The 229,869-nt window shown below is 63.8% G+C and carries 211 protein-coding genes and 1 riboswitch (2 of these 212 cut by a window edge); of the genes, 126 read left to right on the forward strand and 85 right to left on the reverse strand.

All coding sequences use genetic code 11. The annotated features are described in order from the left end of the window. From YP76_RS11790 to YP76_RS11820, 7 genes are all read left to right on the forward strand, one after another. Positions 1-1,782 carry the 3' portion of a TonB-dependent receptor gene (locus YP76_RS11790; protein WP_046763802.1) on the forward strand. 531 nt of this gene lie to the left of the window's left edge, so 1,782 of the gene's 2,313 nt are visible here — the last part of the coding sequence; its start codon lies off the left edge, out of view; it ends in the stop codon at positions 1,780-1,782. A gap of 4 nt (positions 1,783-1,786) precedes the next feature. Then, positions 1,787-3,127, forward strand: coding sequence for an alkaline phosphatase family protein (locus tag YP76_RS11795; RefSeq protein ID WP_046763803.1), 1,341 nt, complete (start codon positions 1,787-1,789; stop codon positions 3,125-3,127). Positions 3,128-3,199: 72 nt separating this feature from the next. Further along, positions 3,200-3,739, forward strand: coding sequence for an RNA polymerase sigma factor (locus YP76_RS11800; protein ID WP_046763804.1), 540 nt, complete (start codon positions 3,200-3,202; stop codon positions 3,737-3,739). 45 nt (positions 3,740-3,784) lie between these two features. Beyond that, positions 3,785-4,750 carry a FecR family protein gene (locus tag YP76_RS11805; RefSeq protein WP_046763805.1) on the forward strand — a complete coding sequence of 322 codons (966 nt, stop codon included), beginning with the start codon at positions 3,785-3,787 and terminating at the stop codon, positions 4,748-4,750. Then, positions 4,713-7,034: a TonB-dependent receptor gene (locus YP76_RS11810; protein WP_084733124.1), complete on the forward strand. Its 2,322-nt coding sequence runs from the start codon at positions 4,713-4,715 to the stop codon at positions 7,032-7,034. The genes YP76_RS11805 and YP76_RS11810 overlap by 38 nt, the downstream gene beginning before the upstream one ends. A 45-nt stretch (positions 7,035-7,079) precedes the next feature. Next, positions 7,080-7,772 carry a response regulator transcription factor gene (locus YP76_RS11815; RefSeq protein WP_232307521.1) on the forward strand — a complete coding sequence of 231 codons (693 nt, stop codon included), beginning with the start codon at positions 7,080-7,082 and terminating at the stop codon, positions 7,770-7,772. A 1-nt stretch (position 7,773) separates the two neighbouring features. Continuing rightward, positions 7,774-9,108: a HAMP domain-containing sensor histidine kinase gene (locus tag YP76_RS11820; protein WP_046763806.1), complete on the forward strand. Its 1,335-nt coding sequence runs from the start codon at positions 7,774-7,776 to the stop codon at positions 9,106-9,108. A gap of 315 nt (positions 9,109-9,423) precedes the next feature. Here the strand turns inward: YP76_RS11820 and YP76_RS11825 are convergent, their stop codons facing one another. Together YP76_RS11825 and YP76_RS11830 are read right to left on the reverse strand one after the other, a co-directional pair. Beyond that, positions 9,424-11,979, reverse strand: a complete 2,556-nt coding sequence (locus YP76_RS11825) for a TonB-dependent receptor (RefSeq protein WP_084733125.1) — start codon at positions 11,977-11,979, stop codon at positions 9,424-9,426. Between the two features lie 281 nt (positions 11,980-12,260). Beyond that, positions 12,261-13,289 (reverse strand): endonuclease/exonuclease/phosphatase family protein, encoded by a 1,029-nt coding sequence (locus YP76_RS11830; protein ID WP_198147473.1) that lies wholly within the window; start codon positions 13,287-13,289, stop codon positions 12,261-12,263. A 235-nt stretch (positions 13,290-13,524) separates the two neighbouring features. On the opposite strand from YP76_RS11830, the gene YP76_RS11835 reads away from it, so the two are divergent. The 8 genes from YP76_RS11835 to YP76_RS11875 all read left to right on the forward strand — a co-directional run bounded on the left by YP76_RS11835 (position 13,525) and on the right by YP76_RS11875 (position 20,601). Next, a complete protein-coding gene (locus tag YP76_RS11835) occupies positions 13,525-14,262 on the forward strand; it encodes a polysaccharide deacetylase family protein (protein ID WP_046763808.1) in 738 nt (245 codons plus the stop codon). Next, positions 14,240-15,487 carry a glycosyltransferase gene (locus YP76_RS11840; RefSeq protein WP_198147474.1) on the forward strand — a complete coding sequence of 416 codons (1,248 nt, stop codon included), beginning with the start codon at positions 14,240-14,242 and terminating at the stop codon, positions 15,485-15,487. Before YP76_RS11835 ends, YP76_RS11840 begins: the two co-directional genes overlap by 23 nt. Then, positions 15,484-16,425, forward strand: coding sequence for a hypothetical protein (locus YP76_RS11845; RefSeq protein WP_046763809.1), 942 nt, complete (start codon positions 15,484-15,486; stop codon positions 16,423-16,425). Before YP76_RS11840 ends, YP76_RS11845 begins: the two co-directional genes overlap by 4 nt. Next, complete coding sequence (locus tag YP76_RS11850) at positions 16,422-16,925, forward strand: DUF2141 domain-containing protein (RefSeq protein ID WP_046763810.1); 504 nt, start codon at positions 16,422-16,424, stop codon at positions 16,923-16,925. The genes YP76_RS11845 and YP76_RS11850 overlap by 4 nt, the downstream gene beginning before the upstream one ends. A 4-nt stretch (positions 16,926-16,929) precedes the next feature. Next, a complete protein-coding gene (locus tag YP76_RS11855; RefSeq protein ID WP_046763811.1) occupies positions 16,930-18,105 on the forward strand; it encodes a glycosyltransferase in 1,176 nt (391 codons plus the stop codon). Between the two features lie 10 nt (positions 18,106-18,115). Further along, positions 18,116-18,283 (forward strand): hypothetical protein, encoded by a 168-nt coding sequence (locus tag YP76_RS11860; protein ID WP_157035765.1) that lies wholly within the window; start codon positions 18,116-18,118, stop codon positions 18,281-18,283. 83 nt (positions 18,284-18,366) lie between these two features. After that, entirely contained in the window at positions 18,367-19,104 is a 738-nt protein-coding gene (locus tag YP76_RS11865) for a PilZ domain-containing protein (protein WP_046763813.1), read from the forward strand. A 207-nt stretch (positions 19,105-19,311) separates the two neighbouring features. Then, positions 19,312-20,601 (forward strand): MFS transporter, encoded by a 1,290-nt coding sequence (locus YP76_RS11875; protein ID WP_046763815.1) that lies wholly within the window; start codon positions 19,312-19,314, stop codon positions 20,599-20,601. Positions 20,602-20,693: 92 nt separating this feature from the next. Here the strand turns inward: YP76_RS11875 and YP76_RS11880 are convergent, their stop codons facing one another. Continuing rightward, complete coding sequence (locus YP76_RS11880) at positions 20,694-22,325, reverse strand: Na+/H+ antiporter (protein ID WP_046763816.1); 1,632 nt, start codon at positions 22,323-22,325, stop codon at positions 20,694-20,696. Positions 22,326-22,420: 95 nt separating this feature from the next. Then, positions 22,421-23,305: a LysR family transcriptional regulator gene (locus YP76_RS11885; protein ID WP_046763817.1), complete on the reverse strand. Its 885-nt coding sequence runs from the start codon at positions 23,303-23,305 to the stop codon at positions 22,421-22,423. Between the two features lie 115 nt (positions 23,306-23,420). On the opposite strand from YP76_RS11885, the gene pdhA reads away from it, so the two are divergent. Continuing rightward, positions 23,421-24,476, forward strand: coding sequence for a pyruvate dehydrogenase (acetyl-transferring) E1 component subunit alpha (pdhA, locus tag YP76_RS11890; RefSeq protein WP_046763818.1), 1,056 nt, complete (start codon positions 23,421-23,423; stop codon positions 24,474-24,476). Then, the gene (locus YP76_RS11895) at positions 24,476-25,867 is read left to right on the forward strand and encodes a pyruvate dehydrogenase complex E1 component subunit beta (RefSeq protein WP_046763819.1); all 1,392 of its coding nucleotides are present in this window, start codon (positions 24,476-24,478) and stop codon (positions 25,865-25,867) included. The genes pdhA and YP76_RS11895 overlap by 1 nt, the downstream gene beginning before the upstream one ends. Positions 25,868-26,024: 157 nt before the next feature. Here YP76_RS11895 and YP76_RS11900 read toward each other — a convergent pair whose 3' ends face one another. Continuing rightward, complete coding sequence (locus YP76_RS11900) at positions 26,025-27,383, reverse strand: FAD/NAD(P)-binding protein (protein WP_046763820.1); 1,359 nt, start codon at positions 27,381-27,383, stop codon at positions 26,025-26,027. Between the two features lie 97 nt (positions 27,384-27,480). Here YP76_RS11900 and YP76_RS29075 point away from each other — a divergent pair, with 97 nt between their 5' ends. From YP76_RS29075 to YP76_RS11935, 8 genes are all read left to right on the forward strand, one after another. Then, positions 27,481-27,615: a hypothetical protein gene (locus tag YP76_RS29075; protein ID WP_269748640.1), complete on the forward strand. Its 135-nt coding sequence runs from the start codon at positions 27,481-27,483 to the stop codon at positions 27,613-27,615. Further along, positions 27,605-28,588, forward strand: coding sequence for an aliphatic sulfonate ABC transporter substrate-binding protein (locus tag YP76_RS11905; protein WP_046763821.1), 984 nt, complete (start codon positions 27,605-27,607; stop codon positions 28,586-28,588). The genes YP76_RS29075 and YP76_RS11905 overlap by 11 nt, the downstream gene beginning before the upstream one ends. Before the next feature lie 271 nt (positions 28,589-28,859). After that, the gene (locus YP76_RS11910) at positions 28,860-29,342 is read left to right on the forward strand and encodes a VOC family protein (RefSeq protein ID WP_046763822.1); all 483 of its coding nucleotides are present in this window, start codon (positions 28,860-28,862) and stop codon (positions 29,340-29,342) included. A 139-nt stretch (positions 29,343-29,481) separates the two neighbouring features. Further along, the gene (locus tag YP76_RS11915; protein WP_046763823.1) at positions 29,482-30,300 is read left to right on the forward strand and encodes an SDR family NAD(P)-dependent oxidoreductase; all 819 of its coding nucleotides are present in this window, start codon (positions 29,482-29,484) and stop codon (positions 30,298-30,300) included. An 11-nt stretch (positions 30,301-30,311) separates the two neighbouring features. Then, positions 30,312-31,163 carry an SDR family NAD(P)-dependent oxidoreductase gene (locus YP76_RS11920; protein WP_052757392.1) on the forward strand — a complete coding sequence of 284 codons (852 nt, stop codon included), beginning with the start codon at positions 30,312-30,314 and terminating at the stop codon, positions 31,161-31,163. A 16-nt stretch (positions 31,164-31,179) separates the two neighbouring features. Then, a complete protein-coding gene (locus tag YP76_RS11925; RefSeq protein ID WP_046763824.1) occupies positions 31,180-31,962 on the forward strand; it encodes an SDR family NAD(P)-dependent oxidoreductase in 783 nt (260 codons plus the stop codon). Continuing rightward, positions 31,959-32,516 carry a VOC family protein gene (locus YP76_RS11930; protein WP_046763825.1) on the forward strand — a complete coding sequence of 186 codons (558 nt, stop codon included), beginning with the start codon at positions 31,959-31,961 and terminating at the stop codon, positions 32,514-32,516. Before YP76_RS11925 ends, YP76_RS11930 begins: the two co-directional genes overlap by 4 nt. 3 nt (positions 32,517-32,519) lie before the next feature. Beyond that, positions 32,520-33,680: an oxidoreductase gene (locus YP76_RS11935; protein ID WP_046763826.1), complete on the forward strand. Its 1,161-nt coding sequence runs from the start codon at positions 32,520-32,522 to the stop codon at positions 33,678-33,680. Between the two features lie 46 nt (positions 33,681-33,726). Here the strand turns inward: YP76_RS11935 and YP76_RS11940 are convergent, their stop codons facing one another. Next, positions 33,727-34,002: a hypothetical protein gene (locus YP76_RS11940; RefSeq protein WP_046763827.1), complete on the reverse strand. Its 276-nt coding sequence runs from the start codon at positions 34,000-34,002 to the stop codon at positions 33,727-33,729. Positions 34,003-34,185: 183 nt separating this feature from the next. Between YP76_RS11940 and YP76_RS11945 the strand changes: the two genes are divergently transcribed. The 11 genes from YP76_RS11945 to YP76_RS11995 all read left to right on the forward strand — a co-directional run bounded on the left by YP76_RS11945 (position 34,186) and on the right by YP76_RS11995 (position 44,432). Continuing rightward, on the forward strand, positions 34,186-34,908 hold the full coding sequence (locus tag YP76_RS11945) for a GntR family transcriptional regulator (RefSeq protein ID WP_046764093.1): 723 nt from the start codon (positions 34,186-34,188) through the stop codon (positions 34,906-34,908). A gap of 112 nt (positions 34,909-35,020) precedes the next feature. Continuing rightward, positions 35,021-35,947: an SDR family NAD(P)-dependent oxidoreductase gene (locus tag YP76_RS11950; RefSeq protein ID WP_046763828.1), complete on the forward strand. Its 927-nt coding sequence runs from the start codon at positions 35,021-35,023 to the stop codon at positions 35,945-35,947. A gap of 19 nt (positions 35,948-35,966) precedes the next feature. Continuing rightward, a complete protein-coding gene (locus tag YP76_RS11955; RefSeq protein WP_046763829.1) occupies positions 35,967-36,731 on the forward strand; it encodes an SDR family NAD(P)-dependent oxidoreductase in 765 nt (254 codons plus the stop codon). Beyond that, positions 36,721-37,674, forward strand: coding sequence for an SDR family NAD(P)-dependent oxidoreductase (locus YP76_RS11960; RefSeq protein WP_046763830.1), 954 nt, complete (start codon positions 36,721-36,723; stop codon positions 37,672-37,674). Before YP76_RS11955 ends, YP76_RS11960 begins: the two co-directional genes overlap by 11 nt. 11 nt (positions 37,675-37,685) lie before the next feature. Continuing rightward, positions 37,686-38,585 carry an SMP-30/gluconolactonase/LRE family protein gene (locus YP76_RS11965; RefSeq protein WP_046763831.1) on the forward strand — a complete coding sequence of 300 codons (900 nt, stop codon included), beginning with the start codon at positions 37,686-37,688 and terminating at the stop codon, positions 38,583-38,585. 60 nt (positions 38,586-38,645) lie between these two features. Then, positions 38,646-39,203 (forward strand): UGSC family (seleno)protein, encoded by a 558-nt coding sequence (locus tag YP76_RS11970; RefSeq protein WP_046763832.1) that lies wholly within the window; start codon positions 38,646-38,648, stop codon positions 39,201-39,203. Continuing rightward, positions 39,121-40,221 carry a hypothetical protein gene (locus YP76_RS11975; protein WP_232307522.1) on the forward strand — a complete coding sequence of 367 codons (1,101 nt, stop codon included), beginning with the start codon at positions 39,121-39,123 and terminating at the stop codon, positions 40,219-40,221. Before YP76_RS11970 ends, YP76_RS11975 begins: the two co-directional genes overlap by 83 nt. Then, positions 40,218-41,684, forward strand: coding sequence for an AMP-binding protein (locus YP76_RS11980; protein WP_046763834.1), 1,467 nt, complete (start codon positions 40,218-40,220; stop codon positions 41,682-41,684). Before YP76_RS11975 ends, YP76_RS11980 begins: the two co-directional genes overlap by 4 nt. A gap of 20 nt (positions 41,685-41,704) precedes the next feature. Next, positions 41,705-42,532: a CmcJ/NvfI family oxidoreductase gene (locus YP76_RS11985; protein WP_046763835.1), complete on the forward strand. Its 828-nt coding sequence runs from the start codon at positions 41,705-41,707 to the stop codon at positions 42,530-42,532. Positions 42,533-42,535: 3 nt separating this feature from the next. Further along, entirely contained in the window at positions 42,536-43,627 is a 1,092-nt protein-coding gene (locus YP76_RS11990; protein WP_046763836.1) for a CaiB/BaiF CoA transferase family protein, read from the forward strand. Further along, the gene (locus YP76_RS11995) at positions 43,605-44,432 is read left to right on the forward strand and encodes a sugar phosphate isomerase/epimerase family protein (RefSeq protein WP_232307524.1); all 828 of its coding nucleotides are present in this window, start codon (positions 43,605-43,607) and stop codon (positions 44,430-44,432) included. Before YP76_RS11990 ends, YP76_RS11995 begins: the two co-directional genes overlap by 23 nt. Positions 44,433-44,460: 28 nt before the next feature. Here YP76_RS11995 and YP76_RS12000 read toward each other — a convergent pair whose 3' ends face one another. Further along, entirely contained in the window at positions 44,461-44,781 is a 321-nt protein-coding gene (locus tag YP76_RS12000) for a 2Fe-2S iron-sulfur cluster-binding protein (protein ID WP_046764094.1), read from the reverse strand. Between the two features lie 217 nt (positions 44,782-44,998). Here YP76_RS12000 and YP76_RS12005 point away from each other — a divergent pair, with 217 nt between their 5' ends. Together YP76_RS12005 and YP76_RS12010 are read left to right on the forward strand one after the other, a co-directional pair. Then, positions 44,999-46,012: an alcohol dehydrogenase catalytic domain-containing protein gene (locus YP76_RS12005; protein WP_046763838.1), complete on the forward strand. Its 1,014-nt coding sequence runs from the start codon at positions 44,999-45,001 to the stop codon at positions 46,010-46,012. Then, positions 46,012-47,178, forward strand: a complete 1,167-nt coding sequence (locus tag YP76_RS12010; RefSeq protein WP_046763839.1) for a sulfotransferase family protein — start codon at positions 46,012-46,014, stop codon at positions 47,176-47,178. The genes YP76_RS12005 and YP76_RS12010 overlap by 1 nt, the downstream gene beginning before the upstream one ends. Before the next feature lie 17 nt (positions 47,179-47,195). On the opposite strand, the gene YP76_RS27010 is transcribed toward YP76_RS12010, so the two are convergent. Continuing rightward, positions 47,196-47,953, reverse strand: a protein-coding gene (locus YP76_RS27010; protein ID WP_100237303.1) for an IS5 family transposase whose coding sequence is annotated in 2 segments (ribosomal slippage) — positions 47,196-47,617 and positions 47,617-47,953 — 759 coding nt in all. Because the reading frame shifts where the segments join, the coding sequence is not laid out codon by codon here. Positions 47,954-48,397: 444 nt separating this feature from the next. Then, a complete protein-coding gene (locus YP76_RS12025; RefSeq protein ID WP_046763840.1) occupies positions 48,398-49,627 on the reverse strand; it encodes a CaiB/BaiF CoA transferase family protein in 1,230 nt (409 codons plus the stop codon). A 183-nt stretch (positions 49,628-49,810) separates the two neighbouring features. On the opposite strand from YP76_RS12025, the gene YP76_RS12030 reads away from it, so the two are divergent. Genes YP76_RS12030 through YP76_RS12050 form a run of 5 tightly spaced genes read left to right on the forward strand, consistent with a single transcriptional unit; the run spans position 49,811 to position 54,461 of the window. Next, entirely contained in the window at positions 49,811-50,614 is an 804-nt protein-coding gene (locus tag YP76_RS12030) for an enoyl-CoA hydratase/isomerase family protein (RefSeq protein WP_046763841.1), read from the forward strand. 1 nt (position 50,615) lies between these two features. After that, on the forward strand, positions 50,616-51,746 hold the full coding sequence (locus YP76_RS12035) for an NADH:flavin oxidoreductase (protein ID WP_046763842.1): 1,131 nt from the start codon (positions 50,616-50,618) through the stop codon (positions 51,744-51,746). Beyond that, the gene (locus tag YP76_RS12040; protein WP_046763843.1) at positions 51,743-52,297 is read left to right on the forward strand and encodes a nuclear transport factor 2 family protein; all 555 of its coding nucleotides are present in this window, start codon (positions 51,743-51,745) and stop codon (positions 52,295-52,297) included. The genes YP76_RS12035 and YP76_RS12040 overlap by 4 nt, the downstream gene beginning before the upstream one ends. Positions 52,298-52,326: 29 nt before the next feature. Further along, on the forward strand, positions 52,327-53,094 hold the full coding sequence (locus YP76_RS12045) for an SDR family NAD(P)-dependent oxidoreductase (RefSeq protein WP_046763844.1): 768 nt from the start codon (positions 52,327-52,329) through the stop codon (positions 53,092-53,094). A gap of 56 nt (positions 53,095-53,150) precedes the next feature. Continuing rightward, on the forward strand, positions 53,151-54,461 hold the full coding sequence (locus YP76_RS12050) for a DUF1214 domain-containing protein (RefSeq protein ID WP_052757393.1): 1,311 nt from the start codon (positions 53,151-53,153) through the stop codon (positions 54,459-54,461). A gap of 53 nt (positions 54,462-54,514) precedes the next feature. Here YP76_RS12050 and YP76_RS12055 read toward each other — a convergent pair whose 3' ends face one another. From YP76_RS12055 to YP76_RS12065, 3 genes are all read right to left on the reverse strand, one after another. Continuing rightward, the gene (locus YP76_RS12055) at positions 54,515-55,708 is read right to left on the reverse strand and encodes an acetyl-CoA C-acetyltransferase (RefSeq protein WP_046763845.1); all 1,194 of its coding nucleotides are present in this window, start codon (positions 55,706-55,708) and stop codon (positions 54,515-54,517) included. A 143-nt stretch (positions 55,709-55,851) separates the two neighbouring features. Beyond that, positions 55,852-56,838: an alpha/beta fold hydrolase gene (locus YP76_RS12060; RefSeq protein WP_046763846.1), complete on the reverse strand. Its 987-nt coding sequence runs from the start codon at positions 56,836-56,838 to the stop codon at positions 55,852-55,854. A 96-nt stretch (positions 56,839-56,934) separates the two neighbouring features. Further along, the gene (locus tag YP76_RS12065) at positions 56,935-58,086 is read right to left on the reverse strand and encodes a Gfo/Idh/MocA family protein (RefSeq protein ID WP_046763847.1); all 1,152 of its coding nucleotides are present in this window, start codon (positions 58,084-58,086) and stop codon (positions 56,935-56,937) included. 84 nt (positions 58,087-58,170) lie between these two features. Between YP76_RS12065 and YP76_RS12070 the strand changes: the two genes are divergently transcribed. Continuing rightward, complete coding sequence (locus YP76_RS12070; protein ID WP_046763848.1) at positions 58,171-58,812, forward strand: TetR/AcrR family transcriptional regulator; 642 nt, start codon at positions 58,171-58,173, stop codon at positions 58,810-58,812. Positions 58,813-58,868: 56 nt separating this feature from the next. On the opposite strand, the gene YP76_RS12075 is transcribed toward YP76_RS12070, so the two are convergent. Then, complete coding sequence (locus YP76_RS12075; protein WP_046763849.1) at positions 58,869-60,611, reverse strand: N-acyl-D-amino-acid deacylase family protein; 1,743 nt, start codon at positions 60,609-60,611, stop codon at positions 58,869-58,871. Positions 60,612-60,707: 96 nt separating this feature from the next. On the opposite strand from YP76_RS12075, the gene YP76_RS26630 reads away from it, so the two are divergent. The 3 genes from YP76_RS26630 to YP76_RS12090 are packed head-to-tail and all read left to right on the forward strand — an operon-like array spanning position 60,708 to position 63,312. Further along, on the forward strand, positions 60,708-61,346 hold the full coding sequence (locus tag YP76_RS26630) for a TetR/AcrR family transcriptional regulator (protein WP_052757394.1): 639 nt from the start codon (positions 60,708-60,710) through the stop codon (positions 61,344-61,346). Positions 61,347-61,369: 23 nt separating this feature from the next. Continuing rightward, a complete protein-coding gene (locus YP76_RS12085; protein WP_232307525.1) occupies positions 61,370-62,410 on the forward strand; it encodes an SDR family NAD(P)-dependent oxidoreductase in 1,041 nt (346 codons plus the stop codon). Next, positions 62,407-63,312, forward strand: coding sequence for an acyl-CoA thioesterase (locus tag YP76_RS12090; protein ID WP_198147475.1), 906 nt, complete (start codon positions 62,407-62,409; stop codon positions 63,310-63,312). Before YP76_RS12085 ends, YP76_RS12090 begins: the two co-directional genes overlap by 4 nt. Positions 63,313-63,319: 7 nt before the next feature. On the opposite strand, the gene YP76_RS12095 is transcribed toward YP76_RS12090, so the two are convergent. Further along, complete coding sequence (locus tag YP76_RS12095) at positions 63,320-64,612, reverse strand: MFS transporter (RefSeq protein ID WP_232307526.1); 1,293 nt, start codon at positions 64,610-64,612, stop codon at positions 63,320-63,322. A gap of 93 nt (positions 64,613-64,705) precedes the next feature. On the opposite strand from YP76_RS12095, the gene YP76_RS12100 reads away from it, so the two are divergent. After that, a complete protein-coding gene (locus YP76_RS12100) occupies positions 64,706-65,518 on the forward strand; it encodes an enoyl-CoA hydratase/isomerase family protein (protein ID WP_046763851.1) in 813 nt (270 codons plus the stop codon). A gap of 52 nt (positions 65,519-65,570) precedes the next feature. Here the strand turns inward: YP76_RS12100 and YP76_RS12105 are convergent, their stop codons facing one another. Beyond that, positions 65,571-66,554, reverse strand: coding sequence for a TauD/TfdA dioxygenase family protein (locus YP76_RS12105; protein ID WP_157035769.1), 984 nt, complete (start codon positions 66,552-66,554; stop codon positions 65,571-65,573). Between the two features lie 287 nt (positions 66,555-66,841). Here YP76_RS12105 and YP76_RS12110 point away from each other — a divergent pair, with 287 nt between their 5' ends. Continuing rightward, positions 66,842-67,948, forward strand: coding sequence for an amidohydrolase family protein (locus tag YP76_RS12110; RefSeq protein WP_046763853.1), 1,107 nt, complete (start codon positions 66,842-66,844; stop codon positions 67,946-67,948). Positions 67,949-68,063: 115 nt separating this feature from the next. On the opposite strand, the gene YP76_RS12115 is transcribed toward YP76_RS12110, so the two are convergent. Together YP76_RS12115 and YP76_RS12120 are read right to left on the reverse strand one after the other, a co-directional pair. Further along, positions 68,064-68,798 carry an enoyl-CoA hydratase-related protein gene (locus YP76_RS12115; protein WP_046763854.1) on the reverse strand — a complete coding sequence of 245 codons (735 nt, stop codon included), beginning with the start codon at positions 68,796-68,798 and terminating at the stop codon, positions 68,064-68,066. Beyond that, a complete protein-coding gene (locus YP76_RS12120; RefSeq protein ID WP_046763855.1) occupies positions 68,795-69,898 on the reverse strand; it encodes an epoxide hydrolase family protein in 1,104 nt (367 codons plus the stop codon). Before YP76_RS12120 ends, YP76_RS12115 begins: the two co-directional genes overlap by 4 nt. Before the next feature lie 80 nt (positions 69,899-69,978). Here YP76_RS12120 and YP76_RS12125 point away from each other — a divergent pair, with 80 nt between their 5' ends. Next, complete coding sequence (locus YP76_RS12125) at positions 69,979-70,917, forward strand: metal-dependent hydrolase (RefSeq protein WP_198147476.1); 939 nt, start codon at positions 69,979-69,981, stop codon at positions 70,915-70,917. Positions 70,918-70,927: 10 nt separating this feature from the next. On the opposite strand, the gene YP76_RS12130 is transcribed toward YP76_RS12125, so the two are convergent. The 6 genes from YP76_RS12130 to YP76_RS12155 form a co-directional block, all read right to left on the reverse strand. Next, the gene (locus tag YP76_RS12130; protein WP_046763856.1) at positions 70,928-71,893 is read right to left on the reverse strand and encodes an aldo/keto reductase; all 966 of its coding nucleotides are present in this window, start codon (positions 71,891-71,893) and stop codon (positions 70,928-70,930) included. A gap of 2 nt (positions 71,894-71,895) precedes the next feature. Further along, positions 71,896-72,822, reverse strand: a complete 927-nt coding sequence (locus tag YP76_RS12135) for an NmrA family NAD(P)-binding protein (RefSeq protein ID WP_046763857.1) — start codon at positions 72,820-72,822, stop codon at positions 71,896-71,898. 63 nt (positions 72,823-72,885) lie between these two features. Continuing rightward, the gene (locus YP76_RS12140) at positions 72,886-74,460 is read right to left on the reverse strand and encodes an AMP-binding protein (protein WP_046763858.1); all 1,575 of its coding nucleotides are present in this window, start codon (positions 74,458-74,460) and stop codon (positions 72,886-72,888) included. 109 nt (positions 74,461-74,569) lie between these two features. Beyond that, positions 74,570-75,907 (reverse strand): MFS transporter, encoded by a 1,338-nt coding sequence (locus YP76_RS12145; RefSeq protein ID WP_232307527.1) that lies wholly within the window; start codon positions 75,905-75,907, stop codon positions 74,570-74,572. 3 nt (positions 75,908-75,910) lie between these two features. Then, positions 75,911-77,386: an aldehyde dehydrogenase gene (locus YP76_RS12150; protein WP_046763859.1), complete on the reverse strand. Its 1,476-nt coding sequence runs from the start codon at positions 77,384-77,386 to the stop codon at positions 75,911-75,913. A gap of 49 nt (positions 77,387-77,435) precedes the next feature. Further along, positions 77,436-78,224, reverse strand: coding sequence for an SDR family NAD(P)-dependent oxidoreductase (locus YP76_RS12155; protein WP_046763860.1), 789 nt, complete (start codon positions 78,222-78,224; stop codon positions 77,436-77,438). A 184-nt stretch (positions 78,225-78,408) separates the two neighbouring features. Here YP76_RS12155 and YP76_RS12160 point away from each other — a divergent pair, with 184 nt between their 5' ends. After that, positions 78,409-80,082, forward strand: coding sequence for a GMC family oxidoreductase (locus tag YP76_RS12160; protein WP_046763861.1), 1,674 nt, complete (start codon positions 78,409-78,411; stop codon positions 80,080-80,082). On the opposite strand, the gene YP76_RS12165 is transcribed toward YP76_RS12160, so the two are convergent. Then, on the reverse strand, positions 80,063-80,863 hold the full coding sequence (locus tag YP76_RS12165; protein ID WP_046763862.1) for an SDR family NAD(P)-dependent oxidoreductase: 801 nt from the start codon (positions 80,861-80,863) through the stop codon (positions 80,063-80,065). The two genes, YP76_RS12160 and YP76_RS12165, sit on opposite strands and share 20 nt — an antisense overlap. 149 nt (positions 80,864-81,012) lie before the next feature. On the opposite strand from YP76_RS12165, the gene YP76_RS12170 reads away from it, so the two are divergent. From YP76_RS12170 to YP76_RS12200, 7 genes are all read left to right on the forward strand, one after another. Further along, positions 81,013-82,215 (forward strand): acyl-CoA dehydrogenase family protein, encoded by a 1,203-nt coding sequence (locus tag YP76_RS12170; protein WP_046763863.1) that lies wholly within the window; start codon positions 81,013-81,015, stop codon positions 82,213-82,215. Between the two features lie 16 nt (positions 82,216-82,231). Further along, positions 82,232-83,359, forward strand: coding sequence for an acyl-CoA dehydrogenase family protein (locus YP76_RS12175; RefSeq protein WP_046763864.1), 1,128 nt, complete (start codon positions 82,232-82,234; stop codon positions 83,357-83,359). 57 nt (positions 83,360-83,416) lie between these two features. Then, positions 83,417-84,265, forward strand: a complete 849-nt coding sequence (locus YP76_RS12180; protein WP_046763865.1) for a MarR family winged helix-turn-helix transcriptional regulator — start codon at positions 83,417-83,419, stop codon at positions 84,263-84,265. Positions 84,266-84,359: 94 nt separating this feature from the next. After that, complete coding sequence (locus YP76_RS12185; RefSeq protein ID WP_046763866.1) at positions 84,360-85,568, forward strand: sulfotransferase family protein; 1,209 nt, start codon at positions 84,360-84,362, stop codon at positions 85,566-85,568. 32 nt (positions 85,569-85,600) lie between these two features. Next, positions 85,601-86,845 carry a hypothetical protein gene (locus YP76_RS12190; RefSeq protein WP_046764101.1) on the forward strand — a complete coding sequence of 415 codons (1,245 nt, stop codon included), beginning with the start codon at positions 85,601-85,603 and terminating at the stop codon, positions 86,843-86,845. Positions 86,846-87,162: 317 nt separating this feature from the next. Then, positions 87,163-89,514, forward strand: coding sequence for a TonB-dependent receptor (locus YP76_RS12195; protein ID WP_046763867.1), 2,352 nt, complete (start codon positions 87,163-87,165; stop codon positions 89,512-89,514). Between the two features lie 104 nt (positions 89,515-89,618). Continuing rightward, complete coding sequence (locus YP76_RS12200) at positions 89,619-90,704, forward strand: phosphotransferase family protein (RefSeq protein WP_046763868.1); 1,086 nt, start codon at positions 89,619-89,621, stop codon at positions 90,702-90,704. A 32-nt stretch (positions 90,705-90,736) separates the two neighbouring features. On the opposite strand, the gene YP76_RS12205 is transcribed toward YP76_RS12200, so the two are convergent. The 4 genes from YP76_RS12205 to YP76_RS12220 are packed head-to-tail and all read right to left on the reverse strand — an operon-like array spanning position 90,737 to position 94,057. Continuing rightward, complete coding sequence (locus YP76_RS12205) at positions 90,737-91,483, reverse strand: SDR family NAD(P)-dependent oxidoreductase (protein WP_046763869.1); 747 nt, start codon at positions 91,481-91,483, stop codon at positions 90,737-90,739. After that, positions 91,480-91,968, reverse strand: coding sequence for a VOC family protein (locus YP76_RS12210; RefSeq protein ID WP_232307528.1), 489 nt, complete (start codon positions 91,966-91,968; stop codon positions 91,480-91,482). Before YP76_RS12210 ends, YP76_RS12205 begins: the two co-directional genes overlap by 4 nt. Before the next feature lie 26 nt (positions 91,969-91,994). Continuing rightward, positions 91,995-93,632 (reverse strand): AMP-binding protein, encoded by a 1,638-nt coding sequence (locus YP76_RS12215; RefSeq protein ID WP_084733128.1) that lies wholly within the window; start codon positions 93,630-93,632, stop codon positions 91,995-91,997. Further along, entirely contained in the window at positions 93,629-94,057 is a 429-nt protein-coding gene (locus YP76_RS12220) for a carboxymuconolactone decarboxylase family protein (protein ID WP_046763870.1), read from the reverse strand. The genes YP76_RS12215 and YP76_RS12220 overlap by 4 nt, the downstream gene beginning before the upstream one ends. Positions 94,058-94,339: 282 nt before the next feature. Between YP76_RS12220 and YP76_RS12225 the strand changes: the two genes are divergently transcribed. Beyond that, on the forward strand, positions 94,340-95,566 hold the full coding sequence (locus tag YP76_RS12225; protein WP_046763871.1) for an amidohydrolase family protein: 1,227 nt from the start codon (positions 94,340-94,342) through the stop codon (positions 95,564-95,566). Between the two features lie 21 nt (positions 95,567-95,587). On the opposite strand, the gene YP76_RS12230 is transcribed toward YP76_RS12225, so the two are convergent. Further along, positions 95,588-96,361: an IclR family transcriptional regulator gene (locus tag YP76_RS12230; RefSeq protein ID WP_046763872.1), complete on the reverse strand. Its 774-nt coding sequence runs from the start codon at positions 96,359-96,361 to the stop codon at positions 95,588-95,590. Positions 96,362-96,522: 161 nt separating this feature from the next. Between YP76_RS12230 and YP76_RS12235 the strand changes: the two genes are divergently transcribed. The 4 genes from YP76_RS12235 to YP76_RS12250 all read left to right on the forward strand — a co-directional run bounded on the left by YP76_RS12235 (position 96,523) and on the right by YP76_RS12250 (position 100,747). Next, complete coding sequence (locus tag YP76_RS12235) at positions 96,523-97,365, forward strand: IclR family transcriptional regulator (RefSeq protein ID WP_046763873.1); 843 nt, start codon at positions 96,523-96,525, stop codon at positions 97,363-97,365. Between the two features lie 19 nt (positions 97,366-97,384). Continuing rightward, positions 97,385-98,332 carry an MDR family NADPH-dependent oxidoreductase gene (locus YP76_RS12240; RefSeq protein WP_046764104.1) on the forward strand — a complete coding sequence of 316 codons (948 nt, stop codon included), beginning with the start codon at positions 97,385-97,387 and terminating at the stop codon, positions 98,330-98,332. Positions 98,333-98,419: 87 nt separating this feature from the next. Next, on the forward strand, positions 98,420-99,607 hold the full coding sequence (locus YP76_RS12245; protein WP_046763874.1) for an acyl-CoA dehydrogenase family protein: 1,188 nt from the start codon (positions 98,420-98,422) through the stop codon (positions 99,605-99,607). Between the two features lie 6 nt (positions 99,608-99,613). Next, complete coding sequence (locus tag YP76_RS12250) at positions 99,614-100,747, forward strand: acyl-CoA dehydrogenase family protein (RefSeq protein WP_046763875.1); 1,134 nt, start codon at positions 99,614-99,616, stop codon at positions 100,745-100,747. A 58-nt stretch (positions 100,748-100,805) separates the two neighbouring features. On the opposite strand, the gene YP76_RS12255 is transcribed toward YP76_RS12250, so the two are convergent. The 5 genes from YP76_RS12255 to YP76_RS12275 all read right to left on the reverse strand — a co-directional run bounded on the left by YP76_RS12255 (position 100,806) and on the right by YP76_RS12275 (position 106,314). After that, a complete protein-coding gene (locus YP76_RS12255; protein WP_046763876.1) occupies positions 100,806-101,252 on the reverse strand; it encodes a nuclear transport factor 2 family protein in 447 nt (148 codons plus the stop codon). Between the two features lie 10 nt (positions 101,253-101,262). After that, on the reverse strand, positions 101,263-102,249 hold the full coding sequence (locus tag YP76_RS12260; protein WP_046763877.1) for a phytanoyl-CoA dioxygenase family protein: 987 nt from the start codon (positions 102,247-102,249) through the stop codon (positions 101,263-101,265). 114 nt (positions 102,250-102,363) lie between these two features. Beyond that, positions 102,364-103,323, reverse strand: a complete 960-nt coding sequence (locus tag YP76_RS12265) for a 3-hydroxyacyl-CoA dehydrogenase NAD-binding domain-containing protein (RefSeq protein ID WP_046764105.1) — start codon at positions 103,321-103,323, stop codon at positions 102,364-102,366. Positions 103,324-103,328: 5 nt separating this feature from the next. Continuing rightward, a complete protein-coding gene (locus tag YP76_RS12270; protein WP_046763878.1) occupies positions 103,329-104,162 on the reverse strand; it encodes an enoyl-CoA hydratase/isomerase family protein in 834 nt (277 codons plus the stop codon). Between the two features lie 40 nt (positions 104,163-104,202). After that, a complete protein-coding gene (locus YP76_RS12275) occupies positions 104,203-106,314 on the reverse strand; it encodes a 3-hydroxyacyl-CoA dehydrogenase NAD-binding domain-containing protein (protein WP_198147477.1) in 2,112 nt (703 codons plus the stop codon). A gap of 230 nt (positions 106,315-106,544) precedes the next feature. On the opposite strand from YP76_RS12275, the gene YP76_RS12280 reads away from it, so the two are divergent. From YP76_RS12280 to YP76_RS12290, 3 genes are read left to right on the forward strand one after another with little or no spacing between them, the layout of a single operon-like run. Beyond that, complete coding sequence (locus YP76_RS12280) at positions 106,545-107,699, forward strand: acyl-CoA dehydrogenase family protein (protein ID WP_046764107.1); 1,155 nt, start codon at positions 106,545-106,547, stop codon at positions 107,697-107,699. 28 nt (positions 107,700-107,727) lie between these two features. Beyond that, a complete protein-coding gene (locus YP76_RS12285) occupies positions 107,728-109,068 on the forward strand; it encodes an aromatic ring-hydroxylating oxygenase subunit alpha (RefSeq protein ID WP_046763879.1) in 1,341 nt (446 codons plus the stop codon). Next, on the forward strand, positions 109,069-110,721 hold the full coding sequence (locus tag YP76_RS12290; protein ID WP_046763880.1) for an FAD-binding protein: 1,653 nt from the start codon (positions 109,069-109,071) through the stop codon (positions 110,719-110,721). A 46-nt stretch (positions 110,722-110,767) separates the two neighbouring features. Here YP76_RS12290 and YP76_RS12295 read toward each other — a convergent pair whose 3' ends face one another. After that, positions 110,768-111,754 carry a GlxA family transcriptional regulator gene (locus YP76_RS12295; RefSeq protein ID WP_046763881.1) on the reverse strand — a complete coding sequence of 329 codons (987 nt, stop codon included), beginning with the start codon at positions 111,752-111,754 and terminating at the stop codon, positions 110,768-110,770. A gap of 135 nt (positions 111,755-111,889) precedes the next feature. Here YP76_RS12295 and YP76_RS12300 point away from each other — a divergent pair, with 135 nt between their 5' ends. The 3 genes from YP76_RS12300 (at position 111,890) to YP76_RS12310 (ending at position 116,223) form a co-directional block, all read left to right on the forward strand. After that, a complete protein-coding gene (locus tag YP76_RS12300; RefSeq protein WP_046763882.1) occupies positions 111,890-112,708 on the forward strand; it encodes an SDR family NAD(P)-dependent oxidoreductase in 819 nt (272 codons plus the stop codon). A gap of 148 nt (positions 112,709-112,856) precedes the next feature. After that, positions 112,857-115,178, forward strand: a complete 2,322-nt coding sequence (locus tag YP76_RS12305) for a TonB-dependent receptor (protein WP_046763883.1) — start codon at positions 112,857-112,859, stop codon at positions 115,176-115,178. Between the two features lie 166 nt (positions 115,179-115,344). After that, positions 115,345-116,223 carry a DMT family transporter gene (locus YP76_RS12310; protein ID WP_046763884.1) on the forward strand — a complete coding sequence of 293 codons (879 nt, stop codon included), beginning with the start codon at positions 115,345-115,347 and terminating at the stop codon, positions 116,221-116,223. A 6-nt stretch (positions 116,224-116,229) separates the two neighbouring features. On the opposite strand, the gene YP76_RS12315 is transcribed toward YP76_RS12310, so the two are convergent. From YP76_RS12315 to YP76_RS12345, 7 genes are all read right to left on the reverse strand, one after another. Then, on the reverse strand, positions 116,230-117,183 hold the full coding sequence (locus tag YP76_RS12315; protein ID WP_046763885.1) for an SDR family NAD(P)-dependent oxidoreductase: 954 nt from the start codon (positions 117,181-117,183) through the stop codon (positions 116,230-116,232). Beyond that, complete coding sequence (locus YP76_RS12320) at positions 117,174-118,064, reverse strand: SDR family NAD(P)-dependent oxidoreductase (protein WP_046763886.1); 891 nt, start codon at positions 118,062-118,064, stop codon at positions 117,174-117,176. The genes YP76_RS12315 and YP76_RS12320 overlap by 10 nt, the downstream gene beginning before the upstream one ends. Next, entirely contained in the window at positions 118,061-118,819 is a 759-nt protein-coding gene (locus tag YP76_RS12325) for an SDR family NAD(P)-dependent oxidoreductase (RefSeq protein WP_046763887.1), read from the reverse strand. Before YP76_RS12325 ends, YP76_RS12320 begins: the two co-directional genes overlap by 4 nt. 24 nt (positions 118,820-118,843) lie before the next feature. After that, complete coding sequence (locus tag YP76_RS12330) at positions 118,844-120,187, reverse strand: aromatic ring-hydroxylating dioxygenase subunit alpha (protein WP_046763888.1); 1,344 nt, start codon at positions 120,185-120,187, stop codon at positions 118,844-118,846. A gap of 127 nt (positions 120,188-120,314) precedes the next feature. Next, positions 120,315-121,121, reverse strand: a complete 807-nt coding sequence (locus YP76_RS12335; protein ID WP_198147478.1) for a sugar phosphate isomerase/epimerase family protein — start codon at positions 121,119-121,121, stop codon at positions 120,315-120,317. A gap of 10 nt (positions 121,122-121,131) precedes the next feature. Then, a complete protein-coding gene (locus tag YP76_RS12340; RefSeq protein WP_046764109.1) occupies positions 121,132-121,947 on the reverse strand; it encodes an SDR family NAD(P)-dependent oxidoreductase in 816 nt (271 codons plus the stop codon). Between the two features lie 10 nt (positions 121,948-121,957). Further along, positions 121,958-122,413: a PaaI family thioesterase gene (locus YP76_RS12345; protein WP_052757397.1), complete on the reverse strand. Its 456-nt coding sequence runs from the start codon at positions 122,411-122,413 to the stop codon at positions 121,958-121,960. Positions 122,414-122,585: 172 nt separating this feature from the next. On the opposite strand from YP76_RS12345, the gene YP76_RS12350 reads away from it, so the two are divergent. The 6 genes from YP76_RS12350 (at position 122,586) to YP76_RS12375 (ending at position 126,913) form a co-directional block, all read left to right on the forward strand. Further along, the gene (locus tag YP76_RS12350) at positions 122,586-123,482 is read left to right on the forward strand and encodes a crotonase/enoyl-CoA hydratase family protein (RefSeq protein ID WP_232307529.1); all 897 of its coding nucleotides are present in this window, start codon (positions 122,586-122,588) and stop codon (positions 123,480-123,482) included. Between the two features lie 130 nt (positions 123,483-123,612). Then, positions 123,613-124,593 (forward strand): thiamine pyrophosphate-dependent dehydrogenase E1 component subunit alpha, encoded by a 981-nt coding sequence (locus YP76_RS12355; RefSeq protein WP_046763890.1) that lies wholly within the window; start codon positions 123,613-123,615, stop codon positions 124,591-124,593. Beyond that, positions 124,593-125,600 carry an alpha-ketoacid dehydrogenase subunit beta gene (locus YP76_RS12360; RefSeq protein WP_046763891.1) on the forward strand — a complete coding sequence of 336 codons (1,008 nt, stop codon included), beginning with the start codon at positions 124,593-124,595 and terminating at the stop codon, positions 125,598-125,600. The genes YP76_RS12355 and YP76_RS12360 overlap by 1 nt, the downstream gene beginning before the upstream one ends. Before the next feature lie 19 nt (positions 125,601-125,619). After that, the gene (locus YP76_RS12365) at positions 125,620-125,850 is read left to right on the forward strand and encodes a biotin/lipoyl-containing protein (protein ID WP_013849477.1); all 231 of its coding nucleotides are present in this window, start codon (positions 125,620-125,622) and stop codon (positions 125,848-125,850) included. A gap of 5 nt (positions 125,851-125,855) precedes the next feature. Then, positions 125,856-126,173, forward strand: a complete 318-nt coding sequence (locus tag YP76_RS12370; protein ID WP_046763892.1) for a hypothetical protein — start codon at positions 125,856-125,858, stop codon at positions 126,171-126,173. Next, positions 126,170-126,913 (forward strand): 2-oxo acid dehydrogenase subunit E2, encoded by a 744-nt coding sequence (locus YP76_RS12375; RefSeq protein ID WP_052757398.1) that lies wholly within the window; start codon positions 126,170-126,172, stop codon positions 126,911-126,913. The genes YP76_RS12370 and YP76_RS12375 overlap by 4 nt, the downstream gene beginning before the upstream one ends. Before the next feature lie 84 nt (positions 126,914-126,997). Here YP76_RS12375 and YP76_RS26635 read toward each other — a convergent pair whose 3' ends face one another. Both YP76_RS26635 and YP76_RS12385 read right to left on the reverse strand, forming a co-directional pair. Continuing rightward, a complete protein-coding gene (locus YP76_RS26635) occupies positions 126,998-127,648 on the reverse strand; it encodes a glutathione S-transferase family protein (protein ID WP_052757399.1) in 651 nt (216 codons plus the stop codon). Further along, positions 127,645-128,547 (reverse strand): SDR family NAD(P)-dependent oxidoreductase, encoded by a 903-nt coding sequence (locus YP76_RS12385; protein ID WP_046763893.1) that lies wholly within the window; start codon positions 128,545-128,547, stop codon positions 127,645-127,647. Before YP76_RS12385 ends, YP76_RS26635 begins: the two co-directional genes overlap by 4 nt. A gap of 248 nt (positions 128,548-128,795) precedes the next feature. Here YP76_RS12385 and YP76_RS12390 point away from each other — a divergent pair, with 248 nt between their 5' ends. Continuing rightward, positions 128,796-129,698 (forward strand): LysR family transcriptional regulator, encoded by a 903-nt coding sequence (locus tag YP76_RS12390; protein ID WP_046763894.1) that lies wholly within the window; start codon positions 128,796-128,798, stop codon positions 129,696-129,698. A gap of 4 nt (positions 129,699-129,702) precedes the next feature. Here YP76_RS12390 and YP76_RS12395 read toward each other — a convergent pair whose 3' ends face one another. Further along, the gene (locus tag YP76_RS12395) at positions 129,703-130,563 is read right to left on the reverse strand and encodes a TauD/TfdA dioxygenase family protein (RefSeq protein WP_046763895.1); all 861 of its coding nucleotides are present in this window, start codon (positions 130,561-130,563) and stop codon (positions 129,703-129,705) included. A 110-nt stretch (positions 130,564-130,673) separates the two neighbouring features. Between YP76_RS12395 and YP76_RS12400 the strand changes: the two genes are divergently transcribed. After that, positions 130,674-131,309 carry a TetR/AcrR family transcriptional regulator gene (locus YP76_RS12400; protein ID WP_046763896.1) on the forward strand — a complete coding sequence of 212 codons (636 nt, stop codon included), beginning with the start codon at positions 130,674-130,676 and terminating at the stop codon, positions 131,307-131,309. Positions 131,310-131,339: 30 nt separating this feature from the next. On the opposite strand, the gene YP76_RS12405 is transcribed toward YP76_RS12400, so the two are convergent. From YP76_RS12405 to YP76_RS12415, 3 genes are read right to left on the reverse strand one after another with little or no spacing between them, the layout of a single operon-like run. Beyond that, a complete protein-coding gene (locus tag YP76_RS12405) occupies positions 131,340-132,494 on the reverse strand; it encodes a thiolase (protein WP_232307530.1) in 1,155 nt (384 codons plus the stop codon). A 2-nt stretch (positions 132,495-132,496) separates the two neighbouring features. Next, positions 132,497-132,856, reverse strand: a complete 360-nt coding sequence (locus YP76_RS12410; RefSeq protein ID WP_046763898.1) for a Zn-ribbon domain-containing OB-fold protein — start codon at positions 132,854-132,856, stop codon at positions 132,497-132,499. A gap of 5 nt (positions 132,857-132,861) precedes the next feature. Then, positions 132,862-133,632 (reverse strand): enoyl-CoA hydratase/isomerase family protein, encoded by a 771-nt coding sequence (locus YP76_RS12415; protein WP_046763899.1) that lies wholly within the window; start codon positions 133,630-133,632, stop codon positions 132,862-132,864. Positions 133,633-133,797: 165 nt separating this feature from the next. Here YP76_RS12415 and YP76_RS12420 point away from each other — a divergent pair, with 165 nt between their 5' ends. Next, the gene (locus tag YP76_RS12420) at positions 133,798-134,976 is read left to right on the forward strand and encodes an acetyl-CoA C-acyltransferase (protein ID WP_046763900.1); all 1,179 of its coding nucleotides are present in this window, start codon (positions 133,798-133,800) and stop codon (positions 134,974-134,976) included. A 56-nt stretch (positions 134,977-135,032) separates the two neighbouring features. Here the strand turns inward: YP76_RS12420 and YP76_RS12425 are convergent, their stop codons facing one another. The 3 genes from YP76_RS12425 to YP76_RS12435 all read right to left on the reverse strand — a co-directional run bounded on the left by YP76_RS12425 (position 135,033) and on the right by YP76_RS12435 (position 138,165). Continuing rightward, positions 135,033-135,716, reverse strand: coding sequence for an SDR family NAD(P)-dependent oxidoreductase (locus tag YP76_RS12425; protein WP_046763901.1), 684 nt, complete (start codon positions 135,714-135,716; stop codon positions 135,033-135,035). Between the two features lie 62 nt (positions 135,717-135,778). Continuing rightward, the gene (locus YP76_RS12430; protein WP_046763902.1) at positions 135,779-136,324 is read right to left on the reverse strand and encodes a nuclear transport factor 2 family protein; all 546 of its coding nucleotides are present in this window, start codon (positions 136,322-136,324) and stop codon (positions 135,779-135,781) included. Between the two features lie 83 nt (positions 136,325-136,407). Further along, the gene (locus YP76_RS12435) at positions 136,408-138,165 is read right to left on the reverse strand and encodes an N-acyl-D-amino-acid deacylase family protein (RefSeq protein ID WP_046764113.1); all 1,758 of its coding nucleotides are present in this window, start codon (positions 138,163-138,165) and stop codon (positions 136,408-136,410) included. Positions 138,166-138,497: 332 nt separating this feature from the next. Here YP76_RS12435 and YP76_RS26640 point away from each other — a divergent pair, with 332 nt between their 5' ends. The 4 genes from YP76_RS26640 to YP76_RS12455 all read left to right on the forward strand — a co-directional run bounded on the left by YP76_RS26640 (position 138,498) and on the right by YP76_RS12455 (position 143,399). Next, on the forward strand, positions 138,498-139,145 hold the full coding sequence (locus YP76_RS26640; protein ID WP_157801289.1) for a TetR/AcrR family transcriptional regulator: 648 nt from the start codon (positions 138,498-138,500) through the stop codon (positions 139,143-139,145). A gap of 164 nt (positions 139,146-139,309) precedes the next feature. Beyond that, on the forward strand, positions 139,310-141,469 hold the full coding sequence (locus YP76_RS12445; protein WP_046763903.1) for a TonB-dependent receptor: 2,160 nt from the start codon (positions 139,310-139,312) through the stop codon (positions 141,467-141,469). Between the two features lie 172 nt (positions 141,470-141,641). Continuing rightward, complete coding sequence (locus tag YP76_RS12450) at positions 141,642-142,907, forward strand: metal-dependent hydrolase family protein (protein WP_046763904.1); 1,266 nt, start codon at positions 141,642-141,644, stop codon at positions 142,905-142,907. Between the two features lie 9 nt (positions 142,908-142,916). After that, a complete protein-coding gene (locus YP76_RS12455) occupies positions 142,917-143,399 on the forward strand; it encodes a VOC family protein (RefSeq protein WP_232307531.1) in 483 nt (160 codons plus the stop codon). Between the two features lie 55 nt (positions 143,400-143,454). On the opposite strand, the gene YP76_RS12460 is transcribed toward YP76_RS12455, so the two are convergent. From YP76_RS12460 to YP76_RS12470, 3 genes are read right to left on the reverse strand one after another with little or no spacing between them, the layout of a single operon-like run. Then, complete coding sequence (locus tag YP76_RS12460) at positions 143,455-145,641, reverse strand: molybdopterin-containing oxidoreductase family protein (protein ID WP_046763905.1); 2,187 nt, start codon at positions 145,639-145,641, stop codon at positions 143,455-143,457. An 8-nt stretch (positions 145,642-145,649) separates the two neighbouring features. Next, the gene (locus YP76_RS12465; RefSeq protein ID WP_046763906.1) at positions 145,650-146,621 is read right to left on the reverse strand and encodes a TauD/TfdA dioxygenase family protein; all 972 of its coding nucleotides are present in this window, start codon (positions 146,619-146,621) and stop codon (positions 145,650-145,652) included. Next, a complete protein-coding gene (locus YP76_RS12470) occupies positions 146,615-148,603 on the reverse strand; it encodes an NADH:flavin oxidoreductase (protein WP_046763907.1) in 1,989 nt (662 codons plus the stop codon). The genes YP76_RS12465 and YP76_RS12470 overlap by 7 nt, the downstream gene beginning before the upstream one ends. A 104-nt stretch (positions 148,604-148,707) precedes the next feature. Between YP76_RS12470 and YP76_RS12475 the strand changes: the two genes are divergently transcribed. Beyond that, on the forward strand, positions 148,708-149,607 hold the full coding sequence (locus YP76_RS12475) for a LysR family transcriptional regulator (protein WP_046763908.1): 900 nt from the start codon (positions 148,708-148,710) through the stop codon (positions 149,605-149,607). Here the strand turns inward: YP76_RS12475 and YP76_RS26645 are convergent. Continuing rightward, positions 149,604-150,446, reverse strand: a complete 843-nt coding sequence (locus YP76_RS26645) for a LysR family transcriptional regulator (protein WP_052757401.1) — start codon at positions 150,444-150,446, stop codon at positions 149,604-149,606. The two genes, YP76_RS12475 and YP76_RS26645, sit on opposite strands and share 4 nt — an antisense overlap. Before the next feature lie 85 nt (positions 150,447-150,531). Here YP76_RS26645 and YP76_RS12485 point away from each other — a divergent pair, with 85 nt between their 5' ends. From YP76_RS12485 to YP76_RS12495, 3 genes are all read left to right on the forward strand, one after another. Continuing rightward, positions 150,532-151,386, forward strand: a complete 855-nt coding sequence (locus YP76_RS12485) for a sterol desaturase family protein (protein ID WP_046763909.1) — start codon at positions 150,532-150,534, stop codon at positions 151,384-151,386. A 170-nt stretch (positions 151,387-151,556) separates the two neighbouring features. Further along, complete coding sequence (locus YP76_RS12490) at positions 151,557-152,831, forward strand: hypothetical protein (RefSeq protein WP_046763910.1); 1,275 nt, start codon at positions 151,557-151,559, stop codon at positions 152,829-152,831. A gap of 599 nt (positions 152,832-153,430) precedes the next feature. Further along, positions 153,431-155,956 carry a TonB-dependent receptor gene (locus tag YP76_RS12495; protein ID WP_046763911.1) on the forward strand — a complete coding sequence of 842 codons (2,526 nt, stop codon included), beginning with the start codon at positions 153,431-153,433 and terminating at the stop codon, positions 155,954-155,956. Between the two features lie 76 nt (positions 155,957-156,032). Here the strand turns inward: YP76_RS12495 and YP76_RS12500 are convergent, their stop codons facing one another. Continuing rightward, entirely contained in the window at positions 156,033-157,061 is a 1,029-nt protein-coding gene (locus YP76_RS12500) for a GlxA family transcriptional regulator (protein ID WP_052757402.1), read from the reverse strand. A gap of 219 nt (positions 157,062-157,280) precedes the next feature. On the opposite strand from YP76_RS12500, the gene YP76_RS12505 reads away from it, so the two are divergent. The 10 genes from YP76_RS12505 (at position 157,281) to YP76_RS12550 (ending at position 168,009) form a co-directional block, all read left to right on the forward strand. Continuing rightward, positions 157,281-158,138: an SDR family NAD(P)-dependent oxidoreductase gene (locus YP76_RS12505; protein WP_046763912.1), complete on the forward strand. Its 858-nt coding sequence runs from the start codon at positions 157,281-157,283 to the stop codon at positions 158,136-158,138. Continuing rightward, on the forward strand, positions 158,135-158,566 hold the full coding sequence (locus tag YP76_RS12510; protein WP_046763913.1) for a carboxymuconolactone decarboxylase family protein: 432 nt from the start codon (positions 158,135-158,137) through the stop codon (positions 158,564-158,566). Before YP76_RS12505 ends, YP76_RS12510 begins: the two co-directional genes overlap by 4 nt. 77 nt (positions 158,567-158,643) lie before the next feature. Next, positions 158,644-160,968, forward strand: a complete 2,325-nt coding sequence (locus tag YP76_RS12515; protein WP_046763914.1) for a TonB-dependent receptor — start codon at positions 158,644-158,646, stop codon at positions 160,966-160,968. Between the two features lie 88 nt (positions 160,969-161,056). Then, positions 161,057-162,061, forward strand: a complete 1,005-nt coding sequence (locus tag YP76_RS12520) for a phytanoyl-CoA dioxygenase family protein (protein ID WP_052757403.1) — start codon at positions 161,057-161,059, stop codon at positions 162,059-162,061. Positions 162,062-162,215: 154 nt separating this feature from the next. Next, entirely contained in the window at positions 162,216-163,214 is a 999-nt protein-coding gene (locus tag YP76_RS12525) for an NAD(P)H-dependent flavin oxidoreductase (RefSeq protein WP_046763915.1), read from the forward strand. Beyond that, positions 163,205-164,110: an SMP-30/gluconolactonase/LRE family protein gene (locus tag YP76_RS12530; protein ID WP_046763916.1), complete on the forward strand. Its 906-nt coding sequence runs from the start codon at positions 163,205-163,207 to the stop codon at positions 164,108-164,110. The genes YP76_RS12525 and YP76_RS12530 overlap by 10 nt, the downstream gene beginning before the upstream one ends. Positions 164,111-164,151: 41 nt before the next feature. Then, the gene (locus tag YP76_RS12535; RefSeq protein WP_046763917.1) at positions 164,152-164,763 is read left to right on the forward strand and encodes a TetR/AcrR family transcriptional regulator; all 612 of its coding nucleotides are present in this window, start codon (positions 164,152-164,154) and stop codon (positions 164,761-164,763) included. After that, entirely contained in the window at positions 164,760-165,887 is a 1,128-nt protein-coding gene (locus YP76_RS12540; protein WP_046763918.1) for a helix-turn-helix transcriptional regulator, read from the forward strand. The genes YP76_RS12535 and YP76_RS12540 overlap by 4 nt, the downstream gene beginning before the upstream one ends. 116 nt (positions 165,888-166,003) lie before the next feature. Beyond that, the gene (locus YP76_RS12545; protein WP_046763919.1) at positions 166,004-166,930 is read left to right on the forward strand and encodes a TauD/TfdA dioxygenase family protein; all 927 of its coding nucleotides are present in this window, start codon (positions 166,004-166,006) and stop codon (positions 166,928-166,930) included. Next, positions 166,927-168,009 (forward strand): phosphotransferase, encoded by a 1,083-nt coding sequence (locus YP76_RS12550; protein WP_046763920.1) that lies wholly within the window; start codon positions 166,927-166,929, stop codon positions 168,007-168,009. The genes YP76_RS12545 and YP76_RS12550 overlap by 4 nt, the downstream gene beginning before the upstream one ends. On the opposite strand, the gene YP76_RS12555 is transcribed toward YP76_RS12550, so the two are convergent. After that, the gene (locus tag YP76_RS12555) at positions 168,006-168,944 is read right to left on the reverse strand and encodes an SDR family NAD(P)-dependent oxidoreductase (protein ID WP_046763921.1); all 939 of its coding nucleotides are present in this window, start codon (positions 168,942-168,944) and stop codon (positions 168,006-168,008) included. The genes YP76_RS12550 and YP76_RS12555 overlap by 4 nt on opposite strands. Before the next feature lie 170 nt (positions 168,945-169,114). Here YP76_RS12555 and YP76_RS12560 point away from each other — a divergent pair, with 170 nt between their 5' ends. Continuing rightward, on the forward strand, positions 169,115-170,017 hold the full coding sequence (locus YP76_RS12560) for an NADP-dependent oxidoreductase (protein WP_046763922.1): 903 nt from the start codon (positions 169,115-169,117) through the stop codon (positions 170,015-170,017). Between the two features lie 37 nt (positions 170,018-170,054). Here YP76_RS12560 and YP76_RS12565 read toward each other — a convergent pair whose 3' ends face one another. Further along, complete coding sequence (locus tag YP76_RS12565; RefSeq protein WP_046763923.1) at positions 170,055-170,843, reverse strand: SDR family oxidoreductase; 789 nt, start codon at positions 170,841-170,843, stop codon at positions 170,055-170,057. A 141-nt stretch (positions 170,844-170,984) separates the two neighbouring features. Further along, positions 170,985-171,614 (reverse strand): TetR/AcrR family transcriptional regulator, encoded by a 630-nt coding sequence (locus YP76_RS26650; protein ID WP_052757404.1) that lies wholly within the window; start codon positions 171,612-171,614, stop codon positions 170,985-170,987. A gap of 82 nt (positions 171,615-171,696) precedes the next feature. On the opposite strand from YP76_RS26650, the gene YP76_RS12575 reads away from it, so the two are divergent. The 3 genes from YP76_RS12575 to YP76_RS12585 all read left to right on the forward strand — a co-directional run bounded on the left by YP76_RS12575 (position 171,697) and on the right by YP76_RS12585 (position 174,251). Beyond that, positions 171,697-172,311: an EthD domain-containing protein gene (locus tag YP76_RS12575; protein ID WP_046763924.1), complete on the forward strand. Its 615-nt coding sequence runs from the start codon at positions 171,697-171,699 to the stop codon at positions 172,309-172,311. A gap of 11 nt (positions 172,312-172,322) precedes the next feature. After that, positions 172,323-173,117 (forward strand): SDR family NAD(P)-dependent oxidoreductase, encoded by a 795-nt coding sequence (locus YP76_RS12580; RefSeq protein WP_046763925.1) that lies wholly within the window; start codon positions 172,323-172,325, stop codon positions 173,115-173,117. 159 nt (positions 173,118-173,276) lie between these two features. Continuing rightward, positions 173,277-174,251: an SDR family NAD(P)-dependent oxidoreductase gene (locus YP76_RS12585; protein ID WP_046763926.1), complete on the forward strand. Its 975-nt coding sequence runs from the start codon at positions 173,277-173,279 to the stop codon at positions 174,249-174,251. A 42-nt stretch (positions 174,252-174,293) separates the two neighbouring features. Here YP76_RS12585 and YP76_RS12590 read toward each other — a convergent pair whose 3' ends face one another. The 8 genes from YP76_RS12590 to YP76_RS29085 form a co-directional block, all read right to left on the reverse strand. After that, positions 174,294-174,827 (reverse strand): MarR family winged helix-turn-helix transcriptional regulator, encoded by a 534-nt coding sequence (locus YP76_RS12590; RefSeq protein ID WP_046763927.1) that lies wholly within the window; start codon positions 174,825-174,827, stop codon positions 174,294-174,296. A 47-nt stretch (positions 174,828-174,874) separates the two neighbouring features. Next, the gene (locus YP76_RS12595) at positions 174,875-176,110 is read right to left on the reverse strand and encodes a cytochrome P450 (protein ID WP_198147479.1); all 1,236 of its coding nucleotides are present in this window, start codon (positions 176,108-176,110) and stop codon (positions 174,875-174,877) included. 124 nt (positions 176,111-176,234) lie between these two features. Further along, complete coding sequence (locus tag YP76_RS12600; RefSeq protein WP_046763928.1) at positions 176,235-176,552, reverse strand: 2Fe-2S iron-sulfur cluster-binding protein; 318 nt, start codon at positions 176,550-176,552, stop codon at positions 176,235-176,237. Between the two features lie 21 nt (positions 176,553-176,573). Beyond that, on the reverse strand, positions 176,574-177,815 hold the full coding sequence (locus YP76_RS12605) for a cytochrome P450 (RefSeq protein WP_046763929.1): 1,242 nt from the start codon (positions 177,813-177,815) through the stop codon (positions 176,574-176,576). A gap of 54 nt (positions 177,816-177,869) precedes the next feature. Beyond that, entirely contained in the window at positions 177,870-178,484 is a 615-nt protein-coding gene (locus tag YP76_RS12610; RefSeq protein WP_084733134.1) for a TetR/AcrR family transcriptional regulator, read from the reverse strand. A gap of 43 nt (positions 178,485-178,527) precedes the next feature. Further along, a complete protein-coding gene (locus tag YP76_RS12615; protein WP_046763931.1) occupies positions 178,528-180,123 on the reverse strand; it encodes a GMC family oxidoreductase in 1,596 nt (531 codons plus the stop codon). Next, positions 180,123-180,716 (reverse strand): serine hydrolase, encoded by a 594-nt coding sequence (locus tag YP76_RS29080; RefSeq protein ID WP_332307419.1) that lies wholly within the window; start codon positions 180,714-180,716, stop codon positions 180,123-180,125. Before YP76_RS29080 ends, YP76_RS12615 begins: the two co-directional genes overlap by 1 nt. After that, entirely contained in the window at positions 180,607-181,257 is a 651-nt protein-coding gene (locus YP76_RS29085; RefSeq protein WP_269748642.1) for a serine hydrolase domain-containing protein, read from the reverse strand. The genes YP76_RS29080 and YP76_RS29085 overlap by 110 nt, the downstream gene beginning before the upstream one ends. A 117-nt stretch (positions 181,258-181,374) precedes the next feature. Between YP76_RS29085 and YP76_RS12625 the strand changes: the two genes are divergently transcribed. Continuing rightward, positions 181,375-182,097 carry an enoyl-CoA hydratase/isomerase family protein gene (locus tag YP76_RS12625; RefSeq protein WP_232307532.1) on the forward strand — a complete coding sequence of 241 codons (723 nt, stop codon included), beginning with the start codon at positions 181,375-181,377 and terminating at the stop codon, positions 182,095-182,097. Positions 182,098-182,139: 42 nt separating this feature from the next. On the opposite strand, the gene YP76_RS12630 is transcribed toward YP76_RS12625, so the two are convergent. Further along, positions 182,140-183,348 carry a cytochrome P450 gene (locus YP76_RS12630; RefSeq protein ID WP_046763933.1) on the reverse strand — a complete coding sequence of 403 codons (1,209 nt, stop codon included), beginning with the start codon at positions 183,346-183,348 and terminating at the stop codon, positions 182,140-182,142. 396 nt (positions 183,349-183,744) lie between these two features. On the opposite strand from YP76_RS12630, the gene YP76_RS12635 reads away from it, so the two are divergent. After that, the gene (locus YP76_RS12635; RefSeq protein ID WP_046763934.1) at positions 183,745-186,111 is read left to right on the forward strand and encodes a TonB-dependent receptor; all 2,367 of its coding nucleotides are present in this window, start codon (positions 183,745-183,747) and stop codon (positions 186,109-186,111) included. A 187-nt stretch (positions 186,112-186,298) separates the two neighbouring features. Then, on the forward strand, positions 186,299-187,231 hold the full coding sequence (locus YP76_RS12640; protein WP_052757405.1) for a flavin reductase: 933 nt from the start codon (positions 186,299-186,301) through the stop codon (positions 187,229-187,231). A 39-nt stretch (positions 187,232-187,270) separates the two neighbouring features. On the opposite strand, the gene YP76_RS12645 is transcribed toward YP76_RS12640, so the two are convergent. From YP76_RS12645 to YP76_RS12670, 6 genes are read right to left on the reverse strand one after another with little or no spacing between them, the layout of a single operon-like run. After that, positions 187,271-188,044: an SDR family NAD(P)-dependent oxidoreductase gene (locus YP76_RS12645; protein ID WP_046763935.1), complete on the reverse strand. Its 774-nt coding sequence runs from the start codon at positions 188,042-188,044 to the stop codon at positions 187,271-187,273. Positions 188,045-188,084: 40 nt separating this feature from the next. Next, the gene (locus tag YP76_RS12650) at positions 188,085-189,311 is read right to left on the reverse strand and encodes a cytochrome P450 (RefSeq protein WP_046763936.1); all 1,227 of its coding nucleotides are present in this window, start codon (positions 189,309-189,311) and stop codon (positions 188,085-188,087) included. Between the two features lie 17 nt (positions 189,312-189,328). Continuing rightward, positions 189,329-190,327, reverse strand: coding sequence for an amidohydrolase family protein (locus YP76_RS12655; protein ID WP_046763937.1), 999 nt, complete (start codon positions 190,325-190,327; stop codon positions 189,329-189,331). Beyond that, positions 190,327-191,568, reverse strand: a complete 1,242-nt coding sequence (locus tag YP76_RS12660) for a cytochrome P450 (protein ID WP_052757406.1) — start codon at positions 191,566-191,568, stop codon at positions 190,327-190,329. Before YP76_RS12660 ends, YP76_RS12655 begins: the two co-directional genes overlap by 1 nt. Positions 191,569-191,581: 13 nt before the next feature. Continuing rightward, positions 191,582-192,043, reverse strand: a complete 462-nt coding sequence (locus YP76_RS12665; RefSeq protein WP_052757407.1) for a VOC family protein — start codon at positions 192,041-192,043, stop codon at positions 191,582-191,584. 11 nt (positions 192,044-192,054) lie between these two features. Then, positions 192,055-192,738: an SDR family NAD(P)-dependent oxidoreductase gene (locus tag YP76_RS12670; protein ID WP_052757408.1), complete on the reverse strand. Its 684-nt coding sequence runs from the start codon at positions 192,736-192,738 to the stop codon at positions 192,055-192,057. A 239-nt stretch (positions 192,739-192,977) separates the two neighbouring features. On the opposite strand from YP76_RS12670, the gene YP76_RS12675 reads away from it, so the two are divergent. From YP76_RS12675 to YP76_RS26655, 3 genes are all read left to right on the forward strand, one after another. After that, entirely contained in the window at positions 192,978-193,619 is a 642-nt protein-coding gene (locus YP76_RS12675) for a TetR/AcrR family transcriptional regulator (protein WP_046763938.1), read from the forward strand. Positions 193,620-193,791: 172 nt separating this feature from the next. Continuing rightward, positions 193,792-196,131 carry a TonB-dependent receptor gene (locus YP76_RS12680; protein ID WP_046763939.1) on the forward strand — a complete coding sequence of 780 codons (2,340 nt, stop codon included), beginning with the start codon at positions 193,792-193,794 and terminating at the stop codon, positions 196,129-196,131. Between the two features lie 65 nt (positions 196,132-196,196). Beyond that, complete coding sequence (locus YP76_RS26655) at positions 196,197-197,459, forward strand: MFS transporter (protein ID WP_052757409.1); 1,263 nt, start codon at positions 196,197-196,199, stop codon at positions 197,457-197,459. A gap of 44 nt (positions 197,460-197,503) precedes the next feature. On the opposite strand, the gene YP76_RS26660 is transcribed toward YP76_RS26655, so the two are convergent. From YP76_RS26660 to YP76_RS12700, 3 genes are all read right to left on the reverse strand, one after another. Continuing rightward, positions 197,504-198,796 (reverse strand): cytochrome P450, encoded by a 1,293-nt coding sequence (locus tag YP76_RS26660; protein ID WP_052757424.1) that lies wholly within the window; start codon positions 198,794-198,796, stop codon positions 197,504-197,506. A 130-nt stretch (positions 198,797-198,926) separates the two neighbouring features. Beyond that, positions 198,927-200,204, reverse strand: a complete 1,278-nt coding sequence (locus YP76_RS12695; protein WP_052757410.1) for an MFS transporter — start codon at positions 200,202-200,204, stop codon at positions 198,927-198,929. Positions 200,205-200,430: 226 nt separating this feature from the next. Further along, positions 200,431-201,591 (reverse strand): acyl-CoA dehydrogenase family protein, encoded by a 1,161-nt coding sequence (locus YP76_RS12700; protein WP_046763940.1) that lies wholly within the window; start codon positions 201,589-201,591, stop codon positions 200,431-200,433. Between the two features lie 403 nt (positions 201,592-201,994). Between YP76_RS12700 and YP76_RS12705 the strand changes: the two genes are divergently transcribed. Then, complete coding sequence (locus tag YP76_RS12705) at positions 201,995-202,939, forward strand: D-isomer specific 2-hydroxyacid dehydrogenase family protein (protein WP_046763941.1); 945 nt, start codon at positions 201,995-201,997, stop codon at positions 202,937-202,939. 3 nt (positions 202,940-202,942) lie between these two features. Here the strand turns inward: YP76_RS12705 and YP76_RS12710 are convergent, their stop codons facing one another. Both YP76_RS12710 and YP76_RS29090 read right to left on the reverse strand, forming a co-directional pair. Next, positions 202,943-203,779 carry a LysR substrate-binding domain-containing protein gene (locus tag YP76_RS12710; RefSeq protein WP_046763942.1) on the reverse strand — a complete coding sequence of 279 codons (837 nt, stop codon included), beginning with the start codon at positions 203,777-203,779 and terminating at the stop codon, positions 202,943-202,945. An 80-nt stretch (positions 203,780-203,859) separates the two neighbouring features. Then, positions 203,860-203,988 carry a hypothetical protein gene (locus tag YP76_RS29090; protein WP_269748643.1) on the reverse strand — a complete coding sequence of 43 codons (129 nt, stop codon included), beginning with the start codon at positions 203,986-203,988 and terminating at the stop codon, positions 203,860-203,862. A 78-nt stretch (positions 203,989-204,066) separates the two neighbouring features. Between YP76_RS29090 and YP76_RS12715 the strand changes: the two genes are divergently transcribed. The 10 genes from YP76_RS12715 (at position 204,067) to YP76_RS12760 (ending at position 215,174) form a co-directional block, all read left to right on the forward strand. After that, positions 204,067-204,885, forward strand: coding sequence for an ABC transporter permease (locus YP76_RS12715; RefSeq protein ID WP_046763943.1), 819 nt, complete (start codon positions 204,067-204,069; stop codon positions 204,883-204,885). A gap of 2 nt (positions 204,886-204,887) precedes the next feature. Beyond that, entirely contained in the window at positions 204,888-205,691 is an 804-nt protein-coding gene (locus YP76_RS12720) for an ABC transporter ATP-binding protein (protein WP_046763944.1), read from the forward strand. Continuing rightward, the gene (locus tag YP76_RS12725; RefSeq protein ID WP_046763945.1) at positions 205,688-206,314 is read left to right on the forward strand and encodes a cysteine dioxygenase family protein; all 627 of its coding nucleotides are present in this window, start codon (positions 205,688-205,690) and stop codon (positions 206,312-206,314) included. The genes YP76_RS12720 and YP76_RS12725 overlap by 4 nt, the downstream gene beginning before the upstream one ends. Beyond that, positions 206,311-207,573 (forward strand): rhodanese-like domain-containing protein, encoded by a 1,263-nt coding sequence (locus YP76_RS12730; protein ID WP_046763946.1) that lies wholly within the window; start codon positions 206,311-206,313, stop codon positions 207,571-207,573. Before YP76_RS12725 ends, YP76_RS12730 begins: the two co-directional genes overlap by 4 nt. Positions 207,574-207,587: 14 nt before the next feature. Then, the gene (locus YP76_RS12735) at positions 207,588-208,676 is read left to right on the forward strand and encodes an LLM class flavin-dependent oxidoreductase (protein WP_046763947.1); all 1,089 of its coding nucleotides are present in this window, start codon (positions 207,588-207,590) and stop codon (positions 208,674-208,676) included. Position 208,677: 1 nt separating this feature from the next. Then, complete coding sequence (locus YP76_RS12740) at positions 208,678-209,637, forward strand: ABC transporter substrate-binding protein (protein ID WP_046763948.1); 960 nt, start codon at positions 208,678-208,680, stop codon at positions 209,635-209,637. 123 nt (positions 209,638-209,760) lie between these two features. Then, positions 209,761-212,346: a TonB-dependent receptor plug domain-containing protein gene (locus YP76_RS12745; RefSeq protein WP_046763949.1), complete on the forward strand. Its 2,586-nt coding sequence runs from the start codon at positions 209,761-209,763 to the stop codon at positions 212,344-212,346. Continuing rightward, positions 212,336-213,280 carry an ABC transporter substrate-binding protein gene (locus tag YP76_RS12750; protein WP_198147481.1) on the forward strand — a complete coding sequence of 315 codons (945 nt, stop codon included), beginning with the start codon at positions 212,336-212,338 and terminating at the stop codon, positions 213,278-213,280. The genes YP76_RS12745 and YP76_RS12750 overlap by 11 nt, the downstream gene beginning before the upstream one ends. Positions 213,281-213,362: 82 nt before the next feature. Further along, a complete protein-coding gene (locus tag YP76_RS12755; protein ID WP_046763951.1) occupies positions 213,363-214,154 on the forward strand; it encodes a class II aldolase/adducin family protein in 792 nt (263 codons plus the stop codon). Positions 214,155-214,511: 357 nt separating this feature from the next. Beyond that, positions 214,512-215,174, forward strand: coding sequence for a peroxiredoxin-like family protein (locus YP76_RS12760; protein WP_046764128.1), 663 nt, complete (start codon positions 214,512-214,514; stop codon positions 215,172-215,174). Between the two features lie 219 nt (positions 215,175-215,393). Here the strand turns inward: YP76_RS12760 and YP76_RS12765 are convergent, their stop codons facing one another. The 4 genes from YP76_RS12765 to YP76_RS12780 form a co-directional block, all read right to left on the reverse strand. Beyond that, positions 215,394-216,740, reverse strand: coding sequence for an LLM class flavin-dependent oxidoreductase (locus YP76_RS12765; protein WP_046763952.1), 1,347 nt, complete (start codon positions 216,738-216,740; stop codon positions 215,394-215,396). Positions 216,741-217,014: 274 nt separating this feature from the next. Then, positions 217,015-218,313, reverse strand: coding sequence for a DUF3422 domain-containing protein (locus YP76_RS12770; RefSeq protein ID WP_046763953.1), 1,299 nt, complete (start codon positions 218,311-218,313; stop codon positions 217,015-217,017). A 179-nt stretch (positions 218,314-218,492) separates the two neighbouring features. Then, a complete protein-coding gene (locus YP76_RS12775) occupies positions 218,493-219,671 on the reverse strand; it encodes an acetyl-CoA C-acyltransferase (protein WP_046763954.1) in 1,179 nt (392 codons plus the stop codon). 36 nt (positions 219,672-219,707) lie between these two features. Next, entirely contained in the window at positions 219,708-220,832 is a 1,125-nt protein-coding gene (locus tag YP76_RS12780) for an acyl-CoA dehydrogenase family protein (protein WP_046763955.1), read from the reverse strand. Between the two features lie 153 nt (positions 220,833-220,985). On the opposite strand from YP76_RS12780, the gene YP76_RS12785 reads away from it, so the two are divergent. Continuing rightward, the gene (locus tag YP76_RS12785) at positions 220,986-221,213 is read left to right on the forward strand and encodes a hypothetical protein (protein ID WP_157035772.1); all 228 of its coding nucleotides are present in this window, start codon (positions 220,986-220,988) and stop codon (positions 221,211-221,213) included. Here YP76_RS12785 and YP76_RS12790 read toward each other — a convergent pair whose 3' ends face one another. After that, entirely contained in the window at positions 221,214-221,711 is a 498-nt protein-coding gene (locus YP76_RS12790; protein WP_157035773.1) for an MgtC/SapB family protein, read from the reverse strand. 284 nt (positions 221,712-221,995) lie between these two features. Continuing rightward, a riboswitch (cobalamin riboswitch) is annotated at positions 221,996-222,184 on the forward strand. 179 nt (positions 222,185-222,363) lie between these two features. Here YP76_RS12790 and YP76_RS12795 point away from each other — a divergent pair. From YP76_RS12795 to YP76_RS27795, 8 genes are all read left to right on the forward strand, one after another. Continuing rightward, positions 222,364-222,771 (forward strand): DUF1636 domain-containing protein, encoded by a 408-nt coding sequence (locus tag YP76_RS12795; RefSeq protein WP_046763958.1) that lies wholly within the window; start codon positions 222,364-222,366, stop codon positions 222,769-222,771. After that, positions 222,768-223,784 (forward strand): nicotinate-nucleotide--dimethylbenzimidazole phosphoribosyltransferase, encoded by a 1,017-nt coding sequence (gene cobT, locus YP76_RS12800; protein ID WP_046763959.1) that lies wholly within the window; start codon positions 222,768-222,770, stop codon positions 223,782-223,784. The genes YP76_RS12795 and cobT overlap by 4 nt, the downstream gene beginning before the upstream one ends. After that, complete coding sequence (locus YP76_RS12805) at positions 223,781-224,347, forward strand: histidine phosphatase family protein (protein WP_046763960.1); 567 nt, start codon at positions 223,781-223,783, stop codon at positions 224,345-224,347. Before cobT ends, YP76_RS12805 begins: the two co-directional genes overlap by 4 nt. Then, entirely contained in the window at positions 224,344-225,078 is a 735-nt protein-coding gene (locus YP76_RS12810) for an adenosylcobinamide-GDP ribazoletransferase (protein ID WP_046763961.1), read from the forward strand. The genes YP76_RS12805 and YP76_RS12810 overlap by 4 nt, the downstream gene beginning before the upstream one ends. After that, positions 225,075-226,049, forward strand: coding sequence for an aminotransferase class I/II-fold pyridoxal phosphate-dependent enzyme (locus YP76_RS12815; RefSeq protein ID WP_046763962.1), 975 nt, complete (start codon positions 225,075-225,077; stop codon positions 226,047-226,049). The genes YP76_RS12810 and YP76_RS12815 overlap by 4 nt, the downstream gene beginning before the upstream one ends. Then, positions 226,042-226,980: an adenosylcobinamide-phosphate synthase CbiB gene (cbiB, locus tag YP76_RS12820; protein ID WP_046763963.1), complete on the forward strand. Its 939-nt coding sequence runs from the start codon at positions 226,042-226,044 to the stop codon at positions 226,978-226,980. Before YP76_RS12815 ends, cbiB begins: the two co-directional genes overlap by 8 nt. Beyond that, entirely contained in the window at positions 226,977-227,483 is a 507-nt protein-coding gene (cobU, locus tag YP76_RS12825) for a bifunctional adenosylcobinamide kinase/adenosylcobinamide-phosphate guanylyltransferase (RefSeq protein WP_198147482.1), read from the forward strand. The genes cbiB and cobU overlap by 4 nt, the downstream gene beginning before the upstream one ends. Positions 227,484-227,908: 425 nt before the next feature. Further along, positions 227,909-228,373, forward strand: a complete 465-nt coding sequence (locus tag YP76_RS27795; RefSeq protein WP_157035774.1) for a hypothetical protein — start codon at positions 227,909-227,911, stop codon at positions 228,371-228,373. 453 nt (positions 228,374-228,826) lie between these two features. Here the strand turns inward: YP76_RS27795 and YP76_RS12835 are convergent, their stop codons facing one another. Beyond that, on the reverse strand, positions 228,827-229,869 hold the 3' portion of the coding sequence (locus tag YP76_RS12835) for an efflux transporter outer membrane subunit (RefSeq protein WP_046763965.1). It continues 334 nt past the right edge of the window; 1,043 of the gene's 1,377 nt are visible here — the last part of the coding sequence; its start codon lies beyond the right edge, outside the window; the stop codon is at positions 228,827-228,829.

A 229,869-nucleotide genomic window follows, 5' to 3' on the forward strand; every position in this document is an offset into this window, starting at 1 on the left:
GACCTCACCTATGGCAGCGACGAGACCTGGCGCGCCTTCGCCCGCCTCGCGCTGGGCAGCCGCGACGGCATTCGCGGCTATGTCTCCTACGGCTATGGCTCGACCGACAAATATAAGGGCCAGGGCACGCAGGACCAGCATATGGGCAATGCCAAGGTCGTGATCCCCGTCGGTGACGTGACGGTCGACGGCTGGCTCAGCTATTCCGACCGGCGCGAGCAGGACTATCAGGACATGTCGATGTCGATGATCCGGCGGCTGGGCTGGGATTGGGACAATACATATCCCGACTATGCCCGCGCCATCGACTATGCCAGCCGCCTCAACGACGTCGATCTGGTCAGCAACAGCGGCGGCTCGCCCTTCCCCGACGGCCGCTACGACTATAGCGGCGCGCTCGTCTCCGGCGGGCAGGTCTATCCGGGCAACGTCACCAGCGCCGACGACGCCTATTATGACGCGTCGGGCCTGCGCAAGGACTGGCTGGGCGCGATCGGCGTCTCCGCGCCGCTGGGCGAACATGCCAGCTTCAAGCTGAAGGGCTATTATCACAACAATAAGGGCATGGGCCTGTGGGCGACGCCCTATACCCCCAGCCCCAACGGCGTGCCCATGTCGGTGCGCACCACCGAATATCGGATGGACCGGATCGGCGTGTTCGGCAGCGTCGACTTTGCGCTCGGCATCCAGAATTTCACGGTCGGCGGCTGGTATGAGAATAACAAGTTCAACCAGGCCCGCCGCTTCTACGCCTTCGCCAGCCGGACCGAGCCGGGCCTGAGCTTCCGCGACTATCCGAAGAATCCCTTCGCGACCCAGTGGGAGTTCGATTTCACCACCGACACGATCCAATATCATGTCCAGGACCAGATCGACTTCGGCATGGTGAAGATCAACCTGGGCTGGAAGGGGTTCAAGGTCACGAACGAGGCCGACGCCGTGGTCCAGGCGACCTTCCCGCAGGGGCGCATCAAGGCGGAGGACTGGTTCCAACCCCATGCCGGTTTCGCGGTGGAACTCTCCCCGGAAGCGGAAGTCTTCGGCGGCTTCACCCAGGCGACCCGCGCCTTCGCCAGCGCGACGACCACCGGCCCCTTCTCGACCAACCAGACGGGTTTCGATGCGATCAAGAACAATCTGAAGCCGGAAGCGTCGGATACCTATGAACTGGGCCTGCGCTACAACACGTCAGTGTTCAACGGCGTGCTGGGCGCCTATCTGGTCAACTTCCGCAACCGCCTGCTCGCGGTGCAGGTCGGCAGCCCGATCCAGGGCTTCGCCTCGGCGCTCCAGAATGTCGGCAATGTCCGGGCGGTGGGCGTCGAGGCAGCCGGCGATCTGAAACTTGGCGGCGGCTTTGGTGTCTATGCGTCCTACAGCTATACCGACGCGACCTATCGCGACGATGTGGTGAACAGCAACGGTACGCTGGTCGCGGCGATCAGGGGCAAGACCGTGGTGGACAGCCCGAAGCATATCGCGCGGGGCGAGATCAACTATGAGCATGAGGGCGCCTATGGCCGGATCGGCGTCAATTACATGTCGCGTCGCTATTACAGCTATACCAATGACGCGTCGGTGCCGGGCCGGGTGATCGTGGATGCGACCGTCGGCTATCATTTCAGCCCGAATCTGGAATTGCAGCTCAACGCCACCAACCTGCTCGACAAGCGCTATATCGGCACCATCGGGTCGGGCGGCTTCGGCAATAGCGGCGACGCCCAGACGCTGCTGGTCGGTGCCCCGTCGCAATTCTTCGTCACCCTCAAGGCGGGGTTCTGAGCCGATGATCAAGGCCGCGCTGCTGATGTTCGCCCTTGCCGCCCTTCCCGGCGCGGCTTCGGCGAACCCGGTCCTGCTGATTTCCATCGACGGGCTGCGGCCCGGCGATGTGATGGAGGCGGAACAGCGTGGCCTGGCCATCCCCCATCTGCGCCGGTTCGTGAAGGAGGGCGCCCATGCTTCCGACGTGACGGGCGTGCTGCCGACCCTGACCTATCCCAGCCATGTGACGCTGATGACGGGCGTGGCCCCGGCGAAGCACGGTATCGTCGCCAATAACAGCTTCGATCCGATGCAGATCAACCAGGGGGGCTGGACCTGGTATGCGCGGGACATCCAGGTGCCGACCCTATGGGAGGCGGCGACGAAGGCGGGACTTTCCACCGGCAACGTCCACTGGCCGGTCAGCGTCGCGGCGAAGGGCGTGACCTGGAACCTGCCGCAGATCTGGCGCACCGGCCATGGCGACGACGCGAAGCTGCTCGACGCGCTGGCGACGCCGGGGTTGAAGGCGGAACTGGAGCAGGCGGTGGGCATCCCCTATGCGATGGGGATCGACGAAAGCCTGCCGGGCGACGAGAATCGCGGGCGCTTCGCCGCCGCGCTGATCGCCGCGCACAAGCCCGATTTCCTGACCGTCTATCTGACCGCGCTCGACCATGAGCAGCATGGGAAGGGCCCCGGCACGCCGGAAGCGAAGGCGGTGCTGGAGCGGATCGACGCGATCGTCGGCGATCTGGTCGCGGCCGAGACGAAGGCGCATCCCGACGCGGTCATCGCGGTGGTGAGCGACCATGGTTTCGAGGTGGCGCGGACCGGCATCAATGTCTTCCGGCCCTTCATCGATGCGGGGCTGATCACGCTGAACCCGGACGGCAAGGTCGCATCCTGGCGGGCGATTCCGTGGATTTCCGGCGGATCGGCGGCGATCATGCTGGCCGATCCCGCCGATCAGGCGCTGGTGGGGCAGGTGAGGGCGCTGCTCGACCGGCTCGCCGCCGATCCGGCCAACGGGATCGCCGCGATCGCCGATCGTGGGCGGATCGCCGCCATGGGGGGCAATCCGCAGGCGGCCTTCTACGTCGATCTGAAGCCCGGATTCGTCACCGACATCTTCCGGGGCGCCGCCGCCCCGATCGTCGCGCCCGCGCCGGTCAAGGGGATGCATGGCTATTTTCCCGGACCGGCGGCGCTGCAATCGACCTTCCTGATCCGGGGCGGCGGAGTGGCGGCGGGGCGTGACCTGGGCCAGATCGACATGCGGTCCATCGCGCCGACGCTGGCGGCGATCATGGGCGCAAAGCTGCCCGACGCGGAGAGGCCGCCGATTTCCCTGGCCCCCTGATTCCCCTTCAACCCCGCAAGTGGCGAAAAATTCACTTTCGCAAGCGGCCCGGACCTTGCAAAAGAAGCCTGCATGAGCGGGGGCGAAGAACTCGGCGTGGAAGCGCTTTACGGTTTGCACCAGGCCGAATTGCGCCGCCTGTTGCTGGCGCGCACCGGCGACCTGGGCGAGGCGGAGGATCTGCTTCAGGAATTGTGGGTGCGCGTGCGGCAGCGGCCGGCGGGCCCCGTGGCCAACGGCCGGGCCTATCTGTTCCGCATGGCGCAGAATATGATGGTGGATCGCCTGCGCGAGCGGCAGCGGCGCATGGCGCGCGACCGGCGCTGGGCGGACCAGGAGACGGATTTCGCCGCGCCCGGCATCGAGCCGGTCGACGGCCATGACAATGCCGAACAGCAGATGATCGCGCGGGAGGAGGTGGCCACGCTCACCTCCGCCATTGCCAACCTGCCCGGAGGCGCGCGCCGCGCCTTTGAACTGCACAAGCTGGAGGGATTGAGTCATGCCGAGGTGGCGGCTCGGCTCGGCATCAGCAAGAGCGGCGTCGAAAAGCACATGGCCGTTGCCATGAAATATTTGCGCCGTGCCCTGTCGGACTGGGGTAAGGGATGAAGGTTGCCGTCTTGTGAGCTGTGACAGGGAAGAAAGGGACTCGCCATGACGGCGCAGTCGGAGATTGACGAAGGTCTGATCGAACAGGCCCTGCATTGGCAGACGGCGCTGGAAAGCGACGATGCCGATTGGGACGGCTATATGTCCTGGCTGGAGGCGGACACCCGGCATCGTGAGGCATTCGATGCGGTGGCGTTGGTATCGGCGGCCGTGGATGAGCATAAGGATGCGGTCCGGGCGCTGGTCGAGGCGCGGGCGGGCGCGCAGGACGGAACGGAACGCCGTCGTCCGGGGCGCAAGATGTGGCTCTGGGGTGGCGGCGCGGCGGCCGCGTTGGCGCTGGTCGCCGCCGTGCCGATGCTGCGCGCGCCCGAAATGGCCGTGGACTATGCCGCTGATGCCGGGGCCAGCCGGTCGCTGGCGCTGGCAGGCGGGACCCATGTCATGCTTTCCCCCCAAAGCCGGATCGTCGTGCATGGCAAGGATGCGACACGCATCGAGATGGCCAGCGGCGAGGCCTATTTTTCGGTCAGGCATGATCCCGCGCGCAGCCTGACGGTGCAGGTCGGTTCCTATCGCATCACCGATATCGGCACGCGCTTTTCGGTCAATATTTCCGATGGCGGATTCCGGGTGGCCGTGTCGGAAGGGGCGGTCGGCGTTTCGTCCGAGGGGGCGGACGGCGAGGTCCGGGTCACGGCCGGGCATCAGCTGATGGCGCGGCAGGGCGACGCGCTGGCGCTGTCGCCGGTCGCGCCCGAGGAAATCGGCAGTTGGCGGCAGGGAAGGCTTTCTTACAGCAACGCGCCGCTTTCTCTCGTCGCGGCGGATATTTCCCGTTATTCGGGCAAGCGCATCATCGTCGATCCTGCGCTGGAGGCCAGTCATTTCTCGGGTACGCTTGTCATCGGTGACGGGTCGAGGCTGTTGGGCGATCTGGCCGGGGTCATGGATCTGTCGGTCCGTGCCGAAAATGGCGGTGTTCGCCTTGGCAGGGCTGGCGGCCGCTGAGGTCCCGGCGCAGGCGCGTGAGGCCAGTTACAATTTCGACCTGCCCGCCGGCCCGCTGACGGCCAGTATCGCTCGATTCTCTCAGATCACTGGCCTGTCGGTGGGCTATCCGGGCGACCTGCCCATGGTGATGGCGCGGCGCGTCAGCGGCACGTTCCCGGCGGAAAGTGCGCTGCGCAAGCTGCTTGACGGCACGCGGTTGCGGGCGGTGAAGGTGGGGCCGGGGCTGTATCGACTCGAACGCAAGGCGAAGCGGGCGGATGTCGCGCCTGCCGCCGCGCCCCCGCCCGCCGCCTTCGCGGGTCCTGACATCATCGTCACCGGGCAGAAGCGGCAGCAGGCGTTGTCCGCCATCCCGCTGTCGGTGTCGGTGATGTCGGCGATCGACATGGGCAAGGCGGGGCGGTCGCTGGGTAGCCGGGACATGAGCCTGGACATGGAAGGGCTGGCCATGACCAACCTGGGTCCGGGCCGCAACCGGCAGTTCATCCGTGGCGTCGCCGATAGCCCCTTCAACGGCCAGAGCCAGGCCACCGTCGCGGTGCAGGTGGACGAGGCGCGCGTCACCTTCAACGCGCCCGACCCCGACCTGCGCCTGATCGATGTCGACCGGATCGAGATATTGAAGGGGCCGCAAGGGCCGCTTTACGGATCGGGCGCGCTGGGCGGCATCTATCATATCGTGACGCGCCGGCCCGATCCCACGGACAGCGAGGCTTGGGTCAGGCTGTCGGGATCGGCGGTGGAGCATGGCCGGCCGGGCCATGGGGTCGAAGCGATGCTGAACCTGCCGCTGGTGGGGGACCGGCTGGCGGTGAGGGCGGTGGGCTACGACTTTTTGGACGGCGGCTGGATCGACAGCGGCGGCGTGCGCAAGGACAGCAATTCGACTCATAGCGCAGGCCTGCGCCTTGCGGTGCGGTGGCAACCGTCGGATCGCTGGACCCTGGATGCCGGTTACTGGATGCAGAATATCGATTCGCGCGACAGCCAATATGTGACGGGAACCGACGACCGCCTCCGCCGCCAGAGTCGCATCGCGGAGCCGACGGACAATGATTTCAGGATGGCCCATGCCGCGATCACCGGCGAGTTGGGCGGGCTGGAACTGCTGTCGGCCACCAGCTATGTCGAGCAGCGCTTTTCCTACACGTTGGATGCCAGCGCGTCCGCGGCCTTTTTCGGGCTGACGGGTCAGGCGCGCTTTGACGATGCTCGCCGCTATTCGGTGCTGAATCAGGAGTTCCGCCTGTCCGAGGGCAGGAACAGCCGCTGGGTGGCGGGAGCTTCGATGCTGCGGGCGATGACCCGCGAACAGGGGGCGATGACGGGCGAGGACGGCATGTCCCGCAACGTGGAGGATTTGCGCCGCGTGGTCAGCGAATATGCGCTGTTCGGGGAGGGGAGCATCAGGCTGGCGCGCGGGTTGGACGCGACCCTGGGCATGAGGCTGTTCTATTCGCTGGCCAAGGATGATGCCAGGGCGGACAGGGCGGAGGCGGAGCGGCTGCGCAAGAGCGGGAAGTGGATCCTCTCGCCCAGCCTCGCCTTGTCCTATACGCTGCCGGGCGAGGGGTTGCTGTTCCTTCGCTATGCGCGGGCGATGCGGCCGGGGGGGCTGGCACCCGCGGGGATGACGGCGTCGGGCCATTTCGACGCGGATGAGCTGGGGACGTTCGACCTTGGCTATCGCAAGAGTTTCTGGGACAATCGGCTGTCGGTCTCGGCGGGCGCCTATTACACGCTGTGGGACGAGATCCAGTCGGACTATCTGCTGCGCAACGGACTGGTGTCGACGCGCAATGCCGGGCGTGGGCGGATCGTCGGGCTGGAAGGGTCGGCGGACTGGCGGATGGGCGGCGGTTTCGCGCTGTCGCTGGGCGGCTCGGTGCAGGATGCCAGGCTGCTGCGATCGCAGGCGGGGCAGAAGCTGGCGGACCGTCGGCTGCCGGTCGCGCCGGAGATCACGGGACGCGTCTCCTTGTCCCGCCATTACCGGATCGGGAGCTGGAACGGGCAGAGCGGGCTTCAGGCCAATTATATCGGCGATGCGCGCCTGTCCTTCGACGATGACCTGGACCGCGGCATGGGCGATTATACCGTGATGTCGGCCAGCAGTTCGGTCGAGCGCGGGCCATGGTCGCTGGCGGTTCGGATCGACAATCTGTTCGATGTGCGCGGGGACAGCTTCGCCTTCGGCAATCCCTTTTCGATCCGGGAGGCACCGCAATATACGCCGCTGGCGCCCCGGATGCTGACGCTTTCGCTCGCACGGCGGTGGTGAGGATGCTAGAGCGGCCTGACAGGGGACGATAATCGAATCATCGGGATGACATCATTGTCTCTGCACCTCCTCATCGTCGAAGATGACGACGCCCTGGCCGCGCAACTGGCCGAGCAATTGCACCAGTCCGGCCATGAAACGACGCTGGCCCAGGATGGCCGCCGGGCGATCGAACTGGTGGGGCAGAACCGGTTCGACCTCATCATCCTGGACCGCATCCTGCCGAAAATGGACGGCATCGCGGTCCTCAAGAGCCTGCGCGAGCATCAGATACTGACGCCGATCATCATGATGACGGCGCTGGGCCAGTCGCGCCAGAAGGTCGAGGGGCTGGAAGGGGGCGCCGACGATTATGTGGTGAAGCCGGTCGATCCGGCCGAACTCAACGCCCGGATCCACGCGCTGATGCGGGCGCGGGGCTGGACGGGGCGGGGGTCGGAGGAAACGCTGCGCGCGGGCGACCTGCTGGTCAGCCCGACCCGGCACAGCGCCTGGCGCAACGGCAAGGCGCTCAACCTTCAGAAGATCGAATTCAAGCTGCTGACCGAACTGGTCCGCAATGCCGGTACGACCGTGACGCGCAGCATGCTGCTGGAGCGGGTGTGGAATTATGATTTCGAACCGGCAACCAATATCGTGGAGGCCTATATCCGGCGGTTGCGGATCAAGCTGACCGAATATGGCGACGACGATCCGATCAAGACCATTCGCGGCGTCGGTTATATGTTGAGGGGATGATTTGAGGCTGCGATCGCTGCGGGCGCTGACGCTCGCCTTCCTTGCGGTGTTCCTCGGCGCCACGCTGGCCACGGCCTTCGGCATCTATTTCGCGACATTCCGGACGATCGACCATCTGGTCGAACAGCGTATCGCCAGCGCGAGCGCGGCGATCGCGCCGGAGGGGGAGAGAGCGCAGGCGCGGCGGATCGGCCTGCGGATCATGGCCGCGGCGCGGGACCGCGATACCGGCGACCTTGGCTTCATCCTGTTCGATCATGGCAGCCAGGTGGCGGGCAATGTCCGCGTGACCCGGCCCCTGCCATTGGGTCTGTCCCAGGTGGATGTGGCGGACCGGATCAAGGGGCTGAGCCACGGCAAGGTGCTGACCCGCGATCTGGGTGATGGCTTGCGGCTGGCCGTGATCGCGGAGACCGAGCCGTTCGACCATTATAATGCGGCGCGCAAGCGCATCTATCTGATCGGTTTCGGATCGATCATCGCCATCGCGCTGGCGGCGGCGACGACGTTCACCCTGATCGTGCGGCGCCGCATCACCGACATGCGCACGACGGTGGAGGCGATATTCGACGGCGACATGACGCAGCGGGTGCCGGTCGACGGATCGGGCACCGCCTTCGACCGGCAGGCCGTCGCCTTCAACCGGATGCTCGACCGGATCGGCGCGCTGATGGAGGAAATGGGGCATGTCACCAACGGCGTGGCGCATGAATTGCGCACGCCATTGGCGCGGCTGCGCAACCAGTTGAGCCTGCTGGCCCGCGATCCGCAGGCGCAGGCGGTGCGGGACCGTATCGAGGAAGCACAGGCCGAGGCGGACCGGCTGCTGGGCCTGTTCGCCGCGCTGCTGCGGATCGCGGAGGTGGAGAGCGGTGCGCGCCGCGCCGATTTCGCGCCGGTCGATCTCAAGGCGCTGGTGGAGGATAGCGTCGAGGCGCTGGAACCCGTGATCGAGGAAAGCGGCCATCGCATCGCCCGGCTGGCGCTGGCGGAGGCGCGGATCGTAGGCGATGGCCAGTTGCTGACGCAGATGGTCGTCAATCTGGTCGAGAATATATTGCGGCACACGCCCGGCGGGACCGAGATCGGGATCACGCTGGAGGCCGGGGAAGGCGGGACGGTGCTGAGCGTCGCGGATGACGGCCCCGGCATCGCGGAGCAGGACAGGGCGAAGGCGCTGGACCGCTTTGGCCGCTTGTCGGGCGGGGGGCAGGTGAAGGGATATGGCTTCGGACTGCCGCTGGTCGCCGCGATCGCGCGGCTGCACGGCGGCACGCTGGAACTGGAGGATGCGCGGCCAGGCCTGCTGGCGCGGGTGATCCTGCCGGGGGCCTAGGGTCAGGACCCTAGACAGCGTGGACAAGTCCGGGATGTCGGGGAATGGCCAGTTGCGGTCATTCTCAGCCGTTAAGCGCATCGTGCTCCTGCGAAGGCAGGAGCCCAGTTCAAACGGTGCGATGATCCACAGACGGCGGGACTGGGCTCCTGCCTTCGCAGGAGCACGGTGTATTTCAAGGAAAGCAGGCGGTCCGCTTCCCACCCAATTCCTCCGTTCAGCGAGTCTTGAATTTGTCCTCGACCACGTCAGAGCGCATAAAAAATGGCGCGCTGCTTGTCGCAGCGCGCCATTTCTTTCTCGATCCGCCTGGGATCAGAACTTGATCGACGCTTCCACGCCGTAGGTGCGCGGCGCGTTGAAGTTGCCATAGTCGCCCAGCACGTTGGCGATGCTGCCGTTCGACACGCTGGTGGTGGGAGCGGCGGGCAGGCTGTTCGACGGATCGCGGCGGAACACATATTGCTCGTTGAACAGGTTGCGGCCCCAGAGGCTGAGCGTCAGGTTGCGGCCATGGCCGGTGCCGATGTCGGCGAGCGAGATGCGGCCGTTGAAGATCAGCGAGCTGTCATTCTTCGTGGCGAACTGGTCGAAGGCCTGGGTGGCCTGCGAATAGTTGCCGTCGAAGTGGAACTTCAGCTTCGTGTCGCCGCCGCCGATCGGCAGGGCATAGTCGATCGACCCGCTCGCGGCGTTGCGCGGCGTGAAGACGATGTAGAAGTTCTGATAGACGCTGGTCGACGCACCCGTCGTATCCGTGGCGGTGATCTTCACCGGCGGGATCTTCGTATAGGTGTAGGCGTAGGATGCATTCAGCGTCAGCCCGTCGATCGGCTCGACGGTCAGGTCAGCCTCAATACCGCGGATCTTGGTGATGCCGGGCGCGTTGATGGTGACGAGGTTGTTGAAGCTGCTGGTCCCGACGAACTGGATCGAGCTGATGTCGACCTGGCTGTTCTTGCGGTCCATGATGTAGCCGGCCAGGTTGAAGCGGGCACGATTGTTCCAGAAGTCCGACTTCAGGCCGACTTCGTAGGACTTCACGTCTTCAGGGTTGAAGGCCTGATAGTTGGACGTGCGCGAGCTGGCGCCGCCGGCGCGATAGCCGGTCGCATATTTGGCGTAGACATGCAGGCCGTTGCTGACGTCATAGGCGACGGTCGCCATCGGGTTGAAGCGGTTCCAGGTGGCGTCCAGCGGCTTGTAGCCGACGCTGGCGGCGGGCGGCGTGGTGTCATAGTTGACGTTGCGCGAATAGTGCAGGACGCCCTTCTTCTCGTCATGCGTGTAGCGGCCGCCCACGGTGATGTGCAGCGCCTCGGTCGCGTTCCAGGTGACCTGGCCATAGGCGGCGTAGCTCTTGGACCAGACTTCCGAAGCACGGTCGATCGAGCAGCCGTTCACCGCCGAGCCGACGAAGGCCGGGGTGGATGCGGTGCAGAAGGGGATGCGGACATAGTTGGCGCCGGTGACCACGCCGGCCGCGTTCTTGACGGCAACGGCGCCCATGGAGCTGGGGGTCGCGGCATCGTCGCTGACATGTTCGTTGAAGTAGAAGCCGCCCACGACATAGTCGATGCTGCCCACGGTGCCGACAGCCTGCAGTTCCTGGCTGAACTGGCGCTGGCGCAGGTCGGCGAGGCTGTAGCGGCTGAAGGCGCAGGGTGCGGCTGCGGTGCAGGCGCTGGTGGTCGTGCCGAGGCCCAGATTGACCAGCGGCGGACGGTGGGCGCCGCCGCTATTGTCCCACTGGGTCGCGTCGACGCCGCGCCACGCGGTGATCGAGCGCAGTTCGATCTCCGGCGAGACTTCCCACTTCAGCGTGTTGGTGAAGCCGTGGGTCTTGTCGACGCTGACCTGCTGCGGCACGCCGATATCGGCGACGCCCATGCGCGTGTCGCCGTTCACGACCACGCCCGGCAGCAGCGGCTTGACCGGGCCGCCGGTCAGGTTGGTGTAGCTGGTGCCCGGAAGCTTGCAATTGGGCTGCGATGCCTGGGTGCCGTTGATACAATGATTGGGATCATAGTTCAGCAGCTGGCTGTAGAAGGGCGTATTCTGGTCCTTCGCAATGTCATAGGCGAAGTCGTTGGTGATGCTGCTGGTCGGCTGCCAGCGCACGGCGGCGCGGCCGCCCTTGCGGTTGTAATAGTTCCAGCCGACCTGGCCCGCCATCGGGTTGCGGGTGGTCGCGTCCTGATGCTGGATCACGCCGTCCAGCTTGATCGAGAAGCCCGCGATCTTGGGCAGGTCGATATGGGCATCGGCGGTGCGGCCGCCATAATTGCCCGCGCCAGCCTCCACGCGGCCGCCCCATTCGCCGGTCGGGGCCTTGCTGACGATGCTGAGCGCGCCGCCTTCGGTGTTGCGGCCGAACAGCGTGCCCTGGGGGCCCTTCAGCACTTCGACGCGCTCGACGTCGAACAGCGCGGCGTTCAGGCCATGCTGGCGGCCCATGTAGACGCCGTCGACATAGATGCCCACGCCCTGTTCGCGGGCGGGCTGGTTGGCGTCGAGCGGCACGATGCCGCGAATGCCGATGGTGAGGGCCGACTGGCGCGCTTCGAAGGTCGCGATGCGCAGCGACGGGACGGCGCCGTCGGCGAGGTCGTAAAGGCTGGCGACGTGGCGGTCCTTGAGCGCTTCCGTGCTCATCACCGCCATGGAGATGGGGGTTTCCTGGAGATTGGTTTCGCGCTTGGTCGCGGTGACGACGATGGTGCCGAGGCCGGCATCTTCGGCGGCGGCGCTCGCGGCGTCGACGGCAGGCTGATCGGCGGTGGCGGCAAAGGCAAGCGCGGGTGCGGAAACCGACGCCAGCAGCAGGCCGCCCAGCGACATGCGCAGCAAGCTGGTGGAAGTGCGAATCATGACTGATAACCCCTTTTCTAGTCCATCGAGTGGATGCGGGGCGGCCACTAGGGGCGCATCACAACATTTTTGTGACAATCATTGTCATAATTAGAATATAACTATGTCATTTTCGGTTCATTTTCGGAAAATATCAGTATTTTCCGGGAGTTTTCGTGGACTATCCACCTATGATACGGAAAGGGAAAGCAGAAAAATTTTATCGTTTCAGGATGATTTAAAGACGAAAATATAAGATATTGTTTCGACGTTCAATATCATGGGGGCTCGTCTTTCATCCATCATGTCCGTCGGCCCATGTCAAAGATGGCGGTATAGCCGACATGATCCGAAAGCATGGCGCCGGTAGCGTCATGGCCGAACGGCACCTCTATCCCGCGCAAAGTCATGTTCGTCGTCGCGCCCGGCGCGAAAAATTCCCAATCGCGGGCGCGTTGGCGGGACAGGAGGGCGTCGGTTGACAGCGCGATTCCGATATTCCGGGCAGCGTCATAGGCATTGTCGACCATGACGCCTGGCGTCCAGTCCCGGGTGGCATGATCGATCAGCGCCGCGCGCCGGGCGGGCGTCTGTCCGGCGTTGAAATCGCCCGCGACGACCAGTGGATTGCGGGGGTCGTGATTGTGCCGGATGAACTGGCCGAGATCGGCAAGTTCCTCCGCAAAGGCATGATTGGAGCGTTCGTCCGCCACGCGGGACGCGCGGCGGCTGTTGAGATGGGTGGTGACGATGTCCACCGGATCGGCCTGTCCCGGCAGCCGGATGCGGGCGAGCAGCGCGCCCTTGTTCGCGAGGCAGTCGAACCCGGCGCAGGCAAAGGTCGGGAAAACCATGCGGCGGACGTCGACGATCGGATAATCGGACAGGATTTGAAGGCCGCTGCCCGCATATTTGCCGATTCCTTCGCCATGGAGCCAGCTTTCCCGTGCGGCGAAGCGCAGGTCGGCGGGACCGGGCGTCAGATCGCTGCCGGCGTCGTCGTCCGCGCCGTACACGACATAGGGGTAGCCTGCTGCCTGCCCTATCGCCTGGGCCTCGCTGGTGAAGGCTTCCTGGAGCACGACGACATGGGGATTGCGCCCCTGTACCCGGAGCGTGCGCAGCGTTGCGGCGATGCGGGCGAAATCGGCGGGCCGGCCCCAGGCCATCGGCCACGGCAGCCCGTGAATATTGTAGGTCAGCACCGATAGCTGCCCTGAGAAGGGGACCGGGACGGCGGGCGGCGACAGGCTGTGCGAATCGGTCGATGGGGCCGTCGCGACCAGTGCGATGGTGGCTATCATCCGTGCGGCTCGTCCGAAAATGCGCACCTTCTCTCTCCTGCGGGGACGGGCAGATGACGGCAGGGAAGAGCGGCCGCCGCAGTTGTCGCCGAAGATGAAAAAGAGTTCATGAAAGTGACGGGCTGCGGTTGCCGCATGGGGTGTCGTCCTGAATGCAGGAGCGAAAAGCCATGGGCATGATCTGGACTGTCATCATCAAGTCATCGGCCGCGACCATAGCGGCGCCTGTAAATGGGTCTGCTTCAGTCTGTGGGGGACAGTCGTGAAGAAACTTCTCTTGTCTATTCACGATGTTGGGCCGCGCTTCGAATCCGAGGTCGACCTGCTGCTGGACCGGCTGGCCCGCCATGTTCCCGTGGGGCGGCTGGCGATGCTGGTCGTGCCGGACCATTGGGGCGGCCATCCGTTGCGGGCGGACAGTGATTTTGCCGGGCGGCTGCGGCGCTGGTCGGATGCGGGCGTCAGCATGTTCGCCCATGGCTGGTTCCACCGCGACATGGCGACGCATGACGGCGCGGCGGCGCGGTTCAAGGCGCGGCACATGACCGCGGGGGAAGGCGAGTTTCTGGGGCTGGACAAGGCGACCGCGGAACGGCGCATGATCGATGCGCGCGACCTGATCCAGTCCATCACCGGCCGTCCGGTCGCGGGTTTCGTCGCCCCGGCCTGGCTGTACGGTCCATCGGCGCTGGAGGCGCTGGCGGAGAGCGGCTTTGCGCTGGCGGAGGACCATATGAAGGTCTGGCAGCCGTCGACGGGCCGGGTGCTGGCGCGGGGGCCGGTGCTGACATGGGCCAGCCGCAGCCGGGCGCGCATTGCATCGTCCCTGCTGGCGGCGCGGCTGTTGCCGCCGCTGCTGCGCCACGCGGCGGTGGCGCGGGTCGCCGTCCATCCGGGGGATGCGCATGTGCCGCGCCTGTTGGCGAGTATCGACCGAGCCCTGCGCCGCCTGACGCGGACGCATGAGGCGGGCCGCTATGACGACCTGCTGGCGGGCTGAATCCATGCGCGTGCTGACCTTCCTCCACAGTTTCGAACCCGGCGGGGTGGAGCGCGTCGCCTTGCGGCTGGTGCGCCGCTGGCGCGAGCAGGGCGTTGATGCGCCGCTGTTCATGGGACGCGGCGACGGCGCGATGCGGGGGGAGCTGGGCGAGGGGCTGGATGTCATCATGCCCACGCCGCCGCGCTTTTCCATCGCCTGGTGCGAGACGCTCTGGATGATCGTGACCCTGCCGGGCGTGATCCGGCGGTTGCGGCCCGATATATTGTTCTGCGCGGGCAACAGCTATGCGGTGGTCGCGGTGGCGATGAAGGGACTGCTCGGCCGCCGCTGCCCGCCGGTCGTCGCCAAGATCAGCAATGATCTGGAACGGCGCGACATGCCCTGGGCGGGGCGGATATTCTACCGCCTCTGGCTGCGGGTGCAGGGGCGTTTCATCGATCACTTCATCGCCATGGCGCCGGGGCTGGAGGCGGAGATCGCGACGCTCATCCGTCCGCGCCGCGCCATGACCCGTTATCCCGCGATCAGCGTCATTCCCGACCCCGCGCTGTCGCTGGCGCAGATCGACCGCCTGCGGGCGGGAGCCATGGCCGGACCGGCGGTGGAGGGGCGGCGCTTCGTCGCCATCGGCCGGTTGGCGCGGCAGAAGAATTTCGCCCTGATGCTGGAGGCCTTCGCGCGGGGCGCGGGGCCGCAGGACCGGCTCATGCTCTATGGCGATGGCCCCGACCGACGTGGGCTTGAGCGGCTGGCCGACCGGCTGGGCCTTTCGGGGCGCGTGCATTTCGCGGGGCATGTGCCCGATCCCGCATCCCATATCGGGCATGGCGACATCTTCCTGCTTTCCTCCGACTATGAGGGCGTTCCCGCCGTCCTGTTGGAGGCGCTGGCGACCGGGCAGGCGATCATTGCGACCGAGTGCAGCGCGGCGATGCGCGCGCTGCTGGGCGATGGCGCGCTGGGCCGGCTGGTTCCGGTCGGCGACGCCGCGGCCCTGGCCGATGCCATCGCGCAGGCCGGCGGGATCGTCCAGGACGACGCGGCGAGCCTGGCTCAGGCCCGCCGTTTCACGCTGGAAGCGGCGGCACCCCTTTACCTTGCCGATTTCACCGCCCTGGCCCGCCTCGGCGGCTCCAGTGAAAAATCGCAGCCGGAACGACTGTGGCTTCCGGCCGGCGGCGACGTCACCCCTTCCAGCCCATCAAGACGAGCATTTCCATGATCGGAGAAACCTCAACCGGCCTCCTCAACCCCACGGTCGCATCACTGGACGGCGCGCTTGATCCCAAGCCGCTGATCCAATCGGGCCGCAACTGGACCCGATGGGCGGGGCCGCTGGTGTCCGTGCTGATCCTGGTCGTGGCGTTGCACCAGTTCCGCGACATCGACCCGCGCCGCCTGTGGGCGCTGATGCCGGTGTCGCTGACCTTCTGGTTCGCCTTCGCGCTCTATTATCTGGCTGGGCCGATTTCCGAATGGGTGATCTTCCGGCGCCTTTGGGCGATCCCGGCGGAAGGTTTCGGCGCGCTGCTGCGCAAGCTGGTCAGCAACGAGATCCTGCTCGGTTATCTGGGTGAGGTCTATTTCTACGCCTGGGCGCGGCGCAACAGCCGGATCACCACCGCCCCCTTCGGCGCGATCAAGGATGTGACCATCCTGTCCGCGCTGGTCGGCAACGGCGTGACGCTGCTGATGGTGGCGCTGGCCCTGCCCTTGCTGGGCGCGGTCGATGCGGGGCTGAACCGCTGGGAGGTCGGCGGGTCGATTCTGTTCGTGCTCGCCTCGTCGCTGGTGGCGATGCTGCTGCGGCGGCGGCTCTTCACCCTGCCGCGCCGGGATCTGTGGATGGTGTCGGGCATCCACCTGGCGCGCATCGTGGCGACGACCGTGCTGGCGGCGGTGATGTGGCATCTGCTGCTGCCCGACATTGCGATTAGCTGGTGGATATTGCTCGGCACGCTGCGCCAGCTTGTCTCCCGCCTGCCGTTGTTGCCCAACAAGGATGTGGTGTTCGCCAGCATGGCGGCCTTCCTGATCGGACGCGACAGCGAGATCGTGTCGGCCATGGCGCTGATGGCGTCGCTGATCCTGGCCGCGCATCTGCTGGTCGGTATGGTGCTGGGCGTGACCGAATTGCTGCGCGAAAGCCGCACCGCATGATCGCGGTCATCCTTCTGGCGGGCGCGGCCATCCCGTCGACGCCCGATCTCGGCAAGGCGGAGGGGCAGTGTCGCGCCAATGAGAATGGCCCGGCATTCCTGGTCGAGGTGCTGGGCCTCAAGGATCGCAAGGGCCGGCTCAAGCTGGAACTCTATCCCGCCAATGACGAGGATTTCCTGGCCGACGACAATATATTGGTCGGGGCGGGAAAGGTTTTCCGCCGGGTGGAGGAGGCGACGCCTGCCGCCGGTCCGGTGCAGCTTTGCATCCGCGCGCCGGGACCGGGCACCTATGCGCTCAGCCTGATGCACGACCGGGATGCCAATCGCCGCTTTTCGCTGTCGATCGACGGCATCGGTTTCCCCGGCAATCCCAAGCTGGGCTGGTCCAAGCCCCATGCCGCCGCGGCCCGCGCGACGGTCGGGTCGGGACCGGCGCGGATCGCCATCACCATGAATTATCGCCGGGGGCTTTTCGCCTTCGGCCCGCTGGAGAAATGACGCGATGCGCATCGTCGATGTCTGCGCCTTTTACGCACCGCGCGGCGGCGGGGTGAAAACCTATGTCGAACGCAAGCTCCAGGCCGGGGCGCAGGCGGGACATGAAATCATCATCCTGGCCCCGTCGGACAATGACCGGGTGGTCGAAACCCAGGGCGGTGGGCGCATCGTCATGCTGCCCGCGCGCCGCTTTCCGCTCGACCGGCGCTATTCCTATTTCGACGACGAACAGTCGCTGCACGCCATGCTCGACCGCCTGCAACCCGATCTGGTCGAGGCGTCATCGCCCTGGGGGAGCGCGGCGATGGTGGCGCGTTGGCGGGGCGATGCGCCACGCGCGCTGATCATGCATGCCGATCCGCTTTCCGCTTATGCCTATCGCTGGTTCGGGTCGGTGCTGAGCCGCGCGACGATCGACCGGGGGTTCGAATGGTTCTGGCGCCACCTGCGGCGGCTGGACCAGAGTTTCGACCTGGTGGTGAGCGCCAGCGACAGCCTGTCGCAGCGCCTGTCGGCCGGGCGGCTGGAGCGGGTCGCCACCCTGCCCATGGGGGTGGAGCCGGGCTATTTCTCGCCGCGCCACCGCAATGAGGCGCTGCGCGCGCGGTTGCTGGAGCGATGCGGTCTGGGGCCGGATGCGACGCTGCTGCTGGGGGTGGGGCGGCATGCGCCCGAAAAGCGATGGCCCCAGGTGATCGAGGCGGTGACGTCGGCCGGCTATGCCAATCCGGTCGGGCTGGTGCTGGTCGGCGACGGGCGCGACCGGGCGCGGGTGCGGCGGGCGGCGGCCAACAATCCGCATATCCAGTTGCTGGCGCCGATGCACGACCGGCCCGCTTTGGCGGAGATGCTGGCGAGCGCCGACGCGCTGGTCCATGGCTGCGAGGCGGAAACCTTCTGCATGGTCGCGGCCGAGGCGCGGGCCAGCGGCATTCCCATCATCGTGCCGGACGAGGGGGGCGCGTCCGATCAGGCGGCGCATGGCGTGGGCCTGCGTTACCGGGCGGCACAGACGGACAGCCTGGCAGCGGTCATCACCGATTTCCTGAACGGCGATCCGCAGGCGCAGCGCCGGCGGGCGCAGGCGATGGCGGCATCCGTCACGACCATGGACGATCATTTCGCCCAGCTTTTCGCGGTCTATCGGGAGTTGGAAGGGAGGCGCCGTCATGCTGCTTAGGCGGCGCTCCATGGTTCGATCCCTGCCGTTTCTCGCGATCCGCAAACCACCAGCCGCAATGGCGATGGAACGGGACGCGAAAGAGGAGCATCCCTGCGGCTTGCGGCATGTCCATAGCTGCGGCAACTGGTCCATCATGGCCGCGATCCTATGGTGGGCGCTGAGGAACCGGGACTGACGCCCGATCGGCCCGGGTTCGCGAATGACGTTACGGGGCCGGATTAACCTTCCGGAAACCCGATTGATGCGAGTAACGGGACCATGTCTATTCAAGCCATCGTTGAACAGCCGCCAAAGTCCGAGAACAGGCGTGAAGCCGCTCGCTGGCGTATTCGCCTCGAACTGCCCGGCACGTTCGACAAGGCGCAGGCGAATGTCGTGATCCATGATATTTCCACGGCGGGCATGCTGGTGGAAACCCGGACGAATCTGAAGGTCGGACAGGAGATCATCCTGTCCCTGCCCGAGGCGGACAAGGTCGCCGCCCGCGTCGTCTGGCAGAATGAGCCGCTTTTCGGCTGCCGTTTCGTGGAAGCGCTGCCGCAGGCCGTGGTGAGTGCGGTGCGGCTGCGCAATCCGGATCGCGATGGTGCAAAGTCCGTCAATGAGTCCGTCCACGGGCCTGCCGAGACCAAGGCCGAAGAGAAAATCGCGGAAGGTTTGCCGGATCGTCTGCGTCGGTTGCGGCGGGAACGCGGGTTGAGCCGGGTCGCACTGTGCGAGCGGACGGGCTTCAGCAAGCCGACCATCTGGGGTTGGGAAACCGGCAGGACCACGCCGCGGAAGGACAATCTGCTTGTCCTGGCCGATATTTTCGGGCTGACCGAGCAGCAACTGCTTTTCGGCGAGGGCGATTCCACGCTCCGGAAAGCGGCGGCGCCCCTCATCGCCGACGCCAGCGCCGAAACGCTTGCCCATGCGATCCAGTCGGCCAAGGCACGGATCGCGCGGGCGGCGGGTGTGAATCCGTCGAAGGTTCAGATCCATATAGAATTTTAGGGCATCTCGCGCCAAGGCATGTCCTGGGCCTGTCGAAAGGAGAACCGCGCCTGGCGCGTGACCCGGTTCAATCCGATCGGATCCTGTTCCAGTATCGCAAGGCACATGCGGCGGAGCGTCACGTCCAGCCGGCTCCCACTGGCCTCTTGACCAGAGTTATGGCACCCATCATTTAACGCCCCTCCGCCTCTGCCGGAAGGGATCTGCATGTTTTCCGCCGCCGTGGCGCGCGTTCTGAGGGCGCGTCATGTTCATTACGGATGGGCGGTGTTGGCCGCGACCTTCCTGACCATGTTGGTGGTTGCGAGCGCCGTCGGTGCGCCGGGTGTGTTCATCGTGCCGTTGCAGAAGGAATTCGGCTGGAGCGCGGCGGATATTTCGGGCGCGCTGGCCATCCGTTTCCTGCTTTTTGGCGCGATGGGGCCTTTTGCCGCTGCCTTCATGAACCGCTTCGGCGTGCGGCGGATCATGCTGGTTTCCTTATCCATCATATGCGGCGGCCTTTTCCTGTCGCTGGGTATGGATCAGCTATGGCAGCTGGTCTGGTTGTGGGGCGTGGTGATCGGTGTCGGCACGGGCATGACGGCCGTGGTGCTGGGTGCGACCGTGGCGACGCGCTGGTTCACGGCGCGGCGCGGACTGGTGCTGGGGCTGCTGTCGGCGAGCACCGCGACGGGGCAGTTGGCTTTCCTGCCGCTGATGGCCGCCCTGACGGAAAATTTCGGCTGGCGTGCCGCGATCCTGCTGGTGTGCGGTGCGATCCTGCTGGCGGCGGTCGTGACTGTTCTGCTGATGCGTGACCGCCCCTCCGATCTGGGCCTGGCGCCTTATGGCGAGAGCGCGATCCATGCCCCGCCGGTGCAGTCCACCAGCCTTGGCGTGCTGATGATGACGCCGCTTCGGATATTGGCCGAAGCCGCGCGGGTGCCGAGTTTCTGGATACTCTTTTTCTCCTTCTATATCTGCGGGGCGAGTACCAACGGGCTGGTCCAGACCCACTTCATCTCGCTGTGCGGCGATTACGGGCTGGCGGCGGTGGGTGCCGCGTCGATGCTGGCGATGATGGGGCTGTTCGATTTTGCGGGTACGCTCGCCTCGGGCTGGCTGTCGGACAGGTTCGACAATCGCTGGCTCCTGTTCTGCTATTACGGCCTGCGCGGTTTGTCGTTGCTCTATCTGCCCTTCAGCGACTTCTCGCTCTACAGCCTGTCGATCTTTGCCATATTCTACGGGCTGGACTGGGTGGCGACGGTGCCGCCGACCGTCAAGCTGACGGCGCAGCGCTTCGGGCCGGAACGGGCGAATGTCGTCTTCGGCTGGATATTCGCCGGGCATCAGCTTGGCGCGGCGAGTGCCGCGCTGGCGGGCGGGCTGTCCCGCACGGCCTGGAACAGCTATATGCCTGCCTTCGTCGCGGCGGGGGTCCTGTGCCTCATCGGTGCGGCGCTGGTGCCGTTCATCAATCGCGGGCGGGAAAAGTCCCTCGCTCTCGCTTGACATCAGGGCGGGAGATGCCGTTGCATATTCCCGCCTCGTCCGTTCGGGCGATTTGCTGAAGATCGAATGACGAGGTTTGCGAGCGGTTCGTCTCAGCCGCGATAGCGTGCTTCGGCAAGGTCGAGTTCTCGCGTGAGTTTGTGGGCGATCTCACTGCTCACCTGGCGATCGCGCACGAGCCGGGCCAGCGTTTCGCGCTCGGCCTTGACGGCCACCAGACCGAATTCTCCGGCAAGGCGTTTTCCGGCGCGTACCTCATCGACCTGATGTCCGTTCAGGCCTTCGATGCGATCCCGATAAAGGTCCATGACCCGTCCGCCGACCGTGACATAGAGGTCGGCTTCGCCATGATGTTCGGCCAGGGCATGCTGATGCCGTTCGATCGCCTGGATCGCGGCCTCGGCAGCGGCGATGCGAGCGCTGTCCTCCTCCGCCTGCTTCGACGGTTCCGGCGGCATGGTGAGGCCCTTGAGCAGGATCGGCAAGGCGACGCTCGCAACGACGAGTGACACGACGATCACGCCGGCCGCGAGGAAGATCGCGAGATCGCGTGCCGGAAAGTCGGTCCCGTCGTTCAGCACGAGGGGCAGGGTCAGCACGCCCGCGAGGGTGATCGCACCCCGCACGCCGGCGAAGGATGTCGCCGCGACGAGCCGCCAGTCGGGGCTGTGCATGGCGGCACCGGGCTGGGCCTTGCGCAGGATCGTGAGGTGGAGCGAGGCCCAGACCCAGGCGAAACGCAGGATGGCGAGGCCGGCTATGATCGCTATGGTATAGATGGCCAGCCACCAGGGTGAGCTGTGACCCGTCAGTGCCACCGTCTGATGCGCGCCTTCCAATATGGCGGGCAGTTGTTCGCCCAGAAGAACGAATATGATGCCGTTGAGCGTGAACTGGATCGTGTCCCATACCGAGTTCCGGCGCATCCGGGTGGCGGCCATGGCCTGACGGGAAATCTCCGCGAAGCTCATCGTGACGCCGGCGCCCACCGCCGCCAATATGCCCGAGGCGTGGACATGTTCGGCGAGCATGTAGGAACCGAAGGGGATGAGGAGGCTGACGAGGATCTGCGAGCCGGTGTCCTCGCCCCAGCGTTTCGTGACCCATGCCTTGACGCGCGAGACGGCGAGGGTGACGGCAATGCCGATCGCCAGGCCGGCTCCGGCCACCCAGAGGAAATTGAGTGCGGCGGCCCCGGCGGAGAAGGTGCCCGTCAGCGCCGCTGCAATGGCGAAGCGCAGGCAGACGAGGCCGGAGGCGTCGTTGAGAAGCGATTCCCCCTCCAATATGTGCATCATCCGCTTGGGGATGGGCACGCGCGCGGCGATGGCGGAAACGGCGATGGGATCGGTCGGCGACACGACGGCGGCAAGCGCGAAGGCGACGGCGAGCGGCATGGCCGGGATCATCCAGTGGATGAAGAAACCCATGCCGACGACCGTCAGGAGGACAAGGCCGAGGGCGAGTTCGACCACCGTCCAGACGTCCTTGAGCAACTCGTCCTTGGGGATGCGCCAGCCGTCGAGAAAAAGGAGCGGAGGGAGGAAAAGGAACAGGAAGAGTTCGGGGTCGAGCTCGACGCGGTGGGATGTCGACAGACCGATGATGCCGCCGAGCAGGATCTGCACCAGAGGTGTAGGAATGGAGACGGGCAACATTCGGGAAACCGCCCCGCTGACGACGACCGCCAGCAGGAGAAATAGCACGATCGAAACTGTCTCCAATATCTTCCCTCCGTTCCGGAATCCGAAGACCTTTGGGGGAGGAAGGCGGAAGGGGCAACCCCGTTTGCGGATCGGCCGTTCGTTGGGGCCAATTCTCAGACGTAGGAAATTTCGCAGGACCGGCGGAACAGTTCGGAGATGATCGGGTCGTGATCGCCGCTGCGCATCGCGGTTTGGAGGAGGATCGGCGGAGGCACCTCCTCATCGAGCTTGACGAGGGAGCCCGCCGCGATCTTCTCCTCCACCATGTTGAGCGGGAACAGCCCGATGCCCCCGCCGGATTCCACGATGTCGATCAGCGAGCGCACATTGTTGCAGTTATGCACATGCGGATGCTGGAAGGACGACTTCCGGATCATGGTGGCCATCAGATCGTGCATGGGCGACGACCGCGCGACCGACCAGAGCGGCACGGTCGATTCTATCTCGCCGCCCTTTTCGGTGATGCTTTCGCCCAGTTCGCGGCTGGCGAGCCATACCAGTTCGACCTGTCGGATGGTGGCCGCCACTATGCCCGGCATCGTGATCGGCCCGATGGCAAAGACCATGTCGACGCGGCCGCTGAGCAGATCATCGATCAGATGGGCCGTCAGATCGATTTCGATCTCCAGCGAGATTTTCGGCATGCTCTTCCCGATGGCGTTGGTGAACACCGGAAGGCAGCTTGCCGCCGCGATCTCGCCGGACCCGACGCGGACTATGCCCGAAGCCCCTCTGAATTCGTCGGGGGACAGCAGGGTCTGCTGAAGCGTCGTCCACAAAGTTTCGCATCGCTGGACGAATTCCCGGCCGCGAACCGTCAGCATCATGTTCCTGCCCTCGCGCTGGAACAGCGGAAAGCCGATCTGCCCCTCCAACTCTCTGATGCGCGCGGAAATGGTCGGCTGGCTGGCATTCAGCCGGTCGGCGGCAGCGCCGAACGTTCCCAGACGGGCAATCCAGAGAAGAGTCTCGATATGATAGAAGGCGATACGATTCATCGGAAATTTCTATGGAAATTCCAATAAAATAATTATTGGAATTAATCAATTCCATTCTTCACACTGTGCCTGATAGCGATAACTGTTCAGCCCGTGCTGGAACAAGGGACAGGAAATGACGGACCAGATTGCCTCTTCCCCACAAGATACGCCAGCAGGTGCGGATCATAACCGTTTACGGCCTTCGTTGCCTGAGGATTATGAAGCGACGCGAGAGGAGTTGCTGGAATTTTACCGTCAGATGGTGTTGATCCGTCGTTTCGAGGAGAAGGCGGGGCAGCTTTACGGTCTGGGTCTGATCGGCGGTTTCTGCCATCTGTATATCGGGCAGGAAGCGGTTGCGGTGGGCATCCAGTCGGCGTTGAAGCCCGGCAAGGACAGCGTGATCACCGGCTATCGCGACCATGGGCACATGCTGGCCTATGGCATCGATCCCAATGTCATCATGGCGGAACTGACCGGCCGGGAAGCGGGCATTTCGCGCGGCAAGGGCGGATCGATGCACATGTTCAGCGTCGAGCATAAATTCTACGGCGGCCACGGCATCGTCGGCGCGCAGGTGTCGCTGGGCGCGGGGCTGGGCTTTGCGCACAAATATAATGGAGACGGCGGCGTGTGCGTCGCCTATTTCGGCGACGGCGCGGCGAACCAGGGCCAGGTCTATGAAAGCTTCAACATGGCCGAGCTGTGGAAGCTGCCGATCATCTTCGTGATCGAGAACAACCAATATGCCATGGGCACCAGCGTCAACCGCTCCTCGGCCGAGGACCAACTGTATCGCCGGGGCGAGAGCTTCCGCATTCCGGGCATCCAGGTGAACGGCATGGACGTGCTCGCCGTGCGCGGCGCGACGGAAGAGGCGCTCAAATGGGTGCAGGCGGGCAATGGCCCGATCCTTCTGGAGATGAAGACCTATCGCTATCGCGGCCACTCGATGTCGGACCCGGCCAAATATCGCTCGCGCGAGGAAGTGCAGTCGATGCGCGAGAAGTCCGATCCGATCGAGGGGGTGAAGAAATATCTCACCGCAGCGGGCGTATCCGAGGACGAACTCAAGACAATCGACCAGGACATCCGCAAAATCGTCAGCGACGCGGCGGACTTTGCCGAAACCTCTCCCGAACCGGAACTGCACGATCTGTATACCGACGTGCTGGTGGAGCAATATTGATGGGTATCGAGATCAAGATGCCGGCGCTGTCGCCGACGATGGAGGAAGGCACGCTGGCGAAATGGCTGGTGAAGGAAGGGGACGAGGTCCGCTCGGGCGACATATTGGCGGAGATCGAGACCGACAAGGCGACGATGGAGTTCGAGGCGGTGGATGAGGGCCAGATCGGCCGGATCGTCGTTCCCGAAGGCACCGAGGGGGTGAAGGTGGGCACCGTCATTGCGACGATGGCGGGCGAAGGGGCGGGCGAAGGGGCGGATGACGCGGCAGCGCCTGTTCCGGCTCCCAAGGCGGAAGCGCCCAAGGCTGAGGCGGCTCCCGAACCGAAGAAGGCGCAGAGCGGTACGGCGAAGCTGGTCCCTGAGGCGAAGGCGACCGTCAAGGACCCGGCGCTGCCCGAGGGCACCGAATATCTCAAGACGACGGTTCGCGAAGCGCTGCGCGACGCCATGGCGGAGGAAATGCGCCGCGACGAGCGGGTCTTCGTGATGGGCGAGGAAGTCGCCGAATATCAGGGCGCCTACAAGGTGACGCAGGGCCTGCTGGAGGAATTTGGCGACAAGCGGGTGATCGACACGCCGATCACCGAATATGGCTTTGCCGGGATCGGCGCGGGCGCGGCGATGGGCGGGTTGAAGCCGATCGTCGAGTTCATGACGTTCAACTTCGCGATGCAGGCGATCGACCATATCATCAACTCGGCGGCCAAGACCAATTACATGTCGGGCGGCCAGATGCGCTGCCCGATCGTGTTCCGTGGCCCCAACGGCGCGGCGAGCCGGGTCGCGGCGCAGCACAGCCAGAATTACGGCCCCTGGTATGCGGCGGTTCCCGGCCTGATCGTGATCGCGCCCTATGATGCGGCCGATGCCAAGGGGCTGCTCAAGGCGGCGATCCGCTCGGACGATCCGGTGGTGTTCCTGGAGAATGAGCTGGTCTACGGCCGCAGCTTCGATGTGCCCAAGGTCGACGATTATGTGTTGCCGATCGGCAAGGCGCGGATCATGCGCGAGGGCCGGGACGTGACGCTGGTGAGCTATTCGATCGGCGTGGGCGTGGCGCTGGAGGCGGCGGAGGCGCTGGCGGGCGAGGGCATCGATGCGGAGGTGGTCGACCTGCGCACGCTGCGTCCGTTGGATACCGCGACGGTGTTGCAGAGCCTGAAGAAGACCAACCGCCTGGTGGTGGTGGAGGAGGGCTGGCCGGTCTGCTCGATCGCCTCGGAGATCGCGGCGGTGGTGATGGAACAGGGCTTCGACGACCTCGACGCCCCGGTGCTGCGCGTCACCAACGAGGACGTGCCGCTCCCCTATGCCGCCAACCTTGAAAAGGCCGCACTCATCGACCCGTCACGCGTCGTCGCCGCTGTCAAAAAAGTCTGCTATCGGTAAGGCCGATGGCAAAATCATGGATGGGTGCCTCATCCCTATGAGGGGGATCAGAGGCACCCTTCCGATTGTGCGGCAAGGGTTCTCATCTCTTGAATCGGACACCGAAATAGATTGCTGAACCCGTTGCATGTTGGTGAGGCCGGCATAAGCAAGGCCGTCACAGACCTTCGGCTTCGACCCAATGCGCGCCGGTGATTTCGCGCGCCAATTGCCAGACCTGACGACGAATGTCGGGGACGGCGACGATTTCCCAATGTGCGCCCCGCGTCATCGGACCGACCACGAACAGCCGCTGTTGGATCGCCCCATCGCGGGCGATGGCGTGGCATTGCCGATCGACATCGATGCCGATCGCCAGCGGATCGGGCCGGATGTCACCCCGCATAGCCAATTGACGCAGCAACGGATCATCGGCGCGTCGCAGGTCGCCCAGTGGACCGGTGCAATTGATCACCCGGGCAAAAGACATCGCCTCCGTCCTATCCTGGCCACGCCCGCGCAGATGGACATCGAGGCTCCGACCATCGGGGACGGCCTGCACGACCTTGGCCGCATGGATTTGCAGTCGTCCCTCCTTCCGCATTGACGCGAGCCGTGCCGCCACCTGCGGCGCGATGCGGTGGCGATGGACGTCCCAATAGGGCCGTAAATGGCGAAGGAAACGGCTGCGTTCTTCCGCGCTGGCGGCGCGCCACATGTCCTGGGTGAAGCGGCGCAACTCATCCACGGCATTTCTCCAGCCGATCTCCACGCTGCGATTGCGCAATGACCGTACCAGCGCTGAGGCACTCCCCCTCGGACGGTCGTTGCAGGCCGTGTAGGGCACGGTGGCGGCATGACTTTGTGGGGCCAGTCCGCGCCGGGACAGAGCGACGACCCGCCCACGGAACCCGGTGCTGTCCAGGCTGAGCGCGCAGTCCACGGCGGTCAGGCCACTGCCCAGCAGCAGAACCTGATCCGTGGGCATCAGCCCCTCGGCAATGGTCGCGGACCAGGGATCATTGACATAGGCCGGGTTGTCGCCCGGCAGGGCGGCAAATGCGGGCAGATCATGGGGCGGCAGATTGCCGGGCGCCAGCGCCACGATATCGGCATCCATTCGGGCGCCGGATCGCAGGTCGATGTCGATGCCGTCGCCGCGCTGCCTGAGGTCGACCGCCTCATCCGTTATTACGGTCAGCCTGTCGCTCGCCAGGACCCGAACTTCGTCGAGCATCGCGCGGAGATAGGCGCCATAGTCGCGCCGCGTGGCAAAGCTGCCTTCCTGTCCCAGACCTTGCCGTTTCAGCCAGTCGGTGAAGTGATCCGGATCGTCGGGCAGGGCGCTCATATTGGCCGCGCGTACGTTGAGAATATGGCTCGCCTGCGCCGCGCCATAGGCCAGCCCACGGCCCATGCGGTCGGCATGGCGCTCGACCATCGTCACCCGCAGCGCGCCGTGACGCAGCAGGTTGATCGCCAGCAGGGTGCCGCTGAAGCCTCCTCCGACAATGGCAGCGTGATCGACCTTCAGCATGAATCAAGCATTTCTAATAGTTGGCGCAGCATTGCTTGCGAGACTTATCTCTACCGAAGAAATAGATAAATAGGCAAGCTATGCCGGAAGGACAAATATGAAGCTTGTGCGTTCCCTGATCCAGGGCTGGATCCGCCTGTACGATGCCGCGCGCCATGAATTTTTGCGTGATCCCACTGTGGTGCTGTTCGAGCGGGCGGCGACCAATCGGGAAAGTGCCCGTGGTCGCTGAATATTGGTCGCGGCGCGGTTTCCTGGGTGCGGGGGCGGCATCCGGCTTGCTGTTGGCGGGTTGCGGTGCGGGCCGGGGCGCGCGGCTGCGTGTCGCGGTCACGGGCAAGGGGAGAGGCGATATAAGGCTGCTGTTCAAGGCGGCCGGGATCGTGCCCAAGGGTCTGGACCTTCAATATAGCGAATTCCAGTCCGGTCATCTGGTGGTGGAGGCGCTGAACGGCGGTTCGCTCGACCTTGGACAGATGAGCGAGATTCCACCGATCTTCGCGGCCGCCTCAACGATCCAGAGTTTCCGTCAGATCGCCGTCCTCCATGGCGATGTCAACAATCAGGTGGTCCTGGTGCCCAAGGGGTCCCGGGCGCGCTCCATAGCCGATCTCAAGGGCAAGCGGGTCGGCTATGTGCGGGCCACCACATCGCAATATTTCCTGATCCGGATGTTGGAGGAAGTGGGTCTGGGCTGGGACGACATCACGCCGGTCGCCATGAGCGTATCCGATGGCGCGGCGGCCTTTTCCCAAGGGGCGCTGGATGCCTGGGCCATCTATGAATTCCCGATCCAGAGGGCGGTTGCCACCGATGGCGCGCGGGTGCTGCGCACCGCCTATGGCATATTGTCGGGCAATTATCTGGTGTGCGCCCATGTCGACGCGCTGGCCGATCCGGAGACGGCGGCGGTCATCCGCGAATATCTGGCGCTGATGCAGCAGGCCTTTGGTTGGGCCGCGGCAAACCGCACGGAATGGGCGGATATCGTCGCGCAGAGTATCGGTGTGCCGCGCGATTATGTGGTGGACCAGTTTCGGCGCCAGAGTGCCAGCTTTGAACTGCGCCCCGTGACCGATGCGGCCATCGCCTCCCAGCAGGGGGTGGCGGACCTTTTCTTCGCGCAGAAGATGTTGCCCAAGCCAGTCGATGTGCGGCCGTTATGGGATAGGCGGTTCAACGATTCCATACCGAAAAGAGACTGAAGACCATTTGCCTGGCCGGGCATTTGTTCCCGACCCTATCCCAAAAAAGCCGGGACTTGATTTGACCAGCATCCTGGCCATCGCTGCCTCCTGCTGACCGGCTTCCTCGACAAGGAAATCGGAGTGGTCGAAGCGTCCGCCTCGGCCCGCCGATCCTTGACCATGACCATGTGGAAACGATTGAGCGACGTTCCGCCTCCGGGGAAGCGCAGCACCGCGCTTGGCAAAATAGGTCCTTTAAAGTATCTATATTGCTCAAAAGGAGAGTGGGATGCAGAATTTCTTCAAGGGCTTCTTCCAGTTCGGTTATGTGACGCGCGATGTGGAGGCGGCCGTCGCGGCGTTCCGCGCCAAGTTCGGCCCGGTCGAATTCGCGGTGAACGAGCCCCCCGCGATCAATGGCCAGCCGGCACCGACACGACGCATCGCGCTTGCCTGGATCGACGATGTGATGACGGAGATCATAGAGCCCGATCCGATGCAGAAGACGATCTACGACGATCATGTGCCCTCCGCAGCGGGGCCGATCCGGCTGCATCATTTCGGCTATCTGATCGACGATCATCAGGCGATGATCGATCGGCTTCAGAGCATGGGTTATGATGTGCCGATGGCCGGCTCCATGCCGGGTGCGCTCGACTATAGTTATGCCGATACGCGATGCGACCTGGGCGTGTGGTCGGAATTCATTCGTCTGGACGAAGGCGGAAAAGCCTTTTTCGGATCCGTGCCGCGCACCGCAACTCGAGATTGATAAGAACGATCGTTCTTATTAAGATCCTATGTCGTCGATTTTATACGGAGTAACAGACAAAAAAAGGGCATATTGACTACTCCTCGCGCAATAATGATAAGCCTGGTGAAATATAAAGCGGGAGAGAGTCGTGCGGTCCATGCTGACGGACAAGGTGGCTGTCGTGACGGGGGGTGCTTCGGGCATCGGCAGGGCGACAGCCCAATTGCTGGCATCACATGGCGCGGCCGTGGTGATCGCCGATCTTGACGAAAGCCATGCGCTGTCCGCCGCCGACGCGATCGCGGAGACGGGTGGCCAGGCGCTGGCGATGCGCGTCGACCTGCGCGACGAGACGCAGGCGCGGGCCATGGTGGAAGCGACCGTGGCACGCTTCGGCGGCGTCGACCTGCTCGACAACACCGTCTCCTATAACGCCCCCGAGCAAACCGGGGCGGACGGCGAAATCCACGAAATGGAGGTGGCGATCTGGAACCGCGCGCTGGAGATCAATCTGCGCGGACCGATGCTGGCGGCGAAATATTGCATTCCTGAAATGCTGAAGCGCGGAGGCGGCGCGATCGTCAACATATCCTCCACCGCTGGCATATTGTCGCTGGGCACCGTCCCCGCCTATGCGGCGTCCAAGGCCGCGGTGCACAGCCTCAGCCAGTCGATCGCCACCGCCTATGGCAAGCGGGGTATCCGCTGCAACACCATAGCGCCGGGCTTCGTCGACACGCCCACGACACGCAATATGGGCGACCGGTTCTTTCAGATGACGCTCGACAATAATGTGCTGCCCTATCTGGGGGAGCCGGAGGACATTGCCCAGGCGGCACTGTTCCTGCTGTCGGATGCGGCGCGCTATATCACCGGGCAGCTCCTGGCCGTGGACGGCGGTCAGACGATCCATCTGCCGGTGGTCGCGGACATGTGGCGGATGGCGGCGGGCAAGCCGCTGGTCGAAACAGCTTGAGGAGAGAAGAGATGCAGACGCATGGGCGGCTGAACGGCAAGGTGGCGGTCGTCACCGGAGGCACGAAGGGCATCGGGCAGGGCATCGTGCTGCGTTTCCTGAAGGAAGGCGCGGCGGTGGTCTACTGTTCCCGCAGCGCGGAGAACAACCGGGAGAATGAGGCGCTGATCGCGCAGATTCCCGGCGCGGCGGAGCGGGCGCGGTTCGTCGCTGCCGATGTCGGCAACCGGCAGCAGATGGAGGATCTGGTCAACAATGCCGCCGAACATTTCGGCCGCCTCGACATCGTCGTCAACAATGCGCAGGGGATCGCGCCTGTCCGGTCGATCGAGAACAAGCCCGACGCCGATTACAGCATGACGCTGATGACCGGCTTCTACCAGTCGCTCTGGACCAGCCGCGCGGCGGTTCCGCACATGCGCAAGGTCGGAGGCGGGCGGCTGATCTATTTCTCCAGCCATTGGAATATCTGGGGTCAGCCCTATTCGAGCGACTATAACATCACCAAATCCGCCAATGAGGCGCTGACGCGCAGCGCCGCGCGGGAATTCGGCAAGGACAATATCACCGTCAACTGCATCACCCCGGCGGGCGATAGCTGGGCGTACAAGAGCTGGGCCGAGCAGAACAGGGAAATGGCCGAGGCGAGCGTGCGCCAGTTCCCGATGCGCCGCATGGGCGATTGCGAGATCGACATTGCCGGCGCGGTGCTGGGGCTTTGCAGCGACAATGGCCGCTTCATCACCGGGCAGGTCTTCTGCGTCGACGGCGGCGTATGGGCGACCGCGCCCCTCCAGATGCATGAGGAAGGCACCGATATTCACAAGGGCCACAGCCAGGCCACCGTCGAGCTGACGGCCTGAGCGCGGGGAGGACAGGATGGGATTGATCGAAGGGCAGGTCGCGATCGTTACGGGCGCGGCCAATGAACTGACGCAGGGCATAGCCCGCCGTTTCGCCCGCGAAGGCGCGAAGGTCGTGCTGGTCGACCGCGATCAGGAGGCGGCGCAGGCGGTGGCGCGCACCATTCCCGGTGCGGAAGCGCGCGGCGCCGATCTTGCGGATCCCGCCGCGGCGCGGGCGATCGCCGATGCGGTGAAAGAGGCGCATGGCCGGATCGACATATTGCTGAACGGCGCCCACGCGGCGCTGAAGTGGGAAAGGCTGGCAAAGAAGAATGCGGCGTCCGATTTTACCGCGGCATTCCATGATGTGCTTTTGAATGCGCTCAACATGATGCAGGCGGTTTATCCGCATATGAAGGCGGCAGGCGCGGGGCGCATCGTCAATCTGGGATCCATCTATGGTCCCACCGCGAACGAGGGTGTGACGGATGCCGTCACCATGGATTTCGCGCTGACCGGACTTAGCCGGTCGGCCGGCGTGGAATGGGGGAAGGACGGCATTCTCGTCAATTTCCTCCAGGCAGCCGTGCCGGACATCGGGGTTTTCGCGGATTATCGCGCCGGGAAGGGCAAAAGTGTCGAAACGCTGATCGCCAACACGGCCATGCCGCGCCTGGCCGATCCGGTGGAGGATGTCGGCGGGGCGGCCATGTTCCTCGTCTCCGACGAAGCATGTTTCATCCTGGGCCATCGCGTGCTGGCCGATGGCGGGCAACATCTGACCGCCGCGATCTTCGAACCCGGTGCGGAACGGTGACAAACGACTGGACCAGCATCGCGGCGGAGCAGCCCGGCAAGGTCGTCCAGCTTTGCTATCTGGTGCCCGACATCGCGGCGGCGGTGGCGAACTGGACGCGGCGGATGGGGGCGGGACCCTTCTTCCATGCGTGCTTCGACATGGAGGGCCAGCGTTTCGGCGACCTGCCCGCGCGCGGCATGTTGGAGGTCGCGGTCGGATATCGGCGGGGCATGAATATCGAACTGGCTGCCTATAGCGGCGCAGGGCCGGCGATATATGACCCGGCATCGACCGGCGTGGGTTATGGACTGCATCATGTGCAGGTCGCCTGCGAGGACATTGACGCGGCGATCGCAGACCATGCCGCGCGGGACGAAGCCATCGTCACCGACCATGTGGTGCCCGGCTTCGGCCGGGCGGTGATGGTCGACATGCGGGATATGCTCGGCCATTTCGTCGAATATGGTGCCTGGACTCCGGCCGTTCATGCTGCGCTTGCCGCGATGGAGGCGGCGCACGGCGAATGGGACGGCCGCGATCCCCTACGCCCCTATCCCCGGCTGGATGACTGAAGCATGCGTGACCTTTCCGCGCTGTTCGATCCCTTCGCTCTCAACGGCCTGACGCTGCCGAACCGCATCGTCATGTCCCCCATGGGGCGTAATTTTGCCGACGATGGCGTTCAGCCGCACGGCTTCGTCGATTATTTCGTCCGTCGGGTGCGGGGCGGCGTGGGCCTGTGCATCGGCGAGGCGAGCCGGGTCGACCATCCGGTGGCGTCCAGCGACGTGATGCACGCTGCGTTCCATGGCGACGCCGCGCTGGCCGCATGGAAGGATGTCGTGGATGCGGTGCATGATGCCGGAGGGGCTTTCATGCCACAGCTTTGGCACGCCGGATTGCTGCGCCCGCCCGCATCGGACCATCCGCAAATCCCCAATGCCCATCTGCCGCCGGCCGGTCCGTCCGGCTGGGCCGAACCGCTGGTGCATACGACCGGCTGGATCACGCCGATCACCCGAGCGGCGCAAATCGGCGTCCCCATGACCGAAAGCGATATCGCCGACGTCATCGATTCCTTCGCACGCGCCGCGGCGGACGCCCGGAGGATCGGCTGTGACGGGGTCAACATCCATGGCGCACATGGCTATATGATCGACCAGTTCTTCTGGGACCGCACCAACAGGCGGGACGATGGTTATGGCGGCGACCTGATCGGACGAGGGCGCTTCGCCGTGGAACTGATCCGTGCCGTGCGCGCGGCAACCGCTCCGGATTTTCCGATCACCTTCCGCTGGTCGCAATGGAAGCAGCAGGATTATCATTGCAAGATCGCTCACACGCCCCAGGAACTGGAGATGTTCCTGACGCCCATCGCGGAGGCGGGGGTCGACCTGTTCGATTGTTCGACGCGCCGATTCTGGGAACCCGAATTCGAAGGAAGCAGGCTTAATCTGGCGGGCTGGACAAAGAAGGTGACGGGTGTACCGACCATGACGGTGGGGTCAGTGGGCCTGGCGCGTTCCAACTGGATGGACGGGGAGGATTTTTCGTTGACCGACAGCGGTCTCGCCAGTCTTGACCCCTTGATGGAGCGGCTGGAGGCGGGTGAGTTCGATCTGGTCGGTGTGGGCCGGATGCTGATCAGCAATCCCGACTGGCCGAAGCGGCTGCGGGCCGGGCAAACGGACGGCATTCGACCTTATAGCAACGCGCATCTGATGACGCTGGAGTGAAGGATGCGGGCCGACCACCCGCATCGCTTCGCCGTTGCGCCGGGACTTAGAGCTTCTTGAGATCGTCGGCGGTCAGGCTCGTCACCAGGCCCTTATCGCCGTTCGACAGGGTTGCCGCCGGAATCGAAACGAAGCGGCCCTTGTAGATGATCTGCACGGATGTCGGGGCGCCTTCGGCATTCTGGAAGACGCGATCGATGAATCCGATCCGCACGCCGTCAGCGGTCTTGACCATGGTGCGGGCCTTGATGGCGGGCGCGTCCTGCGCGACCGCGACGGCGGAAAAGGACAAAGCGGCAGCCAGAGCGAAAAGATATTTCATATATGCCTCATGATTAGTCTGGCGGCCCGCTATCATGTTGTCGCGGGGCGAACAAAATGAAAGCGACGGCACCCCACAGCGATCACCTATATGAACCCTGTCGCCTTCGGGCTTTTCAGGGGAAGTCGCCGGGCGGCGTCGTCGGCATTGAATCACCGCAGCTTTCAGGGCATGGAGCCTTGCATGCAGAATGAACAGCGACATGCCGGTGCGGAGCAGGACGCGTCGGGACATCTCGAACCCCTCGCTCGGCCGGAAGCGCTGACGGAAATGGTGACGGAGCGGCTTCGCAGTGCGATATTGTCGGGCACCCTGGCGCCGGGCACGCATCTGAGCGTACCTGAAATCGCCAAGCGGCTGGGCGTTAGCCGCACCCCTGCCCGCGAAGGGCTGATCGCCCTGGAGCGCGAGGGGCTGGTGGAGCCGCGTGCCAGCGCGGGCGTGGCGGTGATCGCGGGCGGAACCGCGGACATTCTGGACCTGCTGGATATTCGCGAGGGGCTGGAGATCATCACCGTGCGTCGCGCGGCGGAGCGCATGGACGGGGAAGGCATAGCGCAACTCAAGGCGCTGTTTGCGCAGCATGAGGCGGTGGTGGCGCAAAATGATCTGGCACGCCATGTCGAGCTGGATGCGGCATTTCACGGGATGATCCGTGACGGCGCGGGCAATGGGCGGCTTGCCCGCCAACTGGTGCAGATCGACCAGCAGTTGCGGGTCCTCAACAGCCGCCTGTCCCGCGCCCAGGGCTGGAGTGGCCGCGCCGTGCTGCGTGATCACAAGGCGATCATCGATGCCATAGAGGCGGGGAATGCCGATGCGGCCGAGCGCCATATGCGCGCCCATATCGAGCGGACCCGCGCCTTCCAGCAGCGTTCGGCGGGCCAGGACCAACCGCCCACCTGAAACGGGTCCGCGCGCCCAACGCATAGGCGATGCTTTCGCGCGCCTGTGCCCGTATCGTCGATCCTCTGCATGTTGCATGTATAATCATCGGCAACGGGCGAGAGGATTGCGTATGATTCGACTGGACGGGCGCGTGGCCATCGTCACCGGCGCCGGGCGGGGAATGGGACGGACCCATGCGCTTCTTCTCGCCGCGCGGGGCGCGAAGCTGTTGGTGAACGATTATGGCGGCGCTCAATCGACGCTGGCGCCCGGCACCATATCGCACGCGCAGGCGGTCGTTGACGAAATCCGCGCGGCAGGGGGCGAAGCCGAAGCGAATGCCGACATGGTGGGCACCGGTGAGGCGGCGCGGGCCATCGTCGACCATGCGCGGGACGCATTCGGCCGTGTCGACATATTGATCAACAATGCTGGCGGATCGTTGATCGGCGAGCCCGATGCTTTCACCGATGAGGAGATTGAAGGGGTTTTGCGGACCAATTTCATCGGTCCCTACATGTTGCTGCGCCGCGTCTGGCCCCTGATGCGCGATCAGGGTTTCGGGCGGATCGTCAATGTCATGTCGTCGGCGGTGTTGGGGGCGGGGCATTTGGGACCCTATGCGGCGGGCAAGGCCGGGCTGCTGGGACTGACCCACGACGCGGCGTTCGACGGTCGGCCGCACAATATATTGGTGAACGGCATTTTCCCCACCGGCGCCTCCCGGCTGACGGAGAGCTCGCACGAGGAGCTGGCGCTCTGGTATCGTACGCATTTCCAGCCTGAGAAAGTGTCGGCGCTGGTCGCCTATCTCAGCAGCGATGCGTTGGATTTTGGGGGTGAAGTCTTCAATGTGGGCGGCGGTCGCGTCGCGCGGCTGGCCATCTTCGACAATGACGGGCTGTTCGATCCGGCGATCACGCCGGAAAGCATAGCCACCAATATCGACCTGATCCGCGATCTCAGCAAACCCACCATCACGCCCACGCTGTGGGCGCAGACGGAGCGCTATTTCAAGCACATCCCCTGGACGGGCGGCAAGTCCGGCCTGTTCTGAATTGGCAGAAGGACAAGATATGGCAGGACCCCTGGAAGGCAAGGTCGCGCTGATCACGGGCAGCGGGTCCGGCATGGGCGTCGGCATCGCGCTCGCGGTCGCCAAGGCCGGCGCGGCGGTGGCGCTGGTGGGCAGGACGGTTGAAACGTTGGAGCGCACGCGAACGCAGATCGAAGGGGCCGGAGGACGCGCCATCGTCGCGCCGTGCGACATCACCGACCGGGGGCAGGTGAACGCCACCGTCGCCCGAACGCAGGCGCAGCTCGGCCCCGTCTGGCTGCTGGTCAATAATGCCGTATCGACCGACAACCGGCCGATCGAGGAAGTGGACGACGCCAATCTGGACCTTGTCCTGCGTTCGTCGATCCACGGATCGCTCTATATGATGCAGGCCTGCTTTCCGACGATGAAGGAGCGGGGCGGGCGGATCGTGAACTTCGGTTCGGGCGGCGCGACCATGGGGCTGCCGGAGGTCGGCGCCTATGCCATCGCGAAGGAAGGCGTAAGGGGCCTGACCAAGACGGCGGCGACCGGCTGGGGGAAATATGGGATCACGGTCAACACTGTCTGTCCCATGGTGGCGACGCCGCTGTTCGATGTCTGGTGGCAGAGCCTGAGCGAAGCGGAGCGCGGGCATCATCTTTCGATGATCCCGATGCGCCGCATGGGCGATGGGGAGCAGGATGTCGGCGGACTGATCGTATTCCTGGGCAGCGAGGGCGCCGGCTACATCACCAGCCGTACGCTGCATGTCGATGGGGGGCGCGCCTTCTATGACCGTTGAGAACTGGTTCGAGGGGCGGGTGGCGGTCGTCACTGGCGGAGGCAATGGCATCGGGCGCGCCCACGCGCTGGCGCTGGGGCGGCACGGCGCGAAGGTCGTCGTCAATGATTTGGGCGGCGCCCCCAATGGGCAGGGGGCGTCGCACGAGGCGGCCGATGCCGTCGTGGCGGAGATCAGGGCGATGGGCGGGGAGGCGGTCGCCAATCACGATAATGTCGCCGATCCTGCAACGGGCGCGAAGCTGACCCAGTGCGCGCTCGACCATTATGGCCGGGTGGACGTTGTGATCCCCAGCGCGGGCATCGTCGTCAACAACCGGTTCGAGGACATGACCGCCGACGATTTGGACAGGGTGATCGACGTTCATCTGAAGGGCAGTTTCTTCCTTGCCCAGTCGGCATTCCGGCAGATGCGCGCGCAAGGCTATGGTCGCTTCGTCTTCACCGGGTCGGGCACGGGCATGTTCGGCCATGGCTGGATGGGCAATTATGCCATGGCGAAGGCGGGAATCGTCGGTCTGTCGCACATTGTCGCCATTGAGGGGGCGCCTCATGGCATCGTCTCCAATGTGCTGATGCCCAACGCTTCAAGCCGGGTTGGCGTCGCCATGGGCAGCGGCTTCCGGGAACTGCCTGCTTTCGCGGCAAGCATGGACCGCATTGATTTCGCAGCCAATCGGAAGGGCGATCCGGGCTATAGCGCGGCGCTGGCGCTTTATCTGGCGAGCGATCGTTGCGCGCGTACGCGCGGCGTCTTCTCCTATGCCTTCGGGCGCTATGGCGAGGTGCCGCTCGCCGTCAGCAGGGGGTGGCAGGTGGAGGGCGATGAAATGCCCGGACCCGCCGAGATCGAGAAGCATTGGGACGCGATCTGCCGCCGCGACGAACTGGATGAGCCGGCGGACGTCTATGACGAATATGCGTTGGTGCTGGGTATCCGATGAAGGAGCGAAGGATGCGGGAGAGGGATGCGACTGTGCGCTGCGTGCTGGACATCAGGGCGGAATCGGGGGAGACGCCGGTCTGGTCCGTGGCAGAGCAAAAGCTGTTCTGGGTCGATCAGGAAGCGTGCCGGCTCAATGCCTTCGATCCGGCCAGCGGAATCAATGAAAGCTGGCAGATGCCCGCCCATGTCAGCAGCTTCGCGCTGCGCGGCGCGGGCGATCCGGTTGTCGTGGCGCTGCGCACCGGGCTGTTCGATTTCGACCGGACCAGCGGCACGCTGGAGCCCATCGCCGCGCCGCCGCCCTATCGCGTCGAGACGCACCGTTATAATGACGGGCGCTGCGACCGGCAGGGCCGCTATCTGATCGGATCGGTCGACCTTTCCTTTTTCGAGAGCAAGGTGCCTGGAGGCGCAGCCATCTACCGGCTGGATGGCGCCGGGCTGACCGAGGTGATCCGGGACATCACCTGTAGCAACGGCATGGCCTTCAGCCCCGATGGGCGGACCCTGTATCTGGCCGATTCCCCGGCCGGGGTGGTCTATGCGTTCGACTATGACATCGAAACGGGAACGCCTTCCAACCGGCGCGTCTTCATAGAGCGGGACCGCGGCGACGGGATTTTCGACGGCGCGGAGGTGGATGCGGAGGGCGGCTATTGGGTGTGCCTGCTGATGAAGGGGGCTGTGGCGCGCTACACGCCGGACGGCAGGCTGGACCGGGAGATTGCCGTGCCGGTGCTGCAACCCACCAAAATCGCCTTTGGCGGGCCGGATATGGCCACGCTTTACCTGACGTCCGCGGCGCATCGGCACCTTCCGGGCGACCAGCCGCTGGGCGAGCAGGCGGGGGGCGTCTTTGCGATCGACACGGGTTTCGGCGGGATTGCGGAGCCAAATTATCGCTACTGACGCATCAGGGTTGATTGACATGTTGCATGCAGCATGCAAATTAAGTCGCGAGGTGACGATATGACGATAATTCTCGACCCCAGCGCGTCCCTGGCGCACGATATTGCCGATCCCGGCCCCGACGCAGGCGCGCTTGCGGGCAAGAAGATCGCGATCCGCATCGACATGCTGTGGCGGAGCTGGGACTGGGTCAGCGAAATCTGGGCCGAAGGGCTGCGGGCGGAAGGCGCGGAAGTGACCTTCTGGCGCAGTTGCGGCCGTACCGGCGAGGAAGGCGTGCAGGCCGACCGTGAATATGGCGCGCTGTTGGAGCGGAGCGACATGGCCATTGTGGGCCTTGGCAATTGCGGGTCCTGCACCAGTTGGACCATCGCCGACGCGCTGACGGCGGCGGCCACCGGCATACCGACCATTGCCGTGGCGACGGCTCATTTCGAAGGGCTGGCCCATAATCTGGCGAAGCGGGGCGGTCGATCGGGCCTGCGCCTGCATATCCTTCCCTATCCACTCGACATTCTACCCAAAGAGCAGGTCCATGACATTGCAAGAAACCACTATCGATCGTTCCTGCGGAATTTCGGGGTGCGAAGCGGACTGGCTGAGCAGTCGGCGGCATGAGGTCGACGACGACATCGTCGCCTTCAACCATTTCGCCATGGCGCAGGGCTGGGGCGACGGGCTGCCGCTGATCCCGCCGACGCAGGAGCGGGTGCAGGATTTCCTGATCGCCGGCGGGCGCTTTCCCGACGAGCTGATCGCCGTGCTGCCGCCGCTGCGCGCCGAATGCACGGTCGAGAAGATCGCGATCAACGCCGTCATGGCAGGCTGCACAGGTGATGCCATGCCGCTGCTGTGCGCGGCGATCGCGGCGATGGCCGATTCCAAATTCGACCTTGCGGGCCTCAACGCCACCACCGGATCGGTGGTGCCCGCGGTGATCGTCAACGGGCCGATCCGCAACCGGCTGGACATTCCCTGTCAGGCCGGGTGCCTGGGCGGGGTTGCCGGGCCCGCGGTGGCGATCGGCCGGGCCATCCGCCTGATCATGCGCAATGTGGCGGGCCAGTTGATCGGTTCGACCTCGCAAAGCGTCTACGGCACGCCGGGACGCGTCGCGGGCATCGTCTTCGGCGAATGGGAGGAACGCTCCCCCTGGACGCCGTTGGCGGAACGTCGCGGCGTTCCGGGCGATGCCGTCACGGCCTATGGCGCGATGGGCACGGCCAATATCTGCGACGTGGTGGCGAACAGCGCCGACGGTTTCCTCGACATGATCGCCAAGTCCATGGCCTATCCGGGGGCGAACGGTTTTCTCCCCTCCTCCGCCTTTGCCGAGACGCTGTGCGTGATCAACCCGATCTGGGCGGAGGTGATCGCGAAGGCCTATCCGAAGATCGAGGATGTTCAGGCCTATATCTGGGATAAATGCGCGCTGCCGATCGACTGGTTCCGGCCGGAATATCGCGATCCCATCGGGAAGCTGGGCCGGATCAAGCCGGATGGCCGCGTCCATCTGGTGCCCACGCCCGACGACGTGCTGGTGATGGTCGGCGGCGGCGAGGGTGGCCTGCATGCCGCCATGATCCATAGCTGGGGCACATGCCTCACCGTCACCAGGCCGGTTTCAGCGCCATGAGCGGTGACGTGATCATCGGCGAGCGCGTTCGCGCGCGGGCCGATCTGCTCGACCGGGCGGCGCGGCTGGCGAGCGCGATGGCGGCGGCGGGTGTCGGCCCGGGCGATGCGGTGGCGCTGCTGCTGCGCAACGACTTTGCGGTGCTGGAAGCCAATCTGGCGGTGCGCAAGCTCGACGCCTATGGCGTGCCCATCAACTGGCACTGGCATGGTGCGGAGATCGGCTATGTGCTGCGCGACGCCGCGCCCCGGCTGCTGATCGGCCATGCCGACCTGCTCGACGGCATCGAAGGGGAGATTCCCGACGATCTGCCCGTCGTCGCGCTGGGCGGGAAGGGCGAGCGTCAGGATTATGACGACTGGATCGCCGCGCATCCGCCCCATGCGGGCGACGGCAACGGCCTTGGTTCCTCCATGGTCTATACGTCGGGCACCACGGGCAAGCCCAAGGCGGTCAAGCGCCTGCCCGCGACGGGCGAGGAATCCGCGCAGCGCGCGCGGGTCCTGTCCGTCATCCACGACACCGCGCCGGGCAATGTCGCGCTGGTGACGGGACCGCTTTACCATCTGTTCAGCCAGGCGATCCTGATGGCGACCTTCGGCGCCGGGGGCCGGGTGGTGGTCATGGAGCGCTTCGACCCGGAAGAATGCCTTCGCCTGATCGAGAAGCATCGCGTGACCCATAGCGCGCTCGTCCCCACGCTGTTCGTGCGGTTGTTGCGTTTGCCCGAAGAGGTGAAGGCGCGTTATGATCTTTCCACCCTTCGGCATGTGGTGCATTCCGGTGCGCCCTGCGCGCCCGAAGTCAAAAGGGCCATGCTGAACTGGTGGGGCCCGGTATTGCATGAAACCTACGGGTCGACCGAGACCGGCGTCGTCACGAAGATCAGTCCTGAGGAATGGCTGGCCCGGCCCGGCAGCGTCGGGCGGCCCGTTCTGACGGGGGAAGTCCGTATCCGCGGCGAAGACGGCCGGTGGGCAGGTCCGGGACGGACGGGCGACATCTATCTTCGCATTCACGGAACCCCCGACTTCACCTTTCACGGCGATCCCGAAAAGCGCGCCGCGGTGGAATATGACGGGCTGATCACCTGTGGCGACATAGGATGGCTGGATGAAGACGGCTATCTGTTCCTCTGCGACCGGCGCGTGGACATGGTGATATCCGGCGGGGTGAATATCTATCCGGCCGAGGTGGAGGCCGCTCTGCTGGAGCATCCGGCGGTGGCCGACTGCGCCGTGTTCGGCGTGCCCGACCCTGAATTTGGCGAGGCTCTGGTCGCCTATGTCCAGGCCGGCGGGACGCTGGGTCCCGAAGAGATCAAGGCGTTCCTGCGCGAGCGGATCGCCGGATACAAGGTCCCGCGCCATGTGATCGTGAGCGGTGCGCTGCCGCGCGAGGAGACGGGCAAGATCGTGAAGCGGAGGTTGCGGGAAGATTTCCTCGCGGCTGCGCCAGCCTGAATGGGACAGGAGAGGATGCCATGACCGTAACGGGACAGATCAACTATATCGACCGCAGCGCACCTGCCCCGACCACATGGTATGTCGATCCTCCCGCGGGAGTGCCCATCGACAATGTCGTCATCGACGCGCACGACATGACGATCAGGGACCTTCGCGATGACAAGGACGCGCTTGATCCCGCGACGCTGACGACGGTTCGGTTGACGGACGGTTTCGCTGCGTTCGACGATGATGAAGCGGTGCGCCGCGACCTTGCGCCCGCGATGGCGGCGGCGGCCCGCGCGTTGCTGTGCGACTGTCTGGTCCTGCCCTGGGACCATGCGGTGCGCCGTCGCCCATCCGGGCCATCCGCCTTTCGCGGATCGGGCACGCTGCGCCAGCCGCTGCTCCGCGCCCATTGCGATTATACGCCGCGCAGCATCGGTCCGCTGCTGCGGGACAGGCTGGGCGGCAGCGCCGAAGCGCTGGCGGGGCAACCCTTCATGATCGTCAATTTCTGGCGCGCCATCAGCGGTCCGCTCAGGGACGATCCGCTGGCCATTTGCGCGCCCGAAAGCGTGGCGGCGGAGGATCTGGTGCCGATCCGCCACGTCCATGCGCAGGGAGAGAGCGAGATTTATGGCCTGGCCCACAATCCCGCGCATCGCTGGTATTACATGTCGGACATGCAGCCGGACGAGGCGTTGTTCTTCACCCAATATGATTCGCGCAAACCCGCAACCTCCTGTGCGCCCCACACCGCTTTTTCGCTGCGCAATCCGACAGGGCCGGTGCCGCCGCGCGAAAGTTTCGAATATCGGCTCATCGTCTTTCCCGACATGACGCCGCAGACAGGAGTGTGTTGACGAATGGACGGACAGGGGAGGGGGGGCATCCCGCCGGGCGCCTTGGCGGGATTGAAGGTCATCGACATGGCGTCGCTCTACGCCGCGCCGCTGGCCGCGACGATCATGGCCGATTTCGGGGCCGACGTGCTGAAGATCGAGCCGCCGGAGGGCGATCTGTTCCGCGACAGCAAGATGTGGCCGGTCGTCGCGCGCGGCAAGCGATGCCTGGCGCTCGACTTGCGGTCGGAAAAAGGGATCGAACGGCTGAAGGCGCTGGTGGCGCAAGCCGACGTGCTGGTGGAAAATTATCCCGCCGCCGTGCTGGCCAAGCGCGGCCTGGGATGGGATGTCCTCTCCGCGATCAACCCGCGTCTTGTCATGCTGTCCCTATCCTGTTTCGGCGGCACCGGCCCTTATGCGGACCGGCCGGGTTCAGGCACGATTGGCGAAGGTTTTGGCGGCCTGACCGCGCTGATGGGAACCAGCGACGGGCCGCCGATGCTGCCTTCGGTGGCGTTGGGCGATGCGGTAGGCGCGATGAGCGCAGTGATCGGCACCCTGTCGGCGCTTTATTGGCGCGACCGCAACGGACGGGGGCAGCAAGTGGACGCCAGCCTCTACGAACCCATCCTCCAGATCGTCGCCCATGCGGGGCAAAGGTGGGAGCCGGGCCGTTCGCCCGAACGGTGCGGGTCGCGGCTGCCCGGCGTGTTGCGCAATGTCTATCGCACGGCCGATGGTCGTTATGTCGCCATTTCCGCCAGCACCGCCCGGCACGCCGCTGATCTGGTGGCGCTGGCGGGCGGGGAGGGGGACGATCAGGATGCCCGTGTCGCGGCCTGGATCGCCACCGTGCCGCAAGCGGTGCTGATGGAGCAGCTCGTCGCCCGGCGCATTCCGGTGACGCCGGTCAACAGCATCGACGACATGCTGGCGGACCCGCATGTAAACGCCCGCGGCAGTCTGGTCCATGTGGCGGATGACGCGCTGGGCGATCTGGCGCTGGCCGCACCCGCGCCGCGCCTGTCGGAGACGCCGGGTCGGATCGGTGAAGTGAACCCGCCGCTGGGTACGGATGCGGACGCAGCGCTTGAGCGCTGGACCCAAGGCTGACGGCCCCATGCGGATCGCCGCGCATCTTGGCATAGCCGATCCTGACGCGCCGTTGCTGGCCGCGACCGCCGGATCGGTCGATCCGGTCGCGCAGATATATTGCGCGGCCGGTCTGGGCTTTGCCGGTATCACCGACAATGGTTTGAAGACGCGCGCGCCGGAAGTGCAGCGGCGCATGGGCGCTGCGCTGCGCAGCCATGGGATGGAGATGGGGAGCTTCACCCATAATGTGCAGGGGATGGAGCCGTCCTTCTTCTGGGGCGCGCCTGTCGCCGACATGGAAATGGCGATGTCGGAGAGCCTGGCGGCTGCGGAGCGCATGGGGGGCGGCTGCATCAATGCGATCCTGCTGGATTGCGGCGGGCCGCAGGGCGATCAGGTTGCGAGGGCGTCGGAGAATCTCGCTGCCGCGGCCAGGCTTGCTGGGGAGCGGGGCGTGGCGCTGGCGGTCGAGGCGGTCAGCCGTGCCCGTGTGTCGTTGGCCCTCGTCGAGCGCGTGGCCGACGTTGCCGCTGTCGCGCGGGCGGCCGGGGTGGGATTGATCCTGGATAGCTGCCATTGCCATTGCGTGGGCGAAGACATGGCAGCGGCGATCGTGGCGCATGCCGACATCCTCTCGGCCGTGCAAATGGCCGACATGCCTGACCGCGTGCAGCCCGGCGCGGGCGTGATCGACTTTGCGCCGATCATCGCTGCGCTGCGGACAATAGGCTGGCGCGGGCTGGTAGAGGCGGAACTGATGCCGAAGATGCCGGGCATCAAGGAAGAAGCGGAGGCTGTCGCGGCGCTCAGGGCGCTCGGTTGACGCTTCGCGTGGCGCGCGCCCTCGCGCCTCAGCCTTGCCGTTCAGGCGTGTAGACGATGAGCCCATCCAGCGACGGGGTCAGGCGGATTTGGCAGGAAAGGCGTGAATCCGACCGTTTGCCATGGGCGAAATCCAGCATGTCCCACTCATCGTCGGATGGGGGACCCACCCGATCGATCCACGCGGGATCGATATGCACATGGCAGGTCGCGCAGGCGGCGCTGCCGCCGCATTCGCCGATGATATTCTCGACGCCCGCGCGCTTGCCGATGTCCATCACCGACTGGCCGACGTCTCCGTCCAGCGTGGTCGTGACCCCGGCAGGGGTGATGAAGGTGACATGGACCATGGTGATCCCCTTTGAACCGGCTTGGCGCGATCGGAAAGCGCTTATGCCGCCGACCGTCCCGGACATCATGTCTGCGATCACTCGCCGCCGATCTTCACACCTCTTCCCGCGACGGGCAGGTTCGGCCGCAGGCCGACCATTTCGTGCCACGCGCCTTGCCAGTTTAGGTACTTAAAAGTATCTATAATGGCATGGTAGAAGATTTTAGGAGAGAGAGATGAGGGCTGCGGTATTCAAGGGCGCGGGAACGCCGCTCGTCGTGGAGACGGTGGACGATCCCCAGCCCGGAGAGGGTGAAGCGGTCATCAAGGTCACGCGCTGCGGCGTGTGCGGCACGGACCTGCACATGACGTCCGGGCATGGCAATGATTTCCCCGTCAACAGTGTGATCGGCCATGAATATTGCGGAGAGGTCGTCGCGCTGGGCAAAGGCGTCGAAAAGCTCAAGGTCGGTCAGTTCGTCACCGCCATGCCGGTGGCGGGCTGCGGCCGCTGCGCGCCCTGCCTGGCCGGTTATCCGATGGCCTGCGCGCAGATGCAGGGCCTTGTCGGCGGCTTTGGCGAATATATGCGGATAGCGGCGACGAGTTCGATCGTGCTGCCCGACACGCTGACGCCTGCCGACGGCGCGCTGATCGAACCCCTTGCCGTGGGCCTGCGCGGCGTGCGGCTGGCGCAGATGCAGCCAGGCGCGAAGGTCGCGGTGCTGGGCGCCGGGTCGATCGGCCTTGCCGCCATCTATTGGGCGCGGTTGTTGGGCGCGGGGAAGATCGTGGCCATTTCCCGTTCGGCCCGGCGCGCCGATCTGGCGATACAGATGGGCGCCGACGGCTTCGAGGCCCTGGGCGATGGCGAGACGGAGCGCGTTTCGGCCGCGCTGGGCGGCATGCCCGACATCGTGATGGAATGCGTCGGCGCGGTCGGCATGACGCAGAAGGCGGTCGAACTGGTCGCGCCGGGGGGCACGGTCGTCTCGCTGGGTTTCTGCACCTCGCCCGATCCGATCCTGCCCTCGTTCGCCACCTGGAAACAGGTCACGATCAAATTCTCGTTCGCCTATGATCTCAGGGAATTCGAACATAGCGCCAACGCGCTGGACGCCGGGCATGTCGAGCCGCGCCTGATGGTGTCGCGGACGGTGGGCCTGGACGCCTTCCCCGACCTGTTCGAGCAACTGCGCGCCGGCGCCAACGAAACCAAGATTCATGTCGATCCGTGGAGCGCAGCCTGATGAACACAGAAACCATTGTCCAGGACCAGCAGATATTGACCCTCGACGCCCTGCTGGCTGCCTCGACAGCGCGCACGGGCCTTGACGATTTTGGCGACCCCGGCTTTCGCGAGGGGCTGGACCTGCTGCTGTCGGACATCCGCGCGCTCGACCTTGATCCCGCGTGCGTGCAGGCGACCGCATGGCGCATCGGCCAGTCGCTCGATACCCGCGCCCTGGCGGTCAAGGGGTTGAAGGAACGGCCGGAGGTGCTGGAGCAGCCGATCAGCGAGCCGATCATCATCGCCGGTCTCGTCCGTTCGGGCACGACGGCGCTGCACCTGCTGATGTCGCTCGATCCGCAGTTCCAGGGGCCGGAACATTGGCTGACCGTCTATCCCATGCCGCGCCCGCCGCGGGAGACGTGGGACGGTATTGCCGAATATCGGACGGAGAAGGCATCTTTGGACGCCTATCTGCAAGCGTCGCCGGAATCGGCCGACGATCATATGATGACGGCGGAGGGGATCGAGGAATCCCTCTTCATCCTCGGCTCTGGCTTTGCCAGCAATATGTGGCCGTCCATGTGGGAGGTGCCCAATTATGATCGCTGGTACCGCAGCCGCGACGACACCGACAGCTATCGCTGGCTGGCCGACGTGCTGCGTCTGATCGGCGCGGGGGACGATCGCCGCTGGCTGCTCAAGAACCCGACCGACCTCTTTTCCTTGCAGGAGGTGCTGAACGTCTTTCCCGACGCGAAGATCATCCAGACCCATCGCGACCCGGTGGATTCGACGCCTTCGGTCAGCAATCTCATCTTCTCGGCGCGCCGCGCCTTCTGCGGTGACAAGGCCGACCGCGCCGATGTCGGGCGGCGCGAGGCGGAGATGTGGGCGCAGGCATTGGAACGCGCCGAGTCGGCTCGGGCGAAAAGCGCCGCGACGTTCATCGATGTCGAGTTCCGCGACTTCACCCGTGACCAGATGGCGACGATCCGTTCCATCTACGACCAGCTTGGCCTGACGCTGACGGTCGAGACGGAGGGCGCGATGCAGGCCTGGCTCGATGCCCATCCCCATAAGCCGAGCAAGGGGCCCAAGCATAGGCCGGAGGATTTCGGCCTGACGCGGGAAGGGCTGGAGGAACGCTTCGCCGCCTATCGCGCGCGGCGCGGCTATATCTGACTAAGGTCTGTGGACATTTACCGACAAGCGATGAGTGTAGCGATTAGGTTGAGGTTGGCTTTGAAGCTGCCATCGGTTTTGTCGTATCTGGTTGCGATACCACGAAATTCCTTGATCTTGGCGAAGTAGTTTTCGACGAGGTGGCGCCATTTGTACATTTGGGCGTCGTAGTCGATGCAAGCTTTGCGATGCTTGCGCGGCGGGATGACGGCTTGCGCCTCTCGTTCGGCGAGTTCCGTGCGTAGCCAATCGGCGTCAAAGGCCTTGTCAGCGAGCAAGGCGTCGAACGTCAGCCCCTCGATCAACGGCCTGACGCCCATGATATCGTTGCGTTGCCCCGGCATCAGAACAAAACGCACCAGATTGCCCAGCGCATCGACCAGAGCCATGATCTTGGTCGTCAGCCCACCCTTCGATCTCCCGATGGCCTGATTGTGAGTCCCCCTTTAGCGCCGGTCGCCTTCTGGTGAACGGAAACAATCGTGCCATCGATGAGCGCATATTCCATATCGGGATCGTCCGACACAGCCTCGAAAAGCCGGTCGAACACGCCATCGCGCGCCCAGCGTCGAAACCTGCGGAAGTTGCTGTTCCAATTGCCAAACCCGGATGGAAGGTCGCGCCACGGCAGACCCGCGCGAACCCGCCAGAATACTGCCTCCAGAAATAAGCGCGTGTCCGCCGCCGTCACACCACGGTCTGTCACTTTGCCGGGAAGCAACCCCTCAAGTCGTTCCCACATCGCATCACTGATAACAAAACGGTTCGGGTCCATGTTCGCGCTCCCAAAAGGAGCTTGAATCACTTCTCAGCCAAAAAGAAAATCCCTATTGTCCACAGACCTTAGGCAGTATCGACATTCAGCTTAAAAATATAGGCGACGTCATGCTGAACTTGTTTCAGCATGACGATTTGAAATGAAGGCGGCTCCAACCGTACGAAATAGCTGAATGTCGATACTGCCTAGGCCGCGTGGACAAATTCGGAATGTCGGAAAATTGGCCAGAAGCGGACGTCAACAATTCGTCATCCCAGCGAAGGCTGGGATCTCGTGAGGCTGGGCTGTCCCCTCTCGCCTGAGATCCCAGCCTTCGCTGGGATGACGAGTTTGAGTGGCAGCTAACCACCCAAATTACTCAGTTCAGCGAGTCTTGAATTTGTCCACGCCGCCTATTCTGCGCGGGGGCATCTTCAAGGATGGGCCGCCGCGCCTTTCGTTTCAGATGATCCCGTCTTCGGCCAGCCCGTTGAGCGCCGCCGCGTCCAGCCCCAATTCCTGCGCCAGCACGTCGCGGGTATGTTCCCCCAGCATCGGCGGGGCGCGATAGTCGGTGATCGGCGTTTCGGAGAAGTTCAGCGGGCTGCGGATCAGGTCGAGGTCCGGCTTCAGCGGATGCGGCGCGCGCACGCGCAGGCCCCGGTGCACTGCCTGCGGATAGGCGAACACCTGTTCCAGATCGTTGATCGGACCGCTTGGAATGCCGGCCGCCCCGAGCTTCTCCAGCCAATAATCGACGCTGTTCGTCTGGAAGATCGCGTCGAACACCTCGGTGATCTCGTCGCGATTCTTCACCCGTTCGACATTGGTGTAGAAGCGCGGATCGTCCTTCAATTCAGGATGGCCGACCGCATCGCACAGCGCGATATATTGCTTGTCATTGCCCGACGTGATCATGATCGCGCCATCGTTGCACGGGAACATGCTGGTCGGCATGCCGCCATTGCCCTGTGTGCCCCGCCGGACCGGCACTTCGCCCGACGTCAGGTAGATTTGCGCATAATGGGACAGCGCCGCCACGCCGCAGTCGAGCAGGGCGACGTCGATATACTGACCCTCCCCGCCATTCGCGTCGCGATGATAGAGGGCGGCCAATATGGCATTGGCGACGTTCAGCCCGGTGAAGAGGTCGATGATGCTGGGGCCGACCTTCATCGGCCCCGCGCCCGGCTTGCCCTCCGGCACGCCGGTCACGCTCATCAGGCCGCATTCGCCCTGGAAGACGGCGTCATAGCCGGGCTTGGTCGCCAGCGGCCCGTCCTGCCCATAGCCGGTGACGGAGCAGTAGATGATGCGGGGATTGACGGCCTTCAGGCTTTCATAGTCGAGGCCATAGCGTTTGAGGTCGCCAACCTTGTAATTTTCCATCACCACGTCGCAGGACTTGACCAGTTCGCGGATCAGTTCCTGCCCCCTGGCGCTGGCGATGTTGAGCGCGACCGATCGCTTGTTGCGGTTGACCGACATGTAGAAGGCGTTTTCCCGCGTCGGCCTGCCCTCCGCATCGCGCAGATAGGGCTCGCCGAAGATGCGGGCGTCGTCGCCCACGACCGGCCGCTCGATCTTGATCACGTCGGCGCCCATGTCGGCCAGCACCTGCGATCCGAACGGGCCCGCCAGCACGCGGGTCAGGTCAAGCACGCGGATCTGTTCAAGGGGCAGTCTGGCCATGGATCACCTTGCTGAAATACCCTGTTCCCATGCCATCGGCGGGCATGATGACAAGATCGCGGTACGCCTGTTCACAACCATGATATGCTCTGCGCGGGACGCTGTCAGGGGTTCCGCGACCCCCGTCTTTTGGTCGACTATGGTCCACAACCACGCGGAATGAAAGAAAAGGACGGGAGCCAGATGGGCGACATCTTGCGCGACATGCCGGTCGAGGGCGTCTGCCGACTGACGCTGAACCGGCCCGATGCGCTCAATTCACTGACCTATGCCATGTATGCCGAGTTGATCGGCCATCTGGAGGCCGTACGCTACGATCATGATGTGCGGGTCGTCCTGCTGACCGGCGCGGGGCGGGGCTTCTGCGCGGGTCATGACATTCGCGGCGCGGGCAAGCCCGATTGGGTGCCCGAGGGGCTGGGCAAGGCGCAGTTCCAGCAGCGCGTCATGGCCAAGCTGGGCCAAATTCCGCTGCTGATGCGCGCCCTGCCGCAGCCGGTGATCTGCGCGGTGAACGGCGTGACGGCGGGCGCGGGCTATCCGATCGCGATCGCCGCCGACATGACCATCGCGGCGCGTTCCGCCAAGTTCGTCAACGCCTTCCACAATGCGGGGACGGGCCATGAAATGGGCTTTTCCTACCTGCTGCCGCGCCTTGTCGGATTGCAGCGCGCCGCCGAGCTGATGCTGACGGGCCGCCCGGTGATGGCGGAGGAAGCCGAACGGATCGGCCTTGTCCTGCGCTGCGTCGAGGATGACGCGCTGATGGAAGAGGCGCTCAAGCTGGCGGAGGCGGTGATGGTCAACAGCCCGATCGGCATCGCCCTCACCAAAAGCTCGCTCCAGTTCAATGTCGACGCGCCCAGCCTGGAGGCGGCGATCGAAATGGAGAATCGCGCCATCTTCATGAGTCAGTCGACCGCCGACACCGCCGAAAAGCGGGCCGCCTTCATCGAGAAGCGCAAACCCCTGTTCAAGGGGGAATGACATGAGCCTGATCGATCCTCTGCTCAGCCCCTTCGCCCTGCGCGGCCTGACACTGCCGAACCGGGTGGTGATGGCGCCGATGACCCGTTACCGCTCGCCACTGGGCGTGCCGACCGAGGAGGTGGCGAGCTATTATGGCCGCCGCGCCGCAACGGGCCTGGGCGCGATCCTGACGGAAGGGGTGGCGCTGCCGCATTATGCCGCGGCCGACCATCCGGACATACCGCGCATCGACGGGGTCGAGGCGCTGGCCGGCTGGAGCAAGCTGGTCGATGCCGTGCATGACGCGGGCGGGCGGATCATTCCCCAGCTCTGGCATCAGGGACCGATGTGGAATGTCGAATATGCCGGGACCGGCACCGGCAATCCGATGCGGCCGTCGGGCATCTGGGGTCCGCCGGACGGCATCATCTCCTTCCGCGAGGAGGGACGGATGGAGAGCCTGGCGCCTGTGCCGCCGATGAGCGAAAGCGATATTGCCGACGTCATCGCCGCCTACCGCCAGGCGGCGCGCAATGCGGTGACGCTGGGCGTGGACGGCATCGCCATCCATGGCGCGCATGGCTATCTGATCGACAGTTTCCTGTGGGACTATACCAACCGGCGCGAAGACCGATGGGGCGAACGCGCCGCCTTCGGCGTGGCGGTGGTGAAGGCGATCCGGGCGGAGATTGGCGAGGATATGCCGATCGTGCTGCGCTTCTCCCAATTCAAGATGCAGGATTACCGCGCCATGCTGGCGGATACGCCGGATGGCCTTGGCGCATTGCTCGGGCCGCTCGCCGATGCGGGGGTCGACCTGTTCGATGCCAGCCAGCGCTATTTCGACACGCCGATCTTCGACGGATCGCCGCTCAATCTGGCGGGCTGGGCGAAGAAGCTGACGGGCAAGGCGTCCATGACCGTGGGCGGCGTCGCGCTGGACAAGGCCAAGGGCAAGGCCAGGCATATCGACGACAGCCAGCAGTCGGTGAACAATCTGCCGCTGCTGATCGAGCGGTTCGAAAAGGGCGAGTTCGATCTGGTCGGCGTCGGCCGGGCGATCCTCAACGATCCGGACTGGTTCGGCAAGGCGAAGCGGGACGAACCCTTCCTGCCGTTCGACCCCGCCAATCTGGAGCGGCTGGCATGAACGAACTGGAGGCGCGGATCGACCGGCTGGAATCGCTGGCGGCGATCCAGCAGCTTCCGATCCGTTACGCGATCGCGGTGGACAGCCGGGATATGGACGCCTGGGTCGATCTGTTCATCCCTGACGTCTATTGCGGGCGGCGTGGCAGCGGGCGCGATGTACTCAAGTCCATCATCACGCCCGCGGTCAGGACTTTCTATCGGTCCATCCACCAGATTTGCGGCCATCGGGTCGAATTCGACGATGCCGATCATGCGCATGGCGTGGTCTATTGCCGCGCCGAGCATGAGGATGACGGCAAATGGGTGGTCATGGCGATCGCCTATTTCGATACTTATGAACGGCGGGATGGCGAGTGGTTTTTCGTCCGGCGGCGGGAAAAGCACTGGTATTCCGCCGACTGGCAGGAACGGCCGGCGGCGCCCTTCACCGGCTGGGCCGGGCACGACAATCCGCCCGACCTACCGCAGGATTTCGATAGCTGGGCGCCCTTCTGGGCGGAGGTGGACGGCCATGAGATCAGCCGCCTGACAGACCAGCCGTCGCATTAATCGAGATTGATATCATCAGGAGAGAGAAGATGGGTGACAGGCGGCGTTTCGAGGGGCGATCGGTTTTCATCACCGGCGCCGGATCGGGCATTGGTGAAGCGACGGCGCATGCCTTTGCCGAGGAAGGTGCGAAGGTGGCGATTGCCGAGCTGGACCCGGCCAGGGGCGAAGCCGTGCGCGACGCCATCCGGGCCAAGGGCGGCACCGCCCTGTTCGTCGCCACCGACGCCACGGACGAGGCGTCGGTGAAGGCCGCGATCGCCGCCGCCAACGAGGCGCATGGTCCCATCGCCCACGCCTTCAACAATATCGGCATGTCCCGCCCCGGCAGCATCGAGGAGATGAGCCTGGAGGATTGGAACTGGACGATCAGCATCTCGCTGACCAGCACCTTCCTGGCGATGAAATATGAAATCCCGGTGATGAAGGCCCATGGCGGCGGCACCATCGTCAATACCGCGTCCATGGCGGCGCGGCTTTACACGCCGTCCGCGCCCTGTTCCTATGCGGCGGCGAAGGCGGGGGTGATCCATCTCAGCCATCATGCGAGCTGCGCCTATGCGGACGACAATATCCGCGTGAACAGTGTGCTTCCGGGGCTGACCGCCACGCCGCAGATCGCATCCATGTTCACGGCCGAGGAACAGGCGGAGATCGCAGGCGAAAACCAGGTGATCCGCCGCGCGGTCGATCCGCGCGAAATCGCCAATGCGGTGCTGTTCCTGTCCAGCGACGAGGCATCGATGATCACCGGGCGCGGGATCGAGGTGTCCGGCGGACGCAGGCACGGAAGCTGACGTCAGGCTGGCGGGTGTGCCCTTGGGCTGAGGAATGGACGATATGGAGAAGGAGAGTGTCGGATGAGGATGCGAACGATTTTACGTTGTCGCGCCGGAGGTTGCTGGGCACCGCGCTCTGGACGATGGTCGGCGGCCTGCTGCCGGCATCCGCGTCGGGCGCAGTCATGAACAGCGGTGCCGCACCCGCAGCCGCGCTCAAGGACTGGAGCGCCTATGTCGACCTGCTGAAGCCGGCAGGGGCCCTCAACGCCATGACCGGATTTCCGGAGGACGACCAGATTCGCGCCGAACTCTATCGCCAATTGGTGATGAACATCGCGCAATCCTATGTCTGGTATTTCCAGTCGACACCCGAACATCCCGACTGGATGCCGTTCGAGAACAGCATCTTCCTGCTGCAACCCAATCCCGACGCCATTTATCATATCGCGCCGGTCAGCGGCGACGGCGTCTACAAGGTCAGCGGCTATCGCGGCACCAACAAGGTGATGGGTTTCGCCGTTGGCCGCGGCATGTTCGGCACGCAAGACCCCAAGCCCGGCTTCAACAATTATGATGCCGACGGCCTGACGCTGGACAAGGACGGCTATTTCGAGGTGATATTCAGCACCGAGCGGCCCAAGGACTGGACCGGCGACTGGCGTTATCTTGATCCTCAGGCGGGCGACATCATGATCCGCCAGTTCGCCTATGATTGGGGCGTCGACGTGGATGCCCGGTTCGCGATCGAGCGGCTCGACAAGCCGCCGCTGAAGCCCCGGCTGACGCAGGAACAGATCGCGGCGCGGCTCGACGCCATCATGGGCGGGTTCGTCGAGCGTTTTTCGCGCATCTGCATCGGCTATCAGAACAAGGTCATCCATGATCTTGGTTTGAACGTCATGGAATTGTCGGGCTTTGAAGATCTGGGAAACAGCGGCGAATGGCCGCAAAAATATTTCCGGTGCATCTATGACTATCAGCCGGGCGAGGCGCTGATCATCGAGACGGAATTGCCGGAGAACTGCAAATATTGGAATGTGCAGCTTAACGACGAACTCTGGAACCAGATCGAGTTCGGTTATCGCCAGAGCAGCCTCAACGCGATGCAGGCGCAGATCGACAGCGACGGGAAGTTCCGCACCGTGATTGCGTTGGAAGACCCGGGCGTCGCCAACTGGCTCGATAGCGGCGGGCACACGCGCGGCATGCTGGTCGGTCGCTGGCACGGCGCGGACAGCTATCCGATGCCCACGATCAGGAAGGTGCCCTTCGCCGACATCACCGAACATCTTCCCGCCGACACGCGACGGGTGACTCCGGCTGAGCGCGAAGCCGCGCTGCGCAAGCGCAATCTGGGGCTTCAGATGCGGCGGCGCTGGTAGAATCCGTTCCGGCGTTCCCTGGTGCAAAGGGGACGCCGGAACCGCTCGCAACGTCAGGCGCGTTCGAAGATCGCCGCCGCGCCCTGGCCACCGCCGACGCACATGGTTTCGAGGCCGTAGCGCGCGCCACGCCGCTGCATTTCGTGCAGCATGGAGGCGAGAATGCGCGCCCCGGTCGCGGCGATCGGATGGCCCAGCGAGATGCCGCCGCCATTGACGTTGAGCTTGGCCGGATCGTTCCAGTCCCAGCCCTTGAGCACGCCCAGAACCTGCGCGGCGAAGGCTTCGTTCAGTTCGACAAGGTCGATGTCCTTCCAGCCCAGGCCGGTCTGGCGGAACAGCTTTTCCACCGCGGGCACGGGGCCGATGCCCATGACGCCGGGATGGCATCCGGCAACCGCATAGCCCACGAAGCGGCCGATGGGCGTCAGGTCCAGTTCCTTCAATTTCTCTTCGGACACCACCAGGCAGGCGGCGGCGGCGTCATTCTGCTGGCTGGCATTGCCCGCAGTGACGACGCCATCCTTGATGATCGGCCGCAACGCGCCCATGATTTCGGCGGTCGCATCGGCGCGGATGCCTTCATCCCTGTCCACGATCATTTCGCCCTTGCGGGTCTTGACCGTGACCGGCACCAGTTCGTCCGCGAACAGGCCGGCTTCCCAGGCGGCGGCGGCGCGCTGATGACTGCGCGCGGCATAGGCATCGGCATCGGCGCGGGAGATTTCATAGTCGCGGGCGACATTTTCGGCCGTCTCGATCATGCCGGAAATCCTGCCGAACCGTTCCTCCGGCTGGGATCGCTCGCGCTGGCGGTCGAGCCGGTCGTACAGCATGCTGTTGCCGGCCCGCATCCCCTTGCGCATGCCGTTCGTATAATATTCGACATTGCTCATGCTTTCGGCGCCGCCGGCGATGATCACGTCGGCCATGCCGCCTTGCACCATGGCGGCGGCCGTCGCTACCGCCGTCAGACCGCCGGCGCAGCGGCGGTCGAGCTGCATGCCCGGCACCTCCAGCGGCAGGTCGGCGGCCAGCGCCGCCCAGCGGCCGATGCTGGGCGCTTCGCCATTGGCGTAACTCTGGGCGAGGATGACATCGTCGATCGCCCCCGGGTCGATGCCGCTGCGTGTCACGACGGCGCGGATGACGGCTTCGGCCAGCCGCTCGGCGGGCATATCGGCCAGCGAGCCCAGATATTTGCCGACGGGCGTGCGGACGGGGGAAACGATATAGGCAGTACGCATGATGGACCTCTGACCGGTTATCCCGCTGCCATACAGGGATGCCTTTCATAAGGGGGAGCGGGGGCCGCCAAGCATCATGATTCTGATGACCGGCGGCCGGCCCGTGCCGTCTTGCGTTCCCTTTGTGTCGACAATCGCCCCGGTCAGGATATGGCGATCATGCGCGACCAGTCGTGCAGGCGTCTCCACAATGTCTCGCGCGTGGACGCGAAATTATGCATGTGCGCCATGCGCGGCACGATGAAGAGGGAGACGTCGGGGGAAGCGGAATAGGCCGCCGGCTCGCGATAAGGTTCCGGACAGGTATCGCGTTCGCCATCGCCGATCAGGACCGGCACGGTGACGCGGGCGGCATCTTCGGCAAAGACGCCGGGAAGCATCATCTGCACCGCGCAGTTCGGGATGGTGAGGCTGCCGAACAGCGGCGTGGTCTGCCGGATCGGGTATCCGCCCTTCATATCCTCTTCCAATATGTCGGCGGGAACATCCTCCCAATGGAAGGGATAAACATAGTCGACGCCCTCATGGTCCTGTTCCAGATGGCTTTTGACCTGTCCGGTGGCGACCTTGTCGAAGCGGCGCATCCCATGTTCGAAGGCCGCCTTGTCGCGCTGGGGCAGGGCGGTGTGGATCGCGCTGACGCCGAAAGGCGCGATCGCGTCGAATGTGGCGAACCGGCCCTGCGTCAATATGGTGACGCCGCCGCCCATCGACTGCCCCATCCCCACCAGGAAGAGCGAGGACAAGGCCGGAAAGCCCTCCGCCGCCGTGCCGTCGCGCAGGGCGGCGGCAATCTGTCTCACGCAGGCATCATGGGTTGCCGCCATCGTCTGGAAATCGATCCTGGACAGGTCGGGAATGCTGCTTTCGCCGACGCCGACATGGTCGATGGCGATGTGGATCAGGCCTTGGACAGCCTGCCAGACAGCCTCGTCATAATTTTCATGGCCCTCGAACCGCATCATGAAATAATGGCGTGAATATCCGCCGCCCGGACAGGCGAAGATCGCGATGGGCTGGTCCGGCATGGCGGACGGATCGGGCAAGGTCAGGGTCACGGCCATCTCGACCTTGTCCCCCAATTCCGGCGCTGCCGCCGTGACATCGATGCGCTTATGCACTCTCAGCATCTATTCTCTTCCTGCAAACATCCCTGACGGGACCGGTGGACCATTTCGTTTATGGGATCGATCGGGCCTTGCCGCCGCTCGTCGAAATCGCGCCGATCAGCCCATGTCCTTCATCGCGATCCAGCGCCTTTCGGCATCGGCGCGCTCGACCGCTTCGACCACCCGCTGCACCGCCGCCGCCTCGGTGAAGCTGGGCGATCCTTCCGTCCCGTTGCGAATGGCATCGACCATATGCCGAAACATCCAGTCCATCGCGGCGAAAGGACGCGGCTCCGCCGTGGCGCCCGCGACGCCGGGAACGGCATAATGGTCGTTCACGGTCACCTCCTCGCAAGTGCGCTGGCCATAGGTCAGCAACCGCGCATCGCCGGCATAGAGCTTTGCCGAGGGGAAATTGCCGAAGCTGTCGTCGACCAGCAGCAAACGGCCCCTGTCGCCCCACACCTCCACCCGCCAGCCTTCGGTGTCGGGCACGCACCAGCCCGCCTGCAGGCTGCCGATCGCGCCATTTTCCATGCGCAGCACCGCGCTGCCCAGATCGTGCGTCTCGGGCCGCAGCACTTCGCCATTGGGCAGGAACCATTCGGGCACGCCGGTCGTCAGCATGCCGGTCGCCTCCGCCACCGGCCCGATCAGATGCGTCAGGAACAGCAGCGAATGAGTGGCGAAATTGCGCCAGGCGCTGCCGCCGCTGCTCTTTTCCGCCAGCCAATAATAGGGGTCGGTATGTTCCGAATAGGCGCAATAGGCATAGGGCTTGTCGTTGGCGACGATCAGCGGCAGCATGAGCTGGACGTTGAAGCCCAGCGGGCGTCCGATGAAGCCTTCATCGATCATGCGCTTCATCTTCTGTGCATGTGGCGACCAGCGGAATTGCGCGTCCACGACGCCGACGACGCCGGCGGCCCGCTGCGCGTCGCGCATCGCTTCGGCATCGGACAGGCTGACCGCGAAGGGCAGCGCGTCATAGACATGCTTGCCGTTCTTCAGCGCCGCCATGACCATGGGGAAGCGGAAGGATGGCCGCGTGCCGACATCGATGATGTGCAGGTCGGGGTCGGCCGACATCTCCTCATGGTTCCAATAGGCTTTGGGAATGTCATATTCCCGCGCGGCCCGTTCCGCCGTTTCCTGGCGGGAGGTGCAGATGGCGGCGACTTCCACGCCCTCGATCCGCCGCCAGGCCGCGCCATGGACCTTGAGGCTCCAGTTGGCGCTGATGATCCCCACCTTGAGCGTATCCGCCATTGCCTTGCACCTTCATCCCGATTTAATTGAACCTATGTGTCCAATTAAAAAGAAGCCCGTGCAAGCGGGAAGGGGATCAGGAATATGATCATTGCGCGCCAGGCGCCACGACGACGGGGACGCCCTACAGCGGACGAAAGCCTGGCGCGTGAGCAGGCCGTCATGGAGGTCGCCGCGGCACTGTTCGAACACCATGGCTTTGCGGGCGTCACGATGGCGGAGGTGGCGCGCCGCGCGCGCATCAGCAAGACGACGCTCTACGCCCGTTACCCCGACAAGCCGGCGCTGTTTCGGGCGATTTGCAGCTATGCCTGCCGCGTCCCGGCCTATCGTTTCGCGGCGGTCGCGACAGAGGGACGGGAGCCGGAGGCGGTACTGGCCGACTTTGCCGTCGCGATTGCCGAAGCGACCGCCGATCCCGCCGCCGACCGTTTCCTGCGCCTGGTCATTTTCGAGGCGCGGCGCTTTCCCGAACTGGCGGGGCAGATCTTGCTGGAAAGCCGCGATGTGGCGTCGCCGCTGGTCGAGTGGCTGGAAGCCATGGCGCGGGAGGGGCGGCTATCGAGCCATGACCCCGCCTTGCTCGCGCGGCAGTTCGGCGCCCTCGTGACCGGTGGTCATGACGGCCTGCTGCAATGTTCCGAAGAGGAATCGGGGAAACGGATCGCTTCGGCGGTCGCATTGCTGCGGCCTCTGTTCCGCCATGAAAAAGACCGGCACGGATAGGACCGTGCCGGTCTTCAGGAGGCCCGCGCGCCCCTTATCCGCGCGGACACGCCCTATCAGGCGATTTCATGCTGCCTGGCCTGCGCGGTTGCCGGAGCGCCACGGACGCCGCGCACCAGGCGGCCCGGCAGCGCGTCGGTCGCTTCGCCGTTGCGGTAGGTCACCGCGCCGCTGACGAGGGTCGCGACATAGCCCTTCGACTTTTGCGACAGGCGCTTGCCGCCCGCCGGCAGGTCCGCGATCACCTGCGGCCGGTGCAGGATCATGTTGGGGATGTCGAGGACGTTGATGTCCGCCTTGTACCCCACGCCCAGCACGCCGCGATCGCGAAGCCCCACGGAGTTGGCGGGCTGGCTGGTCAGCGCCTTGATCGCGGTGGGCAGGTCCAGACCGTCCCGGCCCAGCCGCCCGGTCAGCAGATAGGTGGTATAGGCCGCGTCGCAGATCATGCCGTAATGCGCCCCGCCATCGCCCAGCGCGACGATCATATTGTCCTGCCCGATGAGGTCGCGGCTTTGGGCGAGATATTCGGGCACGTCGGACGAATAGGAACAGAGGATCGCCCGGCCTTCATCCTCCAGCAGCGCGTCGTAGATCATTTCACGCGGATCGACGCCGCGGCGCGCGGCTTCCGCCTGGATGCTGTCCTCGGCCGCGAAATTATAATCGGCCGGATCACCGATGCGGTAGAGCGCGCTGATCGACTTGATCAGTCCGACGAAGGCGGGGTTCGGATCGTCCGGTTCCTCGGCGATCAGGCGGGCACGCAGTTCCGGATCGCGCATCCGCGCCACTTTTTCCTCCAGCGGCAGCTTGGCCAGCGGGCGGAAGCTGGGGTTGAGGGAGAAGGGGTGGTAGCTGAGTTCCAGCCCGTACATGACGCCCATCGGACGCGGCATGAACTGGCAGCGGATGGTCAGGCCGTCGGCCCCCGCCTGGCGCACGCCTTCGACATAGCGGCCCCAATTTTCCGGCCGCGTCGGCATGGCGATCAGGCTGAAGGTCACGGGAACCCCCGCCTGCTCGGCGATGGTGCGGAAGATCTTCAGTTCCACCTCGGCATCATTGTCGAGATTGGGGTTGCATTGGAACGTGCCCGCGCCTGCATCCTTGAGACCCTCGGCCAGCGCCAGCACCTCGTCCAGTTCCGTCGTGACCGACGGCGCGAGTTCGCCGGAACGGAAACGGTGGAAGAGGTTGCGCGAACTGGCGACGCCCAGCGCGCCGGCCTTCACCGCCTCGCTGACGCAGCGGCGCATTTCGACCAGATCCTCCAGCGTCGGCGGTTCCAGATTGGCGCCGCGCTCGCCCATGACGAAGACGCGCAGCGGGCTGTGCGGGATTTGCGCGGCGAAATCGACGTCGGACACGCGCTGGTCCAGCGCATCGAGATAGTCGGGGAAGCTGTTCCAGTTGAACGGCACGCCTTCGGCCATGACGACTTCGGGAATATCCTCGACCCCCTCCATCAGCTTGATCATCAATTGATGATCGCCGTCCCGCACCGGCGCGAAGCCGACGCCGCAATTGCCCATGACCACGGTGGTGACGCCATGATTGGACGAAGGGGCCATGCGGCTTTCCCAGGTGATCTGGCCGTCATAATGGGTGTGGACATCGACGAAGCCCGGCGTCACTGTCAGGCCGCGCGCGTCGATTTCCTCGGCTGCCGACGCGTCGATCGTTCCGATCTGCGCGATGACGCCATCCTTCACGCCGACATCCGCGACATAGGGCTGGGCTCCGGTGCCATCCACGATCGTTCCGCCGCGGATCACCACATCGAATTGACTGCTCATGCCTCTCCTTTCAGAATCGCCGCAACGGAATCGCGTAGATAAATAGTATGTGCTATTTATAGCATCGGCGAAGACAGGACAATGGGGTAGTGACGCATGCATGACATTTCCGACCGGCCCCAGGCTGTTGCCACCCCCCGTCGCGCGCGGCGGTCCACGGCGGAAATCCGCGCGCTCATCCTTGACGCGGCCCGCGCCATCTTCGCGGAGCGCGGCTTTGCCGGCGCCACCACGCGCCATATCGCCGCCCGCGCCGAGGTGGCCGAGCCGCTGATCTTCAACAATTTCGGCAGCAAGGAAGCGCTGTTCACCGAAGCGGTGACCGAGCCCTTCAACGCCCGTTTCCGCGAGTTCCTGACCTATAGCGACACGCTGCCGCCCGACCGTGAGGAACGCAGCATGCGTTTCGTCCAGGCGCTTTATCCCTTCCTGCGCCACCATGCCGATCTGTTGCTGGCGATGGTCAAGTCGCGGGGCGATGTCGATTCCGCGGCCATTCATGGGCTGGACGACTATTTCACGCGTGCCGTTGGCCGCGTCCGCTCGCAATATGAGGAGGCGGGGCTGGAATTCGACGTGCCGCCGGAACTGATGGTCCGCTATGGCTTCGGCATGCTGGCGGGATCGGTCCTGCTGGGCGACTGGTTCTTTCCCGAAGGTGGGCCGGACACGGACGTCGAGGAAAGCGTGCTGGCGCGGCTGCTTTTCAAGGCGAGCGCGCCCAAGCAGGTTTGAGCGCCGCCGTCGCCATTCATCACATGGCCGAAATTCTGTTCCCCGGCTTGGCGGGAGGCGGTGGCGCCGCCATGGTCGGCTCCCAAAAGGAGTGGCTGATGGCGATCGATTTCAACGGGCAGGTGGCTGTGGTGACGGGGGCGGGCGGCGCGCTCGGTTCGGCCTTCTGCTGGGAACTGGCGCGCAGAGGCGCCGCCGTGGTCGCCAATGACCTGGGGGGAGACCCGACCGGGCAGGGCGGTTCGACCGGCTATGCCGACGCCGTCGTGGAAGAGCTCAGGGGCCTGGGCGCGCGGGCCGTCGCCAATTACGACACGGTCGCGACGCAGGCCGGAGGACAGGCCGTGATCGATGCCGCGCTGGCCGCCTTCGGCCGGGTCGACATCGTCATCTCCAATGCCGGCAATCAACGGAACGGCGCTTTCGGCGCGCTGAGCGAAGAGGATGTCGAATCCGTCCTCGCGGTGCATGTGAAGGGCGCGTTCAACATATGCCAGCCCGCCTATCGCGCCATGACGGAACAGGGCTATGGCCGGATCGTGCTGGTCGGTTCGCAATCCGGCGTGTTCGGCAATCCTTATCGTGCCAATTACGGGGCCGCCAAGACGGCGCTGATCGGCCTGATGAACGTCATCGCGCAGGAGGCGCCGGCGGGGATCGCCGTCAACACGCTTTTCCCCAATGCGCAGGGCGGGCGGCTGGGCGGCACCCCGATCGAGCAGCGCCCCGACATCGCGTTCCTGAAGGCGGCGGGCGCGCGGACCCGTCATTTCATCGAGGGGATGAAGCCGGAATTCGTCGCTGCCCTGGCCTGTTATATCGCCAGCCGGGAATGCGATTCCTCCCAGCATATGTATTCGGTGCTGGGCGGCAAATATTCGCGGCTGTTCGTCGGCCTGACGCGGGGGTGGTACAGTCCTGGTCCGGACGCGCCGAGCTGTGACGATATCGCCGCCCATATCAGCCAGATCGACGACCGCGCCGACTATGACGTGCCGCTGAGCGGTCTCGACGAGATGGATACGGTGCTGGCGGCGCGGCGCGCCCTGGGGCTCGATGCATGATCGTAGCGGACGGACCGCTTCATGACGACGGCCCCATGCCGACGCGGGATCCGATTTCCGACATACTCGATGTGACGCAGGCGGGGCCGGATCGGTTCACCGGATCGGCCGGGGCGCGTAATCATCTCGGGTCGGTGTTCGGCGGGCGATTGCTGGCGCAGGCTCTCCTTTCGGGGATGAAGACGGTGGAGGCGTTGCCCGCCAGCTCGTTCCACGCCTATTTCCTGGCCGCCGGGCGCACGGATCGACTGATCGACTATCAGGTGGTGCGTCTGCGCGACAGCCGCCGCTTCGCCAACCGTCAGATCACCGCCTGTCAGGATGGGCAGGCGATCTTCACGATGATGGCCGAATTCCACGCGCCGGAGGAGGGGTTCGTCCATCAGAATGCGCCGATGCCCGCCGTTCCGCCGCCGGAACTTGTCGCGCCCATCCAGCATTTCGTGCGAGAGCGGGTGGCCGAACTGGAGCAGGCGGTGACGCATAATTTCGCCGCCGCCCTGGCCATCGAGATGCGGCCGATCGCGCCTGAAAAATATTTCCTGGCACGGCCGACCGAAGCGGCGCGATCCTTCTGGTTCCGTCAGTCGGACGCCGCCGCCGTCGAGGACAGCCGGTTGCAGCAATGTCTGCTCGCCTTCGCCAGCGACTATTGGCTGGCCGGTGCGGCGGCGATCCCGCACTTCCTGCCCACCAACAGCGGCGAATTCCTGATCACCAGCATGGATCATGCGATGTGGTTCCACCGCCCTGCCCGCTGCGAGGATTGGATGCTGCACGATACGTCCAGCCCCTCGGCGGGCAATGGCCTGGGCCTCACAACGGGGCGGATTTTCGACCGGGATGGCCGCCTGATCGCCTCGACCGCGCAGGAATGCCTGATGCGCCGCATAAGGGCCTGAGGATGGCTCAGTCGGGTTGGCCCCCTTCCGGATAGCGTCCCATCATCAGGTAAAATAATGCGGCGAGGAAGAAGCTGCCTGAGCATGCCAGCAGGGCGATATCGTAACTGCCGAAATGATCATAGGCCATGCCGATCAGACTGGCGCCGACCGCGACGCCCAGCGCGATGCCCAGCGTCGACAGGCTGTAGATGGTGGCATAGCTGCGCAGCCCGAAATAGCGGGCGATCATGAAGGCGACGATGTCGATCTCCGCCCCCTGGCCGAGACCGATCATCAGCACCGCGCCATAGAAAAGCGCGGGCGGCACATCATGCTGGAGCAACAGGAGGCAACCGATCGCCGGCGCGAAATTGAGGATGAAGGCGACGGCGGGCGCCCAGAAGCGATCGACCAATATGCCGCTGAGCAGTGCCCCCATGGCGGCGGCCACGCCCATCACCGATACCGCGCCCACGGCGGCGACGGCGTCCAGCCCCTTTTCCACGCCAAGCGGCTTCATCTGGGAGAGCAGCGCCACGACAGGCACATAGTTGAGGACGGACGCGGCGATCAGGATGCGCACCTTGCCGTTGGCGAGCAGTGAGAGCGCGCTGTCGGCGCGGGGGAGCGCGGTACGTCCGGACCGCAATTCCGCAGTGCGTGAGGGAACCCAGAACCAGATGAGGGGCAGCGCGATCAACAGGATGAAGGTGGCCAGCAGCAGATAGCCGCCCGCCGACCCGAAGCGCAGGATGATCGGATAGAGCGCCATCGGCATCAGCGCGCCGGCAACCGCCAGACCCGATCGGCCGATCGCCAGCGCGGTTCCGCGCGTCCGCTCGAACGCGCCGCTCAGGATGCGCGTGACGGTGATGCCGGTCGTCGCCATGCCGACGAGCGCAAAACCGAAATGCACCGCGTAGAAATAGCCGAGCGATCCGCCCATGGAGGCGAGCAGGCCATAACCGATGGCGGTCAGCAGCAGGCCCGCCGACAGGATCGGCCTGACGCCGTAACGGTCCGTCATCCGGCCGATGACGGGCGCGATGAAGGCGATGATCAGACCGAAGCTGTGGACGAAGGCGATGTCACCGCGAGACCAGCCGAATTGTTGTTGCAGCGGTTCGACGAACAGGCTGGATACCGCCGAATAGAGGGAATAGCCCAGCGATCCGGCAAAGAGCGCCGCGACTCCGGGGCGCCAGGCGCGCCGCCATTCCTGAGCGATGAGGCGCAATTGGGATGTGTCGGCGGCGTCGTCATGGTGCGGGGTCATGGCCCATTTCTGCGCCAAAGCGGGCGACGGGAACAGTCGCATCCTATTTCTACGCATATGTGTAGAGACCGTGGCTGTGGCTTGCCAGCGTGGCGGCGGCGGCGGAACCTTTGCCGTAACGTTGGGGAGAAGATGATGACCGAAGAGGATATTGTCGTCGAACGGCTTGCGGGCGGCGAGGGGATCGTGCTGGTGACGCTCAATCGCCCGGCGCGGCTGAACGCTTTGCTTCGGGAGACGGTCGCGCGCTTCAATGGGCTGCTGGACGAGCTGGCGGCCGATCCCTCCTGCCGGGCTGTCATCATCACCGGCGCCGGGCGCGGATTCTGCTCCGGGCAGGACCTCGCGGCATCCAACCAGCGCAACCAGGCTGGCAACAGCGGCGTGGTCGAGAAGCTGCACTGGCAACAGCAGTTCGCCGGCATGGGCGGGCGCATCCGGTCCATGCCGAAATTGGTGGTGGCGGCCGTCAATGGGCCTGCGGTCGGCGCTGGCATGGCAATCGCGCTCAGCGCCGATGTGCGGATCGCGACGCCAGCCGCGAAATTTCTGGTGGCGGCGGTGCGAATCGGGCTGACCGGCGGCGAGAGCGGCATTTCCTATCTGCTGCCGCGCATGATCGGCGCGGCGCGCGCCTTCGACATATTGTTGACCGGCCGCGCGATCGAGGCGGAGGAAGCCGAGCGCATCGGTCTCGTGCACTCGCTGTCCGATCCGCAATCGCTGATCGACGACGCCGTCGCCTATGCGCGCTCCGTATTGGCGAACAGTCCCTATTCGGTCGCCCATACCAAGGCGTTGATGTGGGCCAATCTGGACGCCAACAGCTATGACGCCGCGATCCAGGCGGAGAACCGTACGCAGATATTGGGCACGATGACCGAGGATTATAGCGAGGCGACCGCCGCTTTCATGGACAAGCGGTCACCGCGCTTTTTGGGCCGGTAGGCTGAAGCACCCCCTCACGGCCCGAAGGCGGTGACGAGGTGCTGTCCCGATTTCAGTCGACGATCCGCTTGACCGCGCGGTTGCGGTCGAGCGCCGGGTCGAGATAGCGGCCCACCGCATAATCGCCCATGATCGTGGTGCGGCGGGCGCTGCGCGACACATCCAGCGGCACGCCCTCGGCATGATGGATCATCCGCCAATTGTCCCACACCAGCATGTCGTTCTTCTGCCAGTCGTGGAAATAGGCATGGCGCTCATCGGTCAGATGTGCCGCCAGTTCGGCCAGCAACGCATCGCTTTCCGCGCGGTCCATGCCCAGAATATACTGTGCCTGTAGTGGCGAGATCTTCAGTGCCTTGCGGCCGGTCTCCCGCTGGGTGATGACCATCGGGTGGACGACGGGCGGGAAGTCGTACTTCACCCCACCCGAAGGCGTCTCGCGAGGCAAGGCTTTCAGATCGGCGGGCACACCATATCGGCATTGCAGGAAGTCCGTCACGAAATGATAGACGACCTCCATGCCGTCGATCTTCTCCTTCATCTGGGGCGACAGCCGTTCATAGGCCTCGATCGCATCGATGAACCCGGTCCGGCCAAGCTGCGTTGCCGGTTGCTCCATACGAAGCACCGCGCCGCGCACGATGGTCGGCATGAAGCTCTGGTCCCAGTGCCAGGGAATATAGCCTGCCCGGTCATGGCCGCCGAAATGATAATCGGTCTGGAACCGGGGTTTGTCGTCCGTCGGGTCATATTTCAGCGTCATCATGAACTGGTTGTTGGGATCGTTCATGTCCGCCGTGGCCGCCGGCTCCATCTCGCCAAACAGGCGGCTCAGCCGCATTTGCGCTTCGTCATCGGCATGGGGATCGCGGAACAGCAGCAGCCCGGCCTCGATCCATATGTCGCGAATGGCGTCGGCGGTGGCATCGTCCAGCGGGCGCGAGAGATCGGCGCCGATGATCTCCGCGCCGAAACCGGGGCTGAGCGAGCGGACTTTTAATCCCGCCTTCTCCCGAACCTCATGATCTTTCAGCATCACTCTCTCCTTGAACATGCGGTCGGGCCATGACGGCGGACCAATGGGGCCATGCTAAACCTTATCCATTATCTCCATAATCGGGCAAATTTCAAAAAAACCATTCAGGATCATTGAACAATGATCTTGAATGCACTTCCGGCAACTCATCAGAAATCTGATGACATCGCCCGGAACATGCCCATACCGGCGCCTATTCCTTCGGCCATGCTATAAGGGCCGCCAAGACGGGGGTCGCGGACGGCAGCCTCGTGTCGGACGATATCCCCAAGAAGGAATGGAAAAGAATGAACAGTTTCACCGCGACCCCGTGGCCCAAGGACCGCATCATGCCGGCCCGTTCGTGGGAGAGGCCCGCCGGCATGCGCGTTATTTCCAGCGACGATCACCTGATGGAAGAGCCGGGTCTGTGGGAAAGCCGGCTCAAGGGCGCGGACAAGGATCGCGCGCCCCGCTATTGGAAGGACGAAACCGGTTTCCACCTTGAGGTGGACGGTCAGAATTACGACGTTCCCGGCCTGCCGCCGACCTTCCCCGAAGGGCGCGAAGGCTATTGGGATGTCCAGCAGCGCCTGGCCGACATGGATGCGGAGGGTATCGATGCCGCGATCATCTATCATGGCCGTTTGAACAGCCTGATTCGCATGGCGGACAAGGATTTCTGGTTCCGCTGCGTCGACGTCTGCAACGAATGGGCTGCGGAATGGAAGGAGGCGGCGCCCGACCGGCTGTTCCCCGTCGCGCTGCTGCCCACCTTCCTGTGGCCGGAACGGACGAAGGATTATCTCCAGAAGCTGAAGCAGCTCGGCTACAAGGCGATCGACATTCCCGTCAATCCGAAGGGCGTGCGTTACAACAGCAAGGACATGGACCCGCTCTGGGAAGCGATCCAGGAAAGCGGCTTTCCCGTCTCCTTCCATATCGGCGCCTATCTGCAATATAGCGGCCGGGGCTCATTGGGCGCGAACCTGAATGCCAATCTGATGCCGTTCACCGGCCTGTTCGGGCAGCTTGTCTTCTCGGGCGTGTTCGACCGCTTCCCTGGCCTTCGCGTGGTGTTCACGGAGGGCGGCGCGAGCTGGGTGCCCGGCACGCTGGAAAATGCCGACAAGGTCGCGCGCGACTATGCAAGCGAATTGCGGCCGAAGCTGGCGCAGAAGCCGAGCTGGTACTGGCACAATCACTGCTACACCACCTTCATGGAAGATGATGTGGCGATGGAGAATATCGCGCGCATCGGCGACGGACGGGTGATGTGGTCGACCGACTATCCGCATCCCGAAGGCGTGATGGGCAGCAGCGACGCCATCATGAAGCGCGTCTTCGACACGGTCGGCGAGACGTCCGCACGCAAGGTGCTGGGCGAAACGGCAGCCCAGGTCTGGGGTATCTGATCGGGGCGGCCCGGTCGTGGGGTGGCGGCCGAGCGAGGGGGTAAGGGAAGGGGGAGCGGACCGGCGGTTCGCTCCCCCTTTTCATTGTTCGTCGGCGGATGCGGGCCTGGTCCGTTCAGGCGGGCGTCCCGTTGCCCCATGTCATCGCGCCCATGGCCTTGCGTTGTTGCAGCGTCTCCGTCTCGATCGCCAGCGCATCGGCCAGCGTGCCTTCCGTTCCGCGATCGACGACGCTCTTGGACATGCGGATGAGACCGGGATCGTGCGCGGCGATCGCTGCGGCAATTTCCATGGCTCTCGGCAGCAGCTCCTCAGCCCGCAGAAGTTCGTTCACCAGGCCCACGCGCAAAGCGGTGGCGGCATCGATCGGCTGGCAGCTCAATATCATCTGGCGGGCGAAGCGCGCGCCCACGGCGCGGGGCAGGCGCGCGCCCATGCCGCTACCTGAAAGTGCGCCGATTTTCGCATGGGTATCGGCAAATCGGGCATTTTCGCTGGCCAGGATGAAGTCGCAACCCAGCGCCAGTTCAAGGCCGCCGGTATAGGCGGCACCCCCGACGGCGGCGATCATGGGCTTGCCGAGATGCGGAACACGCTGGATCAGGGCCGTCACGCTGTGGCGCGGTGCATCGGGGGCCGAGAAGGTCTTGAGGTCCAGTCCGGCGCAGAAGGCCGGCGGTGCGCCCGTCAACACGCCCACCCGCCAGCGGTCGTCGCGGGTGAAGGCGTCGAAGGCGGCGTTCATGGCGTCGAGCAGGGCGAGATCGATCGCATTGCGCTGTGCCGGGCGGTTCATCGTCAGCAGCAATATGCCTTCGCCGGCTTCCTCGGCGAGCAGTATGTCGTTCATATCCGGCTCTCGAAAAAGGCGATGACATCGCGGGCGAATGCCTGGGGTTCCTCCATCGCCGCGAAATGCCCGCCCGCGTCCATCTTCGTCATCCGCACCACATTATATTGGCGTTCGGCCAGCGCGCGGCTGGGCATGGGATAAAATTCGCCGGGGAAATGGGCGAGCGCGGTGGGAACCGGCACCGGGCCAGCCGCCAACGTGTCGCCATTCAGGCCGTAATACATCCAGATCGACGACATGACAGTGTCGGTGACCAGATAGGACATGAGATTGGTGATCAGATGATCCTTGTCGAACCGGCTCTCTATATCGCCCTTGGTGTCGCCCCATCGCCAGAATTTCTCGACCACCCAGGCCGCCCAGCCGACCGGATTGTCGTGCAGCGCAAGGCCGATCGTCTGCGGTTTGGTGGCCTGTTCGTGATGATAGCCGCTTTCCACCTCCATCACCGCGCGGACCTGCGCCCAATAGTCGAGCAGTTCCGCGTCGGCATGGGCATCCGGCGGCGGCGCCATGAAGAAATTGAGATGGATCGCCGCCACGACATCGGCATGGCTGATGCCCAATTGCGTCGTCACCGCCGATCCCCAGTCGCCCCCCTGCGCGAAGAAGCGCGGATAGCCCAGCACGTCCACCATCAAGACGCGCCACAAGGCGGCGACGCGGGCCGGGCCGATCGGCCGCGGCGGCCGGCCCGACCAGCCATAGCCGGGCAGCGATGGGACGACGACGGAAAATCCCGCCTCCACCAGCAGCGGGATCGCCTTCTGGAACTCCACCACCGATCCCGGCCATCCATGCGTCAGCAGGATCGGCGGCTTGTGCGGATCGCTGCCCCGCACATGATGGAAATGAATGGGGATGCCGTCGATCTCCGCCATGAACTGAGGCCAGCGGTTGAGCTTCTCCTCCTCCCGGCGCCAGTCATATGTGGTGCGCCAATAATCGACCAGCTCGGCCAGATAGCGCGCATCCATGCCGTATTTCCACTGGTCGGGATCGTCGGGCATATAGCCGATGCGACTGTCCGCCAGCCTATGTTGGATACGATCGAGCACGGGCTGCGGCACGTCGATGCGGAAGGGGGTAGGGGTCAAAGGGCCTCTCCTCAATGATCCGCCGATTCATAATCGCTCTGTTCCGCGCCCGAATATCCACGGATGGATACATCACAGTCATGATCGGATTCCCGCTGGTCATGACGGGCGAAGAGGCGGGTGGTACGATGACGTATCCTGAATGGAACCGAACGAAGAAGGGGACGCCAGTGGGCATCGTCATACGCTATCCACGCATCGATTTTTCGAAGGTGCGCGCGCATTGGGCGCCCAATATCGCCTTCGCCCAGTTCCAGAACGCGACCTCGATCATTCCTGCGCCGGTCGAACCCTGGCTGATCAAGGTGCTGAACATCGCGATGGAACGGCTGCCCGCCGGTTCGGAGCAACTGCGGGAGGACATGGCCGCCTTCGTCGGCCAGGAATCGCAGCATTACCGCCAGCATCAGAAGTTCAACAAGGTGATCGCGGCGCAGGGCTATCCCCGGCTGGCCGAGTTCGAGAAGAAGCTGGCCGACGATCTGGACGCGTTCCTGAAGAACCGCTCGCTCAAATTCATGCTGGCCTATGCCGATGGCTTCGAATCACTGGGCGCGGTGCAGGGCGGCATCTGGTTCGAGCGGATGGATGCGCTGATCGAAGGCGCCGACGCCAATGCCGTGGCGTTCTGGAAATGGCATATGGCCGAAGAGTTCGAGCATCGGGAGGTCTGCTTCCAGATCTATCACCGGATTTACAGTCGCGGCCTGTGGGGCAAGATCTGGAACGGCTATTTCTACCGCGTCTATGGCTGCCTCTACGCCATGGTTCATTTGCGGGGTTTCATGGACCGCATGTTCTCCTACCTGATCGAGCAGGACAAGAAGAGCATGACGCCCGCCGAACAAGCCGCACTCGATCGCGACATCAAGGCGCTCAACAATTTTCAGCTCAGGGTCTTTTTCCCGCAACTGCTCAAGAATTTGCTGCCCTGGTACGATCCGGGGAAAAAGCCGACCCCTCCCGGGCTGTTCGATTTTCTCCGCCAGTTCGAAAAATCGGGACCGGCGGAGACCTGAGGGACAGGCCCTACGCCGCCGGTTGAGGCGCGCTGGCGCGGTCGAGCAGGGCGAGATGCTCGTCCGACAGGACAATATCCGCCGCATCGAGCAGATCGTCGAGCTGGGCGATGCTGGTCGCGCTGACGATCGGCGCGGTGACGCCCGGCTGCGCGATCAGCCAGGCGATGGCGACCTTTGCCGGGGTTGCGCCGGTCCGCGCCGCCACCTCGTCCAGCGCGTCGAGGATGGCGAGCCCGCGCGGCGTCAGATAATGGGCGACCATCCCGCCGCGCATGCGGCCCTCCAGATCGGCCTGCGAGCGATATTTGCCGGACAGGAATCCGCTGGCCAGGCCGAAATAGGGCACCACGCCCATGCCATGGCGCTGGACGATCGGCAGCAGCACGCTTTCGAACGGTTCCCGATCATGCAGATTATAGCCGGGTTGCAGTACCTCATAGCGCGCAAGGCCCTGGTCGCGCGACACGGTCAGCGCTTCTTCCAGCAGCGGCACCGGATAATGGGATGCGCCCAATATCCGCACCTTGCCGCTCTTCACCAGCCGGTCGAACGCGTGCATCGTTTCCTCCTGCGGCGTGTCCGGGTCGGCGATATGCGCGAAATAGACGTCGATATGGTCGGTCTGGAGACGGCGAAGGCTGTCCTCCACCGCTGCCTCGATATTGGCCGCCGAAAGCCCGCGCCGCGCCTGCCATTCGCCTACCTTGGTGGAAATGGCAAGCGCGTCGCGGCGGCCGGTCTTTGCGATCCAGCGCCCGATGATCTCCTCCGACAGCGCGCCGTTGGGACCGGGCTTTCCGGTCATGCTGTGATGCGGATAGCAATCGGCGGTATCGACCGCGTTGAAGCCGCGTTCGACGAAGCGGTCCAAGAGGCGGTGGGCGTCGGCCTCGTTGCAGTTGAGGCCAAAGATGTTCGTGCCCAGCATGATGGGCGCGATGGAAATGTCCGTCGACAAGGGGCGGCGTTGCATCGTCAATTCCTCTCATTGTCTTCTTGGGCACCGATGTCGATCATGTCGGCATGGCGTCGCGCCCAATCGGTGAAACTCGTGGGTTCTATGCCCCAGTCCAACATTTCCTCGGGCCGCGCGGGATAGTTGACGATGTTCATCCACTCCTGCGTGCGAACCCAGCCGTCATGCTGGCCACGGGCAATCAAGGCGTCGGCGTTCCAGCTTTCAGAGACGAGCTTCCGTCCCTTGACCGTGGCCAGCACGCCGGCGATTTCCGGCAAGGTCAGCAGGTCGCCCGCCAATTCGATGATCTGCCCGGCAAAGGCAGGCGGCGCCTCGAACGCGGCGCAGGCCATGCGCGCAATATCATCGGCGGCGATCAGCACCATCGGCGTTTCGGGCGCAAGGGCGGTGCGGATCGCGCCCTGCGCCAGATCGGGGAACATCCACGCCGCCTTCGGCATGGCGAAATTGTCCATCATGAAGGCGGGGCGCAAAATGGTGTGAACGCGAAAGCCCGCATCGCCCACAATGGCTTCCGCGTCTTCCTTGCTCTCCCAATAATTGCGTTCCCAGCGGCCCTCCGCCCAGCCTTCCATGCTGCGGAACGCGCCGCTGTTGGACACGGAGCTATGCACGACATGGCGGACATTTTCGGCGCGCGCCGCATCGATCAGCGCACGTGCCTGCATCCGTTCGCCGTCGCGCTCGGCGCCGGGAGCGGTCTGGACGGAGAAAAGGGCATCCACACCGGAAAGGGCGGTCCGCAGCGAGGCGCTATCCTCAAAGCGGCCGACCGCCAGCATCGCACCCGCCTGCTCCAGCGCGCGAGCGGAGGCCGCATGGGGATCGCGCACCAACGCCCGTACCGGCTTGCCTCGCGCCAGCAGCGCCAGCGCCACGGCGCCGCCCTGCGTGCCGGTCGCGCCTGTCACCAGGATGGTCACATCCTTCTCCTCTCATGGGTCGCCGGAGGGATCGGGCGCCGCGCCGCCACGTTTTCTTCCCGGTCACGCGTCTTTATACAATTCCTTCAGCGCGAACTTGATCACCTTGCCGGTCGAATTCATCGGCAGCGCATCCAGGAAGGTGACGCCGCGGGGAATCTTGTAATTGGCGAGATTGGCCTTCGCCCAGCCGATCACTTCCTCCGCCGTGATGGAGGAACCGGCGGCCCGGACGATGAAGGCATGGCCCACTTCGCCCAGCCGCTGGTCGGGCACGCCGATGATGGCGGACTGGTGGATGCCGGGCAGGCCCGTCATCTGCTTCTCGATCTCCGCCGGATAGACGTTGAAGCCGCCGACGATATACATGTCCTTCAGCCGGTCGGTGAGCTTCAGATACCCGTCCGCATCCAGGCAGCCGACATCGCCCGAATGCAGCCAGCCATCGGCGTCGAGCGTGGCGCGGGTCGCCTCCGGATTGTCGAGATATTCGATCAGCAGCTTGTCGTCGCGGATCAGCACTTCGCCCGGCTCGCCCACGGCAAGGGAACGGCCGTCGGGTCCGGCGATGCGGATTTCCGTGCCGGGGATCGCCGTGCCGACCGTATAGGCGATGCGCTCCATCGGATCGCCCGGCCGGGTGTGCGTGGCGGAGCCGCAGCATTCGGTCATGCCATAGCCGGTGCTGATCTCCTGGATCGGCGTTTCGGCCTGGAGTCGCTTCATCAGTTCGATCGGCACGACGGTCGATCCCGTCGACATGAAGCGCCAGCTCGAAATGTCCCAGTCGCGCCAGTTGGGAAAGGCCAGCATTTCCTGGAACACGGTCGGCGGGGCGGGCATCACGGTGATGCGGTTCTTCGCCACCAGGTCGAGCACGCTCGCCGGATCATAGGCTTCGGGCCAATAGAGCGTGCTGCCCGCGATCAGCGATGCGACCCAGCCCGCCTTGTAGGATGCGTTGTGCGAGAAGGGGCCGAAGGCGGCATAGCGATCGTCCGCCGTCTGGTGTGCAATGTCGACCCATGCCTGACCGCCGCCCAGCGACCGGCGATGATCGAACAGCGCGCCCTTGGGCGCTCCGGTCGTGCCGGACGTGAACATGAGGTCGGCCAGCGTGTCGGGCTTCACCATCGCCTCGCGCTCGGCAAGCTGCGCGTCGCTGCTGTTTGCGGCCAGCGCGACGAAATCCTCGAAACGGATTTCGCCTTCGCCCAGTTCCTGCGGTTCTGCGCGCAACACGATGCGGCGGCGCAGGCCGGGCATCGCCTCGTCCTTCAGCATGGCCGGATAATAGCGGCCCAGGAAGCTGCCGATGGAAAACAGGCGGACGATCTGTCCCCGACGCACGATGTCCGAAACCTCGCCGCCCTTCAGGCGCGTGTTGAGCGGCACCATCACGCCGGCGGCGCGCTGGATGCCGATGGCGATCGCCACCCATTCCCACATATTGGGCGCCCAGATGGCGGCCCGGTCGCCCGGCCGGGCGCCGTCCGCGATCAGGGCCTTGGCGACAAGATCGGCCTGGCGGTCGAGTTCGCGATAGCTGATCGCCCCGTCAGTCTGCGAAACCAGGGCCGGGCGGTCTCCGTGGCGCGCGGCAGCGCTGCGCATGAGGGCGGGAATAGTCGTCGTCATGATCGCCTTTTCATCAGGTTTCTGTTGCCGATGCCGTGTTGCAGCATGGCCTGGACTTGCCGTCGAAGGAAGGATGCGCGCGGCATAAACGTGGTTGTGATGGCTGACTTCATCGATCCAGATGGCGCAGGAAATCGCCGCGCGCCGACCACACCATCCAGGCGGCGAGCGGCCCGGCGGTCAGCAATCCCGTGATGATCGCCCAGCCAAGTTTCATGGGATCGCCATAGACATAATCCGTCAGGAAACCGATCAGCATGGGTCCAAATGCGTAACCGCACAGATTGGACGCCAATACCATCAGCGCAGCGAAACGGCCGCGCATCTCGATGGGCGCGATCATCTGCACGGCCGCCATGGTCGGCCCATAGCTGGACCCCATGGTCATCATCATCAGCGTGATCGCGCCGAACAGCAGGGCGAAATTGCCGATCGCGAAGGCCATCGCGAGGATCGGGGGAATGACGATGCAGAAGCCGCACAGCAGCCGCAGCGCCATGTCGCGGGTGCCGCGCGCGAAGCGATGATCGATCAGCACGCCGAGCGAGAGCCCGCCGACGATACCGCCCAATGCCACCGCAACCGACATCATCGTTCCGACATCCGCCGCGCTCGCGCCCAGCACGCGGCGGGCATAGGTCGGCGTCCACACCATCGTCCCCTGGATGGCGACCGCCATCACCGCAGATCCCAGGATCAGTCCCAGCATCAGGCGCGGGTGCGCGGCGATATAGCGGAAGAAGGCGCCCCAGCTTGCCGCCTGCCGGTCGGGCGGGGGTTGGCTGCGTCGTTTCGGCTCGCGAAAGGCGAAGGCGAGGAAGGCGACCGCCACGCCGGGCAGGCCCGTCACCACCAGTACTTGTCGCCAGGGGGCAAGCACCGCAAGCGGACCGCCGAGCGGCTCCGTGCTGAACAGTGCCAGCAGATTGCCGCCCAGCGCATAGGATAGCGATATGCCGATGACGCCGGACACGGAAAGACAGGCGATCGGCGTCGTCAGCCGATGCCGTGGGAAGATGGAGGAGAGGAGCGATTGCCCCGCCGGGGATACCGCCGCTTCGCCCGCGCCCACCAGCAGGCGGCCGGCAAAGAGCTGCGTATAGCTGCGCGCCAGCCCCGTCCCCGCCGCCGCCAGCGACCAGACAACGATGCCGGTGAACATGATCGCGCGCCGCGAATAACGGTCCACCATGCCGCCGATCACCAGCCCCATCAGCCCATAGAAGAGCGCGAAGGACAGGCCCTGGACCAGGCTGATCTGGAAATCGTTGAGGCCAAGGTCCGCCCGCATCTCCGGGATCAGCACCGATATGACCTGCCGGTCGATCATCGACACGATCTGGAAGATCATGAGGATGAAGACGGTCCACCAGGCACTGGCCGGACCATAATTGTCCGGCCAGTCGCCCGCATGGACATGGCCGTCCGGCAGGACCTGCGTGGCCAAGGGTCAGCCCTTCAGATGGGCAGGCAGATCCTGCATGAAGACGGCCTTGATCTCGGTGAAGCCGTGCAGGCCTTCCTCACCGCCCTCGCGGCCGACGCCCGACTGCTTGAAGCCGCCATAGGGAATGGTATAGTCGATGACGCGGCCATTATGGCCGAAATTGCCGGTGCGGATGAGCCGGGCGACCTTGTAGGCGCGCTCCACATCCTGCGTGAACACGCCGCCCGACAGGCCGTAGATATTGTCGTTGGCGATGGCGATCGCCTCTTCCTCGCTGCCATAGGCGATGATCGTGCCGACGGGTCCGAAAATCTCCTCGCGGGCGATGGTCATGTCGTTGCTGGCGTCGGTGAACAGGGTCGGCTCCACGAACCAGCCCTTGTCGAGATGCGCGGGGCGGTTGCCGCCAGTGACGATGCGGGCGCCCTGCGCCTTGCCCTGCTGGATATAGTCGAAGACGCGGCCGTGCTGGCGCTGGGTGACGAGCGGGCCCATCTGCGTCGTTTCGGTGAAGGGGTCGCCCACCTGCACATATTGCATGGCGGCGGCGAGCGCTTCCTCCACCGCGCCTTTCAGCGAGGCGGGGACCAATATGCGGCTGAAGGCGGCGCATTGCTGGCCGCACAGCCCGACCAGGTTCGGCATGATGCCTTCCACGACCTTGCCGATATCGGCATCGTCCAGGATGATGGCGGCGGACTTGCCGCCCAGTTCCGTCGTGATGCGTCCCGACCGGCCGCTGACGACGGAGGCGATGTGCAGGCCGGCAGCGGTCGAGCCGGTGAAGCTGACCTTGTCCACCCCTGCATGACGGATCAGATAATCGGACACGTCGCGATCCGCCGTCAGGACGGAAAAGACGCCTTCGGGCACGCCCGCCGCCGCGATGCATTCGGCCAGGATCAGCGCTTCCAGCGGCGTTTCGGGCGAAGGCTTGGCGATGATCGTGCAGCCCGCCGCCAGCGCGAAGGCGACCTTCAAGGAGAGCGTGGCGAGCGGCGCGTTCCACGGCACCACCGCGGCGACGACGCCCACAGGCTCGCGCACGACGATGGCATGCCCGCCGGCCAGGGCGGGACGCACCTCCTCAAACCCCTTTTCGGCAAGCTCCGCGGCATAGGTGTAATAGCCGCCCATGAAGGGGGCGGTCATCGACGACTGCGAATAGGGCATGCCCACCTGCATCGACCAGGCGCGGGCGAAATCGTCGTTGCGCTTGGCCATTTCCTCAGCGATGCGGCGCAGATAGACGGCGCGCTCCGGCCCGGTCATGCGGGGCCAGGGGCCGTTGTCGAAGGCATTGCGCGCCGCTGCGATGGCGCGGTCCATGTCGGCGGTGGTCGCCTTGGCGACGCGGCCCACTTTCTCCTCGGTGGCGGGCGAGATGATCTCGATACCGTCCGATCCGGAAGAAGGGGACCAGTCGCCGCCGATGAACAGCTTTTCGGGGCTCGCGAGATTGAGAAGCGTATCGGTCATGCGCGATTTTCCTTCTGGATTCGGCAAAAGAGTAAGGACGTAGGGCCGTTCAGGTCTCGACGACCACAGGCAGCGACAGGATATTGGCGACGCCGCCGTCCACCGGCAGCATGTGGCCGGTGATATAGGCCGATGCGTCGGATGCCAGGAACTGGACCGGGCCGACCATCTCCCTGGGATCGCCGAAGCGATCAAGCGCGATGGCGCTGCGGAAGATTTTCGCCCGTTCCGGATGGCCGACGGTGGGTGCCGCCATGTCGGTGTCGAAGAAGCCGGGCGCGATGGCGTTGCAGGTGACGCCATGGGGCGCCAGGTCCGCCGCGATCGATCGCGTCAGCCCCAGCACCGCATGCTTGCTGGCGACATAGGCGGACAGGTTCGGCCGCCCCGTGTCGGAGACATAGGAGGCGAAGTTGACGATCCGCCCCCATTTGCGCGCCACCATGCCCTTCGACAGGTCGCGGCACAGCAGATACATGGACGATACGTTCACATCGAACATATTCTCCCAATGGGCGAGGGTGGATTCGTGAAGCGGCCCCCACCCGCCAATGGCGCCATTGTTGACCAATATGTCGATGGCCGCACTCTCGGCGTTCAGCCTGTCGGTCGCCGCCTGCACCGCGTCGAGATCGGCCAGGTCGAAGGCGATGGTCCGCGCCTGCCCACCCGTGGCGCGTATCTCCTCGGCGGTTTCTTCCAGTTTCGCGCCGTCGCGCGCGGCGAGGACCAGGGATGCTCCGGCTTCCGCCAGTCCCAGCGCGATCGCCTTGCCCAGGCCGCGCGAGGCTCCCGTGACCATCGCCGTGCGTCCCGCGAGCGAGAAAAGCCCCGTCATTTCTATCCTCATCCTTGGCCAAGACTTCGTTCCGATGCAGTCATAGCGCTGGCCGCCACCGGATTTCGATGGCGTCCGGCAAGCCATCATAAGGGCGATGTTCGCCGGCAAAGTCCGACTAAGGCTTGCGCACCCTTCATGCCTGCCCGTTATGCACGGTGCTGAGGATAAGGAGAAAGGCAGCATGGTCGAGGCGCACAACAGTGTGGAGGCGGAAGCCGATTATGTCATCGTCGGCGCCGGATCGGCCGGTTGCGTGCTCGCCAACCGGCTGAGTGCGAACGGTCGCCACAAGGTCGCGTTGCTGGAGGCGGGCGGGGACGATCGTCCATTGCAGAACCTCCTCAATCCCGCGCAGGCGATGAGCACGATGAACATTCACGTGCCCGCCGGTTTCACCAAGATGCTCAAGGACCCGCGCCTCAACTGGAATTACATGACCGAACCCGATCCGGGTTCGGACGGGCGGCAGCATTTCTTCCCGCGCGGCAAGGTTCTGGGCGGCTCCTCCTCCATCAACGGCATCCTCTGGGTGCGCGGCCTGCCGGAAGATTATGACGGTTGGCGGCAAAGGGGGCTGACCGGCTGGGGTTGGGACGAAGCGGAAACCTATTTCCGCCGGATCGAGAATCAGCAGGGCGAAGGCGCCAGCCGCGACCAGCAGGAAGGGCTGCTGAAGATCAGCGACGTGCCGATGCGGCATCCGATGCTGGACATCATGACGAAGGCGTTCGAGGAAGCGGGCGCACCGGTCGCCAACGACCTGAACGGCACCACGAGAGAGGGCGTCGCGCGGGTCCGGCTCAACGCCTATAAGGGCCTGCGGGTATCGGCGGCGGTCGCCTATCTGCACCCGGCGATGAAGCGACCCAATCTCCAGGTCATCATTCATGCCCATGCCACGCGCCTGTTGTTCGAGGGCAGGAAGGCCATCGGCGTCGAATATTGGAAGGGCGGCCGGTTGCGGCAGGTGCGGGCGCGCCGCGAGGTCATCCTCTCGGGCGGAACGATCAATTCGCCCCAGTTGCTGGAACTGTCCGGCATCGGGCAGGGCGAACGGCTGCGGGCGCTGGGCGTCGCTACTCTGGTGGACAGCCCGAATGTCGGCGAGAATCTCCAGGATCATTATGCATCGATGGTCCGCGCTCGCCTCAAGCCCGGTGCCTCAAGCTTCAACGCCATGTCGCGGGGCCTGCCGCTGATCGGACAGATGGTCCGCTTTGCAATGAACCGAAGCGGCCTGCTGGCGCTGGGCGGTTCGAATTTGACGGCGTTTCTCAAATCCGATCCCGCGCTCGACCTGCCCGACCTGCAATTTTTCGCCAGCCCTGCGACGGTGGATTTCGAGGCGCTTGCGAAAAATGGCGCGATGACCATGGAAAAGCTGCCCGGCATGACGGTGGGCGGATATGTGATGCGTCCGCAGTCGAAGGGGTCGATCCATATCAGGAGCGGTGATTTCCACGACGCGCCTTCGATCAAGCCGAATTTCCTTTCCGCCGATGCGGATTGCCGTGCGCAGGTCGGCGGCCTGCGTTGGGCGCGGCGCGTCATGGAAAGCCCGGCGCTGGCGCCCTATTTCGACCATGAGCTTACGCCGGGCGCAGCGTTCCAGAGCGACGAGGAACTGCTGGCCTTTGCCCGGGCGAGCGGATCGACCGGCTATCATCAGACATCCACCTGCGCGATGGGCGTTGGGGCGGACGCGGTCGTTTCCGGCCAGCTCAAGGTCAATGGCGTGGAGGGCCTGCGCGTGGTGGATGCTTCGGTGATGCCGGCGGTCGTCTCAGGCAATACCAATGCCGCCACCATGATGATCGCGGAGAAGGGATCGGACCTCATTCTCGCGGAGGCATGATCGCGAAGGGTTGGGCTGGCGCCAGACCCTGCCGCTGCACCTGCTCTCCGAACGACAGCAGCGACTGGTCGGTCGGCAGTGCGGCCCAGATCTGGCGCGCGGCGGTGTCTATGTCCATGACGCCGATGCCCTGTTCCATCTGTTTTCGCATCTGCGAAGCGATGGGATAGTCGCTGTCCGCCATGGCCGCGACATGCCGCGTGAGCGGGGTGTCGACGAAGCCGGGCCGCACCGCGGTGACCCAGACATCATGTCTTTCCCGCATCGCCAGTTCCCGGCGCGCCACCCGGACCCACATTTCCAGGGCCGCCTTGCCGGCACAATAGACGGTTTGGCCGATGGTCGGGGATCGCGCGGAGGAGGAGGACATCATGACGAGGCCCGCCTCGCCCGCATAGCCGCTTTGCCCGACCGCGCGCAGGAACATTTCTCCCAGTCGCAATGGAGCGACCATGTTCGCGGTGATGTCGCGGGCATAGTCATCGGGAGGAACTTCCCCCAAGAAGCCGGTCATCCCCTTCATATGCGCGTTCTGGATGAAGATCGCGCGCGAACCCCCAAAGCGCGTCAGACTATCCGTGAAATGAGCGCCGATCCCGTCCCAGCTACCCGGATCGGCCAAGTCGAGAAAGACGCTTTCAAAATCGGGATGCGGCCGTCGCGACAGGTTGACGATGCGGGCGGAGGCATAAGGCACATTGCGCGCGAGACCCAGCCCGATGCCTTCGGTCGCGCCGGAAATCCAGATCAGGCTGCCATGCTTCTCATCTACATTTTGCATGCAAGATAAGCAGCATGGCGTGGCTGGACTGTCAAACCGCTTCCCGCCATCATCGCATGGATGATGCTGCGGCCCGCCGTGCTTGCGCCCCATGGGCGTGCGGGCCATGGAAACGCCTAATCACCGAATAGACAGCCGGAGCCGATCCGATGGAACTGCGCCTCGATCCCGATCTCGAAACCTTCCGGAAGGAAGTGCGCGCCTTCATTGACAGGGTATTGCCCGCCGACATGAAGGAACGCCAGCTTCGCAAGGTCGCCAACAACGCCGCCGTGCCCGACCTGCTGGAATGGATGCGTATCCTGAACGCCCATGGCCGGTCCGTCCCGCACTGGCCGGAGGAACATGGCGGCTGCGGCTGGACGCCGATGCAGCTCTTCATCTTCAACGAGGAATTGTACAAGGCCGATGCGCCCGAATTCGACTGGGGCGGCACGCATATGCTGGGCCCCGTGCTCTACACTTATGGCTCCGACTATCTGAAGGACAAGTTCCTGCCCATGATCCGCGAAGGCGTGACCATGTGGGCGCAGGGCTTTTCCGAACCGGGGTCGGGTTCCGACCTTGCCTCGCTGCGCACTTCGGCCGAGCTGGTGGGCGACAAATATGTCGTCAACGGCCAGAAGATCTGGACCAGCGGCGCTGCCCATGCCGACTGGGGCTTTTTCCTGGTCCGCACCGACAAGAATGTGAAGCCGCAGCGTGGCATCAGCTTCCTCATCATCAAGATGGACACGCCCGGCATCACCGTGCGCCAGATTCCGCAGATCAATGGCGAAGCCCATCTGTGCGAGGTGTTCCTGGACAATGTCGAGGTGCCCGCCGACCAGTTGATCGGCGAGCCCGGCATGGGTTGGACCTATGCCAAGTTCCTGTTGGAGCATGAGCGCACCACGTCGAGCTTCATCTATTGGAGCAAGCGGGAACTCGCCCGCGCCAAGGACATCGCGCTGGGCGAAAGCGTGGGCGGCCGCCGTGTCGCAGACGATCCCGCCTTCCGCGCCCGCTTCGCCAAGGTGGAGGCCGACCTGCTCGCGCTGGAATGGTCGGTATTGCGCGTGCTGGCGCATGAGGAGTTCGATGCGCCGGAGGCCGCCGCCGCCTCCGTGCTGAAGATCAGGGGCTCGGAATTGCAGCAGGAAATCACCATGTTGCAGGTGGACGCCATGGGCGCCAAGTCGCTGCGCTTCTTCGACGTGGCGCCCGTTCCGCCTCCGGCGCCCACCGATGCCTGGCCCGATTATGCGCCCGGCCGCACCACCGTGGCGCTGATCAACCGGGCAGCGACCATCTATGGCGGGTCGAAGCAGATTCAAAAGAATATTCTGGCCAAGCTCGCCTTCGGCCTTTGAGGGGAAGACAGGGACAATGGATTTCGCGAAGTCCGACATTCAGGCGATGCTTCTGGATAGCGCCGAGCGGTTGCTGTCCGAAAATGCCGACGTCGAATATTGGCGGCATCAGCGGTCGAGCGCGCTGGGTTTCGACGAGGCGCGATGGGCGCAGTTCGCGGAACTGGGCTGGCTCGCCCTGCCGGTGCCGGAAGCGGCGGGCGGCCTGGACGGCACGATAGAGGATATTGCGCTGCTGAACATCGCGCTCGGCAAGGCGCTGGCGACCGAACCTTATGTCAGCACGGTCGTGCTGGCCGATCATGTGCTCAAGCAGGCGGTGGACGAAGCGCGGGCGCTGGAATTGCTGGGAGAGATTGCGGGCGGCACGCTGCGCATCGCGCTTGCCCATCAGGAAAATGGTGCCCATCCGCTCGACGTCGAGGCGGCGGCCACCTTGGCACGCCCCTCCGCGGGCGGCTATCTCCTGTCGGGCTCGAAGATCATGGCGCTCGACGCGCCCAGCGCGGGTCGGTTGATCGTCTCCGCCCGCATCGAGGGGGAGGAAGGCATCGGCCTGTTCCTCATCCCCGCCGACGCGCCCGGCCTTTCCGCCGAATCCTATCCGCTGATCGACGGCACCCGCGCGTCCGACATCGTTTTTGCCGACGTGACCCTGCCGGCCGACGCATTGCTGGTCGGCGGCAATCGTGGCGCGGCTGTGCTGCGCGAGGCGGTCGACCGCGCCTCGATCGCGCTGATGGCGCAGGCGGTGGGCGCCATGGAGGCCGCGAACAAGGTCTGCGGCGCCTATGTGCAGGAACGCAAGCAGTTCGGCACCGCGATCGGATCCTTCCAGGCGATCCAGCATATCATGGCCGATAATTTCGTCGCGGCCCATCAGGCGCGTTCGATGCTCTATCATGCGCTCGCCAATGCCGATGCTGATGAGGCCACCCGTTCGGCGGCGCTCTCTGCCGCGCGGCTCGTCATCGGAGAGGCCGGGCAGACCGTCTCGCGCAACGGCATCCAGGTCCATGGCGGCTACGGCCTGACCGACGAATATGCGATCGGCCATTATTTCCGCCGCCTGATGTGCATCGAAAAGCAATATGGCGACCTGATCCAGCACGGTGAGCGGTTCGGGGACAGCATCTTCGGCTAGGATGTGCAGGCATGGCTGCCTCTTGCGGATCGCATCCCCCTGTGTCTTTGTGGCGCGATGACGGGAAGGGCCAGGACTGGGGAAGGCGAACGGGGCATCGAGCTATGCCGCGCCGCACTCGAAGCGCATTATGCGGTGCATCGCACCATTCCCTCCATGGCGGGCCTCGCCAGGCTGTGGGACTATGCCAGCAAATCCTCGGCCGCCCGTCGGGTCGATCAATTGATCGAGGCGGGCGTGCTGCTTTGGTCGGCCGACCGGCGGCTCGCTCCCGGCCCTGCCTTTCGCATCCTGCCTGATCTGAAGGCGCAGGTCGGCCAGGCGCCCGGTCAGCATGATCATGGCCCGCACGATCTTGGCCCACACGATCTTGGTCCGCACGATCCCGACCCGCTTCAGGCGGCGCTGGCTGCCTGGGCGACGGATTATGATCCGGTGCTGGTCCGCTCCTATTCCGTCACCACGCGCCTGCTGCGCCTCGCCCGCAGCATGGAGCGGCATATGACCCAGTCCGCCGCGAGGGAAGGATTGACGTCGGGCGACGTGCTCCTGCTGGATGCGCTGTATCGCGTCGGCCCGCCCCATCGCATCGCGCCGACCGCACTCAAACATTACTTCCTGATGTCGCTGGCAGGCGTTGCCAAGCGGGTCGACCGGCTGGAGGCGCTGGGCTTCATCCGCCGCGTCCCCAATCCCGAAGACCGGCGCGGCCTGTTCATCGAACTGACGGAGCCGGGCCGGGCAGCGCTCGCCCGGCTGGTCGCGGTTGATCGGGCGGCGCCGCATATCGTCTGGCCCACCGCGCTCAGCGAGCAGCAATATCATGCGATGATCGAATCCCTGACCATTGCGGAGGCGTTGGTGGCGGAATCGAAAAAGAACGATCGTTCTTATTATAAACCCTAAGAGGGTAAATTATTTCCGGTATCATTGACTTTCTTGTTCGAATTCGCTTCAAGATAGAAATCTTAGTAAAGTAAATCGAGCGGGAGAGGAATGGATGCGTAGCCGGTCGGAAAATGTGGGGAGCGTTGCTGACCTCTCGACTCGCGTGGATGTGTCGGCCCTCATTCGTACGTCGCAGATGGTCGCGGGCAATTTCGATCCCATCGACCCCGCTCTTGCCGGCCGGGTCGAGCGATTCGTCGGCTGGCTGAATGAACAGCCGCCGCTGCGTCCGGAGCAGAAGGCGGATGTCGAACTGCAATTGCGCAAGCTGCTTGCGACCCGCCTGCGCCTGGCCGCCGACCGCAAGCGCATTCCCGCCATTGCCGAGGAGAGGATCGAGCGGCCGATCTTCGTCATAGGCTTCGGCCGCACCGGCACCACGCTCACCCATTCGCTGCTGGCCGAGGACCCCGGCGCGCGCGCGCCGTTGTGGTGGCATACCCATTCGCCCAGCCCGCCGCCGGGCGAAGTGCCCGCCACGCCCGAGCGCATCGAGCTCACGGCCAGGGAGCTGGACGAGATGCTGATGCAGGCACCCGGCCTGCTCACCCTTCACCCCTATTGGGACAAGAGGGGACATTGCCCGATCGAATGCGAGGAGATATTCACCCTCGACTTCCAGAACGCCTATCCTTCGCTGCTCTACAAGCTGCCCGCGCTGGCGATGATTCTCGATGCCAGCAACATCGCCGACGCCTATCGCTTCCACCGCGAATTCCTCCAGCAGTTGCAATGGCGGCAGCCGACCAAGCACTGGGTGGTGAAGGGCATCTACCACCAGTTCGCGCTGGACGCGCTGTTCGAAGCCTATCCCGACGCGCTGTGCATCTGGACCCATCGCGACCCGGTACAGGTCCATCCTTCGATCATGGCGATCACCGCGGTCCTCTATGGCGGCATCACCAACTGGCAGATGGATTTCCAGGCGCTCGGCCCCGCTTTCGTCGAAAGCATCGCCGCGTCGGTGTCCGAGGCGATGGAAAGCCCGCTGGTCGACGATCCGCGTATCTTCCATGTCGATTTCCACGATCTCACCCGCGATCCGGTGGATGTCATACGCCGCGCCTATGGCCATTGGCGGCTTGATTACACGCCGGAATTCGAGGCGCGGATGCGGGGCTGGCTTGCCGATCCGGGCAATGCCTCCAACCGCTATGGCCGCTACGACTATGCGCCGGAACCTTTCGGGCTGAGCCGGGAGATGATCGAGCAGGCGTTCGAGGGTTATTCGCGGCGGTTCAAGCTGGGCCGGTTCGCCTGACCGCTCCGATCCCCGTCCATGGGAGGATGATGATGACCAATCCGATCGCCAATGCGGGGCAATTCGCCGCCGAAGCGGAAGTGCGTGCCATGTGGCAGGAGGCGGCGACCAGGACGGCGCGCGACCATTGCGCGCAACTCTGGCGGGTCGGTCATGGCAACGATGTGCCGCCGGAGGTCGAGCCGCTGTTCGACGGGGCGATGGACGCCTGGATGAGCAATTATCTGTTCAAGGCGGCGGCCCGCGATCCGGTGCGGCCCCGCTTCGTGCGCAACTTCATGCCGGGCTACAGCTGGAACGGCGCCGCCGTCCCCGACGCGCGCATGGGCGGAGATAATCCCGACAATTGCTATCGCCTCGCGGGCATTGCGCATGGCGGCCGTTATCGCGTCACCGGCCGGATTGTCGACGCTCGCCCGGCGCATGTTTCCTTCACGCTGGTCGAAAATTGGGGCACGTCGATGACGGTGCAGACGGTCGAGTTGCCCGGCATCGAGGTGGCGCCCGACGGCCGCTTCGCGATCACCATCGATGACCAGCCGGCGAACGGACGCCCGAACCATATGACGACCAATCCGCGCGTCAAATTCCTGTTCGTGCGGGATTCGATGATGGATTGGGAGAGGGAGACCCCCCTGGCCCTGGAGATCGAGCGGATCGACGCGCCCGCGGCCCAGCCCCTGTCCTTCGAGGAGCGGCTGGAGGAGGCCCTGCGGCGCGCGCGCGAAGACGTGCCGCTCTATTATTGGTTCTTCCGCCTGTCGGCTGCGCGCGCCGTCAATAGCATGCCGCAACCCATGCGGACGGCCAGCGTCGGTGGACTGGTCACGCAGGCCAGCAGCATCGGGCGGCTGCGTCTGGAGGATGATCAGGCCGCGATCATCCGTTTCGATCCGGCGGGCGCGGCCTATAACAGCCTGCAATTGGCGATGTGGTGGTATCGGTCGGTGGATGCGCATCTTCTGCAAAGCGGCCTTTCCGCGACGCAGGCGGCGCGGGACAGCGACGGAATGATCACCACGGTCGTTTCTGCGCGCGATCCGGGCATTGCCAATTGGGTGCAGACCGACGGCCTGCGCGACCTGTTGCCGATGATCCGTTGGCAGGGACTTCCCGAAAGGCAGCAGGGCGAGGGGCCTGTTCACCGGCTCGACATCGTGCCGTTCGACCGGATCGCCGCGCATCTGCCCGACGGCGTCGAGCGCATGGACGCGCAGGAACGCCAGGCGCGGCTTGACGCGCGCCGCGCAGCCTGGAACCGCAGAACCGGCATATGATCGAAAATATCCGGTGGTCCGGACAAAAGCATCCGATGGTGATCGGTCGGTCAATTGTAGGAGGAAATGGAAGCTTCCGGTAACATGCTGGTTAGATGGCGGAAAAAATGCCATCGGAACTGTGGCGAGAAATCAACGGGGCGTCAGAATCGGCGCGCGGTTTTCCGGGGCGTGCAAGATCGCGTATCTGATGATGCATAATATCCGCTAATCAAGGGTTTGGCACGGCCGGAAATAGCGCTAGCTGGCGATCATTCGTTCGCCGGCCGCAGAGCAGAGCCTATTGGCCGGTTCCATCCAGTCCTTGAGAGGATGCAATGACCTATCGACACTATCTTGCCGCAACTTGCGCGGTCCTGTTCGTATCCGCACCCGCCATCGCCCAGGATGATGTGCGGCCGCAAGCCGATGGCGTGTCGAGTGGCGACATCGTGGTTACGGCGCGCCGCCGTGACGAAGCGCTCCAGGATGTGCCGATCTCCGTGTCCGCCATTTCGGGCGAGCAGCTCGCCCGTTCGGGCGTGACCGACGTCCAGGGTCTGCAATATCGCACGCCGTCGCTGTCGATCACCAGCGCGCAGAGCCAGCGCAACACCGTCGCCTTCTCGCTGCGCGGCCAGCGCACGCAGGAAACCCAGCTTTTCACCGACCCGCCGGTCGGCACCTATTTCGCCGAAGTGGTGCAGCCCCGTCCCTATGGCTTCGGCAACAGCCTGTATGACCTTGAATCGGTTCAGGTGCTGAAGGGCGTGCAAGGCACGCTGTTCGGACGCAACATGACCGGCGGCGCGGTTCTGGTCGAGCCTGCCCATCCCAAGCTGGGCGAATTTTCGGGCGAAATCCGCGGCCAATATGGCAATTACGACATGCACGACCTGTTCGGCATGGTGAACGTGCCGGTCGGCGACAGCGTTGCCCTGCGTTTCGCTGGCAAGACCCGCGAGCGTGACGGCTGGTCGCACGACATCGGCAGCGGTCTGCGCCTCGACAACCAGAATTACGACACGTTCCGCGTGTCGGCACTGGTTTCGCCGGGCAACGGCATTGAATCGCTGACCGTGTTCGACTGGTTCAAGTCGAATGAAAACGGCACCGCGTCCTTCCTGACGTCGACCAAATATCCCTCGGCGCTCAGCAACTATGCGACGCTGGCCGATATTCCGGCCCAGTTCGCCGAAGCGCAGCAGTTGTTCCGCTCGCGCCGCTTCACGCTGAATTCCGGTTCGGGCAACGGCAGCCATCTCGACGTGTTCGGCCGTCCGCGCGAAAGCATCAAGAACTGGGGCATCACCAACAAGACCACCTGGGATCTGGCCGACAACCTGACGCTGAAGAACATCTTCGGTTATCGCAAGCAGCGCCGCGACGTCGTTCAGGACTATGACGGTATTCCTGCCTTCCTGATCGCGCCCTACCAGTTCGCCCGCTCGCGCAATATTTCGGAAGAATTGCAGCTTCAGGCGAAGATGTTCGAGAACCGTCTCGACCTGATTGCCGGCGGCTATTATTTCGAGGAAAAGGGTCTTGACGGTTCGCTCGCCAATACGCTGCCCCAGCTGAACATCCGGGGTGCAGGCCTTGATCCCTTCTCGACGGACGCCACTCTGTTCGTCACCAGCAATCCGGGCGAAGGCTATTCGCGTACCGCCGCCGCCTTCATCGCGGGCACGTTCAAGGCGACCGATCGCCTGAGCCTGTCGGGCGGTCTTCGCTACAATTACGACAAGCGCAAGATCACCGTCTCGCCGTCGCGGCCCAACCTGCCCAATGGCGACGGCACGTTCGGCGTCTGCTCGTTCGATCCGACCGTCCCGACCGGTTTCAAGACGACTGTCCGCCAGACCGGGCCTTGCGCCTTCACCAACAGCAAGTCGTTCAAGGAATGGACCTACGACGCGACGATCCAGTATGAACCGTCCGCGGAAGTGACCACCTATGCGTCCTATCGCCACGGCTTCCGTGCGGGCGGTTTCTCGACCCGCGCCACCGGTGTCGTCACCCTGTCGCCCTTCCTGCCCGAATTCGTCGATGAATATGAAATCGGCCTGAAGACCAACCACCGCGTCGGCGGGGGCCGGCTGACCACCAGCACCGCTCTCTTCCGCCAGGACGGCAGCGACGTGCAGAAGCAGCGCGCGACCTTCGTCAACGGCAACGTCTTCACCGTCGTCGACAACACCGCCAAGCAGCGCAACGTGGGTGGCGAGTTCGAGGCGAACTTCAGCACCGACACCTTCTCGCTGGCGGCCTTCTACTCCTATACGAAGGTCGATATCCGGTCGGGTCGCGTCACGCTGAACGGGCTGACCGAGTTCGAACAGCGCGGTGTGCCGAAGCACCAGCTGGGCGCGACCGCGACGATCTCGCCGCCGGTCAGCGAAAATCTGGGCGATCTGAACTTCGTCCTGAACTACACCTGGCGCAGCAAGATCTATCTCGACGACTTCGAGATCGAGGGCGTTCAGCCGGCCTATTCGCTGATCAACCTGCGCGCCGAACTCAATAATGTCGGCGGGTCGCGCGCTTCGGTGGCGGCGTTCGTCAACAACGCGCTGAACGAAACCTATCGCATCGGCGTTCTCGGCCTGATGGCCGAAGGGCTGGGCTTCCAGAACAGCGTCTATGGCGAACCGCGCACCTACGGCGTGGAAGTCAGCTTCAAGTTCTGATCGCTGGCAAAGGCTGAAAGCATCAAGGGGGCGCAGACTTCTGCGTCCCCTTTTTCTTGTCCGCAGCACCCTGCCATGGTGCGGAAAATGGTGGAGAGGATGATATGAGTGAGGCTTATCCCGCCGACGCGCTGCCGTTGCCGCTGGAGGTCGGGCAGGTCGACGCCGCATGGCTGACCCGCGCCCTGCGGCAGCGCCTGCCGGGCGTCACCGTTCGGGAATCGGAGGTGGTCGACGTCATCCTGGGCACGTCGACGAAAATCCGCGTGCGCCTGTCCGTTGCGGGGGAGGGTGCCGAGGAGGTTGGCGAAACGCTGATCGTCAAGGGCGGGTTCGAGGAGCACAGCCCGAAGATGGCGGCGATGTACGCCAATGAAACGCGCTTCTACGCCGATATCCAGCCGTTCATCCCCATGCCCTCACCCCGCGCCTATTTCGCGGGGACCGATCCCGCTTCGCATCAGTCGATCGTCATCATGGAGGATCTGAAGCGGCCCGGCGTCGATTTCTGCGACGCGCTGCGCCCGCACGGTTTCGACCAGATTGCGCGCCGCATGGAAACCATGGCGGCCTATCATGCGGCGACCTGGTCCTCAGCGCATTTCCAGCCGGGCGGGCGCTGGTCGGACATTGCCAGCCGGTTCGACGGCTGGGGTCTCGACTATATGCGCCGCTACCTCGTCCCCGATGTCTGGGCGCATTATATGGGCTCGCCGCGCGGGGCGGCGGTCTCGACCCGGCTGCACGATCGTGACTGGATGGAACGCGCGCTGATGACGATCGGCGACATCCAGCGCGAACAGCCGCGATGCCTGATCCATGGCGACACGCATCTGGGCAATCTCTACATTTTGGAGGACGGGACGCCCGGCTATTTCGACGCGCAGGTGGCGCAGACCGCCTGGCATCATGAGGTGTCCTACCACATCGTGTGCGCCGCCGACCTGGCCGATAGAAGGGTATGGGAGCGCGACCTGCTGCTTATCTATCTGGACGCACTGGCGCGGCACGGCGGCCCGGCGCTGGACCGGGAGGCGGCCTGGCTCGACTATCGGCGCTCCATCCTCTGGGGCCTGTTCATCTTCCTGACCAACGAGGTGCGTTTCCAGACGGAGGCGGTCAACACCGCCTATGCCGCCCGTTTCGGGCAGGCGGCGCTGGATCATGACCTGCGCCGGTTGCTGCCATAAAGAGGGGGAGGGGCGCAAAACGCCCCCACCTGTCAGGAGGCGGACCGGCCCGCGTCGATCAGATAGCTGCCGCCCGTGATGTGCGGGGCTTCGTCGGAGGCAAGGAAGGCGACGAGCGCGGCCACCTCCTCCGGCTCCACCAGTTCGCCTTGCGGGGACCGGGACACCAGCATGTCGATCATCTCCTGCGGCTTGCCCGCGAGGATGTCGGTGTTGGTGGTGCCGGGGCACACGGCGTTCACGCGAATATTGTCCTTCGCATAATCGACCGCCGCCGCGCGCGTCATCATCAGCGCCGCGCCCTTCGACGTGATATAGGGGCTGGACATGGCAGTGGCGCGATAGCTGCCGATCGAGGCCATGTTGACGATGGAGCCGCCGCCCTGGCGCAGCATGTGGGGGATGATGGCGCGCTGCATCAGGAACATGCCGCGCACATTGACCGAAATCACCTTGTCCCAATTCTCGATGGGCTGTTCGTGCAGGCGAAGCCGGGCGGGATTGCCGATGCCGGCATTGTTGACCAGCACATGGATCGCGCCCCAGCGGGCGATCACCTCGGCGACGGCGGCGTCGATGCTGTCGGGTTCCGAAACGTCGCAGGCGATGGCGACGATATCGCCCTTCGCCTCCGCCACGGCGGCCGTCAGTTTCGCGACGTCGCGGTCCAGCGCGGCGATCTGCGCGCCCTCACTTGCCAGTCGGATCATGCACGCCTTGCCGATGCCCGCCGCTGCGCCGGTGATGACGGCGACCTTGCCCGCGAAACGGCCGGTCATGCCGCCTGTTCCTGCATGAAGGTGTCGATTCTGGCGTTGAGCTTGTCGACCAGCGCCCGATCGGACAGTTCCACATAATAGCCGAGCTGCTCCACCGTATCGAGGTGGATCACCGCCGCGTCGCCATTGGGCATTTTCGCGCCCCAGCTTTCGAACACGCATTCGACGCCTTCGGGCCGCTGCGACAGGTCGTCGACCGCATAGCCGAGATGGAAAATACCTTCACCGCGCGTGTCCAGCCATTCCCTTGCATTCCCCTGGCCGACCACCGGCTCGATCATCTCCAGATAGACGTCGCCCCATTTGGTGAAGGCGTTCTTATTGGCGAAGCGCCCGCGCCAGTCGCGGTAGCGCCCTTCATAATCGGTATCGAGCCGCCAGAAAGGCCCAAGGCCCAGCAGATTGCGATAATGCGCCATGCCTGCATCGATGTCGCGCACGACGACGCCGATCTGATAGAAGTCGCCCTTGAATTTCATGGCCATGCTCTTTTCCGTTTTCGTTACTTCGATCAGCCGGCGGATCGGGCCTTCGCCTGATCGCGCAGCAGGAATTTCTGGATTTTCCCCAGTGGCGTGCGCGGAAAGTCATCCACCAGGAACAAGTGGCGCGGTACCTTGTAATTCGCCATCTGCTCCCGGCTCCAGGCGGTCAGGTCCGCCAGCGTCAGCGCCGCGCCTTCCTTCAGGATGACGCAAGCGGCGCAGACCTCTCCCATACGATCGTCGGGCCAGCCGATGATGCACACATCGGCGATGGCGGGATGTTTGCGCAGGATATTCTCGATCTCCGCCGGATAGGCGTTGAATCCGCCGACGATGACGACATCCTTGAGGCGGTCGAGAATGCGGAGCGTGCCGTCCTCGCCAATGCACCCGACATCGCCGCTATGAAGCCAGCCATCCGCGTCGATCGTCGCCGCGGTCTGCTCCGGCTCCTCGAAATAGCCCTGCATGACCACCGGCCCGCGAATCAGCAGTTCGCCGCTTTCTCCGGGAGGCAGCGGATTGCCGTCCGCATCGACGATGCGCAGTTCCACGCCGGGCAAAGGCTTGCCGACCGTCCTCGCGATGGTTTCAAAGCTGGCATCGGGATAGTTGACTGTGGCCAGCGCCGTGCATTCGGTCTGGCCGAAGCTGGTCAGGAACAGGTCGAACCCGAATATTTCCCGCCCGGCGCGGATCAGCTCCACCGGAACATTGGATGCGCCCGTATGCCCGACCCGCAGGGACGAGATGTCGAACGCGCCGAAACGCGGATGCTCCATCAGCGAGAAGAAGATGGTCGGCGGTCCCATCAAGACGCTGATCTTCTCACGCTCGATCAGCCCCAGCAGCGCTTCGGCATCGAATGTCGCCAGCGGATAGACGGTGATCCCCGCGACCAGCGCGGAAATCCAGCCCGACCGGTAACCGAAGCTGTGGAAGAAGGGATTGACGATGGCCATGCGGTCGCCGGCCCGCAGGTCGTTGGATTCGTTCCAGATGGCCGGCACCCACAGCGCTTGCCCATGATTGTGCATCGCGCCCTTCGGCTGCCCGGTGGTGCCGCTGGTGAAAAGAATGTCGGCGATGGTCTGCGGCGTCACGGCCGCTACCCGCGCCGCCAGCGTGGCCTCTTCCGCCCGTTCGCGCTGGAGGGCGGCGAAGGCAGGCCCGTCCAGCGCCACGATATGGCTCAACCCCGGCAGGTCGCGCACCGGCCCGGTTTCGCCCGCGCCGCCGCCCGCCTGAACCAGCATGGCGGCATAGTCATTGCCCAGAAACCCCGTCACGGTGAACAGGATCTTGGCGCGCGTCTTCGCCAATATGTAGAGCGCTTCCCCACCCTTGAAGCGGGTGTTGACCGGCACCATGATCGCGCCGATGCTTTCCGCCGCCGCCGCCGCGATCATCCATTCCGGGCTGTTGGGCGCCCAGATCGCCACCCGCTCGCCATGGGCGACGCCATGGGCGATCAGGGCGCGGGCAAGACCGTCCACCCGCTCCTTATATTGCGCGAAGCTGATCCGCGCTCCGTCCTCGCCCATGATGAACGGCGTGCTGCCATAGCGTGCCGCGACATGCGCGATGACTTCCGGCAATGTGTGGTCCAGCGTCTTCGGCAGGTCGGAAAAATGCGGATTCGCCATGGTCGTCGCGCCGGTCACAACAGCCCCTTTTCCTCGGCCGTCTGCACGTCCGGGGACACGCCCGCTTCCCGCATCGCCTCGATGACCGCGGTGGTGGCGGAGGCGATACAGGGAAAGCCGACATAGGGCGTAAGCTGCACCAGCAATCCCTCCAGCTCTTGCGCCGTCAGTCCGTTGGCGATGCCGATCTTGACGTGGTTCTTCAGTTCCAGCGACTGCCGCATGGCGATCAGCGCGGATATGACGGCCATGCTCTTTTCCTTGGGCGCCAGGCCCTGATGCTGCCAGGCGTCGTGAAAGGCCCAGCTTGCCGCCATGCGCGGAATGGGCGAGCCGAAACGATCAGCGGTGCAGGCTTCCCGGAAGGCGTTGCCGAACCCTTCGCCCATGATGCCGCTGATGAAGTCGACGCCCGATTTCTGTTTCTCGTCCAGCTCAGCCATCCGTTGCCTCCATGCGTTTTGATTGCCTGGCCTATGGGTGGCGGCGTGCCCGCGTCAATAACGCCGCCGCCGCCATCGGACGGTAACACACACTGATCGGCCATCTGATGGCATCGCCATCCCATCGTCTATGTGATGGCAGGGCTGGACCGATATTCGCGACATGCGGCCATGCCTATATAGGTTTCGACACTTACAGGTTTCGACACTGGGCGCCCGGATTTGATGACGGCGCGATCCAGATCATATCGAATAACGTCATGGTTTTGGGGAAGGAACATCATGTCTGCACAAATCGAGGCGGCGGAAACTTCGCCTGTCTATTCAGGTCCGATCTTCGATGCCGATACGCATTTCTGGGAAACGGATGAGGCGTGGACGAAATATCTGCCCCAAGACGCCGCCGAACGATATGGCATCACTTTCAAGACCGGGCCGGATGGCGACTTCGCCATGTATGTGGGGCCGCGCAAGGTGGAGATCAGCGCCGACCATCTGTTCGAGGATGGCCGCGTTCCCGCGCCCGGCAAGCTGCATGAATGGCTGCGCGCCATGAAGGAGGGCAAGGCCGAGATCGACATGCATGTGCCCAAGACCCCGGCCATGGTCGAGCCGGGGGAACGGGTCAAGCTGCTCGATGCCTGGGATGTGCGTTCGTCCATCCTCTTCGTCGGCAACATGATCACGGCCATCAGTTTCCTGGACGACCCGCGTTACGCCTACCCGATATTGAACGCCTATAATGGTTGGATGTACGACCAGTGGAAGTATAATTACAACGACCGCATCTATTCCTGCCCGATCATGACCCTCGACAATGTAGAGGAGGCTTGCAAGGCGCTGAAGGATGTCATCACCAAGGGCGCGAAGCTCATCCTGATGCCCATGGGCCCCTATAACGGCAAGGCGCCGGCGCATCCCGACCATGATCCCTTCTGGGCCATTGCCAATGAAGCCGGCATCCGCGTCGTCTTCCATGTCTCCGAAGCCATCTACATGAAGGATCATATGACGCTGTGGGGGGAGGGGATGCAGCAATCGCGCATCCGGCAGTCCGCCTTCGTATGGATGCACGGCTATTCGGAACGGCCGGTGATCGAGACGCTGTCGAGCTTCATCTTCTGGAATTTCTTCGAACGCTTTCCGAACGTGAAGCTGCTGTCGGCCGAAAATGGCGCCGAATGGGTGCCGTCCATGCTGGTGAAGATGGACAAGTGCCGGGGCATCGCGAAGAACGGCCATTGGCCCGCCGGGCAGTTGAAGGACCGGCCGAGCGCCATCTTCGCCCGGCACGTGTCCGTCGTCGCCTATCCGGAGGACGATCTGAAATCCATCGTCGATCAGGTCGGCAATGCCGATTGGGTCTTGATGGGATCGGACTATCCCCATGCGGAGGGCGTCGCGGAACCACGCCTGTTCGCGGAGGAAGCGTGCCGGGACTTGTCGGCATCGGATGTCCGCAAGGTCATGTATGAAAACGGCATGCGCTTCATGGGCCTGCCGGTCTGAACCGATCCGGTTCGCCGCGTTTCAGCTCCCCGCTGAGGCGTGGCGGCCCGCATCCAGCGTGGCGTTCAGAAGACGCTCGAAATTCTGCTTCATCCGGTCGAGCGGCGCCGCCAGCATGAGCGCGCCGAGCAGATCGCCGTCAGGCCCCATGACCGGCACCGCCAATGCCGCCGTGTCGCTCAACATCTCACCGAAGCTGGCGCAATAGCCCTGTTCGCGAATTTCCACCAAGGCGGCGCGGATGGCGCCGGGATCGGTTCGCGTGTTGCCGGTCAGTTGCCGAAGATGGGCGCGGGCCAGATAGTCCTCCACCTGTTCGGGTCCGGCATAGGCCATCAGGAGCCGACCGGCGGCGCTGGCGTAAAGGGGCGCCCGCAGCCCCGCCTGCATGGCGTAGCGCACCGGCTGCGGGCTGTTGCTCGCCTCGATGTAGATGGCCTGCCCGATGTCCCAGTCCGCAATGGCGAATCCCACCGACTCGCGGGTTTCGGCGGCGAGTTGCTTGACCTGGGCGCGGATGATCTCCGGCGCGGACCAGTGGCGCACGATCCGGCTGGCGAAATGATAGGCCGACGGTCCCAGGCGGTATCGCCCCTCCTGACAGGACAGATAATGCATGTCGGTCAGGCCGCGCAGCGTATCGATGAACGTGCTTTTGGGCACTGTCATGGCTGCGCTGAGTTCGGCCAGACTCATGCCGTCCTGTTTGCCCGCCAGCAAAGCCAGCAGATCGAGTACGCGCGTGATGGCCTTTGGTCCTCTGGTCTGGCCCGCCGCGAGATTGGCCTGCTGCATCGTCCCCTGTCCGCCTTTTATTCTTTTCGATGCGCGTGGCATAGCCGTTCGGAATTTCGAACACAATTCGAAAAATCGTTGGACATTATATTTGTGATGCGGTACGAAAATTCGTGCAGCGGATGCGATTTCATGCATTCGCAGGAGGAGAGGTAAACCCAATGGCCACCAGCGCATCCCGGACCATCAAATCCGCGCATCGAGTGCTGGAGATCCTGGAATATTTCGATCAGGATCGCCGCGTTGCCACCGTCATGGAAATGTCGCGCACGCTGAACTATCCGCAATCCAGCACTTCCGAACTGCTCCGCTGCCTGACGCGGCTGGGCTATCTCCATTATAATCGCGTCCGCCGGACCTACAGCCCGACCGCGCGGGTCGCCCTGCTCGGCGCCTGGGTGAAGCCTTCGCTGTTCCGGGGCGGACCGGTGCTGTCCGCGATCGACGAGATCGCCAAGCTGACCGGCGAAACGGTGCTGTTGTCGACCAGTTCCAATTATGTGTTGCAGCATCTGCACGTCATCCATGGCAATAATGAGCATGCGCTGGACGCGCATGCGGGCGATCAACTGTCCATCCTGCACAGTACCCAGGGTCGCCTGCTGCTTTCGAGCTATCGTAATGAGGGCATTCGTTCCGCGGTCCATCGCCTGAATGCGGAAGAGACCGACTTGTCGCGGCACGTCCGCGTGGCTGAACTGCTCTCCGAATTCGCCGTCCTGCGCGAGAAGGGCTGGTCCATTGATCAGAATCCCGACGGGGTAGGCTGCGTTGCCGTGTTGCTGCCCTTCGGCCGGAATATGGACCGGTTGACCGTCAGCGTCATCGCCCAGCCCTCGGTGATCGCCGAACGCGGGCAGGAAATTCTGGACCTGCTGCTCAGCCGCAAGTCCAGCATTGCCGCACTGCATCAGGAAGAAGAGGGTGTGGAGCAGGACAACAGCAATGTCGTGAAAATGCCCGAGACGATCAAGATTGCCAGCTATCGTCGGCATTTCGCCTGACATCGGGGCAGGCGCCGGCGTGAACCTCGCGCTCCTGCCCGGCGGGGAGGGGCATGTCCGGTTGACGGAAGCGCCGCTGCCGTCCTCGCCCAGGGGCGATGAAGTGCTGGTGCGCATGGTCTATGCGCCCGTCAACCCGGCCGATCTTCTGGCGATCGAAGGCCGATATTCCTTCGATCTGCCCGCTGACCAGCCCTTGGGCGCCGAGGGCGCAGGAATGGTGGAGGCGGTGGGCGACGCCGTCATCGACCTGCGGCCGGGCGATCTGGTGATGCCGCTCAGCCGAGGCAACTGGTGTGCCAGACGCCTGCTGCCGCGCCGCCATCTGATAGCGCTGCCCGCCGGGTTCGATCCCGTTCAGGCGGCGATGCTGCGGATCAATCCTCCGACCGCCTATCTCCTCCTGCGCAGCGCCGGCCTGCGTCCAGGCGACGCGCTGGTCCAGAATGGCGCGGGATCGGTCGTGGCGCACTGGGTCCGCACCTTTGCAGCGCGCATGGACGTGAAGGTCATCGATGTCGTGCGAAGGGTGCATCCCGCGATACCCCATGCACTGCTGGACGGCGACGATCTGGCGGAGCGGGCACGGATCGCTTCCGGCGGCCGGCCGATCCGCGCGGCGCTCGATTGCGTGGCGGGCACGGCAACGGGCCGGCTTGCAAGCTGCCTGGAGCCGGCCGGGCGTTTGCTGCTGTTCGGTCATCTCTCTGGCGAACCGATCCAGGTCCGTTCGCAATTGCTGACGGGCGGGGGCCTTTCGATCTCGGGTTTCAGCCTTCGTCCTGCGGAAGCGGCGCTGGGTGCCGATGGGGTGGACGCTCTGTTTGGGGAACTGGTCGCGCTCCATGCCGCCGATCCGCCGTCCCTGCCGGTGCGGGCGATCGTCCCGCTCTCCCGTGCGGAGGAGGGAATCGCGCTTGGCCGCACTGGTGGAGACGGACGCGTGCTGTTCGATCTGACGCAATGATATCGGGCATGTGAAGGCCTTGGCCGCGCGGTTGACTTGGAAGGCCGATGCCTGCTGGGGAAGGGGTTCTTATATGGGAACAGCGCGATGAAACTGGACTTTACGCCTGAGGAAACGGCCTTCCGCGATGAGGTGCGCAGCTTCCTCAAGGATGCCCTTCCCGACGATCTGCGACGCAAGATGATCAACCGCGATCATCTGACCAAGGAGGATACGGTGCGATGGCAACGCATCCTCAACGCGCGGGGCTGGGCCGTCACCCATTGGCCGGTCGAATATGGCGGCCAGGCCTGGACCCCGGCGCAGCGCTATATCTTTCAGGAGGAAATGGCGCTGGCCCATGCGCCTGAAGGATCGCCGTTCAACGTCAACATGATCGGTCCGGTGCTGTGCAAATTCGGCACCGCGGCGCAGCAGGAACGCTTCCTCGCCGCAACCGCGAATATCGACATCTGGTGGTGCCAGGGCTTTTCGGAGCCGGGCGCGGGTTCCGACCTTGCGAGCCTGAAGACCACGGCGGTGCGGGACGGCGATCATTATGTGCTGAACGGCCAGAAGATCTGGACGACGCAGGCGCAGCATGCCGACTGGATGTTCGGCCTGTTCAGGACCGACAGCAGCGGTAAGAAGCAGCAGGGCATCACCTTCCTGCTGCTCGACATGAAGACGCCGGGCATCACCGTGCGTCCGATCGAGACGATCGATGGCGAGCATGACGCCAATGAGGTGTTTTTCGACGATGTGCGCGTGCCGGTGGAAAATATCATCGGCGAGGAAGGCCGGGGCTGGGACGTTGCCAAGCATCTGCTGGGCAGCGAACGTAGCGGCATTGCCCGCATCGGTCTGTCGAAGGAACGGCTGTCGCAGCTTCGCGCGCTGGAAACCCGCCTTGCCGCGGACGGCACCCTGACCGGAGAAGAACAGCGCCGCCTTGCCCACAAGCTGGCCGAGGTGGAGGTGGAATTGCGGGCGCTGGAACTGACCCAGTTGCGCGTCGTCGCGGCCGATGCCCATGGCGGCGGGGCCAATGCGGCCGCGTCCATCCTGAAGGTCAAGGGCACCGAGATGCAGCAGCGGATGACCGAACTCGTGACCGAACTGGCGGGTCCGGCCGGGCTTGCCATGCCCGACCATGATCACGCGCCGAACGATCCGGACGATGGTTGGGTCAACGCCGCCGCTCCTTTCTATTTCACAATGCGCAAGGTGTCGATCTTCGGCGGATCCAATGAGGTCCAGAAGAACATCATCGCCAAGACCATGCTGGGACTTTGACGCGCCATGGATTTCGACCTGAACGACGAACAGAAGATGCTGCAGGAAACCGTCACGCGGTTCGTGGCGGAAACCTACGACTTCCAGAAGCGCGAACATGCGCTCAAGACGCCTGAGGGCTGGAGCAGGGAGGCCTATGCGGGGCTTGCGGAGATGGGCCTGCTCGCCTTGCCCTTCGCGGAAGAGGAGGGCGGCTTCGGCGGTGGCGGCGTGGAGATGATGATCGTCATGGAGGCGCTGGGGCGCGGCCTGATGGTCGAACCCTATTTCGCGACCGTGGTGCTGGCGGGCGGCGTGCTGCGTCATGGTGCGTCTGCCGAGCAGCGTGCCGACATCGTTCCCGGCATCGTGGCGGGCGAGCATATTCTGGCGTTGGCCCATAGCGAGGCGGGTTTGCCGCGCCACACGTTGATGGCGCGTGCGACCGCGTCGTCGACGGACGACGGGTGGACGCTCGATGGCCGCAAGATCGCTGTGATCCACGGGCAGAGCGCCGATACGTTCGTCGTCAGCGCGATGACGGAAGCGGGACTTTCCCTTTTCCTCGTGGATGCGGCGGCGGATGGCGTGACCGTCGAGGGCAAGCGCGGCTATGACGGCGTGCCGGTGGCCACCGTCGCTTTCGCAGGCGTCAATGTCGCGAAGGAGGCTTTGATAGGATCGCCGGGGCAGGGGGAGGACATATTGTCCCGCGTGTTTGAGGAGGCGACCGCCGCTCTCGTGGCGGAATCGGTTGGCGCGATGGTGGAGACTTTCGATGTCACCGTCGACTATCTCAAGACCCGCCAGCAGTTCGGCATTGCCATCGGCAGTTTCCAGGCGCTCCAGCATCGCGCCGTCGAAATGCTGATGCAGCTTGAACTGTCGCGCAGCATGTCGATCCTCGCCGCGCTGTCGCTCGATATCGATGCCGATCAGCGGAGCCGCAATATCTCCGCTGCGAAGGCACAGATCGGCAAGTCCGGCCGCATCATCGGCCAGGAGGCGGTGCAGATGCACGGCGCCATCGGCATCACCGCGGAATATAAGGTTGGCCACGCCTTCAAGCGGCTGACCGCGATCGACGCGTTGCTGGGCGATCGCGACTGGCATCTGGCGCGACTGGTGGAAAAGCGGGGCGTCTACCCCGTCGCTGCCTGACGGGGGGCCCGATGGTTGAAGCATAGGGGCCGGCGGTTTGAACCGCCGGCCCCATTTCTTATCCGGCGGGAACGGTCCCGACCCGCGCCCAGAAGGCCTGCGCTGCGGCGTCGAGCATGTCGGCGCCATAGGTGATCAGGCCCTGCTCCACGCGGTAGAGCATGGCCCATTCATAATGGATGTCCTCGCCGTTCGACGCGCTTTTGCGATAGGCGCGGGCGTGGACGAAGGCGCATTCCCGGTCGATGCCCGTGATAGCGATGATCTCGTCCTGCCTTTCCGCCAGGGCCTGTGCGCAGCCGGTCGCGAAGGCGAGGAAGGCGTCGCGACCGACCAGAGTTTCCTTCGTGCCGCTGGGACCGAACAGGCTGTGCACGACATCGGGATGGAAATAGTCGGAAGGGGACGACCGGTTTTCATCGCCGACGGGAAAGACGTCGGGATGTTGCCGGCCCCCTTCCGTGAAGCCGAACATGCGCGTCAACAGCTTCACGGCATCGTTCATCGCCTTGCCCTTATCCTTCCGCCGCCTTGCGCAGCATGACGGCACGCTCGCCGTCCCGCACCACGACCAGTCGCATGCCGGGCTTCATATAATTGACGAAGTCGTCGAAGCTCTCGCGCACGCCCGGATCGATCGGCCGCAAATAGCTGTCCTTGTCGATATTCAGCGTGATCTCCCCGACCCGATCCGCGTCCACGGTGACGGTCGTGGGCGTGAAGGACTTTACCGTGGCCGCGACGGCGCTCGGATTGGCGGCGGACTGTACCCGCGAGTCGAAGGAAACGCGCAGTCGGTCGCTGCTGTTGGCAAGGCCGCAATGCGGCGTGCACGGATGCACGACCAGCACGTCCCCCGGCATATAGTCGGTCGTCGCCCAGCTTTCCGCAGGGATCGCGTCGCGCGGGATGGGGAAGGGATTGGGCTTTCCGACATTGTGGAAATAGCCGCGCTTATTCTGGCCCACCGCCAGCGCGAGCCCGCCCATGTCGCGGGTGCAGGGGGTCAGCGACACCCAGACCGGGCGATAATCCTGAATGCCGGGGCTGTAGAAGCCGTCCTGATGCACGGTGCCCAGCTTGCTGTGCGGCGGATAGGTGCGATATTGCACGATCGGCACGGAACAGGCCGGTTCGCCCAGTACCTTTTCCATCACCGCCTGGTTGGCCGGATCCTCGATCAGCCGCTTGGCGATTCCGGCATAAAGATCGCTTTCCTCCATGCCCCCGACGGAGGGCTTGCCCGTCCACTTGCCCGTCGGGTCGCCCGGCTCGACGAGGCCCATCTTCGCCGCGACCGCGAGCATTTCGTCCCGCGCGCGCGCGACGCTGTCCCGATCGAACACGCCGCGCAGCAGGATATAGCCCTTATCCTCGTAGAAGCGGTTGAGCGCTTCGGGATCGTCCAACAGATGGTTGCAGCTTTCCAGTTCGCCCGCCGCCACGACATCCTGCACGTGCAGGTCCTCGGCTTCGGGGCGATTGATCACATCGACGGTCATCTCTTTCTTCCTCTCCACTCAGGCCGGCCCACCTCCGGAGGCGCCGGGACGGGACCATGTTATCACGGCAGGGCATGCGGGGGTGGGATGGTTTTCGTCGACTTTCGGCTGCTATCACTCATTTCCTGTCGTCAGGAGCTTCAACATCTGCATCAGCTTCTCATCCTGCCAGGCGGCGATTTCCGCGACGCTCCGCCCGGCGGCGGCCTGCTCCATCTGTTCGACCAGCATGGCCTGAAGGGCGGGGTCGGCCAGCGGCGGATCGGCCATGGTTTCCCACCGCTTGATGATGCCCGGCCCGAATTTGGGCAGGAATTCGGCGAGGCCACCCACCCCGCCGGACGTGTGGAAGGTGGTGAACTGGCCCTGGATCGCCCATTTGAGCGCGAAGCTGTGCTTCATCGCCTTGTCGATGTCACCGACGCTGGCATAGCCTTCCGCCACCAGCCGCACCGCCTCCCGGAACATGGCGGCGGTCAGCCGGTTGCCGATATGGCCGAATATCTCGCGCTCCAGCCGGATCGGCTGTTTGCCCATCGCGGCATAGAGCGCGAAAGCGGTGTCGATCGCCTGCCCGGCGGTCTGTTCGCCGCCGCCGACCTCCACCAGCGGGATCAGGTGCACCGGATTGAACGGGTGGCCCAGCACGAAGCGATGCGCGGTTGCCAGCCCGGCCTGCAAATCGGTGATGGGCAGGCTGGACGTACTGCTGGCAACAAGCACATCGGCGGGTGTCAGCCGGTCGAGATCGGCAAACAATGCCTGCTTGAGATCGGTACGCTCGGGCGTGCTTTCCTGCACGAAATCCGCGCCCGCAAGCGCGTCGGCCACTGTGTCGTGGACCGAAAAGCGCGCAGACCACTCATCGTCGGCCTTCGCCAACCCGAGTTCCACCATCTGGTCCCAGGCGCCCGACACATGGATGCGGGTGCGCTCGCCCGCGCCGGGCATGGGATCGTAAAGACGCACGGCCCGGCCGCTGCCCAGAAAGGCAGCGACCCAGCCATTGCCGATCACCCCGCCGCCGATCGCGGCGACGGTGCTTATGCTGTCCGCGTCGCGATAGGCGGCCATGGCGATCAATATCCCTTGAAGACCGGCTTTTCCTTGTTGGCAAAGGCGGTGGTCGCCGCCTTGTAATCCTGTGTCAGCATCGTCATCGCTTCATAGGCGATGGACAGTTCGCCGGTCAGGTTCACCTGGTCGCGGATGCACTTGTTGACCGCCGCCTTCGACCAGCGGACCGCCCACATCGGCTGACCGGCGATCTCGCGCGCGATCTTCAGCGCTTCCTCCAGCACCTGCTCGCGCGGGAAGGCATAGTTGACGAGGCCGATCTCCTCGGCCTTCTTGCCGTTCAGCAGCTTGCCGCGCATCAGATATTCCTTGGCCTTCTGAGGGCCGACCAGCAGCGGCCACATGACCGAGCCGCCGTCGCCGGTCACCAGCCCGACGCGCACATGGGTGTCGCCCAGCTTCGCGTCCTCCGCGACGATGCTCATGTCGCAGAAGGCGAACAGCGACGTGCCGAGGCCGATGGCGTCGCCATTGACCGCCGCGATGATCGGCTGGGGCGTCATCAATATCTGGTCCCAGATGCGCAGCGTGTTGATGGGCACGCGCAGCGCGTATTTCAGGCCATATTCGGTCTGGGCACGCTCCGCCATCAACTTGATGTCGCCGCCGGCGGAGAAGGCCTTGCCCGCGCCGGTCAGCACGATGACCTTGATCCGTTCGTCGCGCGCCAGCTTCAACCAGATGTCCTCCAGCTGCCAGTGATTGTGCGGCCCCACCGCATTCAGCTTGTCGGGGTCGTTCATCGTGACGGTGGTGACGCCATCCTCGGCGATTTCGACCTTGAAGAAATCGAACTCGCTATAGTCGATGTCGCGCTGAAACTCGTTGTCGCTCATAATCGTCTCCGGAAAATCCCTGTGATATTCTCTGTCTCGTTCAGGCCGCGGCGCGGCCTTTCTGCCAGTCGGCGAAACTTTGATCCTTCTCCGCCAGTTCTACCAGAAGCGCGGCGGGTTGCAGCGACGGGTCGCCCGGCGTTTCCGCCGCCATCTCGCGCAGCTTGGCGACGATCGTCGGCAGGCCTGTTTCGTCCGCATAGAACATGGGCCCGCCCAGATGCCGGGGCCAGCCATAGCCGTTGATCCACACCAGATCGACGTCGGACGCGCGCAGCGCGATGCCTTCCTCCAGAATCCGCGCGCCTTCGTTGATGAGGGGGAAGAGCAGCCGTTGCACCATCTCCTCTTCGGCAATTTCGCGGCGGGTGATGCCCAGCTTCTCCGACGTCGCGACGATCAGCGCTTCCGTTTCCGGATTGGGATAAGGGGTGCGATCGCCCGGTTCGTAGCGATAATAGCCCGCGCCGGTCTTCTGCCCCAGCCGCCCGCTTTCCACGATGGCATCGGCGATAGGGAAGGGGGTGCCGCGCCGCTTGCGGATCGAATAGCCGATGTCGAGGCCCGACATGTCGTTGGTGGTCAGTGGCCCCATCGGAAAGCCCAGATTGGTGAGCGCGGCATCCACCTGCTGCGGGAAGGCACCCTGCTGCAACAGCCGTTCGGCCTGTGCGGACCGCTTGGCGACCATGCGGTTGCCGATGAAGCCGTCGCAATTGCCTGACCAGACCGGCACCTTGCCGATGGTCTTGCCCACCGCCATCGCGGTCAGGATGGCGTCGGGGCTGCTGTGTTTGGCGACCACGACTTCCAGCAGCTTCATGACGTTGGCGGGCGAGAAGAAGTGCATGCCGACGAAATCCTGCGGTCGCTCTAGCACCGACGCGATGTCGTCCACGTCCAGCGCGGAGGTGTTGGACGCGAGGATGGTGCCCGGTTTCACCCGCTTTTCGAGATCGGCGAAAATCTCCTTCTTGACGTCCATGTCCTCGAACACGGCCTCGATCACGATATCGGCGTCAGCCGCCGCCGCGCGATCCGTCGCGCCGCCGATCAGCGACAGGCGTTGGTCCATCTGCGCCTGGGTAATGGAACCCCGCTTGACCGAGGTGGCGTAATTCCCCTTCACCCGTTCCAGCCCGCGATCCAGCGCATCCTGCGTGGTGTCGATCACGGTGACGGGCACGCCCGCCCCCGCAAAACACATGGCGATGCCGCCGCCCATGGTGCCCGCGCCGATGATTGCCGCTTTCCTGACCGGCCGCGCCTTGGCGGTTTCCGGCAGGCCGGGAATGCGGGCGGCTTCGCGTTCTGCGAAGAAGAGGTGGCGCAGCGCGCGCGACTGGCTGCCCGCCATCAGTTCCCGGATGGCGACGGCGTCGATTTCCAGCGCCGCGTCGAGATCCATGGTGAAGGAACGGCGGATCGAATCGATGTTCGCCTGCGGCGCAAGCTGTCCCTTGCTGCGCGCCGTCAGCTTCTTCGCGAGCGCGTCGAAGGCGGAGGGATCGGCGCGGGTCGCGGCCAGCTTCTCTTCGCGGTCGCGCACCGGCACGGCGGGGATGTTCTCGTCGATCACCCGGCGGGCGAAGGCGGCGCCGATCGCGGCCGGATCGCCTTCCTCCACCGCATCGAGAATGCCGAGTTCCAGCGCTTGCTGCGCGCCGACGGGCTTGCCGGACAGGACATGTTCGAGTGCCTTTTCCGGGCCAATCAAGCGCGGCAGGCGCTGTGTGCCGCCGCCGCCGGCAAAGATGCCGAGATTGATTTCGGGCAGGCCGACCTTGGCGGAAGGGATGGCGACTCGGAAGGCGCAGCCCAGCGCAGTCTCGAACCCGCCGCCTAGCGCAGTGCCGTGAATCGCGGCGACGACCGGTTTGGCCGAGCTTTCCATGGCGGCAATGACTTCCTGCAGAGTGGGCGATTGACGCGGCTTGCCGAATTCGGTGATATCCGCGCCAGCGAAGAAGGTGCGTCCCACGCAGGAAAGCACGATCACCTTTACGGCGGGATCGGCATTCAGTTCTTCCAGAGCGCCGACCAGCCCCTGACGCACGGCCGTTCCCAGTGCGTTAACGGGGGGATTGTCGCTGATGATGAAGCCGATATCGCCTTCAATGCGGGTGGATATCTTTTCGTTGATTTGGATCATGGCTGAATCGTGGGGCCCTGTCTCGAATGGGTCTGGCTTGAAATGGGTCTGAAACCTGCCGCCACAAGCTATCCGCTGGCCGCAACTGTCAAGTTGAGGGGGTGGGCGCGAGCGAGGTATCGCGAATGTGAAGGATCGCCTCGGCAATCTTCGCATCGCGATAATCCCCGATTAGGTCGATGATAGCAGTTTATCCGCGGCATATGAGCCGCCCTATGGGAAGCGATCGGATGCAGTTCGACTTGAATGAAGAGCAGACCATGTTCCGCGACGCGGTAGCCGCTTTCGCGCAGCGCCACCTGGCCGCTGGCGCGCTGGAGCGGGCGCATAGCGACGATTATCCGTGGGAAGTGGCCCGGATGATGGCCGAACAGGGCCTGATCGGGATCACCGTGCCGGAAGACAAGGGCGGCCTGGGCGGCAGCCTGATGGACGCGGTCATCGCGATCGAGACCATCGCGTCGGTGTGCCCCCGCTCCGCGGACGTGGTGCAGGCGGGCAATTTCGGCGCCATCCGCACCTTCGCCCAGTTCGCGACCGACGCGCAGAAGGAACAATATCTGGCGCCGCTGCTGCGCGGCGACGGCCTGATTTCCGTCGCGATGACGGAGCCGAACGCGGGTTCGGCCGTGACCGAGCTGACCACCACGGCGGTCGAGGATGGCGACGGCTATCGCATCACCGGGCAGAAGATCTTCACCACCCACGGCACCCATGCCACCGTGTTCCTGGTCTATGTCCGCTATGGTCCGGGCACCGGCAATATCGGATCGGTGCTGATCGAGCGCGGCCAGGAAGGCTTCACCTTCGGCAAGCCGATCCGTTTCCTGTCGGGCGAGGAATGGAACCCGCTCTTCTTCGACAATGTCTATGTGCCCAAGGACAAGGTGCTGCTGGGTCCGGGCGGCTTCAAGAAGCAGATGGCGGGCTTCAACGTGGAGCGCATCGGCAACACGGCGCGCAGCCTGGCGCTGGGCCGCTATGCCTTCAACGCGGCGGTCGAACATGCCAAGACGCGGCGCCAGTTCGGCAAGGCGCTGTGCGAGTTCCAGGGGCTGCAGTGGAAGTTCGCGGAAATGAAGCTGAAGCTGGATGCCGCGCAGCTGCTGCTCTATCGTGCCGCCACCAACGCGGACGCGGGCTTGCCTTCGCCGGAGGAAACCGCGATCGCCAAGGTCGCGTGCAACCGCGCCGGTTTTGAATGTGCGAATGAGGCGATCCAGATCATGGGCGGCGCAGGATACAGCCAGGACAGCCTGGTCGAATATTGCCTGCGTCGCACGCGCGGATGGATGATTGCGGGCGGCGCGATCGAAGTGTTGCTCAACCGCATTGCAGAGGGCGTTTTCGACATGCGTTTCCCCCAGGGACCGGCGAAAAGCTGAAGCGGCACGCCAAGGAGAGGATCGGACAATGAACGACATGGCCAGCGTTTCGGGGCAGGCAGCCGCGGTGACGGCGGATCGCATCCCGGTCGATGCCTATATCTCGCGCGATTATGTGAGGATCGAGAAGGAACGGCTCTGGCCCAAAGTGTGGCAGATCGCCTGCCGGGCGGAGGAGATTCCGAACGCTGGCGATTTCTATACCTATGACATTGCCGATGAATCCATTTCGGTCGTCCGTCAGAAGGACGGGTCGATCGCGGCCTATTTCAACGTCTGCCCTCACCGGGGCAGGCGGCTGACCGAAGGCTGCGGGCGGATGGGCAAGTTCCACTGCAAATATCATGGCTGGCAGTGGAGCCTGGACGGCAAGCCGACGGAGATCGTCGACCGGCACGACTGGGGCAATGCCCTGCCGGACGAGGATGTCACCCTGCAAAGGGTGAAGGTCGGCCAGTGGGGCGGCTGGGTCTTCATCAACATGGACCCGGACAGCGAAAGCCTGGAGGATTTCCTGGGCGAGGCGAAGACGATCCTCGACCCGTTCGAGATCGAGCATATGCGCTATGCCTGGCGCAAGCGCATCGTCATGCCCTGCAACTGGAAGACGGCGCAGGAAGCCTTCATGGAAGGCTATCATGTGCAGACGACGCACCGCCAGCTGCTCGCCTATCAGGACGACTACACCTATTCGAAGGCCTATGGGAAACATGCGCTGTTCGGCTATGCGCCGACCGCGCTGTTCGGCCTGCCCAGCCCGCGCATCAGCGACCAGAGCGGCGACATCCGCAAGGGTTTCTACGAATTCAACAAGGAAATCTGGGACACGTTGCAGGCGACCACCACGCAGGAGATGCTGGCGGCGGGCAGGCGGCTGATGGAATTGCCCGAAGGGGTCGACCCCTTCACCATGTATGGCGCCTTTGCCCAGTTCCATGCGGAGGAATCGGCGAAGAGCGGTCGTCCCTTCCCGGCGGTCACGGGCGAGCAGCTGATGAAGGCGGGAACGGACTGGAACATCTTCCCCAACCTCGTCTTCCTGCAACAGGCGACCAACGTGCTCTTCTATCGCGCGCGTCCCTATGGCGACGATCCCGACAAGTGCATCTTCGAGGTCAATGTGCTGGAACGCTACGCGCCCGGCACGGAGCCGAAGGTCGAGGTGGAGGATGGCGGTGACGGCAGCAACGGCAAGTGGCGCGACCTCAACTGGGGCCTCATCCTGGACCAGGACTTCCAGAATATGGAAGAGGTGCAGAAGGGCATGAAGTCGCAGGCCTTCACGGTCGCCCGGACCAACCCGGTGCAGGAGGTGGAGATCAGCAATTTCCACCGCGTCTATCATCAATATGTGGGGAAGGTGGACTGAATGGTCGAGGCGAAGTTCGACGAGGTTGCCGACTTCGTCATCATCGGATCGGGCGGCGGGGCGATGGCGGCGGGCCTGTACCTGAAATCCATCGGCAAGACGCCGCTGATCCTGGAAAAGACCGACAAGCTGGGCGGATCGACCGCCATGTCGGGCGGCGTGCTGTGGGTGCCCAATAACCATCTGCTGAAGGCCAAGGGCATCGAGGACAGCCATGATAGGGCGCGCACCTACATGGACGCGACCGTCGGTCACGACGGCGGGCCGGGCGCCACGCCGGAGCGCAAGGAGGCCTATCTGCGCAACGGCCCGGTCATGTTGAAATGGCTGGAAGAGCAGGGCATGAAATGGCTGCACACCGAAGGCTGGTCGGATTATTATGACGACCGGCCCGGCGGCGTGACGCGCAGCCGGTCGATCGGCGCGCCGATGCTGGACGCGCGCGAGATGGGGCCGCTGTTCGACAAGTTGCGGCTGGGCCCGATGGTGATGCCGCTGCCGACCGACAAGGCGGGTATCATTGGCCTGGCCACCCGCACTCCGCGCGGCATGTGGGAGGGGTTGAAGCTGTTGTGGCGCATGCGCGTGGTGGAAAAGCGCGGCAAGCCGATCCTGAGTTTCGGCGGCGCGTTGCAGGGGCGGCTGCTGATGCTGGCGGACAAGGCGGGGGTCGACATGCGCACCGACCATGGCGTCACCGAACTGATCGAGGAGGATGGCCGCATCGTCGGCGTCGTCGCGAACCATGGCGGCCAGACCCTGCGCATCGGCGCGCGGGACGGCGTGCTGATCAATGCGGGCGGATTTTCCCGCAATGCGGAGATGCGCAAGCGGTACGGCCCGCAGCCCAGTTCCGTCGAATGGACCAACGCCAATCCCGGCGACACGGGCGAGATGATCCAGATTGCCGAGAAGCATGGCGCCGCGCTGGACCTGATGGACCAGGCCTGGTGGGTTCCGGGAACGGTGGTGCCCGAAGGCGGACCGGCGAACATGCATAATACGGATATTTCCAAGCCGCATTGCATCATCGTCAATCGTCAGGGACGTCGCATCCTCAATGAAAGCGGCTCCTACATGGAAAATGGCCAGCGTCTGTACCGCAATGACGTGCCTGCCTATGTCATCCTCGATAGCCGTCATCGCAAGCGTTACGCCTGGGGCTATTATCCGCCGGGCAAGACGCCGCAGTCCTGGCTGGACAGTGGGATGATGAAGAAGGCGGATTCGATCGAGGAACTCGCGCGGATCACCGGCATCGACGCCGAGGGACTGAAGGCCGAGATCGAGAAGTTCAACGGATATTGCGAAACCGGCAAGGATCTGGACTTCAACCGGGGCGGGCGCGGCTATGACAATTGTTTCGGCGATCCGACGGTCAAGCCCAACCCCAACCTCGGCAAGATAGACAAGCCGCCTTTCTATGTGATGGAGATCGTGCCGGGCGACGTCGGCACGTCGGGCGGCATCGTCACCGACGAGGATGCCCGTGTCCTGCGCGCCGACGGGTCGGTGATCGCGGGGCTCTACGCCACCGGCAACTCCACCGCATCGGTGATGGGCCGCTGCTACCCGGCGGCGGGCGCCAGCATCGGCGCGTCGTTCATCTTCGGATGGATCGCCGCCCACCATGCCGTGGGCAGCAATAGCTGATCAGGAAACCAGTCTCTCCCCATGGGGGGGGTGGTCGTCCGCGGGTTCAGGTGCCGCCGGTCTTCGCCTTCGGCCGCGGCCTCGTCCGCCATTCGCTGGCCGTCATGCCGGCATGCTGACGAAACATCGCCCGAAACAACCGGCTGTCCGAATAGCCGACCAGTTGCGCGATCCGGTCCACCGAGCGCGTCGATTTGTCGAGCATGCGCACCGCCGCCTGAAAGCGGAGTTGCCCGACATAGGCCTTGGGCGCAAGACCGAGCGCCTTGTGAAAGCGTCGGTTGAGCGTCGCCGGACTCGTCGACAGATGTGTCGCCAATTCTGCCATGTTGATCGGCCCGGTGAAACGCTGCTCGATCCATAGCTGCGCCCTGGCGACCATGGGATCGGGTGCGAGCAGTTCCTTCTCCTCATAGTCCTGCCCGACGATCGAGGAGAGCCAGCGCGCGATATCGGGGGAGATCATCCGCTCCAGTACCCGGATGATCAATTGCAGATCATTGCCCATGCCGTTGCCGATCAGCAAATGACCGTGATCGACCAGTCCGAACCGTTCCTCGAACGGCTGGCGGGGGAACAGCGTGCGTGTCAGCGGTTGCATCGCCCGCGCCACCGGAACCGCGAGATCGGATGTGAAGCCGCCCGCCATCAGCAGCGTTGACGCCGCTCCGCTCGCGCCGATCACCGCGCCCATTTCCGATTGTCGACGAAGCCAGTCGATCAGCGGTCCGGCCTCCGCCAGGCGGCGCTCCAACGGTTCGCGCCCTCCCGCGCGGAAAGCCGGCAGCCAGATGAAGGCCATCGGTTCCTCTCCGTTCGCGGAGCCGTCGACCGGAAAGGACCGTCCGTCGCCCAGCACGACCGGCTCGCCATCGGCGGACAGGATATGAAGCTGGGTCTCCATGCGCATCTCTTCCTCGCCCGCGAAAACATGCTCCACCCGATCGCGCGCGATCAGGAAGCTGTCCATCAGCGCGCCGACGCTGCTGGAATAGGCGCCGGGCAGCGCGACAAGGGCGAAGTCGAAGGCCATGGGTGAGAGAAAACAACCGGTATATGCGCAAATACTCCCTGTCAATCTTCCCCTCGCTGCGCGAACAGCAGGGTTGCGCGCTGGACGGACATGCCCTTCTGCTCCATCGGCATCGTCGACAAGGAAAGAGCCTGCATGCCCGAACCGATACGCCATTATGACCGCCTTGCTGGGAAAGTGGCGATCGTCACGGGCGCTGGCGCGGAAGGGGATGATATTGGTATCGGCCGTTCCATCGCGCTGCTGATGGCAGCGGAAGGCGCGCAGCTTGTCTGCGCCGATCTCGACCTCGCCCGCGCGCAAGCGACGGCCGAACGGATCGAAGCCAATGGCGGGCGCGCGGTCGCGGCAGGGGGCGACGTGGGCGACCCGGCTGTCTGCGGCAAGCTGGTCGACGCAGCCATGGCGGCATTTGGCAGGCTCGACATATTGGTCAACAATGTGGGAATATCGGGACCGGCCACGCTCGAAACCATGACGCTCGACCAGTGGAACCGGACCCTGACGACCAATCTCACCAGCGTGATGCTGATGAGCCAGTCGGCCATTCCGCATATGGCCCGTAACGGCGGCGGAGCGATCGTCAATATCTCCTCGCTGGCCGGCATCAGGGCCATGGGCGCCATCGCCTACGGACCGTCCAAGGCGGCGATGGCGCAACTGTCGCGCGAGATCGGCGTGCTCCACGGCCGCCAGGGGATCCGCGTCAACACGGTGGCGCCCGGCCATGTCATGACGCCTCACGCGGCGCGCTACATGTCCGAAGAAATGCGTGAGACGCGCCGGAAGGTGAGCCCCCTCGGCATCGAGGGCGATGCCTGGGACGTGGCGCAGGCGGTGCTGTTCCTGGCGAGTGATGAGGCGCGCTTCGTCAATGGCGTCGAACTGGCGGTCGATGGCGGCGTGGTGGGGATCGGGCCGCTTGCCGGTCATGCCTTCATCGCGGAAAGCTGATGGGACAGCCCTGCAAATATCACGACTGCGATCAATCTGGCCTGCGCGTTCGGGAAGATTGAGTAAAAATATCCTTTCGACATGATCCTTCACAGAGCCGCAACAGCGGCCAGACCGGCGACAGTGCCGGACGATCAGGAGAGGAAGGATGACCATGTTCCGGTCCGCATTGCTTGCCGCCACATCGCTCTTCGCCACCGCCGCCGCAGCGCAGGACGCCGCGCCTCAGGCATCGGGCATGGCCCAGGCGCCCGACATCGTCGTGACCGCCCGCCGGCGCGAGGAAGCGTTGCAGGATGTGCCCATTTCGATCACCGCGGTCAGCGGCGACTCGCTCGCGCGGAGCGGCGTCAGCGATGCGCTGGGGCTGCAAAGCCGCGTGCCCTCGCTCAGCCTGACCAACCAGGGTACCAGCCGCAACGAGCTGGGCTTCGCCATCCGCGGTCAGCGCACCCAGGAATCGCAGTTGCTCACCGATCCGCCGGTCGGCACCTATTTCGCCGAAGTGGTCCAGGCCCGCAGCGTCGGCTTCGCCTATGCGCTCTACGACCTTCAATCGACCCAGGTGCTGAAGGGCGTGCAGGGCACGCTGTTCGGTCGCAACATGACCGGCGGCGCGGTCCTGATCGAACCCAACAAGCCGGTGGACGATTTCCATGCCGAGTTGCGCGGCCAGATCGGCAATTATGACATGCGTGACCTTTACGGCATGGTGAACATACCCCTCACTGACGGACTGGGCGTGCGTTTCGCGGGCAAGATCAGGAAGCGCGACGGTTTCACCAGAGATGTGCTGACCGGTCGCGACTATGACGACCAGGATTACAAGACCTTCCGTACCTCGATCCGCTTTGCGCCGACGCCCGAATTCGAATCCAATACGATCATCGATTACATCAAGACGAACGAACATGGCACGGCATTGGTCGGCACCGCCGCCAATCCCGCGGCGCCCGCCATCGCCGGCTATGCGACGCTGCGCGGCTTCGGCATTCCGGTATCGGACGTCATCGGCCAGTTCGCGGCGCAGCAGGCACGGCCGCATTATAGATTCGCGTCGGGATCGGGAACCGGCGGCACTCTCGATGCCTATCAGACCCAGCCCTATGAACGGCTGAAGAACCGCGGCGTCACGAACCGCACCACCTACAGCCTCGACAATATCACGTTCAAGAATGTCGTCGGCTATCGCAAGCTGGATTTCGACCAGGTCATGGATCTGGACGGCGTGCCCGCCTATCTCATCAATTCCAATCGCTATCGCAGCATCGAACAGTTCAGCGAGGAATTCCAGATCCAGGGCAAGGCGATTGAGAACCGGCTCGATTATGTGCTGGGCGCTTATTATTTCGTCGAGAAGGGCAAGGACGGTTCGACGTCGAGCCAGTTCCCGGAACTGGCGATCGCCGGCTCCGGATTGCCGCTCAACACGCCCGCCGCGACTTTCCTCAACGCCTATGCGGGCAGCGGCAAGGCGAAGACTTTTGCGCTGTTCGCGGCGGGCACCTATGCCTTCACCGACCAGTTCAAGGTTTCGGCGGGCATCCGCTACACGACCGACAAGCGTAATGCGCGAATCTTCGCTTATTATCCCAATCTGGGCACATGCCTGTTCCGTGTGGACACCGGCACCACCTCTTTCGTCCCCGCGACGCTGGCCGACTGCCCCCAGACCAACAGCAAGAAATGGGATGCCTTCACCTGGGACGTCACGCTGCAATATGAACCCAACGCGAATCTAACGACCTATATCTCGACCCGGCGCGGTTTCCGGTCGGGCGGCTTCTCGCTTCGCGCGGCGTCGACCGAAGAGTTGCGACCCTTCGACCCTGAAACAGTGCAGGAATATGAAGCCGGGCTCAAGACGCGTCATGGGCTGGGTGGAGCGACGCTGACCGGCAATCTCGCCATCTTCTATCAGGACTATAAGAACGTCCAGAAGCAGACCTCGTCGATCGACAGTGCGGGCAATGTCAACACGATCATCGACAATACCGCCCGGCAGAAGAATTATGGCGGCGAACTGGAACTGGGTCTTATCGCGGGTCCGCTCAACATCAGCGCCTTCTATTCCTATGTCGGCGTGAAGATCAGCCAGGGCCGCCAACCGGGCGAATTCGCGCTGGTCGGATCGCCTCATCATCAGATGGGCGCCAATGTCAGCTATGAAATCCCCCTGCCGGGCGATGCGGGCGCGATCAACCTCAACGCCAATATCAGCTATCGCACGAAACAGCATCTCGACAAGAATGACGTGCTGGCGACCGAGCCGGGTTATGAACTGGTCAACCTGCGCGCGGGTTGGGAGAATATCTTCGGCACGGGTCTGGGTGCCGCCGCCTTCGTCAACAATCTGACGAAGAGCTATTACCGGGTGGGCGTGATCGGCATCTACAATGAGGCGGGTTACATTTCCTCGGTCTATGGCGAACCGCGCACCTACGGGATGGAACTGTCCTATAAATTCTAATCGGGTCATTACGGGCGCCGGATTTTCGATCCGGCGCCCGTAAGATTGCGGGAGGAATCGGCCATTTTATCGGGTTTCGCGCTCGTCCCCTGCACGCCACCGATCACCAGATCGATTGATGCTTTGCACTCTATCCTGCGCGGGCCGGTGCGGTTAATGCGGCGGGATGGATGGTCGCGAACAAGGGCATCATGACAATGGGCGCGGTGCCCTGTGGATGCTGGCCTCCGGCTTTGCCTACAGCATCGCCATGGCGCTGGTGAAGCTGCTGGGTGACGACTATTCGGCGGCCACGCAGAATTTCGTGCGGCAGGGCGTCGGCCTGATCGCGCTGGCGCCCTTCATCCTGCGGCAACCGCGCAGCGCCTTCATGCTTCGCCGGCCAATGCTGATGATATTGCGTTGCGCGGCGACCAGCCTGTCGATCATCCTCGCGTTCAACAGCTTCCACCTTCTGGGACTGGCGGAAGCGAACGCCCTGTCCTTCACCCGCACCCTGTTCCTCGTGCCCCTCGCCGCGCTGCTCCTGGGCGAGCGGCTGGATCGGCAAAGGCTCTTCGCCACGCTGGTCGGCTTTGCGGGCGTACTCATCATCATTGCTCCGGGTTCGGCCCATTCGCTGATCGGATGGGCGGCGGCTCAGGGGCTGCTGGCCGCGCTGCTCGTCTCCTGGTCGGTGATCAGCGTCAAGCAGATGGCGCGCGATCACAGCGATCTTGCACTCCTTACCTGGTCGACATTGCTGGGCCTGATCTTCACCGCGCCGTTGGCCTGGAGCAGCTGGCGCATGCCAACCGCCGAGGATGCTCTGCTGCTCGCAGCCATGGGCATACTCGGCGTCGCGACACAGGCCTGCTATATCCGGGGCATGACGTTAGGGGAGGCGAGCCTCATGGGGCCGCTCGACTATGTCCGTATCCTGTTCATCACGGCGCTCGGCTACATGCTGTTCAGCGAATGGCCACAGCCGGGCACCTATGTGGGATCGGCGTTGATCATCGGCACCGCCATCTACATCACCGTGCACGGACGGCGGCGCGTCTGACCTTGCTCAGCCTCTTTCCACGTCCGGGCCGAAATCGGGCGCATCGGTAGCCGTCCAGGGCAGGTGGCGGAAATAGCGCGCGCCCGCCTCCGCCTGATTATGGACGGGAGCGAGCATGGTTTCGTCCCATATTTCCGCCACGCACTCGCCAACCTTTTCCGCATTGATCCGTGGGTCGAAAATCTCGCCGGTCTCCGCGAAGATGAGGTTCGACAAGCGGCCGCCGCCCGTCAGCAGGATGCGGCCGGTCTCTTTGCAGTCGCGGCTCAGGAACCAGACCATCGCCGCCGCCACCTTCTCGGGCGGCAGATTGTCGCGGAACCAGGCAACGGTGGAGGGATCGGGTATCTGCTCGATCAGGCGGGAATAGGATGTCGGCATGACGGCATTGAGCATTATGCCCAGCGGTTTCCCCTCGATCGCGGCATCCAGCGTCAGGCCCAGCATGCCGGCCTTGGCCGCGGCATAAGGAGCATTGCCGCCGACGCCAAGCGCGCCGTTCGAACTGACGTTGAGGATGCGGCCATAGCGCTGCGCCGCCATGTGCGGCCAGGCGGCGCGCATCAGATGATGGCCGCCGATCAGGTTCGTCGCATAATGGCGTTCGATGGCCTCGTCATCATGGGCGGTGAAGGGGCCCGCAATGCCCGTGCCGGCATTGTTGATCAGAATATCGACCCGTCCGAAGGCATTCAGGGCCGTATCGACTATCGACCGTGCATTCGCCGCAGTTCCCACCGCCAGGCCATTGGCGATCGCACGCCCGCTCGCCGCGGTGATTTCCGCGGCCACCGCTTCGGCCGGAGCAGAACTGCCGTCCTGTTCGCCCAGAACCCCGCCGCCATAGTCGTTGACGACCACCGCCGCGCCCCGCCGCGCCAGTTCCAGCGCATAGGCGCGTCCCATGCCTCCACCCGCGCCAGTCACAATGGCCACCTGGCCGGAAAAATCTATCGGCATGCCGTCATCGCCTTCACCAGTTCCGGCAGGATCTCCGCGCCGGACGCAAAAGAGCTGGTCCATTCGGGTTGCGCGGTCAGGCCTCGCATCACGCTGTCGATATCGCCTTCGGACAGTTGATGGACCGGCCCTTCCAATATCTGGACGCGGCGGACATGGCCCCCGCCCGCATGATAGATGCCGCCCGACGTGGCGCATCTGTCGCTGCATAGCCAGCCGACGACCGGCGCGACATGATCGGGCGAGGCATAACCGGCCCACTGCGCCGGAATGCTGCCCGCCGACATGGGTGTATAAGCGGCGGGAGCGACGACATTGACGCATAGGTCCGCGCCCGGCGGGACGTCGATCACCAGAGAGCGGGCGAGGCCCACCATCGCGGCCTTGGACGCCGCATAATCGGCCGAGCCGACCTGTCCCCACAACCCGGCGCTGGAGCCGGTAAGGACGATCCGTCCATAACCTGACTCGACCATGGCGGGCCACACGGCCTTCAATCCCACCAGCACGCCGCGCAGGTTGATGTCGAGCAGCGCATCCATTTCCTCCAGCGTGACGGCGCCGAAATCGCGGAACGCCTGCACGCCCGCATTGCTGACGAAAATATCGGGCGTGCCGAAATGCTGCCGGGCGATGCGCACCATCTCGGCGGCGGACTCCGGCATCTGCACGGGCCCGTCATGCGCGACCGCCCGGCCGCCTACGCTCACGATTTCCTCCGCCACGGCCTGCGCCGAGGAGGAGCCGTCGGGCGCCGGGCGGTTGCTGACGATCACGGCGCAGCCATGGGCCGCAAGCCAATGGGCATAGGCGCGGCCCAGCCCCTTGGCGGCGCCGGTGATGATGGCGGTGCGGCCCGAAAAGTCGAGCGTCCCGCTCACAGCATCATCTGCCCGCCGTCCACATTGATGGTCTGGCCGGTCACATAGCGGCTGTCCTCGCTGGCCAGGAACAAGGCGGCCGGCCCGATATCCTTCTCGCAATCGCCCAGATAGCCGAGCGCGACGAGTTTCATGACCTTTTCGGCTTCCTCCGGGAAATCCTTGACCCATTGTTCGGCAATCGGGCTGAGCGCGGCGGGGCAGATCACATTGACGCGGATCTTATAGGGGCCCAGTTCCCGCGCGGCGGTGCGGGACAGGCCGCGAATGGCCTCCTTGGTCGCGGCATAGGCGGCAAAGCCGACGCCGCCATGAATGCCCTCATAGGAACCGAAGTTGATGATCGATCCGCCCTTCTCCTTCATATGGGGGACCGCCGCCTGCATATGCTGGAACGTGCCGTAAAGGCCGGATTCGATCGTCAGCGCAAACAGCGCGTCATCCGTATCCTCGAACATGGTGCCGGGTTTGGACGTCTGCGCATTGTTCACCAATATGTCGAGCCCGCCGAACAGGTCGACTGCCTTGGCGACGGCGGCCTCCGCATCCGCGCGCACGCCAGCGGTTCCCGCGATCCAGGCCGCTTCGCCGCCCTCCGCCTTCAGCGCTGCGACCGCCGCTTCCAGCTTGTCGGGGGTGCGGCCGGTGATCAGCACTTTCGCGCCTTCGCGCAGGAAAACCTGGGCGATGCCCAGGCCGACGCCCTGACCGCCGCCGGTGACGATTGCGACCTTGCCGTTCAATCTGCCTGCCATGATCTCTCCTTTCAATCTGTGGGTTCAGGCGCCGATGAATTCGCGCAGCGCCCTGTGGAAGTTCGATACACTTCGTTCCTGCACGGGGTTGGTGCGCGATCCGGTGAAGCCGGTCGAGCGCATGCCCCGCTGCACTTCGGTCATATTCTCGAAATCCTGCGTCAGGATCAGGCCCCAGGCGTCATGATCGCGCCAATCCCTGAACTCCTGCCGTTCCAGCGGCGGTTCCTGCCCTTCGGGATAAAGGACCAGCGAATAGACTTCGAAGATGCATCGTTCCGGGTCATTGCGGTCGGGGCGCGCACGGTAGGCGAGCATGGCATCGGGCGCCGGCAGAAAGACCATGTTGGGGAAAAGATGCCAGTCCGCTCCGGCGCGGGCGATTTCCTCCGGTGTCAGCGAAGGGAAGGGGATATCGCGTTCCTGTGCGGCCTCGAAGGCGATCTGGCCATATTTCATCAACACGTCGAGCAACGACGCATCCTGAGGCAGCTCGTCGACCAGCCGGTCCGCCAGTTCCGACATATGCGGCGGGATCGATGCTTTCAGATCCTGTTCCAGCATCAGGACGAAATCGCGGACGTTCCGACGATAGTCGACCTTCGTGCTGGCCAGTCGGGGAGAACGTTCGCCCAGCGAAATCCGCCCCGGCGCAAGCTGGTAGCTGCCATGGCGCCCCTCCGCGAACGACAGGGCTTCGTCATCGTGGACCGGCAGCAATTGGGTATGGGTGGTCTGGACGTGATAGCCCTCGTTGAAGGCTTCCAGCGCCGTCTTCCAGTTGCAGTCGATGCCCGTGCGCTTGTACCAGCGATAGCGCATCTTCTCGAACGGGTAATTGCGGAACACCTCCGGGATCGGCGACAGGAATTCCAGCAACGGTTCGGCATTGTCGTCCATGCAGATGAAGACGAAACCGCCCCAGCTATCGACGCGGACTTTGGGCAGGGCGATGTCCTCGTCCTTCAGGCTGCCGTCCCAATTGTCACGGTCGACGACGTTGGCGATCGTCCCGTCCAGCTTCCACGACCAGCCATGAAAGCGGCAGAACAGACGCGCCGTATGGCCGCAACCGTCCGTCAGGCGGCGGCCGCGATGCTGGCACGCGTTGTGATAGGCCGCGATCCGGTCCGCCGCGACACGCACGACGATGAAGGATTCATCGAGCACGTCATAGGTGACATAATCGCCGACGCGGGGGATTTCCTCCTCGCGACAGGCCATCTGCCATGTCCGCGGCCAGAGACGCTGCTGTTCCAGCCGGGCGAAGTCGCGGCTGACATAATCTTCCTTCGGGATGAAATCCTCTGGACCGGCCTTCTTCCTGCGCGTGATTTCCGGCTGTAGCGCGCCGACTGGCTGGTTCACTGCCCTATCCTCTCCTTCTGATCTCGCCATCAGCTTCTCGCCGGTACGGCGCAAGTCAATGTCAGGGCCGCCAACGCCCCTCCATCATCGCCAGTCTGATCGCTCCTTGTCGCTGGACCGGATGAAATCACGCAGTCGCGGCATGCACCGCCGCGACTGACGTCTCGAAAGCGCGACGGGCGCGTGCTTTCCGGTCAAGCTCCGGTTCCGCGCGTGGTATCTCGACGCCGATGATGATGTCATCGGGCAGGGCGCGGATGAACTCCGCGACCGGCAGCGTGCCTTCGCCGGGCCAAAGCCGGTGCCTGACCGCATCATGTGCATAGCTTTCGAAATCGACCACGCCCGGCGCATCGCACAGTTGCGCGCCCCGGATCGTGCCCGGAGGCACGCGGGCAAGGTCGGCCGGCCTTCCGCCCGATTGGGCCAGATGCAGCAGGTCGACCAGCAAGCCCGCATTGGCGCTGTCGACCCGGTCAAGGAAGGCGAGCGCCGCATCCAGCGTACCGATGCGCGAAAGCGGCGTGAATTCCAGCGCGGTGCCGATGCCCGCCACCTTCGCCCATGTGTCGAGCTGGCAGAAACGGTCGAAGCCGCGCTCCATGTCGCTGTCGAAATGCAGGGCGACGATGTTGCGCGCGCCCATTTCCGCCATCAGCGCAATGCCATCACGATAGGCGGCCATGGGCGCTTCATCCCCCAATGCAAAGCCGTCGGCCTGATTGAGCGCCACGCCCGTTTCGCGCAGGCGTCGCGCCATGGCAGCCGTCGCAGGATCGCCGGCGCGCAAATGGGTGGCGGGCAGGGCGTCGTAAGGGACAGCAGCGAGCCAGGGGCTGATCGCGGCGAAGCCCGCGTCGGCCGCCAGGTCCACCAATTCGGCCGGGTCTGTGCCGATTACGGTCAGTTGGTCGAGGGCAAGGGGACGGGTCATACCATCATCCTCACATCTGCGGAACCGCGCCGCCATGGGCGGCGATGGAGGCCATGATCTCCTCGGTCGTGGGATTGCGGCGCAGCGTCAGGCCGCCCGTCACGTTGAACGTCTGGCCGGTCATGAAACATTCGTCGCTGGCCATGAACAGCGCCGCATTGGCGATATCCTCGACCGTCGTGATCCGGCCCAGCGGATATTCCTTCGCATAGGCCTCGACCATGCCGGGCACGTTGAACCCGCCCAGCATCGGCGTGATGGTCAGGCCCGGCGCCAGGATGTTGGCGCGAATGCCATGTTTGCCATATTGATAGGCGACGAAGCGTGTCATCTGGTTGAGCGCGGCCTTGGCGCCCATATAGCTGCAATGATCGTCGGACATGATGTCCGCCACGGCGGAGGAGATGTTGATGATCGCGCCGCCCCGTCCACCGGGCCTTTCGCGCTTCATCGCCCCGACCATCACCTGCATGAAGAACAGCCCGCCCTTGAAGATGATGGAGAGCATCGAATCGATCTGCTCCTCCGTCTCCTCCTCGAAAGGCGCAAGGAAGCCGATAGCGGCTGCGTTGACGGCGATATCGATGGCGCCATGACGCGCCAGCACCGCATCGGCGAGGGACTGGATTTGGGCGCGGTGGCTGATGTCACATGGAATGGCGGTGGCTCCGGTTGCCGCCGCGAACGCGTCCAGTCCTTCCTTCCCGCGCCCGGATACGACCACCTGCGCGCCTTCCTCCAGAAAGCGCGTGGCAATCGCCTGGCCCATATTGCCTTCGCGCGTGGCGCCCATGATCACCGCGACCTTGCCCTTCAATCGGCCCATCATGCTCTCCTTATCCTGCCAGTTCCGCCGGTCGTGCGAGCAGCGATTCATAGTCTCGATAGGGCGGGAATTTACGGCGGAAGACGGCGTTGGCGCGCAGGGCCGTCTCGCCGTCCGCGATGAAACGGCATTGCGCGAACGCCAGATTGGGTGTCCACCGCAATATCTCCGCCCGGCCTTCCACCCACTGGCCTTCCGTTGCTGCACCCAAAAAGTCGATGCTCATGGAAACCGTCGGCCCGCTCTGGCCGGTCACGAACCCGACATTCATGCCCATGACCACGTCGGCCATGGTCGCCCAGGTGCCGCCATGGCAGTTGCCGCGCGGGTTGCAGTGCTGGCGCGCGATGTGAAAGCCGAGCGCGATATATCCGCCGTCCTCCTGCCGGATATAAACCGGGTCGAAACCGCCCATGACCTCGTCCAGCCGGTCCAGCCGATGGAAACCTGCGGGTATGTCCGCCACCCTCGCCTTTACATTTTGCATAATGAGAGAGGACTGCCCCGACTGCCGGATCGGGGCAAGACAAGGGGGGTGCAAGGATCACATTTCCGATAGGCGGCCGAGCCTGCCTCGCCAGCACTACATGAGGCGCGCTATGCTGGGCCGATATGGTTTTGGAGAGCGGAACATGGGCATGAAATGGCTTAAGTCGACGGAATGTATCAGCTTTGAAGTGCGCGACAATGTGGCGCGCATCACCCTGAACCGGCCCGAAAAGCGTAATGCCCTGTCCGGACAGACGCTCAGGGAATTGCATCAGGCCCTGCTGGAAGCGGACGACCGGCGAGATGCCAACGTCATCCTGCTTTCTGGCGAGGGCAAGGATTTTTGCGCCGGCTACGACCTGACGGACAGCTATGGCGGGGCGGCTGACACCGCGACAGAATATGATCCCGCCGCCTATCGCAGCCGTGCCGGGACGATCGACGACGATATCTGGAATCTGGAACGGCAGCAGGAACTGACGTCCATCATGTTGGACCTGCACAAGCCGATCGTGGCGAAGGTTCAGGGCAATTGTCTGGCGGGTGGCACCGATCTCGCCTTCTCCTGCGACATCGTGCTGGCGGCGGACAATGCCAAGATCGGTTTCCCCGCCGCCCGCGCCAATGGCACGCCGCCGACGAACCTGTGGTTCTATCATTGCGGTCCGCAATGGACCAAGCGCATGCTGTTCACCGGTGATACGATCAGCGGCATCGACGCCGCGCGCATCGGCCTGGTCCTGGAGGCCCATCCGGCCGAGGAACTGGATTTCGAGGCCGATGAAATGGTGCGCCGCATCGGCAGCGTCGATGCCGAGATTCTCTCCACCCACAAGCGCGTCGTCAATGCGCAGATGGAACTGGCGGGCGCGAAGCAGTCCATGCGCTATGCCGCTGAACTGGACGCGCGCGCCCACCTGAGCACCGGTCCGCGCCGCAGCCAGTTCCGCAAGGATATGGCGGAAAAGGGGCTGAAGGAGGCATTGACCAACCGCGATGCGCCGTTCGGAAAGGGGCGGATCGAGCTTCGCGCGCGGCGTCCCTGACCGGCAGAGGCGCGCCGCCCCACCCTTCACAATTGCGATATGGAAGGGGCGGGGCTTCCACACCCGGCAAAACATGGCAGATGCTCACATCCGTATAGTGAGAATCCGGCCTTTCGAAAGGACGTCTGAAATGAGCAACAGGGCAACCCCCGATGCGGCGACGCAGATAGAGATCTACCGCCGCATGGCGCTGATCAAGGCGAATGACGAACGGTCGCGCAAGGTCATCATGAACGGGCGGCTGGTCATGCCCTATTACAGCCCGCGCGGTCAGGAAGTGATCCCCAGCGCCATCTCGGTCAACCTGACCGACGAGGATTATATCTGCACCATCTATCGCGGCAGCCACGACCAGCTGGCCAAGGGCCTGCCGCTGAAGGATCTGTGGGCGGAAGTCGCCGGGCGCACCACCGGCACCTGCAAGGGGAAGGGCGGGCCGATGCACGTCACCTATCCCACCAAGGGGATCATGGTGACGACCGGCATCGTCGGGTCGACCATGCCGATCGCCAACGGCCTTGCCTGGGGTTCGCAGTTGCGCGGCGACGGTCGCGTGACGGTCGCCTCCTTCGGTGATGGCGCGGCCAACATCGGCGCCTTCCATGAATCGCTCAATCTGGCCGCCGTCTGGAAATTGCCGGTGATCTTCGTCTGCCAGAATAACGAGTGGGGCGAACATACCGCCTATGACAAGACCAGCAATGTGAAGGTCGCCGACCGCGCAGCCGCCTATGGCATGCCGGGCGTGCGGGTGGACGGCAACGATCCGTTCGAGATGTACGCCATCGCCAGCGAGGCGATCGCCCGCGCCCGCGCCGGTGAGGGGCCGACCCTGATCGAGGCGATGACCTATCGCTTCTTCGGCCACGTCTTCGGTGACGCCGACGCCTATATGGACAAGGCGCGCAAGGAAGAGGCGATGGCGAACGATCCGGTCCCGCGCTTCCGCGCGCAGCTGATCGAAAGCGGCATCGCGACCGAGGAGCTGCTGGCCGAGATGGAAGCTGCCATCGAGAAGGATATCGACGAGGCGGTCGAATTCGCGCTGGCAAGCGACTTCCCCGGCGTGGAGGAACTGAAGCGCGACGTGTTCGCGGAGGAGATGGCCTGATGAACGCCCAGAGCAATGTGAAGGCCGCCAAGGCCAATATCCTTCAGGCCATCAATGCCGCCATCGCCGACGCGATGGAGGCGGATGACAATGTCATCGCGCTTGGCGAAGATCTGGCCGACCCCGAGGAAGGCGGCGTCTGCGGCGTCACCAAGGGGCTTTCGTCGCGCTTCGGCGAACATCGCGTGCGCTCCACCCCCATTTCCGAACAGGCGATCATCGGCGCGGCCATCGGCGCCAGCCTGGTGGGCTTCAAGCCGATCGCCGAAATCATGCTGATGAACTTCACGACCGTGGCGATGGACATGATCGTGAACCATGCGGCTAAGCTGCGCTTCATGTCCGGCGGCCAGACCCATGTGCCCATCGTCATCCGCACGATGACCGGCACCGGCTTTGCCAGCGGCGGGCAGCATTGCGACTATCTGGAGGCCTGGTTCGCGCATACGGCGGGCATTAAGGTCGTTGCACCCTCCAGCCCCAAGGATGCCTATGGCCTGATGCGCAGCGCCATCGACGATCCCGATCCGGTGCTGTTCATCGAGAATCTGCCGACCTACTGGTCGCCCGCCGAGGCGCCGGAAAAGGGCCATCGCGTGCCCATCGGCAAGGCCAATGTGCTGAGCGAGGGCAGCGACGTCACCATCATCGCCTATGCCCGCATGATCCAGGAAGCGATGCCCGCCGTCGCGAAGCTCAAGGAAGCGGGGATTTCCGCCGAACTCATCGACCTGCGCACCATCGCGCCGTGGGACCAGGAAACCGTGCTGAAGTCGGTGGGCAAGACCGGCCGCGCAGTCATCGTGCATGAGGCGGTGACGCCGTTCGGCGCGGGCGCGGAAATCGCGGCGGTGCTCAATGAGCAACTGTTCGGCAAGCTCAAGGCCCCGGTCAAGCGGTTGGGCGGCGCCTTTTGCCCCGTGCCTTTCTCCAAACCGCTGGAAACCGCCTTCGCGCCGCAGACGGCCGACATCGTCGCGGCGGCCGAGGCCCTCGCCAAATCCTAATATTCTCAGGGAGTTCCCAATGGCTGTTGAAGTATTGCTGCCCAAGATCGGCTTTTCGATGAATGAAGGTACGCTGGCCGAATGGCTGGTGGAAGATGGCGGCCAGGCCGTCGAGGGCCAGCCGCTCTATGCGTTGGAGTCCGAGAAATCGACGCAGGAAGTCGAAAGCCCCGCCAGCGGCACGCTCAAGATCATCGCTCAGATCGGCGAAACCTACGAAGTCGGCACCCTTCTGGCGACGATCGAGTAAACCCGATGCGCTATATCCTGCATGTCACTTCGCGCGCGGTGGTCGGGCGCGAGGCGGAATATGACCGCTGGTATGATGAGATACATTCGGTCGAGATGTGCCGGTTGCCGGGTATCCTGTCCTGCACCCGTTACAGGGAACTGGACATGACCGGCACGCCGACCGGCCTGTTCGTCGCCGATTATGAGGTCGAGACCGACGATCCTCCAGCATTGCTGGAAAGCGTTTTCGCGGCGGCGCCGACCATGCAGCTCACGGATTCCATAGACATGGAAAGCCCGCGCTTCTCATTCCTCAAGCCGACGGGGCCTGAGCGCATATGAGCGATCTTCTGGCCGGTCTTGCGCCTTGGCCTACGGGCGACTTCTCCGCCTTTGGGGAGGTCGAGCAGCGCCCCCTCAGCAAGATTCAAAAATATGTCGCGGCCTTTCTCGGCCGCAACTGGGTTGCCATTCCGCACGTCACCCATCAGGATGATGCGGACGTCACGGAACTGGAGGAGCGGCGCAAGGCGCATAACGCCTCAGGCGGCACGAAGTTGACTGCCGTGCCGCTGCTCGTGAAGGCGCTGGCTGACGGCCTTTCCGCCTTTCCGCAGTTCAACGCCTCGCTCGATCCGGTGAGCGGCATGCTGACGCTCAAGAAATATGTGCATGTCGGCGTGGCGGTGGATACGCCCGCCGGGCTCCTGGTGCCGGTCATCCGCGATTGCGACCGCAAATCCGCGACGCAGATTGCTGAGGAGATCGTCGCCCTCTCGGACAAGGCGCGGACCAAGGGCCTGTCCATGGCGGAAATGTCCGGCGGTTGCATCACGCTGACGTCATTGGGTCATATTGGTGGGACGGGCTTCACGCCGATCGTCAATGCGCCCGAAGTCGCGATTCTGGGCGTTACGCGCGCTCGGCCGGTGCCGGTTCCCGCAGATGATGGAGGGATTGCCTGGCGGCAGATGCTGCCTCTGTCGCTCAGCTATGATCATCGCGTGATCAACGGTGCGGATGCGGCGCGTTTCTGCCGCTTCGTCGCCGACCGGCTGGCGGCGGCCGACCTCTTCGCCTGAGAGCTGGAATGCGGTTCTGAGGACGTCTCATCTTTCGGCGGATCGACGCGGGCTGGAACGGCCCCGCATCGATCCGCCGAACGATCATTTTCCCGCCCTCATGGCCGCGAGCGCGTCCGCCGTCTCCGTCCAGATCGCGCCCATGTCCGGATGCTGCCGCGCTTTCTCCCGATAGCCCGCCAGATTGGGGCAGTCCGCGAGAGGATCGTCGAGGCCGAAGATTTGGGCGACCACCTCGCATAGCAACAGGCTGGGCAGCAGTATGCAGTCCGCCTTGCTGATTGCGCAGCCTGCGGCGAAAGGGGCGTCTGCCGTGAACCGGTCGGTGAGTGCCAGCCCGTTGCGCCAATTGGCGATCTCGGCTGTGACGGTCGCTTCGTCGCGTGCCGCGGGATCCATCTGCTTGAACAGGCGGGACATGGCAGGCGTCGCATAGAGTTCGAGACTGCGGATGATGTTGCGCATCCCCGCCCGTTCGGCCGTGTCGGATGGCAGCAGGGATGGAGTGGGGAACCGCTCGTCCAGATAGTCGATGATGGTTTCGGACTCGGCGATCGCCAGCCCATCGTCCGTCACCAGCACAGGCAATTTCCCGATCGGATTGATCGCCAGATATTCGGGCGACCGCGTGCTGCCCCCCGGCGGTGGCTGCATGGCATAGTCCAGCCCCTTGATACGCAGCGCCAGCCGCACGCGGGCGGCGAAGGGCGAAAGGGTGATGGCATAGAGGATCATGCATCGTCTCCGTCGCGATAGAGGCGCGCCAGGGTGCCGGCGAGCGGTGTGGGTACGAAGCCGTCGCCAAAGGGCCAGTCCAGCATGCCCGCCGCCGCCATGGTGCCGCCGTCGACATGCAGCGTCATCCCCGACACGAAGGTGGACAGGTCCGAACCCAGGAACAGCACGGCATCGGCCAGCGCGTCGACCGGCGGTTGCTCGCCCCTGGGAATGTACATTTCAAGGCCCTTGCCCTGGGCATGGGCAGGCAGTTTCGCAAAGCCCTCCGCAAAGGAGGGCGGCATGGCCGCCACATTGCCCCGGCTCAATGTCGTGTCGGGCGCGATGCAACTGACGCGAATCCTGTCCTTGCCCAGTTCCACGGCCATCGAGCGGGTAAAGTTGGTCGTCGCCGCCTTGGCGCCTGCATAGACGGAGAAGCTGGCGGCGCCGCGATGCGCCTCTATGGTGGTGAAATTGATGATGCTGCCACCCTGGCCCGATCGCTTGATCAGCGGCACGGCGCGCTGCACCGATTGGACGACATAGCCATAGTTGCGGTGAATATCGCGCGCGATGTCGGCCCGGCTGGCCTCGGACAGCAATTGCCGCTTCGTTCCGCCTGCCACGTTCACCACTATGTCAAGGCGCGGGCAGGTGCGTTCGACCATGTCGTAAAAGGCGTCGAGCGCGGCTTCATCCGTGGCGTCGGCGGTCATGGCCGCGACCTTGCCGCCCCTGGATTTGATCGCGCTCTCCGTCTCGGTCAGCGCCGCCGCATCGATGTCGCAGATCGCCAGCTCGACCCCGGCGCCTGCCAGCGCCAGCGATATGCCCGCACCGATGCCGCCGCCCCCACCGATAACGGCCGCCACCTTCCCCGCCAGATTGGCGCGTTCGTCCAGAAAACCGCTCATCCAAGGCTCCTCTCTCCGCCCTGTTGTCGCAGGGTTGCATGCAAAGCGGCAAGAAGATCGCGGAAGGCATCAAGAGGCCGATGAGAAGGGCAGGGTGACTGTGCCGCGGGGCATTCCGATGTAGGATGCACGGCTCGACCCACCCGGAACCTCGAAGTCTTGTCAAACGCAATCCCGATGGCCGCTCCCTTGCATTGCCGCGCCCCGGGCCGGCCCAGACCCGTCATCGCACGCAGCAGGAGCAGCAGATGGACCGGCTGACGGCGATGGAAGCCTTTGTGGCGGTGGCCGAGGCGGGCTCCTTCACGCGTGCCGCGCTGCGCCTCAATATCTCGACGCCCATGGTGACCCTGCATGTCAGGCGGCTGGAGGAGCATCTGGGCGTGCGGCTGTTCAACCGCTCGACGCGCCGCGTCGACCTGACCGCCGAAGGGGGTCATTATCTGACCTATGCGCAGGCTGCGCTGGACGCCGTGGCCACCGCCGACATGGCGGTGCGGCCGGGGGCGGGCATAGCGGGGCGCGTGCGGCTGGACGCACCGGCCTCCATGGGACAGGCGTTCATCATGCCCGCTTTGGCGGAATTCCAGCAACGCCACCCGCGGCTCATTCTTGACCTGACCCTGGGCGATCGCGGAACGTTCTTCCGCGTCGACGGCTTCGATCTGGTCATCCGGGCGGGCGAGGCACCACCGACGGGATGGAAGACCGTGACGCTTGGCACGACCCGGCTGATCTGCCTGGCATCCCCCGATTATATCGCCCAGCATGGCCAACCGGCGGAAGCGGACGATCTGGCCCAGCATCGCGCCATCCTCTATGCCAGCGTGGAGACGCCGGGCGGCAATCCGCTGCAACTGCGGCAAGGCGATCGCGCCGTCCGCGTGCGGCCGCCCACCGCCTTCACCTTCAACGACGGCGCAGCGATATTGTCCGCGACGCTGGCGGGGCTGGGTGTCGGCCAGACGCTGGAGATGCTGGCCCGCGACCATATCGATGCCGGCCGCCTGATCCCTCTGCTGCCCGAAGCGAACTGGCCCCGGCTGCCCGTCGTGCTGATGGGCGCGCCGGATCGGCTCGCCCTGCCGCATGTGCAGGCTGCGCTCGCCTTCCTGACCGAGCGGATCGACTGGCACCTCGATCGCGGCTGATCCGTCAGGCCGCCAGATCGGCCCGGCCGCACAGCGCGGGCGTGCCCTTGGTGCTGATCCGGTAGAGCAGGCGGCGCTTGCCGGGTTCGTCGGAATAGTCGATCGGCGTGGCGCTGTGCAGAACCTGGAAATTGTCCCACAGGAAGATGTCGCCGGTCTCGACCTTGTAGCGCGTGACGAATTCGGGCTGGGTGCAATGGGCGCGCAATTGGTTGATCAGCGCGCGTCCCTCATCGACGTCCAGTCCTTCCGCACCGAAGGCCGATCCGGACAGATAGAGCGCCTTTCGGCCTGTGACCGGATGACGCATCACCAGCGGATGCGAAACAATGCCGTGCCGCGCCGTATTTTCTGGAATGAAGGGGATTTTCTCGCCCGGCAGGGCTGGCGATCCGCCCAGGCAATGCAGTCCGGTGAGGCCGTCGATCCTGGCCTTCATGCCGTCATCCAGCGCGTCATAGGCCAGGGCGGTGCTGGCGATCAGCGTTTCACCCCCTTCATCGGGGGTTTCCGCGCCGTATAGCATGGTCACGCTGGCGGGCACCGCTTCATAGCTGCTGTCCTGATGCCAGAATTTGGCGCCGTCGCGATAGCGATCGGGCGTGGCGGCGGCATTGGTGATCCGGATCATCTCCGGAAAATCATCCTTCCTGTGCGACGGCAGGTGGAACATCAGCGGGTCGCCCCATTGATGGCCAAAGGCGACATAGTCCGCATCGGTCAGCCGTTGGCCGCGTATCGCCAATATTTGATGTTCGTGAAGGGCGGCGATCAATGCGCGCAAGCTGTCGTCACTCTGCGGGAGGGAAAGGTCGATATCTTCGACGATGGCTCCGAAGGGGCCGGGCATGGCGCTGACGATCATGGGGGAATCCTCTCAATTTCTTGGGAGGCATCATAGGCTCCGACAGAAATAAAGCAAATGCTTTAATTTGAGGTCTGGCCATCCTTTGCGGGCCAGCTACAAGCATCGTCATGGCCTCCACTTCCCGCAGCGAAACCACCCGCCGGCAGCTTTGCCTCGCGGCAGAGACATTGGTGGCGCAATCGGGGATCGGCGTGGCGACGCTGCGTGCCGTCGCGATTGCCGCCGGGCAGAAGAACACTGCCGCCGTCAGCTATCATTTCGGCAGCGTGGAGGAGTTGCTGCGCGCCGTCATCGACATGCGGCTTCGCGATACGGAGGCGGAGCGCGCGCGGATGATCCGGGAAAGCGGACCCTCGCTGGAGGATGCGGACGCCTTCACCGCCTGGCGCTGCATGATGCGGCCCTATTTCCTCCTCGACGATGAACAGACGCCGCACGCCCATATCCGGTTCATGATGCATATGAGCGCGGCGGGTTTGCTCAGCGATCCGTTCGATGCGCGCATCCCCCGGCCCGGCGCGCCCAGCATCGCGGCCCTGCTGGAACGGCTGCACGCTGCGCTGGCCTGGCTACCGCCGCAACTGGGCCGCGCGCGCATAGCGCTGGCGGGGGCGATGATGTGGAATGCGGTGGCGCTGTTCGACAAGCATGGCTTTGGCGAGGAGCAGCCCGCGCTGGAGATGGAGACGCTGCTCACCGATGTCGAGAAACTGGTGCGGCTCGTGTTGAGCGCGCCCGCCTGAGGGGCTGGGCGCACTCTCATTCTCCTGCATTTATAGCGTTTCGGCCGTTCCCAGCACGACCGTCGCTTCGCTCGACAACACGCCGCCATTACCATGCGCGACCGCAAGGCGGGCATCCTTGACCTGTCGTTCGCCGCATTCGCCGCGAAGCTGACGCGTGGCCTCCACCAGCAGGAACAGGCCATACATGCCCGGATGCACGCAGGACAGGCCGCCGCCATTGGTGTTGAGTGCCAGCCCGCCGCCCGGCGCGACATGGCCGCCCGAGACGAAACGGCCGCCTTCGCCCTTGGGGCAGAAGCCCAGATCCTCCAGGAACAGGATGGGCGTGATGGTGAACGCATCATAGAGCATCGCCACATCCATGTCGGCGGGCTTGAACCCGGCCTGCGCGAAGGCCTGCGGACCGGAAATCGCCGCGCCCGTCACGGTGAGGTCGGGCATGGAGCTGATTTCGCGATGGGTGACGGCATGGGCCGTGCCCAGCACATGGACCGGCGCCCTGGCGCAATCCTTCGCCCGGTCGGCGCGCACCATCACCACGGCGGCCGCGCCGTCGTTGAACAGGCAGCAATCGCGCACGGTCAGCGGATCGGACACCATCCGCGCCTTCAGCACATCCTCGATGCTCAGCGGATCGCGCACTGCTGCTTCGGGGTTGAGCTGCGCCCATTGCCGCGCGGCGACCGCCACTTCGGCCAGTTGCTCGCGGGTGGTGCCGTAGAGATGCATGTGCCGGCTCGCCGCCAGCGCATAGGAGGAGAGGGGAGCGAGCGGCTTGTACGGCGCTTCCCACGGGCTCTGGCGCGTCATGCCGACGCCGGGCGGCGGGTTGCTCGCCGGGTTGGAGCCATAGGCGATCAGCGCGCAGTCGATCAGCCCGGCCTCCAGCGCCAGCGCCGCCTGCTGCACATAGACTTCGAAGGCAGAGCCGCCCGTGCGGTTGCAGTCCGTCACCCTGGGCGTGATGCCCAGATATTCGGCCAGTTCCATGCCGCCCAGCGCCTCATAGGGCGCGGAGGTGTAGAGCGCATCCACTTCCGACAGGGCAATGCCGGCATCGGCCAGCTCCAGCAGCGCGGCCTTCGCCGCCATGTCCACGGCGGACAGGCCGGGGCATTGGCCGATGCCATAGGTGGAAGCGCCCGCGATCACGGTCCGGCCGCGCGGGAAACCGTTCGTCATGCTCATGCGGGCACGAAGACGAGCAAAGGCTTGTCCCCCTCTTGAACGATGCTGGCCTTGACCGCCATGCCGATATGGATGTCGTCGACCGGAACGCCGTCGACGCGGCTCATGAGGCGCGGTCCTTCGGCCAGATCGACCAGAACCACATTATAGCTGTCGGCCGGGTCCTTCTTGCGCACGATGGTGACGGCATGCACCGTGGCCGCGCCGGATGCGCTCACCCATTCCAGATCCTCCGCGCCCGTGCCCGGCTCCATGACGCGGGGGTAGAAGACATGGCCGCCGGTCGACCGGCTGCGCTGGATCATGAAACGCCCCTCGGCCAGGTGCGCGCGCCATTCCGCTTCGGGCTGGAGCATCTGGGTCACTCGCCCTTGAACAGCGGCTTGCGCTTTTCGCGGAAGGCGGTCAGCCCTTCCTCATGGTCTTCGGTGCGGCTCATCAGGGGCTGGATCGCGGCCTCCAGCTCCAGATATTGCTCGAACCCGTTGTTCCAGCTCAGTTCGAACTGGCGCTTGGCCATGCCCATGGCGATGGTGGGGCCGGATGCGAAGCTCTCCGCCAGTTCCATCGCCCGGTCCATCAGCGACTCCTGGGCGACCTTCTCATAGGCGATGCCCATCGCCACGGCTTCGTCGGCACGGACGATCCGGCCCGAATAGACCAGTTCCTTGGCCTTCTGCACGCCCAGCAATTGGCGCAGGTGCCAGACAAGACCGCCATCGGGCGCCAACGCGATGTTGCGGAATATCGCGGCGAAGCGGGCCTGTTCGCCAGCCAGCACGATGTCGCAGGCCAGCGCGTAGGAGAAGCCGACGCCCACGCATATGCCCGGCACCGCCGCGATCGTGGGCTTCTTGAGCGAATAAATGGCCTTGGCGATGCGATTGAGCGTGTACATCCGATCCATCGACCCGGTGACGCCGCCCTTGCCCATGCCGGTCACGTCCATGCCCGAGCAGAAGTCGCCGCCCGCTCCGGTCAGGACCACGGCGCGGACATCATGGTCCATCGCAATATCCTCGAACGCGCCGTAGAGCTGGCCGCGCATGTCCTGCGTGATCGCGTTCTTGGTTTGCGGGCGATCAAGCGTCACGATCGCGACCGGACCTTGCTTTTCGACGGTAATGGTCATTGGAAGCTCCCTGCTTCGGATTCCTCTCCGCTTTGTGGATCGACGGGGCCGGGGTCAAGAATGGCGGGCGGCTTCATCAAAGACGTGATGAGGCAGGCCGCTTTATGGCAAGGGCCGCCGCCAGCCCCTATTTGCAAGGCAGCTTCTGATAGGAGATTTCTGGGCATGAAGGACGCGGCCATCGTCGCCACCGCGCGCACGCCGATCGGCAAGGCGCATCGGGGCGCGCTCAACAACATCCATGGCGCGACGCTGGCGGCGCACTCGATCCGCGCAGCCGTCGAGCGCGCCGGCATCGATCCGGCGGAGATCGAGGATGTTCTGCTGGGGTCGGCGCGGTGCGAAGGGGCGGTCGGGTCCAACATCGCGCGCCAGGCGGCGCTGCGCGCGGGCCTGCCGATCAGCGTCTGCGGCATGACGCTCGACCGCAAATGTTCCTCCGGCCTTCAGACCATCGCCATCGCGGCCCAGCGCATCCGCAGCGGTGAAGGGGGCATCCATGTGGCAGGCGGCGTGGAAACCGTCAGCCTTGTGGACCCGCATCGCAACAGCTTCCGCACCAAGGACGAATGGCTGCTGGAACATAAGCCCGAAATCTACATGGCGATGAACCTGACGGGCGACAATGTCGCGCGCCGCTATGGCATCAGCCGGGAGGCGCAGGACCGGTTTTCGGTGACGAGCCAGTCGCGCACTGCGACCGCGCAGGAAAAGGGCTGGTTCGACGATGAGATCGTGCCGATCACCACGGTCAGGAATGTCGTGGACAAGGCGCTGGCCGTCACCGGTCAGGAAGAGGTCACGCTGACGAAGGACGAATGCAACCGGCCCGGCACCGGCATGGAGGGGTTGGCCCGGTTGAAGCCGCTGTTCGAGGGCGGGTCCGTGACGGCGGGCAATTGCAGCCAGTTGTCGGACGGGTCGAGCGCCTGCGTCATCATGGACGCGGATGAAGCGGCGCGGCGCGGCCTGCCGATCCTGGGCCTCTACAAGGGGATGCAGGTGGCCGGATGCGAACCCGACGAAATGGGCATCGGACCGGTCTTTGCTGTTCCCCGGCTGCTGGAACGACTGGGGCTTTCCGTGTCGGACGTCGACCTGTGGGAATTGAACGAGGCCTATGCCAGCCAGGCGCTCTATTGCATCGACCGGCTGGGGATCGATCCTGAACGGGTCAATGTGGACGGCGGCGCCATTTCCATCGGCCACCCCTTCGGCATGACGGGATCGCGCATGACGGGCCATGCGCTGCTGGCCGGAAAGCGGCTGGGCGCGAAGAATGCCGTCGTCACCATGTGCATCGGCGGCGGCATGGGCGCGGCGGCGCTGTTCGAAATCGTCTGATGGACAAGCGGGCCATCAAGCCCGCTTGTCGCTTTCTTCAGTGTGTGTGGGAAGCTTCAACCGCCCTTCGACACCGGGATCAGCGCTCCGCTGATCGCCCGCGCCGCTGGAGAGGCCAGGAACCGGATCACATCGGCGATCGCGGCGGGCTGAACCCACTGGCTGAAATCCGCATCGGGCATGTCGGCGCGATTGGTCGGCGTGTCGATGATGCTGGGCAGGACCGCGTTCACGGTGATGTCCTTGCCCGCCAGTTCGGCGGCGAGGCTCTCGGTCAGCTTGTGCACCGCCATTTTCGACGCGGCGTACCCCCCCATGCCCGCAGCCGCGACCACGGCGCCGCCCGCGCCGATATTGACGATGCGCCCCTGCGCCGCCTTTTCCAGTTCCGGCAGGGCCGCCTTCGTCATGTTGACGCAGGTGGTGGCGTTCATCGCGAACATGCGGTTCCACGTCGCGCTGCCGCCATCGGCCAGCGTTTCCCAGACAAAGCCGCCCGCGACATTGACCAGCACATCGATCGAGCCGAGCGCGCTCACAATGTCGGCGACCAGTTTCTGCGTCGCCGCGAAATCGGTGAGGTCGACGCCGCCGAAGTCCTGGCAGCCAGCGGGCGTTTCGGCCGGGGCGGGCGCGTAATCGATGCGCGCCACTCGGTCACCCGCAGCGGCGAAGCCGGCGGCGACGGCGCTGCCCAAGATTCCGAAAGCCCCGGTGACGACGACGGTCCGTGCGGTCATGCAATATCCTCTAGTCAGATGTGAAGGTCGGTTGGTTATATGTTTTGCCGAGGATCGGCAAATCAGCCCTGCGCTTTTCTGACCAGCGGCCTCGCATAGGATATGTCGCCCTTGTCGCGCCGGTTGGGTCCGGTGCTGAAGATACGGGCCTTCCATTCCTCCGGAATTTCCGCCGCCGTCAGCGTCGCCGTCATTTCATTGACGCAGACCCGATCGGCGATACGCCATTCGCCGTCGCGCTTTTCGAACCGGTCGACATAGCGGCCGAAGCTGAGCTGTGGCGGCGCGTCCTTATTCTCGCCCCAGAAGGTGTAATAGGTTTCGCCATGCGCGGTATCGCCGTCGATCTCGACTGTGTGGTTGCTGATCGCGTGATGATGCTTGGTCTGGAACTCCCCGTGCCAGCCGATCGCCCAGTCGACGAAATCGGCGGCATAGCCTTCGGCCACGCCATGATCGTCGAAAGCGTCGGGCCAATAGGCGGAAAGCATCAGTTCGCGGTCGTGCCGGTCGACACCGCGCGTATAGCGCAGCAGGCAGTCCTGGATGGCGGTACGGTCCTTCATCTCCTGGACGAAGGCGATGAGGTCGGGCGTGAGTTCGGTCATGGCAATCCCCTCTGCGCTATCGGTGCATGATCGGTGCATGGGGGCGGACGAGACGGTCGATCCGCTTCGCCCGCCTCCATCCGTCAGGCCGGTTCGAGGCTCTTTTCGGGCGCGATCTTCGGCGCTTCCTGGCCGCCGCGTACAAGGCGGCCGGGCAGGGCACCGGTGGAGCGGCCGTTGCGATAGGTGACCACGCCGCTCACGACCGTCGCGTCATAGCCGTCCGCGCGCTGTTGCAGGCGGCGCCCGCCCGTGGGCAGATTGTAAACGACATGCGGGGCGTAGAGATGCAGCCTTTCCATGTCGATGACGTTGAGGTCCGCCTTGTACCCCGGCTTGATCAGGCCGCGGTCGTCCAGGCCGACCGCATGGGCCGGTTCATAGGTCAGCTTGCGCACGGCATAGGGCAGGTCGATCTTCTTGTCGCCCTTGGCGTCGCGCACCCAATAGGTCAGGAAATAGGTGGTGTAGGCCGCGTCGCAGATCATGCTGTAATGGGCGCCGCCATCCCCCAGTGCGGGGAAGGTGCGGTCATTCTTCACCAGATTGCGGCCGGAGCTTTCGAACTTCTCGCCTTCCGAATTGCCCAGCGGGCGATAGAGCACTTCCCGACCGTCGCGTTGGAGCAGCGCGTCGTAGATCAGTTCCTTGGGATCGACGCCCATGGCGCGGGCGCGGGCGCCGATGCTCTCGTCGCTGCGCGGATTGTAGTTCGGCGGATTGCCGAGCACGAACATGGCGTCGAGGTCGGAGATGACATAGACGAAGAAGGCCTGCGGATCGGTCGGTTCTTCGGCGATCAGCTGCTTGCGGAACGCGGGATCGCGCATCCGCTCCACCTTCTCTTCCAGCGGCAAATGCTCGATCTGCCGGAAGCTGGGATTGAAGGAGAAGGGGTGCATCGACAGTTCGAGGCCCAGCAGCGCGCCGGTGGGACGTGGTATGATCTGGCCGCGCACTTCCAGGCCCTGATTCTTGGAGGCTTCCAGGCGTGCGACCATCTCCTGCCAGTCGCCCTCGCCCTTGGGTGTCTGCATGAAGGTGAAGGAAACCGGACGGCCCGACGTCCGCGCGATGTCGTCCAGCAGGTCCATGCGCTCGCCCGCTGTCACGTCATAGCTGGGCACCATCTGGAACACGCCCTTGCCGGCATCGCGCAGACCCTCGGCGAGCGCCAGCACTTCCTGGTCCTCGCTCTTGACCGAGGGGGCGGGGCGGCCATCGCGGAACTGGTGCGCATAGCTGCGCGAGGTGGTGACGCCCAACGCGCCTGCCTGGATCGCCTCTGCGGTGAGGCGGCGCATTTCCGCCAGATCTTCTTGCGTCGGCGGTTCCAGATTGGCGCCGCGTTCGCCCATCACATAGACGCGCAGCGGACTGTGCGGCAGCTGCGCGGCGAAATCGATGTCGCTTTCGCGCTGTTCCAGAGCATCCAGATATTCGGGGAAGCTTTCCCAGTTGAACGGCACGCCTTCGGCCATCACGACCTCGGGAATATCCTCGACGCCTTCCATCAGCTTGATCATCAGCTTGCGGTGCTCAGGGCGGGAGGGCGCGAAGCCGACGCCGCAATTGCCCATGACCACCGTCGTCACGCCATGGTCGGAGGAGGGGGCCAGCCTGTTTTCCCAGGTGATCTGCCCGTCATAATGGGTATGCACGTCGACGAAGCCCGGCGTCACGATGCGATCCGCCGCGTCGATCTCTTCCTTCGCGCTGCCCTGCACGTCGCCGACCGCGGCGATCACGCCGTCCTTGATGGCGACATCGGCAACGAACGGCTCTCCGCCGCTGCCGTCCAATATCTTTCCTCCCCGGATGATGAGATCATAATCGGGCATAGCGCGTCCTCTCCACTTGGCCTTGGGCCGGTGCGTCTGATTGAGCAGTTCGATCGCAACGCCGGCATTGGGCGGCCATTGCATCCTGTCACCCGCCGGAAGGTGACTCATGGCGAACCGCGTGCCAAGCGCCCTTCGCGCTCATCATCCGACATTTCAGATAAGCGATGCTTATCCTGCCGGGACCAGGGAGGCGGCAGCTTTTCAGTGTGCCGCTTCAGCATCATCGAGGGCACAGAGGCGAGTGCCGTGCCGGTGGTGCGTCCGGCGGAAATGGTGCCCGGAACCCACGCCCCCTTGGTTTGGACGCCGCATCGGGTTATCCGCACGGAATGAGCAGCGAAACCGTGACAGCAGGACCACAGGCAGGCAAACGCTGGCAGGGGGGGCGGCTGCCGCGTGCCGAGGTGGACCGGCGCATCGACCGCCTGCTTGACATCGCGCTGGAGGAGTTCGCGCTGACCGGGTTCGGGGGCACCAGCCTCGACCGGATGGTCGAGCGTTCGGGTGTCAGCAAGACCACCATTTACCGCCGTTTCGGCAGCAAGGAGGGGCTGTTCACCGCGCTCATCCATCGCAGCATGGAGGCGGTGCGTTCCGGCCTGTGGGCGGTGGAACTCGACCTGGAGGACCCGCTGGGTACGATCGAGCGGTTCGTCGCGACCTATACCGATGTGGCTGTCTGCCATCCGCTGGGACGAACTTTGCTCCAGATCGCCGTGGCCGAAGGGCGCGACTTCCCCCATCTGGGCGCGAAGCTGCTGGCCAATGCCTATGAGGGTTTCCGGCCGATCAGCGATTATTTCGAGCGGTTGATGGCAAAGGGTATATTGCGTCCGGGCGATCCGCAGGACGCCGCCTTCGACCTGCAGGGGCTTATCACGCAAGGCTTTCGCGTGATGGTGGATGATATTGCCTTTGTCCATCGCCCGGGGCGTTCGCGGGAGATTGCCGAACGGTTCCTGCGCGGCTGGTCCTGACACGGCCCGGCGTCCTTATGCGGCGCGGATAGATCATACCCGTGATGCATGGCGATCATTGCTGATTTCTACATGCAAAATCCTCTCTCCGCGGCAATAGCGAGGGCCATGACCTGAGGGTCGTTTTGGCCGTCGCGCCGACAATCCAGATGAGAGGGGAGCTCATGACCAGATTCAGCCTTGCCCTGCAATTGCTCGGCACTGCCGCCGCCGTCGGCTGTGCCGGCGCGGCGATCGCGCAGACCGGCGCTGCGGCGCAGATGACGCAGCCCTCCGACGACATCATCGTCACCGCACAGCGCCGCTCGGAACGGTTGCAGGATGTTCCCGTCTCCGTCACGGCGCAGAGCGCGGAACAGTTGCAAAGCGCCAACATCAGCAACGCCCGCGATCTGACGCTGGTCACGCCCGGCCTGCGCGTCGAGGCGAACGGCATCAATGCGCAGCCCGCGCTGCGCGGCGTTTCGTCCACCCTGGGGTCGTCCAACGCGGAAAACAACGTCGCCACCTATGTGGACGGCATCTATCAGCCCAACATCACCGGCGCCTTCTTCTCCTTGCCGGATGTCGAGAATGTCCAGGTACTGAAGGGGCCTCAGGGTTCCCTGTACGGCCGCAACGCGACCGGCGGCGTCATCCTCATCAACAGCAAGTCGCCCTCCTTCACGCCCCAGATGGACCTGGGATTGTCCTGGGCGCATTATGGCCGCGGCAGCGAAGGCGAACTCAATGCCCAGGCATTCGTGACCGGCCCCATCATAGGCGATGTGCTGGCCGCCAGCCTGACGCTGAGCAGCCGGGAACTGGGCAGCTATGTGCGTAACATCGCGACGGGCCGGAACACGCCGGACAACCACAATCGCTTCCTGCGCGCCAAGCTGCTGTTCCAGCCAACCGACCGGATCCGCCTGGAAGGCGCGTTCAGCTATAATCGCGAGAAGAACGCCATCGACCTGGCCTACACCAACTTCAGGGGCGCGAACGCGCTCGCCGGGCTGCCCGGCGTCGTCATCGCCAACCGGCCGTGGCAGACCTCGTCGGATATCGACAGCTATATCGATATCGACATGAAGACCTATTCCTTGAAGGCGGACTTCGAAACGGAATTGGGCACCTTCACCAGCATGACCGGCTATATCGACTATAGCACGCCCATCATGCAGGAGGCCGACTACAGCAATTTCGCGGGTGGCGTGTACGATATATTCAGCTTCTCCAAGTCCTTCTCGCAGGATGTCTATTTCACGTCCCATCCCATCGGTCCGGTTTCCTTCATCGCGGGCCTGAACTATTATCGCCGCAAGGTGGGCGACGACCCCGCGTTCATCAACATCCCGGCCTTCGGCTATATCGACAATATCTACAACCACAGCGTCAACAAGTCGCTGTCGGCCTTCTTCGAGGTGACCTGGAAGGTGACCGACCGGCTGAAGGTCATCGGCGGCGGCCGCTATACCAGGGACAAGAATAACGGCTTCGCCAACGGCTTCAACGACGTCACGCCTGAAGCCTTTCTGGGCGAGGTCAAATCGAAGAAGTTCACGCCGCGCGCCGCGATCATGTTCGACCTGACGGACAGCCTGAACCTCTATTATAATTACGCGCAGGGGTTCAAGGCGGGCCTGTTCAACACCATCGCCCGCCAAGCGACACCCGTTCGTCCCGAACTGCTGAAATCGCATGAGGTCGGCGCGAAATTCAAGTCGGGCGCCATGGCGCTCAATGTCGCGGGCTTCCATTATGACTATAAGAACCTGCAGGCGACGACCACCGTGGGCGGGGTCAGCACCTTGCAGAATGCCGGATCGGCCGAGATTTACGGCGTCGACGCCGACGCCAGCCTGCGCGCGAGCGACGATCTGACGCTGACCTTGGGCGCCGCCTGGCTGCATGCCCGATATGACAGCTTCCCCAATGCCAGCCTGGTGGAGATGGTCACGGATCGCGATTTCGACGGCACGCTGGACGGGCGGGCCGACATCAGCGGCCAGCGGATGATCCGCGCGCCCAAATTCACGCTGAACGGCTTGGTCGATTATCATCATGATTTCGACGCCGGGCGGCTCGCCCTGTCGGTGAACGGTTATTATTCGACCAAGGTGCGCATGGCGCTGGAAAGCCGGGTGTCGCAGAAGGACTATTTCATCGGCAATGCGCGTCTGGCGTTCACGCCGGCGGATACCGGTCTTACCCTGTCGCTGTTCACCCGCAACTTCACCAACGCGAAGGTGATCGGATCGACCTTCGTCAATCCAAGCGCGGATGCGATCATCTATTCGCCGCCGCGCCAGATCGGCATCGGTCTGAACTATTCCTTCCGATGATGGGGTAATATCAAGGTCCGACGAGCTTGACTCATCGGACCTTGGTAAAGCCTGCGCGGCGCTTGAGTGTTTCCAAGTCGTGATGCGTCAGCATCTCAGCGACTTGGTATAAGCTTCGCCGTGAGACCGCGCGAAGCACCGGTTACGGCACGAGGCGAGAAGGGAACGGCATATGGCGACGGGCGAACGCACGCTTTTCCACGGTGGCAAGCTTTGGGACGGACGTGCTGAATCGGCGATCGATGCCGATCTTCTGGTGGAGGACGGCGTCATCCGCCAGATCGCGCCCGGTGGCCTGGACGCGGCCGGGGAAGCGCTGAAAATCGATGCCGGCGGGTGTACCATCATCCCCGGCATGGTGGAGGCGCACGGCCATCTCAGCTTTCCCATCGTCACCTACGCCTATCATATAGAGGACACGCCTCCCGAGGAGACGGTCCTTATCACGATGCACAATGCGAAGCGGCTGATCGATGCCGGCTTCACGGGCGTCATAGGAGCCGGATCGCCCAGGATACGGTCCGAAATCGTGATAAGGAACGAGATCGATGCTGGGTTGATTCCCGGGCCTCGCCTCATGGCCTCCACGCCCACCCTGACCGCGACGGGCGGTCTCAACGATACCGGGCAATTGCATCAGCAACGGCTCGCCGCCGCGCTGGTGTGCGATGGGCCGGACGAAATCCGCAAGGCGATCCGCCTCTGTTATCGTGAGGGCGTGGATGTCGTGAAGCTCAACATCTCGGGCGACGATTTCTTCCCGCGCCCGGGCGGCCGGGTAACGACCATGGCGGAGGATGAGGTGGCGATGGCCTGCGCCACGGCGAACGAGCTGGGGCTTCTTGTCGCTGCTCATGCGCGGTCGGCGGAATCCGTGAAGCGGGCGGTGCGCTGCGGCGTTACCATCATCCACCATGCCGACTTCTGCGACGAGGAAGCGCTGGACATGCTGGAAGCGGCGAAGGACCGCATATTCGTGACGCCCAGCATCGGCTATTATCATGGGCTGGTCCACTATAGCGGCATGCCGGACGACATGCTGGCCGGAATGAAGGTGCGCGAGGGGATGGATGCCAATATCGCCACCCACAAGGCGCTGCGCAAACGCGGCGTGCGCATGCTGATCGGCGGCGATTATGGCCTGCCCTTCATGCCCAACGGGCTCAATGCCCAGGATGTCGCGCATCTGGTCAACTATATCGGCCTGACGCCGGTGGAAGCGTTGCGCGCGGCGACATGGCATGGCGGCCTCGCCATGGGAAAGGGGGCAGGGCTTTTGGTGGAAGGCGCTCCGGCCGACCTGCTGCTGTGCGACGGCGATCCGATGCAGGATGGCTCGGTCGTGGCCGATGCGGCGAAGCTGCGCGTCATCATGAAGGGCGGTAGCCTGCACAAGGTGCCGGAGCCGGTCCGCGCGCGGTCTGTGGGCGCGGCCTGAAATCGAGACATGAACATGCCGCCCTTCACCCTTTTCCAGATGGCCTATGTGACCGATGATATCGACGCGGCTATGCGGCAGGCGATGGCGACCTTTGGCATCGCGTCCTTTCAGGTCAATCGCGACATGGCGATCCAGACGGGGCAGGGGGTCGCGACGGCTCATTTCGCGCTCTGCTTTCTGGGCGATCTGCAAATAGAGATCATCCAGCCGACCGGCGGCGCGGATTCTGTCTACCGGCAGGGGATTGGGGGAAGCAGTGGCAGCCTGAGCTTCCATCATGCCGGAATGCTCATCACGGACGAGGCGCAATGGCATGCCACCGTGGCCGCGGTCGAACGGTCGGGTTCGCCTGTCCCCGTGCGTGGCGTTTTCGGGGACCTGATGCATTATCTGTATGTCGATCAACGGGAGCAGATCGGCCATTATCTGGAATATATGTGGCGGACGGCGGCGGGTGCGGCGATCTTCGACGCGGTCCCGCGCGCCTGATGTCATCCATGCCTCGCCGCACAGCGAGCTTGGCGATGATAGCGGGCAGTCGGGATCAGGAGATGGCGTTCGCCGGCAGGATCTGCACCGCTATGTTGCCCATGCGGGGCAGGCCGGTCACGGGGTCATAGCCATCCTCCACCGAAATCAGGCGTCCAGTGTTCGCGCCCAGATGGAGCGGGTCGTCCGATCCGGGATTGGCGCCGAAGCCATGGGCCATGGAGATGGTGCCCCGTCGCAAAGCGGACTCCGCCGCGACGATGGCCTGGATTTCGCCGTGCAGGGAACGGATCGTCACGCAATCGCCCTCTGCAATGGCCAGGCTCGCAAGATCGTCGGGATGCATATGGGCCGGGTTCACGCCGTTCCCGGCCAGCCTGCCGATCCGCCGGCCGAAGCTGTTGAGGATGGTGTTGGTGCGTCGGGGCAGCAGCCGGAAAGGGTAATCCGCCTCGATGGCGCGATTATCCTCGGCCCATAGCTGCGCCAGTTCCTCCAGCATCGGCGGGGCGGCGAGTTCGAGGCGGTCGTCATTTCCCGCGGCGCGGGGCAGCACGCGTTGGTCGCTTTCGAAGACATGGCCGTCGGGATATTGCTTCACTCGATCCAGCGGAATGCGCGAGCCCTTGCATGACAGTTCGATCAATTCGTCGGTCGTCGGTTTCCGCCCGGCGGGATCGAGCGTGAAGGTCATTGACGGAGCCTCCGCCTGCGGACCGTTGCCATAGCGGATGGTGGCGTCGATCCGCGATCCCATGCGCTGCGCCAGTCCCCAGAAGAATTCCCAATCCTCCATCACGTCGCTGCCGGTGGGCGGTTCCACCAGTGCCGGCGTGTAGGCGGCATAGGGGCTGGGGAAGCCGCGGGTCGTGCCGTAATATTTGACGCTTTCGGGCATATAGGTCGTCATCGGCGTTTCCAGCGTCAGCCGGGGCGCGATAACATAATCGGAAAGCTCGGCCGTGGCGGTCATCTCCGTATCCATGGTAACGAGCAGATCGAGCGTTTTCAGTGCGGCAAAGGCGCGCTTCTGGTCCGGCCAAGCCATCATCGGATTGCCCCCAGCCACGATCAGCGCCTTCACTTGTCCAGCGCCGGGCAGCAATATCTCGTCAGCCAGCGCGGCCGCTGACAGGCCGCTGGCGCAGCCGCCCAGCCCCCGGACGCGCAGGCGCGGTTCGAAGCCCCATGCCTGGAAGGGCGGCCAAGGCTGGGCGCGCGCCTCATAGCCGGGCAGCAGCACGTTGGGTTTGGCGAGCAGTTCGCCCGCCCGCGCCCAATGGCCGCAAATGCTGGCGAGGCAGAGGGCCAGATATTCGGTCAGCGTCGAATGGGTGGCGAAGCTGGGACCGGTGCCGCAACTCACTCCCGCATTGCCCGCGCCGGCGAAGATGCGCGCCGCCGCCAGCAGGTCGTCTTCCGCAATATCCGCCCGTCGGGCGACATATTCGGTCGTGAAAGGTTCCACCGCATCTCTCAGCGCCGCCACGCCCTGCGTATTCGCTGCAACGAAGTCGCTGTCATCGAGCCCTTCGGACAAGATGATGCGGATCATCCCGGCCAGGATGGCGGCATCCTCGCCCGGCCGTGCCTGCATATGGATATGGGCGCGCTTCGCCGTCTCCGTGACGCGGGGATCGATGACGATCAGCTTCGCCCGCGCTTTTTCCATGTCCTTGAGCACGCGGCCGGGATTTTGCCCCGGAAAGCCGGGGGATTTGCTGATCACCGGATTGATGCCGACCAGCAGCCAGGCGTCCGCCGTGTCGAAATGCGGCTGGCCCGCCTGCCACATGCCATGATGGGCCAGCGCGATCAGGATGCCGGGCTTGTCGATCGATCCTGCGGTGAAGAACATCGATGATCCGATGCCGTTCAGCCAGCCTGCCGCGATGGCGGTGGAGGCGACGAAAGGAACCAGCCCCATGCCGACATATAAGGCGACCGAGCGGGGCCCATGTTCCGCGATGATCGCCTTCAGCCTGTCGGCAACCTCATCCATGGCGCGTTCGGACGGGATCGTGCCGAAGCCGTCCGGTCCACGTTTCAGGCTGTGGAGCAGCCGTTGTTCGCCATAATGCTGTTCGGGCAGGGCGCGGCCCTTTGGGCAGCTATAGCCGCCATAGAGCGGCGCGCGCGGATTGCCGGTGACCTTGGTCGCACGGCCGTTTTCGACCGTCACCTGTATCGGGCAATAGGCCGTGCACAGGCGGCAGATGCTGGGATGGACCTGGGCGTTCATGCGCCTTTTCAGTCCACCAGCCGCTTGACCTGCCGGTCCCGGTCGAGAGCCGGGTCGAGATAGCGGCCGACTTTGTAGTCACCCGCGATCGTCGTGCGGCGGGCGGTGCGCTTGCAATCGAGCGGCACGCCATTGGCGGAATGCACGATCCGCCAATTGTCCCAGACGACCATGTCGTTTTCCCGCCATTGGTGGAAATAGGCATGGGCAGGATCGCCCAGATGCGCCGCCAGTTCGGTCAGCAGCGCGTCGCTTTCCGCTTTGTCCATATCCAGCACGTAGCGAGCATGCATGGGCGAGAGTTTCAGCACATTGCGGCCCGTTTCCCGTTGCGTGATCACCAGCGGATGGACGACCGGCGGGAAATTATAGTGCGACCCCGGCTTGACCGTCGCGCCAAAGTCGAGGCGCTCAATATCCTTGGGGAAGCCGAACTGGCCGGAGCAGAAATCGGGGTTGAATTCATAGACGACCTCCAGCCCCTCGATCCGCGCCTTCATGTCCGGCGATAGGCGGTCATAGGCCTGGATCGCGTCGATGAAGCCGGTTTCCCCCATGGCGCGGGCCGGTTCCGTCATGCGCAGCACGGCGCCGCGCACGATGGTGGGCATGAAGCTTTGATCCCAATGCCAGCCCAGCCAGCCTGCGCGGTCGATGCCGTCCACGCGATAAAAGGGGTTGGGACGGCCCGAGGGGTCCTGCGGATCATAGGCCAGCGTCATCATGAACTGATTGACGGGGTCGTTGAGATCGGCGGTGGCGGCGGGCTCCATTTCCCCGAAGATGGTGCTGAGCCGCATCTGCGCCAGGTCGTCGTTGCGCAGGTCGCGAAAGAGCAGGATGCCGGCGTCGATCCAGGCATCGTGGATCGACTTCCGCGTGGCGTCGTCGATGTCGCGGGTCAGGTCCGCGCCGACGATTTCCAGTCCGAAGGGCGCGTCGAGCGGGCGGCGTTCGATGATGGGGGCTTGGTTCAGCATGCGATCGGCTCCGGTTGCAGGATGAGGCGGCGCAGATCCTGCACCGCGCGATAGGCGTCGCGCACCGCTTCGCCGATCCGCGCGACCTGCGCGGCGTCACCGATGCGGATCATGGGGATGTCGAGACCGGCGAGCGCGTCCGGCAATTCATTGTCGGGAACCAGGCCATGGGCCAGCAGCAGGGCCGCGGCCGGTTGCTCCATCAGCGTTCCATCGCGGGAAAGCGCAACATGCTCGCCATCGACGGCGTGCAGCTTCGCGTGATCGAGGATGCGGATGGCGGGATTGGCGTGGAGCCGCTGCAACAGCGCGATACGATAGAGCACCTCGGCATTGCGGGCGAGGAATTTGGCGTCGGACCGGGTGACGAGCAGCACATGATGTCCGTTCTGGGCCAAAAACTCTGCCGTCTCCGTTCCGGTTTCGCCCCCGCCATAGATGACGATGGGCCGTTCGGGGGTGGAGGGCGGAACATCCGTTTCTCCCATCAGCACCTCATAGGCAGGCGCGGTCGGCAGATTGCCCCATTCGGCAAGGTCCAGCGGCGCCAGGCGCGATCCATTGGCGAGGATGACGACATCGGGCCGGTCGGCTTCGATGGCGTGGCGCGTCGCCTGTGTGCCGGTGCGGACCGCCACCTTGCTGCGCTCGATCCGGCCCAGCAGGAATTTATGATACCAGAACAGCTTGTCTTTTCCCGGAGGCACCGCCGAGGTGATGAGATTGCCGCCCAGACGCTCCCGCTTCTCATAGAGGGTGACGGCAAAGCCCACCTGGTCGAGCAGCAGCGCCGCAGCCATGCCCCCCGGTCCCGCGCCGACCACGACGGCCTTGCGGCCATCGGCGAAGCGGTCCAGTTCCGCTTCCGTCTCCTTGCCGCATCGGGGGTTTTCCGCGCAGGCGACCGACCGGCTCTGCGCCAGTTCGCGGATGCACCAGTTGCAGGAGGTGCAGGGGCGGATGTCGTCGGCCATGCCGCGCTGCGCCTTGATCGGCCACATCGGGTCGGCCAGCAGCGCCCGGCCCAGCGACACGATGTCGGTGTCGCCGTCGATCACCGCCTGTTCGCATTTGTCGGGCCAGCGCATCACGCCCGCGGTGATGACGGGTTTGCCGGTCGCTGCCCGGATGCGGCGGGCATAGGGGAGGCGATCGCCCTCCTCCACGGACATCGGCTCCAAGATGAGGTGCGCGCTTTCCAGAAAGCCCCAACTGATGTCGATCGCGTCCACGCCCGCCTGACACAGTCGAGGCGCGATCGTCTCGCTATCCTCTATGGTGATGCCGCCCTCGACCCCGTCGACCACGGACATGCGGTACAGGAGCGGCTTGTCCCCTATCTGGGCTTTGACAGCCTTGATGACTTCGGTGGGGAAGCGCAGCCGCCGTTCGAAATCGCCGCCCCATTCATCGGTGCGATGGTTCATCAGCGGGGACAGGAACTGCTGGATCAGATAGCCGTGCGCGCCGTGCAGCATCACTCCGTCATAGCCCGCCAGCATGGCGAGCCGCGCCGTGTTGGCGTAGCGGGCGATGATATGGCGTATCTCCGCATCCTCCAGCGGGCGGGGCATGGCGTTCATGTAGATGCTGTTCAGCGGGATCGGGCTGGAGGAGACCGGCTGGCGGCCGATCACGCTTTCCTTGGTCTGTCGGCCGGCGTGGGAAATCTGGATGACCGCCTTCGCTCCGGCGGCGTGGATGGCGGCGACCAGCCGCGCATGTCCGGCCTTGAACCGGTCATTGTCCAGGCGCAGTTGCGGGACATTGGAACTGAAGCCGGTTTCCGCGTCGACGCAGGTGAATTCCGTGATGATCAGGCCCGCGCCGCCGCGCGCGCGTTCGCGATAATAGGCGATGATCGCATCGTTCACGCCGCCGTCGGGTTCGCCCAGATGGGTCTCCATCGGCGCCATGGCGACACGGTTCTTGAGCGTCAGATTGCCGATTCGGAACGGCTCGAACAGGCGCGGATAGGCCATGCATCCTCTCAGCTTGTTTTTGGAACTTGCGCCTTTCTAGCATTGCGCTTTGGCCGGATAATCATCACAATTTGATATGCATTATACGGTGATATGAGATAGTAATGGATCGGCTGACGGGCTTTGAAGTTTTCGTGGCGATCGTGGATTCGGGCAGCTTCAACCGCGCCGCCGAGCGGCTGGCACTTTCGCCCACCATGGTTTCGACCCATCTGGCCAGGTTGGAAGATCGGCTGGGGACGCGGTTGATCCACCGGACGACCCGGCGCTTCGCCCTGACGCCCCAGGGGCATGTGTTTCTGGAAGAAGCGCGGGCCATATTGGAAGCGGTGGAGCAGGCCGAGGGCCGGATGCGCATGAGCGACATGGGGCCTTCCGGCCGCGTCGCACTGGACGCGCCGGGCGCCATTGGATTGCGTTTCGTCGTGCCGGCGCTGCCGCAACTGCGGGCTGTGCATCCCCGTATCATGCTGGACCTCAGCGTCGGGGACCGGAGCATGATGTTCCGGCCTGAGGGGTTCGACATGCTGATTCGCGTGGGCGTCCCGGCGGAAGGGAGGGGGGACGTCATCAATCTGGGCCGGACCCGGTTCGTGCAGGTCGCGTCGCCCGATTATCTGGCCCGGCGGGGCGAGCCGGCTACGCCTGACGATCTGCACGATCATGACTGCGTGCTTTATGCGACGGTCGACCGGCCGGTCGGCCAATGGCGCTTCGTACGGGGGAAGGAGCGGCGATCATTGCGTCCCGCCAGTGTCGCTACCTTCAATCATGGTGATGCCATCGCGGCGGCCGCCGTCGCCGGAGTGGGCATCGCGCAGACGCTGGAGATGCTGGTCGCGCCCGAACTGGCGTCGGGTCGTTTGCAACCAGTGCTGGCGGAGTGGAACCGGGAGAGCGTGGATGTTCAGCTTTTCATTCCGCAGGACCGGACCAAGCGTCAGGCCGTCCGCGCCGTGGCGGATTTCCTGCAAAGCCGGGTCGATTGGGCGTGTCCTTCCTAAGCGTGCCGCCGTCGCAGGGCCGCGACGATCAGGTCGATGAGCAGCAGCGCCTGGATCGATAAGGTGCGCCGGGCGAGCGAAGCGACCACCAGTTCCAACGGTTGCGCGACAGGCAGGCCGTGCACCAGCGCATATCGATCGTCCGCCAGGGCTTCGGCCGTGATCCAGATGGCGTCGCTGGCGAGCGTGACCGATCCTGCAATCTCGAAATTGTCGCAACTGATGGTGGGTTGATAGACGGGGCCGCCGCCAGTTCCCCCGATGATGGGAAAGGCGGTGATGTCCTCTTCGCTCACCGTTCGGCCGGCGAGGGGATGATCGCGGCGCACCAGCGCGCCGAGCCGGGTCTGGCCGAGGCGCCGGAAGCTGAGGTCGGGCTGGTCTTCGACCAAGACATGCGCCAGCACCGCGAAATCCAGCTCGCCCTCCCGCAGCCGTGTCAACAATTCGCCTGCATGGCCCAATGTCGTCCGCACCCGCAGCGCGGCATGATCCCGCGCCGCATGGGACAGCATGACTTCCAGCGCCAGCGCGGCGGCGAGCGGGCCGAAGCCGCAGCGCACTTCCCCCGCTCCCCGATCGGAGAGCAGGGCCATATTGCGTTCGAGCATCTCCATCTGCCGGAGCAGCGGCACCGCGTCGACCAACAGCGCTTCGCCGGCACGCGTGGGATATACGCCGTCGCGCCCGCGATCGAACAGGCGCAGGCCCAGTTCCGCCTCGGTTGCCTGGATGCTGCGCGTCAAAGCCGATTGCGTCAGGCCAAGCCGGTCCGCGGCCAAGCCAAAGTGCCGTTCCTGCCCCAAGGTGACGATATGGCGAAGTTTACGGATGTCCATGCATCATACTCATCGAAATCACACTATCAATGAATTGGATGCTTTTCCAGCGCCAGCCTAAAATGGCCGAAAGAGGAGAGGAACAATGTCCTATTATGGTCCGGTGCTCGCCGTCACGGCGGTCATCCTGCTGACGGAAATCCTGATGGGCCGACATCGCGGTATTTATCGCCGCGACGACATATTGGTGATCGGCTTGTGTGCCCTGCTCAATCCATTGGTCACGCGTGCATTGGCGGGATTGCTGATCGCGGGCGCGGCGGCGCTGCTGCTGCCGCAGGGGAAGGGCGCGCTGGCCCATCTTCCGCTATTGCCCTCCTATATCGGGCTGTTCCTGCTGGTGGAGTTCGCCTTCTACTGGGGGCATAGATGGGCGCATGAAGGGCAGCGCCGTCCGGCGCTGCGCTGGCTCTGGAAGATACACCGGACCCATCATGCGGGCCGGTACATGAACGTGCTGGTGACACAGCGCATCAATCTCTTCTGGTCCTTCGTCGTGCCGACCGCCTGGATCACCGGCTTCGCCGTCTATCTGGGGCAGGGGATGGCGGCCGGGCTGGTGGTGCTCACCATCTTCTGCTGGAACCTCATCACCCACAGTCATTTCCGCTGGGACGACGCCATCAGGCGCCACCCGCGCCTGGGGCGCGCCTTTCGCGGGATCGAACATCTGCTGATCAGCCCCGGCATGCATCATAGCCATCATGGTTATGGCAAGGATGGAGCCTCCTATCGCAACTATGCCGTGACTTTCGCCTTTCTCGACTGGATGTTCGGGACGCTGCACATTCCGGAGGGGCGCCCCTGGCGCTACGGCGTGCCGGGCGCGCAGCCGCATTGGGCGGAGGAGATATTCTATCCGCTGGTGCGCATCCCCGCCTCGGTACAGGAGGGCGGGAAAGCGCATCCGGCCGATGCGGAGGAGAAGGCGGTGGCATAGAAGCCGACCTGTTTTGGGAGTCACAAAGTCGGCAAGCTTGACGAAACTAATTTACTGAGTGCATCATATCTCCTGTAAATAGCCGAATATCATAGATATTCAGAACGATCGTTCTAAGATTGATAGGTCTGGAGCAGATGACGCCCCGGCCTGCATGGGAGAAGGATGCGATGCCACTCGAAACCGGCGATTATTTCCTGTCGGCCACCAATCCGGTCGCGAATGTCGATCAGCGCGATCTCGAAAGGTTGGCAATGCGGCTGTTCGAGCGGCCGGATGTCAAGGCTGCGCGCGCCCGCGCCGAAATCATGTGGCGGCGGGTGGCCGACAGACTCATGCCCGCCGATCAGATGGCGCTGTTCGATGATCATGTGTCCGACTATTGCTTCAAATGCACGCTCGTCGCGGCCAACACGGATGCCAATCATCCGCGTGTCCTGCGGGTATATAGCGAGGGCACCCGATGGTTCGGACACAAGGTCCCCGGCGCCAAATGGGGGGGAGACAATCCCAACAACGCCTATCGCATCATTCCTGTCGCGGCAGGTGGGCGCTATGAAGTGACGGGGCAGCGGCAGGTCGAGCCGTCGACTTACGTGACGTTCCAATTGGTCGGTAACAGCACCACCTCGGCAACGCTGGCCTCGCTTGAACAACTCGACATGGAAATAGGGGGCGATGGCCGCTATACGCTGACGCTGGACGACATGCCGTCGGAGGGGCGGCGGAACCATCTTCAGATACCGCAAGGGACGCTCTATCTCTTCATCCGCGATTCCATGGGCGACTGGGGACGACAGCAGCCCGACGCGCTGCGCGTACGCCGGCTGGATCCGCCGTCGCGCACGCCGCTGACGGACGATGAACTGGCCGCCACCGCCATTCGCAACATCCTGTCCGACGTCTTCTACGCCTATTATGCCCAACGCCTCTTCTTCAACGGCCCGCAAATGATGACCACGCCGGAAGGGGCCGGATCGGTGGGTGGACTGGTTACCCAGCAGGGCAGTCTGGGTCATTTCACGCTGCGGGAGGACGAGGCGGTGATCATCACCGCCAACGCGGCGGGCGCGACCTATCGCGATATCGTGTTGCACGACCTGTGGCTGCGCAGCCTGCCCAATCGCGACAACCAGATCAGCCTGACCAATGCGCAGATGGCGCCGGACGCGGATGGCCGCTTCACCTATGTCCTGTCCATAGCGGACCCCGGCGTGCATAACTGGCTCGATCCATGCGGCCTGCATGATGTGTTGATCCTGCATCGCTGGCAGGGATTCCCTGACCCGGATGCGGGGCCGCCGACGATCGAAAGCCGCAAGGTGGCGTTCGCGGAACTAGGGGGTGCTTTGCCGCCCGGTATTGCAAGGATAACGCCTGAACAGCGTCGCGCGCAGATCGCACGCCGCCAGGCCGAATATGATCGCCGCTTCGCGGTGGATTGAACAGTCAATTCCCGGCGTCCGCGTGCCAGCCTCCCCAGCGCAGATTCAGCCCGGCATCTCTGCCGGGGAGGCGGCCTGCTGACAGAACGCATCCTCTCGTCGCGTCTCTCACCGCTCGCAATGACCGGCATGACCCGCGATCGGAAAATCCGCATCACCGACGATGACAGATGCGGCGGGAAAGATCACAGATACGATCAATGCCCGCACCCTTGCATGCAATATGCGTGAAGATTAGCTTGATATTGGATCTGGTGCAGGAGTGCCAGACCGCGGACCGGGGGCTTAAGCCACCGACATCGAGACCGGCGAGAACGGCAGATGTCATGCCCGAAGCGGAGGGGACGATGCGACTTGCACGACGCCTGGCCATTTGCACAGATGTGTTCCGCATGGAAGGCTGCCGGCGTCCTACGCGGACATTTTATGCATCCGTGCAAGGCTTCGTCCGTCTTCAGCCGTCAGCCTTTCCCATGAACCATCTATTCGCTCATGGGGACGGCAGGTTTGCTTCGTTCACGCATAAAATAAAATCATAGGGAGAGAGATTAGTGAAAAAGCGGATATTTTTCGCCAGCGTGGCTCTATCGGCCTTATCCATGCCGTCCTTGGCCTGCGCGCAGGACGATGCTGGGCGACCGGCGGCGGGGGACGCGGATATCGTCGTCACGGCTACCCGGCGCGAACAACGGCTTCAGGAAGTGCCGCTCGCCGTCACGGCACTGAGCGGCGATACGCTGCGTAGCCGCGGCATCGAAAATCTGAACGATCTCGGCCCGGGCAAGATCGCCGGCCTGACATCCTACCCGCTCAACGGCACGGAAACGGGGGTGGCGCTCCAGATGCGCGGCTACGGCACGTCGGATGCATCGCAGGGTACGCAGGATAATGCGGTCGCCTTCTATATCGATGGGATCAACATTCCACGCGCCCAGGGCGGGGCGCTCGACCTGATCACGCCCGAACGCATCGAGGTGCTGCGCGGGCCGCAGGGCCAATTGTTCGGCCGCAACGCCGAAGCGGGCGTGGTGCAGGTCGTGTCACGCCGCCCAAGCGGCGTGCTGGGAGGGGATTTCCGCGCCGGCATTGGCAATTTCGATGCCTATGAACTCAAGGGGCGCCTTGATCTTCCTGAAATCGCTGGATTCAAAATACAGCTTTCGGGTATGTACCGCAAGCGAGGCGGCTATTTCCAGAATGTGAAAAGCGCTCTTCTTGAAAATATAACTCCCGTTTCCAGTCCATATTCGTCATTTCATTGGAAGACCGGGGATTATGACAAGGATTTTCGTCAGCTGAAGACTTATGGGGGCCGTATCGCGGTCGAAAGGGATTTCGGCGATCTCAATATCTTCTATGCCTATGACGATGTCTGGGCAAAGGACGACCAGGCCTTTCCTCAAATCCTTGTGTCGCCCAATACCGGCACGATCGAAAACCCCAATGGTGGTATCACTGTGCCACCGACCGGTCCTGCCACGATATTCACCACCGACGGGGGGCGATATCAGCAATTACCGCTCGATCTGGACAAATATCCCGACCGCGCGCCCTTCGCCATTCCGTCGCTTTATTTCATCACCAAGAATCACGGGCATGTGCTGAACCTGACCTATGGTGCCAGCGACGCCCTCACGCTGAAGTCCATCACCGGATTGCGGCGATCCATCAATTATGGTGGCGCCGTCACGTCGCTCGGGACTTCGCCTGTCCAGGCCTGGGCGAGCAATTATCTGGATTCGAAGGTCTTCAGTCAGGAACTGCAGGCGATCTACACGACCTCCAGCTTCAACATCACGGTCGGCGGCATCTATTTCTATGAAGATGTGCGCGACGAACGCGACTCCGGCTTTTCCACCAATTGTCCGGCAGGCATAGCGGGGGCACCCTGCACGCCCGGCGGCGGCCCCAGCCGCGCGCCATATTATAGTCCGTTCGCGCCTAATGGCGGCTTCATCCGGCAATTTTCGAAGACGAATGCCTATGCGGCCTATGGTCAGGCGAGCTGGACGCCGCCCGTGCTGGATGAGCGGCTGGAACTGACCGCCGGGCTTCGCTACAGTGACGATACGAAAACCGCCCGGCGCGACATCTTCAACGGGGTGATCCTGCCAGTCCAGCTCCGCAATGAGGCGAAGGAAAAGCGAGTGGACCCCGCCTTTACGGCCAAGGTCAAGTTGACGGAGGATTTGAACACCTATGTCCGCTATGCCTCCGGCTTCCGGGATGGCGGGGCCAACGTCCGTTCGCAGGTCTTCACCGCTTATGATACAGAAGTCCTGAAGTCTTGGGAAATCGGTATCAAGTCGCAATGGTTCGACCGGCGCGTCACCTTCAACGTCGCAGCGTTCAAATATAAGGTGGATGACCAGCAACAATCGATCCAGACCAGCCCGGCAACGAACCCCAGCATTTCGGATACGTTCAACGTCTCCGTTCCCTACAAGGCCAAGGGTCTGGAAGTGGAACTGAGCGCCCGGATCGTGCCGGGATTGAGCATCGCGGGCAATTATACCTATGTCGACAGCAACAAGCGGCTGATCGGTATCGATCCACGGACGCTGACCACCTTCAAGCCGAACGGGACAAGCATCCTGTCGTCCGGTCCATGCGCGGCAGCTCCGGCAGGCAATTGCGCCGGCGCCCTGCTCGTATCCCCAGCGGATATAGCGGCCCATCCCGGTGCATCTTTCCTCCAACTGCTGGGTGTGGGTGCGGCCAAGCATGCAGGTTCGGTCTCCGTGGACTTCAGCCAGCCGCTTGATCCCGGCGTCTTCAACATCCATTTCGACTGGACGCGCAGCTCGAAAATGACCTGCTGCGCGCCCTACAAGCTGTTGACGGTGGTCAATGCCGCCGGCACCGCGGCCTCGCCATCGCCGCGCTACAATCCGGGAGTGTTCACCAATCGCATCAACATGCGCACGGGCATTTCCGAGATTCCGCTCGGCAACGGGGTCAAGGGGGAACTGGCCTTCTGGGTCAAGAACCTGCTCAACCATGTCGATCTGGGCCAGCTATTCCCGGCCGGCAATGCGCTCAGCGCGGCACAGCCCTATCCGCAGGCGGCGACATATTTGCAGCCGCCGCGGACGATGGGTGGCGAGTTCCGCGTCCAGTTCTGAAGGTCGGAGGGGAACGGCAAGGATTGTCGTTCCCCAAATCCGTCTGCGTACAAGGCCTGCGCGCGTCGGCAGCCGGTCAACATAATATCAGCGGCATTCCGAGATCGGACGGGTTCGCCGGGCCGGGTGAGGAAGAATGCGGATCGTCACCGTTCCGGACGAGGGCGCGATAGTGGCTCGCGCTCATGCCGGTATGTTGGCGGAAGGCCTGCTGGAAGGATTTGAGGTCATTATAGCCGATCAGCGTCGCGATCTGCGAAACAGGCCGGCTGGTATCGCGTAGCTGGGATTGAGCGCTATGCATGCGGATCAGCCGCAGATAGTCCCGGGGCGTCATGTCGAGTTGCGCGCGGAACCGCCGGATAAGGGTCTGCGGGCTGACCGCAAGATGCTCCGCCAGTGCGGCGATGTGCAGCCCACGCGATGCTCGTTCGGAGAGCCACATCTGCGCAGTGGCCACCAGCGGGTCGTCCGACAGTCCGGGGCGGTCCAGTTCCATGCCCATGGCATCCGCGAGCGTCCCGGCCATGGTCGGTGACAACAGCCTTCCGATCAGGCGGGTGAGCAGGCTCATTTCGTGCGTCATGCCGCGCGCCATCATGATGCGATCGACTTCGGCGATGGGGTCCGTGGTGTTGACACGGATATGCGGATAGCGCCTGCGGAATTCGGCGGCTGCGCCTCTCGCCACCGGCACGGGGCCGTTTCCCAGCAGTCCGGCCTCAGCCAGCAATTCTATGCCCCGTCCCGTCGCGGATAGATGTGCGCCGCCCGCATATTGACTGCGGAGCCAGTCGATCACGGAATGGAGTTTGGCAATATAGTCCGGCGTCGTTTCCTCCGGACAATAGAAGTCGGGCACATGGATATAGATATGGGGTGTTGCCGCCAGCCCATCTTCCACTTGCAGCTTCCACCCGCCAAGGACTTGAATCGGCCTTGGACTTGGTCCCAACAATTTGGCGCGCGTGTGCATGCCGATATCGTCTCTTGTGCGGAACTGATGGGCCACGCGCAGGCGCATCTGGCCGAATAGATCCAGGAACAAGCCGATGCTGGCGAGACATGCGCCGTCAAATCCGATCACTGCAACATCGCGGGCCATAAGGGATGATAATTTACCCCCGTCACGATGTCAAAATCACACCTGACGCCAGGGCGAGGAGAGTCGCATGATGCATGGACAGAAAAGAGGCCGCACAGGTGGCCATAGGGAGAGTTTAGCATGATCGGGCAAACGACCGGGCGCGCAACAGGCGCGCCGGAGACGGCATTTTCATGTCTTTCGCAGGATGATCGGCCGGGCCGGGGTCGGGCCTGATTCATGCCGCAACCCACTATATTCTACCCTCGTCTCAAGGGGCGTTCGGCCATCGTCACGGGCGCGGGCACGCAGGGCGACGGCGTCGGCACCGGCCGCGCCATCGCGATGCTGCTGGCGGGCGAGGGCGCGCATGTCGCGCTGGTCGACCGTGACGGGGACAGCGCTGAGGAAACGCGCCGCCGCATCGTCGCCGCCGGCGGGCAGGCCTTCACGCTGGCTGGCGATGTCACCGCCAACGCCGATTGCCGCCATTTCGTCGAGCAGGCGGTCGAGCGCACCGGACGGCTGGACATATTGGTCAACAATGTCGGCATTTCCGATCCCGTGGCGTTGGACGCGGCGGACGAGAGCGGCTGGACGCGCGTCATCGACGTGAACGTCAAAAGCGCCATGCTGATGATCCGCCATGCCGTGCCGGCGATGAAGGCGGCGGGCGGGGGATCGATCGTCAACATCTCCTCGATCGCGGGAATGCGCGCGCACGGCTCCATAGCCTATGGCCCGTCAAAGGCGGCGATGGCGCAGCTCGCGGCCGAAATCGCGGTCCTTCATGGCCGCGACGGCATTCGTGTCAACACGGTCGCGCCGGGCCATATCATGACGCCGCATGCCATGCATGTGCTGCCCGAAGGCCTGCGCACCTTGCGCCGCGCCATCGGGCCGTTGGGCATAGAGGGCGACGCCTGGGACATCGCCCGCGCGGTCGCCTTCCTGGCCAGCGACGATGCACGCTTCATCACCGGGGTTTTGCTACCAGTGGACGGTGGCGTGACCCAGATCGGCCCCATTCCCGCGCACTTCCTGGCCGAAGCGGAACTGGCGGCGGTCGAGCAAGGAATGGAAGGACAAAAGCAATGAGCAGATTGGATGAAAAACAGGAATCGGGCGTCGCCTTCATCACCGGCGTGATGGGCGAACGCTTTGGCGGCGCCTTCAACGAAGCGGCGACATCGAGCCGGTTCGGGTCCGACATCACCCGCATGGCGGCAGGCTGGGCCTTTCACGACGCATGGCGGCATGACGGCATCAGCCGCAAGGAAAAGAGCATTGCCGTCATTTCCGCGCTGATCGCGTCGCGCCAGTCGCTGGAGCTGAAAAACCATGTGAAGATCGGTCTGGCCAACGGCCTGGCGGTGGAGGAGCTGGAGGGGTTGCTGGTGCAACTGACGCCCTATGTCGGTTTCCCCTGCATCGCCTCTGCCCAGACCGCGGTGATCACGGCCATGCGCGAAGCCCATGTATCGCCCGAGGATCTGCCGACGTCGGAGGAACGCGGTTTGCTGTGACGAGGCAGCGATCCGGCGGCGCGCCGGGCCAAGATTTTACAACAAAAGCGAACGTCAATGTTTCAGGGGAGGTTGTCATGAAAATTTCGAGTTTCTGGATGTCGTCCTGCGCGTGCCTGCTTTCGGCGGTTCCGGCGCTTGCATCGGCGCAGGGGGCGCCCGAACAGGAGCCCCAGCATGCGCAGGCCGCCTTCGGCAGCGATGACATCGTCGTGACGGCACGGCGCCGCGAAGAACGGTTGCAGGACGTACCGCTTTCGGTCAGCGCCGTGTCGGGCGCCACGTTGCAGCGTGCCAATATCTCGAACGTGGCGGGCCTCAGCCGCGTGGTGCCCAGCCTTGTGTCGGTTCCCGGCCAGGGCGGCAGCCGGTCGCTGCCCAATTTCGCGATCCGTGGTCTCAGCCAGCAGGAACTCACCCTGCTCGCGGACCAATCCGTTTCCACCTATATGGGCGACATCGTGCTGGCCCGTACGCAGGGGGTCAACGGAGCGTTGTTCGACATCGGGTCGGTGGAAGTGCTTCGCGGGCCGCAGGGCACGCTGTTCGGCCGCAACACGACCGGCGGCGCGATCATCATCCGTCCCAACCGGCCGACCGACGATTTCGAAGGCCGTGTCGGCGTCACTTATGGCAATCTGGACACCTTCATCATGGAAGGCATGCTGAACGTACCGCTGTCGCCCAACATCCTGGTACGTGTCGCCGGTCAGCGTCAGCGCGACGACGGCTTCGTCTATGACGAGATATTGGGACGCAATGTCAACGACACCGCGCAGGAGGGCGTGCGCGCCTCCGTCCTGATGAAGAATGACAGCGGCGTGGAATCGCTGACCGTCTATAATTATTTCCACGAAGACGATGGCGGCACAGCGAGCTTCATCTACAAGGTTCGCCCCACCGGATCGCTGAACGGCGCCGCCGTACGCGCGGCACGCGGCTATCGTCCGCTTGAGCAACTGCTGGCCGAGCAGCAGGCGCGTGGTCCCTATCGCATCGCCAATGGCTCGAATATCTTCACCAAGGTGGAGACGCACGATATCGCCAATACCACGACGATTCCGGTCAACGACATGCTGACCGTCAAGAACATCGTCGGCTACCGTCACATCAAGGACAATATCTTCGATGATATGGACGGGACCATGAACAGCCTGCATCCGCAACAGCGGATAGACTGGACAGCGCAGTTTTCGGAAGAGCTGCAATTGCTGGGCGAAACAGAGAATTTCAACTGGATCACCGGCCTCTATTATTTCTGGGAAAGAGGCCGCAACCAGGGTCTTTCCACGGTTGGCAGCGTCGATCCGGGGCTGATCGAACCTGAAGATATTTTCGGCTATCCCACCGCCGCCTTCAGCAATACCGATGTGGCCGGCCGCAACCGCAGCTACGCCGTGTTCGCGCAAGGAACCTATCGCTTCAACGACAGCCTCAGCCTGACGGCCGGCGTTCGCTACAACCGCGACAAGCGCGAGGCGACGATCCGCAACCGGACGGCCACCGCATGCCGTTTCACCCGCGACCTCGACAATAATCCCGCGACGCCGGAGACCGCGGTGCCGCTTTCGCAGTGCGAACTGAACGTCGGCGACAGCTTCTCCGAGGTCACCTACAATCTCAGCCTGGAATATAAGATCGCGCAGGACAAGCTGATCTACCTTGCGCACCGGCATGGTTATCGCACCGGCGGCTTTGGCGCGCGTGCCTCGACCGAGGCCGGTCTGCGCCGGACCTTCAGGCCGGAAACGGTGGACGATGTCGAATTGGGCGTGAAGGCCGACTGGCGCATGGGGGACATGTTCCTGCGCACCAATCTGGCCGCCTATTACGCCAAATATAACGATATCCAGCGGCTCCTGACCGATCCTCTGGCCGTGCCTCCGACGACTGTCACGACCAATGCGGGCAAGGCGCGTATCTGGGGTATCGAGGCGGATATATTGTTCCGTCCGGTGTCGATGCTGGAACTGTCGGCCAACTATGCCTATACCAATGCGAAGTTCACCAAGTTCATCTATCCCGACGGCAGCGATCACAGCAACGATCCCTTCGCCCGTGCCCCGCGCAATGTCTACACGCTTGGCGCACGGCTGATCGCGCCGCTGGACAGTTCTCAGGGTGATGCATCGGTCGGCATCAGCTATTATCATACCGATGATTATGTCGGGAACGATACGGTTGTGCCCGGATATACGGATGCCAAGGGTTATAATCTGGTGAATCTGGACGCGAGCTGGAACCGGGTCATGGGATCGGGCTTCGACCTGGCGCTTTATGTCAATAATCTCACCAAGAAGAAGTATGATTTCCTGCTCATCAACCTCGACAGCCTGGGTTACACCAGCCACACGCCCGGCTTGCCCAGAACTTATGGCGTGACGCTGCGCTATCATTTCTGAAAAAGAGGTGGCTGCCCCGCGTCCTTCCCGTTTCGCGGGACGGACGCGGAGCGGCCTGGCTCCACTGACGTCCAGGGGAAGACCGGACATGGCCGACATGATGACTTCCAACTCTCCGGATACGCCGCCGATGCGGGAATTGAGGACCGCCAATCATCTGCTGGGCGATCGTGCGGCACTGGATGCGGCATGGGAGCGCGATGGCTACTGGTTCTTCCGCGACGTGCTGGACAAGGAAGCCGTCGGTCGGCTGCGGGGGGTCTATCTGGATGTGTTGCGCGACCTGAATGTGATCGATCCGGGGCGGGACGATGCCGCCGTGTATAATGGCGCGCCCCTCGACAATTTCCCGATCCGCAACGACGGCACGCCGGCCACCGATCCGCTGCTGGCGCGCTATCCGCGGGATCAGTTCGTCGCGGAGCCCGCGATCCGTGCCTTTTTCGAGCAACTGTTCGGTGAAGAGGTCTTCTGGGTTCCCAATACCGAATATCACGCGCTACCGCCGGGGACGGGTCGGCCGAATTCGCGTTTCAACTTCGTCCATTGCGACGGTCCCAACAACAAGGGGCTGCCGCTGAAAATCTGCTGGATGCCGCTCGCGCCGATCGATGAGGAGACCGGCGGTTTGGCCGTGGCGGAAGGGCTGCACCGCCCCCGGATGGATGATTTCCCCCGGCCGCCGCAGGGCATAGGCGACGATGTGATCCCGGCCGAGGCATGGTACCGCGCCCTCTACCAGCCCGGCGACCTGCTGGTATTCAGCCTGGAAACGCCCCATAGCGGGCTCGCCAACCGGTCGGACCGCTATTTCCGTCTGTCGATGGATATTCGGGGCATGCCGAAGTCGGGCAATATCCCGACCGTCGGCACCGTTGCCGCGCTTGATGCCTGCGCCATCACCGTGGAAACGAAAGAAGGGGAGCAGCGCACCTTCCGAATCGACGAGGACAGTTTCTGCCGGATCACGCGCGGACGGCTTACCGGCATGCCACTGGCGCTGGAGGAAATTCCGCAAATGGTGAAGATCGGCGACCCCGTCTATGTCGCATCCGACCATGGCACCGCCATGTTCATTCGTCCGCAGCACTGAAGCGGCAGTCAAGACACGGTTTGCGACAATGCCGCAAATATCGTCCGGCGTACGGACTTGTGATGCATCGCTGCGGTTCGCGTGAAAGCCATTGCCGGAATGGAAGCGATCTCCTCTACCTGACAGGATGATGGGGTAGGGCAGGACGACAGCCATGCGAGAAGCGATATTCCAGACCCGGATCACGGATTTGCTGGGCATCCGCCATCCTATTCTCTGCGGGGGCATGGGGCCGCGCGTATCGGACGCACGCTATGTCGCGGCCGTCGTCAATGCCGGGGGCATGGGCTTCATCGTCGCGGCGGGGCATGAGTCCCGGGATGCCTTTGTCGATCAGCTCCGCCTCTGCCGGAAACTCACCGGCGGGAAACCCTTCGGTGTCAATTTCTACGTGTCGCGTCGTCCCGGATCGGTGGAGGCGTTGCTCGCGCTCATCCCGTTGCTTGCAGAGCATGGCGTGAACTGCGTCGAAACCGCCGGCGCCAATCCCGAGGATTTGATCCAGCCGCTACGCGACGCGGGTATCCGGATCATCCACAAGGCGCCGGGTGTCCGCTATGCCCTGACGGCGCAGCGCATGGGCGTGGATGCCGTGATCGTCGTCGGCTATGAATGCGGCGGTCATCCGGGTACGAAGCTGATCGGCAGCATGGTGCAGGCGGCGCATGCACCGCAGGCGATCGACATACCTGTCGTCATTGCGGGCGGCATCGGCACGGGCCGGCAATTGTCCGCGGCGCTCGCCATGGGCGCGGATGCCATATTGATGGGCACCCGTATGCTGGTTGCCGAGGAACTGTGGATCCATCCCGATCATAAGGCCCGGCTCGCCGCCGCCGACGGGACGGAAAGCGTGATCATAAAGACGCTTCTGCGCGATCATCACCGGGTGCTCGACAATCCCGGCGCGCGTGCCGTGCTGGCATTGGAGGCGGAAGGCATTACCGAATATGAGGCCTATAGCGACCTTATTTCCGGCGCTCACACCTATGCGGGTTATCGGAGCGGGAATATCGAGAAGGGCACTTATGATTGGGGGCAGTCAGCGATATTCGCAGGCGAGACAATGCCCGTCGCGGCGATTTTCGATGAGCTGCTGGACGATGCCGTGGCGGCGACGGACCGGATGCGGGAGCTGTGCGCATGGATGTAGTGGCTAACGGCCTTCTGATCCCGGAGGGGCCTGTGGCGCTGTCCGACGGATCGGCTCTGGTGGTCGAAGTGGGCGCCGGACGCCTCAGCCGTGTATGGCCAGACGGCAGGATCGGGCTGGTCGCCGATCTGGGCGGCGGTCCCAACGGGGCGGCGATCGGCCCCGACGGCGCTGTCTATGTGTGCAACAATGGCGGCGGTTTCGACTGTGCGCTCCGCGACGGTCACTTATCCATCGCCTATGCGCCTGACCGGCACGTCGGCGGTTCGATCCAGCGCGTCGATCTGGCAAGCGGCGTGGCGACCAGCCTCTACACCCAGGCCGATGGCCAGCCGCTGCTGGCACCAAACGATATCGTCTTCGACGTGGCGGGAGGATTCTGGTTCACGGACCACGGCACGAGCACAAAGGAGGGCAAGACCTATGGAGGCCTCTATTATGCCCTTCCGAACGGTAGCGCCATCCACCAGGTCCGGTCGGGCCTGCTCTCGCCCAATGGCATCGGCCTGTCCCCCGACGGTCGCTGGCTCTATTGGGCCGATACGCTGAGCAGCCGGCTCTGGCGTGCGGAAATCGTCGGCCCCGGCCGGCTGCGCGATTATGGCGGTTCGCCGGGGGATGTCGTCGCGACGGGCGCTGGACATATCATGTTCGACAGCCTCGCGGTGGAGGCAGATGGCCGGATCTGCATCGGTTCCATCGTGCGTGGCGGGATCACCATCGTCGATCCGCTGACCGGCGCATGCGATCATATGCCGATCGACGACGCGATGGTCACGAATATCGCATTTGGCGGCGAGGATGGCCGGGACGTCTGGATCACGGCGGCGGGGACAGGCCGGTTGCTGCGGGGCCGGTGGCCCCGGCCGGGCCTGCCGCTGACCTTCGCGGCATGAGCCACTCGACAAATTTTCGTCCCTGGTCTAGCGCGGATGCCATGACAGCCGACGATCATGCGATGGACCGGCCCGTCGAGCCCCTGCAATTGGAAGTCCGTGACGCACGCTCGCGCATCCTCGATGCCGCGGCGCATCTGTTCCGACGGGAAGGTTTCTCCGGTACGTCGATGGACGCCATTGCGGCGTTGGCGCGCATGTCGAAACGCACGCTATATGCCAGCTTTCCCGACAAGCGGGCCGTGCTGGAAGCGGTGCTTCAGCAGTTCATCGCCCGCCGCTTCTTCCTGATCGAGCGTGTCAGCCGCGACGCGGTGAGCGATGAGGCGTTACTGACGCGGATGGTGGGTGCCCTCCACGCCATGGCCACGGACGAGGATGCGCTTGCCATGTATCGGCTGCTCGTGGCACAGGCGACGAACCTGCCGGCCCTTGCATCGGATGCGAACCGCAACGGGTTGATGCAGGTCCAGGCCATGCTGCGCCAGCCGCTTCGCAACTGCGGTGTGCGTGATCCGGATATGGCTGCCCGCCTCCTTTACGATCTCGCCGTTCTCGCACCGATGCACCGCTTGCTGGTCGGTATGGAGGATATGCCCATGGACACCGTCGCTATCGTCCACATGGTTCTTCAGGGAATGAAAGGAATGTGACGCAGGATCGCGCTCCGATGGACAGGCGGGAACGGCTGGCGCTGACGCTTGGTGCGGCGGTGGCCGATCGTCAGCCCTGGACGCGATTCCTGCGCCTATGTTGCGATCTCGTCGGATTGTCTTACGCGAACCTTATTTTCCGCCGGGGGCCGAGCCGGTCCGTGGACGCCGAATTTTCCGCTGGCGGCACCGTCACTCCCGCGATGAAACAGCGTTATCGCAGTCAGTTCGCGATGGTCGATCCGGTCCATTATTTCGCGATGGAGCCGGGCCGCGTCTATCGCCTGCCCGAATTGCTGCGTACGGGGCGGGCGAGCGACCATCCCTATTATCAGGACTTTCTCGCGCCGGCGGGGATCGGCCATATGCTGAGCGCCCGCATCGTCGATGAGGAGGGGGAGACGGCCTGGCTGAGCTGGTGCCGCGACGCGGGGCAGGCGGATTTTCAGGATGAGGGCGTCGCCCTGTTCCGGTCCCTTCTGCCGCATGTCGCCGTGGCGCTTCGCAGCTTCGTGCTGATCGACCGGCAGCGGGTGCAGGCCGCAATCGCGCGGCATGTTTCCACGCGGTTCGACATGGCGGCTGTCGCCCTGACCGCAAGCGGCAAGATAGTGGGCGTCGGCCCACTCGCTGCTTCGCTGCTGACGCGGAACGGCGGCGTCACCATCAGCCAGGACGGCTATTTGCGGGTAGGCGATGCCGCCGGACAGCGTCGCCTGTCCGATGCGATCGCCCTGGTCCTGGCAAGCGGTCACAGCCGCGCGCTGCTCGTCGATTTGGCCGGGGAACGTATCGAGATGCTGCTGGTGCCTTTCGGCGCGCAGGAGGGATATGGCGCCGCCCGGCCCGACCTTGTGCTTTATCTGCGTCGAGAGCGGGAGGCGAGCGGGGCGGGGAGCGACGTGCGGCAAAGTCTGGGCGCGATGTTCGGCCTGACCCCGGTCGAAGCGGACATCGCGCTCGGCCTCGCCGCCGGTCGGACGATGACCGCGGTGGCCGGGGATCTCCATCTTTCCGAACATACGGTGCGCAGCTATTCCAAGGCCATCTATGCCAAGCTGGGCGTGAAACGGCAGGTCGATCTGGTCCGTATGCTGCTGCTCAGCGTCGCACAGCTTGCCTGACGCGCCCGTGGCAGGGCCGCCACATAGGTGCAGCGGAGGAAAACCCACAAATGGGGGGTGCGGGGCGTCATATCGCGCAGCAAGGTCATGGATGCGCAGACACAGGAGAGGCAAGCATGACATATCGTATCAATCCCCTTGGCGAAGAACTGGGATTCGGCCGTGAGGTTGTCGGGTTGACGCCAGGAGATATTGAGCGGGAAGCGGTTCGGCACGAATTGCGCGAACATTGGCTGAACGACGGCCTGCTGGTCTTTCGCGATAGCGAAGTGACCCCCGATTTCCAGATCGCGCTCAGCCAGGTCTTCGGGGAGCTGGAAATCCATCCGGTACGCGAACTGGTGACGGAGGGTACGCCCGAACTCATCACCCTGGTTTCCGATCAGGACAAGGAAGGGCTGTTCGAAGTGGACGGGAAGCCATCCATCGCCTTCCTGCCATGGCATTCGGACCTGGTCTTCACCGACCGGATCAACCATGGCGGGGTGCTGACCGCACAAAGGATTTCAAGCTGGGGCGGCCAGACCGGCTTCATCGATCAGGTCCAGGCCTATGCCCTGTTGCCCGAAGACCTGAAGGCGCGGATCGAGAATCTGGAGATCGTGTATCAGCTCACCGTCAATCCGGGCTATTCGCGCTACGGCACGAAGAGCCGGGTGCGCACGATCCGCATGAGCGATTTCGAGAAGTCGGTGGGGCCGCGTCTTGACACCGACTTCCCGCCGGTCGTCCATCCGATGGTCTTCACCCAGCCCGATACCGGGCGCAAGGTGCTCAACATCTCGCCTTTCGGCGCTCTCCATATTTTGGGGCAGGATGACGCGGAAGGGCATGCGTTGCTGCAAAGGCTTGTCGATCATCTGGTCGCCTGCCCCGCCTATTATCATGGCTGGAAACCGTCCGAGATGCTGCTGTGGGACAATTGGCGCATGGTCCATTGCGTGACCGGCGCGGCGCCTGACGAGGTCCGGATCATGCAACGCACCACCATCATGGGCGATTATGGACTGGGCAGGAAGCTGCGCATGGAGGAGGCTGCATGAACGAACCCTGGTTGCCGCTGGTCCCCGAGGATGTCACCGCGCAATGGCTGAGCGACGCCTTGGCGCCGCGCTATCCCGGAACGCGGGTGGAGCGGATCGACATCAGCGAGATTCTCTGGGGCACGGGCACCAAGATGATGGCGACGGCGACCTATAATGATGCCGGGCAGGCCCATGGGTTGCCCCGGGCGCTGTGCATCAAGGCGGGCCTGGCCGAGCATCGGGAACTGGTGAAATTCTGCTACCAGACGGAGGCGCGCTTCTTCGCGGAGCTGGCGCCGCGCTTGACGCTGGGGCTGCCGCACATCTTTTACGCCGCAGCGAACGCCGATCAGGGGATGGTGGTCATGGAGGATCTGAGGCCCGCGGGCGCCCATATCTGCCGTGTGCAGCAGCCCCTGACCCGCGATCAGGCGACGGCTTTTCTCGACGATCTGGCCGCGCTGCACGCCCGCTGGTGGGGCAGTCCGGCGCTGGAGGATGATGGCGATCTCGGCTGGCTGATGCGCCACGATCCATTGCCGGACGAAGCCTGGGGCGATTTCGGGCGCGGCCAGCTCCAGCCCGAGACATGGGCGCATTATATGGGGCTACCCCGGTCGCTCGGCATTCCGGCGGCTTGCCGCGATCGGGAGAGGGTACATGCGGCGCTACAGCAATTACGCCATTTCGGGGAGCAGGGGCCGCGTTGCGTGATCCATGGCGACGCGCATCTGGGCAATATGTATTTGACCCGCGAGGGCCGGCCGGGCTTCCTCGACTGGCAGACCACGCGTCGCGGCCATTGGGCGCAGGACGTGACCTATTTCTACATCTCCGCGCTCGATCCGCTGGACCGGCGGGCTTGGGAGAAGGATCTGGTAGTGGGCTATCTGGCCGCGCTGACCCGCCATGGCGTCGCCAATCCGCCGTCGGAGGAAGAGGCGTGGCGCGCCATCCGCGCGCATATCGTCTATGGCCTGTTCTACTGGATGGTGAATCCGGTCGAATGGCAGGCGGAGGAGAATAACGCCGCCACCGCGCCGCGCTTCGGCTGGGCGGCGGTCGATCACGCCGCCCCGCCACTTGGTCCCCTTTAGGCTGGATCGGGCGTCCGCACGAAGCGGTTCTGGATCGAGCCGAACAGATAGTCGCGGTTCGCCTGTTCGTCGAACGCATCGAGCGTCCAGCCGTCGGGATGGATGCTGGTGCGGATCGCTTCGGGTTCGGGGATCAGGGCCACTTCATCGCCCTGGATGTAGAAGTCCCGCCCGCTGACATGGGCGGCGGCGTCGGTGCACAGCCAGACGACCAGCGCCGCGACATGGGCGGGCAGGGCCGTCATGCGCGGCTGTGCCATCGGCTTGTTCCACAGCAGCGGAATGCCGAGCCGCGCCGATTCAGCGATGGTCTCGTCGATTTCCGGCGTATGCGTGCCCGTCAGATGCGACACCGGCCGGATCAGATTGGCGCGAATGCCGAATTCTCCCAGGTCGCGCGCAATCGTGCGGGTGAAGCCCAGAAGGCCTTCCTTGGCGGCGGAATAATTGGCCATGCCCCAATGACCGAAGCCCGACGGCGATCCCGTATTGACGATAACGCCGGACCGCTGCGCGATCATATGCGCCGCCGCCGCGCGGCAGGTGAAGAAGCTCGACGTCAGGCTGACGTCCATGCAGAGGGTCCAGTCCTGGTCCGTCATCCGGTCTATCCGCGCCGGGCGCACGATCCCCGCATTGTTGACCAGAATGTCGATCCGGCCGAAGGCTTCGATGGCCGCCTGCACCGCCGCCTCGCCGCCCTCGCGGGTCGCCACGCTGGAACATTGGCCGATCGCCTCGCCGCCCGCGTCGCGTATCTCCTGCGCCACGGCCTCGGCCAGCGACGCGTCGCCGCTCTCCGTGCCATAGGGACCACCGCCCAGATCGTTGACCACGACCTTCGCGCCCTGCTCCGCCAGCAGCATCGCTTCGGCCCGGCCGATATTGCGGCCCGCGCCGGTCACGACGGCGACCTTGCCCTTCAGTCTCTGCATATTCCAGCTCCCGTTAATTGTGCCGGGAGAGTAGCCGCTGGCATCTTAAGACCCTAATCACTGACGTGATGATTGCGCCTGACGCGCTTCCCGACGATGCCCGGCTTCGCCACAAGATCACCGCCAACGGAGCGCGGCGATGATCCTGACCGAATGAAGGAGATGCAAGGGTGAAGGCGATCGTGATCAACCGCCATGGCGGCCCGGAGGTGTTGGAGCCTGCCGATTTGCCGCCGCCGCAGCCTCAGCCAGGGGAAGCGCTGGTGCGCATCCTGGCGGCGGCCGTCAATCCGGCGGACGGCAAATGGCGGGCGGGCCTGTTCGAAAGCTTCGCGCCTGTCGGTTTCCCTCATATTCTGGGCTATGACGTGGCGGGCGAAGTCATCGGCGGGGAGGGCTTTGCGCCCGGCGCTCGCGTCTTCGGCATGCTCGATCCGTTCCGCAAGGGCGGCTATGCCGAACAGGTCGCGGTGGCCGCCGATCATCTGGCGCTGGTGCCCGATGGCCTCGATCTGCCGACCGCCGCCGCGATCCCGACCGCTGGCCTGACCGGCTTGCAGATGGTCGAACGCGGGTTGGACCTTCAGGCCGGTCAGAGGCTGATGCTGACGGGTGCGCTGGGTGCCGTCGGCCGTTTCGCGCTGTTCGCGGCGAAGGAGCGGGGCGCCCATGTGACCGCCGCCGTCCGCGCCGCCCATGTCGAGGCTGTCCGCGTATTGGGCGCCGACGATGTGATCTCCCTGGGCGAGGAGGATTGGAGCGGCGTGCCCTTCGATCATGTCATCGACACGGTGGGCGGCGAAGCGGTTGGCGCGCTTTGCCGGCGCCTGAAGCCCGGCGGCCGGGTGCTGACCGCCGCTACCACGCCGATCCCCCGCGACGGATTGCCGTCTGCGCCGGAATTTTTCGCCGTCGTCCCGAGCGGTGCCGATGCCGCTCGTCTGGCCGCCGCCGTCGCGCAGGGCAGGATCGCCGTGCCCATCGCCCGCATCCTGCCGCTCGATCAGGCAGCGGCAGCGCAGCGGCTGGTCGATGCGGGCGGATTGAACGGCAAGGTCATCCTGACGAACTGAAAATCCTGGCGATAGCGCAGTATTCAGCGCCGCATCATCAACCGGCCAGCGCGGCCAGCGCCGATGCCTTTTGCGCCAGCGCCCCGCGCATATCCTCGCCCACCGGCAGGCGCAGCGGCAGCGTTTCGCCGTCCAGCGCCGTCAATATCGCCTCCGCGACCGCTTCCGGCGGGCTGGCGGCGGCGGCGTAATAGCTGTCCAGCACCGCCTTGCCCTGTCCCGACAGAAAGCCGTAGTCGGCAATGCGGACCTGCGCCTCGCGGGTGCCATGGCTGATGAAGCGGGTGGCGATCGCGCCCGGTTCGACCAGCATGGCGCGGATGCCAAAGGCCGCGACCTCCAGCGCCAGCGTCTCGGTCAGCCCCTCCAGCGCGAATTTGCTGGCGCAGTAAGCGCCAAGACCCGGCGTGCCGGTCAAACCGCAGCCCGACGACAATTGAACGATCGTGCCCGATCCCCGCGAGCGGAAATGCGGCAGCAGCGCCTGGGTCAACGCCCAGGGGCCGAAGAAATTGACCTCGAACAGTCGGCGCGCATCATCCAGATCGACTTCTTCGACCGCGCCGAACAGGCTCTGCCCGGCATTGTTGACCAATATGTCCACCGGCCCGGCGGCCAGCGTTTCGCTCGCAAGCCTCGCGATTTGCGCGGCGTCGCTCATGTCCGCGACGATGCCCTTGGCGCGGCCAGCGCCCTCCGCTTCAAACGCGGCGATCGCTTGCGCGTCACGGGCGGTGCCGATGACATGGTCGCCCTGCGTCAAAGCGGCTTTCGCCAGCGCCGCGCCGATGCCGCTTGAGATGCCCGTGATCAGCCAGCGCCTCATATCCCATCCTCCTCGACCGCTCGCCCCGGCGTCTCAGACCGGCGTCTCAGAAAAGCGCGATGTCGGCAATTGGCGGGGCGGGGAGCGCATAAACACCACATCCTTGATGCCTGACCGGATCGACCAGATGCCGGCCGCCGTTCAGCCTTCTATCCCCCGCAGGAACAATGCGACCACGCGGGTCGCCCATCGCCGCCGAAACCCTGCATCCGTAAAGTCGTCGGTCAGGAGGAAGCGCAGCCCGCCATTGGCCAGATTGATGAAGTGCAGGGCCAGTTCGGCAGGATCGTCGACCCTGTATCCCGCTTCGCGCAAATGCGTGAGATAGGCGGTGATCGGCGCCACCGTGTCAGCGATATGGCCGTGCAGGCGCATGGCTATGTCGGGGAAGCGTTCCTTCGCGGCGATGGCGAGCCGGAGCAGGGCGATCCGTTCCGCCTCCGCCACTTCGCCGGCGATGCGCAGGGCGAAGTCCGTCAGCACGTCGGCGGGTTCCCGCCCGGCGACCGCGATGTCGCGGACATCGCTGCGCATGGATGCGACGCTGTGGAGTGCGACGGCCTCGAACAGCGCGGCCTTGTTGCCGAAACGGGCATAGATGGTCGCCTTGCTGACCCTGGCCGCGTCGGCGATATGGTCCATGCTCGCCCCCGCAAAGCCGTGCGTCAGGAATGCGCGGGCCGCCGCGTCGATCAGTTCGGCCTCCCGCACGGGCGCATCCGCATTTGTCGGCCTGCCCCGGCGCGGTCTTGCGATGTTGTCGTCCGGCACGCTTGCTCCGATAAAATAAAACTATACCGTTCATTTTAATTAATGCGATTCGGTCGCGCAAGGGCGATCGGGGAGAGGACCAATGAAACGCATCATCCTTTTGCGCGGGCCGCGATCGGCCCTGGCCGCATCGGCGCCCGAATGGGCCAAGGCGCAGGGCTGGGCCACAGCCGCCGAGCGGATCGTCGTGCATGTGGGGCTGGAGGCTCCGGTCGATGATGGTGGCGCGGCGGTGCCGCCGGTCTATGACGCGGTGATCGAACTTTGGTCCGATGCTCCATGCGATGCGGACAGCCTTCGATCCGACTGGGAACAGGCGGAGGTTCGTTCCTCAACGCAGATCGTCGGCAAGCCTTCGGAATATCCGCTTGCGGTCGGCATTTCGCCGGGGCTTTCGCAGCTTTCCTTCATCCGCGCCATCGAAGGCCTCCCGCGAACGGAGGTGGAGCGGCACTGGGGCGAGCATATTCCGCTGGCCTGCGAAATCCATGTCGGCATGAACCGCTATGTGCAGGATCGGCTTTCGCCGCCCGATCCATGGTTCGGCATGGCCCATCTTCATTTTCCAAGCGAGGCGGCGCTGCGCGACGGGTTGTTCCGGAGCGCGGAGGACATCGCCGTTATCACGGCGGACGTTGCCGAGTTCGTCAGTGATTACGCGACCATGGTCGCCATCGAGCATATCGTGAAAGCATAGGAGAGACGGGCATGGACCTTGGATTGGCAGGCAAGCGCGCGTTGGTGACGGGCAGCAGTTCCGGCATCGGCGCGGGGATAGCGCGGCTATTGGCGGCGGAAGGCTGCGCCGTGGTGGTGCATGGTCGCGATGCCGGAAAGGCGCATGACGTGGCCGACTCCATCGGCGGCAACGCCAGCGTGGCGATCGGTGATCTTTCCGACAATGCGGGCGCGGATGCGGTCGCGGCGGCAGCGGGGGAGATCGACATATTGGTGAACAACGCAGGCGGAGCGGTGGGCACGTCGGCCATGCATTGGACGGAGGTGGACGAAGCGGGTTGGGAGGGCACCTATCAACTCAACGCCATTGCCGCCGCCCGCATGATCCGGCGCCTTCTGCCGGCGATGCAGGCGAAGGGGTGGGGCCGCATCATCAACATCGCCAGCGCCGCGGCCACGCAGCCCATCGCATTCGGCCCGGATTATGGCGCGGCCAAGGCAGCCATGCTGAACATGACCGTCAGTCTGGCGAAGGCGTTGGGGCCGTGCGGCGTCACCGCGAACAGCGTCAGCCCCGGCATGATCCTGACCCCGGCGGTCGAGGCCTGGCTGGGCAGGCTCAAGCAGAATATGGGCTGGGGCGACATTTCGCTGGAGGAAGCGGAAGCGCGCGCCGCGCGCGAGTTGACGCCGATTCCCGTCGGTCGCATCGGCCGTGTCGAGGAGATCGCCCATGCCGTTTGCATGATCGCCAGCCCGCATGCCGGTTACATGACCGGTGCGAATGTGCGCGTGGACGGCGGCCAGGTGCAGGGCGTGAACTGAACCTTGCGCGCAGGTCCATCGAATAGCCGATCTTTCCTCCGTTCGATGGCTTCCGCCGGGTGATGGGATAGGATCAGGCCCGCTTCCGTTCGCGGACATGATCGCCTGTTCATGAGGATGAAGGCGCGGACCCAGAACAGACATTAAGAAGAGGAAAATATGACGGATTTACGCTTCGACGGCCGCGTGGCGATCGTCACGGGCGCGGGCAACGGCCTGGGCAGGGATTATGCGCTGGAGCTTGCCCGGCGCGGCGCGAAGGTCGTGGTCAACGATCTGGGCGGCAGCGGATCGGGGCAGGGGGAATCGCATAATGCGGCGGACCTTGTGGTGCAGGAAATTCGCGACGCGGGCGGGGAAGCGGTCGCCAATTATGACAGCGTGTCGACCCGGCAGGGGGGCGCGGCCATCGTCCAGACCGCCCTCGACGCCTTCGGCAAGGTCGACATCTGCATCAACAATGCGGGCTTCCTGCGCAATGCCCGGTTCGAGGATCTGACCGACGAGCAGATCGACGCGATCATCGACGTGCATCTGAAGGGGGCGATCTACGTCGCCCAGCCCGCCTATAAGGCGATGCGCCGGAACGGCTATGGCCGGTTCCTTTTCACCGGCTCGGCATCCGCGATGTTCGGCCATGCCTGGCAGGCCAATTACGCGGCGGCCAAGGGCGGGCTCATAGGTCTCAGCCATATCGTCGCGATCGAGGGATCGGCCTATGGCATCACGTCGAACCTGCTGCTGCCCACGGCGCAATCGCGATTGGCGGCGGAAATGGATGCCGGTTTCATGGAAATTCCCGCCTTTGCGGAAGCGGTGCAGGGCGCCGATTATGCCGCGAGCGAGGGCCGTGTCGAAGTGCCCTTCAACACGCCGCTTGCCGTCTATCTGGTCAGCGAACAATGCACCTCCACCCATGGCATCTATTCGCAGAATAGCGGGCGTTATGCCAAGGTGCGCATCTGCGCCGCGGACGGTTGGGTCGCGCCGATGGGAGTGACGCCGCCTGCCGTGGAGGATATTGCTGCTCATTGGAGCAGCATCACGGACGGCGCCATCGCCCATGAACCGCTGACCGTCTATGATGAGTTCACCGCCGTCGCGAAGGCGGCACGGCGCCAGGGGCTGATCTGAACGGAACAAGTCCGGCCCGGCCGTGGCGGGCCGGGCATTGGCTTATCGATCGCTATAGGGTCCGCCCATGAATTCGCGGTCGAACCGCTGATGCAGGTCGCCCAGCAGACGGGAAAGCGTCTGCTGGTCGGCAGCGCTGAGTTGGCGGAAGAAGCGGACCAGCTTCGATTGCGCGGCTATGTCGACGATCGCCCGCTCGATCAGCGCGCGGCCCCTCGGCGTCAGGAACAAATCGAAGGCCCGACGGTCTTCCGGATTGCGGCGCCTTTCCAGCAGGCCGTCTTTTTCCAGCCGCGCTATCCTGGTCGAGATCACGGCATCGGACACATAGAGGGTGGAGGCGAGATCAGTTGCCCGATGAGGGATGTCCTGGTCGATCGCCAGCGTGCCGAGCAGGTCGAGATCGGCGAAACTATATCCCAGCTTGCCGGCGATGCTGTCGAGATCGGTCGTGACCAGATGCCCGACCGTGAAGAAATGCCAGAGCGGGCCGAAATGCTCGCTCGCCATGTCGGGCATATGGCGGGCATAGAAGGAACGGCCGGCATTGAGTTGGTCAACAGGCTTGCGAGGCATGATATTCGCGCCGTCCTCCTACGCGTAGGGAAGCGATTGGCCGTGGTTCAGGGCCAGCACAGGTCGAGACGGAGCACGCCGTTGACCATGCCCGTCGCCAGCACCGGCTTCGTTCCGGCCTTGATGCGGAAATCCGGAATGCGGCTCAGCCATTCCTGAAGGAAAATGCGGATTTCCCGCCGCGCCAGGACTGCCCCAGGGCAGGCATGGGGCCCATTTCCGAACGCCGCATGCACCGGCTTTTCCCGGTTGAAATCCACGACGAGTGGATTTTCGTTCACGCGGTCGTCCATGCCAACCCACAGATTGGCGGGCAGGATACGGTCACCCGCCCGGAAGTTCACACCTCCATATTCAAAGTCTTCGACGATCACGCGTGCCGTATTGGCAAGTCCATGGCGGCGAATCATTTCTTCGATGGCGTGCTTGACGAAATCTTCGTCATCCAGCCGTTCGACAAGCTGTCTGCGATGGCCGGGGTTCATTGCCAGGAATCGGGCAATGAACCCGATCATTCCGGCCACGGTGTCCAATCCGCCGAACAGCACCAGTGTCGAATAGCTGACGGCCTCCATCTCGGAGATTCGGCCATCACCGACATTCACATTGACCAGCTTGCTCAGCAGGTCGTCTCCGGGATTTTCCCGGCGGGCGCGGATCTTGTCCAGCAGATACCCGCCCATCTCCTGCTGCGCGTTCAGCCGGATCTCGGCTGTATGACCCCGCACCGAACGTTCCGCGATCGGCAGCAGGCGATTCTTGTCGGATATGGGCAGGTCCACCAGTTCCAGGAAGACGTGGATGGGGAGAATCTTCGCGAAATCCTCGATGAATTCGCATTCGCCCTGCGGCAGGACGCGCTCTATCGCCTCTATCGCGACGTCGCGCACCTTGCTTTCGAGTTCCGACACGATCGCCGGCATCAGCGACTGCATCAACGGACGCCGGTATCGCGCATGTTCGGGCGGGTCCATCTCCAGCGGAATCTGGCGCGGCGTGCCCTCCGGCATGGGGGGCAGGACGATATGCTTGTGCGAGAAATGATGATAGTCGCGCTGCATCGCGATAATGTCTTGGCCCCGGGTCGCAACCCAGTGACCGCCATTGTGCGGCGTCCAGAAAATGTCGGGATTGGCCTGCTGGATCGCCGCATAAGCGGCCTGCACATCCTCTGCCGATCCGGGAACATCGTAGATGTTGAAATCACGCTCCAGCGCGGCCGGTACATGGTCGGGACGCGGCGCCAACTCGCCTTCGGGCACGCTTGTCATATCAGCGCTCATTTTCTGTTTCCCTCTCCGAAACTGTCTTGACCCTAGGGAGGGGCGCGGCAAGGGCGGCGCCCGTCGATGGGCCAGGATTTCACAGATGCGATGGGTCGCGCGGCTCCTGCCGTTCGCCGCCCCCTCAATCCTCCGGCGCGATTGCGACGCGCAGGCCGTCCAGCTCCGCCGTGAGGGGGATCTGGCAGGACAATCGCGAATGTTCGTCGCGATGCTCCGAACTGTCGAGCAGGTCGCTCTCATCCTCGCTGATCGCGGGCAACAGGCCGATGAAGGCCGGATCGACCTTCACATGGCAGGTGGCGCAAGAGCAGCAGCCCCCGCAAAGCGCCAGCATTTCGTCGATCCCGGCATCGCGGATCGCTTCCATCAAGGACAGCCCGGTTTCGGCGGCAATTTCCTTTTCCGCGCCATCGCGGGTCGTGACGATCACATTTGGCATATAGGTTCCCTTGAATGAAGATCAGTCGCCGAAGCGGACATGGAGATGCTTGGGCACCCGCATCATCGATCCGCGAATTTCGGGTCGCGGCTTGTCCGGGTCGAAGCGCAGATTGGGCAGGTTATCCAGCACCGCGTGCAGCGCGCGGGTCATCTCCACCCGCGCCAGATGCTGGCCGACGCAGATATGCGGCCCGCGAGAGAAGGAGAAATGCGCCTTGCGCTCGCGGAATATGTCGAACTTGTCGGGATCGGGGAAGATCGCCGGGTCGCGATTGGCCGCGCCCGCCACCACGTCGAGCAGCGATCCGGCCGGAATCTCCACGCCGCCGAGCACCACATCCACCTTCGCCATGCGAAGCTGCACGGCCACGGGACCGTCCCAGCGCAGCGCTTCCTCGATCGCGACGGGGATGAGTTTGCGGTCCGCCCGGATGGCGTCGAGCTGTTCGGGATTCTCCAACAGCGCGGTCAACAGCACGCTGGTCCCGCGATAGGTGGTGTCGCCAGCCGCGTTCATCAATTGCCGCAGGAAGGAGATCAGCACCAGGGGCGGCAGATAATCGCCGTCCACTTCGGTATTGGCGAGCAGGCTGACCAGATCGTCGCCCGGATTGCGCCGCCGTTCCTCGACCAGGGCGGTGAAATACTCGCCCAGCTTGCGGGATGCCTCCTGCGCCTTGTCGATGTGCATATAGTCGGTCTGGCCAATGGCCAGCCGCTGAAAAGTGCGGACATCCGATTCCGGCAGATCGAGCTGCTGATAGATGACTTCGAAAGGATAGAGCAGCGTGAATTGTTCGATGAGATCGGCGCTGCCGGTGTCCACGAATTTGTCCATCAACTTGTGAACCACCGGATCGACGATGGTTTCGCCCCATGTTTTCACATATTGGGGCAGGAATATCTTCTGGAAGATCTTCCGCCAGCGGCCATGTTCGGGATTGTCCATGACGCTGATGCTGCCCTGGCCGAACGTCTCGCCGATGTTGAACTTATAGCCATGGTTGGAGAAGCGGTCGGTGTCGGTCAGGACCGTCAATATCTCGTCCGAACCGACGACCGTGAACATCCTGCGATCGGGATAGGTGGCGGATTGCAGGCCCATTTTCGGGCGGTAGTCGCCCTCCAGAACCGGGGCTTGCGCCCGCCATTTCGCGATCTCCGGATAGGGGTCCAGCGTATCTCCGAAATTGATGTCGTCCGCGCTGAACGGATCGTAGCTCGGATCGTCATATTCCTGAATCTTGACGGCGGTTTCCATGGCCGGAATCTCTCCTATGCAGTATATGCTACATAAGTCCGCCTGCCGGTGCTGTCAATCGAGCGGTGGCCCCACCAGCGACTGGGCGATCAATTGCTCCAGCACGTCCAGCACGGCTTCACGGCCCGGCGGGTCGGGAAAGAGCGCGTCGCGCAGGATCACGCTGGCGGCGATCATGCCAAAGCCCAGCCGCACGCCGATACCCAGGTCGAAAGGCGGATCGATTTCCGCGAGCGCATAGCGCCGGCGGACCTGATCGACCGACTGTTCGAAAAAGGGAGCAAGTCCGCGCAAACCCGGCGCCGCATCTTCGCCAGCGCTCGGTGGTCCGGCGAGGAGGGCACGGAACATCGCCTCATTGCCCTCGAACAATTCATAGACCTGCCGGGTGAAGCGGCGCGTCTCCGCCTGTCGGGGGAATGGAGCGGTGGGATCGGGATGCAGTTCCACGAAGTCCGCCATCAGCGTGTGGAACGGCGCGATCACCACCTCATTGAACAGCCCGGCCTTGTCGCGATAATAGCGGAACAGCAAGGTCTCGCTGACATCGGCCAGACGCGCGATTTCCCGCGTCGTGGTGCCGCCATAGCCGCGCTCCGCGAACAATTGCCGCGCCGCGTCGCAGATGCGCTGGACCACGTCCTCGCGTGTACGCCGCCGCCGCCGCACGCGCCCGCCATCTTCGGCGGAGGCGGTTTCGTCTGTCAGGATTTTAGCGATTGCGCTCCTCCAAGATCATGTCGGCCGCATTCCAGGCCGACGCCATGATCGGCCCGTTGGTATTGGCCGAAACCATCGTAGGCATGATCGATCCATCCATGACGCGCAAGCCGTCCACGCCCTTCACGCGCAGTTTTTCGTCCAGGACCGCATCGGCGAAATCCCCCATGCGGCAGGTTCCGCAGGCATGATAGCCTGCCTGGCCGATCTGGCGGAAGGCGGAGAGGATTTCATCGTCGGTCTGGAGCGAACGGGTCGGCTCCCGCTCTCCCGCGATCATCGGGGCGATGGCGGGACGGGACATCCAGTCGCGCAGATAGCGGTGCATCGCCACGGTGACCGCGCAATCATAGGGATCGGTAAGGTAGCCCGCCCGAATTTTGGCCTGAGCCATAGGGTCGGCTGCCGTGATCCGCACCGACCCTTCACTGCGTGAACGCAGGGGATAGCCGAACAGGGTGATGCTGTGCGCCGGATCGATGGCCATATTGCCCTTTGCATCCGGTGCCGCGACGGCGGGCGACAGCAGGATTTCGATGTCGGGCGTCTCCGATTCCGGCAGCACGGTCGCAAAGGCGCCGACATTGCCATATCCCGCCGCCATCGGCCCGGTGCGAGTGAGATAATAGCGCAGCACGTTGCCGATCAGTTTCAGGCCCGCCAGATCCTTGTTCTGACTATGCGGAACGGCAAGGTCATAGACCATCGAAAGCAGGCGATGTTCCAGCATATGTTCGCCCACGCCCCGATTGTCGGCAACGACGGGGATGCCAAGATCGCGCAGCAGTTCGGCAGAGCCGACGCCCGAGCGCTGAAGGATTTGCGGCGACATCAGCGCGCCGGCGCTGACGATGATTTCGCGCCCGCTTGCGAAGTCCTGGGCCGCCCCGTTCACATTGGCGCGAACGCCGGTTGCGCGGCGGTCGGTGAACAGGATCTTGTCGACAATCGCGCCGGTGACGACGCGCAGATTGGTCCTGCCGCGCGCGCGCTTGAGGAAGGCTTGCGCCGCACTCTGCCGCTTGCCCTTCCATATGGTGCGCGGGGCATAGCCGACGCCGGCACGGCCAGACCGGTTGAGGTCGGTAACACGCGGCAAGCCCATCTGTTCACCCGCTGCGATGAAGGCTTCGGTCAGCGGGTCACGTATCGGCTCGACCGAGATGCGGAGAGGACCGTCGCCGCCGCGCACCTCGTCGCCGCCCAGCTCGTGGCCTTCCATCGCGCGGAAGGCCGCGCCGATCCTGTTCCATCCCCAGCCCTTGGCGCCAAGGGCTTCCCACCCGTCATAATCTTCGGGCTGACCACGGAAATACATCATGCCGTTGACCGAGGACGAGCCGCCCAGCATCTTGCCGCGTATCCAGGTTTCCGGGGGAATGGCTTCATGCCGTTCGGTCTGGAAATACCAGACATGCCGGGGGTCGGTGTAGAGCTTCGCGGCGCCGCGCGGCATGTGGATGAAGGGGTTGCGGTCGTCCGGCCCTGCCTCCAGCAACAGCACGCTGTTCGCCGGATTTTCCGACAGGCGGTCCGCCAGCACGCATCCGGCGGAGCCGCCGCCGACGATGATATAGTCGTAAGTCATCACAGGGCCGCCCGGATCACATCGCCGATGATGGTGCGGCTGTCTTCTGCGATATCGATCGTATCGAACATGCGGTTGTGGCAGATGCCGACGGCCAATTTGGTTTCAGGGTCCGCCCAGCCGATATTGCCGCCCATGCCCGGATGGCAGAGCGCGCGCATGTTGCGAGGGGCGGAGACCGGAGGGTTTTCCGCGCCGCCCAGCCAGAAGCCCGACCAGGCGATGGGCACGACCATGCCGAAGAAGACGGGATCGGCATCCTCGAAATGCGGGCGCGGGGCGGCGAAGCTGGCGACGCGTTCCTCCGACAGCAGGCGCACGCCGTTGAATTGCCCGCCATTGGCCAGCATCGCCCAGAAGCGGGCGTTGCTCCGCGCGCTGAAGATGCCGCCGACGGCCGGAATGCACGCGCGGCGCACATAGGGCCGCTCGAACGGATCGGGCATCAGGTCGACGACCAGCGGCTGCGCCTCCCGCATCATATTATTGTCGGGAGCGACATAGACGGCGGCGGCGTCCAGCTTGGCGATGCGTGGCTCGACGGAATCGGGGATGCCCATCCACAGATCGGCGGCGCCCAGCGGGTCCGCTATCTCCTCCTTGATGAACTGGCCGAAGGGGGCGGCGTTTGGGATCGGTCCTGCGGACCACTTCGCCCACCATCCAGCCGAAGGTCATCGACTGGTAGGAGGAACGGCTGCCGGCGGGATAGACCCCCTCCATCTCCGCGATGCGGCGGCACATCCAGTCCCAGTTGGTCATCAGTTCGGGCGTCACGTCCGGCGGCATGCGCAGCACGCCGGAGACATGGGACAGGATGTGGCGGATGGTGACGTCCCCCTTTCCGGCCTGGGCAAATTCGGGCCAGTAGGTGGCGACGGGCGCATCATAGTCCACCAGGCCCCTTTCGGCCTGGATATGCAGGGCGGTGGCGGTCACGGCCTTCGACACGGAATAGACGTTGAACAACGTGTCGCCATCGACCGGCCTGCCGGTGGTCGCGTCAGCGAGGCCCGACCAGCAATCGACAATCTGTTCCTCGCCCAGCCAGGCGCTGACCTGAATGCCGATTTCCTTGCCCTCCGCGACAAGCCGGTCCAGCATCTCCTGCACCGCGTCGTTGACCTTCGTCATCCTTCCAATCGCCTTTCCTGCTTGCCATGGCGTCGACGCCAGCTATCAAGTGTGTGCTTGATAGCACGGAAAAGGACGAGGGAAAGAGAGATGGGCCAGGCGTTCGAAAATATCATAATGACGCACGATGACGGGATCGTCGAACTGCGCATCCACCATCGCGGCGGCTCGGCCAAATGGGCGCTCTGGGGTGGCCTGCACAAGGAATTGGGCATTGCCTTCGCGCACATCGCTGCCGATCCCGACGCCCGGGTGCTGCTGATCACCGGCACGGGCGACACATTCTGTGCTGAGTTCGACATGGATTGCGACATGCCGCAAATGGGCGGAGCAAGCTGGGACGTGATCTTCCGGGAGGGCAGGGCACTGCTCAACAATCTGTTGGCCATAGAGATACCGGTCGTGGCCGCCGTCAATGGACCCGCTTTCATCCATGCGGAGATCGCGCTGCTGGCCGATGTCGTGCTGGCGGCGGAGGGTGCTGCCTTCGCCGATAAGCCGCACGCTCTTGCCGGTGTGGTGCCGGGCGATGGCGTGCACAGCATATGGCCGATGCTGCTGGGGCCGAATCGTGGCCGTTATTTCCTGATGACGGGGCAGGAGATCGGCGCGCAGGAGGCCCTGACGCTGGGCCTGGTAGGCGAAATACTGTCACCTGACGTCCTGATGCCCCGCGCGCGCGAACTGGCCCGTACGATCGCAGCCCGGCCGGCGGTCGCCAATCGCTATACCCGTATCCTGCTCACCCGCGATATCAGGGCGCGATTGGCGACTGAACTGGATCAGGGCCTGGCAATGGAGGGCATGGCGATCCTTGCAGCCATGCAAGGACAGGCCTGAGCCGCTCTTCGCTCATCCGGAGAAGAGGCCAGTCGGAATCGCTCAGACAATCCAACTCAGATGGAGCGATTCCATGGAATTCACCAGTCCCGTGGTCATCTTCGGCGGCTTGCCGGGGGTGAGCCGGAAATCGGGGATACGGGCCAGCCATTCTTCCAGAAAGATGCGGATTTCGCGCCGGGCCAGATTGTTGCCGATGCAAGTATGTACCCCGGTGCCGAAGGCCAGATGCCGCCGTCCCTTGCGGGTGAAGTCGAGCGTCATCGGATCGGGATTGATCGTCTCGTCCAAGCCGGCAGCTGGAAAGATGCCCACTATCATGTCGCCCTTGCGAAGTTCGGCACCGCCCAGGCTGGTGTCTTCACGCGCGATGCGACCCAGATTGCTCGTCCCGAACCGGCGAGCGATCTCCTCCGGCGCATCATTCATATAGTCCGGATTTTCGATCAGTTCCCGCCGCTTTTCGGGATGTTGCGCAAGGTAGCAAGCGGCAAAGCTGGTCATCGACACCACGGTATCGAGGCCGCCGCCGACGACAACCAGGCTCATGCTGAAGATTTCCTCATCCGTCATCTTCCGACCGCCGACATCCGCCTGAATCATCGAACTGATGAGGTCATCCTGCGGCTCCTTCTTGCGCAATTCTATATGATGGCGAACATAATCCGAGACTTCGGACCAGGCTTGTGGAGACTTGGGATGAGTCGGCTTCGACATGTAGATCGCGAGCCCGCGTAGATAGGAATAGTCTTCCTCCGGCAAGTTGACGAGCGTGAGAAAGGCGACGATGGGCATCGTCCCGGCAAAATCCTCGACGAACTCGCATTCGCCCTGCGGCCTGATCCGCTCGATAATCTCGACGGCGGCCCTGCGTGCCCGGTCCGTGGCCGCGGCCAGCATCCTGGGAGTGAAGGCCGGCATCAGCAATTTGCGGAACTTCATATGATCCGGCGGGTCGAGTTGCACCGGCAGTTGCAGCGGCAAGGTGTTGCGGGGCAGGAAGGGTTCGGAACTGGAGAATGCGGCGAATTCCCGCAGCATGCGTTCAATCTCATTATAGCGTGTCGCGATCCAGTGCCCGCCATGATGCGGCGTCCAAAAGACCGGCGGATTGCTGTCCTGCACAGTCTTCCAGAGCGCATGGACGTCGTGCGTCGTCCGTCCTTCAATGCCCGGTGGGGCATAGATATCGATATCCCGCACCAAATCGGGGGGAACATGACTCGGAACGGCCTGCGCGACTTGCGGCATCGGAATATCCTCTCACCTGCGCCCTGCATTCCTGGCGCTCCCCACACTTATAGGTACTTTATAGGACCTATAATGTTGTGACGCAAGTCTTCACAGGCCCATCATATCCGCAGACACCACTATTGAGAGAAAGGTTCGCGATGAAATCGTGCGTGAAATCTTCCTTCTCTGCCACAGTCGATAAATCATATTCATGATCGTTGGGATCGAAGGGCTGCGTGCCCTCCTCCTCTCCGCCGCGCCCCACGGGCACTATGACGATGAAAGCCCGGCCTCTTCTCCCATCATGTTGCATGCATATATTGTGTAGTAATCACTACATTGATAACGGAATGCCGATCAAATCCATAAATCAGGGAGATTCGAATGAGAGGGTGCAGCAGGACTTTTCACGGCATGCTTTTGGGTTGCAGCGTTCTGGCGGGTGTTCCGGCAGCGGCCATGGCGCAGCAGCCGGGTGCAGCGGACGCGCGCCCAGCGAATGACGACATCGTCGTCACCGCCCGCCGACGCGAAGAACGTCTGCAGGATGTTCCGGTCGCGGTGACGGCGCTGGGCGCAGCCGCGATCGAGCGGCAGGGCGTCGTCAGCGTGCAGGATATCCGCCGTATTGCGCCCTCCACCAATGTCAGCCAGAGCGCGGGCGGTGGCCGCCAGATCCCGCTCTTCACCATCCGTGGCCAGCGCCAGGGCGACACCCTGGCTTCGGTCGATCCTTCGGTCGGCATCTATATCGGCGATCAGCTGTTCAAGCGCACTTTCGGTGTCGACCAGGTGGCCTTCGACCTCGCCTCGGTCGAAGTGCTGAAGGGTGCCCAAGGTACGCTGTTCGGTCTCAACGTGACGGGCGGCAACATCATATTCCGCCCCGCACTGCCGACTGACGACTTCGGGGCTTCGGTGATGGTCGGCATCGGCAATTTCGACGATCGAAAGATCGAGGGTTATGTCAATATTCCGCTTGGCGAAGGCGCGGCGCTGCGTGTGGCGGGACGTTATGAGAAGCGCGACGGCTATATCCGCGTTACCCGGCGCGACGGTGCCGATATGCCCCGGCCTGAGTTCAAGGACGGGCAGCAGACATATAGCCCAGGCGGTAGGCGGGAGGATGCGCAGGACCTCGATGGTGGTGCGTTCCGGATATCGCTGAAGCTGAATCCCACGGACAATCTCGAATCCGTCTTCTCGGGCAACTACATGCGCTCCGGCACGAACGGCTCGGGCTTTCGGATGACCGAATTCGTTTCACCGAGCACTTTGACCGCGCTGCAAACGCTGCCGGTCGTGCAGGCCGCTTATGACGACAGCCAGGCCCTTGGATTCTACGAAGCGCGATCCAATGTTCGTTCCTATGCGAAGACGTCGCCTGCCTGGAACATCACCAATACGACCAGCTATCATATAAGTGATGCCGTCACGCTCAAGAACATCATCGGATATCGTCGTTACAAGACCAAAAACTTCGAAAATATCGACGGATCCGATCTCCGATACATGGAATATGGCACCAATCAGAATGGCCGAGAATTTTCCGAGGAATTCCAGATCGTTGGTACGACCGATGAACTCGACTGGATCGTCGGGGCCTATTATATGCAAGAAAAGGTTCGGGCCTTTTCCAACTCGATCTCACTTCTCGCACCCTCGTTCGATGCGTTTCAGACACCCTATAACGTGTTCGAGAATGTGAAGAACAGGACCAAGTCGGTCTTCGGGTCCGCCACACAGAAGCTGGACAATATAACCGGGGGCCTGTCGCTGACTTTGGGCGGCCGCTATACCTGGGACACGCGCCAGGCGGAATATGGCACCATTTACCTCATCGGTCAGCCGGGCCAATATTGCGGTTTCGGAGCCGATGTCGCCGCCGCACCGGGCAATCCCTATGATTTCGATCCAGCGACATGTCTGGTGAACAGGAAGAAGACATTCTCCAAATTCACCTATACCGCGACCCTGGACTGGAAGGTCAGCCAGGATCTGCTGGTCTATTTCTCCAATCGAAAGGGTTATCGCGCCGGCGGATGGGGCACGCGCGCGCAGTCGGCGGCACAATTGGTCCCGTTCAATCCGGACACGGTCGTCGATTTCGAACTGGGCGCGAAATATAATCACCGTTTCGGCAATGGCGGATCGGTGACGGTCAACGCCGCGCTTTATCGGTCGAATTATTCCGATATCCAGCGGCTCGTCCCCTACCAGGATCCGGTCACGAAGCTGGTCTTCACCAATGTCGTCAACGCGGCCAATGCGCGCATCCAGGGATTTGAACTGGAAACCACGTTGCGGCCGAACCGGTTCATCGAATTGAGCGGCTTTCTGTCGCACACCGACCCCAAATATAAGAGATTCGACATCTTCGACTCCGCGACCGGCACGACGCAGAACGTCGCCGCGGTGGCCGACTTCTCGGGCGTGTCGCGCTGGCAATATGGGCTGACCGGCCGGTTGTCGTCGGAACTGGGTTCGATCGCGGAGGAAGGCGCCGTGCAGCTCACCTGGTATCACCAGTCGAAGTTCAATATCCAGGATCGGCCCTACAGGTCGCTCTATGGCGTGACGCCGGGCTATGGCTTGCTGAACGGACGCGTGGAGTTGAACAAGTTATCCGGCCAGAACATCAACGCAGCCTTTTTCGTCAATAACCTGCTCGACAGGAAATATGAGGTGGCAAATTATTCGTTGGAGCGTGAGATCGGCTTCTCCTCCCGGCTGGTAGGCGCTCCGCGCATGTATGGGCTGGAAGTGCGCTTCACATATTGATCTGCGAAGCATGAGCCATGAAGGGACCGGCTGGTGACGGGCGGTCCCTTCCACTCATGTCGCCCATCCTGTTGCAGATGGGCGTCTGTCATCGATGCTGTGATCGCTTTCCCCAAGCTCTTGTCGTCGCATCATGGGCGGCATTAGCGCTGTGCGCCTTTCCACCGGTGGCAACAGGATGACGAACATGCGCGAAGACAGGAAAAAGGCGTTCCGAAATGCCTTGGGCAATTTTGCGACAGGCGTGACGATCGTCACGACGCGCGATGAGCATGGTCGACCGGTCGGGCTGACCGCCAGCAGCTTCAACAGCGTCTCGCTCGATCCGCCCATGGTGTTGTGGAGCCTTGCGCTGGAAAGTCCGAACATGGCCGCCTTTCGGCGGGCGAGTGGATGGGCGGTCCATATCTTGTCGGCGGATCAGGAAGAGCTGTCCAATCGTTTCGCGACGCGCGGGATAGACAAGTTCGCCGGTCTGGACATCCAGGATGGGCCGGAGGGAGCGCCCTTCATCGCCAACTGCGCTGCGCGTTTCGGATGTCGTCCGACGTTCGAATATGATGGGGGCGACCATGCGATCTTCGTGGGGGAAGTGATCGACTTTGTTCATAGCGAGCGTGCGCCGCTGCTATTTCATGGCGGCAAATATGGCCAGGTCGCCGCAAAGGCGCCGGCGGTTCGTCCGGACCGGATCGATCAGGACGGCGCGTTCGGCCGCTATTTCATCGGTCACCTGCTTCATCGCGCCCATAATGCGGCCTTTGCCGAATTGCGGCGGGAATATCGGCGCAGAGGCTTGCGATCCTCCGAATATACGGTTCTCGTTTCGCTCGGCCTGGGCGATGGGTGCACGCGAGACGCGTTGCTCGCCCGCGCCGCGAATGGCGGGGTCGACCTGCCCCTGGAGGCGATCGAACAGCTTTTGGCGCGCGGCCATCTCGTGACCGAAGGCGAAATGCTTCACCTTAGCGCGGCAGGGCGCCAGATGCTGACGGAATTGATGGCGGTTGCCCAGGCGGTCCAACTGCATTTCGAAGACAGCCTGACCCTGGCCGAAATGACGCAGTTGAACCACCTGCTTCGGCGCCTGTCGGAGGTCGCGCCAAGGGGCCGTCATTGACGGCACCCGTCGACGCTTCCCCGCAACAGGGCAGCGGTTTCAGGAGACGCGGTAGCCGCCATCGACGGTCAGATGATGGCCGGTGATATAGCTTGCCGCATCGCTGGCGAGGAACAGGATGGCGCGGGCCTGCTCGATGGGATCGGAAATCCGGCCCAACGGGATGCGGCCGGGCGCGGTCATGGGGCCGCGCATCTGTATTTCGCTTCCCATCCTTTTCGCGCCGCCGCTCGCCGTCCCGCCGGGCTGGATCGAGTTGACACGTATTCCATGTTCGGCGAACTCGACGGCGGCAGCGCGGGTCATCGCATCGACGCCGGCCTTGGCGGAATCATAATGGGTGTTGTTGAAGATCGTCGGATGATCGGCGCTTACCGACGACACGTTGACGATGGCGCCGCCGCTGTCCTGATCGCGCATGATCTTGATGGCCTCCCGCATCATCAGGAAGGTGCCGCGCGTGGTGACGGCGTGCATGATGTCCCATTCCGACGCCGGCATCGTCATGGTGTCCGCCTTGCGCCGGTAGGCAGCGACATTCGCCAGCACATCGACGCCGCCGAACAGCGCTTTCGCCCGGTCGAAGGTGGCGATGACCTGCGCTTCATCCGAGATGTCGCAGACGGTGTAGGGGGACTGGCATGCCTCTGCCGCCTCGCTGACGGCGTCCGGGTCTATATCGACGAAAAGAACGCGAGCGCCCACCTGTGTGAACAGCGTGGCAGTCGCCTTGCCGATACCGGACCCTGCGCCGGTGACGATGGCGGACTTGCCTGCAAGGCCGAAGACGGAAAGTGGAGAAAGATCGGACATTGGGGGCTCCCGGGATGTGGATGGGTGGAAGGGGCGGGGATCAGCGCTGCCCGGCGGGATCCCAGACGAGCGGAAGGCGCAGGACGGCGTTCACCATGCCTGCGCCGAAAGTCGGCCGGTCAGTGGGATCAAGGGCGAAGTCGGGAATTCGCGCCAGCCATTCCTCCAGGAAAATCCGCATTTCACTGCGGGCGAGCGTCGCGCCGGGGCAGCGATGCGGTCCATTGCCGAACGCGGCATAGTTGCGTTCAAGAGCGGGACGCTCCCAATCCGCCTCCATCGGATTGGCGAATTTGCGTTCGTCCATCCCGTGCAGTAGAGGGCGAATGTAGATGCGGTCGCCGGCGCGGAAGGTGACACCGCCATGTTCGACGTCGCGGGTCACGACGCGCGCGGTTGATGACGGCGCGAACATGCGCAGAAGTTCGTCCACCGCGTTGGCGATCCATTCGGGGCGTTCGACAAGCTCGCGGCGCTTCGCGGGATTTTCGGCAAGGAACTTGGCAGCAAAGCCGAGCGAGGATGCAACGGTATCGAGACCGCCGAACATGAGGTTGCTCGTGATGCTGAGCAGGTCTTCCCGTGCTATGGCATTACCGCCCACCTGCGCCATGACGACGGCGCTCAGAAGATCGTTCCCCGGCCTGGCCCTGCGTGCTTCGATGACATCCTCAAGATAGGCATTCATGGCGAGGGCAGCGGCGGTCCGGTCTTCCGGCTTTTTCGGGCGGACCGACATTTCGGTCCATTCCAGAAGCTGATCCAGCTGATCCAGCGGCTGGTCCACCATTTTCATGAAGATCGTGATGGGCAGTTTCATCGAGAAATCATTGATGAACTCGCAGCGTCCATCTGCCTTGAAGCCTTCGATCAGGGCGATGGCCAGTTGACGCGCTTCGTCCTGAAGGGCCTTGATCGCACGGGGCGTGAAGAACTGGTTCAGGATCGAACGGTAACGCGCATGTTCCGGCGGGTCCATTTCTATGGGCAGAAGCCGGGGGCGATCGGCATGTTCGGGCAGCACGATCCGCTGCATGGAAAAAGGATCGTGATGCTTCTGCATATATTCGATGTCATTTGCGCGGGTAACGATCCAATGCCCGCCATTATGGGGTGTCCAAATGATATCCGGTCCATCGTGAAGCTGTTTCCACGCAGCGTTCAGATTGTCTTCGCCACCGGGCGGTCGCGTGAAGTCCCAGTCCACGACGAGAGCGTCGGGTACATGATCCGGCTTGGGCGCTAGCTGCATTTCGGACATCGTCATCTCTCCCGGTCTTCGATTTATGTGATCGCGTACAGAGCGGCCGCGTTGCCATATAAAATGGCCTGGCGATCCCCGTCGGAAAGCCCGGACAGCACATCGAGATAGGCGCCTACCAGTATGCCGAGATCGCAATGCGCGGCATCGACAGGAAAATTGGTCTCGAACAGGCACCGACCGGGCCCGAAGCGATCGATCAGATGGTCGAGCCAGGGCGCGATATCCTCGGCCAGCGCATCGCGCGTCCAGCGCTCCAGTCCACGCGCCTTTCGCCGGGCATCGACCGCGGTTCCCGGTGTCACGAGGCCGCCGATCTTCACCGCGACATTGGGCCGATCGGCAAGCGCGGCCATGGCGTCCCGCCATTCCCCTTCGACCGCGACACCCGCATGGCGGCCGGATGCCAACGGCGTGCCGGCATGGTCCAGAATGAAGGTGCAGCCGGGCACCGCCATGGCCAACTCTTCCAACTCGCCTATTTGCGGATGATAGAGCCAGGTTTCGCACAGAAGGTCGCGGTCAGCGAGAATATGCGCGGCATCCCGCATCTCGCGCCGCGCAAGCATGCCCCGCGATGTTTGCAGCACGGCATAGTTCAACGAACCATCCTCATCCCACGCCACCGATCGGCGGACGGCGCGAAGCCGCCCGTTCGCCGCATCCCTATGGGCGTCCACCACCGTCGCGAAGGAGGCTTCGTTCGCCAACGGATCGGCGAAGGCGATGATCCCGGAGGCGAAGCGGATGGTGGATGCCGCATGCCGTTCAGCCATGCGCGCGGCGAACCGCGTTTCCCCGGTGGAAGCGAGGGAGGACGGCAGTCGCATGTCATAGGCCGTCATGCATTCGGCAAAGACGGTCGCGACGATCGGCAGATCGGTGTCGGCGGCCATCGCCTGATAATGTTCCGGCCGAAACGGCGTGGCGCGCCTTTCGTCCGCATCCCAGAAATGCTGATGCGCATCCAGGATGCGGTCGACCGCGCTCTCCTCATCCGTCATCGCCGAGGGCCTGGTCATCAGACATCCCAGACCAGAGGCAGGGAATCGACGCCGTTGACCGAACCCGAATGGGTGACGGGCGGCCGTTCCGGATCGAGCCGGAAATCGGGCATCGCCTTCAGCCATTCCTCCAGAAACACCTGGATCTCGGCACGGGCGAGAGGACTGCCGACGCATTTGTGGGGGCCGTTGCCGAACGTGTTATGTTCGGGGTTGCGATCGAAATCGATCTCCATCGGCCTGTCGTAGAGGCGGTCGTCCATGCTGGACATGGAGATCGGCACCATGACCATCTCGTCCTTTCGGAAGGTCGCGCCTTTATATTCCAAGTCGCGCAGGATCAGGCGTCCCGTATTGGAAAGCCCGAACCGGCGCAGAAACTCTTCCGTGGCCTTGGGAATGATCGCGGGTTCATCGATCAGTCTCTGGCGTTGATGCCTATTCTGCGCGAGGTAACGCGTGATGAACGACAACATGTTGGCGACGGTATCGAGACCGCCGAAAAAGACCAGGACGGCCATACCGATGACTTCATAATCGCCCTGGAAGCGCGAATTTTTTCGCCAGCCGGCAATCCTGCTGAGCAGATCGTCGCCGGGATTGGCAGCGCGTTCGTCAAGCACTTTTTGAAGATAGGCGACCACCTTTTCCTGAGCGCCGAGCTTCACCTTCGAATCCGTGGCGGTCATGAAGGTGACGCCCCATTCGACGAACTGTTCGCGCTGATCGAGCGGCAGATCGACAATTCCCAGGAACATCGTGACCGGCATGACCCGCGCGAAATCGTTGACGAATTCGCATTTTCCCTGCGGTTTGATCTGTTCGATCAGGTTGCGGGTCAGCGCGACCGCATCTTCGCGCATCCGGGAGACGCGGCTGGGCGTGAAGAAAGGGTTGAGGATGGCGCGATACCGGGCATGAAGCGGCGGATCGACAGTCAGTGGCGGCATGCGGATGGGCGAAGATCCACGGGGGATCGTGAACACTTCATGGCTGAAGATCTCGAAATTTTCCTGCACGAACCTGATGTCTTCGCCGCGCGTCACGATCCAGTGACCGCCATTGCAGGGCGTCCACACGATGTCCGGGCCATCATGCAGTCTTTTCCATGCGGTATAGACATCGCCTTCCTCCATGCCCGCAGGATGCAGATAGTCGAAGTCGGTCACCAGTTCGGGCGGCACGTGGTCGGGCACCTGCACCCGACCATAGAGCGCCTGATGCTGCGCATAGATGTCGACCATATCCGTGTCGGCCATCCCTATTTTCCCTTCAATTATGGGGCACGTCGTCATAGATCGACGTCGCTGCTCCGGTCAGATAGACGAATTCGCTGTAAATCCCGGTTTGGGCACGCGTGTCGGCGTAGATATAGTTGAGCTGGCCATCCATCACGGCTCCCCGCATCGGCGTCGCCCACCCTGCCTCCTCGATGCGCCTGTTGATCTCATCCCATATGGCGGCGTCGGCCACGCGAAAGCCGTGATGATGCAGTCGGACGGCAGATGGTTCTTCGGGCACATAGGCCGTGTAGATGTCGGGCGCGCCCGCGCTGACCTGGATGAGTTCCAGCATGGTGGAGCCTACCCAGGCATGGGCGGCGTCCATGGTCGGCGAGGCGCGCTTGCGACGGAAGTGTTTCACGCCGAAGCGCTTCCCCAGCGCCGCCGTGGCCTGGTCGAGATCGCGGGCGACAAAGCCCATTTGGTAGAAGCCGTCGAACAGGGTGGTCATGGAGCCGTTCCTCACGCGATCTGGAAGCCGCCATCGACGACGATCGCCTGGCCGTTGATGTAACGGCCGGCGGCGGAGGCCAACATCAGCGCGACCGGGGCGACGTCTTCCGGCGTGCCATGGCCCATGGGAAAGCGCTCCGGCTGCATGCCGGGTCCTGTAGGAGGCATGGGGCAGCCTGCGGGAAAGGGGTCGGAGGGGATGGCGCCGACCAGGATAGCGTTCGACGCGATGCCGTCCGCTGCACAATCCAGCGCGAACTGGCGGGTGAGGGCGTTCGTCCCGGCTCGCGACGATCCATAGGCGTAATTGCCATGCAGCACCGGATGGACCGAGCCGATGGTCGACAGGTTGATAAGGCGGCCGCCGCGCCCGTGCGCCCGCATCGTCCTGACGGCTTGCCGCATCAGCAGGAATGCGCCCCGAACATTGGTCGCATGCACGCGGTCCCATTCGTCCATGCTGAGCTCATCCACCGGCCAGGGGCCGGTCACGACGGCGCCGTTCACCAATATATCGAGTTCCGGCGTGCCATCGAACAGGGTCTTCACCCCTTCTTCCGACAATTCCGGCTCCTGCGCATGGACGACTACGGCGCCCGCCGTTTCGAACAGGGACGCTATCGCGTGCGGCACCTTGCCCGCACCGACGATCAGGGCATTCTTGCCCGATAGTCCGTATAGCGAATCCAGCATCAGGGCATTCCTCTCGGCATGTTTTTCTGGCTTTTCGTTGTCTGGTCGTGAGATATAAGAAACATGTCTTATTGCAAGCTGCCCTATGCCGGAAAGGGGTGGTGAGCCGCTTCCATCGCCTATGTGATGGGTTTCATCGGCCGACGCCCGTGCGGACATCTTTCCATGGCGTTGCAATATCGCGACGTTGAGCGGATAGCGGAGCGAGCCACAGCAAGAGCGAAAGAGCGGTTCCAGTCATGAATGATCTTCCTACCCAACCCTTCAAGGGCACGGCCCTCGCCCTGGTAGAGGCGGCGGAAAGGCTGTTCGGGGAGCATGGGATCGAAAATGTGTCGCTGCGCCAGATCAGGCTGGAAGCCAATGCCGCCAATAATTCCGCCGTCAGCTATCATTTCAACGATCGGGAAAAACTGGTGCGCGCGATCTGGGCACACCGCCTGCCCGCGCTCGACGCACGGCGGCGGGAGATGGTGGATCTCATCCGCGCCGAAGGGCGGGAGACGGATGCCGCAGCGGTGCTTGGTGCGCTGGTCCTGCCCAATTACGAGCTTCGCGACGCGCAGGACGTCCATCGCTACGCCGCGTTTTTCCGCCATGCGTTACGGTGGAGGGAGGGCGCCGAGATTCGCAATTCCCAGCTTTATTCGACGCCCGCCAGCGGCGAGGCCATGGCGTTATACTTCGCCCTGCGGCCTGACGTGTCGCCGGACCTGCTCAGTTACCGCCTGCGGCATGGGACATGCACCTTTTTCGACATGATTTTCGAGCGCGACAAGAATGTGGCCGAAGGCCTTGCGGTCATGCCCGAAGGGGAATTTCTTGCCGAAGGTCTCGGCATGCTCGAAGCCATTTGCCTTCGTCCAGCACCCACCCGTTAAGATAAGCCGATCCTCCCGCCTAGGCGTCCTTGCGAGCCATGGATCGCATAGGCGATCATTTCGGCATGGATTGGCGCTGCCGCTCTCTCCTCTCTAAGAGACGTGTCTCATATTAAGTCGTATGTCTTATATGTCATGTGGCGCAAATGATGAGTGCGAAAAGGGAGAGGATATGCTGAAAAGGACATTATATCTGGCCGGGATTTCGCTGCCCGGTCTTCTGACGGGTCTTGCTGTGCCCGCGCTGGCGCAGGATGGCGTTGCGGAAATCATCGTCACCGCCCAGAAGCGCGCCGAAAATCTTCAGGACGTGCCGATTGCCGTCAGCGCTTATTCGAGCGAGGCGCTCGAAGCCCGAGGCGCGACCGGCTTGACCGCCCTGTTCCAGTCGCCACCGCCAGGGGTGGTGATGCAACCTTTTGCGGGCAGCCAGAGCATGCTGATCGTCGACATGCGCGGCGTCACCAATGCCGATCCGGGCCAGGGCACGGTGGAACTGGGCACCGCCGTCTATATCGATGACGTTTATCTGGGCCGGGCCCAGGGCATGGGTGCCGAACTGGTGGACCCTGAGCGGATCGAGATATTGCGCGGGCCGCAGGGCACGCTGTTCGGCCGCAATGCCGAAGGCGGCGCAATCCGCATCGTCACGAAGAAACCCACCGGCATATTCGGTGGCGACGGCAAGGTGACGATCGGCAATTTCGACCAGCGCCGTTACGAGGCCCATCTCAACCTGCCGGAAATCGCGGGTTTTTCGATCAAGCTGGACTATCTCAATTCCAGTCATGGCGGATGGACCAAGAATGGGCCGCGCGTCGCGCGGATCGCTCGACAGGATGATTTCGGCACATTTGACGGCGAAGGGTATCGCGCCAGCGTGCGGTGGCAGCCGACCTCCGCGATCACCGTCGACTATGCCTATGACCATAGCGTGACCAAGGACACGCGCGACTATAATGTGCTGGTCCGCCCGCCGCTGATCGACCCGAACGGGCGTACGATCCTGCCGCTCGCCACGCTGACGGGTGCGCGTCCCCTGACGGACCGGATCGACCGCCGCACCGACACGGCATGGACATCGCTCTACAATGCGCCTTTCCGCACCGAATCGTCCGGCCATATGCTTCAGACGGGATGGGAACTCAGCGATGCACTCACGCTGCGGTCGATCACCGCCTTCCGCAAGACCGACGAAGAGGGGGCCAATCAGCTTGGCGGCGCTTTCAGCCTGACGAAATTCCCTGCTGCCCGCTCCGCCAGCATCCTGTTTCCGCGGCTGGGCGGGACCAGCCTCGGGATCGATCCCGCAACGCCGATCTGGGGCATTTCGGGCGTGACCTCGTACAACAAGGTCAAGCAGAAGCAGGAGAGCCAGGAATTCCAACTCGTCGGCAGCTTGCCCGAAATCGAGTTCTTCCTGGGCGCCTATTATTTTCATGAAAAGGTGCAGGATACCCGCCAGACGCTGCTCAGCATCGTCTATACCGATCCCACTTTCACCCAGGCGCTGGGGGTCAATCCGTTCTCGGTCGGCAGCGCGGGCGCGGGCCTTAATTCCCAAAGCGCCGAATCCACCTCCTATGCCGGTTTCGCACAGGCGACATGGTCGCCGGATTTCGCGGATAATCGGCTGCATCTGACGGGGGGCCTGCGCTACACGGATGACAAGAAGACCTTCGATCGCACCATGTCCAACGGCGTTTCGACAGCGATCATCGGCGCGCCGTTCCGGGAGAGGCGCTGGGATCCTGCCTTCACCATCGCCTATGACATCACCGACAATATCAACATCTATGGCCGCTATGCCCAGGCCTACCGCGCCGGCGGCGTGTCGGTACGCTCGCCCTTGTTCAAGCCCTTTGGCGCGGAGGTGAACAAGTCCTTCGAAATCGGCCTGAAAAGCGACCTGATCGAGCGCCGTCTGCGCGTCAACGCGGCGCTGTTCGAAAACCGTATCCACAACCGCCAGATCACCAGTCAACTCGATCCGACCGGCGATCCGGCGATCACCGATACGCTCAACGCTGCGGGCGTCACCCGCATCCGCGGCGGCGAACTGGAGATCGTCGCGGCTCCTACCCGTGGGCTTCAGGTTTCCGCGACCTACGCCTATCTGCATGGCAAGCGCCCCGGCAGCTATTTCATCATCGATCCCAATGCCGAATTGCGCATCCAGAGCCTGCCGAAACATGCGGTCACGCTCGCGATCGACTATAGCCTGCCCGTTGGCATCGGCGATCTGGCCTTCCATGGCGATTATGCCGTGGCCAGCGACACGCCGGGCACGGGGCGCGTAGCCTTCGGCGCCTTCGCCTATGACATCCGCCGCGACGTCGCCAATGCACGCATCGCATTGCAGAATGTCGAAATGGGACCCGCGAAGTGGCGGCTCGCGCTGTTCGCCAAGAACATCTTCGACACCGCCTATCCTGTCTTCACCGCGCCGGGGGCCAATGCGGTCCTTTCGCCTCCCAGAACCTATGGGGTCGAACTGGGGGCCAGCTTCTGACGTGATCCATCCGGCGCGCGGCTTCTCCTCGGGGAGCCGCGCGCTCGTCTTTGCAGGAGAGTGCCATGACAACCGCCGCTCAGGAATGGAAAAGGCATTGGCGGACCCTTGCCGCCTCCTCCTTGGGGGTCGCGACCGGCTTCTCCATGCTGCAATTCAATGCCAGCATCTTCATACAGCCCTGGCAGGAAAGTTTCGGATGGTCGCGGGGAGAAATCGCCGCCGCCCATAACGGGATGATCCTGACCGCGATCCTCTCCCCCTTTGCGGGGGCGCTGCTCGATCGCCATGGCGTGCGCCGTCCGTTGCTGGTGGCGATGGCGCTGACAGGTGTCGCCTATCTGGCCATGACGCAGCTTGGTGGATCGCTGGTTCAATTCTATGCGACCTATCTTGCGTTGCAGGTTATCGGCATCTTCACGACTGGCCTTGCATTCACCCGCATCGTCGCTGCGCGCTTCGTCAAGTCGCGTGGCCTTGCATTGGCATGCACGCGGGTCGGCATATCGATCCTGGGTATATTCCTGCCCGCTGCGCTGCACGCCCTTGTCGAGCGGGAGGGATGGCAGGCGGGTTTCTACCTGCTTGCGGGCATCGTCCTGCTGGTCGGCCTGCCGGTCTGCTGGATCGGCATCCGCGATCTTCCGCGGGCGGCCGCGCCTGAAAGGTCGCAAGCGTGTTCGGAGGATAAAGAGAGCTATCTGGGGCTGCTGCGGCGCGAACCGCGCGTCCTGCTGCTGTGCCTCTGCGCGGGTTTCGGCTATGCGCCGTTATCGACCCTGCTCAGCCAGTTCCAGCCGCTGCTGACCGCCCTCGACATCGCGCCGGCCGATGCGGCGATGTTGACCGGCGTGCTGGCGGGGTCGGTGTTGATCGGCACGTTGGTTTCGGGAACGCTGATCGATCGTGTCTGGGCGCCCGCGGTCGCATGCCTGTTCAGCCTGGGGCCGATATTGGGCTGCCTGCTCATGTTGCAGGGGAGCCTGACATTCCCCATGGCGCTGATCTCGGCGGTGCTGATCGGCGCGGCGCAGGGCGCGGAGATCGACATCGTCGCCTATATGGCCGCGCGCTATTTCGGCATGCGGCATTATTCCGCCATCTATGGCAGCACCATCACCGTCATGACGCTGATGGCCGTGGCGGGGCAGGTCGGCATCGGCTTCCTGTACGACCGCTTCGGTAATTATCACGTTGCCCTGATCGCTGTGATCGGCGGGCTTGCGGCCTCCATATTCCTCTACCTGTTGATGGGCCGTTACCCGCAGCAGGTAGAAGTTGAACCGGAACGGCCCGCAAGGCCCATCGCCGGAGAAGCCGCCGCCTGATCGTCCGCGCCATTTGATCCACAAATGGCGCGGAAAAGCCATGCTTAGTCCCAGGCGACCGGCAGTTCGCGCTGTCCCCAATATATCCAGCTATTGATCCGCTCGGGACTTCCGGTCAGGCGGAGATGGGGCAAACGCTCGACCAGCTTGCGCAGACCGACCTGTGCCTCCAGCCGGGCGATCGGCGCACCCAGGCAGAAATGAACGCCATAGCCGAAGGACAGATGCCGCTTCACCTGATTGAGTGGCCGATCCATGACGAAGCTGTCGGGATCAGGAAAGATGTCCGGATCGCGATTGGCGCCCATCATGGAGAACATCAGCTTGCTGCGTTCGGGCAACTGCGCGCCATGCATCTGCACCGGGCACAGGCTGGTGCGGAAATGGGAGTTGATCGGCGGGTCGAAGCGCAAGCTTTCCTCGATCACATTCTCCACCAGATGCGGCTCGGCTTTCAACCGTTCCCAGCGTTCGGGGACTTCCAGCAACCGCCAGACGACGTTGGTAAGAAGGCTGGTGGTCGTCTCCTGCCCCCCGGTCAGCAGCGCGGTGCAAATCTGGAACAATTCCATGTCGTTGAAACGCCGTCCTTCCACACGGCTGACAAGGCCAAGGGAGATATAATCGAACGGCAGCACCGTCCCCCAATGGTCGTGGGTGGGTTCATCGATGCCCGCATCGCGCAACATTTGCTTGCGCGCTTCGATAAGGCCCATGAAATGCGGCTGAATCTCCGCGATCAGCGTCTGTTCGGCGCTTGGGTTCTTGTCATTGAACAGCAGCGATTGCAATTCGTCCGCCCAGCGCTTGTAATCCGCGTAGAGCGCCTGATCCGCCCCCAGCATGAAACACATGGTCCGCGCGGGAAGCGGCAGGCAGAAGAGATCGTGGAAATTGCCCTCCTTATCGGTGCGCTTTTCAAGTCCGGAGACCAGATCTTCCGCGATCGCCTCCACCTCCGGCAGATAATAGCGCATCCGGGCCGGCGTCATCCCCTTGCGCAGGGCGGCGATATATTCGAGGTGGAAGGGCGGATCGGTCAATATCCCGAAGTCGCTGAACGTTTCCCAGTCCATGGGTGCGTCGCCCCATTTGAACGACCATGTGGGATTGTCGGATAATATCTTGTCTCGAATTTCCTTGTAGTCGCTGGTGATGTAGAATTGATAATCATCGCCCTTATAATGATAGAAGGGGCACTGCCTGGCGAGCGTCGAATAGGCGGGACCGGGATTGCGAACCGTATCCGGATCGAGCGGATCGAAGACATGGTCCGCCGCTGTTTTCAGTCGGCGCCCTTCCGGCTCCTGTATCCTCGTTTCTGTGATCTCGGTCATCCCATCCTCCGTCATGATGTCGAGCCGGAGCATAAGGGCTGCGGTTCCCGCGTTGAACGAAAAGTATTTTAGGGGCCTAACTATCGGAACATGTCGTCCCGGCGGGCGCACACGACTATGTCGGCGGGCGTCAGTCCCGTTGCTTGGGATAGCGGCCCATCATCAGGTAAACGCCGCCCGCCGCCATGAAGCTGGCGGCAATGACCAGCAGGGCAGCATCGTAATTGCCGTACCGGTCGAAGGCGACCCCGAGCATGGATGCTCCGAGCGCACTGGAGAAGGCGATGAAGAAGACTGTCATGCCATAGATGGTCGAGAAGGACCGGATGCCGAAATAGCGCGCCACCATATAGGCGACCACGTCGATCTCCGCGCCCAGACCGAGGCCGATCAACAGGATGGCGAGGCTGGCCATCGGGCCATCGACCGCGCCGTGCCACGCCAGCAGGCAGGTGCCGGCAGCCGATCCGCAGGCGAAGAGAAAGGCGATGCCCGGCGCCCAGAAGCGATCGACCAGGCTGCCGGTGACGATCGCCCCGGCGAAACTCGCAATCCCTGCCATGCCCACCAGCGCGGCGGCGGCGTCGGCCTCAACGCCCTTGCTGATCAGCAGCGGCTGAAGCTGCGTCATGATCGCGGTGGCCGGCGCGTAACCGAGCCCGGCGCCCAGGCACAGCAGCCACACGCGCCGCTCCCGCAGCAAGTGCAACCATGTCGGCAGATCGGAATCGGAATCGTGCCGTGCCGTGGTTGCAGATGTGCGGGAATCGCCGATCCAGAACCACACGACGGGCAATGCGATGATCAACACCAGCAAGGCTTCTGTCACATAGCCGGCGCGCCAGCCGAAACGCGCGATGATGGCGAAAAGGATGGTGGGCAAGGCCGCGCTGGCGAGCGCCAGGCCGCTGCGTGCGATCGCCAGGGAAACGCCCCGCGAACGGACGAAGGACTGGCTGACCACGCGGGAGCAGGTGAGACCGCTGGCAGACAGGCCGATGACGCCGGCAAGGACGCTGAGCATGTAGAACAGCGCCAGGGCGCCGTTCATCGACGCCAGGCCCAGATAGGTGAGGATCGACAGGACCATGCCGCAGAGCATGATGCGGCGTGCCCCGAACCGGTCCACTGCGCGACCCACGAAAGGCGCTGCGAAGGCGACGACCAGGGATGAATAATGGGCGAAAGCAATCTGGCCGCGCGACCAGCCGAATGCTTCCTGCAAAGGCAGGACAAACAGGCTGGAAAGCGCCTGGTAGGCGCCGTGGGACAAGCCGATGGTTATGAACGCGGCAAACCCTATCCGCCAGTTCAAGCGCCATTCCTCTATGGCATCTTGCCAGCGATGGTCCTCGTTCCGCGTACCGCCCTGGCCCCCGTCGCCAATATCCCGCGCCTTTTCAGTCATGCCAGGGCCTCTCCAATCATGGTTCAATGACTGACTGGCAGTATGCCCTGGAGCGGGTCAATCATCGCACCTTGCACATCACATGTGCGGTGCCCTGAATTCAGTGAATAAATGTGGTTTGAGATCGATCGGTGCGGTGTCTTCCACGCGAATGATTATCCGGACCTTGGCCCCCGCCGATCATCAAAACGGGCCTTGCCAAGCCTCTTTCGAAAATTCCTGTGGTTCAGTCCTGATGGAAACCGGTCCGTCCAGCGAGGGTAAGGATCGAATCATTCTGCGGTGCGTGGGCGCGGCTGCACAACACATCGCGATAGTGCCGTTCGAGCGGATTATTGCGGGTGAGACCCGGATTTCCGGTGGCCTCAACCGCCAGGGCCACGGCGTCGATGGCATTGCCAGTGATGATATATTTGAGCAGCAGCGTTTCCGATGCAGGCGGGGGGGCTCCTGCTTCGGTCCGTCGCACCAGGTCCTGCAACAGGATGCGATTGTTCAACAGGAGCGCATCGATGCGGCCCAGCAATTCCTGATAGCGATAGAGCGTCGACAGGGGCGCGCCCAGATTGGAGGGCACCCTGGTGCGGGCGAACCGGGCGAACCAATCACGGCCCTGTTGCGCCACCGCGTCGTACAGGCTACCCAAAAGGCTCACCATCCAGGCGGTCTGAACCGAATTTTCTCCGTTCCATTCGGCCGGGCGACGCAGGTCCACCGCATGGTCGAACGGGATGGCCACGTCTTCCAGAATAACATCATGGCTGCCGCTCGCGCGCATCCCTGCATGGTTCCAGGTTTCCTCGATGCGAATGCCGGGGCTGTTGCCGGGCACGAGGAAATGGCCGACATGGGGGTCGTCGCCTTCGGTGCGGCCCCATATGAGCATATAGCTCAGGATCGGGCTTCCTGTGGAGAAGAGCTTGTGGCCGGAAATGCGCCAGCCATCACCATCGCGCCGTGCCGTGGTGACGGGTAGACCGCCGCGTGAAGGCGTGCCAAGTTCTGGTTCTACCCGTAGCGCATTCACGAGCGCTCCCCGCGAGACCGCCTCGGCCTCGATATGTCGGCGCAGATGTCCGGGCCAGCGATCCTTTTCAACGCCGGCATGTATCAGATACTGCATGATGAGGACGAGTGCCGTTGAAGGATCGCCCTTGGCAATCTCCGCCACGACACGGCTGGTCTCGGAAAGTCCTCCTCCCAGGCCGCCTTTTTCGGGAGCAATGGTCAGAGCCAACAGCCCGTACTCATGGAGTGCGGAAAAGTTTTCGAAAGGAAAGGAAGCATCGCGGTCATGTTCGGCAGCAGTCTTCGCGAAACCCTCTCGCAAAGTGGCCAGGATTTCGTCTGACACCGGGGTGTGACTCAGATTGGGAGCTGTAGCCATTATTCGTCCAGCATTGTGTTGGGGAAAAGATTGAACACGGATATCACCGCTACCGACCGGCTTCGCAGGGAAGCCGGCAGCGAGGTAGAGCAGCTACGCCTCCGACGTGGATGATGGTCACCGGCCTTCTCCCTGGCAATGATCTGAACCGCATGGACGCCACCCATGGCAGCATCGCGGCAGGGAAACAAATAAATTATCTACTTTATCAGTTGAGAAATATTTAGATGTTGAGACGGGGCGTGTCGTATATCCATCTCCCTCCTGTCGGGGCCGCCATCGGCTCCGAGGGCGGCAGCATCTTGGCCGGAGTAGACAGGCATGGTTATCGCAGATTGTATCGCGAATTTCGTCGATAGGTCATTTTGGCCCAGCGATGGGCGCGCCGCCTGGGGGAATTGACATGTCCTTGATCATCGCCAGCCAGCTGGAACCCGATTTCAATCACAGCCTGGGCCTGCATCCTTCCGGTCCGACCCTGATCGATGTGGCGGAGGATGAGCCGTGGACCGCCGCGAACGAGGCGGACATATTGCTGGTGCGACCTTCCCTGGCCTGGCGGCAATCCTCGCAGGTGCGGCCCAAAATATGGCCGGGGCGGCTCAAATGGGTCTATAGCGCTTCGGCGGGCGTGGATTTCTATCCCGGCTGGTTGCTGGACGCGCCGCTAGTCACTTGCGGTCGCGGCGTCGCTTCGGAGGAGATCGCTGATTATGTGATCGCCGCTATTTACGCCCATGCCAAGAATCTGGAGGCAGCGACGGTCCGCTCCCGTGATCAATGGGTTCCTCGTCCGCTGGGCCGGGTTTCGGGAACGACCATCGGTATCGTCGGCCTGGGCGCGATCGGCGCGGCGGTGGCGCGGCGCGGTCTGGCGCTGGGCGCTCAGGTCGTCGGGCTGCGGCGGAGCGGCGCGCAATCGGGCATCAGCGGGGTGCAGCATGTCGGCGATCTCGAAACGCTGGTGTCGGCGTCGGACCATATCGTCGTCGCCGTGCCCGGCACGCCGGAAACCCGCCATCTCTTCAATGAAGCGCTGTTCGCTCGGATCAAGCCGGGTGCGCATCTCATCAATGTGGCACGGGGCTCGGTGATCGATCAGGAAGCCCTGATCGATGCATTGGATCGAGAACGGCTGGGCTTTGCGACCCTGGATGTCACCGATCCGGAGCCGCTGCCCGAAGGCCACGCACTCTACAGTCATCCGCGGGTGCGACTGACGCCGCATATTTCGAGCAACTACAATCTCATCCGCCACCGGTTGCTGGAAAAGGTGAATGACGATCTGTCTCGCTTCGTTCGTGGCGAAAAGCCCAGCGACATCGTCGATCCGGCACGGGGCTATTGAGTTTCAGAGCGTCTGAACCGTTTCCCGCGCGAGTTCGGCGAGACGATGCGCCGCCTTGTCCAGCTTATCGCCTGCGCGCAATATGGCGGCGACACGTGGCAATTGCGGTAACCTTTCATGTTCGAGCGCCTCGCTATCGCCCAGGAACAGATGGGTGCGGCAGGTGACGCCAAGCCCCGCGCCCACTGCCGCCTTCAGCGTCGCCAGATTGGGGGTCTCCACTGCGATCCGCCATTGCAGCCCACTATCCTCCAGCGCCCGGATGGCGGCTTCGCGGAACCGGCATGGCTCCTCCAGCACGGCGAGCGGAATCACGTCCCGCTCGACAAGCGCCGCTTCGCCATACCAGCTCATCGGCGCGATGGTCACGGCATGCGGATCGTTGGGTGCGGCAAAGCCCAGCAAAATGTCGAGCTCGCGGCGATCCAGCAGAGTCTGCAACTCCGCGGTTCCAGCGACGCGGGCATAGATTTGCGCATCGGGGTGCAGTTCGGAAAAACGCGACAGGAGTCCGCTGAGCAGGCTGTCGGCAAAGTCCTGCACCATGCCTATGCGCGCCGGTCCGGCAAAACGGCCTGCACTGACCGCCGCGACGGCCTCATCATGCAGCAGCAGCACGCGCCGCGCATAATCGAGCAGCACTTCCCCCGCCGAGGTCAGGTTCAACCGTCGTCCCTCCCGAAGGAACAGCGTCTGCTGCACCAGTTCCTCCAGTCGCTTGATTTGGAGGCTGAGCGCGGACTGGGTCACGAACACCTGCTCGGATGCGTTCAGCATCGACCCCGTATCGACGATGGCAACAAAGCTGCGCAAGAGATTGGTAGGCAGATTGACCGGCATGGAAACCTCATGAGGGAAAAGCGCAGCCGATCGAGGCCGGGCATGGAGTCGCGCTCTTATCATCAATACAAATATATCAATCAAAATAGTAGAGATTTAAAGCGGTCAGAAAAATCTTGGTCGGAACGATCGAAGCCCACAAACCCGCCATTTTCTGCGATCGATAGAGCGTCATTTGCGCCGGATCGCCGCTTATCAGCGTCGCTCATAGATGGAGCGATAAAAACTCAATTGAATTGGTAGAGAATTCATGTTGGGCTTTTCCTCATTACCAAGAGGACGAGTTGATGACGGTTTTGGCAGCGGGCAAGCGCAGTTCCGGATATTCCGGCGTTCGGAGATTTTCCCTCGCACGCTTCGGTGGGCGCTGGCTGTCGCCCGTCATCCTGCTGCTGCTCTGGGAGTTGGGATCGCGCAGCGGCCTTATCCCCGAACGTACCTTGGCCGCGCCTTCTGCGGTGATCGGCACGTTGGCCCAAATGCTGCTGTCGGGCGAATTGCCCTCGAACCTGCTGGTGTCATTTGCCCGCGTCGCGGTGGGGTTGCTGATAGGGGTGGGGCTTGGCCTGGGGCTCGGTCTCGTCTCAGGACTGTCCCGCACCGGGGAGTTGGCGGTCGATCCGCTGATGCAGATCAAAAGGACCATTCCCGTGCTGGCGCTGACGCCGTTGTTCATCGTCTGGTTCGGGATCGGGGAAACGCCCAAGATCGCGCTTATCGCCTTCGCGGCAGTCTTTCCCGTCTATCTCAACCTCTATAGCGGCATCCGGGGTGTCGACCTGCGCTTGCTGGATGCGGCGAAAAGCTTCGGGCTCAGCCGCTGGGAACAGATCTGGCATGTCATTCTGCCGTCCGCGCTGCCCTCGCTGTTGGTGGGGCTGCGTTATGCGCTGTCGGTTGCCATCCTGGTCCTCGTCGTGGCGGAGCAGATCAACGCATCGGCCGGCCTTGGTTATCTCATCAACAATGCCCGCGATTTCATGCGGACGGACATCATCGTCGTCTGCCTCATGGTCTACGCCATTCTCGGCCTTGGCGCCGACTGGCTGGTCCGCGCCATCGAAGCCCGCGCCCTTATCTGGCGCCCCAGCATAGTGGAGCAATAAGCATGGACGCCCGTCTCGGATTTTCCGCCCTGCAAAGTGCCGCCCATCACCGCGATCTTCCGCACCCTGAGCCGGTGGTGAGGCTGCGCGGCTTCGTCCGCCGCTTCGGCGCCAACACGATCATCGACGGTCTGGACCTGGACATCGCGCCGGGCGAATTCATTGCGCTCCTGGGCCGTTCCGGTTCCGGCAAGACAACCTTGTTGCGCACGCTCGCGGGTCTCGATGAGATACGCGGACAGGACGTCGAAGTCCCCGACTCGCGCGCGGTCGTGTTTCAGGATGCACGTCTGCTGCCCTGGAAGCCGGTATGGAAGAATGTGGCCCTGGGTCTCAAGGGCGACCGGGTGCGCGACCGAAGCGAGGCGGCGCTCAAGGAAGTCGGGCTTGGCCATCGGCTCGACGCCTGGCCGCTGACGCTGTCCGGCGGAGAAGCGCAGCGCGTCGCGCTTGCCCGTGCGCTGGTGCGCGAACCCAAGCTGCTGCTGCTTGATGAACCCTTCGCCGCGCTGGATGCGCTGACACGCTACAGGATGCATGAACTCGTCCTGTCGCTCTGGCGCGCGCACCGGCCTGCCGTGTTGATCGTGACCCATGATGTGGAGGAAGCGATCGCGCTCGCTGACCGGGTGCTGGTGCTCGACAAGGGGCGCATCGTCGCGCAGGAGCGGATTGCGGCTCCGCGGGGGGAACGGTCCGGTCTTTCGGGGCATCTGCGGGAAAAGCTGCTCTCCCATCTCGGTGGCGATGATGATCATGGCGCCGCTGTCCTGCCCTTCGCGCCGATCGCGGAGGCCGCCGAATGAATGCCGTCGCGACGATAAGTCGGCCTGCCGACGGCGCCGCCGACATCGCGCGTCTGCGCGGCTTCGTCACCGCTTTTGCCGATCTGGTGGCGGCGACGCGCGATGAAGGGGCGATATTGGAGAGTGGCCGTGCCCTGTTGAGCCGGCTGATCGCCAGGGACGATTGGCTGCCGGAGCAATTCACTCGCCCGCATCCCGAGCGCTACCAGCAATATCTGCTGCATTGCGACAGCCGCGAGCGCTTCAGCGTCGTCAGTTTTGTCTGGGGACCCGGCCAGTCCACGCCGGTCCACGATCATACGGTTTGGGGTTTGGTCGGCATTTTGCGAGGGGTCGAGAAGGTCGAGCGCTTCCGCCGGTCGCCCGACGGCCGATTGATCGCGCATGGTGAGCAATATCTTCGTGAGGGCGAAGTCGACGCCGTTTCCCCCCGCATCGGGGATATCCATCGCGTGACCAACGGCCTTGTGGATCGGCCGTCGATCAGCATCCATGTCTATGGCGCCAATATCGGCGCGGTCGAGCGGGCGACCTATGCTGCCGACGGGACCGCCAAAAGCTTCATATCGGGTTACGCCAACGGCGTGATCCCCAACCTCTGGGACAGATCGAGAAACGCATGACCACCAATACGCTGGAACGCATTCAGCTTGCCACGCCGCAGGATATCCGTCGCGCCTTGCTGGTGGGCAGTGAGATTGCCCTGATCGACGTGCGCGAGGAGCATGAATTCGCGCAGGGCCATCCTTTGTTCGCCGCTCAGATTCCGCTGCGCCGGATCGATGAGGAAGCACGTTGGCGCATTCCCCGGCCGGATACGTCGATCGTCGTCTATGACAATGGTGAAGGGCTGGCACGCAAGGCGGCCGTGCGGTTCGAGGGGCTGGGCTATACCGACGTCCGCGAACTGGAGGGCGGCCTCGATGGCTGGCGCGCTGCGGGCTATGAGCTGTTCGAGGATGTGAACAGCTATTCCAAGGCCTTTGGCGAGTTGGTCGAGCATCGCCGCCATACGCCCAGCCTGGCGGCGGAAGAGGTGCAGGCGCTGATCAGGGAAAAGGCCGATATCGCGATCCTCGACGCTCGTCGTTACGACGAATATAACACGATGAGTATCCCGACCGGCACCAGCGTTCCCGGCGCGGAACTGGTGCTGCGCGCCAGGTCCATCGCGCCTGATCCCGATACCACGATCATCGTCAATTGCGCGGGCCGGACCCGGTCGATCATCGGTACCCAGTCGCTGGTCAATGCCGGTTTGCCCAACCCGATCTTCGCCCTGCGCAACGGTACGATCGGCTGGACGCTGGCGGGACAGGAACTGGAGACCGGCCAGACCCGCGTCGCGCCGGAGATCGACAATCGCTCTGCCGAGGATGCCCGCGCCCATGCTCGCGATGTTGCCTATCGCGCTGGGGTGAAGCGCATCGGATGGGACGAACTGGAGGCGTTGAAGGCTGACGATGCACGTACCCTCTATCTTTACGATGTACGCCAGCCGCGTGAATATGAAAGCGGTCATCTGCCTGGCTTCCGCAATGCACAAGGTGGTCAACTCGTTCAGGAAACCGACCATAATGCCCCGGTACGGGGCGCGCGCATCGTCGTCACCGATGACATTGGCCCGCGCGCCGATATGACTGCATCCTGGCTCGCGCAACTGGGGTGGGAGGTGTTCGTACTCGATGTCGACTGGGCCACGGTAGCGCTGGAAAAAGGACCAGATGGTGCCCCCAGTCCGCGCGGGCCGGAGGGCCGCTACAAGCGCCCCTATGAAGGAACGGACAACAAGGCGGCGGCCATGCAGGCCTATCTCGACTGGGAATATGGTCTTGTCGCTCAACTGGAGCGCGACGGCACTCACGGCTTTTTCGTGATCTGAATTGAGAGGTTACCATGAGCGTCAAGTTTATCGGCTATATCGGCTTCAATAATGCCTCTGAAACCCAGGCGGCCGTACGAAGCCGTGTCCTCGACAAGGATTATGTCGAGGCATCAGCCAAGGCCCAGGAAGAGGGGGGCTTCGACCGCGTATTGATACCCTTCAGTTCCAACAGCCCGGAAAGCCAGATCGTTGCAGCCCATGCGGCGGCCATTACCTCGACCCTGGGTTTCCTGGTGGCGCATCGGCCCGGCTTCACCCAGCCGACCGTTGCCGCGCGGCAACTGGCGACGCTGGATCAGTTGTCGGGCGGGCGTGTGGCGGTCCACATCATCACCGGCGGCGCCGACGATGAAATGGCGCGGGACGGCGATACCAGGAGCGTGAAGGCGGAACGCTACGCCCGCACTGACGAATATCTTACCATCCTGCGGCAGGAATGGACGGCGGCTAGGCCATTCGACCATCAGGGCAGATTCTACGACGTGAAGCAGGCGTTCAGCGCCATCAAGCCCGACAATCTACCGGTTTTCTTCGGCGGTTCGTCGCCGGAAGCGATCGAGGTCGCGGGGCAGCATGCCGATGTCTACGCCCTTTGGGGCGAAACGCTGGAGGCGGTGCAGGATACTGTCCGGCAGGTGCGCCGATCGGCGGCGCGTTTCGGTCGCGATCCCGGCTTCTCCCTTTCATTGCGGCCTGTGATCGCGGACACGGAAGAGGCGGCGTGGAAGCGCGCGGCCGAGATCGAAGAGCAGGTGCGCGAAAACCGGATCGCCGCTGGACTGCCGCTGACCGGCCACCGTCCGCCCAATGCCGGATCGCTTCGCCTGCTCGAAACGGCGAGCGTCAATCGGCAGGACAAGCGGCTGTGGACCGGCGTTGCGGCCCTGACGGGTGCGGCCGGCAACAGCACGGGGCTGGTCGGTACGCCCGAGCAGGTGGCGGACGCGATGCTCGATTATTATGATATCGGCATCGACCATTTCCTGATCCGCGGCTTCGATCCGTTGGGCGACTCCATCCTCTATGGCCGGGAACTTCTCCCTGTCGTGCGGCGTAAGGTCGCCGATCGGGAAAAGAACGGTCTGGCGTTGGCGGGCTGAAATGGCGAAAAACAGGGGCGCGATCATCGCGGTGATACTGGTTGCGGCGGCGGGCTTTGGTCTCGCCGCCGCGAAATTTGGCGGCAGCGATGATCGGGTGCTGCGCGTCGCCAACCAGAAGGGGCAGGTCAAATCCATGATGATCGCCTCGGGCGTTCTCAATGATGCGCCTTATACGGTCGAGTGGTCGGAATTTCCGGCAGCCCAACCCTTGCTGGAGGCGGTGGGTGGCGGTGCGGCGGATCTCGGCCTGGCGGCCGACGCGCCCTTCATCTTCGCCTATCAAAGCGGTAGCCCGATCAAGGCCATCGGGGTGCAGGCGCCCGCTGCCCAGGCTGCGGAGGCGCTGGCCATATTGGTGAAGGACGGCTCGCCCGCGCGGTCGATACAGAATCTGATCGGCAAATCGATCGCCACCACGCGTGGATCGATCGGTCATCATCTGCTGCTTCAGGCGCTCGAACGGGCGCATATCCCGGCGGACAGGGTGCGCGTCACCTTCCTGCCGCCCGGCGATGCCAAGGCCGCCTTCGACAGCGGCGCGATCGACGCCTGGTCCACCTGGACGCCCTATACGAATGTGGCGATCAAGGAAGGCGCACGCGCGGTGGTCGATGCGAAGGATTACGGCCTGCCCAATTATATCGACATTGCCTATGCCGACTCCATCGGATCGAAGCGCGCCTTGCTTGCGGATTTTCTCCGGAGGGAGGCAAGGGCCGTCGACTGGGCGCGGGCGCATCCGGATGAGTTCGCGCAGGTTCTGGCGAAGGAAACCGGTCTGCCGCTCGACATCGCGCGCGCAAGTTTCGACCGCAACAACCGTGTGGCGCAACCCATCGACGGCAAGATCATCGCACACGAACAGGACATTACCCACCGTTTCCAGAAGGCCGGCTTGATTGATGGCAAGCGGGTGGTCGCCGATGCCTTCGATCCCGACTTCGGTAAAGGCGGGTAAAGCTGAATTTCGTCCCTATATAGAATAAATTAAATTCAAATATATTCATAGATGTAATGGTAAAGTCATTTCTCAATCAATTTGATAGTAAATAGATGATCCCCATGTGATGGGGGATATGCCATGAACAATGAAAACTATTTTCTGTGCTCGACTGCAATTGCGATCGTCTTACTGACGACTGTTCCCTTGTTCGCGCAAACCGCCGCAGCAACTGAGGGCGTTGCGGCGGAAGCTGCCAACGATGCTGGCGCCATTATCGTGACGGGCGTGCGCGGTGCACCGCGTACCGTGGCGGAAAGTCCTGCGCCGATCGACGTAGTGAGCGCGGAGAAATTGCAGGCCACCGGCTCGGCCGAGTTCGGTGAAGCCCTGTCCAAGCTGCTGCCTTCGCTCAATTTCGGCGCGACCCATGCGGGCGTGTTCTCGATCGGGCGTCCGGTCACCAATCGCGGCCTTGCGCCCGCCTATACGCTGGTGTTGGTCAACGGCAAGCGGCGGCACAACGGCGCTTTCCTCAACAATTCGACTGCCGATACATCTGGCGCGAATCCGGTCGACATCGACCTCATCCCGACCAGCGCGATCAACCGGATCGAGGTGCTGAAGGACAGCGCCGCCGCCCAATATGGCACCGACGCCATAGCCGGGGTCATCAACATCCAATTGGCTGAGAAGGAGGGGCTGAGCGGCGATTTCACCTATGGGACGCTCTATAACGCCAATGGCAAGCCAGATAGCTGGAAGGGCACGATCCGTTACGGCACGAAGATCGGTGACGGCGGCTTCCTGACCCTGAGCGGCGACATTCGCAAGCGCGGCGGCGCCTGGTGGAATCTGCCCGCGACCGATACGAACATCTATGGCCTGCCCGCCAACCGCACGGTCGATCAGGTAGTGGCGACCAGCGGCCTGACCCGCGATCAGGTGCTGGCCAATGTCGCCCAGGCCAATGCCCGCAACGCGCAATGGAGTCGCGACGGCGCGCATAATGGCGACCCGCAGATCAAGGCGTTCAACCTGTCCTATAATGCGGAACTGCCGGTGACGGAGAATGTCACCCTCTACAGCTTCGGCACCTATGGCGAGCGCGACGCCCAAATCGGCAATAATTTCCGCCGTCCCAATAGCACCGCCAATTTCACCGCACTTTTCCCGGACGGCTATTACCCCCTCAACAATATCGACGAGAATGATTTTCAGTTCGTCGGCGGTTTGAGGGGCGTACTCTGGGGCTGGGACTATGATGTCAGTTCCTCTTTCGGCCGCAACTATAGTCATCAATATTCGAAATTGTCGGTCCGTCCCTCGCTCGGGGCGAACAGTCCGACAAGCTGGCCCAATCTCGCCAATTTCGAGTTCCGGCAATGGACCCACAATGTCGAACTTCACCGGGAAGTCGAAATCGGTCTGGCCAAGCCGCTGCAAATCTCCGTCGGCGGCGAATATCGACTCGATCGCTTCCGGACCTTCGCGGGCGATCCTCTGGCTTATCAACCGGCGACCTATCGTTTCCAGCCCGGCGACCAGCAGTATGACTGGAATGTCGGCGTCACCGCCTCGCCCGTGGTGCAGGGGGCGATCGTGCTGTCGCCCGCTGATGAGGCTGATATCGGCCGCAAGGTTTATGCGGGCTATGTCGACCTTGGCATCTATCCGCTCGATGCATGGTATATCGGCGCTGCGGTCCGCGCCGAACATTATAGCGACGGTTCCGGAAGCCCGGTCGGCCTGAAGCTCAACAGCCGCTATGAGATCAGCCCTGCCTTCGCCATTCGCGGCACGGTCGGCACCGGCTTCCGCGCGCCGTCGCTGACGCAGATCGGCTATGCGCAGACCGATGGACGCACCTCCTCCTTTTTCAACATGCAGACCGGGCAGACGGAACTCAGGCCCACCGTCGCGAAGCTGGTGACGGCGGATTCCGCCGTCGGCCAGTTGCTGGGCGCCAAGCCGCTCAAGGCGGAGAAGACATGGAATGCGGGGCTGGGCTTCGTCTTCGCGCCTGCGCCTGCCCTGTCGGTGACGCTCGATGGCTATTATATCCGCATCAAGAACCGGATCGAGCGCACCGGCCGTTTGTTCGGCACGGGCATTTCCGCCATCCTTGCCGCCTACGGCCTGTCGGACATCGAGCAGGCCGAATATTTCATCAACGCCGCCGACACCACGACCAAGGGTTTCGATCTGGTCGCTGACTATTCCAAAAACCTTGGCGATCTGGGCAAGCTAGGGCTGACCTTCGCCTTCAACTATTCGAAGACGAAGGTGACGGATGTCGTCGCTACCCCGTCGCAACTCTTCGGTCCCACCGGCGCTTCGCTGCTGGGCGCGGGGTCGGTCTTCTTCGGCGGCGACAAGATCGGGGAGCTGGAAGTGCTCCAGCCGCATACGAAGCTGGTCAGCACGCTCAACTGGAGCAAGGGCATTTTCGGCTTCAGCCTCACCGCCACCCGCTATGGCAAATATACGCAGCGCACGGCAGCGGGCGACGACCGGCATTTCGGCGCGAAGATCATCACCGACGCCAGCATCAGCGCGAAGGTGACGCAGTTCGCCACGCTTTCGGCCGGCGCCACCAACCTGTTCGACGTCCGCCCCGAAACCAACGGGCCGGGCAATCCCCAGACGGGCCAGGGCTATTATGGTCCGTCGCCCTTCAATCCGGCGGGAGGCTATTATTATGGACGGATCGCGCTTGCTTTCTGATCGTCGGATCTTCCTGGCCGGCGCGGCCGCGGTCTGCCTTGCCGCGTGCGCAGGGAAAAATAGGCGCACGAAACTGGTGCTGGGCGATCAGGTCCATCTCCTCCAGTCGAAGGCGGAGGCGGCGGGCGCCCTCAACGACCTGTCCTACGATGTGGAATGGGCGAATTTCGTCGGCGCCGCGCCGCTGCTGGAGGCGCTCAACGCAGGCGCGGTCGATATCGCTCCGGCGGGCGACCTGCCGGTCGTGCTGGCGGCATCGGCGGGCGTGCCGCTGAAGATCATTGCGGGCTCGATCTCCTCGACCAAGGACATTGGCATCATCGTTCCCGGCGGCTCTCCGATCCGGTCGGTCGCGGGCCTTGCGGGCAAGCGCGTGATCGTGTCGAGCGCGCGGGGCAGCATATCCCATTATCTGCTGCTCGAAGCGCTCAAGGAAACGAAGCTCGACCGGCGAAAGGTCGACATCGGCTTCATGCTGCCCAATGACGCCGCAGCCGCCTTCGCCGCCGGGCAGATAGAGGCATGGGCGACCTTCGGCACCTATCAGATCGCGGCGGAACAACGCGGCGCGCGCGTGTTGCGCGATGGGGACGGTATCAATAGCGGCCTGACCCTGATCGCCGCCTCCCAGACCGCACTCGACGATCCGGCGAAGCGCGAAGCCCTGCGGGATGTCCTCACTCGCCTCCGCAAGGCGAGCCTATGGTCGCGGGCGCATCCCGCCGACTATGCCCGTATCTTCACCCGGCAGACGAAGGTCGATCCCAAACTCGCCACCCTGATCGTGGAACGGCAGAACCCGCTGCTCATCGCACCCGATGCGGCGGTGGTGAAGACGTTGCAACGGGTGGTCGACCGCTTCCATGCCGATGGCGAACTGCCCGCCCATATCGATGTCGCCTCCATCGTCGATCCGGGGATATTCCCTGCATGAGCAGCGCCAATCCATTTATCAGCCATTCTCATTGGGCGGCGCCCTGCCGCTTCCCTAAAATCCCGCGCAAAGGAGCAGCGCCATGGCCACAGTCTTGAAGGACGACCGTTTCCGCCAGTCGGGGATCAGCGAAGCGGAATGGAAGGTCCGCGTCGATCTTGCCGCTTTCTATCGCCTGTCCGCCCTCTATGGCTGGGACGATTTCATCTATACCCATATCTCCGCCCGCGCGCCGGGGCCGGAGCATCATTTCCTGATCAACCCCTTCGGCCTGATGTTCGATGAGATCACGGCGTCCAGTCTGGTCAAGGTGGACCTGGACGGCAATGTCATCGGGGAAAATGATTACGGCATCAACTATGCCGGCTATGTGATCCACAGCGCGATCCACGGCGCGCGGGAAGATGCCCATTATATCGCCCATTTCCACAGCGCCGATGGCGTGGCGGTGTCGGCACATGCCGAAGGGCTGCTGCCGCTCAACCAGCGCGCCCTCGCGCTGATCCCTGGTCTGTCCTATCATGACTATGAAGGCGTGGCGCTCAACCTGGATGAGCGGGAGCGGCTGGTAGCCGATCTTGGCAATACCAAGGTCATGCTGCTGCGCAATCACGGCACGCTGGCATTGGGATCGACGCCGGGCGAGGCGTTCAGCGGCATCTATCATCTGGAGGAAGCGTGCAAGGCACAGGTCCGCAGCCTTGCCGTCGGCCGCGACAATGTGCTGATCGCCCCCGAAGCCGCGCAGGAGGAAGTCCGACGCCAGATGAATCGGGACCGCAAGCCGGTGGAGGGCGCCCGATCGCATTACGACCTCGTCTGGGAGGCCGCGCTCCGCAAGGCGCAGCGCCAATCCCCCGGATTCGACGCCTGAGGAAAGCTTTCGGCATTCTGCTATGGCAAAGGCATCCGAGGCGTGGGCATTCTCCTAACAGTTGCCCATGCTTTCGCATGCGGCCGATATGCTGTCGGCCGGTGATCTGATCGGATAGGAATTGGTTGTCGGAGTTTTGGCGGCGCAATCCAGCAAAGTCTGGCGGGCGTGATGGGACGAATGCCAGCCTTATCTCTGACTACAGCCAGACATATTTGAAACCGACAGCAGATTTCCCCGGTCGTCGCGGGAAAGCCTCGACCAGATCAGCAATTCTCGTGATTGTCAGGGCAAGTCTCATTGGCGGACGCTGGTCGCGATCGCCAGAACGGGGTGTGCACGGTGAAGGAGATCATCATGGCCACCATAGTCAATGAAACACTCAAATCCCGCTATGCTGCCTTGCAGGCGGAGCGGGAGAGAAGCTGGTCCCCGGCCCAGCTTGAGGGCAACAAAAGGCAACGCACCCAGTTGCTGGAGCGCTTCGATCCCGCTGCCGTAGCTCAGCCCGGCGACGTCCTGCCGCCCCTGTCCTTCGCGGAGGTGGATGGCGGCACATTGAGGCTGGATGATCTCACCGCAGAAGGCCCGGCGCTGTTCGTCTTCTTCCGCTTCGCGGGCTGTCCGGCCTGCAACATCGCCTTGCCTTATTATGCCGAAAGATTGTTCCCTGCCCTCAGGCAGCGGCATATTCCGCTTGTGGCGCTCAGCCCCCAGCTATCCCATCTGTTGCGAGACATAAAGGTCCGGCACGATCTGCCCTTCCTGGTCGCGACCGATGCCGATAATGGCCTGGCGCGGTTGCTGCATATCAGTTTCGAGCCAGACCATCGTCCGTCGCCGCCGCCATCCGGCTGGATCGGTGAAGTGACGGGCACGGGGAGCTGGGAATTGCCCCAACCCGCTTTCCTCCTGGTTGGCCCCGGCCGCGTCGTGCGCTGGTTGCAGGTCAGCCCCGACTGGGTGGACCGGCCGGAAGCGGACGCCGTCCTCGACCAAATCGATCGAAATGGCGGGTAAAGCGATACAGCCGCTTTGAACGGAAAGGTCTGGGGCCGCTCGTTCCTTGGGGATTGATCGGCCCTATCATTCTTCTTTCGTGAGTGTCGGTCAGCGACGTGCGGCTTAGCGCAGTAGCGGAGAGTGGCCAACAGCCGTGCAAATGCCCCGTGCTGCCTCCCTGCGAGCTGCGATTTTGCCACCGATGACCCAGCAAGTTCGGGGCGGTCCTCCCGTCTATCACTCGGCAGCAATGGCGGGCGGGACCTCCGGCTTGCGTGCATAGCGGTTTTCGGGGACCGGAAGACCCAGATGCTCGCGGAAGGTGGTGCCTTCATAATCGGTGCGGAACAGGCCGCGCGCCTGAAGGATCGGGATCACCTTGTCGACGAACAGATCGAGCTGTCCGGGAAGGGGTTCGAAGAAGACAAAGCCGTCGGCTGCGCCGCCTTCGAACCATTGCTGCAAACGATCCGCCACGGTCTCGGGCGAGCCGATGAAGACACCGCGCGGCGTCGCCAGGCGTTCCGCCGTCTGACGCAGCGTCAGATTTTCCGCTCGCACCATGGCCAGGACCTTTTGCGATGCGCTTTGCTGGCTGTTGAATCCGATATGTTCGACATCGGGAAAGGGCCCGTCGAGATCATATTGGCGGAAATCATGATCGTTGAAGGTCCGGGACAGGAAGCCGAGGCCGGTGTCGATCGATTCCAGTGCCGCCAACTCGCGATAACGCGCTTCCGCATCCTCGTCCGTCTCCCCCACGATGGGCGCAATGCCTGGCAGGATGAACAACAGGTCGGGATTCCGGCCAAAGCTTCTGGCCCTGGCTTTCACATCGGCATAATAGGCCTGTCCGGCCGTCTCGTCTTCGGCGTGGGTGAAGATGACCTCCGCCTGTTTCGCCGCGAAATTGCGTCCGTCGTCCGAGGCGCCCGCCTGAAAGATGACCGGCTGCCCCTGCGGAGTCCGCTTGATGTTGAGCGGACCGCGCACCTGGAAGAATTCGCCCTTGTGGTCGAGGCGGTGGAGCCGCTCGGGATCGACGAATTGGCCACTTTCCTTGTCCGCGACATGGGCGCCATCCTCCCAGCTGTCCCACAGGCCCTGAACCACGTCGAGATATTCACTGGCGATGCGATAGCGCAGGGCATGGGGCGGATGTTCGGTCTTGCTGAAATTGGCCGCGGTATCGCCCAGCCAGGAGGTCACGATGTTCCATCCTGCCCGTCCGCCACTTAGATGATCGAGCGAGGCGAACTGGCGCGCGACGTTGAATGGCTCGGAATAGCTGACGGTCAGCGTCGCCACCAACCCGATGCGGGATGTCGTGGCCGCTAGCGCGGATAGGATGGTGATCGGCTCGAAGCGGTTCAGATAATGCGGGCTGGACTTTTCCGTGATCGACAAGCTGTCGGCGACGAAGAGGAAGTCGAATTTGCCGCGCTCGGCCGTTGCAGCCTGCTTCTGATAGAGGGCGAGGCTGGTGCTGGCGTTGACATCACGGTCGGGGTGGCGCCAGTCGTTCCATGTGCGGCCCACGCCGTGCAGGATGAAACCGAGTTTGATATGGCGTTGCTGGGACATGATGATTCTCGCTGGATAGAGCCGATGCGAGAAATTTAGTGGCCGCCATGCACCTCGACTAATGCGCTTTGGTCGCCCTCCTATGATTTGGTCTCAACTCGTCGGGCAGATGCCGCCATTGCGAGTGCTCCTACGCCATCCCCTTCATATCTTCGAAGAACAACTCCCGACCGTCGGAAAGCCCGCCAAGATCGCCACCACAGCCCCCATGCGGAAGCGCGTCGTTACCGCGAACGTACTGCCCAAGGTTGATCGAAGCAGATCGCAAACCGCTCTAATGATCGTTTCTGGCCGACGATTTCTTGACCTTCCTGATCTGGCGGATGCCCAGGAAGACGGCAGCGATCGTGACGGGAAATAGCGCCAGATCGACCCAGCCGGGCAGATGAAGGCCCTGATGCTCCAGCGCTTCCCGGAGATGGTGCCACAGACCCAGCGCATAATAGCTGATGGCCACCACGGACAGCCCTTCAACCGTATGTTGCAGGCGCAGTTGCAATCCGGTACGGCGATCCATCGATGCCAGCAAATCCCGATTGCGCCGGGCCAGCGCAGTGTCCACACGGGTCCGCAGAAGGGCGCTGGTCCATGCCACGCGCTGGGCAAGGTCCTCCTGGCGCCGGGTGAAGGCATCGCAAGTGCGCATGGCCGGTAGCAGCCTGCGCTCGGTGAAATCGTCAAGCGAGCGATAGCCCCGGACGGGAAGCACACCGAGGCGGCGGATGCGATCGCGGCAGATTTCGGCATAGGCCTCCGTCGCGCTCATGCGGTAGCGGGTGCGCGCGACGATCTCGGCGAGCTCGGCGCTGAGCGAGGTGAGGTGCTCCAATGCCTGATCGTCATCGGCATCCTTTTGCGCCAGGCGGGTGGTGATGGCAGTCAATCGCTGTTCCAGCCCCGTCAGCAGCGGGGTGGCCCGTTGCGCCTCGGGCAGACCGAGCAGGGCGATCTTCCGGTAATTGCCCAATTCCTGCAACCGTTGCACGAGTTGAGAGCTTTCGCCACCCTGCAACCCCTTGTCATGGATGAGCAGCCGGCCGAAGCCGTCGCTGTGCAGGCGGAAGTCGCCCCAGATGCGCGCTTGGCCGTCGGCGACATCGGAGATGATGAGGTCGTCGGTGGCGAAATGCGCAGCGATGCTGGCGAAGGGTGGCTCGTCCTTGACCAGGGAGATATGGGTCGAGCGGATCACCTGGCCGGGGAACGCAGCTATCCAGCGCGCCACGTCGCCAAATGGCGCAAGATCGAACAGCGACCCGCCCTCGACCGGAGCGAGAAAGCTGTAAGTCATGAATTCCGTGTGGCGCTCCCAGGAAAAATGAAGATCGCCGATATGGTCCGTGAAGAAACGATCGCCAGGATTGAGCGTGGGAAATCGTTCGGCAAGAAGGACAAGACTATCCCGGGCCTGCGCTTCATCGACCAGCAATACGAATTGCAGGGCGATTGCCGGTGCATCGAAGCGGGGCAGGCCGCGAATATGCATTTCCCGGGACAGGGAGGCGCGCAGCGGATGATCGCGCTGGCTGAGCGTACCGGCCGGATCGGCCGTGCTGCTGGTCATGTCGTCCATGGACCGTTCTTTGCCTCGGCATGATTGCGGTAAAAAGTCCGGGCCTGCCCCAACCGTCGTCCTTCCTTTATCGTTGCGGGATGGGGATTGGCAATCCGTACCGCTCGGAAGGATGCAGCCGCCTATTTCGGGGCCATGCTGATCGCGCTGCCGAGGCGATGTTCCTATCCGTCGCCCTTTTAGAGAATTTCCAGCGCCACCGCAGTGGCTTCACCGCCGCCGATGCATAGTGCCGCAACGCCTTTCCTGAGGCCGCGCGCCTTCAATGCGGCGATCAGCGTGGCGATGATCCGCGCGCCGCTGGCGCCAATGGGATGGCCAAGGGCGGTGGCGCCGCCATTGACGTTGATCTTGTCATGCGGAATGTCGAGGTCGCGCATCGCGATCATGGCGACGGTGGCGAAGGCCTCGTTGACTTCATAGAGGTCGACGTCGCTGGCGGACCAGCCGGCCTTTTCCAGCGCCTTGCGGATCGCGAAGACCGGGGCGGTGGTGAACAGCGCAGGCGCATGGGCATGGGCGGCGGTGGCTACGATGCGGGCTTCCCTCGCCAGGCCCAGCTTTTCCGCCACGTCGGCGCTGGTCAGCACCAAAGCTGCCGCACCGTCTGAAATCGAGGCGGAGGAGGCGGCGGTGATGGCGCCATCCTTGGCGAAGGCAGGTTTCAACGAAGGGATTTTCTCGGGCTTCGCATTGCCGGGTTGTTCGTCGGTATCGATCTGGATTTCCCCACTGCGGGTCTTGACCGTGACGGGCACGACTTCGCCTGCAAAGGCACCGCTGTCGATGGCCGCCTTGGCGCGGGCGAGGCTCTCCATCGCATAGGCATCCATTTCCGCACGGGTGAACTGATAGTCGCGCGCCGTATCCTCGGCAAAGGCACCCATGGGCTTGCCGCGGTCATAGGCGTCCTCAAGCCCATCCATCATCATCGTATCGATGATCCGGTCGTGACCGATGCGCGCGCCGGACCGGTGCTTGGGGAGGGCATAGGGAGCATTGGTCATGCTCTCCATGCCGCCCGCGATGACGATATCGACGGAACCTGCGGCAATCGCTTCGGCGGCCATGATCGCGGCCTGCATGCCCGATCCGCACATCTTGTTGACGGTCGTGGCCTCGACCGACTGCGGCAGGCCCGCGGCCAACGCGGCCTGACGCGCGGGAGCCTGACCCAAGGCGGCGGGTAGGACGCATCCCATATAGATGCGCTCTATGGCTTCCGGCGCGGCGCTCGAGCGCTCGACGGCTGCCTTGACCGCGACCGCGCCCAATTCGGTGGCGCTTACGCCGGAGAATGCGCCCTGAAATCCGCCCATGGGGGTGCGGGCGTAGCCGGCGATGATGACGTCGTTCATATGTCTCTCCTCGAAGCGTATTTACAGGGCCCTCATTTACAGGGCCCTGGCGATGACCAGCCGCTGTATGTCCGATGTGCCTTCATAAATCTGGCAGACGCGCACGTCGCGATAGATTTTGGCGAGGCCGAATTCCTCCAGATAGCCATAGCCGCCCAAGGTCTGGATCGCGCCCGATACGACCGCCTCCGCGGTTTCGGAGGCGAAGAGCTTGGCCATGGAGGCCTGCGTCAGTGCCGGCTCACCTGCATCCTTCAAGGCAGCCGCGGACAGGACGAGTTGGCGCGCTGCCTCCAGCCGGGTGGCGAGATCCGCAAGGCGGAAACCGACCGCCTGATGCTGGATGATCGACTGGCCGAAACTGTTGCGGTCCTTGGCATAGGCGATAGCGATGTCGAGCGCGGCTTGCGCCATGCCCACGCTCTGCGCGGCGATGCCGATGCGTCCGGCCTCCAGATTGGAGAGGGCGATGCCATAGCCTGCCCCTTCCGCGCCAAGACGAAGGTCATCCTCCAGGAACAGATTCTCGAACCGGATGGCGCAGGTGTCGGATGCACCTTGGCCGAGCTTGTGCTCGACCTTGTCGACGCTATAACCGGGACGGTCGGTGGGGACGAGGAAGGCGCTGATACCGCGCTTGCCCGCCGCCGCATCGGTGACGGCATAGACGATGGCGAGGCGAGCGATCTTGCCTGAAGTGATGAACTGCTTGGCGCCGTTCAGACGGTAGCCGCCGGGCACTTTTTCGGCGCGGGTGCGGATGGCGGACGCGTCCGACCCGGCATCCGCTTCGGTAAGGGCGAAGGCGCCGATGGCGCGGCCCGATAGCAGGTCGGGAAGAAAGCGGGCCCGTTGTTCCGCCGTGCCATCCTTCAGCAGGGCCGAGACGATCAGGCTGTTCTGGATCGAGAGGATGGTGGATAGCGCGCCATCGGCAGCGGCGATTTCCATCAGCGCAAGCGCATAGGAGACATAATCCGCGCCAGCGCCGCCAATGTCCTCCGGTGCGGTCATGCCCATCAACCCGAGTTGCGCGATCCGTTCGAACAATTCTGCCGGATAGCCGCCTTCCGCTTCGAATGTCGCGCTGTGAGGACGAATTTCGCTCTGGGCGAAATCGCGAACCATGTCGCGGACGGCAGTTTGTGTTTCGGTCAGCATCCGAGCGCTCTCTCCGGGTCAAAATATTGGAACGGCAAGCCGCTCGGCTAAGGGTATCAGAAGGGCGGTAGCGTGTGTTGCCAAGTTTGCGGCAAAATTCCAGGGGATTCGGTAATATCTTTCATGGAAGGATCGTTGATAGAGATTTTGACGATGAAGGGCGATCTGGACAAAACGGGATCCCCACATTCCCGAAATCTCAAGGTTGCGCAATTGCCCGAAATCGGCGCCGGCTATCTGATGGCCGGTGGGCGGATTTTATGCTCCATGCGTGACCATTATCCCAACCTGCCAGCGACGATTACCCGGATCGAGGATATCTCCCATATCCAGTCGAGCGGCATCCTCAAGTCGTTCGGCGGTGATGGCACCACAGCCTGATCAACGGTCACCGTCAGGGGCAGAGCCACGGCGATTGGGCATATCGATCTTGCCATCTTTTGACTTTTCCGCCTGACAGCCCAGATGCCGTTCGAGGAGGAGCAGCAGCGTCAGCACCAGCAGGGCGATCGCCGATCCGGCCAGAACGAGGGCATACTGACCCGCTCCTGCCGTAATGCCGACCGCTGCGGCCATCCAGAGGCTGGCGGCGGTGGTCATGTTGCGGACGTCCCCGCCGCGCACGAAGATCAAGCCTCCAGCAATGAAGCCTATGGCTTGAGCCAGTCCCTGCACGACGCGGATGGGGTCGCCATCAGGGTGGCTTTCGGCAAGTTCCAGCGCCGAGAGGGTGAGCATGGCGGAACTCAGCGACACCAGGCCATGGGTGCGCAAACCTGCATCATGGCCGTGGCGCTCGCGTTCGAAACCCAGGGCAAGACCGAGCAGCGTCGCAAGTCCGAGGCGGATGAGCGTGATACCGAGATCGTTGGCCAACATGGCCATATTACCCGTGAAGGGCGGCGGCGTTCCCTGGGTAACGTGTCGATTCGTTCAGGGCCGTTCAGTCGGCATCAGACGGGATGTGCACGATCAACTGATTGACGCGCAGGTCATTTTCCGCCGTGCAGGCGAAAAGCTCGCAGAGCCATTCCATCCAATGAGCCAGTAAAATCATGGCTCCTCTCCCCATATTATTAAATGGATATTAGCAGAATGCGACGCGCAGAAAAAGGGGTATCAGCAGCCTCGCAGTCCCCTTGCGATGCAAGGCGTTGGCCTCTATCAGGCGGGTTGCGACAGGTTCCCCGCAAGGGGATGAAAAGGGAAGTCGGGTGAGGCCCGCGCTGCCCCTGCAACTGTAAGCGGCGAGCCATCCGGCCATCATGCCATTGGGACGTTCAAGTCCCGAGAAGGCGGTCGGACAGCATCGACCCGTGAGCCAGGAGACCTGCCTGACGCAGTCGTTCTTCGACCGGACAGGGTGTGCCGGACGGACGGGGTTCCCCTCGCTGAGCGACAGCCATTGCCTTGCCGGTTCGGCCGCGCGGGGAGCGCATGCCTGTGCGCCTTCCTCCCCGCCGCCTTTCCGGTGAGCTGTTTGCCGTCCGGTTGGAGGAGCGAGGATGATTGATTTTGGGAAGCGGCGCTGATGCTGCGTGCCGTGGGAAGCGGGGCTTCGGTGGTGGTCTGTTCGACCTGCCGCCTGTCGACGGAGAGCCGGGAGGATACAAAGGGGCGGCGCGGAGGCGCGCTGCTGGCTGAGGCGATCGCGACCGTTCGGGCAAGCGATCCGGTCTATGAGGGAGTGGCGGTGCAGGAAATGCCATGCCTCTTCGCCTGTCAGCGGCATTGCACCGTGCATGTCCGGGGACCAGGGAAGATAGGCTATGTGCTGGGCGATTTCACGCCCGGCGAGGCTGCCGCGCGGGCGATACTGGATTATGCGGTGCGGCATGCGCAAAGCGAGGAAGGCGTGGTGCGCTATGCCGACTGGCCCCAGGGGGTGAAGGGGCATTTCATCGTCCGCACCCCGCCAGAAGGCTTTGTCTGTTCATGATCCATTTTGACGACAAGGCAGCCTTTGCCGCGGCATTGACGGATTTGCCGATGCCCGATGCGGCGGCTTTGGAAGCGGCGGCCCGGCGGCAGGCGATGCTGACCAAGCCCGCAGGGTCGCTCGGACGGCTGGAGGAGATCGCGCTTTTCATGGCCGGCTGGCAGGGACGGGAAAGCCCTTGTGCGGAACGGATCCGGGCGGTCATCTTCGCGGGCAATCATGGCGTTGCAGCGCGAGGCGTGAGTGCTTTCCCCACGGAAGTGACGGCGCAGATGGTGACGAATTTCCATAATGGCGGGGCTGCCATCAACGCGCTGGCGGGGATGTGCGGTGCGGAATTATCCGTTGTGGCGCTCGATCTGGAACGGCCGACGGGCGATATTTGCGTGGGCCCGGCCATGAGCGAAGCGGAATGCCTGAACGCCCTTAATGCGGGCGCTGCGGCGGTCGATCCTGCGCTCGACCTGCTGCTGCTGGGCGAGATGGGGATCGCCAATACGACGCCGGCGGCGGCGCTGTGTGCAAAGGCTTTCGGCGGAACGGCAGAGCTTTGGGTCGGGCGCGGCACGGGCGTCGATACGCATGGGCTGACACGCAAGACAGAGGCCGTACAACTGGCGCTGGCATTGCATGGCGATGTCTGTGGCGATGCCTTCGAGACGCTGCGGCGGCTTGGCGGGCGGGAGATTGCGGCGATGGCGGGCGCGGTGCTGGCGGCGCGCATCGTGCGTGTGCCGGTGATGCTGGACGGATTTATCGGATGCGCGGCGATAGCGCCGCTCGCGAAGGAAGCGCCTGCGATCACCGGGCATTGTCTGGCGGGGCATGTATCTGCCGAAGCGGGGCATGGACGGCTGCTGGCAGCCTTGGGGCTGGTGCCGTTGCTGAATCTCCACATGCGGCTAGGCGAAGGGAGCGGCGCGGCGGTCGCGGCGCAGATCGTGCGTTCGGCGCTTGCGGCGCACGGCGGCATGGCGACCTTTGCCGAGGCGACGGTGGCCCAAGCGTTGTGACTCCCTTCATACTCCATCTGATGCGCCATGGCGCACCGCAGCTTGCGGGGCGACTGCTGGGGCATCTGGATGCGCCGCCCGAAGCGGACGGGATCGAGGCCTGTGTCGCGCGGTCGCGCGGGCTGGACTTTGCACGGGTGGTGACGTCGGATCTGTCGCGCGCAATGGCGCCGGGCGCGATCATCGCGGATGAGCGGGGCCTCTCGCACAGCGTCGATGCGCGATGGCGGGAACTGTATTTCGGACGGTGGGAGGGGGCCGATCCCGCTGCCTTGCCGGGCGAAGCGCTCGCGCGTTTCTGGGACGATCCGGAAGTTTTCCCACCGCCGGGGGGCGAGCGTTGGTCCGATCTTCAGGCGCGGGTATCGGCGGCGCTGGCCGATCTGACCGGTCCGGCGCTGGTGATCTGCCATGCGGGCGCGATGCGGGCGGCACTGGCGGTGCTGTGCGGGTTCTACCTACGGCAAGGGTGGGCGATCGATTTCCCCTATGGAGCATTGCTCAGCCTGCGCGTCTGGCCGGGGAAGCCGCTATCGGGCCAGATCACGGGGCTGGTGGCATGAAGCGGCTGGTGCTTGCCTTGCAATTGATGACCCGTCTGCCCCTGCCGTCGATCGAAGCCGACGAGGTGGATTTTGCCGGAGCGATCGGCTGGTTTCCGGCAGCGGGCATGGTCGTGGGCTTGGCCGTGGCCGGGATGGCGTGCCTCGGGCTTCGCATCGATCCGTGGGTGGGCGCTTTGTCGGGGCTCGTGGCCTGGGTCGCCGTGACGGGTGCGCTGCATCTGGATGGTCTGGGCGACATAGCCGACGGCGCCGGCGCGGCGCACGGCTACAGGGATGGCGACAGCGACCAGGATAGGGCGCGGCTCCTGACGGTGCTCGCCGACCCGCATATCGGCAGCTTCGGCGTCGTTGCCATCGTCCTGCAATTGCTGGCGAAGCTGGTGTTGCTACGGTTCTGGCTGGAGGTTTTTCCGCCCTGGATGATGGTTCCGCTGGCGATGACGGCGCGGATCGGGCCGCTGGTCTGGACGCGCTGCTTGCCCTCTCTGCATGAAGGACTGGCAGACCGGTTCCGTGCGGGGTGGCGAGCAGGCCCTCTCATCCTTTGGGCCGCGCTGGGGCTATTATGCGGCATCCGTGCGCCGGGCTTGCTGGCATGGATCGTCATGATCCCGCTTTGGGGATGGTGGCTGCGTCGGCGGATCGGCGGGATTTCCGGCGACGGGCATGGCGCAGGCATCGAATTGCTGGAAAGTGGATCGCTGCTCATCATGCTGGTGTCGCGATGAGTGGCTTTACCTGGCATGGCGGGCGGCTGGCGGAGGCGCGCGCGCATTATGGCGGGGAGGATTGGATCGACCTGTCGACGGGGATCAGTCCGCTGGTTTGGCCTGGGGTGGAAGGGATCGCGCCCGATTGGTGCAGATTGCCGGAGCCGAGCGAACTCGCGGCGCTCGAAAGGGCGGCGGCGGCGCATTTCGGAGTCGAACCGGATCATGTCTGCACGCTTCCGGGAAGCGAAATGGGACTGCGGCTGGTCGGGCGGATATTTGATATGCCGGGTCGCTGGCTGGTGCCGAGTTACCGCACCCATGGGGAGGCTTTTGCCGACGGATTGCCCATGGAGACCTGGAATGGCGCAGCGGAGAGGCTGGCATTGTTGCTGGCCAATCCGAACAATCCCGACGGCAGGGTGTTGGCGCCGGACCGGTTGAAGCCATGGCTGGCGGCGCTGGAGCAGGCCGGGGGGTGGCTGATCATCGACGAAGCCTATGCCGATGCCGTGCCTTCATCCAGCCTGGCGCGTGAAGTCGGCGACAACCGGCGGCTGATCCTGCTGCGATCCTTCGGAAAGTTTTTCGGTCTGGCGGGGGTCAGGCTGGGTTTCCTGGTCGGGCCGCGGACGATTGTCTCCCAAGCCCGGAAAATGGTGGGGGAATGGCCGGTTTCGGCGGCGGCGATCGCCTTCGGGCGGGCGGCCTATCGGGACCGGCAATGGATCGATGGGACGATCGAAGCTCTCGGAATGCGGGCGGCGGCTCTGGATGCCGTTCTGGCGCGGCATGGCCTGAGGGCGTGGGGGGAATGTCCGCTGTTTCGTCTGGTGGACTGCGAGGATGGGTTCGCCTTGTTCGAACATCTGGCGCGGCAAGCGATCCTGACGCGGCCTTTCGAGGAAAATCGGCGCTGGTTGCGGCTGGGATTGCCGGGCGACGAAGCGGCATTGGCGCGGCTCGACAAGGCGTTGGCGAGTGGCTGAGCCGGTAGCTCTGACGGCGCTGATATTGGATGCGGCGCTGGGCTGGCCGGGCCGGCTTCATGAACGGATCGGGCACCCGGTCGGGGGCTTTGCGCGAATCATCGACGGGGTGGAGCGGCGATGGAACAGGACAGAGGGCAGCGATCTTGCCCGGCGCTGGGCGGGGATCGGTTTGCTGGCGACGTTGCTGGTCATGGCCGGGGGCATCGGCGCGGCCATGGAGTGGGGTATTCGGCATTGGGCCGGAGATTTCGCCTGGCCATGGTTGGCCCTGGCGGCTTGGCCTGGCTTGGCGCAGCGCAGCCTTTACGCGCATGTGGTGCCGGTGACGCGCGCTCTGGCGGCGGGTGATCTGGACGCGGCGCGGCGGACGGTGGGCTGGATCGTCGGCCGCGATACGGCGGTGCTGGACGAGGCGGGGGTTGCAAGGGCGGGCATTGAAAGTCTGGCCGAGAGTTTTTGCGACGGCGTCGTGGCGCCGCTTTTCTGGTTGCTGATGCTCGGATTGCCTGGCCTATGGGCCTATAAGGCGGTGAATACGGCGGACAGTCTGGTCGGGCACAAGGAGGCGCCCTTTACCGATTTTGGTTGGGCCGCGGCACGGTTCGACGATTTGCTCAACTGGGTTCCGGCGCGGTTGGCGGGGTTTTTGCTCTGTATCGCGGGCTGTGGTGGCTGGGCCGTGCTGTGGCGCGATCATCGGTGCCATGCCTCGCCCAATGCGGGTTGGCCGGAGGCGGCCATGGCGGGCGCCCTGGCGGTCCGCCTGGGCGGGCCGGCGCGGTATGACGGGGTGCCGCAAGACAAGCCATGGATGGGAGAGGGAAGGGAGGCGGACGTTCGGGCGATGCGGGCCGGGCTGCGCGTCTACCTTCGGGCCTGTCTGATGCTCTGGTTGTTGGCGGCATTGTGGGAAGGGATGGGGCGATGACCTTGCTGGTGCTGGGCGGAGCGCGTTCGGGCAAGAGCCGCTATGCGCAGGAGCGTTGCGAGGCAGTGCCGGGAAGGCTTGTCTATATTGCAACGGCGCAGGCGTTCGATTCGGAAATGACAGAGCGGATCGCGCGCCATCGGGGCGAGCGCGGGGCGCGCTGGTCGACCATCGAGGCACCCCTGGATCTGGCGGGCGCGATCGGGGAAGCCGCGGGTCAGGGGGATGCGATCCTGATCGATTGCCTGACCTTATGGCTGTCCAACCTGCTCCTGGCGGGGACGGATATGGCGACGGCACGCGCAGGATTGATCGATGGCGTGGCCGCATGCCCCGTGCCCGTCATATCGGTGGCCAATGAAGTGGGTTTCGGCATCGTGCCGGATAATGCGCTGGCGCGGCGCTTTCGGGACGAGGCAGGATGGCTCAACCAGGACATGGCGGCGCTTTGCCGGGAGGTCGTGCTGGTGGCGGCCGGGTTGCCCTTGACCCTCAAGGCTTGATGTTGCGCCATGGGGCGCAATCTTGGTTCGGGCGTGGTCGGTGTGGGATTTGCCGGTCCAAGGCCGGACCGAGGAAATAGCCCGGAATTGCGCCGATTTTACGCCAAAGTTCCCCCAAAGTTCACAGTGTATGCGCGCGCGTGCCTGGGCGCGCGTAGGCGTGACGGCGCGATGTGTCGGACGTTTCAAAGAGCGATGCGGGATAATCCTGTGCGTGCGAAATAGGACAGCGAAATCCTTTTCCTTTGGAGAGATAGGATGCTTTTTTGAAGGCTGTGGCCGTTGGGCCACGCATGATCCTTGGCTGATCATGGGACTTAGGGCGGCGGTGAAGGCAGAGTCTGAAAGCGACCAGAAATTGCCATTGTGGGCCGGCCTGTGCTTTCTTCATAGCGGACATGCCTTCACTTCCATAGGATAGTGTGATGCGGATTGTCCCTATTCCCTTTATCCTATTGGCGCTCACCGCGTGTGATGGAGGTGAAGCGACCATACCGGTTGATCATGGCACCGGTTTTCGCGACGGCTATGTTGTGCAAGTTCAACGCTCCGGGACCATCGAATGGAACGGTCAAAAGCTCGATGATGCTGAATTTGTGCGTTACGTTCGGCAGTATGCGGCGATGCCCGTCGGCGCGGGGCGTTTGTGGATCGAATTTGCACCCGACGCTCCATCAGGCCGGATCGCGTTTGTGCGCCAATATGTGTTGGAGAGCGGTCTCTGTAAGCAGCGGAGATGCGTGGAAGGTTCGTGGGGCGCACGACGACCTGTCGTTAATTATGGCATCTCAGCAGCAGGCGACCACTTGTTGCCGTTAGATTTGTGGGCTTCCCAATCCAACAGCCGACTATCAGCTAATAATGCGCCGCCGCAATTTGCGCACGATTGAAACCGCCAAAGTGGCCGGTAAACCGCCGATAAGGCAGCCTATTGCGACCCAAAATACGAGCATGACAAGCATGATGGTGAACATGCCGAAATGCTCCCAAGTCGATATTCTCCAGGGCTGCATGAAGATCACGCCTAACCCATAGGAGAGTAGAAACGGCGAGCGGAAGCCGAGTCTTCGCTTCGAAATGAAGGCTGTACCAACAATCCAGACGGCAGCGATTACCGCTGCGACTGGGATCAGGAGGAAGCCCGATAAATCCATCAGAGAATGGTAACGTCAGTTTCTGGCTGTTACCAGCCTATAACCTGACAGTCCGCTCACCACCCAAATTACTCAGTTCAGCGAGTCTTGAATTTGTCCACGCCGCCCGGTCAGCAAGCTGCCAGGTCTGCGCAGCCCTCTCCCTACAGGGAGAGGGATAAAGGAATGTCCGCCTTCCGTCCTTTTACGTCATGGGTCCTGAAAATCGGCGCCGATGACACGGTATAGCTGGATATGATTCCGGATCAGCGCCAGATCGGTCGCGATCGCGCTTTGCCGGGCGTTGTAGAGGTTGCGCTGGCTGGTCAGGCTGTTGAGGAAGGTGTCGATGCCTGCTCTGTAGCGCTCCTCGGCCAGGGCGTAGCTGCGCTGGCTGGCAAGCACCAGCCGTTGCTGGGCCGCCTGTTGGTCGTCGATCGTGCCTTCGCGGGCCAGGGCGTCGGATACTTCCCGGAACGCCGTCTGGATCGCCTTTTCATATCGGGCGAGAGTGAGGTCGCGCTGCGCCTTGCTGTAGTCGAGATTGCCGCGCGCGCCGCCGCCGAAGATCGGCAGGCTCGCGGACGGCGCGGCGGACCAGGCAAAACCGCCGCCGGTGAAGAGCGAGGACAGGGCCGAACTGGCGACGCCGATGGCGGCGGTGAGGCTGATTTTCGGGAACATCGCCGCGCGGGCCGCGCCGATATCGGCATTGGCGGCCTTGAGCTGATGTTCGGCCTCCAGCACGTCCGGGCGCTGGAGCAGCACGTCGGAGGAGAGGCCTGCGGGCACCTTCGCGATGGTGCCGGTCAGGCTTTCCAGCGATTGCGGGAGCAGGGCATCCTCCACCGGCGCGCCGGCCAGCAGGTCGAGCGCGTTCCTGTCCTGCGCGACCTGCGTGACATTGGCGGCGATGTCGCTGCGTGCCTGTTCCACGATGGTCTCGGCCTGATGGACGTCGAGCTTGCCCCTCAGCCCGGCACCGTTCAGCGAACGGGTGAGGGCGAGGGAGCGTTCGGCGCTGGCCAGGGTCTGGCGGGACAGGGCCAGCAATTCCTGATCGGCGGCGAGGGTGGCATAGGCGCTGGCCGTTTCCGCGATCAGGGCGATGCGGGTGGCGCGGGCCCCTTCCTCGGTCGCCAGATAGGATTCAAGGGCCGATCGGCTCAGATTCTTCACACGGCCGAACAGGTCGATCTCGAACGCGCTGAAGCCGATGTCGGCGCTGTAGCTGTCCTGTCGATTGTCGTTGC

The organism is Sphingobium chungbukense, from assembly GCF_001005725.1.
GTDB classification, from domain to species: Bacteria; Pseudomonadota; Alphaproteobacteria; order Sphingomonadales; family Sphingomonadaceae; genus Sphingobium; species Sphingobium chungbukense.

Coding starts and splice junctions, on each gene's coding strand:
- YP76_RS12200 (WP_046763868.1), top strand. CDS start 89,619: ATGAGTGAGGCTTATCCCGCCGACGCGCTGCCGTTGCCGCTGGAGGTC.
- YP76_RS12100 (WP_046763851.1), top strand. CDS start 64,706: ATGACCGAAGAGGATATTGTCGTCGAACGGCTTGCGGGCGGCGAGGGG.
- YP76_RS11935 (WP_046763826.1), top strand. CDS start 32,520: ATGCGTGACCTTTCCGCGCTGTTCGATCCCTTCGCTCTCAACGGCCTG.
- YP76_RS12400 (WP_046763896.1), top strand. CDS start 130,674: ATGGCCTCCACTTCCCGCAGCGAAACCACCCGCCGGCAGCTTTGCCTC.
- YP76_RS11900 (WP_046763820.1), bottom strand. CDS start 27,383: ATGCTGAAGGTCGATCACGCTGCCATTGTCGGAGGAGGCTTCAGCGGC.
- YP76_RS12220 (WP_046763870.1), bottom strand. CDS start 94,057: ATGGCTGAGCTGGACGAGAAACAGAAATCGGGCGTCGACTTCATCAGC.
- YP76_RS12450 (WP_046763904.1), top strand. CDS start 141,642: ATGGCGACGGGCGAACGCACGCTTTTCCACGGTGGCAAGCTTTGGGAC.
- YP76_RS12520 (WP_052757403.1), top strand. CDS start 161,057: ATGGCCGACATGATGACTTCCAACTCTCCGGATACGCCGCCGATGCGG.
- YP76_RS12705 (WP_046763941.1), top strand. CDS start 201,995: ATGTCCTTGATCATCGCCAGCCAGCTGGAACCCGATTTCAATCACAGC.
- YP76_RS12210 (WP_232307528.1), bottom strand. CDS start 91,968: ATGGCCATGAAATTCAAGGGCGACTTCTATCAGATCGGCGTCGTCGTG.
- YP76_RS12115 (WP_046763854.1), bottom strand. CDS start 68,798: ATGAACGACATACTGCTCGCCGAGGAAGCCGGCGAAGGCATATTGCTG.
- YP76_RS12375 (WP_052757398.1), top strand. CDS start 126,170: ATGAGCGATCTTCTGGCCGGTCTTGCGCCTTGGCCTACGGGCGACTTC.
- YP76_RS11920 (WP_052757392.1), top strand. CDS start 30,312: ATGCAGACGCATGGGCGGCTGAACGGCAAGGTGGCGGTCGTCACCGGA.
- YP76_RS11915 (WP_046763823.1), top strand. CDS start 29,482: ATGCTGACGGACAAGGTGGCTGTCGTGACGGGGGGTGCTTCGGGCATC.
- YP76_RS12455 (WP_232307531.1), top strand. CDS start 142,917: ATGAACATGCCGCCCTTCACCCTTTTCCAGATGGCCTATGTGACCGAT.
- YP76_RS12790 (WP_157035773.1), bottom strand. CDS start 221,711: ATGTTGGCCAACGATCTCGGTATCACGCTCATCCGCCTCGGACTTGCG.
- YP76_RS12395 (WP_046763895.1), bottom strand. CDS start 130,563: ATGATCGTCAGCGCCATGCCCGGCCCCTTCGGAGCCATCGTCGAAGAT.
- YP76_RS29085 (WP_269748642.1), bottom strand. CDS start 181,257: ATGACGAAGGTCAACGACGCGGTGCAGGAGATGCTGGACCGGCTTGTC.
- YP76_RS12550 (WP_046763920.1), top strand. CDS start 166,927: ATGAACGAACCCTGGTTGCCGCTGGTCCCCGAGGATGTCACCGCGCAA.
- YP76_RS12060 (WP_046763846.1), bottom strand. CDS start 56,838: ATGCTGAGAGTGCATAAGCGCATCGATGTCACGGCGGCAGCGCCGGAA.
- YP76_RS26630 (WP_052757394.1), top strand. CDS start 60,708: ATGCATGACATTTCCGACCGGCCCCAGGCTGTTGCCACCCCCCGTCGC.
- YP76_RS12300 (WP_046763882.1), top strand. CDS start 111,890: ATGCCCGAACCGATACGCCATTATGACCGCCTTGCTGGGAAAGTGGCG.
- YP76_RS12035 (WP_046763842.1), top strand. CDS start 50,616: ATGAGCCTGATCGATCCTCTGCTCAGCCCCTTCGCCCTGCGCGGCCTG.
- YP76_RS12505 (WP_046763912.1), top strand. CDS start 157,281: ATGCCGCAACCCACTATATTCTACCCTCGTCTCAAGGGGCGTTCGGCC.
- YP76_RS12150 (WP_046763859.1), bottom strand. CDS start 77,386: ATGACCGATACGCTTCTCAATCTCGCGAGCCCCGAAAAGCTGTTCATC.
- YP76_RS12130 (WP_046763856.1), bottom strand. CDS start 71,893: ATGCAACGCCGCCCCTTGTCGACGGACATTTCCATCGCGCCCATCATG.
- YP76_RS12465 (WP_046763906.1), bottom strand. CDS start 146,621: ATGCTGAACCAAGCCCCCATCATCGAACGCCGCCCGCTCGACGCGCCC.
- YP76_RS11955 (WP_046763829.1), top strand. CDS start 35,967: ATGGCAGGACCCCTGGAAGGCAAGGTCGCGCTGATCACGGGCAGCGGG.
- YP76_RS12205 (WP_046763869.1), bottom strand. CDS start 91,483: ATGACCGGCCGTTTCGCGGGCAAGGTCGCCGTCATCACCGGCGCAGCG.
- YP76_RS11850 (WP_046763810.1), top strand. CDS start 16,422: ATGATCGCGGTCATCCTTCTGGCGGGCGCGGCCATCCCGTCGACGCCC.
- YP76_RS26660 (WP_052757424.1), bottom strand. CDS start 198,796: ATGACCGAGATCACAGAAACGAGGATACAGGAGCCGGAAGGGCGCCGA.
- YP76_RS12405 (WP_232307530.1), bottom strand. CDS start 132,494: ATGACGAACGGTTTCCCGCGCGGCCGGACCGTGATCGCGGGCGCTTCC.
- YP76_RS12180 (WP_046763865.1), top strand. CDS start 83,417: ATGACGGGAAGGGCCAGGACTGGGGAAGGCGAACGGGGCATCGAGCTA.
- YP76_RS11910 (WP_046763822.1), top strand. CDS start 28,860: ATGCAGAATTTCTTCAAGGGCTTCTTCCAGTTCGGTTATGTGACGCGC.
- YP76_RS12460 (WP_046763905.1), bottom strand. CDS start 145,641: ATGAACGCCCAGGTCCATCCCAGCATCTGCCGCCTGTGCACGGCCTAT.
- YP76_RS11845 (WP_046763809.1), top strand. CDS start 15,484: ATGATCGGAGAAACCTCAACCGGCCTCCTCAACCCCACGGTCGCATCA.
- YP76_RS12065 (WP_046763847.1), bottom strand. CDS start 58,086: ATGGCGGATACGCTCAAGGTGGGGATCATCAGCGCCAACTGGAGCCTC.
- YP76_RS12125 (WP_198147476.1), top strand. CDS start 69,979: ATGATCGGATTCCCGCTGGTCATGACGGGCGAAGAGGCGGGTGGTACG.
- YP76_RS12185 (WP_046763866.1), top strand. CDS start 84,360: ATGCGTAGCCGGTCGGAAAATGTGGGGAGCGTTGCTGACCTCTCGACT.
- YP76_RS12085 (WP_232307525.1), top strand. CDS start 61,370: ATGGCCGAAATTCTGTTCCCCGGCTTGGCGGGAGGCGGTGGCGCCGCC.
- YP76_RS12635 (WP_046763934.1), top strand. CDS start 183,745: ATGCTTTTGGGTTGCAGCGTTCTGGCGGGTGTTCCGGCAGCGGCCATG.
- YP76_RS12225 (WP_046763871.1), top strand. CDS start 94,340: ATGTCTGCACAAATCGAGGCGGCGGAAACTTCGCCTGTCTATTCAGGT.
- YP76_RS11865 (WP_046763813.1), top strand. CDS start 18,367: ATGTCTATTCAAGCCATCGTTGAACAGCCGCCAAAGTCCGAGAACAGG.
- YP76_RS12490 (WP_046763910.1), top strand. CDS start 151,557: ATGCCACTCGAAACCGGCGATTATTTCCTGTCGGCCACCAATCCGGTC.
- YP76_RS12580 (WP_046763925.1), top strand. CDS start 172,323: ATGGACCTTGGATTGGCAGGCAAGCGCGCGTTGGTGACGGGCAGCAGT.
- YP76_RS12160 (WP_046763861.1), top strand. CDS start 78,409: ATGGTCGAGGCGCACAACAGTGTGGAGGCGGAAGCCGATTATGTCATC.
- YP76_RS12410 (WP_046763898.1), bottom strand. CDS start 132,856: ATGCTCCAGCCCGAAGCGGAATGGCGCGCGCACCTGGCCGAGGGGCGT.
- YP76_RS12325 (WP_046763887.1), bottom strand. CDS start 118,819: ATGGCAGGCAGATTGAACGGCAAGGTCGCAATCGTCACCGGCGGCGGT.
- YP76_RS12270 (WP_046763878.1), bottom strand. CDS start 104,162: ATGAGCGACAACGAGTTTCAGCGCGACATCGACTATAGCGAGTTCGAT.
- YP76_RS12350 (WP_232307529.1), top strand. CDS start 122,586: ATGAAATGGCTTAAGTCGACGGAATGTATCAGCTTTGAAGTGCGCGAC.
- YP76_RS26635 (WP_052757399.1), bottom strand. CDS start 127,648: ATGATCCTCTATGCCATCACCCTTTCGCCCTTCGCCGCCCGCGTGCGG.
- YP76_RS11940 (WP_046763827.1), bottom strand. CDS start 34,002: ATGAAATATCTTTTCGCTCTGGCTGCCGCTTTGTCCTTTTCCGCCGTC.
- YP76_RS12500 (WP_052757402.1), bottom strand. CDS start 157,061: ATGGCCCGCGATGTTGCAGTGATCGGATTTGACGGCGCATGTCTCGCC.
- YP76_RS11875 (WP_046763815.1), top strand. CDS start 19,312: ATGTTTTCCGCCGCCGTGGCGCGCGTTCTGAGGGCGCGTCATGTTCAT.
- YP76_RS12170 (WP_046763863.1), top strand. CDS start 81,013: ATGGAACTGCGCCTCGATCCCGATCTCGAAACCTTCCGGAAGGAAGTG.
- YP76_RS12555 (WP_046763921.1), bottom strand. CDS start 168,944: ATGCAGAGACTGAAGGGCAAGGTCGCCGTCGTGACCGGCGCGGGCCGC.
- YP76_RS29090 (WP_269748643.1), bottom strand. CDS start 203,988: ATGAGCGACGCTGATAAGCGGCGATCCGGCGCAAATGACGCTCTATCG.
- YP76_RS12095 (WP_232307526.1), bottom strand. CDS start 64,612: ATGCGACTGTTCCCGTCGCCCGCTTTGGCGCAGAAATGGGCCATGACC.
- pdhA (WP_046763818.1), top strand. CDS start 23,421: ATGACGGACCAGATTGCCTCTTCCCCACAAGATACGCCAGCAGGTGCG.
- YP76_RS12070 (WP_046763848.1), top strand. CDS start 58,171: ATGATCATTGCGCGCCAGGCGCCACGACGACGGGGACGCCCTACAGCG.
- YP76_RS12780 (WP_046763955.1), bottom strand. CDS start 220,832: ATGCTGACCGAAACACAAACTGCCGTCCGCGACATGGTTCGCGATTTC.
- YP76_RS12640 (WP_052757405.1), top strand. CDS start 186,299: ATGCGCGAAGACAGGAAAAAGGCGTTCCGAAATGCCTTGGGCAATTTT.
- YP76_RS12585 (WP_046763926.1), top strand. CDS start 173,277: ATGACGGATTTACGCTTCGACGGCCGCGTGGCGATCGTCACGGGCGCG.
- YP76_RS12605 (WP_046763929.1), bottom strand. CDS start 177,815: ATGGAAACCGCCGTCAAGATTCAGGAATATGACGATCCGAGCTACGAT.
- YP76_RS12445 (WP_046763903.1), top strand. CDS start 139,310: ATGACCAGATTCAGCCTTGCCCTGCAATTGCTCGGCACTGCCGCCGCC.
- YP76_RS12055 (WP_046763845.1), bottom strand. CDS start 55,708: ATGCGTACTGCCTATATCGTTTCCCCCGTCCGCACGCCCGTCGGCAAA.
- YP76_RS12670 (WP_052757408.1), bottom strand. CDS start 192,738: ATGCTGGATTCGCTATACGGACTATCGGGCAAGAATGCCCTGATCGTC.
- YP76_RS12785 (WP_157035772.1), top strand. CDS start 220,986: ATGAAGGGCGATCTGGACAAAACGGGATCCCCACATTCCCGAAATCTC.
- YP76_RS12305 (WP_046763883.1), top strand. CDS start 112,857: ATGACCATGTTCCGGTCCGCATTGCTTGCCGCCACATCGCTCTTCGCC.
- YP76_RS12355 (WP_046763890.1), top strand. CDS start 123,613: ATGAGCAACAGGGCAACCCCCGATGCGGCGACGCAGATAGAGATCTAC.
- YP76_RS12005 (WP_046763838.1), top strand. CDS start 44,999: ATGAGGGCTGCGGTATTCAAGGGCGCGGGAACGCCGCTCGTCGTGGAG.
- YP76_RS12745 (WP_046763949.1), top strand. CDS start 209,761: ATGAACAATGAAAACTATTTTCTGTGCTCGACTGCAATTGCGATCGTC.
- YP76_RS12590 (WP_046763927.1), bottom strand. CDS start 174,827: ATGCCTCGCAAGCCTGTTGACCAACTCAATGCCGGCCGTTCCTTCTAT.
- YP76_RS11925 (WP_046763824.1), top strand. CDS start 31,180: ATGGGATTGATCGAAGGGCAGGTCGCGATCGTTACGGGCGCGGCCAAT.
- YP76_RS11960 (WP_046763830.1), top strand. CDS start 36,721: ATGACCGTTGAGAACTGGTTCGAGGGGCGGGTGGCGGTCGTCACTGGC.
- YP76_RS12040 (WP_046763843.1), top strand. CDS start 51,743: ATGAACGAACTGGAGGCGCGGATCGACCGGCTGGAATCGCTGGCGGCG.
- YP76_RS12090 (WP_198147475.1), top strand. CDS start 62,407: ATGATCGTAGCGGACGGACCGCTTCATGACGACGGCCCCATGCCGACG.
- YP76_RS12260 (WP_046763877.1), bottom strand. CDS start 102,249: ATGACCGTCGATGTGATCAATCGCCCCGAAGCCGAGGACCTGCACGTG.
- YP76_RS11815 (WP_232307521.1), top strand. CDS start 7,080: ATGACATCATTGTCTCTGCACCTCCTCATCGTCGAAGATGACGACGCC.
- YP76_RS12235 (WP_046763873.1), top strand. CDS start 96,523: ATGGCCACCAGCGCATCCCGGACCATCAAATCCGCGCATCGAGTGCTG.
- YP76_RS12195 (WP_046763867.1), top strand. CDS start 87,163: ATGACCTATCGACACTATCTTGCCGCAACTTGCGCGGTCCTGTTCGTA.
- YP76_RS12310 (WP_046763884.1), top strand. CDS start 115,345: ATGGATGGTCGCGAACAAGGGCATCATGACAATGGGCGCGGTGCCCTG.
- YP76_RS12595 (WP_198147479.1), bottom strand. CDS start 176,110: ATGAGCGCTGATATGACAAGCGTGCCCGAAGGCGAGTTGGCGCCGCGT.
- YP76_RS27795 (WP_157035774.1), top strand. CDS start 227,909: ATGCGGATTGTCCCTATTCCCTTTATCCTATTGGCGCTCACCGCGTGT.
- YP76_RS12680 (WP_046763939.1), top strand. CDS start 193,792: ATGCTGAAAAGGACATTATATCTGGCCGGGATTTCGCTGCCCGGTCTT.
- YP76_RS12530 (WP_046763916.1), top strand. CDS start 163,205: ATGGATGTAGTGGCTAACGGCCTTCTGATCCCGGAGGGGCCTGTGGCG.
- YP76_RS12110 (WP_046763853.1), top strand. CDS start 66,842: ATGAACAGTTTCACCGCGACCCCGTGGCCCAAGGACCGCATCATGCCG.
- YP76_RS12735 (WP_046763947.1), top strand. CDS start 207,588: ATGAGCGTCAAGTTTATCGGCTATATCGGCTTCAATAATGCCTCTGAA.
- YP76_RS12230 (WP_046763872.1), bottom strand. CDS start 96,361: ATGCAGCAGGCCAATCTCGCGGCGGGCCAGACCAGAGGACCAAAGGCC.
- YP76_RS12275 (WP_198147477.1), bottom strand. CDS start 106,314: ATGATCCAAATCAACGAAAAGATATCCACCCGCATTGAAGGCGATATC.
- YP76_RS12075 (WP_046763849.1), bottom strand. CDS start 60,611: ATGAGCAGTCAATTCGATGTGGTGATCCGCGGCGGAACGATCGTGGAT.
- YP76_RS11945 (WP_046764093.1), top strand. CDS start 34,186: ATGCAGAATGAACAGCGACATGCCGGTGCGGAGCAGGACGCGTCGGGA.
- YP76_RS12290 (WP_046763880.1), top strand. CDS start 109,069: ATGGTCGAGGCGAAGTTCGACGAGGTTGCCGACTTCGTCATCATCGGA.
- YP76_RS12600 (WP_046763928.1), bottom strand. CDS start 176,552: ATGCCAAATGTGATCGTCACGACCCGCGATGGCGCGGAAAAGGAAATT.
- YP76_RS12360 (WP_046763891.1), top strand. CDS start 124,593: ATGAACGCCCAGAGCAATGTGAAGGCCGCCAAGGCCAATATCCTTCAG.
- YP76_RS26640 (WP_157801289.1), top strand. CDS start 138,498: ATGAGCAGCGAAACCGTGACAGCAGGACCACAGGCAGGCAAACGCTGG.
- YP76_RS11965 (WP_046763831.1), top strand. CDS start 37,686: ATGCGGGAGAGGGATGCGACTGTGCGCTGCGTGCTGGACATCAGGGCG.
- YP76_RS12370 (WP_046763892.1), top strand. CDS start 125,856: ATGCGCTATATCCTGCATGTCACTTCGCGCGCGGTGGTCGGGCGCGAG.
- YP76_RS12430 (WP_046763902.1), bottom strand. CDS start 136,324: ATGACCGAACTCACGCCCGACCTCATCGCCTTCGTCCAGGAGATGAAG.
- YP76_RS12710 (WP_046763942.1), bottom strand. CDS start 203,779: ATGCCGGTCAATCTGCCTACCAATCTCTTGCGCAGCTTTGTTGCCATC.
- YP76_RS12340 (WP_046764109.1), bottom strand. CDS start 121,947: ATGGGCCGATTGAAGGGCAAGGTCGCGGTGATCATGGGCGCCACGCGC.
- YP76_RS12000 (WP_046764094.1), bottom strand. CDS start 44,781: ATGGTCCATGTCACCTTCATCACCCCTGCCGGGGTCACGACCACGCTG.
- YP76_RS12435 (WP_046764113.1), bottom strand. CDS start 138,165: ATGCCCGATTATGATCTCATCATCCGGGGAGGAAAGATATTGGACGGC.
- YP76_RS11885 (WP_046763817.1), bottom strand. CDS start 23,305: ATGAATCGTATCGCCTTCTATCATATCGAGACTCTTCTCTGGATTGCC.
- YP76_RS11985 (WP_046763835.1), top strand. CDS start 41,705: ATGACCGTAACGGGACAGATCAACTATATCGACCGCAGCGCACCTGCC.
- YP76_RS26655 (WP_052757409.1), top strand. CDS start 196,197: ATGACAACCGCCGCTCAGGAATGGAAAAGGCATTGGCGGACCCTTGCC.
- YP76_RS12415 (WP_046763899.1), bottom strand. CDS start 133,632: ATGACCATTACCGTCGAAAAGCAAGGTCCGGTCGCGATCGTGACGCTT.
- YP76_RS12765 (WP_046763952.1), bottom strand. CDS start 216,740: ATGTCCCAGCAACGCCATATCAAACTCGGTTTCATCCTGCACGGCGTG.
- YP76_RS11855 (WP_046763811.1), top strand. CDS start 16,930: ATGCGCATCGTCGATGTCTGCGCCTTTTACGCACCGCGCGGCGGCGGG.
- YP76_RS12700 (WP_046763940.1), bottom strand. CDS start 201,591: ATGGCTACAGCTCCCAATCTGAGTCACACCCCGGTGTCAGACGAAATC.
- YP76_RS12385 (WP_046763893.1), bottom strand. CDS start 128,547: ATGAGCGGTTTTCTGGACGAACGCGCCAATCTGGCGGGGAAGGTGGCG.
- YP76_RS11810 (WP_084733124.1), top strand. CDS start 4,713: ATGGCGGTGTTCGCCTTGGCAGGGCTGGCGGCCGCTGAGGTCCCGGCG.
- YP76_RS12285 (WP_046763879.1), top strand. CDS start 107,728: ATGAACGACATGGCCAGCGTTTCGGGGCAGGCAGCCGCGGTGACGGCG.
- YP76_RS12365 (WP_013849477.1), top strand. CDS start 125,620: ATGGCTGTTGAAGTATTGCTGCCCAAGATCGGCTTTTCGATGAATGAA.
- YP76_RS12665 (WP_052757407.1), bottom strand. CDS start 192,043: ATGACCACCCTGTTCGACGGCTTCTACCAAATGGGCTTTGTCGCCCGC.
- YP76_RS12510 (WP_046763913.1), top strand. CDS start 158,135: ATGAGCAGATTGGATGAAAAACAGGAATCGGGCGTCGCCTTCATCACC.
- YP76_RS12495 (WP_046763911.1), top strand. CDS start 153,431: ATGCCGTCCTTGGCCTGCGCGCAGGACGATGCTGGGCGACCGGCGGCG.
- YP76_RS12525 (WP_046763915.1), top strand. CDS start 162,216: ATGCGAGAAGCGATATTCCAGACCCGGATCACGGATTTGCTGGGCATC.
- cobU (WP_198147482.1), top strand. CDS start 226,977: ATGACCTTGCTGGTGCTGGGCGGAGCGCGTTCGGGCAAGAGCCGCTAT.
- YP76_RS12515 (WP_046763914.1), top strand. CDS start 158,644: ATGAAAATTTCGAGTTTCTGGATGTCGTCCTGCGCGTGCCTGCTTTCG.
- YP76_RS12565 (WP_046763923.1), bottom strand. CDS start 170,843: ATGAGGCGCTGGCTGATCACGGGCATCTCAAGCGGCATCGGCGCGGCG.
- YP76_RS12695 (WP_052757410.1), bottom strand. CDS start 200,204: ATGACTGAAAAGGCGCGGGATATTGGCGACGGGGGCCAGGGCGGTACG.
- YP76_RS12815 (WP_046763962.1), top strand. CDS start 225,075: ATGAGTGGCTTTACCTGGCATGGCGGGCGGCTGGCGGAGGCGCGCGCG.
- YP76_RS11805 (WP_046763805.1), top strand. CDS start 3,785: ATGACGGCGCAGTCGGAGATTGACGAAGGTCTGATCGAACAGGCCCTG.
- YP76_RS12775 (WP_046763954.1), bottom strand. CDS start 219,671: ATGAACGACGTCATCATCGCCGGCTACGCCCGCACCCCCATGGGCGGA.
- YP76_RS12630 (WP_046763933.1), bottom strand. CDS start 183,348: ATGCCGCAAGTCGCGCAGGCCGTTCCGAGTCATGTTCCCCCCGATTTG.
- YP76_RS12615 (WP_046763931.1), bottom strand. CDS start 180,123: ATGACTTACGACTATATCATCGTCGGCGGCGGCTCCGCCGGATGCGTG.
- YP76_RS11795 (WP_046763803.1), top strand. CDS start 1,787: ATGATCAAGGCCGCGCTGCTGATGTTCGCCCTTGCCGCCCTTCCCGGC.
- YP76_RS12105 (WP_157035769.1), bottom strand. CDS start 66,554: ATGCTGAAAGATCATGAGGTTCGGGAGAAGGCGGGATTAAAAGTCCGC.
- YP76_RS11825 (WP_084733125.1), bottom strand. CDS start 11,979: ATGATTCGCACTTCCACCAGCTTGCTGCGCATGTCGCTGGGCGGCCTG.
- YP76_RS12720 (WP_046763944.1), top strand. CDS start 204,888: ATGGACGCCCGTCTCGGATTTTCCGCCCTGCAAAGTGCCGCCCATCAC.
- YP76_RS12655 (WP_046763937.1), bottom strand. CDS start 190,327: ATGACCAGGCCCTCGGCGATGACGGATGAGGAGAGCGCGGTCGACCGC.
- YP76_RS12045 (WP_046763844.1), top strand. CDS start 52,327: ATGGGTGACAGGCGGCGTTTCGAGGGGCGATCGGTTTTCATCACCGGC.
- YP76_RS12660 (WP_052757406.1), bottom strand. CDS start 191,568: ATGGCCGACACGGATATGGTCGACATCTATGCGCAGCATCAGGCGCTC.
- YP76_RS29075 (WP_269748640.1), top strand. CDS start 27,481: ATGAAGCTTGTGCGTTCCCTGATCCAGGGCTGGATCCGCCTGTACGAT.
- YP76_RS11860 (WP_157035765.1), top strand. CDS start 18,116: ATGGTTCGATCCCTGCCGTTTCTCGCGATCCGCAAACCACCAGCCGCA.
- YP76_RS12140 (WP_046763858.1), bottom strand. CDS start 74,460: ATGACGACGACTATTCCCGCCCTCATGCGCAGCGCTGCCGCGCGCCAC.
- YP76_RS12575 (WP_046763924.1), top strand. CDS start 171,697: ATGAAACGCATCATCCTTTTGCGCGGGCCGCGATCGGCCCTGGCCGCA.
- YP76_RS12810 (WP_046763961.1), top strand. CDS start 224,344: ATGAAGCGGCTGGTGCTTGCCTTGCAATTGATGACCCGTCTGCCCCTG.
- YP76_RS12715 (WP_046763943.1), top strand. CDS start 204,067: ATGACGGTTTTGGCAGCGGGCAAGCGCAGTTCCGGATATTCCGGCGTT.
- YP76_RS12725 (WP_046763945.1), top strand. CDS start 205,688: ATGAATGCCGTCGCGACGATAAGTCGGCCTGCCGACGGCGCCGCCGAC.
- YP76_RS12025 (WP_046763840.1), bottom strand. CDS start 49,627: ATGGCCAGACTGCCCCTTGAACAGATCCGCGTGCTTGACCTGACCCGC.
- YP76_RS12645 (WP_046763935.1), bottom strand. CDS start 188,044: ATGTCCGATCTTTCTCCACTTTCCGTCTTCGGCCTTGCAGGCAAGTCC.
- YP76_RS12535 (WP_046763917.1), top strand. CDS start 164,152: ATGACAGCCGACGATCATGCGATGGACCGGCCCGTCGAGCCCCTGCAA.
- YP76_RS12010 (WP_046763839.1), top strand. CDS start 46,012: ATGAACACAGAAACCATTGTCCAGGACCAGCAGATATTGACCCTCGAC.
- YP76_RS11895 (WP_046763819.1), top strand. CDS start 24,476: ATGGGTATCGAGATCAAGATGCCGGCGCTGTCGCCGACGATGGAGGAA.
- YP76_RS12295 (WP_046763881.1), bottom strand. CDS start 111,754: ATGGCCTTCGACTTCGCCCTTGTCGCGCTGCCCGGCGCCTATTCCAGC.
- YP76_RS12335 (WP_198147478.1), bottom strand. CDS start 121,121: ATGACCCGTCCCCTTGCCCTCGACCAACTGACCGTAATCGGCACAGAC.
- YP76_RS12315 (WP_046763885.1), bottom strand. CDS start 117,183: ATGCCGATAGATTTTTCCGGCCAGGTGGCCATTGTGACTGGCGCGGGT.
- YP76_RS12545 (WP_046763919.1), top strand. CDS start 166,004: ATGACATATCGTATCAATCCCCTTGGCGAAGAACTGGGATTCGGCCGT.
- YP76_RS12030 (WP_046763841.1), top strand. CDS start 49,811: ATGGGCGACATCTTGCGCGACATGCCGGTCGAGGGCGTCTGCCGACTG.
- YP76_RS11840 (WP_198147474.1), top strand. CDS start 14,240: ATGACGACCTGCTGGCGGGCTGAATCCATGCGCGTGCTGACCTTCCTC.
- YP76_RS12390 (WP_046763894.1), top strand. CDS start 128,796: ATGGACCGGCTGACGGCGATGGAAGCCTTTGTGGCGGTGGCCGAGGCG.
- YP76_RS11990 (WP_046763836.1), top strand. CDS start 42,536: ATGGACGGACAGGGGAGGGGGGGCATCCCGCCGGGCGCCTTGGCGGGA.
- cobT (WP_046763959.1), top strand. CDS start 222,768: ATGATCCATTTTGACGACAAGGCAGCCTTTGCCGCGGCATTGACGGAT.
- YP76_RS12470 (WP_046763907.1), bottom strand. CDS start 148,603: ATGGCCTATCCGCGCCTGTTCGAGCCGTTCCGAATCGGCAATCTGACG.
- YP76_RS12425 (WP_046763901.1), bottom strand. CDS start 135,716: ATGACCGCACGGACCGTCGTCGTCACCGGGGCTTTCGGAATCTTGGGC.
- YP76_RS12245 (WP_046763874.1), top strand. CDS start 98,420: ATGAAACTGGACTTTACGCCTGAGGAAACGGCCTTCCGCGATGAGGTG.
- YP76_RS12625 (WP_232307532.1), top strand. CDS start 181,375: ATGACGCACGATGACGGGATCGTCGAACTGCGCATCCACCATCGCGGC.
- YP76_RS12730 (WP_046763946.1), top strand. CDS start 206,311: ATGACCACCAATACGCTGGAACGCATTCAGCTTGCCACGCCGCAGGAT.
- YP76_RS12420 (WP_046763900.1), top strand. CDS start 133,798: ATGAAGGACGCGGCCATCGTCGCCACCGCGCGCACGCCGATCGGCAAG.
- YP76_RS12650 (WP_046763936.1), bottom strand. CDS start 189,311: ATGACGATGTCCGAAATGCAGCTAGCGCCCAAGCCGGATCATGTACCC.
- YP76_RS12255 (WP_046763876.1), bottom strand. CDS start 101,252: ATGAACGATGCCGTGAAGCTGTTGACGCGCATGTTCGGCTTCACGGAA.
- YP76_RS12760 (WP_046764128.1), top strand. CDS start 214,512: ATGGCCACCATAGTCAATGAAACACTCAAATCCCGCTATGCTGCCTTG.
- YP76_RS11970 (WP_046763832.1), top strand. CDS start 38,646: ATGACGATAATTCTCGACCCCAGCGCGTCCCTGGCGCACGATATTGCC.
- YP76_RS11800 (WP_046763804.1), top strand. CDS start 3,200: ATGAGCGGGGGCGAAGAACTCGGCGTGGAAGCGCTTTACGGTTTGCAC.
- YP76_RS12770 (WP_046763953.1), bottom strand. CDS start 218,313: ATGGACGACATGACCAGCAGCACGGCCGATCCGGCCGGTACGCTCAGC.
- YP76_RS11975 (WP_232307522.1), top strand. CDS start 39,121: ATGACATTGCAAGAAACCACTATCGATCGTTCCTGCGGAATTTCGGGG.
- YP76_RS12165 (WP_046763862.1), bottom strand. CDS start 80,863: ATGCAAAATGTAGATGAGAAGCATGGCAGCCTGATCTGGATTTCCGGC.
- YP76_RS12795 (WP_046763958.1), top strand. CDS start 222,364: ATGCTGCGTGCCGTGGGAAGCGGGGCTTCGGTGGTGGTCTGTTCGACC.
- YP76_RS12280 (WP_046764107.1), top strand. CDS start 106,545: ATGCAGTTCGACTTGAATGAAGAGCAGACCATGTTCCGCGACGCGGTA.
- YP76_RS12740 (WP_046763948.1), top strand. CDS start 208,678: ATGGCGAAAAACAGGGGCGCGATCATCGCGGTGATACTGGTTGCGGCG.
- YP76_RS12175 (WP_046763864.1), top strand. CDS start 82,232: ATGGATTTCGCGAAGTCCGACATTCAGGCGATGCTTCTGGATAGCGCC.
- YP76_RS12190 (WP_046764101.1), top strand. CDS start 85,601: ATGACCAATCCGATCGCCAATGCGGGGCAATTCGCCGCCGAAGCGGAA.
- YP76_RS12155 (WP_046763860.1), bottom strand. CDS start 78,224: ATGACGGGGCTTTTCTCGCTCGCGGGACGCACGGCGATGGTCACGGGA.
- YP76_RS12675 (WP_046763938.1), top strand. CDS start 192,978: ATGAATGATCTTCCTACCCAACCCTTCAAGGGCACGGCCCTCGCCCTG.
- YP76_RS26645 (WP_052757401.1), bottom strand. CDS start 150,446: ATGGACATCCGTAAACTTCGCCATATCGTCACCTTGGGGCAGGAACGG.
- YP76_RS12265 (WP_046764105.1), bottom strand. CDS start 103,323: ATGGCCGCCTATCGCGACGCGGACAGCATAAGCACCGTCGCCGCGATC.
- YP76_RS12485 (WP_046763909.1), top strand. CDS start 150,532: ATGTCCTATTATGGTCCGGTGCTCGCCGTCACGGCGGTCATCCTGCTG.
- YP76_RS12475 (WP_046763908.1), top strand. CDS start 148,708: ATGGATCGGCTGACGGGCTTTGAAGTTTTCGTGGCGATCGTGGATTCG.
- YP76_RS12250 (WP_046763875.1), top strand. CDS start 99,614: ATGGATTTCGACCTGAACGACGAACAGAAGATGCTGCAGGAAACCGTC.
- YP76_RS11980 (WP_046763834.1), top strand. CDS start 40,218: ATGAGCGGTGACGTGATCATCGGCGAGCGCGTTCGCGCGCGGGCCGAT.
- YP76_RS11950 (WP_046763828.1), top strand. CDS start 35,021: ATGATTCGACTGGACGGGCGCGTGGCCATCGTCACCGGCGCCGGGCGG.
- YP76_RS12755 (WP_046763951.1), top strand. CDS start 213,363: ATGGCCACAGTCTTGAAGGACGACCGTTTCCGCCAGTCGGGGATCAGC.